Here is a 222,668-nt window from a genome sequence, read left to right as displayed (position 1 = left end):
GAGTGCGCCCGCGATACGGCGGCAGATCCCTCGCCGGGCGCCGCTATCCTGGCCGTACGCGAAGGGCGGATCAGGGAGAACAGTGACTACATCGTCTAGACCGGCTCGCCGGTCGCCCGTACGGTTGCTCACCCGCGAACAGGTCATCGCGGGCGCGGTGCGGTGCATCGACCGCGACGGACCCCACCTGAGCATGGAGGCGCTCGCCCGCGAGATGGGCGTCGCCAAACCGCGTCTGTACCGCATGTTCGCCGACAAATCCGAGCTCGACGGCGCGGTCTCGGACTGGCTGGTCGCGCAGATCTACGCGGCCGTCGCGCCGGATCTCTCGCTCATCATGCAGCCGCCCCGGGTCACGATCCATCGGTTCCTCACCGCCTACGCCGGGGTCATCGCCGAACATCCCGATGTGTTCCGGTTCCTCGTGCTCACCCAGAGCGTCTCGGGCGCCGACCCGGCCGCTCGGCCGCTGGACATCGGTCGGCGCCTCTCGCACGATCTGGCCGAGCGCAGCCGCAGTGTGCTGTCCTCGGTCGCACTCGATACCGACGGTATCGATCATCTGCTGCGCGGCATCGTCGGTTTCGTCATGGCCGTCACCGACCTGTGGCTCGACACCGATCCCGTCCCGCTGCCGGAACCGACGGCACTGTTCGTCGACCGGACGACCAATGCCGTCGTGCAGTTGTTCGACGGCTTTCTCCGCGAGAAGGGCGTCGTCATCAAGCCCGACATGTCGGTGGCGGCGACCTTGGCCACCATCACCGAGAACACGCCCCCGCTCGACTGACCCCGGTTGCCTCCGGGAGAGGCGCGGAGGCAACCGTCGATGCTGAGTCAGGCTTTCATCTCGTAGGTCCCGGCCAGCGCGCGCGCCTTACCGAGAACCCGCTCGAAACGGGATTCGTCGAAGACCGGCCGGCGAACCAGGTCGAGAGCCCGGCGTTGCTGGGTGGGGGTGGCGGTCGGCTTGTTGTGCAGGTTGAGCGCGTTCGCGGAGAAGGTGCGCACGAACCCGTCGAAGATCTGGTCGAGCACCGCCGGGTCGGTGCCGTCGATGCGCGCCTGCTCCAGCACCAGCTGGGCGTAGGGCACCGCCGTGAACAGCTCGCCGAACGCGAACAGGAAGTCCACGTCCTTCTGCTGTGACGAGGTCGGTGCGGCGACCGCGAGCAGGGCCTGCAGCGCTAGTACCTGCTCGAGGAACACCGACACATTCGCAACGTCGCGGAAGCTCTCGAACACCGGGCGCCAGTCCGCGAAGCGAATGCGGCCGAGGCCACTGCTCGGGCCCTGCCGGAACAGGAACTCGTCGTCGGCGGTGTCGTGGCGCGATGGCACCGGAGCATAAGCGGCGCTGGCGAATTCGGCCCGCAACGGCTTCACGACTGCGCCGAGACGAGGGGTGATCTTGCGACTGGACCACGTCAGGGCGCCGGCGACCGCACGGGTGGCTCCCTTGGGCGCCACCGAGGCGCCCGGCAGTGACTGCATCGCGGCCAGTCCGGCATCGGCGGGGTGGAACATGTAGTTGGCCATGAACTTCAGCGACAACGCCATGTTCACGTGGACGGTGCCCTCCAGTCGCGGCAGGCCGAACATGGCCGTCATCGCGACCGGGAAGTACATGTCGTTCTCGAACCCACGCGCGGCGATCACGTCGGCGAGGTCCTCGATCACGCGCTGGCCCTGGCGGGTCACCGACATCTTCTCGATGGCGTTGAACAGCAGGTAGCGACGGTCATCCGGCGAGGCCGAACGCATGTAGTCCACCGCGCGTGCGCTGTAGAGCTTCATCGCGGCGATGCGCGCGTAGGAATCGGTGATCAGCGCCCGTACCTGAGGGAATTCGGTCACCCTGTGCCCGAACAGAATCCGGTTCTCGGCGTGGTTGATCGCCTCGTAGAAGGAGTGCTCACAGGCGCCGACCGCGCCGAAGCCCAGGTTGAACTTGCCCACGTTGACCGTGTTCATCGCCGCGTGGAACGCGTCCTCGCCGCGGTGCAGGATGTCCTCCTCGGCGACGGGGTAGTTCTCGAGATCGAAAGCCGCGACATAGATCTGGCTGTTGACGACATTCTTCTTCAGCTTGTACGCGTCGTGCTGGGAGTCGGCGACGAAGAAGAGATACCCCTCGTAATCCTCCTGCGTCGGCTTGCCCCGCAGTGCCGCGGCGCTGTCGATGATCGGCTTGTCCGAACGGCGCCCGAAGACCGAGACCATCGAGGCCAGGTTGCCGTTGCCGATGTAGTGCTTGCCGCCGGTCGCGGTGTAACCACCGTCGGGCTGCGGGTCGACGATCATGTCGGTGGAGTACACGTCGGCGCCGTGTTCCTTCTCCGACAGGCCGAACGCGAAGATCTCCCCGGAGTCGAGCTGGGCAGCGGCCTTCTTCTTGGCCACGGCGTTGTCGCTCTGCCAGATCGGGCCGAGGCCGAGGATGGTGACCTGCCAGACATACCAGTAAGTCATGCCGTAGAAGCCGAAGATCTGGCTCAGCATGGCGTTGCGCGAGGTGTCCCAGCGCTTGTTCGGGTCATCGCCCGCCTCGGCCGCCGGGGTGAGGAAGGTGGCGAACAGCCGCTCCTTCTTGGCGAAGTCGAGGAAGTCCGACGGCCAGACGCGGGACCGATCGTCGTCGAGCAGCTGGGTCTTGCCGCGGGTCTCGAACCAGTCGACCGTCGCGCGCAACAGCCTGCGCGTCTCCGGATCGAACTGCGCGAAGTCGGCGGTGTTCGGGTTGAAGAAATCCTGGGGCATCGTCGCTCCTCTTGCGGGCGTCCAGCACAGTCGGACGGTTCATTCGTCACTGTAGCATTTTCGTACATATGTGTAGGAATGCCGAGGTGGTTGCTATGGTGGGCGCATGGGTAGCGAGACGGCAGTGCAGCGGCGAGGGCGGGCCGCGCACCTCGGCCCCGAGCGGCGCAGGCCCCAGGTGCTCGACGCGGCGCTGGCCATCGCCGCCGACGACGGCATCGCCGCGGTCACGATGGGCGCGGTCGCCGACTACATGAAGGTCACCCGCCCGGTGATCTACGCCTGCTTCCCCGACCGGGTCGAGTTGATCGACGCGCTGATCCAGCGCGAGGAGAGTTTTCTGATCTCCGGTGTGCTCGACGTGCTGCCGCCGCGCGCGACCAACGCCGACGAGACGGTGTTCGTCGAGGGTTTCCGCACCCTGCTCAACAAGGCGGCCGAGCGCCCCGATGCCTGGCGGCTGATCTACGGCAACCCCGATCCCGCGGTCGCCGGTTCCTTCGGGCGTGGTCGTCAGCTGGCCGTCGAGCGCTGCACGGCGTTGCTCCGTCCCACCCTGCTGGCCTGGGGAGTCGACGACGCCGAACGCAAACTGCCCGCGCTGGTGGAGTTATGGGTCTCGGCCGCCGAAAGTGCGGTCCGCACCCTGTTCGCCCACCGCGACGAGTGGAATCCCGATGACCTCGGCGCCTTCGTCGGCTCGGCCGTCTACCGCGCCATGCGCAGCGCGTGATGCCCGCGGCATAAGGGGTGCGACTGTTCGGCCCCGCGCCGTCGGTCGTTCGGTCAGTGCGTGGGCGACGGCGTCCGGGTGGACAACCGCACGCTGTCGAGGAAGTCCGCGATGGTCGCCCAGGTGGTGTCGCGGGCGGTCGGGCCCGCGATGATGCCGAGATGGCTTCCCGGGACCTCGGTGAAGCGAACATCCACCGCGCCGGTGAGGACCCCGATGCCTGCCGCGACCGACGCCGACGAGGCCAGCGCGTCCTTGGTGCCGCCGATCAGCTGCGTCGGCGCGGTGAGTTCGGTCAGATCGATCGCGCGATGGGGACCCAGATGCACTGTGCCCTTGAACATTTCGTTGCGGATGATCAATTGCCGGTAGGCCTGACGGTAGAACCGGCCCGGGTAGCCCGGCATGGTGTCCATGAACCGATCCACCGATTGCATGCGGGCCAGTGCTTCGGTGTCGGCGATATTGCGGGCGATGTACCAGGGCTTGGTGAGTTCACGGTCGATCGACTGGATGCGGAAACCGGCCCGCACCCCGTACTTCGGCACGCCGCCGGCCATGCGCACCGGCACGGTGACCTCGCGGCCGCCGGTGAGCTGTCCGAGCTTGCGGGCCAACGAGATCTGCCCGTTGCGGCGCTGATCGAACGGGGTTCCCACCGCGGTGACCGACCCGATCGGCAGGTCGGCGTGCCCGGCGGCGGTGAGCACGCTGATGGTGCCACCGAAGGACCAGCCGATCAGGTCGACGGGGGAGTGTCCGTTGTCCGCGCCGACCGCCTCGATCGCGGTGGGCACGATGTCGTCGACCCATTCCTCGAAGCCGAGATCGCGGTCCGCGTAGGTGATCTCGCCGTAGTCGAGCACATAGACCTCGCGCCCCAGCTCGAGCAGGAATCGCACCAGGCTCTGGCTGGGCCGCATGTCGTAGCACGAGATCGTCACCGCCAACGGCGGTATGAGCAGCACGGGATCGCCCGTGGCGGGGGTGGAGCGCCGGTAGCGCAGCAGCCTGCGGTGCGGTTGGTCGTAGACGACGTCCGACGGCGTCGGCGCGTACGGCTCGACGCCGTCACTGAAGAGCGCGACCACGTTGCGCAGTGCAACCGACAGGGGGCCCATGTAATTCTCCGGAACGTCGAGACGGCGGGAGAAAATTAACTGTAACTCCCTGTATCACCATATCTTGTCCGCGAGGGTTCCTCCGAATCCGCAGGTGACCGAGCTCGGTCGTGGCTACGCACGGCCGCGCCCCATCCGAGTAGGGCTCGGATGGGGCGTGTCGCGGATCGTGAAAGGCAGTGCGGGTCAGGGTTTGCGGGCGACCGCGCCGTACGCCGAGATCGGGAGGACCTGACCCACCTCGGCGGTCTCCGGACGCCACTGGGTGATCGAGACGACGCCCGGTTCGGCTACTTCCAGACCGTCGAAGACGCCGCGGATCTGCGCCTGCGGGCGCGGGACGTACGGTGTGCCGCCGGTGCCGGTGTAGTTCTCGCACAGGGTGACGTAGGCCTGGCTGTCGTCGGTGCCGTCCCAGTAGATCAGGTGGCTGCCCGAGGGCACCGCGTCGATGACGGTGCGCACGATGCGCAGCAGGTCGTCGTAGGTTTTGGCGTGTCCGAGAACACCCATGAACATCACCGCGATCGGCTCGTTGAAGTTCAGCACGTTGCGCGCGTCGGCGACGATCTGCTCGGGGTCGTGGAAGTCGGCGTCGATGTAGGTGGTGACGCCTTCGTCGGTGGTGCTGGTGAGCAGGGCGCGTGCGTGGGTGAGCACCAGTGGGTCGTTGTCCACGTAGACCACCTTGGCCTCCGGGGTGACGCCCTGGGCGACCTCGTGGGTGTTCTGCATCGTGGGCAGGCCGGTGCCGATGTCGAGGAACTGCTTGATGCCGCGTTCCTTCGCCAGAAAGCGGACGGCCCTGATCAGGAACTGCCGCGACTGCACGGCCATGGTCGAGATGTCCGGGTCGACCGCCAGCCCCGCGTCGCCGGCGATCTTGTCGATCTCGTAGTGGTCCTTACCGCCCATCCAGTAGTTCCAGATCCGTGCGGAATGGGGGATATCGGTCCTGATCACGGGGGTCTGCACGTCGGCCATGAGCCTTGCTCCTCTGCAACTTTGACAGTGGCGCGCCCACCCAGGGGAGAACCACCAGCGACATAGCATCTGATCTGGCTGCGACAGTACAAGATTCACACTGAAACGGTCAGGTCAATCCGTGAACGTTCACCGCTGCGTGCAACCGCCGCAATCGGGTAAAGCCGCTACATGACGACACTGCGCACGAATGCTGTAGCCACCGCGCTCGCCGCGGCCGCGATCGCGCTGCTCGGGACGGGCTGTGACCAGGTGGAGAAGGCGGTCAACAAGGGGGGCGACACGCCATGCAGCGAATACACCGCCCAGACCCCGGAGGACCGGCGGACCACGGTGGTCAAGTTCCTCGAACAGGAGCGCGGCGACAACGCGACGTCGGACCCGAATACCATCGACCTGTCCGTCGCCGCCATCGATCTGATGTGTGGCGCGCAGGCCAATCCGGACACTCCCATCCGGGAAGCCGATCTGACGGGTGTTCTCGTGCCCAAGTGACACCGAAAGCCCGGTCCGTGGGTATCCGTTCCGGCAGCACCGATAGTTCGATCTCACTGTGTGATCCCCATTCCAAGTGTTCACTGCGACAGAGACGTTCGGCCGGTAGCATCGCTAACGGCCCGTAAGGGCTAGTCCAGCAAGATGTTTCGCTGCGACCTCGGAAGGCCGGGGCCTGCGAGGCGCCGGGTGATCGAGAGGTTTCACAATGGAAACGGTGACGAATCGGGTCGTAATGGACCCGACTGGGCAAGACATTCAGGGTGAGAACCTCGAGATCAGGTCGCATGGTCCCGCCACCAGGGTCGAGCTGCCGGGCGGGGTGCAGGCATGGTCGATCACCGACGCCGCGCTGCTGGAGAAACTGCTCGTCGATCCCCGGGTATCCAAGGACGCCAGCCAGCACTGGCCCGCCTTCGTCGCCGGTGAGATTCCCCCGGATTGGCCGCTGTACCTGTGGGTTTCGGCGCCGAACATGTTCACCGCCTACGGCAGCGATCACCGCAGGCTGCGCAAGCTGGTGGCCCCGGCCTTCACCGCGCGGCGCACCGAGGCCATGCGCGCACAGGTCGAGCGCATCACCACCGATCTGCTCGACGAGCTGGCCGCCACCCCGGTCGGTCAGACCGTGGACCTGCGCGAGCAGTTCGCCTACCCGCTGCCGATCCAGGTGATCTCGGAGCTGATGGGCGTGCCGGAATCGCTGAACCCCGGCCTGCGTACCTGCATCGACGGCATCTTCGATACCTCGCTCACCCCGGAGCAGTCGCAGGCCAACTACATGGAGATGTACCGGATCCTCGGTGAACTGGTGGCGCTGCGGCGCGAACAGCCCGGTGACGACATCACCAGCCTGCTGATCGTCCAGCGCGACGAGGACGAGGGCCAGCTCACCGAGGAAGAGCTGGTCGGCACGCTGCTGCTGGTGATCTCGGCGGGTCACGAGACCACCGTGAATCTGCTCGATCAGGCCATCACCGCTCTGCTCACCCGGCCCGATGTGCTCACGGGCCTGCGCGAGGGCACGATCACCTGGCCCGATCTGGTCGAGGAGACGCTGCGATTCGAATCGCCGGTCGCGCATCTGCCGTTGCGTTTCGCGGTGGAGGACATCGACATCGACGGTGTCCGGTTCGCCAAGGGCGACCCGATTCTGGCGAGCTACGCCGCGGCCGCCCGTGATCCGAAGCTGCACGGCGACACCGCGGGCGAGTTCGATCCCACGCGAGAGAAGCAGTCGCACATGGCATTCGGCTACGGTGCGCATCACTGCCTCGGTGCGCCGCTGGCCCGCCTCGAGGCACTGGTGTCGCTGCCCGCGCTGTTCGAGCGGTTCACCGACCTGAAGCTGGCCGCTTCCGTGGCCGAACTCGGCACCGTGCCCAGCTTCATCTCCAACGGCCACCGCCACCTGCCGGCCTACATCCACGGCGCATAGCGCCGAACGTGCTCGGCCGACCCGTGCGGTCGGCCGAGCACGGGAATCAGTTGCCGGGCACCACCAGCGGTGCGGTGCTCGGGAACACCACCGGCAGGCCCGCCAGCGCCCGGTGGAACGGCCCCGGCCGCCAGACCAATTCGTCGGCCGGGACCGCGAGCTCGAGTTCCGGCAGCGCGTCGAGGAGCTGGTCGATGGCCTCCTGGGCGATCAGGTAGGCGGGAGACTTCGCCGGGCAGCCGTGCGGGCCGGTGCTCCACGCCAGGTGCGCGCGGTTGTCGAGGAAATCGCCGGTCCCGATCGCGGGATCGTTGTTGCACGCGGCCATGCTGATGACGACCGGCTGATGCGCGGGCAGCCACACATCGTCGACCAGGATCGGCTGCCGCGGATACGTGGTGCAGAAGTTGGCCATCGGCGGGTCGGTGTAGAGCACCTCGTCGAGTGCGTCGCGGGTGGACAGGCTGCCGCCGAGCAAGCTGCCCGCGAATCGCTGATCGGTGAGCATCAGCCGCACCGTGTTGAGAATCAGGTTGAGCATCGGCTCGATCCCCGCGCCGTACATCGTGAGTACCTGGTTCATCAACTCCTCGTCGGTGAGCCGCTGCGGATGCTGCACCAACCGGGTCGTCACGTCGTCGCCGGGTTCGCTCTGCTTGAGCCGCACCAGATCGTAGAGCGCGTCCTCCATCATCTGCGTACCGGTGGCCGCGGTGTCGCCGCCCTCGAACATCTGCGCCATCCCGGTCGCCACCCGCCCGCCGATATCGGCGGGGACACCGAGCATCGCGTTGATGGTGGCGAAGATGACGGGAAAGGCGTACTGGCTCAACAGATCCGCGCTGCCGTCCGCGCAGAAGGAGTTGATCACCGGCATCGCGATCTGCTCGACAGTGCGATGCAGCTGGTACAGGTCGACGCCCGCCAGACCCGCTACGGTGACCTGGCGGTGGCGGGTGTGCTCGGCCCCGGCGGTGCGAATCGCGTTGGGGCGGTAGCGCATCATCGGAAGGATCGGGCAGTCGGCGGGAATGTCGCGCTGCCACATCTTCGGGTCGGCGGGAAAATGGTCGGGATCGTTGAGAATCTGTACCGCGGTGCGGTAGCCGATCACGAGGGTGGCGGGGACCCCGGGCACCAGATCGACCGGTACCAGCGAACCGAAGCGGTGGCGCATCTCGCGGTAGGTGCTCTGCGGGTCGGCGGCGAATTCCGCTGAGTACAGCGGCACCCGATCCTGGCCACTGCGCGAGTCCGGCGAAACATCCAGTGTCACAGCGAGTACTCCTGAGTCGAGGATCGGTGCCTCGGCGACGCACCGAGTTCGTGGCCGACCCTGGCGGCCAGCTCGTTCATGCGATGGGCGATGAGCGCGAGGTCCACATCGCCGGTGGTGGCGACGCCGAGCAGGGTGCCCGCGCCCGCTGCGGTGATCAGGACCATGCCCTCGTCGTATTCGGTCATGTTCTGGCGCACGGTGTTCGCCAGTCCGCCGCAGAACTCGCCGAGCACCTTGCCCAGCGAGCGCAGCCCGCACGCGGCGGCGGCGAAACGCTCCGCGTCGTCGGTGGAGATGGCGCCCGAGTGCGCCACGCGTAGGCCGTCCTCGGATAACAACACCGCGAACCGGACGCCATCGAGAGCCAGGTCGTCCAGCAGCCACGCGAGGCGGTTGGTGCTGTTGGAGATCGGAGTACTCATCAGCTGTCGTGCCCTTTCGTCGAGCGTGCGGCCGCGGCGCGGCCGTGTCTGGAGCCGCTGTGCCAGGCCGCAGCGAGTTCGGGGCGCGCGAGCACCTCGCCGGTGTCGGCGCGCTCGTCGGCCGGAGCCACGGTGCGGCGCGTGCGTTTGGGCAGCCCGCCGGTGGTGCGGTCGAGCTCGGCCATGTCCAGCTCGGGCGCCGACGCGCTGATCTCGGAAACGGGTTGTGGTGGCGCTACCGGTTCCGGTGCCTCGGCATGCTTGGGCCGGTGCACCTCGGCGGCCGTGACGAGCAGTGCCGCGGGAACGAACACCATCGCCCTGGTGCCGCCGTAGATATTGGGTCCGTCGACATAGGCGGCGAAGCCGTAGCGGCGCGCCAGCGCGGCGACACCGGGGAACCCGACCCGCGGTGACGGGCCGAGGGCGTTGATGTCGACGACGCGTTCGCCCGAGAGCACCTGGCGCGCCTCCTCCATCTGCTCGTGGCTCATCCGCACGCCCGCGTCATCGATGATCACGGTGACGCCGTGATGGCCCTGCTGGTAGGAGATGTCGACGAACGACGACGGCGGCGAGTAGCGCAGCGCGTTGTCGAGCAGGGTCGCGACCGTGTGTACCAGCGGCTCGACCGCCCGGCTCATGACCACCAGTTCACAGTGGCCCGTGCGCACGCGCAGATAGTCGCGCACCCGGCCGGTGGCGCCGCCCACGACGTCGCCGACGGTCTGCTGCGGCCAGCGCCTGCCCGGCAGCCCGCCCGAGACGATGACGTAGGCCTGGGCCTGGCGGATCATCTGCTGGACCGTGTGGTCGATCCTGGTGAGCGTCGCGTAGACCTCGTCGTTGCGGTTCTCCCGCAGCGCGTTGCTCACGACCTGGCCCACGTCGGCGCCGAGACTGACCACCGTGGTGCCGAACGCGCGCACGGCGTTGCTGGTGGCGGCGCGGGCGTCGGCGGCGACCTGGGCGCGTGTCGCCTCCTGCGCCGCCTCGATCTGTGCCGAGACGCGCTCCTCGGCGGCCAGGTCGGCGCGTGCCGCCTCGTGCTCTCGCACCCGCAGCTCCTCGGCGTGGGCGAGCGACATCTGCTCCATGGCTGTGTTCTTGGCGTGTAGGTCGCGCTCGGCCGCCGCCAGGCGGGCGCGGATCTGACGTTCGTTGCGCAGGGCCTGCAGCGCGACAGCGACCGCGCCGAGCAGGACCAGTGTTGCGATGGAGAACAAGAAGACCGCGAGCGTCGGAGTCATCGGTTCCTTTGTCGTCTGTACCGACCGAAGAGCCGTGGTGGCCGGGTCCTCGCCGGTCTCTCCGACGAGACTTCTCGCCGCGGCCTGCCCTCACACCGTGTGCGCCGCACCACAATTGGGCACCGCGCGCGTGAGTTCGGTCGAAACCGGACTCGCTGCCCGGCGTTTCGGCGATGCCGGACACGTTAGCAGTGCGAATCGCCGAGTGCACCAAACGGGTTGCTGCAGAACGTGACTCGCATTGTGGTGGAGAGCCGGTGAATTGATACCGGCGGTTTATCCTCGCCGTGTACGGTTGAACAGATACAGGTCAGCCGTGGACCAGCGGCGACCAACGCGTCGTCGCCGCACTCGGCCTCGGGTTCCGGCTCATTCCTTCTCTCGTCTCCCCGCTGCGGCGCCGTCGTTCGATTCGAGGAAGAACCTGCATGACCAGCGATCTCGACGACGACCCGTCCGACGTGCCATCCGCCGACCCCGAGGAAGAAGACCCGACCGTTCATTGGCCCGAACCGAGCCCGCTGCAATCGTGGTGGACCGACATCATGGGCGCGAAGAAACCACGCCGGTTCGGTCAACAGACCTGACCTCGGCAGCATGACCCACCAGGGCCGCACCGTTCTCGGTGCGGCCCTGGTCGTGTTCGGGCTGTATTCGCCGGGGTATTGACCTGGACGCTGTGTCCAACCTAAATTACATGGACACCGTGTCTCAGGTATTCGGGACACACGGCACACGGGAGTGCGTTCATGACACAAAAGGTGTTCGTCGTCGGCGTCGGCATGACGAAGTTCGAGAAGCCCGGGTCGCGGGAGTGGGACTACCCGGACATGGCCCGTGAGGCCGGGACCAAGGCGCTCGCCGATGCCGGAATCGACTACGACCGGGTCCAGCAGGCCTATGTCGGCTATGTGTACGGCGAGTCCACCTCCGGTCAGCGCGCGGTCTACGAGCTGGGGCTGACCGGTATTCCGGTGGTCAACGTGAACAACAACTGTTCGACCGGTTCGACCGCGCTCTACCTGGCGGCGCAAGCGGTGCGCGGTGGGCTCGCCGAGTGCACCCTCGCCTTGGGTTTCGAGAAGATGCAGCCCGGCTCGCTCGGTTCGACCTACGACGACCGCGAGCAGCCGATGATGAAGCACCTGCTGGCGCTGGCCGAGTTGCAGGAGTTCGCGATGCCGCCCGCGCCGTACATGTTCGGCGCCGCGGGCAAGGAGCACATGGAGCTCTACGGCACCACGGCCGAGCAGTTCGCCAAGATCGGCGTGAAGAACCACAAGCACTCGGTGAACAATCCGTACGCGCAGTTCCAGAAGGAATACAGCCTCGAGGAGGTCCTCGAGGCCAAGCAGATCTACGGCCCGCTGACCAAGCTGCAGTGCTCGCCGACCTCGGACGGTTCCGGCGCGGTGATCCTGGCGAGCGAGGACTTCGTCGACCGGCACAACCTGGCCGACCGCGCGGTCGAGATCGTCGGGCAGTCGATGGTCACCGACCTCGCCTCGACCTTCACCAGCCCGACCGCGATCGATCTGGTCGGTTCCTCGATGTCGCGTACTGCCGCCGAAGCCGTGTACGCCGAGGCCGGTTTCGGGCCCGAGGATGTCGACGTCATCGAGCTGCACGACTGCTTCTCCACCAACGAACTGCTGACCTATGAGGCGCTGGGCCTGTGCGCGCCGGGGGAGGGCGGTCGACTCGTCGACGACAACGCCACCACCTACGGCGGCCAGTGGGTCGTCAACCCGTCGGGCGGTCTGATCTCCAAGGGTCACCCCCTCGGCGCGACCGGTCTGGCCCAGTGCAGCGAACTCACCTGGCAGCTGCGGGGCACCGCGGACGCCCGTCAGGTCGCCGACGCGCGAATCGCTCTGCAACACAACATCGGCCTCGGTGGCGCGGTCGTGGTGACCGCCTACCGCCCCGCCAACCGCTGACCTTTTCCCCACCGAATCACACCAGGAGTAACCCCATGGCATCTGTGTCCGTTTCCACCGCACTTCCCGTCGCGCCCGAGCTGGCCTGGGCCCGGCTGAGCGATCTCGCCAACTGGGAGGAATGGCTGACCATTCACCAGGGCTGGCGCGGCGATCTGCCCGCCGAACTCGCCGCGGGCTCGCGCTTCACCGAGGTCGTGTCGGTGATGAACATGGCCAACAAGATCGAGTGGACCGTCGCCGAGGTCGTGCCGAACTCGTTCCTGCGCATCACCGGCGCCGGTATGGCCGGTGTCACCATCGAATTCGCGCTCAAGGTAGACGCCACCGACACCGGCTCCTCGGCGGCGTTCGACGCGAGCTTCAAGGGCGCGATGATCGTCGGCCCGATCGGCAAGGCCGTCGCCAAGCACGCCGAAGCCGACCTGAAGGAGTCGATGGCCAAGTTCACCGAGCTCGTCGGTTCGGCCGCATGACCACCTCGGAATCGGCCGGAGTCGTCTTCGACGGCTCCGCCCTGGGGGAGTGGACCGACGAAGAACGGTTCTCGGTCACCGCCGAACGAATCGCGGAATACGCCGCGGCGACCAACGATCCGGTCCCCGCGCACCTGTCGGGCGAGATCGCGCCGCCGGTGTTCGCGGTGGTGCCGGTGTTCACCTCGATGGCGCCCGCCGCGCTGTCGGTCGCGCCGGTGGAGCTGTTGATGAAGCTGGTCCACGGTGAGCAGGACTTCCTGTTCCATCGGCCGATCCGGGCCGGTGACGAACTGGTGGTGCGGGCCAAGCCGATCGGCTACGTGGGTCGCCCGAACGGCTCCACGGTCGTCATCTACGCCGAAACCCGCGACGCGGCGGGTGAACTCGTCAACGAACAGTGGATGACCGCGTTCTTCCGCAAGGTCGACGCCGGTCCCGGCGAAGGGGACCTCGCGCCCACCCACCGGATCACCGACGACGATCGCGCAGGCGACCCGGCCGCGTCGGTCACCGCCCACATCGACGACGACCAGACCTTCCGCTACTCACCGGCCTCGGGCGACCCGATGCCGATCCACCTCGACGACGAGATCGCCCGCATGGCCGGGCTTCCCGGCATCATCAACCACGGTCTGTGCACCATGGCGTTCACCTCGTGGGCCGCGCTGACCGAACTCGCCGGCGGCGACACCGCGCGCCTGCGCAGGCTGGCCGTGCGTTTCGCCAAGCCCGTGCTGCCCGGCCAGGACATCACCACCACCTTCTGGCCCACCGAATCCGCCGATCCCGATGTGCGGGCCTACGCCTTCGAAACCGAAGCCGCGGGCCAGATCGCCATCACCGACGGTCGCGTCGAAATCAACTAGGAGACAAGACTCATGGGAAAACTCGACGGTCGTGTCGCGGTCATCACCGGCGCCGGTCGTGGCATCGGCCGCGAACACGCGCTGCTGTTCGCCCGCGAAGGCGCCAAGGTCGTGGTCAATGACCTCGGCGGCGCCAACGACGGCACCGGCACCGACGCAGGCCCGGCCCAGCAGGTGGTCGACGAGATCGTCGCCGCCGGCGGTGCCGCGGTCGCCAACACCGACAACATCGCCACCTGGGACGGCGCGAAAGCGCTGGTCGACCAGGCGGTCAGCGAATACGGCACCTTGGACATCGTGGTGAACAACGCGGGCATCCTGCGCGACGCGTTCATCGCGGGCATGGACGAGTCGCAGTGGGATTCGGTCATCGCGGTGCACCTCAAGGGCCACGCCGCCACCCTGCACCACGCCGCCGCGTACTGGAAGGCGCAGTCCAAGGCCGGTACCCCGGTGTCGGCCTCGGTGATCAACACCGCCTCGGCCTCGGGCACGTTCATGCCCAACGCCGGTCAGGGCAACTACGGTGCGGCCAAGGCCGGCATCGCCGCGCTCACGCTGGTCGCCGCCGACGAACTCGAACGCTACGGCGTGCGCGTGAACGCGATCGCCCCGATCGCGCGCACCCGGCTGACCCTGGCCACCCCCGGCATGGGCGCGCTGTTCGCAGCCGAGGTGCCCGAGGGCGAGTTCGACGCGTTCTCCCCGGCCAACATCTCCCCGCTGGTCGCCCACCTCGCCGAGGCCGACTGCGCGATCACCGGCAAGGTGTTCGCCGTGCAGGGCGGGGCGATCGTCGAGCTGGCCGGCTGGCACGACGTGCGCACCGTCGAGACCGACGGACCGTGGACCATCGACGAGGTGGCCGCCCAGCTGAAAGAGACCAACTAGCCATGGCGCGCAACAGTTATGAGCTCGGCGTCGGCGTGAGCGAGGACCACCTGGCCCTCGCCGACGCGGTCGCCGGTTTCGTCGAGCGGACCATTACCGCCGATGTCGTCCGGGCCGCGGTCGAGTCCACCGACGCGGGCAAGGTCCTGCCGTTCTGGGATGCCCTCGTCGCCCAGGATCTGCTCAGCCTGCACATCGCCGAGGATCTCGGTGGTCAGGGCGCCGGGCTGCTGACGCTGGCCGTTGCGCTCGAACCGCTCGGGCGTGGTCTGCACACCGGCCCGTTCGTGCCGACCGTGCTCGCCGCCGCGGTGCTGGCCGCCGCGGAGGGCACACGCGCCGAGGACAATCCGGGCCTGGCTCGGCTCGCCGGGCTGGCCGACGGGTCGCGCACCGGTGCGGTGGCCCTGACCTCGAACCTGACCGGCACGCTCACCGACGGCACGTTGACCGTCAGCGGTACGGCCGACGGTGTGCTGGGGGCAGTGTCGGCCGATGTCGTCATCGCGCCCGTCGCGGTGGCGGGGCAGCAGCGGTGGGTCGTCTTCGAGAACATCGAACTGACGATCAACGCGCAGGACAGCATCGATGTGCTGCGCGGTTCGGCACGGCTGCAGGCGGATTCGGTCGAGGTCGCCTTCGACCGGGTACTCGAGGTGAGTTCGGCGCGCGTGCGCTCGGTGGCCGCGGTGGTGCTCGGCGCCGAAGCGGTCGGCGTGATGTCGTGGTGTGTGTCGACCGCGTCGGAATACGCCAAGACCCGGGTGCAGTTCGGTCGGCCGATCGGTCAGTTCCAGGGCGTCAAGCACAAGTGTGCCCAGATGGGCATCGCGCTGGAGAAGGCGCGTGCCGTGCTGTGGGACGCCGCCTATGCCCTCGATCGTGACGACGGCACCGCCGAGTACGCCGCGGCTGTCGCGGCGCTGATCATCCCCGACGCCGCCGTGCAGGTCGCCCAGGAGTGCATCCAGGTGCACGGCGGTATCGGCTTCACCTGGGAGCACGACGCGCACCTGTACTACCGGCGGGCTCTCGCGCTGCGCGGGCAGCTCGGCGCGCGTGACGAACGAGCCGACGCGGTGGCCGGTTACGCGCTGTCGGGGCTGACCCTGTCGAGCGAGCTGGAACTGCCCGCCGAAGCCGAACAGATCCGGGCGGCGGTCCGGGCCGAGCTGGCCGAGATCGCGGCGATCGACGACGAGGACGACCAGCTCGTCGCGCTCGGCGACGGTGGCTGGAACCTGCCACACCTGCCCCGCCCCTACGGCCGCTCGGCCTCGCCGCTCGAACAGGTGGTGATCGCGCAGGAGATCAAGACCTCCGGTATCCAGATGCCGCAGTTGCTGATGGGCACCTGGGCGGTCGGCGCGCTCGTTCCGCACGGTGACGAACGCCAGAAGCAGGAACTGGTGGTGCCGACACTGCGCGGCGAACTGGTGTGGTGTCAGCTGTTCAGCGAGCCGGGCGCGGGATCGGATCTGGCGAGCCTGACCACCAAGGCCACCAAGGTCGACGGTGGCTGGCGGGTGAGCGGACAGAAGATCTGGACCACGGTCGCGCAGTTCTCGGACTGGGCGATGCTGATCGCGCGCACCAGCCCCGACAAGCCCAAGCACGAGGGCATCACCTACTTCGTGCTCGATATGTCGAGCCCCGGGATCACGGTGCGCCCGCTGCGGGAGATGACCGGATCGGCGCTGTTCAACGAGGTGTTCCTCGATGACGTGTTCGTTCCCGACGAGAACGTGGTCGGCGGGGTCGACGACGGCTGGCACGTGGCCCGTACGACACTGGCCGGTGAGCGGGTGGCGCTGAGCCAGAAGATGGAGGCCTACGCCACCGACACCGACCTGCTGCGCTTCGCGATCGGCCGCGATCTCTCGCCGGTGGCGCGCTACCGGCTCGGCGAACTCATGGCCGAGAGCCGGGCGGTGGACGTGATCAGTTCACGGGTGGTGCTCAAGCAGCTGTCCGGCATCGACGTATCCACCACGTCCAGTGTCGGAAAACTGTTGGGAATGGCGCTGGGACAGGCGATTTCGGAGTACGTCGTCGCCGAACTCGGTGTCGCCGGTGTGGTGTCGGTGCCCGGTGAGCGCAGCGACCACGCGATGGAACAGCTGATCGCGGGTCGTGCCACCACCATCTACGGTGGCACCACCGAGGTCCAGCTCAATGTCATCGGTGAACGGATGCTCGGCCTGCCACGCGACGCCGCGGCACAGGGGTGAGCGCTCCGGGCGTCGGGCCGGTGCCCGACGCCCGGGCGATCGCCGGTGTCCGTGCGCGGCCGGATCGGTGGAATCGCTGGACTACAGTTCGTCGTTGTATTCCGTACAGCGTGGTATTCAGCAGAGCGCCGATCCGGTATCTGCACCGCACGGGCCCGGTGAAGGAGATGATGTGACCGCACAACGCACCGACGGCAGAGCCAGCCGCTGGGACCGCCACCGCGCCGACCGGCGCGAACTCATCCTCGCCGCCGCCCTCGCGGCCGTGCAGTCCCAAGGCGCCTCGGTCGGCGTCCAGGAGATCGCCGATCTCGCCGGCGTCCCACGCTCGGTGCTGTACCGCCTGTTCAAAGACCGCCAAGACCTCGATGAACAACTGCGTACCCGCATCATCGACGACCTGATGGCAGTACTCGCCCCCACCCTCAACCCCGAGGGCACCGTCACCGAGGCGATCGGGCGTTCCGTCGACGCCTACGTGGGCTGGATCGCGACCAACCCGCGTCTGCACTATTTCCTCGGCGCCGGGTCCGGTGCCAGCAAGGATCACAACTCGCCGATCGTGTCCGGGACCAAGATCGCCATCGCGGGTACGGTGCGCGAGGTGTTCGAGAGCGCGCTGCGGGCACAGTCGGCGCCGGTGGCGGTCGCCGAACCGATGTCCTTCGGCCTGGTGAGCTTCGTCGACGGCAGTGTGAACCGGTGGCTGAGCCGGTCGATGCAGCCGATGGACGCCGCGGAACTGTCGTCCTACCTGCAGATCGCCATCTGGGCGATCATCGACGCCAGTCTGCGCGAGGTCGGCGTCACGCTCGATCCGCGTACGTCGATCGCCGAACTGACGGCGCAAAATTAGATGTAACACGCAGTAGCGTCAACCCTTGTGTGGTACCGCTGGTACCACTAAACTGGGGAGTGGAACCGCACCGAGGAGACACCGATGACGCTGTCCAGCTACCACGAGGTCCTGCAGAGCCTGTCCGAAGGCTCGGTGACCAAACACTTCGATCCCTATGTCGACATCGACTGGGACTCGCCCGAGTTCGCCGTGCACTCCGACGACCCGCGCTGGATCCTGCCCGACGTGGACCCGCTCGGCCGTCACCCCTGGTACAAAGCGCAGCCTGTCGAGAAGCAGATCGCGATGGGATTGTGGCGCCAAGCCTGCATCGCGAAGGTCGGCATCGACTTCGAACAGCTGCTCATCCGTGGACTCATGCAGTATCTGCCGTCGGTACCCAACGGTGATCCGGAATTCCGCTACATCACGCACGAGGCTGCCGAAGAGTGCAACCACACGATGATGTTCCAGGAGATGATCAATCGGATCGGCTATCGCGATGTGATCGGCATGGGCTCGGTCGATCGCAAGCTCACGGTGATCATCTGGCCCGCGGTGAAGTTCTTCCCCGGATTCTTCTTCGCCCTGGTGCTCGGTGGCGAGGAACCGATCGATCACCTGCAGAAGGCGTTGCTGCGCAGCGGTACCGATCCACATCCGATGGTGCACCGGGTGATGGAGATCCATGTGGCCGAGGAGGCCCGGCACATCTCGTTCGCGCACGAATATCTTCGGATCAACGTGCCCACGATGAACTTCGTGTCGAAAACCGTCCTGTCCGTGGCCTTCCCGATCATCATGCGGGTGATGCTGGCGATGATCGCGACACCGCCGAAGGAGTTCGCCGAGAAGTTCGCGATTCCGGGCGAGGTGATGCGAGACGCGTACTGGCGCAACGCCCACTCGCGCCACATCAAGCGGGATGTGTTCACCGATGTCCGCGCGCTCGCGACCGATATCGGCCTGATGAATCCTGTCGCCAAGCGCGTGTGGCAGCTGCTCGGCATCGACGGACCGGTCTCGCGCTACCGCAGCGAGCCCGCGCGCAGGACCGCATGAGGACCGAGAGCTGGTCCGCGCCCACGACAGCCGTGCTCCCGGACAAGGATCCGTTCTTCGTGCCGAGGCCCGGGTTCGAGACCCTTGCCGAGGGCACGATCCTGCGTTCGAGGCCGGTCGAGCTCGCCGCGTTCGGTGTGATCGGCATGAAGGTGCGGGCCTGGCAGCTGCTGTATCGCACGACCGATCTCAACGGCTTGCCCGAGGCGTCGGTCACCACGGTGGTGACGCCGATGGGCGGTGTCGCGCCCGGCGCGCCGCTGCTGTCGTTCCAGTGCGCGATCGACGCCATCTCGCCGCGGTCTTTTCCGTCCTACGTGTTGCGGCGCGGCTCGCGCGCCGTCGGCACCTTCGTGCACGTCGAACTGCTGTGCTTCGCCGATGCGCTGGCCAGGGGCTGGGCGATCTCGATTCCGGATCACGAAGGCATGCTCGGCGCGTGGGGAGCGCCGCGTGAACCGGGCTACCGCGCACTCGACGGCATCCGCGCGGCACTGGCCTTCGAGCCCGGCGGGCTCGACCCGTCGGCGCAGGTCGGGCTGTGGGGGTACTCGGGCGGCGGGCTGGCCACGGCATGGGCCGCGGAGATGGCGCCGACCTACGCGCCGGAGCTCGACATCGCCGGTGCCGTGCTCGGCTCCCCGGTAGGCGACCTGGTCTCGACCTTCCATCGACTCAACGGCGGCCTGCACGCGGGCCTGCCGACCCTTGTCGTCGCCGCGCTGCGCCGGGTGTATCCGGCGTTCGAAGAACTCGTCGCCACCCATTTCAGCGACGAGGGTCGCGCGGTGCTCGACAAGGCCGCCCAGTCGACGACCGCCGCCGCGGTGCTGCGGTTGGCCCGCTACAACGTCGACCGGCACAGCGGCACCCCGATCGCCGAGCTGCTCGCCATGGAGGCGATGCTGGCCGTCTTCGCCGATCTCACGCTGGGGGACCGGGCGCCCGCGGTGCCGCTGCTGGTGGTGCAAGCCGTGCACGACCAGATCATCGCGGTGGCCGATATCGACGCGCTGGTGCGGCGCTACCGCGAGCAGGGCGCGCACGTGACCTATCTGCGCGATCGGGCGAGCGAGCACCTCTCGCTGCTGCCGCTGTCGACACCGCTGAGCCTGAACTGGCTCGACGACCGATTCGCGGGTGTGGCGGAGACGCCGTCGCAGACCCGGACGGTGCGCAGCGTGCTCGCGCTCCCCGCGGGCCGTCGGGGGTTCGGCGCCCTGGTGCGGGTCGTGCTGCGGGTCCTCTTCGGGCGACCCATCACGGCCTCGACGGCCGGTCACGGCGGGCCACGCACGGCGAGCAAGGCTCGTCGCGCAGCCTGAAGCAACAACTTACTCGCTGGTAAGATATCGAAATGTGGGTCTGCCGGTAGGCAGTGACTGGTGAGGTAAGGGGTTTACCGATGGGGATCGTTGCCGATCTGCCGCGCGCGGTGCGCAATGTGTGGTCGGTGTCGCTCGGCGGTGGACTCGAGTCCTACCGCCCCGCACCGTCGACGACGGTGTACGACGGCGCACACCGGCACCTGAAGCGCTACGACCGCACCACGCGGGCGACGGGCAATCCGGTGCTGCTGGTGCCGCCGCTCGCGGTGACCACCGCCTGCTTCGACCTGCGGCCGGGTCAGAGTCTGGTGCGCTTTCTGCTCGACCAGGGCAGACAGCCCTACGTCATCGACTACGGCGAATTCGGTTATGCCGACCGAGATCTCGGCCTCGAGGACTGGACCGACGACATCCTGCCCGAGGCGATCGCGCGGGTCAGCGAGGAACACGACGGCCGTGGCGTCGACATCATCGGCTGGTCGCTGGGCGGCGTGCTCGCGCTGCTCACCGCGGCTTCGCACGCCGACCTGCCGATCGCCTCCATCACCTGCCTGGCCGCACCGATCGACCAGGCCCGTACCGCGTTCCTGATCCCGCTACGCCTGGTCGCCAAGGTCACCGGTGGTCGCGAGATGGCGGTGGCGACCAAAGTGATGGGCGGCATCCCCCAGGAATTCGTGCGGTTGGGTTTCCGGATCCAGGCTTTCGACCGCGAGCTGGCCAAGCCGATGTTCCTGGCCCGCAACGCCTTCGACACCGAAGCGCTGGCCAGGATGGAGGCCACCGACCGGTTCATGGCCACCATGCCCGGCTACCCGGGCCGCTCGTACTGGCAGATCTACCGCAGCCTGGTGCTGCGCAACGAACTCGCCGGCGGGTCGATCCGACTGCGGTCGGATCTGGTGATCGAACTGTCGAAGGTCACCTGCCGGGTGTTGCTGGCGGGCAGCCCCAGCGATGTGGTGGTGCCCGCCGCCTCGGTGCGCCGCGGCCTCGATGTCCTGCCCAACGCCGCCGAGGTGGAGTTCGTGGAGGTCAGCGGCGGACACCTCGGACTGGTTTCCGCCGCCGACACCACCTGGCCCGCGATCGAGGAGTTCCTCAGCCGCTGACCACGGCCCCCGCCGTCCCGTGCGCGGCGCGCAACTCGTGCTTGATCACCTTGCCGCCCGCGTTGCGCGGCAGGGCTTCGACGACGACGAGCGCCTTGGGGTGCTTGTAGCGGGCCAGGTGCGCGTCCAGATGCGCGGCGAGATCGGCCAGGCTGATCTCGTCACCGTCCTCGACGGCGACGACCGCGACGGGCACCTCACCCCAGCGGTCGTCGGCCCGGCCGATCACCGCCGCTTCGCGGATCCGGGGATGGGCGAACAGCACGTTCTCGACCTCGGCGCAGTAGATGTTCTCGCCGCCGGAGATGATCATGTCCTTCTTGCGGTCCACCACATAGACGAAGCCCTCCTCGTCGCGGCGCACCAGATCACCGGAGTGGAACCAGCCGCCCGCGAAGGCGTCGGCGGTCGCGCGCGGATTGTTCCAGTACTCGCGCATCAGAGTCGGTCCGCGATAGACGATTTCGCCGATCTCACCCGGAGCGACGTCGTTCATCTCGTCGTCGACGATGCGGGTGGCGATGGTGGGGATCGGCTTGCCGACGGAGCCGAGCTTGCGGATCGCGTCCTCGCCGTCGAGCACACAGGTGATCGGCGACATCTCCGTCTGGCCGAACACGGCCACATTGAGCGCGTTCGGGAAGGTCTCGGCCATCGCGTGCAGCACCGTATCCGAGGCGGGCGCGGCGCCCCAGCTGATCACCCGCAACCGCAGATCACGCTGTGCCACGGTGGGATCGGCGCAGACGAGCTGCCACTGGGCGGGCACGAGGAACACCGAGGTGGCGCGTTCGCGTTCCCAGGCGTCGAGTACCTCGGTGACGTCGAAAGCCTTGAGCGGGTGGATCACCGTCAGCGCGCCGAGCACGAAACAGGAGGCGACACTGCCCAATCCGGCGATATGGAACAGCGGCGACGCACAGAAGGCGATGTCGTCGGGACCGTAGTGCATGGCCCGGATACAGGTGAGGGCCTGGGAGTTCATATTGAGGTGGGTGAGCACCGCGCCCTTGGGGTTTCCGGTCGTGCCGGAGGTGTACATGATCAGGGCGGCGCTGTCCTCGGGGATATCGCGAGGCTCGTGCGGGGTGCCTTCCTCGGCGACCAGATCCTCGTAACCGAGCACGCCGTCGCCGGTCGGGAGGCCGACCACGATGCGGGTGGTCAAGGCGTCGGTCAGCGACGACACGGCACCGACCAGCGGTGCGAGCACGACATCGGTGATGATCACCGTCGCACCGCTGTCGCCGACCTGGTACGCGATCTCGGGTGGGGTCAACCGGAAGTTGACCGGGACAGCGATCGCGCCGAGCGTGTTGATCGCGAAGACCGACTCGATGTACTCGGTGTTGTTGAGCATCAAGATCATCACGCGGTCGCCGTCGCCGACGCCACGCCGGGCGAGCGCGTCGGCGAGGCGAGTGACTCGCCAGTGCAGCTCGCCCCAGCTGGTGGTCTTGCCGAGATAGCGAAGGGCGGGCCCGTCGGGGCTGGTGGTGGCGTGGATCGCGATCTGGTTCATCCAGTGATTGCGACGCGAGCGCAGGGGTTCTGTGGTCATTTCGGCTCCTGGGAGAGGGCTAGGCCGGGTTGGCGATCGGATGGACGGCGCCGTCGAAGTTCGGTGCGCGGCGGGTCAGCATCGCGGTCATTCCTTCGAGGAAATCGGCGGAGGTGAGCAGTTCGACCTGACCGGTCTTCTCCCTGGCCAGCGCGTCGTCGAGGAGGGTGAGGGTCGCGGCGTTGACGGCCGCCTTGGTCAGTTGCAGCGCACGCCGTGGGCCTGCCGCGAGCTGGGCGGCCACGGCGTCGACCTGGGCGGCGAGTTCGTCGGCGGGCAGACTGCGGGTGATCAGGCCGGCCGCCGCGGCCTCGGCGGCGGGCAGGCGCGCGCCGAGCAGTGCCAGTTCGGCGGCCCGCGCCCGGCCCATGGCGGCGGCGACGACCGCGGTCGCGCCGCCGTCGGGCATGAGGCCGATGGAGGTGAACGGCAGCAGCAGATACGCGGAGTCGGCGGCGTAGATGAGGTCGGCGGCCAGTGCGAACGAGGCGCCGACGCCGGCGGCCGGGCCGTTGACCTGCGCGATCACCGGCAGGGCGGAGTCGACGATGGCGCGCACCACGGTGTTGGCGCGATCCATCACCACCTCCGGTGACGCCTCGTTGCCGCCCGCCGCGGCCGCGGCGGCCAGGTCGGCGCCGGTACAGAACGCCTTGCCCGCGCCGGTCAGCACGATCACCCGGACTTCCGGCCGAGTCTCGGCCGCGATGATGGTCTCGCCCAGTTCGCTCATCGTCTCGAGGTCGATCGCGTTCATCCGCGCTTGACGATCGATGGTGATCCGCAGGATTCCGTGTTCTTCGTGGATCAGCAGGCTCTCGCTCATCGGGCCACCGCCTCGACGATCGAGCCGGCCAGCCGATTCGCGATCAATGCCTCGGCTTCGCGCACCATCGTCTCGATCAACTGCGCGCAGGTGGGGATGTCGTGGATCAGGCCCTGGCACTGACCGACGCTCCAGATGCCGGCGTCCAGATCGCCCTCCTCGTAGACTTTGCGGCCACGAGCGCCCGCCACGAGTTCGCGCACATCCTCGAAGCTGCCGCCGCCACGCTCGATCTCGACCACTTGCCGGCTGACGGCATTGTCGGCGACGCGGGCCGTATTGTTCAGCGTCCGGAAGATCAGCTTGGTGTCGAGCTCGGTATTGGCGACGATCTGTTCCTTCACGGCGTGCGCGATCGGGGACTCGGCCGTACACAGGAACCGGGTGCCCATGTTCACCCCGTCGGCGCCCAGTGCCATCGCCGCGACCAAGCCGCGCGCGTCCGCGATGCCACCGGAGGCGAGCATCGGGATCTCGAGCTCGCGGGCCGCGGCGGGAATGAGTACCAACCCGGGTGTGTCGTTCTCCCCGGGGTGGCCGGCGCATTCGAATCCATCGATGCTCACCGCGTCGACGCCGACCTGCTGGGCCTTGAGCGCGTGTTTGACGCTGGTGCACTTGTGCAGCACCTTGATGCCGGCGTCCTTGAGGAAGGGCAGGTGGGTGGCCGGATTACCGCCCGCGATCTCCACGATCGGCACGCCGCTGTCGATGATCGCTTGGCGGTACTCCGCGTACGGCGGCGGGGTGATCGACGGCAGGATCGTCAGGTTCACGCCGAACGGCTTGTCGGTGAGGTCCCTGGTGCGCGCGATCTCCTCCCGCAAGGCCTGCGGGGTGGGCTGGGTGAGACCGGTGATGATGCCGAGGCCGCCCGCCTCCGAGACCGCGGCGGCGAGCTCGGCCCTGCCTACCCACATCATTCCACCCTGCACGATCGGGTGTTCGACACCGAAGGCCTCGGTGAATCGGGTGCGCAACATCGCGCCCTCCGTCCGGTTTCGACGTTCTCACCCGCTGGCGTGGAACCCAGTGGCTCTTTGCAACCGGAGAGAATCGTGATTAACTTAGCGAGAATTGGGATTAACTTAACGGCCGCTGAGGTGGACTGTCAACAGTGTGCGCAAGTCCGCGTCGTGCTACTCGAAGGATGGTCGAAGATGACCGAAACGCCCACTACCGCACCTGTTTCTGCGACAATGCTGACCACTGTCGACGCCGTGTCCGGCGAACCGGTCGGCAGCTGGCCGATCGACGATGCCGCCGCAGTCGCCACTGCCGTCGAGCGGGCCCGCTCGGCCGGTCTGCTCTGGCGTGAACTCGGATTCACCGAGCGGAAACGGGCATTACGGCGGTGGGCCGCGCAGATCATCAACAATGTCGACGAGTTCTGCGCGCTGATCAGTACCGAGAACGGCAAGCCCGCCGACGATGCCTATCTCGAGGTCGTCACCGCCGTCGAACACTTGAACTGGGCGGCCGAGAACGCGCAGAAGGTCTTGAAGCCGAAGACCGTGTGGCCGGGGCTGATGATGGCCAATGTCGAGGCGGTGATCGAACAGCGCCCGCACGGGGTGGTCGGGGTGATCGGCCCGTGGAACTACCCGGTCTACACGCCCAACGGGTCCATCGCCTACGCGCTGGCCGCGGGCAACACCGTGGTGTTCAAGCCGAGCGAGCTCACCACCGGGATCGGGCACTGGTTCGTCGACGCGTTCGCGAAGGCCAATCCCGCGCTACCCCTCGGCATTCTGAGTGTCGTCACCGGTCCCGGCGAGACCGGCCGCGCGCTGGTGGAGTCCGGTGTCGACATGATCGCGTTCACCGGCTCGACCGCCACCGGCAAACGGATCATGGCGGCCGCGGCGCAACGGCTCACCCCCGTGGTGCTGGAATGCGGCGGCAAGGACGCGGCGATCGTGGCCGAGGACGCCGATCTCGCGGCGGCCGCCGACGCGATCGTGTGGTCGGCGATGGCCAATTCCGGCCAGACCTGTGTCGGCACGGAACGCTGCTATGTGGTCGACTCCGTGCTCGACGATTTCTTGGCCGAGGTCACCGCGCGGGTTCGTGAACTCACGCCGGGGCGCTCCTACGGTCCGATGACACTGCCCAGCCAGATCGATGTGGTCGCCGAGCATGTCGACGACGCGCTCGCGCAGGGCGCGACCGCCGTCTTCGGCGGGGCCGACTCGATCAGGGCGCCGTTCGTGAGCCCGATCGTGCTGCTCGACGTCCCCGAGGATTCGACCGCGGTGCGGGAGGAGACCTTCGGGCCGACGCTGACCGTGCGCGGAGTCCGCGATGTCGAGGAGGCGATCCGGTTGTCCAACGCCTCGCGCTACGGACTGGCCTCGTCGGTGTTCTCCCGCAAGCGCGGCATGGAAATCGCTCGCGCGCTGCGGGCAGGCGCCACGTCGGTGAACAGCCCGGCCTCCTACGCGGCCATTCCCGCGCTGCCGTTCGGCGGAGTGGGGGAGTCCGGCGTCGGCCGGATCCACGGCGCCGCGGGACTGCTCGGGTTCACCCGCCCGCATTCGATCGCACGCCAGCGCTTCGCGATTCCCGGCATGGCGCTGCAGTCGTTCGCCCGCACGCAATCGACCATGTCGATGGTTCGCAAGATCACCGCCCGCCGTTTCGGGCGCGCCAAGTAATCATCCATCACTACGAAAGACGAGGAACACAAGAGCATGGGCGTTGAATTCAGCTCCGAACACAAGGATTTCGCGGCGGCTGTCGCCGCGTTCGCCAAGCGTGAAGCGGGCACCCGCGAACAGCGTGACGCGCTCACCGCCAACGACACCGAACAGCACAATCCGGGTGTCTACGCGAAAATGGCCGAGCTCGGCTGGCTCGGGCTGACGGTGCCGGAGGAATACGGCGGGTCCGCGGCCACGATGGTCGACATGTGCATCCTGCTGGAGGAATCACTGCGCGGCATGCTGCCGATCGGGGCGATCGGGCCGACCTTGATCACCGGTGGGGCCTACGCCAAATTCGGTACCGAAGAACAGAAGGACACCGTGCTGCGCGGCATCGTTCGCGGTGCGTCCCAATCGATTTCGATGTCGGAGCCCGAGGCGGGCTCGGATGTGGGCAACCTGTCGACCAAGGCGGTCAAGACCGCCGACGGCTGGCTGATCAACGGCCAGAAGACGTGGTGTTCCAACGCCCACATCTCCGAGAACATCCTGCTCGTTGCCCGCACCTCGAAAGACGGCGGAAAACACGAGGGGCTCACCATGTTCCACGTCCCCGCGGGCACCCCAGGGCTCCAGATCACCCCGATCGAGCTGATGGGCAACCAGCGCGAAACCAACGATCTCTACTTCACCGATTGCGTGCTCCCCGAGGACGCGGTGGTCGGTGAGGAAGGCAACGGCTGGCGCCAGCTGATGACCGGCCTGAATTTCGAACGCCTCATCCTTGCCGCGATGAGTCTGGGCGCCGCCGAACGCGCCTTCGACGACACCATCCAATTCGTCACTCAGCGCAAGCAATTCGGCCGCCCGGTCGGCACCTTCCAGTCCTTGCGTCACCGCCTGGCCGACCTCGCCACCGAGATCGAATGCACGAAACTGCTGGTGTACAGCGTGGCGCGCGAGGCCGATGCCAATCCGAACAAGATCCTGGCCAGGGAAGCGTCGATGGCCAAGCTCAAGGCCACCGAGGTCAGCAAGCGGGTGGCGCTGGAGGGCATGCAGATGATGGGCGGCTACGGCTACGCCCGCGAATTCGACATGGAAAAGCACGTTCGAGGCGCCCTGGTCTCCACCATCTTCGGCGGCACCAGCGAGATCCAGCGCGACATCATCGGTCGAACCCTGGGCCTCTGACGGCCGCGGGCACGGGCGGTCGCTCGGTGTGCGAGTTTCCACACCGAGCGGCCGCGGGAGCCGTCCGTGCCCGTAGTTTTTCCGCCGGTTGACCAAACCGCGGGCACGAGCAGTCCGAACCTCTCTTCATGCCTCACGTCCGTCGTGGGGTGACCCGCACTGTCTCGATCAGTGCATCCGGTAGACGAGAGGTTCCCGCTGGTGAGAAGAACACCCCGATCGATCCGAACGGCCGCGGTAGGCGCCGCGCTGGTGAGCGCGTTGGCCTCGGCCGCGCTGGCGCTGCCCGCGAGCGTCGCTGTCGCCCAACGCGAGACGGCCGGGATCGTCTCGACAGTCGATATCGACAGCAGACGCCAGCTGGTGACCGTCTTCTCGCCCGCGATGGACAAGCAGATCCCGGTGCAGGTGATCCGGGCCGCCGATACCGAGAACCCGCGGCCGACGATGTATCTGCTCAACGGTTCCCAAGGCGGCCCGAATCAGAGCGGCTGGGACGCGCAGACCGACGCCGTGAGTTTCCTGCGTGACAAGGACGTCAACGTCGTGACCCCGGTCGGCGGCGCCAGCTCCTACTACACCGACTGGGTGCGCGACGACGCGGTGCTCGGCCGCAACAAATGGCAGACGTTCCTCAACGAGGAGTTGCCGTCGGTGATCGAGGGATTCCTCCGGGCCGATGGCAACCGCACCATGGTCGGTGTGTCGATGAGCGGCACCTCGGTGCTGAACCTGGCCATCGCCAAGCCCGGCTTCTGGAACAGCGTGGCGTCCTACAGCGGTTGCGCGCAGACCTCGGACCCCATCGGCCAGGAATTCGTCCGGATCACGGTCGAGAACTGGGGTGGCGGGCAGAGCATCGAGAACATGTGGGGCCCACGCAACGGCCCCCTGTGGCGAGCCAACGATCCACTCGTCAACGCCGAAGGGCTGCGCGGCACCGAGGTCTATCTGAGCACCGGCACCGGAATCCCCGGCGCACCCCACGACAGCCCGGCTGACGCGCGTGTCCAGGACGGCAGGATCCCGCTCCCGGTCCAGATCGCCTTCGGCGGCCCCATCGAGGCGGCAGTGCACTTCTGCACCGTCAACCTCGCGAACCGGCTGCGCGAGTTGAACATTCCGGTCACGCTGGACGAACGTCCAGTCGGCACACACTCCTGGGGCTACTGGGAAGACGACCTCCGTTCGTCGTGGCCTTTCCTGGCGCGGTCGGTCGGCAGCCGGACGAACTGAAGCGCGTCGGGATCGGCTGTTCGAGCCCCGAGAGGATGTCCTCCCCGGCCGCGATGCCGCGGCCGAGGAGGACGGCTCCGACGGGGCTCAGGACTTGGTGGCGACGACGAGAACGTTCTTGCCGAAGAGCTTGCCGGTGACGACCTGGAGAAGCTTGCTGAGGGGGAACACCGCTCGGTCGTAGAGCTTGAGCGCGCGTGTGTTGATCGTGCCGTCGTCGCTGCCGGCGAATTTGTAGGCCAGGGTGGCGAAGAAGCCGATCGGATCGCAGTAGCGCGACTCGACGATCTCGAGACCCGCGTTGCGCAGGATGCGGTCGAGCTGGGTCCGTCGGTAGCGCCGGTAGTGCCCGACCTTCGTGTCCATCGAGGTGAACAGCACCTCGAGGGCGGGCACATAGATCACCAGGGTTCCGCCCGGCCGCAGCAGCGAGGTGAGGTGTTCGGCGGCTTCCTGGTCGTTTTTGATGTGCTCGAAAACGTTGAAAGAATAGATGAGACCGTACATTTCGGAGTCGGACGGCTCGGCCTCGCAATCGACGACCTTGTAGCCCTTCGACAGCAGCAATTTCTGCAACTCGGCGTCGGGTTCGAGACAATCCGGGATGATCTTCCGCTCGGCCAGCATATCGGCGTAGGTACCACGACCGGCACCGAAGTCGAGTATGCGCAGGTCCGGCGACGTGACATGTTTATCCACGCAGTCGATCAGAAATTTGTTGTAGTTGACCGCTTCGGTCATCGCCTCCAGGTTGTCGCACCCGGTGTACGCGAATTCGCTGCTGGTCACGCTTGATCCCCTCAATTCTTCGATGGGCGGCAATGGCGGCCAGCGTAGTCCGGTTACATTGCGGTGCCACGACATCGGGGAACAAACGTGAATTCAGCGGGCGAGCGGCCTGCCGAGGAGGATGGTCTGGAGCAGACGGATCACCGTCTCCTGCGGACAGATTCCGTCGTCACCGAAGGTGCGGCCCAGGTCGACCACCAGGCTGAACGCCGCGTGCACGAGGATTCTGGCCTCGCCGATCGAGAGCTCCGGTCGGGCCTGCGCCACGAGTTTGGCCCACTCGGTGATGATCAATTGCTGCAGGTGGCGCAGAGTCACCTGATCGGCCTGGTCCACGTGGGTGAACTCGGCGTAGTAGACGAAGGTCAGCGCCCGTTCCTCGAAGGACCCGGACACGTAGAGGTCGATCAGTGTCCCCAGCGCCTCGGCGGGGGTATCGGCGGCGGTCACGGCGGGGGTGATCGCCCCGGACACCCGGTCGGCCGCGCGCCGGAACGCCGCGACCAGCAGGTCGCTCTTGCTGCGGTAATAGCGATACACCGCCGAAGCCGCCGACAGATCCGCCGCGACCGCGATGTCTTCCATACTGACGTTCGGATAGCCGCGCTCGTGGAACAGCTCCACCGCCTTGCGCAGCAACAGCTCGTGTTTGAAAGGCTGCGCGCGTTCACCGGCTCGACGGACCAGCGCGGCACTGCGCTCGCCCGACATGTCGGCGTCGACCAACGCCCAACCGGTCGATTTCAGCAGCGGGGCAAGCGTTTTGACCGAGACGGTGGCGTGGTGGTCGCCGATGCTGCTGATCACTGCGAACAGCGAGACGGCGCGGATCACCCGGTCGTAACCGTCGAGTTCGGGACGCAACTCATGGATGAGCCGGCGCACCGCGGCGATCGCGGTGGTGAACTGGCCGGTGAACTCGGCGAAGTCGGCAGGCTCGAGGTAGCGGCGCTCCCACCGGGCCAGTGCGACGGTCGGGCGGTTGGTGATGGTCAGCACGGTGATCGCGTCCAGAACGTGATCCAGACGCTCGCGCGGCGACCACTCGGCGGCTTCGTCGGGGAGTTCGACCGCCTGCAGCGCCAAACCGGACAACCGCAGCAATTCCTCCCGGAACAGCGCGTATTTGCTCGGAAAATGGCGGTAGAGGGCGGTGGAGCTGATCTCGAGCCTGCGGGCGATGTCGTCCATGCTCACGCCGTGGTAGCCGTGCGCGCCGAACGCCGCCGCCGATTCCGCCGCGATCTGCGCACGCCGGTTCTTCGGCCTGCGCTTGACCACCCGGGGTTGCGCGTCCGCTGTCGATTGTGCCGCGTGCTCGTTCGTCGTCCTGCCCATCTCGTCTGTCATGTTATCGCCCGATTGCCGCGGGCTAGCTCACCGGATTCGCTCACTGCGCCTGCACGGGTGGCGTCGGGGAGTTCACCTTCTCGACCAACCAGCGGCCGTCGTCGTTGCGCAGGCTCAGCACCATCGACAGCTGGCCGGGTTTGGGCTTGTGCTGGGTTCCCAGGCTGGTGATGGTCTGGCGGATCACCACGATCGCCTCGGCCGCGTCCTCGTCGGCGGTGCGGATCGCGCATTGGGTGTCGGTGACCTCCGAGGTGACCTCGCCCTGGGTGAGGACCTCGCGCAGTTCGGCGCTGGTCGATTCGAACTGCTTCTTCCAGTCGCCGGTCGAGCCGTCGAGCACCCCCTTGAAGTAGGTGTCGAGGTTCTTGCTGTCGTAGTCCGCCAGCACGGGTCCGTACTGACAGGCGGCCGCGCGAGCCTGTTCCTGGGCTCGCAACAGGTCCTTGCTGTCCTGGTTCTGCACGTAGAACACGACCGAGGTGGCCAGCGAGGCGCACAGGACCGCCGCCACGCCGACGCGCGCGGCGAGAGAGCCTGTCCGTCCGCGCCACCACGACTTCTCGCGATCGGCGGTCGGCGTCGTGTCGGCGGCCGGGGCCGCGACGGGCGCGCTGGAATCGGTGATCGGGTCCTTCTCGTCGCTGCTCATGATGGAACTCCTCAACGTGGTGCGGGGACGGCGGGCTGGGACAGTTCGTTGCCGGTGACGCCGGGCGGTGGCCCCGCGCCGTTGTCAGGACCGGGCGGCCTCGGCGCATTGGCCGAACCACGCACCTGCAGAGCCGGGTTGGAGGTGACGCAGTAGTTGTAGAGGCGCACCCGGGTGTCGGTGGTCTCGGTGGTCGGCACCACGGGGACGGTGTCGTATTCACACGACGGTCGTGGCCACGGGTCGATGAGGGTGAAGAAGCCGCCGTCGTGTGCCGGGACGCCGATCGCGTCGGCGAAGCGGCTCAGCGACGGGAACAGCGCCTCGAGCGCCGGCTGCCGGAGTTTGGCGGCCTTGGTGATGGCGACGAAGTTCGTCACCAGATCGGTGATCGGGTCGTGGGTGCGCGAGACGAACCCGCCCAGCGTCGCCAGCTGCCCGGGCCCCTGTTCCAGCAGGTGCCGCACCTCGATGTCGGCGGCGGTGAACTGCCGGAACAGGGCGGTGCCCGAGGCGGTGAGCGTGCTGAGGTCCGGTTGCGCGTGCGAGGTGGTCTCGGCGATGACCTCGAGATTGCGGAGCAACTGCTGGGTCTGCGGCAGCAGTTCGGTGAGCCCGGCCATCGCCCTGCTGATCCCGGAGATCATGTTGCGCAACCCATCCGGGCCCCCGGCGAGGGCTTTGTCGAGTTCGTCGACGATCACCGTGAGCCGTTCGGGATTCATGCCGCCGACCAGGCCGCTCATGTTCGCGAGCACCGATTGCATCGGCACCGGCACCGAGGTCTGCGCCCGCTCGATCACCGAGCCGTCGCGCAGATAGGGCCCACTCTCGGAGACGGGACGAAAGTCCAGGTACTGCTCGCCCGCCGCGGACAACCGGTTGACAGCGACGGTGCCGCCGACGGGAATCTGTGTGCCCCCATCGATCTCGGCCACCGCCGCGATGCCGTCACCCGACACGCCTACCGAACTCACCCGGCCGACCCGCCAGCCGCGGAAGGTGACATCGCTACCGACCGACAACCCGCCGGAGGTCGCCAACTTCACCGTCACCACATACTGCGAGCGGCTCGGATCTATCCGCAGCACCGCACCGCCCAGATAGAGGCAGCCGAGCACGAGCACGACCACGAGTCCGGCGTTGGCGACCGCGACCCGTCTGCGCACCAGCCATTGCCACAGCGGTGAATTCATCGCGGACCCTCCTGCGGTGCGGGTTGCGGGATGCTGGTCACGCGACCGAACACCTTCGCGAGAACCTCGGCCAGACTGCCGATGAACGCGGGCACATCGCCCCCTTCGGGCCAGCGGCTGCCCGACGGGTCGGTGAGTGCGCCGATGTCGAGATAGGACACCGTCGCCGCCACCGCCAAGGTCGGGCCCTGCAGGCTGGCCATCAGCGACGGGTACAGGGTGTGCAGTCCCTCGAGGGTGCCGGTGAGGTCGTCGCCCATCCGGGTGAACCCCGACATCAGGTTCTGCACGCTCTGGAACAGGCTCACGAACTGCGGCCCGTTGCTCGTGCTGAAGTCGCCGAGTGCGTCCATGGTGACCGCCACTTTGCCGATCAGGTCGACGATCGACTGATTGTTCTCCGCCACCAGGCCGATCAGCTGCGGGAAGCTGTCGGCCACGGCGCCGAGTTCGGCCTTGCGGCCGGCGAGCTCGGAGGTGAGTACCCGCAAGCCGTGCAGGGTGGCGTCGAGGTCGCCGGTGCGCTGGTTGAGCGCGCCGATGACGTCGGTCATCTCGGTGACCAGGTGGCGCAGTTGCGGCGCGTGCCCGGCGAAGATCGAATCGAGTTCGGAGGTGATCCGCGCGGCCTGGTTGATGCCGCCACCGTTGATCAGCATCGAGATCGACATCATCAGCTGCTCCACCGAGGCGGCGGAGCCGGTGTGCTCGATGCCGATCGTCTCGCCCGCACGCAGCGGGGCCCCCGCCTCGGCGTCGGTCGGCAGCGTCATCGCGACGAAGATGTCGCCGAGCGGTGTCGCCTGACGCAGCTCGGCGGTGGTCCCGCGCGGCAGCTGGATGTCCTCACGGATCAGCATTTCGATGTCGGCGAGGAACGAGGTGGTCGAAATGTCGGTCACCACACCGATATCGGTGCCGCCGATCTTCACCTGGGCCCGGTCGGGCAGGTTGAGCGCGTCGCGGAAGGTGGCGTGCAGGGTATAGCCGGGGCCGCCGATGCCGGGTTCGGGCATGGGCAGTTCCCGCACCGTAAGTGAGCAGGCGGTACTCGCCGACACGACGACCACGGCGCAGGCAGCGGCAGCGGTCGATCGTGAAACGGCTGTGCGCAGGTTCATTCGGTGATTCCCAACAGTGCGGCGGTGAGCCCGAAGTCGGGCCCGAAGTCGGCGATCTTGCCGGTGCGGCAGCCGTCGTGGCGCAGTTGGACGCGTTCGCAGAACAGCGACAGCGCCTCTCCGTCGAGCACGGCCTTGTCGAGCAGTCCGTGCAGGCGCAGCGCTTGGCGCTCCCGGCTCATCGCGTTGTCGATGTTGTCGAAGAACAGCGGTCCGACATCGATGATCTCGGTGAGCCCGCGGGCGTTGGCCCGCATCTGGGCCGCGATGGCGACGAACTTGGTGAGCGCGCCGGCCAGCTGATCCTGGTTCTGCCCGACCACCGAGGAGGTGTTGGTGACGAAGTCGTCGAGCTGGGTCAGCACGGCTTGCAATCCGGGTGCCTGCGCGCCGAGCAGGGCCACCAGCTCGGTGATCCGGCCGCTGAAATCGCGCACGGTCTGGTCGTTCTCGGCGATGATCTGGGTGATCTCGTTGAGCCGGATGACCGTGTTCGCGATCTGATCCTTGTTGGCGAAGGTCACCTCGAAGGCCGCCGACAGCGAGTCGAGGGTTTCGCGAAGTCGATCGCCGTTGCCCTCGAGCAGCGGGAACAGCACCCGGCTGGCCATCGGGCCCGTCTCGCTGTCGCCTTTCAACGCGGCGCCGAGTTGGTCGAAGTTCTCCAGGATGCGGTCGAGCTCGACCGGAGTTCTGGTGCGTGCCAGGGGAAGATGTGCGCCGTCGGCGAGTTCGGGACCGGATCCGGTGTAGGCGGGCGCCAGTTCGACGTGGCGGTTGGTGATCAGCTGCGGCGAGATCAGCGCGGCCATCGCATCGGCCGGGATCCGTACGTCGGCCTCGACCGACATCACCACCTCGACATAGCTGCCGCGTGGCGTCACCGATTCGACAACCCCGACCGGAACGCCGAGTACCGAGACCTCGTTGCCCACGTAGAGCCCGGCCACGCTCTCGAAATCCGCGCTGATGCGTTTGTTCTCGCCGAAATACCGGTCGCCGAGACTCGATACGCTGCCGGGAAGCAGCGAACAGCCCGACGCCACTGCGGCGGCCAGGCACATCGCCGCCAGTTTCGCTCTGCGTCTCATCAGTTGCACCCCTGTACGGCCTGCGCGAAGCACAGCCAGTTGTCCGGAAAGACCCACGGAGCCCAGACGTCGCCGTAGGGTCCGTTGCCGACCACGTTGTTGAACTGGCGCAGCGTGACCGGGGCGATCTCGTAGATCCGGTCCAGGTTCTCTTTGTTCTCGGTCAGCCCGTCGGCCATGGTGTCGAGGTTGGCGATCAGCGGTCCGAGTTCGCCGTTGTTCTCGATGCCCATGTCCTGCAACAGTTTCGAGAGCGCGGCGACATTGTCGAGCAGCTGGGTGAGCAGCGTCTGCCTGGTCTGCACCGCGGCGCCGATCGCCTCACCACGGGTGAGCAACACGAGCACGCTGTTGCGGTTGTCCGACACCAGCTGCGAGACCTGGTCCATGCTCTTCAGGAGCAGGTCGACTTCGTCGCGGCGGGCATTGATCACCTGGGCGAGCGCGCCGATGCTGTCCAGCGCCTGCACGGCCATCGCGGGGGAGTCGCCCATCTGTTTGTCGAGCAGGTCGAGCGCGGTCCGCAGTTTGCTCGGGTCGAGGCGCTCGATCCGTTCGAACGAGGACGTGTACTTCGGGTCCTGGATCACCTTGCTCAGGTTGTAGGGGACCGAGGTGTTCTCGACCGTGATCCGATTGCCGGCGAGCGGGGCGCCTTTGCCCGGCTGCAGGTCGATGTGGAGCCTGCCGAGGATGGTCGACATCTTGATCGACGCCTTGGCATCGGCGCCCAGGCGCAGGTCGCGGCGCACGGCCAAGGTCACGTCGACCCGATCGTTCACGAGGTCGACCGCGCGCACCGCGCCGACCTCGATGCCGGAGATATCGACGGTCGCCCCCGGCCGCAACCCGGCGGCCTGGGCGAATTCGGCGTGAATCGTCTTGTCGCCCAGGCGTAGCTGCGCGAGCAGGCTGGACCCGCCGAGCAGCACTGCCACGGCGAGCACCGCGACCAGACCGAGGCGCAGGTTGCGGTTGTCACGCAGGAACGCGAACGTGCCCATCATCGGCACACCCCCGACTGCGATTCGCCGCCCACCTGGGAGAACAACCCCGGCGGCAACACCACGTTCCACAGCGAGACATCGAGTCGGCAGATGTAGGCGTTGCCGTAGGCGCCGTAGCTGGTGAACCGGGCCACGCCATTGAGGAAGTCGGGGAATTCCACGGCGGCGCGGTCGAGCGCGGCGCCGTTGTAGAGCAGCATCATCACGCCCTCGGTGGCGGTGCGCTGTGCCTCGGCCATGCCCGGTTTCACCTGGCCGATGAGCGTCACCAGGGAGTCGGTGGCGCCCGCCACCCGGTCGACGGAGCTCTTCAACGTCTGTCCTTCCGCGTAGAGCCCGTCCATCAGGCTGCGGGTCTGGGTGATCAGGGTTTCCAGTTCGCCGCTGCGATTGGCCAGCCCCGACATCACGGCGCTGAGGTTGCCCAGCACATCGCCGAGGATCTCGTCGCGCTGGCCGAAGGTGTTCGCCAGCTCGGCCGCCTGGGTGATCAGCGCGGACAGCGAGATCTCGTTGCCCTGCAGGGCCTGGATGAGCGTTTCCGACAGCGAATTGATCTGGTCGGGTTGCAGCACGCTGAACAGCGGTTCGAAGCCCGACAGCAGCGAGGACACGTCGAACGACGGCTCGGTACGGGTGAGCGGGATCTGCGAACCCGGCGCCACGGTGACCCCGGCGTCCTTGCCCGCGGCCAGGGCGATATAGCGCTGACCGATCAGATTCTGGTAGCGGACCAGCGCTTTCGTCGTATCGGTGAGGTGCTGGCGTGCCTCGATCCGGAAGGTGACGCGGGCGGTGTAGTCGTCGGTGAAATCAATCTTGTCGATGCGGCCGACGCGGACACCGGCCATCCGGACGTCATCGCCCACGCGGAGCCCGAGCACATCGGTGAACAGCGCCGAGTAGCTGTGGGTGCTGCCCGGCACACTGCGCTGCAGTGTCGACCAGACGGTGTAGGTGAGCGTGACGGTGAGGGCGACGAACAAGCTGAACCCGATGAGTGCTTTCGTCGATTTCATGGCGCCGCACTTTCGGTGTCGGGGACGACGGGAACATTGCCCAGGATCGAGCCGAGCAACAGCAGCTGGGTCACCGTGGGGCGCCCGCCGACGATGGCCGCCACTGCCGCGGGCCCCCGCAGCGAGATCGGCTGCACCGCAACGGAATCGGGCAGCGGCGCGGCGGCCGGTGCGGTGATTCCGGGGATGGCGGGCAGACCGGGAATCGACGGCAGCCCCGGAATCGCGGGTAGGCCAGGGATCGTGGGTACACCGGGGACGATCCCGGGCACTTGCACCGTCGGAGCCGGACCGGCCGCATCGACGCGTCGCGGGAGCTGCTGGGCCGGATACTCCTGTGGCGGTGCGACGTCCGGCACCGTCGGTCCGCCGCAGCGCGGCCCCGACATGGCACCATAGCGCGGACAATCGGCCGCGGTGTACTGCTGGAACGGGGTGAACGACACATCCATCTTCCACACCATCTGTTTGCGCGGCCCGAAGTGGAACACCTGCTGGAGCTTGCTCAGCGAGGCGTTGAGGTTGGCCGCGGCGGATTGGAGCGCGCCGGGATCCTTGGCCAGCGCTCCGAATACCGTGTCGAGGCCCGCCACGAGCTCCTTGCCCGAATTCGGGTTGGCGGCGAACAGGCTGTTCACCGCTTCGACGGTGGAGTTGCCCTCGGCGAGCAGCGCGACCAGTTGGGTGCGGTGCTCGTTGAGGGTGTTCGCCGCGGTCACCGAATCGCCGAGCATGCCGACCAGCTCGGGTGCGGACTGGCTCAACGCCATCGACGCACGGCCGAGATTGCCGAGCAGGCCGCCGATCTCGGGAATCCGGTGCACCTCGGTGAGCCAGGTATCGAGGCGCTCGATGGTGGAGCCGGGCACGCGCGCGCCGCCGTCGAGCGCGGCGGCCAGGGTCGCCAGCACCCGGCCGAGTTTCTCCGGCTGAATGGTGGTGAGCACGTCGCGCAGGGTGTTCAGCGTGGTCTGCAATTGAACGGTCGCGGAGCTGGTGTCCTCGCGGATGATGGCGCCTGCTCGCAGCGTGGTGGCGGCCGCGCCGTTGTCGACCAGCTGGATCGAGGTGACGCCGAAGATATTGTCCGGGATCACCCGCGCGGTGACGGTGTCCGGAATGGTCTCGGCGATACCGGGTTTCAGCTCCAGGGTGGCGTGCTGGAGCTTGCCCTTGGCGACCATGTCGACGGCCGAGACCGCCCCCACGATCATCCCGCGGTACTTGACGTCGGCGCGCTGGGGTAGACCGTCGCCGGTGCTGGTCAGCTCGGCGCCGACCACCACGGTGTCTTCGAACTCGCCGTTGTAGCGCATACCGAGCAGATACAGCGCCAGTGCGAATGTGAGGGCCACCGCCAGACCCGCGAGGGTGAGCTGGAGCGGTTTGGGGCCGCGACCACTGGGATCGAGAATCATCGACCGACCTATCCCGAGATCCGGAATCCGGGGTCGATGCCCCAGATAGCAAGGGTGAGAAAGAGATTGGTGAAAACCATCACGACGATGACCATCTTGATGGCGCGTCCCGCCGCCACGCCGACGCCTTCGGGACCGCCGGTGGCGGTGTAGCCGTAATAGCACTGGATGAACGTGGCGATCAGCACGAAGATCACGACCTTGAGCACCGAGAAGAACACGTCGCCGCCCAGCAGGAACTGGAAGAAGTAGTGGTCGTAGGTGCCCGCGGTGGTCCCGCCGAGGAACAGCACCGACAGCTTGGTCGCCACATAGGCGACCGCGAGGCCGAGCGTGTAGAGGGGCACGATCGTCAGCGTGGCCGCGATCATCCGGGTGGTGACCAGGTAGGGCAGCGGGCGGATCGCGATGGATTCGAGCGCGTCGATCTCCTCCGAGATCCGCATCGAGCCGAGCTGCGCGGTGAACCGGCAGCCGGACTGGATGGCGAAGGCGAGTGTGCCCAGGATCGGCGCGATCTCGCGCGTGGTGGCGAAACCGGAGATGGCTCCGGTGAGCGGGCCCATGGTCAGCAGGTTGAGCGCGGTGTAGGACTCCACGCCGACGGTGATGCCGCCGAACGCGCACAGCACCACGACCACACCCACGGTGCCGCCGCCCACGATCAGCGAGCCGTTGCCCCACCCGACATCGGCGACCAGGCGCGCGACTTCCTTGCGGTAGTGCCGCAGCGCGAACGGAATCGCGAACAGGGCCTGGAAGAACACGATGGCCTGATGTCCTACGCGCTGGTTGGCCCGCACGGGCACTTTCGCGGCGTTGCCGACCACGCGTACCGGCCGCATGACGGGCGGAATGTATTCGGCTGCCATCTCAGACCACCTTCGACGGGAAGAAGGTGTTGTAGAGCTGGGTGACGATGATGTTGGTGGCGAACAGCATCAGCGCCGAGGACACCACCGCCGAGTTCACCGAGTTCGCGACCCCACCCGGCCCGCCTTTGGTGTGTAGGCCGACGTCGCAGGCGATGATCGCGGTGAGCACACCGAAGATCGCGGCCTTGACCAGCGCGACGATCAGATCGTTGGCCACCGCGAACGAGGCGAACGAGCCGATGAACGACCCCGGTGTGCCGTGCTGAGCGTAGACATTGAACAGGTACGCGGTCGCGAAGCCGACGAACACGATGAACCCACACAGCAGCATGCTGACCAGCACGGCCGCGGCCAGTCGCGGTGCGACGAGCCTGCGCACCGGATCCACGCCCATCACCCGCATCGCGTCGATCTCCTCACGGATGGTGCGCGAACCGAGGTCGGCGCAGATGGCCGATCCCACCGCGCCCGCGATCATCAGCGAGGTCACCAGCGGCGCACCCTGACGGATGATGCCGAGCCCGGCCACCGCGCCGATGAACGTGGTCGCACCGACCTGATTCACGAGGGCGCCGACCTGGATCGAGACCACCACCGCGACCGGGATCGCGACGAAGACGGTCGGCAGCGCGGAGACGTTCGCCATGAAGGCGCACTGCTTGATGAACTCCTGGAACGGGAATCGCCGCTGCACGAGGGACAGGAACAGCTGCGCGAACGTGGCCCTGGCGAGCAGAACCTGCCTGCCCAGTGTCTCGATCGACTGCTGTGGGTGTCGTCGCCACAGCCCCGTGACGCTGTCGACGATCTTGTCGAGCTCGGAGGGCTCGGTCGCGGGGCGTGTCATGCGCTCAGCCCGTGCTCGAGCAGGACCAGGAGTGCGCCGACCGCGGCCACGCCGAGAGCGAGAACGCAGAGCACAGCGATCCACATGCCCACGCGGAGCACGGGATTGACCTGCGTGCGCCCGCCCAGGACCTTGACGACGATCACCACGATGTCGATGAACCAGACCACCGCCATCATCAGGTCATCGTCACATTCGCGAAGGTGAGCACCGGCCAGCACACGATGGATCCGAGGAAGGAGATGACCAGGTCGACACCGTGTAGATCGCGGAGGTGGCCCGTATGGGTGAGCGTCCAGATGACCCCGACGAGGCTGTAGGGGATGCCGATGATGATGAATGTGCCGAGGAATTCCGACACCTTCATCTCGTAACTGAGAAATCTGTCCAGCCGTCGCAACATGGCGATACCGCTGTTCCTTCCTTCATGAACCAGTCGGTGACGCGAGCTGGTAGCCGATGTCGTTGACCGTCCAGCGATGTTGCCGACAATTCTTCTTTGAACTGATGATGTTGCCGTTTATTCTGCGTAGATACCCGATGGGGCCGTCGCGATCGATGCTCCGACGGCTCGCATGCCAGTGATAAGTTACTAGCAATTCTCGCCGATGTAGCGAGAATGGTGATTAACTTAGTGTCGGGAGGTCGCCGACCGTCGGCGACTGTTCAGGAGGTTCGTGATGTCCGCGGTCATCGTTGATGTGGTTCGTACGCCGTCGGGCCGGGGCAAGCCCGGCGGCGGGCTGTCGGCCGTGCACCCGGCCACGCTGCTGGCGGGCGTGCTGGCGGAGCTGGTCGAGCGCACCGGCATCGATCCCGCCCTCGTCGACGATGTGATCGGCGGATGCGTCACCCAGAGCGGGGAGCAGGCCAACAACATCAGCCGGACCGCCGTGCTGGCGGCCGGATTCCCCGAGTCGGTCCCGGCCACCACGGTCGACCGGCAGTGTGGATCGAGCCAGCAGGCCGTGCATTTCGCCGCTCAGGGCGTGCTCGCCGGTGCGTACGACGTGGCGATCGCGTGCGGCGTCGAGTCGATGAGCCGCGCGCCGATGTTCTCCAACACCCAGGGCAAGGACTCGCTGCGCGGTCCACTCGCCGCCCGCTACCCGGCCGGGCTGATCGGTCAGGGGATCGCGGCGGAAATCCTCGCCGCCCGATGGAAACTGGACCGTGCGACGCTGGACGAATTCGCAGCGCGCTCGCACCGGCTCGCGGCGGCCACCGCGGCGGCGGGCGGATTCGACGCCGAATTGATCGCGGCCGGTGACCTCACCGCCGACGAGACCATTCGCGCCACGACCACGGTCGACGGTTTGGCGGGCCTGCGCCCCGCCTTCACCGATCCCACTGTCCTGGAACGGTTTCCGGAGATCGACTGGTCGGTCACGCCGGGCAATTCCTCACCGCTCACCGACGGCGCGTCGGCGGCGCTGATCATGAGCGAGAAGATGGCGGCCAAGCTGGGCCTCACCCCGCGCGCCCGCTTCCACTCCTTCGCCGTTGTCGGCGACGATCCCACCCTCATGCTCACCGCAGTCGTCCCGGCGACCCGCAAGGCGCTCGAGCGCGTCTCGCTCACGGTCGACGACATCGACACCTTCGAGGTGAACGAAGCGTTCGCCCCGGTCCCGCTCGTCTGGCAACACGAACTCCACGCCGACCCGGCCAGGGTCAATCCGCGTGGTGGCGCGATCGCCCTCGGTCACCCGCTCGGTGCGTCCGGCACCCGACTGCTCGCCACGATGGTCAACCACCTCGAACAGACCGGTGGCCGCTACGGGCTGCAAACGATGTGTGAGGCAGGCGGATTGGCCAACGCCACCATCATCGAACGGATGTGAGCACGATGACCACGAACACCCTGACCCTCGACCGGGTTCGCCTCCACATTCCCGACACCTACCGCTCCCCGCGCAAACGTCCCGCCCAGCTCGCCGACGCCCTGGACTTCTGGATGTTCGCCGGCGCCGCCGCGAACGTCGCCATGCAGTTCGCGCACCAGGGTGTCGCGGCCGGTGTGATGGAAAGTCAGGTGGAATCCGGTGCGCTGATGGTGCACCCGTGGAAACGCCTGCGCACGACCTCCGCCTACCTCGCTGTCGCGGTGCTCGGCACCGACGAGGACAAGAAGGCGATGCGTGCGGCGGTCGACGTCGCGCACCGCCAAGTCCGGTCGCGACCGGAATCGAAGGTGAAATACAACGCCTTCGACCGGAACCTCCAGATGTATGTGGCGGCGGCCATCTACATCGGTTTCGAGGACACACACCAGCTGCTGCACGGCAAGATGACCGCCGACGAGCTCGAAGTGTTCTTCCAAGGCGCGGACACCTTCGGCACCACGCTGCAGGTCCACCCCGACATGTGGCCGAAGACGCGCGCGGAGTTCGACGAGTACTGGCTTCGGGCCTGCGAACAGGTCGTGTGCGACGACGAATTCCGTGCCTACATCGACGATCTGCTCCACCTTCGGATGATCGCCTGGCCCCTGCGTCTCACGTTGGGTGGGCTCCTGCAGTTCTTGACCGCGGGCTTCCTGCCACCGCATTTCCGCGATCAGATGGCCATCGAATGGACCGATTCGGACCAGCGCCGCTTCGAGCATCTGTTCCTGTTCGTCGGCTTCGTCAACCGTTTCATCCCGAGGTTCATCAGATTCGCGGGCACCCACGCGATGATCCGCGACGTGCGTCGCCGAATCCGTAAACAGAAGGCGCTCATCTGATTCGAGCGCCGGTGGTGCCGAGGGCGGCGGCGGTGAGGCAGGCGAGGGCCGCGGTGATCCAGAGGGGAGTGTAGGAGCCGTTGAGGTCGCGGATCAGGCCGCCCGTGAGGGCCATCGCGCCCGCGCCGAGTTGGTGGAAGACGCTGATCCAGCCGAACGTGAGGGCGCTGTCGGCGCCGAAGTAGTGCCGGCACAGGGTCAGTGTCGGCGGCACTGTCGCGACGTCGAGGATGCCGAACACCACGGCGAAGACGACGAGGTCGGGGGACCACACGCTGGTGAACAGGATCGGGAGGAGGGCGAGGGATACACCGCGGCCGAGGAAGAACACCCCGAGGAGCAGTCGCGGTTCGATCCGGTCGGTGAGCCAGCCCGCGGAGACGGTGCCGAGGATGTTGGCGACGCCGATGATCGCCAGCAGGCCCGACGCGGCGGTGGCGGCCATGCCGTGATCGTGCGCGGCGGGGGTGAAGTGACTCCACATCAGGCCGTTCGTGGTCGCCCCGCACAGTGCGAACATCGAGGCCAGTACCCAGAATCGGGTGTCGCGCACGGCGCGGAGCAGGGCGGTGATGGTGCGGGCGAACGGGTTCACCCGGCGATCGGTGTCGGCTGGTTCGGTATCGGGATTCGCGCCGTAGCGAACGGCGCCGATCGCGGCGGGGCTCTCGCGCAAGAAGAGCAGCACGCCGAGCAATGCCGCCGTCGCGAGCGCTCCGCAGGCGAGAACCGGCGCGCGCCAGTCGGCTCGCGCGAGCAGCACCGACAGCAGGGGCAGCATCGCGAACTGTCCGAATACGCTTGCTGCGGTGAGCAATCCGGTGGCCAGACCGATCTTGCGGTAGAACCATCGGTTCGCCACAGTCGCGGCGAACACCGTGGTGATCGACCCGGTCCCGACCCCGATGGCGAAGCCGAACCACAGCACGAACCAGAAGACCGACGGGGTCCAGATCGCGGTGAGGACCGAACTCGCGATCAGCGCGAGCAGTGCGGACGACGTCACCCGGCGGATGCCGTAGCGGTCCATCATGGCCGCGGCGAACGGCCCGACCACCCCGTAGAGCACCATGTTCACCGCCACCGCGGCGCCGATTCCGGTGCGACTCCACCCCTTCGTCTCGACCAGCGGTTCGGTGATCAACCCCGCGATCGTGGCGAAACTCCCCGCCGCGACGAGCGCGAGGGCCGCTACGGCCACGATCGTCCACGCGGGATGAAAACGGGGCCCCCGTCGGATCGCGCGCTGCTCGAGATCGACTGCGGAATTGCTCACCGGAATCCTTCGCGTTGCTCGACGTCCTTACCCTCGTTTCTATCAACCAACGATCAGGATCGGCAGTATGCACAATCTTGTCCATATGGACGAAATGGATACCATCGAGCGTATGGCAACCACGGAGGAAGTCCGGGCGCCGATCGTACGAGCGATGCGGAGCTGCCCCGTCGAAGTGAGCATCGCCGTGCTCGGCGGCGCCTGGAAGATGACCATCGTCAAATACCTCCTCGACGAGCCCTTGCGCTACGGCGAACTACGCCGCAAGGTCGGCGAGGTAACCCCCCGCGTCCTCACCCGTCAACTCCGCGAACTGGAACAAGACGGCATCGTCAACAGACACTCCTTCGCCGAAGTCCCACCACGGGTGGAGTATTCGCTCACCCCCACCGGGCGGGCACTGCGCGGTTTCGTGTCCGAGCTGAACCGCTGGGGTGCGGAATACGTCGAGAGTATTGCCCGTCCCGACCGGTGAGCACTGACAGGATGGCGCCTGTGAAGAGGCTCCGACCCTGTAGTCCATACCCCGTGTCCGAGTAGGTTGCAGACAAGGGCAGCGGTGGAGGTCTCTGCTGAGATCGTAAGCAACGCTGTACAACTGGTGTGCGACCGCACTGTCGGTGCTGAACTGGAAGGAGGACGGATGAGCCTTTCCTGGAAGGACGTCCAGGCGTTCCGTGGTCGAGGTGAAGTCGCGGACGCGCTCGCCAGTCGTGCGCATGACGTCGATCGCTGGGCAGAATCCGAAGGCTACGAGGTGCGCGATGATGGCTCCATCCGTGACGTGTGGCGCGCGACCGGCCGGGACATCGAGCTGACCGGAGCGGAGTCGGTTCGCCGATACAAGGTGGTGTTCGACCTGCGATCCGCCATCGATGCGGTCCTCTCGGATGCGCAGCCTCACGAGTAGCGGCGTCAGTACAGGCGAGGTCATGCAGATTTTCGGCGGCCGCGGCGTCGCCTGCTTCGATGTGTGCGTGTGTCCGAGTACGGAGATCTTTCGTGCGGCGGCTGGCACACGGGCTGGTCGCCACAGGTGGTGGGCGCAGCGGGCTGCTGACTGATAGCGGGTCGTGAGGCAGAATGTGGACGTGAGCGTTATGAGTAGGACGAAGTTCGGGGCGGGTGTCGCGGCGCCTGTCTGCGGTTAGTTCGATGTCGGACCAGGAAACAGGGCCAGGGTTCGCGCGCGGACCCGGCAACAGTCGATTCGATGCGGTGGAGCGGCTGCGTCAGAAGTTGGCAGAGACGAGGGCTGCCGAGACACGTCCGCGCAAGGGTGAAGACTCGCCGTCGAACGTCGTGCGCCTGCCAAAGCCGCCGCGGCGACGTCAAGAAGATATCGGTGCAGCTCCGCGCTGGTCTCCCGTTCCCGATGGCGCCTACGATCCGGCGGCCACCCGCCCGGTGACCCGAGCGGAATTGCAGCGGGAATCAGGATCGCTGCCGGTCGACGAGGTCGGGGCCGAGTCTGCCGGGAGCACCGAGCACGATGCGAATCTCATCGACTTCGACGCGTCGCGCCGTAAACGTGTCGGCGGAGAAAACCGCCCCGGCGGCGCCCGGCGGATGGTGAGGCCGCGCAGGATCGGCCCTACCCGGGGCGATGGCGGTGACGCCGGTTCGTCGCGTCCGGACGAACCCGGCCGCTGAGTCGTTTCGGCACGACCTGCTTCACTCGTCATCGCGCCCCGGCATCATGGTGTGATGCGAATCAGCGTCACCGGGCACTTGAACATCTCTGTCGAGACGATCCCGCTCGTTCGTGAGGCCATCGCCGATCTGATCGCCGACACGCCGCCGGGTCTGGTCGGTATTTCGTGCATTGCCCGCGGTGCGGACACCGTGTTCGCGGAAGTGGTCCTCGACGCGGGCGGGCAGCTCGAGGTGGTGGTGCCGTCGCGCGACTACCGGGAGTCGAAAGTGGATCCGGACCACCTGGTGCAGTTCGACTCGCTCATCGAGCGGGCCACGACAGTTCGAGTTATGGACTTCGACAGTGCAGGCCGCGAAGCCTATGAGGCTGCTAACGAGGTCCTGGTAGGCGAGGCCGACCGGTTGATCGCGGTGTGGGACGGGAAGGTCGGCGAGCGTGCCGGTACCGCGACCGTGGTCGCACTGGCGCGTGAGCGGGGTATTCCCGTCGACGTGGTGTGGCCGAACGGTGCTGTACGGGGTTAGTCCGGCCTGACGCAGCAGATGGCCCCACTGTCGTGGACGGTGCGGACGTCATCGAGGTGCATGTGTGGGCTTGCCGAACCAGTGGGAGAGGTGGGTGTTCAGGTCTTGCTGGTGCTCGCCGAGCCAGGCGACGTGGCCGTCGGGGCGCAGCAGGAGCGCTGGAGCATCCAGCGCCACAGTGGGATCGGTGATGAGGTCGACCCGGTCGGACCAGCCGTCGACGCTCAGGCCTTCGGTGCGGTCCAAGACCAGACCTCGGCCCTGACGCAGCCGGTCGTAGAGGTGCCCTTGTTTCAGGTCGAGGTCGGGCAGGCGGCGGCCGAGTAGGTCGGGGCCTGGGCCGAAGTCGTAGCGGATGGCGGTCGCGGTGATCTTCTCGATCAGGTAGCGGTTCACCTCGTCGAAGTCCATCAATTCGGTGAGCAGCCTGCGGACGGCCTGCGGACCCGGTTCGGTGGATGCCAGTTCGACCTGGGCGCGGGTGTTGTCCAGCACGTCCGCGGCGACCGGATGACGTTCGGTCTGATAGGTGTCCAGCAGTGTCTCCGGCGCCCAGCCGTGGATCTGCCCGGCCAATTTCCAGCCGAGGTTGACGGCGTCTTGAACACCCAGATTCAGCCCCTGACCACCGGCGGGCGGGTGGATGTGCGCGGCATCGCCTGCCAACAGCACCCGGCCGATCCGATAGCGCTCGACCAACCGGGTGGCATCGCCGAAGCGAGACAGCCAGCGCGGGGAATGCACGCCGAAATCGGTTCCGGCGATCGCGCGCAACTGCTGTTGGAAGTCGCCCAGCGTGGGCGGTTCGGTGCGGTCCTCGCGGACACCCGCAGCGGGAACAACGACGCTGTAGACGCCCTCTCCGAAGGGCCTGAGACCGAACACCGCATTGGTCGCACGGATTTCGGTCACCTTGGCGACGATCTCTTCCTGCGACACACCCACTTCCATCTCGCCCATCAATGTCTCGGTCCGCGCGGGCTCACCGGGGAAACCGACACCGAGCAGTGTGCGCACCGTACTGCGCGCGCCGTCACAGCCGACGAGATACCGCGACCGCACCCGCTCACCGCCGGCCAGTTCGACGGTCACCCCCTCGTCGTCCTGCTCGAAACCGACCACCGCGCAACCACTCCGGACCTGCGCACCCAGCTCGGTGGCATGCTCTTCGAGCAGATGATCGATGATCGGCTGCGGGATGCCCAGCTGATACGCGTACTCGGAATCCAGCCCTTCGGGCGTAGGTTTGGCGATGGCGGCGAACACCCCGCCGACCGGACGCTGCCGTCCGCGTTCGAGCAGGCGATCCAGCAGCCCACGCATCGCCATCAGCTCGAGACTGCGCACATGCAGACTGACCACCCGGACGAACGACGACACGGACTCGGGTTCCTTCTCCAGCACGAGAACCCGCACATCATGCAACCGCAGCTCGGCGGCCAGCATCGCACCGGTCGGCCCACAGCCCGCAATGATCACATCGAACATGAACCACCCATTCGCCCGAATTCTCACCTACCCAGTCACCACACATCTCCGGCCACCGCGCATGCGACACATCGCGCTGATCCCGGATTTCCGCAGGTCCTGGCCTCGGCCGCCAATTGTGCGGTACCCCCAGCGCTTGCCGCAAGCGATATTTGCCGAGAACGAGGTGTGCTACTTGTACCAGTCGTCGCCTTCAGCGACGGCCCGCCGCTGCACGTAGTCGGTCAACGAACCGGCAACCCACTTGCGGTCATCGGTCTCGTGATCCCACATATACACCCCGGTGTTCTGTCCCGATGGCAACCGGACGTAGGCGAACTGGTCACCACCGCCGTTGTCACCGAAGAACATCAGCTGGTCGAACGACATATACAGTTCCGCGAATTCGGGATCGTGACGAAACCGGATGTTCTGATCAACGATCTCCTCGACCGACCACACCAGCCCGGACCCCCACTCCGCAAGCACACCATCGGTGTGCCGCAACAGATCTCGCAACTCATCCGGCACGGCCTGACCCAACCGCCCCTCGATCCGGTCCACCGCCATGTCAGAAGCCGCGGACGCGAACTCCGCATCCTCATAGAGTCCTCGGATCAGGTCCTTCCACATTCGCCGATCCTGCCATGCGGTGAACACCGTTGAGCCCATAGCTCTTACCGTGAAATCGTGCCTTCCGCTCATCGGCGTAGGCGGACGTTCGCGAACACGAGTGCGTGTGTGGCGGCAAATTGTCGTGTCGTCGGCTGGGCTGGGTCGCCGGTCCGATGATCGGCTCATCCGCAATGCACTTGATCTTGGCGTGGAGTCTGATCTAGTGTCCCCCTCGCGTTGATCGCGCACTCCGAGGTGTTGCGCGCGCTCGCCGCTGACGGAGGTTGTTATGCACAAGCTGATGGTCCTGTATCCCGAGCCCGCCGATCCCGACCACTTCCGCGACTACTACGTGAACAACCACCTCCCGCTGGTCAGGCGCATGCCCGGCCTGCTCGCGTTCCGCTACAGCTTCGAGGTGGCAGCGACGCAGGGACAAACGCCGTACTTCGCGGTCTTCGAGGCCGAGTTCGCTGACGCTGCGGCAATGACCGCATCGAGGGCGTCTCCGCAGGGCCTGCAGGCGGCTGCCGATGTCGCCAACTACGCCACCGGTGGCGCGGTCGTCATCCACTTCCCGGTACAGAACGGCACCAGCTGAGCCTGACCCCGAGGCACCGCCGCATCCTCGGTGAGCCATGTTCTGCGAGGGTCCCCACCCGCCCGCCCGACACCAGATCCCCGGTCGCGACCCTCGGGGATCGCGCTGGTCGCGGCAGAAGCGGATGTTCGTTGTCGGGGACACACCGAGCGGTGGTTTTCCGACGACTGTTGATGCGTTGTGTCCAACCGGTTTCAGCTCGAGGGATCCCGCGGAGCGCTAACTTCATCGCCAAAGTTCGCTGCGTTGGCTACCTTCGGCTGCATGATCTATCCAGGTGGGGATTCGGCGTCGCGAGTGGCGCAGTTGGCGAACATCCCGCACGAAGACTGGATGCAGGACTGGCCTATCGAGGCTTCCGATCCGGCACGGCTCGATGAATTCGTTCGCCTGCTGCTCGCGCACAAGGCCGACTGGGAGTTGAGTTTCTGGTTGCTGGATCTGGTCCTCGAGTCGGCCGAGAACGATCTGGCCATCACGTCGACGCAGGACGATCTGCCACCACGAACCGAGCCGTTGGTTGACGCTCTGGTTGCGGTTTGGGAAGCCACGCAGGCACCGGGAATCGCGCAGGGGCTCGAGTACTGGGCGTGTCTGGAGGCATCCGCTCCCGATGAGATGTTCTTGGTGAGCCCGCTGGTACGGGAAGCGCGTCGCCGGATCGGCCATAGCGCTAGATGAGACGGCGACGCCCTTCTTAAACGCCACACTCCGCGCGGTATACGGCATTACCGGATGTGCGACATGGCGGCGCCTGCGTAAGGTGCTGGGTTGTTCCAGCATCGACAACGTACAGGTCCCCGATGTCGGTCGGGTGATGGGAAGGGCACGATGAATTCGCAGACAGATACCGCTGGACGCACCTATGTAGTCACCGGTTCGGCATCCGGAATCGGCGCTGCGACTGTCGCATTGCTCCGTGAACGCGGCGCCAGGGTCATCGGATGCGATCTCGACAACGCTGAGGTTCGAGCCGATATATCTACACCTCGGGGACGTCGTTCGCTGGTAGACCAGATCAATGAGCTGGGGTCGATCGATGCGGTGCTGGCGATCGCGGGTGGCGGTAGGACCGGCATGCTGGAGACGAACTATTTCGGCACTGTCGCGACTTTGGAGGGCCTTCGGCCGCTGCTGGTACGAAGTGCCGCACCACGAGCGGTGGTTGTGTCGTCGACATCATCGCTGGCACCTGCGGACGAGCGCATCATGCAGGCATGCCTCGCCGGAGATGAGGCCGCCGCCGTCGCGTATCTGGCGAACGATCCGGCTGCCGGTGGCGCGACCGCTGGTTACGGGATTGCCAAGCGCGCCTTGAACCGCTGGGTGCGCAATGTCGCTCCGACCGAGAAATGGGCTGGAGCTGGCATAGCGCTCAATGCCGTCGCCTCCGGAGTTGTCGATACTCCGGCTGCAGCATGGATCTTCGCGGACGACAATGTGCGCAAGGCGGTCGAAACCGCTGCGCCACAGCCTTTCGGCGGGTTTCCGGGCCGTCCGGAATGGGTTGCCGAACTAGTCTGCTGGCTCGCCGGTGCGGCCAACCGTTTCGTCACTGGTCAGGTCGTCTTCGCCGACGGCGGTGCGGAAGCAACGCTGCTCGGCGACCATCATTGGCGGTAGCCGAGACTCACCGATTGGTCCGTCTGGCAATAGCTCGACATACTCAATTCGGCAGTTGAGTGCGTTGGTCGGCTGGTGCCGCGGCACTCAGGATCGCGCGGGTCGCGGCTGTAGCTGACGTCCGAGTCCGGCAGACCGTGCGGCGATCTGGGATCTGCAGGGCCCAGTTATTGTCACCAGCGGCTTCAGATTGAACAGCCCACGAGTTGCTCAGTGACAGGCAGGCGGTCGGATGAATGTCTTGGGCTGCTCTGGTCGGCCGTGAAACGGGTGGGATGCACGACGTGCACGCGCGCAGCCGCGGAGAAGATTCTCTCCAGGCTTTTCTCAGGTGGACTTGCCGCGACGGCCAAGGTCCGCCGTCGCCACGCTTTCTCCGCTGCGGCGAGCCTATTGGGGGCGAACCCGAAAACACCTAGTCATCGTTCAACCGGACGTTGGTCCTCGCGCGAGCACCGACGCGGCGACAGCGACGAAGATGTAGGTGCTTCGATCCGTATACGGTCACGAACGGGGGCTTGCCTTCTTGAACAGCTCGTAGATGGCGAAGTAGTTCTGGCTGCCATGCCCCTCGGCGACGGCGCGTTCGGCGAGCTCCTTCATCAGCCGCGGATGGTCGGAGTGGACGCCCTGTTCTTCGCTGGCGCGGGTGATGTGTTCCAGCGCATTCAGATTCATTGCCAGCGTGCCCAGGTCACCTGGATAGTCGGCGGCGTCCAGATCGGGCGCCTGCTCGGCCAGGGACGCGTAATCGACCACGGTCGGCATGAACCAGCCGAGGGCAAGCTCGGCGAACTTCTGCGCCGAGACGTTCGCGGAATCGAGTAGGGCGCTGGCATGGAGCCAGCCGTTGATGGTCGCGTACATCATCTCGAGCAGGGCGGTGTTGTAGAGCACCGCCAGCCCGATATCGGCACCGAGATACCGCGGGTCGCCCAAGCCTGCCAAGGTCGTTCGGTGCCGATCGAAGACGCCCTGGTCGCCGCTGTACAGAATCACCGCGCCGGGTTCGCCCACCAGCGGTGGCGGGACCATGATGGCGCCCTCGAGATAGTCGATGCCGCGCTCGGCCGACCAGGCGAGGGCCGCACGCGCTTCGGATGGCGCGCCGGAGCTGAGGTTGACCAAGACCTTGCCTTCGAGCTCCGCGGCAGCGCGGTCCAGGACCCGATATATGGTCGTGTAGTCGTTGAGGCACACGATGGTGATCGTGCTCGCGGTCGCCGCCTCGGCCACGGTTCGCGCCCGCTGCGCGCCCTGCACGACCAGTTCGTCGGCCCTGTCGGGTGTGCGGTTCCAGACGGTGAGGCAATGCCCCTGCTTCAACAATGCTCCGCCCAGCGCCAGGCCCATGGGCCCGAGCCCGAGGAGGCTGATGCGGTTGTCCTGCACTGTGTTCGAGGAATGTGTCATGTCGGGTACGTTAAAGTCTCACATCAATGTGAGAGTCAACTCGGAACTGGGTGGTGATCCGCAGATGCGCATCGGAGCGCTTTCGCGCCGGACCGGCGTCAGCATTCGCCTGTTGCGCTATTACGAGGAGCAAGGCCTGTTACAGCCCGCGCGGGAGCCCAGCGGGTATCGCGAGTACCGCGAAGACGACGTCGGTACGGTACGCAATATCCGCACGATGCTGGCCGCCGGCCTCAGCACCCACACGATCGCCGAGATGCTGCCCTGCATGGTCGACGACGAACGAGGCCTGGCGCCCGGGTGCCAGGAAATGCTTCCCGACCTTCATCGTCAGCAGAAACGGATCGCCGAGGCGGTAGCCGATCTGCTGGCCGCACGCTCTGTCCTGGACAGCATCGTGGCAGCGGCGCTACCGCCTGAGTCCGCCGAGACTGACGCCTGCCGCGCAGTCGAGAACACCGCACTGTGAACATCGCCTCGACCGCTGCTATGAATGCACTGAAATCGACAGAAGAGTGCGTTTCGCGGCTCGTGCCGCGGCCCTCGGGATCGCCCGGGTCGCGGCATTTCAGTGCGTTCGACCTGGATCGACCTCGGACCCGTCTGACAGGAATTTCAAGACCAAGCCGCGCAGCTCTGAAACTTGCGCGCCGTCCATCTCGGCGATCATCACATCCGCTCGCTGGGCAATGCCTCGCACTTTAGCCAAGACCTCGGCCGAGTCTGACCATCGCTCCTCAGGAAGCCGGAGCACCGCCGCCAACAGGGCACCCGGATAAAAGTGACCGGCGGCAAGCGGATTCGCCTCCAGCTGATCAAGCGCTCGAGGCAGTATTGCCGTCGTTCCAACATCCTGCGACAACATGATTCGCAGGCCCTCGATATCCAGTTCTCCGATCGGAACCTGCCGCATCCGGTGGACTGTCCGAACCAGATAGGTGTCCTCCGGGGCGGCTGCCGGCCAAACGTCACCCTCGATGTCCTGCACCGATTGTGAGAACTCCTCGCTGTCGGCCACGCTTTTCACCGCTCTCATCTCAATGGCACTGCTCGTTCACGTGAAGCATCGGCGCTGTCGGGACCTGCCCCACAGTAATGGTCACCGGTCTGGTCCGACGCCGTCGTTGACACGCACATCGGTATGAGCGGATGTTCAGTCAACACGCCTTCTCTGAACTACTGAGCAAGCAGAGCCGTTTCGAACCGCGCACTATGCGGCATGTGCGGATATTCAGGCGATGTTTTCACGTTCCGCAAGGAATCGATCGAGCAGGTCGAACAACACCTCGAGGATGCGGACTTCCTGCTCGGGAGTGAGATCTGTGTCAGCGTCCCGCTCTGACAGTGCAATCTGCGTGATCACACTCGACCAGGAGAGGCTGCTCTCGCGACGAAGGTGGTTGGTGAGAAGCCACTCGCGAAAGCCATCCAGCCCTCGACCTCCAGACCGGCGTGCGGCGTAGTCGTAACCGTCCAGGAAGCACGTCACACCACGCACGGTAGTGAAACCGATGTACATGCCTGGGCGCGCTGCAAACTGCCGTAGGTACTCGCGTTCGGTCGGATTGTTCGGGTCCACCGGCTTCCACACTTTGGTGCGCCCCCACCCGGCGAAGTGTGCATCGAGGTTCGCGGGCTTCTCCATCTCGCTACTTCACCATGTCGACGGCGACTGTGCGTAGACGAGCTCACCTGTGCCAGTCCCGCTTTAGCACAGCACACCGAACTCGGCAGTTCAGCGCGTTCGGCGGGGCGAGATGGGCACGCCTCGTCGATCTTTCACGCCCGTCGTCGCGTCATTCTCCAGAGTGAGATCGTGTGAGTCCCGTTCCGACCCGGTTCAGCATCTGGCCGAGCAAGTGGAGAGTTCGGGCTGATGCCGGTGCTCCGCGAGAGGTGCCCTCCCAGGCGGCGGTGGTGAGTGATTCGACGGTCGTGAGGGTGTGGGCGTCGTTCCCGGCGGCCAGTACCAGAATGAAACGCACATAGTCGCCGATGTCGGTGCCCCGTGGGTGCTGCTCGACAAAACCCTCGAGCCGAGGAGTCAAGGCGGGCAGCGTGCGGGCGGTGGGGAACACCACGGCGAGGCCCGCGAGTGCCAACCGGACTGCCGGGCATTCAGGCGCCCATCGGGCGAGCAGGACCGGTGTGCAGGACCGGACCGCTTCGCGGGCTCGGTTCTCGTTCCCAGGATCCGCGTACGGTGGTGTGTCGGGCCAGTATTCAGCCAGGTGGCGGTCCGCGACGGTGGCGATGCTGAACAGCAGACTGATCACCTGGAAACGATCCTGTGGTGGCACGCGGTTGTCGATGGCCAAGGCCGCCAGCAGAGGGACGCCGTCGGCGGTATGGGGCAAGCAGGTGTCCTGATGGAGGATCTCGCTGTAGAAGTCTGCGAGGAAGAACCTGTCGACCGTCCAGAACGGGTCGACCGAGGACTGGAACAACATCGCGGCCTGCGGTGGCCGCGGGTCTGTCAGACGATCGGTGATGACGTCCCGGAAGACCCGCCGGATAGGCGGCTCGTCCGGCAGGTCGTTCCGGTCGGAGGTACGCATACTCATGGCCGTCGCAGCCTACTGCCGTGTCCATCAGCTAGTCCTGGATGCCTCGACACCGCACAGGAATCGTGGCTTGATCGATTGTTCTGACGGCCGGTGCTCTTGGATTGCGGCGAAGAGAATGAGCGGAGGGTCCGTGCACATGGATCTTCACGTTCGGAGACATTCTCCAGATCTCCTGCGCCGCTACCCCCTGCGCGAGTTATCGAGAAGTCATCGACCTACTCGTAGTCGAGTGGCCATGGTGGACCGTCGATCCCTTGGCTAGCTCTACGAGCTGGAACGCGTCATTCGGTCGGCTCACGAGCATCCGCCTGCCTACCTCAGTGACGAGCTGGGTACCCGGCTCCTTAGGGCTGGCCTGCCCGGATCTCTTCGGTTGCCGCACGGAAGGCGGGCGCGGCATGGGCGAAGTAGTCGAAGAGCACCGCGCGCTGTTCCGGTGTGTAGCGGTCGAGGACCTGGGCGATCCTGCGGCGGGCCGGTGCCACCAACTCCCCGATTCCCGCGAGGGCCTCGGTCACCGGTTCAACGACTACCTTGCGACGGTCGGACGGGTCGCCTGTACGGCGGACGTATCCGGCCCGTTCCAGCCGGTCGATGAGGCGGGTGGTCGCGCCGGTCGTCAGGCCGGTTCGCTCTGACAACTGTCCCGAGGTCAGTGTGCCGGCCAAGGCGAGCTGGCTGAGTGCGTACCACTCCGAGGCTTGCAGTCCTGCCGCCGCGGCGCCGGCCATGCCGTGCAACCCGACGGCATCGAGGTAGGCGCGGAAGACCTCCTCTTCGGAATTCTGCTGCGCGGTAGTTGCCATGGTGCTCGAAGTCTCCTACTCTGATAGTTGCACGCATACAGATAGTGACTGCATGCAGATAAATTACAGTCTACCCACACGGGAGGAAATCGTGGCTTCCAACACCCAGGACGATCAGCAGGCGGTTACCGAGGTGATCGCCGGACTCGTCGATGCCTGGCGTCGTCACGATGCCGATGCCTACGGGGCGGCATTCACCGAGGACGCCACATACATCACCTTTGTCGGCACCTACTACCGCGGGCGAGGCGACATCATCGAAAGCCACCGCACGCTGTTCGCCAAGTACCTCAAGGGCACCCGATTGGCCGACGAAATCCTCGACGTCCGATTCCTCGGGCCCGACACGGCCGTGGTCACCGGGCGCGGCGAATCCTACAAAGGCGACCGCCCCAAGAAGCTGACCAAGGTGCAGACCTACACGCTGGTCCGCGAGCAATCCGGGCAGTGGCGCGTCGCGGCGTTTCAGAACACGAAACGCAAGCCGATCATGGAGGCGATCTCGTTCAAAACCGCTCCCAGCCTGATTCCGGCAGCACAGCGGTAGTGTCATGCAGCTGGAGCCCGATGAGCCATAGTGACGCACGAAGTCGGAACGTGCAGAAGTCTCGAGCCGTAGTGAATCTCAACCGCGCCGGAACACGTGCATCGCGAAGCTTTCGAAGCTTCAGTAGCACGCTATTCGCCAGATGCGGACATTGTGTGCCGCAACAGCTCTGGTCCGCCAGCCGCCTTGGATGGCCGCTTCGCTCAGCGCTCACTTGGCAGTCTGGTGAATCATTTCCCTGAAGAATCATTGTTCGAAGCGTCACGATCCGTCTGGCACGCACGCTGCAGACCGCACTGACATCGGCAATTGCGGACGTTCCGCCGATACAGGCCTTCGAGATCACATCGCGCCGTTGATCTTTCGTCACGACCTCAGGCCGCGCGGGTCGAGGCATCAGAAGGCATGCGGTCGCGGGTCGATCGCGGCACACCAATCGCTTGACCGGGCCGCTGGTTCAGTCGAGTGTTACCAGTACGCATTCGCCCAGGTCGGCGGCAAGTCGATACAACTCGGCATACTGGGCCAGCCGATCGAGAAGGTAGTCGCGATCCCACGGTCCCTTATAAACACCGGACGCTTCCATCGCTTCAGCGTCGAACACATGTGAAGCAGCCTCCAGACTGTCCTCCACATAGTCGGCTATGGTCCGCGCAGTAGTCGGGCGAACAAACCGAAGCGGACTCCCTTGCCCCGCAGTCGCACCCGAAGCGAGGGACTCCGCCCCGAACACTGCGATCTCGGCTAACCCGGCTGGATTACGTTCTTCCTGCTTCCGGCGGTTGGGCGCGAGCAACCAGTACACCGCGTCCCACGCCCGCGTGGAGAAAGTCCGGTCGAGAATGCCGGGCCGCTGCCTCGCGATCTGACGAGCGACCGGGGCCAGTTCCACCCAGATCGGGATATCCCAGTACTGCGAATCGGCGCCATCGCTGGTAGCCAAGCTGCTGAAAAACTGGATGGCGTTCTCGGCGGCCTCGCGATCGCGCATCGCGCGTTCGAGCAGGGGTTCGTAAGGAACTGCCTGGTATCGAGCATCGAGGGCCATCCCCAGACCATAATCGGCGTTCAGCGCGCTCTCGGACAGGCGGCGTGGTCGCGGTCGCCCATTCAGGTAGCGGCTCGCAGCGCGCGAGCCAGTTGGGCGGTACGACGTCGATGCCGGGGCCGGCACCAGTAATCCCGCCATATCGGCGGTCCACAACCACGGCCCGGACAGCAGGGTATCTGATCGGCTCCGAGTTGCTCGCCGTCTCCGGCCGCTAGATCACTGGTTGGGGTGTCAGGTCCCATCGAAAGTACTACGCTCGCGGGACACAAACTAGAACAGGTTCTCGGGGCGGGGTGTTCGATGCGGGCGGTGCAGATCGCGACATGGCGGGCGACGGTTGTCGGTGCGGTTTTCGCGCTGGTAGCGGCATGCGCGGGTTGGGCTACGGCAGTGCCGTTGCCGGAACAGGATTCGTTCTATGCCGAGCCCGAGAATCTCGCCGACCTGGCCAATGGGACAGTGCTCGCGTCGCGGGTGGTCGAAACGGAGTCGTTCTGGCAGCCTCTGTCGGCGGCTGCGTGGCAGGTCAAATACAAGACGATCGACAATCACGGGGCACCCCGGGCCTACATCGCGACAGTCCTTGTACCGCATCAAGAATGGACTGGCGACGGCCCGCGCCCGCTGCTGTCGTACCAGGTCGCCGAAGACGGCGTCGGCTCGAAATGCGCACCTTCGTATGCGCTGCGTGGCGGGATCGACGGCGCCCCCAGCGGCGCGTACGCCGAGACCGGCATGATCGGTTATGCACTGCAACAAGGTTGGGCTGTGGTTGTACCGGACTACCAGGGGCCTGACTCCGATTTGTTCGGTGCCGACGGGTATGTGCACGGCGTGCTGGACGGAATTCGCGCGGCCAGAGCGTTCGCGCCCGCGGCTGTCGACCCCGCGGCGCCGATCGGCATGTGGGGATACTCCGGCGGTGCGCAGGCCACCGCTATTGCCGCGCAAGCGCAGACCACTTACGCCCCGGAACTGCGTTTGTCCGGTGTGGTGCTGGGCGGGGTCGTCGCGGACCTGGAAGCCACGATGTCCGGATTCAGCGGTGGAATCGTCGGTGGGGCGGTTGTCGTCGGCCTGGTGGGGCTCGACCGGTCCTATCCGGAAGCCGATGTGGCCCAGTACGTCAACGAATCCGGGCGCGGGATGTTGGCCGCGAGCCGGGCCGATTGCGTACCCGACGCCGCCCTGGCGTATCCGTTTCTCGATGCGGCGGCGCTGGAAGCCTGGCCTGGGTCGATCACGAACAACCCTGAATTGAGCAACGTGGTGCGGAAAGCCAGCCCCCTGTTCCGCCCGGGCGTACCTGCCGTGCCCGTGCTGCTCCATCACGCTGTCGCTGACGAGTTCGCGCCGATCGGTGCGGCACGGGCGCTGGCCGGAAAATACTGCGCCGCTGGCATTCCGGTGCAGCTGGTGGAGAATCCCGTCGGCGAGCACGGTACCGAAGCCATGCTGGGAATGCCGGCGGCCCTGACCTATCTGGCCGACCGATTCGCCGCGAAGCCGGCGGCAAGCACCTGCTGAGCGGCATCGGTACTCGACAGCCCAGGGGAGTAGCGAACAGAGCCAGATCCGGTATCCACGGTGCGGACTGTGCCGGAAATAGTGCCCGGCCTCCGACCTGTTGACCCTCGCAACGCGTAGTCTCACCCTCGTGCCGACTGGCGGTAGCAAACAGGTTCGCGCCGCACGTAAGCGCAAAAAGCGGATGGCGGCCGTCGCTCACGACCTCACCGACGCGCAGTGGGACGCTCTCAAGACGTCCTGGGGCGGATGCGCCTACTGCCGATCGCCCGTCACCTCACTACAGAAGGACTGCGTGCAGGCCATCTCGCGCGGCGGCCGCTACACGCTCGGCAACGTCGTGCCCGCGTGCGGGTCGTGCAACGCCAGTAAGTGCAACGCCGAGGTGACCAGCTGGCTGCGCCGCAAGAAGCTCGACGAACGCTCGTTCCTCGTGCGCCACTACGAGATCGCGACCGAGCTCACTACGAGGTTCGCCTAGTAGCGTGAATCGGGAGTGGGAATTCTTCGGCAGTCTCGGGGGATACACGCTGTTCGGCTGCAACAGCTACGTTTCCGATTTGGGGTGGCCAACCAAATCACAAGCACCACTGGCTATTTCAGGATATCCGGAGCGGCATACGATCTCACCGGCCCTTGCCGGCCGATGGGATGAGCACGATTCTGCCGAACACCTCGCCGGCCTCCATTTTCTGGTGTGCCAGCACAGCTTGCTCCAGGGAAAGTATCTCGTGCACAACTGCTTTCAGCTCGCCGCGCACCGCGGCCGCGAATAGTTCGGCGGTTGCAGCTCGTCGGTCGGATGTGGGCACGGTGTCGGCACTGAAAGTCGCGAACGATGTCGATTTGCGGAACGCCTTGATCATCTCCACGCCGAAGTCCGCCGGTGGCATGCCTGCCATAACACCGACGACCACCATGCGACCGTTGGGCTCGAGCTGGGTGAGGAACGACGGTAGATCCGCACCTGCGACGATATCGATGATGACGTCGTACCCCGCAGGAGCGTTCTCCGCACCCCTGCCGGCGCGGTCCAGCACGTGTGTCGCGCCGAGACCGCGCAGGCGATCGCCGCGCTCAGGCGAGGAGGTCGTGACCGCGACCGCACCGGCACCGCCACGAGCCGCGAGCTGGACCGCCATCACGCCGATTCCGCCCGCCGCGCCACGCACCAGCACCGACTCGCCGCGCGTGAAATGCGCATGGCGCAAAGCGAAGTGGGCCACCATGGCCGAGCTACCGAGTGTCACCGCGTCGACAGCCGAGAGGGCCGCCGGGACGGGGACGAGCGTCTCGGCCGAGGCGACGGCGTGCTCGGTGTAGCCGCCGCCCTCACCGGTGAACGCCCACACGCGCTGACCGATCCACTCTGTGCCGACTCCCTCGCCGACCGCGGTCACAGTGCCTACGACCTCTTGGCCCAGGATGTGACCTGGCGTGATCCCGAAGGCGGCCAGCGCGCCACTTCGGACAAGGGCGTCGACACCGCCGACGCCGATCGCCTCGGTCGTGATCAACGCCTGTCCTACGGCCGGATTCGGGTGGGGGAGTTCGACCACCGCGAGTACCTCTGGACCTCCGAATGCCTGGACCACTACTGCCTTCATCGGTGTCTCCGTGTTCTGTTCGAGGGGACTGATCAGTGGGACCGTAACGGACACCCCCGTCCGTTTAGCTAAAGTGAGAGCGGTGACCACTCGTTTGCCTCACACCTTGCGTTCGGATGCCAGGTACAACCGCGAACGCATCCTCGATGCGGCCCGCGCGGTGTTCGTCATCGACGGCCTGGACGTGCCGATGCGGGAGATCGCCCGGCGCGCCCAGGTCGGCCCCGCCACCCTCTATCGCCATTTCCCGACCAAGGAGATGCTGGTCGCCGAGGCGTTCACCGATCAGATGCTCGCCTGCCGGACTCTCGTGGACGAAGGGCTCGCCGACCCTGATCCCTGGCACGGCTTCTGCCGCACCGTCGAGAAGCTCTGCGAGCTGCAAGCCCGCGACCATGGATTCGCCGCAGCCTTCATGTCCGCCTACCCGCACGCCCTGGACTTCGCCGCGATCCGCAACTCCTCGCTCACCGGCGCCGCCGAACTGATCCGCCGCGCCAAGAACACCGGCCACCTGCGCCCCGACATCGTGGCGGACGACCTCATCCTCATGATCATGGCCAACAACGGCATCCATGCCGGCACATCGGCAGCACGAATCGCGGCCTCCCGCCGCTTCGCCGCCCTCATGATCGAGGCGTTCCGGGCCTCTCCGGGGTCTGTACCGCTACCGCCGGTGCCACGATTGATGCCCCCGATGCCCCGACGCAAGCCCGGCAGCAGAAACGCAGGATGACCGGAGGCAACGCCGTGTCGAGCGACGCGAACCCGGGCACCGCGCAGCCGGGTCGCTTCGTGCGGTGAGCAAGCGCCGTTCCACGAACTGTGCCGCTCAGGTTCGGGTGAGGGGTTCGGCGGTGGTGGTCAGTAGTTGAAGTCGGGTGCGTCGATGGGAATGACTGGGGGCCAAGGGTTGTGGTGTAGGTCGCGCTCGTGGATGCGGACGCCGTGGAACCAACCGTGGGTGGGGTCAATGGCGGAGGTTTCGCCGGCGTCGATGTAATCCAAATGCAGCCAGGACCATTGTTCGTGAGCGGGGCAGGGGCCGGTTCGCGCGCCGGGATCGCTGACAACGTCGGATTGGACCAGAACGTCGAGGTGGTAGGCGGCGGAGAACCAGCGTGCGGAGTCGCGTGCGGAAGGGTCGGGGTCGCGGTGCCAGGTGGTGCTCAGCGCGCGCTCGTCTCCGAGACCGCCCGCGCCTATCGAGCGTGCGGCCAAGCGTCGGACCATGGGCGCAGATTCGGTCAGATCCGCGCACATACCCTGAGTGACAAGGGAATTGGCGTAGTGGCCGGGTCCGTTGACCGAGATCATCACCCCGCCGGGGATCCGGCGGTCGTGATGGCGGCGCAGATGCGCGCCGGTATGAAACAGCTGCACACTGCCTTTGAACAGGCGCAGCACCCCGTCACTGCCGCGCAGCGGGATGGCCTCGGTGTAGATCACGTCGGGCCGGACGGGTGCCAGTTCGGTGAGGTACAGCGACGCCAGTTCTGTGCACAGACGGGCGAATTCGGGGCCTGGCCGGGCGTGCGCGAGACACCGGCTGTTGAAGATCACGAGAAATGCGCTGCTCTTTCCACGCGCGGCCTGCTCCTTCCAGATGCGGCGGTCTGCGGCGATCCGCGCTGAGACCGCGTGCGGCCCGGCCGCGAGCGTCTGTTCGTCGATCCAGCACAGATCCATCGCCAATCCTCGCGCCGGCGTGCCGGACTTGGTGGCCATCCGTCCGAAAACACACGGCTGGTGCCGGGCCGCCCAGTCCAGAAACGCCGCGCGTTTGGTCTGCTCATCGGCGGCGGACAGCAGAATCGCGTTGGCGGCGTCGATGTCGGGGCCGAACGATGTCCCTGCCGGATATTGGGGAAGTTCGGAGAGTGCGTCGAGCGAGATACCAGCCGGAATCGGTGTCATCGTTGCCTCGGTGTCGGGGGCGATGAAGCTCTGGACCGGCCAAGTCTGCCCTGTGGTCATCCCGATCGCATGCCGCCACTCCGTGTGGCCGATTTCGGTGTCGAACCACTGCGAGTCATTGTCGGATCGGTGCGCAAGGACGCATGAATGGATCGACGTCAGCAAGTGCCGCACTGGCGGCCCACAATTCGGCGGCAGTGTCGTGGCCGTTCATATGCGCGGTGTCTCACGATGCGGCTGCCTCGAAGACCGAAAACCCGTGGCCCCCCAGAGTTGCCCGCCGTCTATCTCGCTGTCCAGAACGGCTCGGACAGCGGTGGCCGCTGCGTGTTTACCGTGTAGCGCAACACCCGCGGGTAGTCCGCGCAGCCGCTGGGCGGTGGTGCGAGCGAGGGCCAGTGCGAAATGCCCGAGATGGTTTGTCGCGAAAATCAATTCGTGTCCATGAGCGCTGATACCGGACAGCAGGATTCTCGCATTGAGCACGACCGCGTCCAGACTGTCGGCATCGAGGGCGTCCACTGCCACGGGCAGTGAGGGTAGATCCGAGAGATCCAGACGCACGCACCGCAGTCGAGCATCGGGAACCTGTGCCCGGATCCCGCGTATCGCGAGGTCGCCCTTGGTGGTGTCGCGGCAGCCCAGCACCACGGTGGCACCGTTGGCCGCGAGCTGTTCGGCGGTGAAGTATCCGATGCCCGCGTTCGCGCCGGTACCAGAAGGTTCTTTCCCTCGGCCCGCCGGCCGCTCTGCCACGTCATGTCATCGACTCTGACAGCGCGCCCTTGCACCGCCGTTACACCCGCTGGCGTGCTGTGCGGAGGTACGGCCTGGTTGTTCCCCGTCGACAAGGTCATCGCTATCGTGAACGACAAGGTCACCGTTCAGTCGTACCTGGGCCGGCCCGGCCAAGGCGACTGTTCGATCGGAGAGAGCGGCGTCGGATCATGGCAGAGGACCTGACCGTGACTCGGGGGCTGGTGATACCCGCGTCCGAGTTGCGCGAGCGGTTCTCACGGTCGTCCGGCCCGGGAGGGCAACACGTCAACACCACAGACAGCCGGGTAGAGCTGTCGTTCGACCTCGCCAACTCACCCTCGGTGCCGGAGTGGCTGCGCGCCCGGATGCTCGACCGCCTGGCGACCCGCCTGGTCAACGGTGTGCTCACGATCGCCGCATCGGAACAACGCGCGCAACTGCAGAACCGCGCGGCCGCCCGCGAACGGCTGGCCTCGCTACTGCGCGACGCCGCTGCCGCCCCACCACCCGTTCGCCGCGCCACCAAGCCCTCGCGTGGAGCGAAGGAACGCCGCATCTCCGCGAAGAAGCGGCGCGGTGTCACCAAGCGCAACCGCCGCGCGTCCCCGGACGACTAGTCGACGGCGACCCGCAGGTCGGGGTATCGGCGGCACAACGGACGAAATATTCGGCAAGGTCAGGTCCAGAACAGTGCAGTATGCGGCACGAGCGGATGCGTCCCGCGGTTGATCAGGGCTGCGTGCGAAAGCCCCGGGGCGTACGATCACAATGATCATGGTTTTCATTCTTGCCTGCTGTGTTGAGTGCGTGACTTCACTCCCATGACCTGGACAGGAAGGCCAATGATGACCGTTTCAGCGAGCACCCAGGACCGAGCGAATCTCTTCGATGAACTCGATGACGCGATCCGCGAAATCACCGTCGGCCGGCCAGTGATCGTGGTCGACGACGAGCACCGCGAGAACGAGGGCGACTTGATCATGGCCGCCGAACTGGCCACGCCCGAAACGCTCGGGTTCTTCATTCGCTACACCGGAGGAGTGGTGTGCGCGCCGATGTCGGTCGAGCGGGCCGAGCTACTCGGGTTGCCGCTGATGACCGCAGTGAACCAGGACTGCAAGCAGACCGCGTTCACCGTGACCGTTGATGCGGTAGCGGGCGTGGTGTCCGGCATCTGCGCGGCCGACCGAGCCGCTACCTTGCGCGCACTGGCGGACCCTGCTACCCGGGCAGAAGACCTTCAACGGCCGGGCCACGTATTCCCGTTGCGAGCGCACCCCGACGGGCTCGCGGCGCGTCAAGGCCACACCGAAGCAGGAGTGGAGCTGATGCGGCTGGCCGGCTTGTCGCCGGTGGCGGCGATCAGCGAGGTCTGTCACGACGACGGGACGGTGATGCGGTTGCCCGCACTGCGTGCCTTCGCCGATTCCCATGAGCTGAAGCTGATTTCGATCGATCAGCTCATCGCCGCCACCGGAACCACGGCGCCCGTTCCCTCATGAGCGAGTACGTCGAGGCCGTCCTGTTCGATCTGGACGGTACTCTCGCCGCGACCATGGAGCCCTGGGACCGCTGCTGGGCGGAATACGCTGCCGGTCACGGCCATATCTGGACCGATGTCGACCGGCACAGTACCCACGGCCACGGTGACTGGGCCCAGTACCTGGCCCGGGTGTGCGGTATCGATGCCGTCGATCAGGTCATCGCCGAGTGTGTGGAGGCGATGATCGACCAGGTCGAAGCAGGCCACATCGAGTTGCTCCCGGGGGTGGACGCGCTGTTGGCGGCGGTCACGAGCCGGGCAGCTACCGGTGTGGTGTCGGCTTCTCCGCGCCGGTTCGTCGCAGCCACCCTCGATCATTTCGGGCTGCGCCGATCTCTGCAGGTCGTGGTCGCTCGTGAGGACCAGGCGCAAACCAAGCCCCACCCACAGCCCTGGTTGCATGCCGCCGCCCTGCTGGCAGTCGACCCGAATGCGTGTGTGGCAGTCGAGGACTCGGTGGCGGGGATTCGGTCAGCGCATGCGGCGGGGATGCGGGTGCTGGCGATCCCGAGCTGGGCGCCCGCTCTGTCTCCGAGCGAAGCGAATTTGGCCGAGTATCTTGCCCCTGACCACCGCCACGCTCAGCGGTGGCTGAGCGGCATCCTCACCGAACCGCCCCGCACGATCACCCGCTGACACGAATCAGGTCGCTATCAGCCCGAACTCGGCTCCAACGGCCCGAGATGGTCTCAGGCCGCCCCCTCGAGAGTGAGCGCCGCGTCGGCTTCGAACGACGTGCCGCGCGGCCTCACCGATGATTTCCCTGCTCCTGCTCCTGCTCCTGCTCCTGCTCCTGCTCCTGCTACTGGTGCACGGTGTCGAGAATGTGTTTGGTCAGTACGGGGCGCACGGCTACCTGAACCGACGGGAGCCGGCTGATGGTATCCGGGTTCGAGCGGTCGATCGCACAGATAACCGTGTCGACGATCCCCCCGCGATCGCAACTGCTCGGTCGCGGCGACGACCGCACCACCGGTAGTGATGACGTCCTCGATCAGCACGATGCGCCGGTCTCGCACCTCGCAGCCTTCGGCAAGTGTTGTGTGCCCGCCCATCTGTAGGCGCAACGCGCGCCGTGGAGTACTTTGCCGCACAGTCTCAGGGGCGCGCTGGACTCCTCGATGCCGGGGTCGCTGTGCACATGTCCAGTCTGCTCGAGGCTCGGACGCCAGCAACTCGGCAGATGCTGACGTTCGTGACCGCGCGGTATGCGGTATTGCGGGTGTTGTCGGCTAGAGGCATATCGCGGTGCGGACGAGATCGGCGATGGCCTTTGATCTGCTGTGTGGTGGCCACGCGATGACGGTTGTGACGGCCGGTGCGTCGGGCACCGGCACGATGGTGTGCTCGTGGCGCAATTGCGCTCGGAGTGACTCGGGCATGACCGCGCAGGCCCGACCGAGCGCGATCAGCTGGGTCAACTGGGTATGGTCACGAACCTGCGGGCCGGGGCCGTCCGGATAGCTTCCATCGCGTCGAGGCCATCGCGGCAAGGGTAGGTCCGTGAGGGCGTTGACCTCGGCCATCGACATGTGAGGTCGGTCGGCGAGGGGGTGCCCCGCGGGCAGGACCACGATCTGTTGTTCGGTGTGCAGGTCCTCGGTATCGAATCCGGCCGTCGTGTCGTAGGGCCGGTGGAGCAGTGCGACGTCGGCACTCCCGTTGCGTAGCAGGCTTTCCGGTTCGCCGGGCCCGCACAGCACCACCTCGACTGCGACAGCGCAGGGGTCGGCGGCGTAGGCGTCCAGCAGCTTCGACAACAGTTGGCTGGACGCTCCTGCCTTGGTCGCCAGCACCACACCGGGCCGGTCGGCAGCGGCGCGGCGGGTGCGGCGCTCGGCGGCTTCGACCGCTTCGATGGCGAGCCGCGCCTCCCGCAGCAGTACCGACCCGGCCGTGGTCAACGTGATGGCGCGAGTAGTGCGGTGCAGCAGAACGACTCCCAGCCGCCGTTCCAGCTGCTGGATCGCCCGCGACAGCGGTGGTTGTGCCATCGCGAGCCGTTGTGCCGCCCGCCCGAAGTGCAACTCCTCGGCGACGGCGACGAAGTACCGCAACTCCCGCGTCTCCACGGGGTCATCGTATCCGGCGCTCACCACGACCAATACCCGCACGGTATTGCCGCGCACCCGATCGGTCTTGGACGCCCCACCCTGGTACCCAGCATTGTCAACGGCATGAGCGAACGGACGATCGCGCTGGTGACCGGCGCGAACAAGGGAATCGGATTCGAGATCGCGGCGAGCCTGGGCGCCCTCGACTGGCGAATCGGTGTGGGCGCGAGAGATCAACACCGCCGCGACACCGCGGTGGAGAAGCTGCGCGCGGCCGGAATCGATGCGTTCGGCGTGCCGCTCGATGTGGACGACGACGCGAGTGTCGCCGCCGCGGCCGAGCTGATCGCCGACCATGTCGGAGGGCTCGACGTCCTGGTCAACAACGCCGCGATCACCGGCGGCGCGCCACAGACACCCACCACGGTCGATCCCGCGACCGTACGAGCCGTCGTGGAAACCAACGTGATCGGCGTCATCCGGGTCACCAACGCGATGCTGCCCATGCTTCGCCGCTCGGCATCACCGCGAATCGTCAACATGTCCAGCAGCGTGGGCTCGCTCGCCCTACAGACCACACCCGGCATCGACATGGGCCCGGTTCCCACTGCCTACTTGGCGTCGAAGACCTTCCTCAACGCCGTCACCATCCAATACGTCAAGGCACTGAGCGACACCAACATCCTGATCAACTCCGGCTGCCCAGGTTTCACCGCCACCGACCTCAACGGTTTGCGAGGCGTCCGCACACCACAACAGGGGGCGGCGATCGCGATTCACCTCGCGACCCTGCCCGACGACGGACCGACCGGCGGATTCTTCGACGATGCCGGAACAGTGCCCTGGTGACAGGCGCTCGGTGCGAATCGTTCCCGTTCTCTGGGCGTGTCATTCGTGGGCGGCGATTGCGGCGTCGAGGCCCTGGACAGCTTTGTCGTACTGATCGCGGTCGAACAGGAATGGGCCGAACGCGGTGTAGTCGCGAGTGGTGCGGTAGGGCTGTTCGAAGCAGTCCCACACGACAAGGCCGCCGGTCAGGCTTATGCGCGTCAGCAGCGGCCAGCAGCCCAATTCCCCGCAACTGCAAGCAAGTACAGGAGTCTTCTGTCTCATGAGGGAAGAGGACCCGTGGAAATGGTCCATCGCCGACTCGAACCGGAAGAACAGCGGAACGAGGCCGCCGTACGCGTCACCCGCAGGTTCCATGCGGGCGCAGATTTCGACGGTGTCGATGAGATCAGTCAGGGGGATGGTATCGATGCGGGGCATGATCCTGTGGACGTCGGTACGTCCGGGCGGTCCTGGCCGAAAGTCGAACCCGATCTCGCTGATGGCTGTCAAACGCTTGCGCTGCGAGCGCTTGCGATCTCGGGTGGTCGACCCAACACCCGTGCGACGGCGTGCGTCGGGGGTCTGGGCCCTGCGGGGGATCACCGCCTCAGGCGCACGACGCCCTTCCCAGTTGAAAGAATCACGGTGGCAACGTATCCAGCGCTCGCCCATCCCGCAAGGTGGACGCGCTCCGCATGCGACTCCGAGTAGGGGTCGGGATCATCCGGTGTGGGGACCGGATCGAGCGGTCACGCGGTCGCGCAGCAGCGGCACGCCGGGTCCGGCGAGGTCATCGCAGTACGTAGATCTGCCGGCCATCGCCATAGTCAACGCGATCGTGGTTCCGCTGACCACGGGGCCGTCCCCGGCGGCAAACGATCCGTCGGTCGCCTCCAATCGCAGGCCCTCGGCATTGCTGCGACCGGCAACGGTGAAGTCACGTCCGGCGTAGAACCGCGCGACTTCGGTAGCGGCTTCCGTCGACGGCGTGCGTGGTAGTCCGAGGGGACGCCGGATGTCTTGTGCGTGGACAACGACTTCACCGAGCCAGGCTGCCGTGGGTCCGGGAGCCGCAGTGGTGCTGGTGACGACTGCCCGGAACCGTTCGAGGGTTTCGGCAGGAGTTTTCCCGCGATGCTCGGCGAGGCGCCGGTTGTTGTGCTTGTCGAAGTCGAAGCGGGCACCCAGGACGCTGGACAGCCAGCGCAGCCGTCCGATGCTCGCCGCTGCGGTGAGGTGCGCAACGACCTCCTCGATCACCCAGTCCCCGCACAGCGATGGCCGTCCCCACTGTTGGTCGTCCAAGCCGGCGAGATCGTCGGCCAGGGCGGCGCGTTCGGTGTGGGCCATCGCCCAGAGGGCATCACGGGCTTGGGCATCCGACACGAGGTACCTCCGAACTCAGTCGTCTATCGGACCGATGCGATGCGCTCGCACCTCACGGTGTGCGGCGAAACGACCGTGCGGAGTCGTTTCGTCGTTCTGTAGTGCAGACGCCGGCACCTGCACAGACTCATCGGTGCTTGCGCTGGAATGTCGAAAACCGGGAGCGCCGATGGCAGCGTGCTGCCCGGTGCGGAAGTCGAACTCCTAGCCGGTCTCGTCCAGGAACGGACCGATCGGAGCCCTCGGCGCCTCAGGCCTGACCGTCCGGCGCGACGCCGCCGGCTGGTAAGAACTGCGCGATATGCGGCATGTGCGGACGTCGACGCGCCTGGTTCAGATGATCGGCGGTAGGCGGTCGGCGGGAACGAGGATGTTCAGATACACATCGAAGACGAACGGTATGTCGTCGGGGCCGCCCGTCAACCAGTCGGCAGTCTTGACCGTGGCCAGGTCGTCGTCGATGTCCTCGACTAGGCACTGAATGCTGGTCGGGCATGGATAGGGCGATGTTGGAAGTAGTTCACCCACACCGAAGTAGGCACTCTTGCCGACCAACTGATGAGGGCGATTATGTGCGTCTACCAATTCGACCAAAACGATTCCTGGTTGCGGATCGTCGGCAAGCCAACAGACGGCGATGGCGGGCAATACGCAACCATCGCCCTTGCTCAACATCGATACCACCGCAACACCTTATCTGCCACACAGTCTGGCTGGTCGCCCCGTAACGCGCACGCTCTTCGGCACTGTCGGATGTTCTGAGCCGCGACGGCTCGGCCCGGCGACACCACAGCGTTGGCCGCTTCGCTCAGCGCGCACAGCAGCATCAGAGGGACGTTGCCGCCAACTCCTGCCTGGTCAATTCACCAGGGCAGTACGCAGCTGCCGGGCCAACGCGCTAGCCTGCCTCGGCGTCCAAGGCAGCACCCCATTCTCCGCCATCAGCGCATGGAACTGCTGCTCGTGATACGGGATCCCTGGCGGCAGCGGGGAGATATGCCAATGCACATGGGAATTGCCTTGCTGGCTGCCCAGACTCAGCAGATATGTGCGTTCGACCTCGACCGTCGCTTCCACTGCCCTCGCCACCCGGTACACCAGAGCCATCAACTGGAGGTAAGCGTCCTCGGCGAGATCCCCCACCACGTGCTCATGATGGATCTTCGGAGCCACGAGCACGTGTCCCAGCAAGGTCGGATATTTGCACAAGAACGCGATGTCGTTCTCAGTCTCAGCGATCACCTCATGCCATCCGTCACTGCCCGGGCTGGCGGCCACCTCACAGATAAAGCAGGAGCTCGACCGAACTCGCTGCGCATAGGCTTCCACGTCGAACGGAATACGTTGCATACCAAACGATTCTGCCGACCCAGCTGGGGTGTGGCCACTCATTACAGCGCGCCGCTTGCTGTCCGGCCGAGGTGCAGACAGCGCCAACTAGATCGTCAGGAGCAGTTGCGGATTTGGCCGTGTGCGAACAGGCGGTGAGTCAGCCCATGTGGGCGCAACCCAACCCAGAACAGGGCCAATGGTGGGCACCCAGGACCCTCGATGACCACTTCTTCAACGCCTTGTACAAAGTGCCATGACCCACGCGAGGATTTGGCCGCCGATGCCTGCCGCCCACCGCCGGACTGCCATTCGGTGTACATACCCGGCGCAGTCAGCGTCGTCGGCCCACAGTGGATCAGACCAGTCAAGAGTCACGGTCGCTGCTGGTTTCTCCTCGACCGTGACCAGCCACGTCTCGCCGCGAGAGACCGCGGGCTCGACCCAGGCCGGATCGAAATGCGTCGGCCACTGTCGCACACCACGCGATGTCAGCCACTGTGCCGCCTCGTCCAGCACTTCGAGCACATCACCGATCTGACCGGCCTCCGCCCGCCAGAATTTCACCAGGCCGCACTCCTGACGTTTCGTCACCCGCCAATACTCTCTACCGGCTCGATCGCGTGCACGGGTGAAACCGAAGAGGCGACAGCCCATCGCTGCGGCTTGAACGCCGTAGGGTCTGTTTCGATGACGGCATCGACACACGCTCATTGCTTCCACGCTGGTACTGACGGCAGATCACCGCTCGTTCTGCTCCATGGCTCACACGGCAGCGAATCCGACCTCATTCCTGTAGCCGATGAAATTGCCCCGGAGGCCTCAAGACTGAGTATCCGTGGCACAGTCAGCATGGATGAGGGCTATGCCTTCTTCCATCGCTTGCCGGACCGTCGCGTGGACCCGGGCGACATCATCGCCAGGATGCCGCCGCTGGCAGGTTTCATCGGAACCGCCTGCGCCGACTACAACCTCACCGGACGCCCCGTCGCAATCGGTTTCTCCAACGGCGCCATCATGGGTGCAGCTCTACTCATGACCTATCCGGGATTGCTGGCGGGAGCGATCCTCTTCCGTCCCCTGGCCCCGTTCACCCACGATCTAGCCGACCGCCTCGACGACACTCCAGTTCTGATAGTCGACGGCGCTCACGACAACCGCCGGTCACCCGGGGACGGCCTTCAGCTGGCTGAACAGCTGCATCGTGCGGGAGCCCGGGTTACCCGCCAGGTGCTATCGGTTGGCCATGCGATCGCCGCCGAGGACAAAATAGTCGCGCGCGAATGGCTTCTGGCGCAGAAGTACTGAGCGATGGTGCCCACCCGAGGTGCGATGCATCAGCCACACAGTCATTGGCACTACCGTGCGATCCAAGGGCTCGAGACAAGTCGAGCCGTCGATCTTCAGCTGGCCGGATAATCGGTTCGAACCGGAAGCGATTCAGTGCTGGATCAGACCGCTGACCGGTGTGGACGTGACGTGACCGGATGCCGGGAGGGTCTGTGCCAGAGCCAGGCCGGTATCGACAAGCGAGGATCGGCGGAGGTAGGCCACTTCGGAGGTCGGAGTCCAGGTCGGCTCGACAGTCGCCCCGTTCGGTTCGGCTCTGAGACGGCCGCCGATGACGCGGACGCGGTAGAAGATTCCGATGTTCTGGTGCTCCACGCCCGCATGGGCGACAACTGCCGGGATCACCCTTGAATCCACTCCGAGCAGTCGTTCGACGACGCCTTCATATCCGGTCTCCTCCGAAAGCTCGCGGGTTACCGCATCGAAGGGATCCTCTCCGTGCTCGACCCCGCCACCTGGAAGTGTCCAGATGGTTTCGCCGCTTTCGGCTACATGGCGAGCAAGCAACACTCGATCCTGTTCGAGGCAGACGCCGTATGCCGCGATTCTGAAAGTCACCCGCTGAACTCTATCTCCGACACTCGGATCGCTGGACGTGGCAGATTTCCGAAGCGATCGCCCTCATCGGCATTTCAGCTCGTCCGGTCGTCGCTAGGCGGACTCATCAGGCCGAGCTTGCTCACAAAGCGCAGTAGCGCTGCTTGGGGAAGTCGGCATCGTCGGCAGCACCCAACAGAAGCGTCGGTCTGCCCCGGGTCCCATGGCTCGGGCGGTTCCGAATTCGTGTGCTCGTTGTGGGCCCTCAGCCCCGAAACGCTGCAGTCAGCTCGATGCACAGTGCATCGAGGGCAGCTGCGGGGATTTGAGGCGCGTCGGGAGAATCGGCGCTGTACCAGGGTACATCTCGTGCGGTACCAGCAGGCCGGGTGAAGATGTGCTGGTGAAGGTGGATACCAGCAGCGCTCAGGCCAGCCACGAAGGTGAAGACGTGGGCGGGTTCGAGTGCCTGGCGCAGCGCCCCGATCGACGAGCGGACAGCGCGAGCGAACGCGAGGGTTTCGGCGTCGTCGAGCAGATCGAGAGTCGCTACGTGACGTCGAGGCTCGACGAACAGATACCCCGGCCGGACCCATTCTCCTTGGGAGGGGCGGTGTGTCACCACCACGAGGTCATCGACATAGATCACCGGGCTCACCAGTGGTCCGGTCCCGTTGTGCTTGTCACAGATCATGCACCCCCACATACGGGTAACGATACTGTCGCTCCTGCACCGAGTGCTCGGACGCACGAAGAAACTTTCACCTTGAACACTTTGCAATCGGCAGAAGCACGTATGCGTTTGGATACGCGCTTTCGGCACGAGCGCGTCCTTTGAACGGTCCACAATGGAGCCACGTGCTGTTGCCCCCGAGAGCGCGCCGCGACCGCTCGAACAGCACTACTCGCGGCAGAACAGGTGCGTTCTGTGTGCGGGACCGGCTGCCGACAAACGTTCGATCGTCGACGCGGTGGCAGAATAGTGCGATGACGGCTGCCAGAACTGCCCGCCACCAAAGACTTTCGGACTTCTTGGCGTCGTGCAACGATTTCGAGCTCGCTGATCTGGTTGGCGCCGGTCGAGTCATCAACGTGGGTGTGGGTGGTGGCTCGGGAGTCCTCGCCGTCGACGGCGTTCCGGTGTTCACCAAGCGGATCCCACTGACAGACCTGGAGGTCGCCAACCGAGGTTCCACCGCGAACCTGTTCGACCTGCCGGTGTTCTGTCAATACGGTATCGGCGGCCCAGGTTTCAACGCATGGCGTGAGTTGGCAGCGAACATCATCGTCACCGAAGCCGTTCTGGGCGGCGAGACACAGGCGTTTCCGATTCTTTACCACTGGCGGGTCCTGCCTGGCCGGTCGCCGATCGCAGCCGAACACGCCGACATCGACACCGTCGTCACTGCCCATGGCGGCTACCCGGCCGTGCGGACCCGTCTCGAAGCGCTGGCCGGCGCATCGAGCAGCCTTGTGCTGTTCTGCGAGTACATCCCGCACTCGATGGCGGACTTGCTGCGCGAGAACCCGGCGGGCAAGGCATCCGCAGTCGAGCGGCAGTTCTCGGAAATCGGGACCTTTCTGCGGGATCGGGAGTTGCTGCACATGGACGGGCACTTCGACAACATGCGCACCGACGGGTCCAGGATCTATCTCACCGACTTCGGGCTGGCCACGTCGCCGCGATTCGACCTCGCAGCCGCTGAGCGCGACTTCACCGAACGACACATCACGCATGACGCCGACTACGCCGCCATGCGTCTGGTCAACTGGCTGGTGACCGATGTCTGCGGGGTACCCCCACCGTTGAGCGGCGGTCCGGTAGCCCGCAACGAGTACGTACTCCAGTGCGCCGCTGGGCACATCCCGGATGACGTGCCACCGACGGTCGCCGCGATATTGACCCGGCACGCACCCGCCGCTGCGAAGATGAACGCCTTCTACTGGAAACTCTTCGGCGGCGATATCCACGCGGAGTACCCAGCCGGGTAATCGTGCACTGGGGACCGGCTGAGATCAGAGGCAACGCCGTCAAGGACCTCGCCGTGTTGAACAAGGTCGAAATGCTGCCCTGGGACGAGCGGGGCCGCATGACTGCGTCATACAACGGCGGACCGGTCCTGAATACGACGATCTGCCACAGGCGGGCAGGGCAACCGCTGGTGCTGAATTATGTCGTGAGCGGAGTGAATGATCTCATCGGTACGCTCGTGGGTATGGGGGGCTTGTTACTGCTGATCGCCACCATCGGCCCGTTGGCACTGTTGGGGTGGGCGGCTGTTCGCGCCAAGCACCGCGGCCTCGGAGGGTCGTTCGTCGGGCCATTTCAGGAGATGTTCGATCCCGGTGCGGCGCGAGCACAGATCGTCATCGAGCAGATCGCGGAACTGCCGGATCCTGCGGACTCCGGCGACCCGGACAATGACGACGATTCACCGAACACTGTGGTGTATAAGGGCGTTCGGCTCTACATCAACCCTGACAGGCCTCGGCGGCAAGGAGGTGGCGAGACCTCCAGGCAAGCTGGGTGATCACCCGTCTGGCTGACGCCGTCCCTGACACGGTCGCATCCTCTGGACTCATCGGCAGAAGCGGACGTTCGTGACCGCGTGACAGGCGGCATGAGCGTTCGTTGCTTCCGGCGGTCAGCTGGTTGGCGCGAAGCGGTAAACACGTGATTCACGCGGCTGGAATCCGAGCCGCTCATACAACCTGGTGGCCGCCGACCTCGACGCTCGCGAAGTCAGATCCAAAGTTCTGGCACCGGCGGCAGCGGATCGGGACTTGGCCTCCTCGATCAAGGCCGCACCGATACCCTGCCCGCGCGCCGAGTCGTCGACCACCACGTCCTCGACCCGCGCTCGAAGACCTGAGGGAATCGGGAACATCACCAAGCTCAGCATCCCGACGATCCGATCGTTGCTGCGCGCGAACAACACCGTGGTGGACTCCGCAGACATCAACCGCGCCAGCGCGTCCCGGTCCAACCTCTTCGCTGTGCGCGACAGCTGTGAGAGCAATCGGTCGACTGCGTCGATCACCTCGTCGAAACCACGTGTGCGTCGCCTGCGTGGGTCCACGCTCAGCTAGCTGTATCAACAACGTATCTCGTTGTTCGACGAACCATGCGCGCTGACCGAGTGCGATCAGTATCGGAAGCGGGCTTTGCTCCCGTTTATGCGTACGAGAATTTCCGTCAACGGACCGCCGCCGATCGGTACGAGGCCAAGCCCGAGTGCCTCTATCGCCGCATCCGCTTCGGCGGCCGCCACAGAGTCGCCGCGTCGCCAAGCGTCGCCAGAAGCAACGAACAACGGCTGGAGGTTTGCCCATCCAGGTCCAGGCTCGAATACGCAGTCTGTCCAGAACATGTCGACGGAGTCCTGGGTCAAGACTCCGATGACTTCATCTGCCCGCACAAGCTGCCAACTCGGGTTCGTCATCACTCTTCTCTTCGCATACTCAACTCGGCAGAAACGCGCGTCGGGCCGAGTAGCAGTATGGCCGGCGCGCTCCGCGGCATGAGCGTACGTTCCGCAGTGTCGTTGGACGAGCTGAGCGCGTCATGAAAGGCTGGACAGATGGACTGGCGGGCCGAGAGCCCCGAACTCTGGGCGTTCCTGGGATCATTGCGGTGCGGCGAGGTTCTTTCCGGTACCGTCACAGCGATTGAATCGTTCGGCGTGTTCGTGGCGTTCGACGATGGCCCCCCGCATCCGCTCTACCCGGGCGTCGGATTCATCACGATCCCAGAATTGTCCTGGAGGCGTTTCGAAGTGGCTTCCGACGTTGTTCAGGTCGGGCAGCGCGTTTCGGGTGAATTCCTGCAGTTCGATACCTGGAATGCCGAGGCCAGGCTGTCTCTGCGAGCGATGCAGCCCGACCCTTTCCATGCCTTTGCCGAGTGCACCACCGTCGGCACAGAACTACACGGGCACGTCACCCAGCTGGTGCCCTTCGGTGTCTTTGTCCAAGTGGCGGATGGGATCGAGGGGCTGATTCATCGCCGAGACCTCATGTCGCCGACGGACGAATTCGTCCAGATCGGGGACGACGCCGCGGTCGTTGTCACCGGTGTCGACCGAGAAAGACGTCAGCTGTTCCTCTCCCGACAGACCACCGGCCAGCTCTGACCTTCGAGCACCCTGGACCAGGAAGGGTACCGTCGATCTTCGGCAGTTCAGCCGCGGTCGCCAGTTGTGCACTCAGCTCGGAACTACCGGGCGGTGGGATTCCGGCCGGATGTCGTTGCCGCGGTGAGGCGCTGGCCCAGGGCGCGCACGGCGTCATTGAGGGCATCGGGGTGCTCGATGACGAAGGGGCGGTTCAGTGCGGCGAGGACGGGGGGAATCCAGTCGAGGTGTTCGGCGCGGATGAGGACTCGGACCCATGGAATGGGATCGGTGGGTGGGGGGTCGATTTCGTGCAGCGTTGCGATGGTCGCGGGGAGTAGTGGGCGGATTTGGGTGGGGGTGCCCTGGACGCGGATCGATACCTCGTGTCGGTAGGGGGCAGTCGCGAGGGCGGACATGAGGTGGGTGGGCGGGTCGAATTCGGTAGGTGGAGTGAAGGTTTCGGGGAGGGTGGTTGTCTCGGTGATGCGGTCCAGTCGGAACTGGCGTAGGTCGTCGCTGTTGTTGTCCATCGCCGTCAGGTACCAGCGGCCGGAATGGGCGACGAGCCCGTAGGGATGCACGGTTCGCTGAGAGCGTTGTCCGTTCCGGTCGGTGTAACCGAGGGTGACCGGTCGGTGTTCGCGGGTGGCCTCGGCGATGTCGAGGAGGACAGCGGTGTCGACCGAGACTTGGGGGCCGGCGTCGGCGGTGAATTCGGCGGTGTTCATCAGTGCATCGAGGCGGGCGCCCAGGCGTGCGGGCAGGACGCGGCGGAGTTTGGCCGTCGCGCTGTCGGCGGCGTGGACTGATGTCGTCGAATGGCTGGTGAGGAGTCCGAGCAACACTGCCACCGCCTCGTCGTCGGTCAACATCAGCGGAGGCATCCGGTAGCCGGGAGCGAGTCGGTACCCGCCATAGCGGCCGCGGACCGAGCGGACCGGGATGTCCAGGTCGGTGAGATGGGTGACGTATCGCCTGGCGGTGCGTTCATCCACGCCCAGCCGACCGGCGAGTTCGCCGACGGTACGGGTGCCGCCCGCCTGCAACAGCTCGAGCAGGGCCAGTACTCGGGCGGTGGGGCGCGTCATCCGGCAATTCTCGCATCGATACCGGGCGGAAACTGTCCGGTATTGCCCCTACCGTGGGATTCGGCGGTGAACGTCCGCCCGACCCCGATGGCAGGAGTACGCAATGAACCTCGTCTCGATCCGCCTGATCACCGACGACATCGAACAGCTGGCCGGCTTCTATCAGCGGGTGACCGGTGTCGAAGCCCGTTGGGCTACACCGGATTTCGCCGAGATAGTCACGCCGGCCGGCACACTCGCGATCGGAAGCGTGCGTACGGTGGCGTTGTTCGGGGCGGGCAGCGCGCGCCCGGCCGACAATCACACCGCGATCATCGAGTTCATGGTCCCCGACGTCGACGCCGACTACCGCAGGCTGCGGGACTTCGTCGAGGACTTCGTCAACGAACCGACGACGATGCCGTGGGGCAACCGGTCACTACTGCTCCGAGACCCCGACGGCAACCTGATCAATCTGTTCACCCCGGCCACCGCGCAGGCTGTCGGGTAGGCCCGGCGGGAATCCGCGGGGCAGATCCCGCCCAGGCTGATGCGCCCACCGTTGACCCTTTGCCTAACGGCGTTCATAATAACTAACTATGGACGCTATGCCGAGGCGTGATCGGAAAGCGGAACGGCGTGAGGCGACGCGGCAGGAAATTGTCGACGCCGCGTGGGAGATCGCGCATGAGCGGGGACTGGCGCAGCTGACACTGCGCGAGGTCGGTGAGCGGATCGGAATGCGGGCGCCGTCGCTGTACTCGCACTACGGATCCAAGAACGCGATCTACGATGCGATGTTCGAGCAGGCTTGGAGTGAGTGCGAGCGCGTCTCGATCGCCGCGCTGCGCTCGGCCCCCGCGGACCCTCGCGGCCTCGTGCGCGTCATGGCACTGGCGTACTTCGATTTCGCGGTTGCCGATCTCGCCCGCTATCAGCTGATGAACCAGCGCACGATCCCGGGATTCGAACCCTCACCCGGTGCGTACGCGTCGGCGGTTCGCGCGCTCGACGAGGTCATCGCGGTGTTCGCCACGATCGGCGTGACCGACCGCGATGACGTGGAGATCTGGATCGCGGTCCTGTCCGGCCTGGTCGATCAGCAGCTCGCCAACGATCCGGGCGGGCACAGTCGGCGCAAGCTGTTGGACCGCGCTGTGGACATGTGGGCTGACAGTGTCGGCCTTCCGCCGAGCAAGGAGCCGCAGAAATGACGGCTGTCGAGCAGCCGGCGGTGGCTTCGCGGCGAGCGACGCTCACCCATCCCGACGCGATGCGGCTCGCCCGCGACGAGTATTTGCGCTTCGCCGACGCGGTCGCCGCGCTCGACGGTGATGACTGGACCACACCGACCGAGTGCACCGGGTGGACTGTGCACGACCTCGTCGCCCACGTGGTCGGTATGTCCACGATGGCATCCTCCCCGCTGGAGAATGTCCGCCAGACCCGGGCTGCCCGCAAGCGGTTGCGGCCCGGCCAGCAGCTCGTCGACGCCGTGACCGCGTATCAGGTCGAACGATTCGGACAGCAGACGACGGATCAGCTGGTCCGGTCGATGGCAGCCATCGCGCCCAAGGCCGCGGCAGCGCGCAGCCGTATCCCGGCGTTGCTGCGCAATCGAACGATCCCCGAGCGGCAGCTGGTCAACGGCGCCGCCGAACGGTGGACCATCGGGTACGCCATCGACACGATCCTCACCCGTGACCCGTGGATGCATCGGATCGACTTGGCCCGGGCCACCGGGCACGTTCTCGTGCTGACCGAGGAGCACGACGGGGCGATCGTGGCCGATGTGGTCCAGGAATGGGCCGCCCGTCACGGCATGCCCTACAACCTGCGCCTGACAGGCGCGGCCGGAGGTCAATGGCATTGCGGCACAACGGATGAACGCCTAGACCTCGACGCAGTCGAATTCTGCCGCATCGTCGCCGGCCGCGCCGAAGGCGCGGGACTACTGACCATCCAAGTGCCGTTCTGACACTGCACCGAATCGAGCCGACCATGACCACCACCATCGATGAGATCGCCCCCGACATCTACCGCATCTCGACGTTCGTGCCCGACATCGGCGAACAGGGGCTGACGTTCAACCAGTTCCTGCTCGCCGATGATCAGCCGCTGCTGTTCCACACCGGGCATCGCGCGATGTTCGCCGACGTCGCGGCGGCGATAGCACGGGTCACACCGGTGAACCGGCTGCGGTGGATCACCTTCGGGCACGTCGAATCCGACGAATGCGGGTCGATGAACCAGTTTCTCGCCGCGGCCCCCGAAGCGCAGGTCGCCCACGGTGCCGTCGGCTGCATGGTGTCGCTGGACCACATGGCCGACCGGCCACCGAGACCGCTTGCCGACGGCGAAACCATCGAACTCGGCCGGATGCGGGTGCGCCACATCGACACCCCACACACCCCGCACGGCTGGGAAGCGCGTGTGTTGTTCGAGGAAACCACGCAGACTCTGCTGTGCGGGGATCTGTTCACCCACCTCGGTGCGGGCGCGGCCCTCACTACAGACGACATCGTCGGCCCCGCCGTTCACACCGAAGACCTGTTCGCTTACTCGTCGCTGGCGCCGGCGACCCCGATGATCGTCGACCGGCTCGCCGGGCTCGCACCGAAAACGCTGGCACTGATGCATGGTTCGTCGTTCACCGGCGACGGCGGCGCCGCGCTGCGCGCATTGGCAGACAGCTACCGCCACCGCATCGGCGACGCTACGGCGTGATGTCTTGGCGCAGGCGATACGCCGAACGGAAGCAGACGTTCTGCTGACCGTTCCGAGCGCGGCTGATGGTGGATCAGCCGGGCGCTTGTGATGCTGCCGCCACGGGTGCGTCCGGGGTGGGTCGTGCGCGCGGCACGGTGAAGGTCGCCACGACCGAGGCGATCGCGACGGCGAAGCAGGCTGCGGTGTACCAGAGGTTGCCGATGGGGTCGCCGTTGGTTGTTTCGCCGTTGACGGCGGCGAAGAAATCGGGGAGGGAGGCGATCCAGAGGGCGGCGAAGACGATCAGGTAGAGAGTGGCGAATCGTTGGACGAAGGGGTCTTCGTACTGCGGGGGTGTGGCGGTTCCTCGGCGTAGTTCGGACCACTGGCGGACCATCACGATGCCGGCGACCACGGCGAGGACAGCCAGTTCCAATGCGTAGACGATGCCGCGCACGGTGGTGCTGCTCATGCCGATGACAGTGGCGGGCAGGGGGAGCAGGAACGTACCGACCGAGGCCAGCAGGCCGATGACGATGGTGCGCCAGGTCAATGCGACGCCGGAGAAGTGTCGGCCGTCGTCGACGTGGCGGCCGACGAAATACTGCACGCAGAAGGCCAGCGACATCGGCCACAGGGCGGCGAAGACGACGACGCTGCCCATCGGAACCGAATCGAACATCGGCTGGTTGAGCGGGTTGTCGATCGACCATTCCCACCAGCGCAATTGGGGCCCGAGGTGGTCGAAGATCTCGTAGAAGGCGTGGTGGACGAAGCCGACGCAGGTGGCGCCGATCAGGGTGCCGTAGCGGCGGAAGATGCCGAGCATCCGGACGATGCCGAACGCCATCGTCGCCATCAGCGGGTAGATCGCGATGATGTAGATGGGTAGCCGGCCCCAGAGGAAGTCCACGGTGAAGACGTTGTGCGCGAACATCGTGTCGACGTGTTCTTCGATGCCGAACGCCGCCGGGAAGTACAGCGGGGGTTCGATGACGAACAGATAGGCGGTGGCGCCGAACCACAGCACGAGATTGGTCGGGTCACCGTGGCGGCGCAGGCGCATGATCGCGTACCAGAGCGCGAGAATCGCGCCGACGACGATGGTGAGTTCGAGGACCGGCAGGGTCCAGTTCTCGAGGGCGAACGGGTTGCGGAACTCGACGAGTCCGCCCGCCTCCTCGCAGGAGAAGCCGAGTTCGTGTGCGAGCTCGGCGAAGGTGGGGGAGCAGTGTTCGGCCATCGGGGTACCTTCTACGAGCTGGCGGAATCGGCGGTGTACCAACGGGTTACGTCGTAACCTTCGTCGTAGCGGCGGAACCATTCGTCGGCGAGCGCGGGCAGCTTCTCGTGCGCCGGATTGTGTCCGGGCGTTTGACTGCGGATGATGCCGCCCAGTGCGACGAGCTGTTCGCGCAGACCGAGATCGTCGAACGCGCGGGGCATCGTGCCGTTGTCGGCAGGCTGGAGGAACGGCAGCCACCGGCGCAGGGTCTGCCCGCGGCGGTAGTTGGCGAACATCGACAGTGCGTCGACCTGCCGATCTTCCAGCGGCACATGCTCGTTGAAGCCTTCGCATGCCACCCGGATCACCTGCAGCACGTGCCGGAAGATCGAGGCCGCCACCCGCATCCGGTACAGCTCGCTGTCGACCACCGAATTGAAGATGATCAGCGCCGAACTGCGATGCTCGACTTCCTCGACGAAATGCCAGATGAACAGCGAGGCGACGCGGTCGTCGCCGGGGGCGAACAGATTCTTGTCGTTGTCGAGCATCAGCTTGAACACCGGCGTGAACGTCGCCTCGAGGTCGGCGGTGTAGGCGAGGCGGTACTTCACCGAGGTCTCGGCGGTGAGCTTGTCGAACTCCCCGATCACCGCGTCGAGGGTCTGCTGCAAGCCGGGATAGCGGCGGATCAGCGCCTTGACGTGCTGGCGGTGTGCCGTCGAATGCTGCCCCTCCTGACGCATGAAGGCGTCGGCCTCCGCGGCCACTTCCGGGTCGGTGATCTGCGGTTTCGCCTGCGTGATCAGCTGCACGATCATCTTCTCGAAGCCGATCGCCAGGAACGAAACGGCATTGGCCATCGACGAGAACGCCGGGTTCTGTGGATTCCACAGAAACGGCACGTCGTAGTCGGAGAACGCGAAATCCATTTTGCGGACGTGAAGGTCGGTCACGGTGAGATACCTCGTTGTTCGGCCACGGTTGATAAAGCAATCATACGAGCGAGCCGTCTTGTGTATGATAACTTTCGAGGAATTCGCCCTGACCTGCGGTTGTGCTAGCGTCCACCTGGTGGCGCGTAGACGTGGGTGGGGCGGCAGTCCGCCGGGTGACGACGCGGAGGCGACGCGCCGGATCATCGCCGCCGCAGTCGAACTCATCGGCCGGACCGGTGCGGAGATCAGCATCGCCGACGTGGCGGAGTCGCTGGGCGTCATCCGTCAGACGGTCTACCGGTACTTCCCCAGCGCCGACGCGCTCATGACCGCCTCGGCCATCGCCTCGGTCGACGATTTCCTCGATCGACTCACCCGCCAGGTCAGCGGTCTCGGCGACCCCGTCGAAGCGATGACAGAGGCTGTCGTCTTCACCCTCACCGATGTTCGCCGCACCCCCCACCTGGGAATTCTGCTGTCGAGCTCGTACTCCAACGCGCACCCGGAAGACATGACCTCCGACGAGGCCCAAGCCTTCGGCATGACCATGATCCGCCGCTTCGATGTCGACTGGACCGCCCACGGCTACGACGAGCCCGCACTGCGCGAACTCGTCGAATACGTTCTGCGCACCATGCAGTCGTTCTTCTTGTCACCGGGCAACCCGGCACGCTCCGACGACGAACTGCGCCGATACCTGCGGCGATGGATGGGGTCGGCGATCGGCGCGCAGCCGAAGGGCTGAACGCCGACCGTGCCCGCCCGGAATTCCGGACGGGCACGTGGCCGATGCTCAGCGCGCGGCGGCGATCCTGCGCGGCTCGAGCGCGGCGGCGAGCAGATAGCTGCCGCCGCCGGCCAGTGCCAGCGCCCAGTACAGGTACGCGCCATCGAGAAACAGTGCGGCCGTAGAGCTCACGGCCAGCCAGGCGCCGAGCGTGTACTGCAGGACGTCGCGGTAGGCGACACCGCCCGCCAGGTAGAGCAGTCCGACGATCAGCCCGGACCCGGTCGGCCAGAGAGTCGCTGCGGTGTCGGGGCTCAGCGTCGAACCGAGCGCCGTGATCAGGAAGAACAGCGCGGCGAACCCGATCAGCCACGATGCGCCGAGCAGATTGCCCACGACCGCTTCCTGTCCGGTCGCGCCGCGTTGGGCTCGCAGGGAGACGACGGTGGTCACGATCATGGCCGCCAGCAGGCCGACGCCCAGCAGTGCGGTCGGCACGAATCCGGGGAGGTCGAGCAGCGGGTTCGGGCCATGGCTGAGGGCGAAGGTGCCGTGGCCGACCAGCCAGGCGAGGCCGAAGCTCAGGTAGATGGGGCGATTGTCGAGGACGGTGCGGACGGGCTGGGACACGTACATGATCGATCTCCAGTGTGTGAGCGGGTCAGGCGCTGACGAGGACGACTTTGCCGGTGACGGTGCCGGATTCGGCGAGCTCGAGTGCTCGGGCGGCATCGGTGAGAGTGATACGGGCCGCGACCTGGGCGGTGACGGTGCCCGCGGCGGCGAGTGAGAAGACCTGGGCGAGATCTTCGGCGATCCGAGCACGGAAGCGGGTGATGTTGCGCTTGCCTGCCCACAGGTTGTAGAAGTGCGCACTTCGCTTGTTGGGCAACATGTTCCACCACAGCAGGCGGGCGAACAGTTTCAGTACGGGCAACCGGGAGTCGCCCTCGTCGTTCTTGGTGGCCGCCGTTCCATAGGAAACGAGGGTGCCGCCGTCGGCGAGCAGGTCGAACGAATCGCTGATGCCGGGCCCGCCGACGTGATCGAACACCGCGTCGACACCGTGCGGTGCGATGGCCCGAACCTGGTGTGGCACATCGGCGCGGTAGTCGATCCAGGTGGCGCCCAGTGCGGTGACCGCGTCGGCATGGCGAGCGGACGCGGTGCCGATCACGTGAATGCCCGCGGCACGGGCCAATTGGACCAGCGTCGAGCCGACGCCGCCGTTGGCGCCGTGGACGAGGATCGTCGCGCCCGGCTGAACATCGGCTACGCGGTGCAGCATCTGCCAGGCGGTAATGCCGTTCACGACAAAGGTTTCCGCATCGGCGGCGTCCAGGGTATCGGGGACGGGGATCAGATCGGCGGCGTCGAGGTCGACGTGGCTGCTCCAGCCGCCGGTCTTGGTCAGCGCGGCCACCCGCGTGCCGACCAGCGTCGTGTCGTCGGCCTCGATCACCGTGCCGACCAGGTCGTAGCCGGGCACGAAAGGGAACGGGGGCTGGTCGTAGTACTTGCCGCGGCGCATCTGCTGCTCGGCGAAGGACACCCCGGAGGCATCGACTCGAACCAGTGCGCGACCCGGTGCGGGTGCGGGGAGTTCGCGTCGGGTGACGAGCAGGCCGCTGGGGTCGACGCGACCGGGCAGGACGATTTCGGTGGCGGTGGTGGTGTTCATCAGGAGCTACCTTCCATGGTGTGTGACTGGTCAATCACTCTTGCTGCAAAAGAAAGCTCCACCCTGAAAAGGCTGGAGCGGAGGGGTCAGTGGGCTTTCGGGTGGCGCATTCCGGTGGTGAGAGCGGTGGCCCACGCGCTGTCGTTGCCGTCGAGGCCGAGCGTGGTCACGAGGTGGCAGAGCTGGCCGTAGGCGATGAAGTACTGGATCTGCTCGGGTGTGCCGCCGGAGCGGCGCTGCACGAACGTGGTCACTTTGGCCAGGCCCCGTCGCAACGCGTCGGCGATTTCGGGGATGTCGGTGGCGGACTGGGCGTGTACCTGCAACATGAGCAGACTCTTGTCGGCGATGAGTTCGGCGTAGGCGCCGCCCATGTCGTGCAGGATGGCGGCCGGGTCCGTCGCGGTGGAATTGGCCGCGCCCGTGGACATCGCGCGTTCGACGAGGTCGAAGCAGTGATCGAGGGCGGCGACGAACAGGGCGACTTTGCCGGGGAAGAGTTTGAAGACGTAGGCGGGGGAGATGTCGGCGCGCGCGGCGACGGTGTTGATCGGGGTGCCGTGGTAGCCGGTCTTGGCGAACTCGATGATCGCCGCGTCCACGACCGCGTCACGCCGGACGTCCGAGGTGGAGAGGGTGGCACCGCGCTTGGTCATGTGAGTGACTGTACACTCACTCTTTCGTGAGCGTCAACAGGTGACCCGAGATCAGCGCAGATCGGCGAGCGCGGTGTCCACGTCCGGGCCGGTCAGGCTGTGCCGATTACTGCGCATGACCAGCCGCAATGGTCGCGGGCAGTCCTGGACGGCGGAGAATTGATCGGTGGCCACGATGCGCGCCGGTGCGGCGAGGTGGTCGCGGACCCGGGTCATGAGCTCGTAGCGGCTCAGAGTTTCCGCGCCCGCGATGTGCACGACGCCCGCCTCGTCGGCGAGCTGCTCGAGCGCGGGCGCCAAGCTGGGTAGGTACAGCGGATTGCAGACGATATCGGTGCGCGCGTGGATCTCGGGTGCGGCGAAGCGGGCCAGGAACTTGTTCGACCGTGGGCTGCGCCCGTAGACGAGGGGCAGGCGCACGACCAGATGCCGGTCGCGTTCGAGAACCAGATCCTCGGCGGCCACCTTGGTCTCGCCGTAGACGTTGATCGGTGTGCGCGTTGCGCTTTCGTCGTAGTGGTCGGCCGTGCCGTCGAAGACATTGTCGGTCGAGAGGTAGACGAGCTTCGCGCCCGTGTCGCCGATGGCGTCGAGCAGCGGCACCATCGGCGCCACGTTCGCCGCATAGGCCGCGGCGCGATCACGCTGCGCGGCACCGAGGTCCACGACACCGGCGGTGTGGACCACGACGTCGAAACCCTGTCCGACGAGTGCGCGCACGGCATCGGTGTCGGCGAGATCCACCGGGGCGAGCCCGTGCCCGCCCCGGCTGGTCCCGACGACCTCGTGGTTCGCGGCGAACTGCGCGTGCAGCGCGCTGCCGACGAAGCCGGAGGCGCCGAGGATCAGGATCCGCACTGTGTCAGCGCGCCTGCCAGTTCGGCTTGCGCTTCTGCGCGAAGGCCATGGCGCCTTCGCGCATGTCCTCGGTCTGGGCGACCGTCACGATCTCGCGGTTGGTCTGGTCCCAGGCGGCATCGTCGGCGAGCTTGCCGTCGATCATGCCCAGCGCCACCCGCTTGCTCGCCTGCACGGCCAGCGGCGCGTTCTCGGCGATCCGACCGGCCAGCGCGAGCGCGGCGTCGAGGACCTCGCCTGCGGGCACGACACGGTTGATCAGGCCCAGCTCCAGCGCGCGGGCCGCGGTGATCGGCTCGCCGGTGAGGATCATCTCCATCGCGACCTTGCGGGGGAGTTGCTCGGGCAGGCGGAACGCGCCGCCTGCCGCGGCGAACAGGCCGCGGGCGACCTCGGGGAGGCCGAAGGTGGCGGTCTCGGCGGCGACCGCGAGATCGCTGGCCAGGACGAGTTCGGTGCCGCCACCGAGGGCGAAACCGTTCACCGCGGCGATGGTCGGCTTGCTGATCGGGTGTCGGACGTACCCGGCCAGGTTCCAATCCTCATGTCCCGGGGCGAGAATCGACTCACCGCGACTCAGCGCCTTGAGGTCCGCGCCCGCACAGAACGCCCGCTCGCCCGCGCCGGTGAGGACCACCGCGCGAATCTGCGGGTCGGCCTCGGCTCGCTCGAGCGCCTCGCCTACCCCCGTGCTCACTTCGGCGTTGACCGAGTTCATGGCCTCGGGCCGATTCAGCACGATGACGAGCACATGCTCGCGTTGCTCGACGAGAACTGCGCTCACGAGTGACTCCTTCGCTAGGTGGCTGTCAGCATGACAAACCTCTTCGATCTGTATCACGCCGGACGATCTTGAATACCCGAATCGGGGATTCGTGTCCGTCGTCGTCGCGCGCACCCGGCACTCGTCGTAGGCTGCCGAACACTCGCGAAAAGAATTTCCGGCCGGGTGTCGATCCGCAGCGGTGCCCGTTCGACCTAGGGATGAACGCAGGGCCCGGCAAGCGGGCCCACACCGATCCGAGGAGACGAAACCATGAAGTTCATGCTGATCATGCGCGCCACCGACGAAGCCTGGGCCGCGGCGGCCGATATCGACTTCAACGAGATGCTCGAGACCATGGGCAAGTTCAACGACGAGTTGATCAGCGCCGGGGTGCTGGTCGCCGCCGAGGGGCTCGACGACGCGGCCCAGGGCGTCGTCGTCGACTACTCGTCGGAGACCCCGGTCGTCACCGACGGACCCTACGGGGAGACCAAGGAACTGTTCGGCGGGTTCTACATTCTCAACGTGGCCTCCAAGGAGGAGGCGATCGAGTGGGCCAAGCGCATGCCGGTCGTCGTGCCGGGCACCAAAACCGAGATCCGACGGGTCCCGAGCATCGATGAATTCCCGCAGGACAATGTCTGGGTCGTGAGGGAGCGCGCGTGGCGTGAGGCCAGCGGCCAGCTCTGAATCACGATGAGCGACCACACCGGCCGCGAGGCGGTCGCCGCCGTCTGGCGGATCGAATCGGCCCGGATCGTCGGCGCGCTCGCGCGCTACACCCGCGATTTCGCGATGGCCGAGGATCTCGCCCAGGAGGCCTTCGCCGAGGCACTGGTGACGTGGTCGCGCGAAGGCGTGCCACGCCAGCCGGCCGGGTGGTTGCTCACCGTCGGCAGACGCCGGGCCATCGACGCGTTCCGGCGTCGCGCCGCCCTCGATGACCGCTACGCCGCCCTCGCCGCCGACCTCGGCGAGGGCGATGCGCTCACCGGCGGTGACCCCGTGCGTGCTGGGCAGGACGTGCTGTGGGATCCCGATCAGATCGACGACGACGTGCTCGCGCTGATGTTCATCTCGTGTCACCCGGTGCTCTCGCGGGAGGCACGGTTGGCCCTCACGCTGCGCGTCGTCGGCGGTCTGACCAGCGACGAGATCGCCAAGGCATGCCTGGTCCCGACCGCGACCGTGCAGGCCAGGATCACCAGGGCGAAGAAGACCCTCGGCGCCGCCGAAGTCCGCTTCGAGGTGCCGCCCGCCGCTGAGCGCCGCGCTCGGCTGGGTTCGGTGCTCGGCGTCATCTACCTGATCTTCACCGAGGGATCGTCGGCCAGTACCGGCGACGACCTCATCCGCTTCGATCTCGCGGGGGAAGCGCAGCGGCTGGCCCGCGTGCTGTCGCGGCTGATGCCCGACGAACCCGAGGTCTACGGACTGCTCGCGCTGCTCGAACTGACCGCGGCGCGGTTCCCCGCCCGCACCGGTCCCGACGGTGAGCCGGTCCTGCTCGAACAGCAGGATCGCCGCCGCTGGGACCGCTCGGCGATCCGGCGCGGTCGTGCGGCGCTGATGCGAGCCGGTGCGGTGGGGCGTGGACTGGGCGCCTACGGACTTCAGGCCGCGATCGCCGAATGTCACGCTGTCGCACCGTCGGTCGAGCGGACCGACTGGGAACGGGTGGTCGTGCTGTACGAGGCACTGGGCAGACTCGCGCCGTCACCGGTGGTGGACCTCAACCGGGCGGTCGCGGTGTCGATGGCCGACGGGCCCGCGGCGGCCCTGCCGATCGTCGACGAGATCAGCGCCTCCGGCGCCCTGTCCACCTCGCACCTGCTGCCCAGCGTGCGCGGTGAACTACTCACCCGACTCGGCCGCACCATCGAAGCGCGTGCGGAGCTCACCGAAGCCATCCGCCGGTGCGGCAACGAACGCGAGAAGACCGTCCTCGCGAACAAACTCGCCGCCCTCACCTGATCGTCGAGCACTGCCGATCCGGTCGGTGTGCTGAACCGCTCGACCCAGCTCAGCCGGGGCCTCGGCGAACGCGGGTGATCGCCTCGGCCTTCGTGCACAGCATCGGCAGTTCGGCCAACCACCAAGTCGCGCCTGCCGTTTCGTAGGCGTCGCGCTCGCGGTCGGTGGGTGCGGCCACCGCGACCGCGAAACCGTTCAGATCGCCGCGGTGTTCGGCGATGATCGCCAGCATGTCGACGAGTTCGTCCGGACTCGCCTCGGGGCAGAGCCCGTCATAGCGCGCCGCCCGCCGCTGCGGGGCCTGGTGGACGGATTGGGCGGCGACCCAGATCGGAATGCGTGGCCGCTGGACCGGGCGTGGCAGGAATTGCAGCCCGTCCACCCGATAGGCGGGACCGTCGTGGTGGACGACCTCGCCCGACCACAGGTCTGTGATCACCGTCACGTGCCACGTGGTCCCAGACGAAGACGCCGTCGAAGCCCGCGGTCTCGGCTTCGACCGCGATCTCGGCCAGCACTCGCGGGTCGGCCAGTTCGCCGAACGGCGGCAGGTATACCCCGTGTCGCAGGACCATATTCGCAGTATAGAGGCCATAAAGGGCGGCCTTCGCGCGCTCGTAACGTTTGCTCGCAAAGAGGTCGGGTATTCGTGAAAGGCGACGACGAGAGGGTGTTGTGGATGTCGAAGGAATCGAAATCGGTGCTGCACCGGGCAATAGGTGCGTCGGCGATCGGTAATGCGGTCGAATGGTTCGACTATGGTGTCTACGCCTATCTGGCGACGTATATCGCGAGGTCGTTGTTCCCCGGTGACGGTGAGTCCGGGATGGTCTACACGCTGCTCGGTTTCGCCGTATCGTTCCTGATCCGGCCGGTAGGCGGCATGATCTGGGGTCCGCTCGGCGACCGCATCGGGCGCAAGCGCGTGCTCGCCACCACGATTATTCTGATGGCCGGATCGACTCTCGCCGTCGGCCTCATCCCGAGCTTCGACATGATCGGCATCGGCGCTCCGATTCTGCTGTACGCGCTGCGTATGATCCAGGGACTTTCCGCCGGTGGTGAATACGGTGGCGCCGCGACATTCATGGCCGAATACGCACCCGATCGCAAGCGCGGATTCTATGGCAGTTTCCTCGAGGTCGGCACGCTCGCCGGCTTCACGCTCGGCAACCTGGTCGCCCTGCTGCTGGTGAATGTCCTCGACGACGCGTCGATGAATTCGTGGGGTTGGCGCATCCCGTTCATGATCGCCGGACCGCTCGGCCTGATCGGCATGTACCTGCGCAGCCGGGTGGAGGACACCCCGGTGTTCCGCGAGGTCGACAGCAAGGACGAGACCGAGGAAGTCTCCGGCGTCTACCGCGATCTGGTGACGAAGTACCTGCGCCCGGTGCTGACCCTGTTCGGCCTGGTGATCGCGCTGAACGTCGTCAACTACTCGTTGCTCAGCTACACCCCGACCTACCTCGGTTCCACGATCGGCATGGAGGAATCGGATGCGTTGCTCGTGCCGCTGATCGGCCAGGTCGCGATGCTGTGCACCTTGCCGTTCCTCGGTGCTCTCTCCGACCGGATCGGGCGCAAACCCATGTGGATGTTCTCGTGCGCGGCGATGATGATCGCGGTGATCCCGGTGTACCACCTGATCGGTTCCTCGCTCACCGGTGCGATCGTCGGCTTCGCGATCCTGGGCCTGCTCTACGCTCCCCAGCTGGCGACCATCTCGGCCACATTCCCCGCGATGTTCCCCACGATCGTGCGTTTCGCCGGCGTGGCGATCGGCTACAACGTCGCCACCTCGATGTTCGGCGGCACCGCCCCGGTGATCAACGAGGCGATCATCAGCGCGACCGGCAACAACATGGTGCCGGCGTACTACATGTTCGGTGCGTGCGCGGTCGGCCTGGTCGCGTCGTTCTTCCTCATCGAGACCAAGGGTGTCTCGCTGCGCGGCACTCAGGTGCCGGGCACGCCCGAGGCGATCGAGGAACAGCGCGAACTGGGCGAGCCCGCCGAGGTCGTCGCGGTGAAGTGAACCGTGCACCGAGGGCGCGGCGTCGATACGGCGTCGCGCCCTCGGTGTCTTCGGGCTAGTTCTGCGCGGCCGCGCGGAACACGGCGAGAGCTTCCTCGCCCAGGTGTGGTCCGCTGACCTCGATCGGCACGTTCGAGCTCGCGACGACCTCGGCGCAGGTGAGACCGAAGCTGGTGCCCGCGGGCATGATCGGCCCGAATTCGGCTGCGGCCGCGGCGAAGACGATGCGGCCGACCCCGGCCCACACCATCGCGGCGGCACACATCGGGCACGGTTCGCCGCTGGCGTAGACGGTGGCGCCACCCAGTTTCGCCGCGTGGCCCGCGGCTGTCGCGAGGGTGATCGCGACCAGTTCGGCGTGGGTGGTGACATCGCCGGTGGTGTTCACCGCGTTCACGCCCTCGGCCAGCACCGCACCGTCGTGGCCGACAGCGATCGCGCCGAAGGGACGATCGCCGAGCGCGGCGGCGTGCCCGGCGAGGTCGATGGCACGGCGCAGATGGGTGATGTCGATATCGGTCAGTTCGCTCATGAGGTGAGATCCACTTCCGTTCCGATGCCGTTGGCGCGGGCCTTGTCGATGAGCAGGCGGGCCGCGGCCAGATCCTGTAGGCCGATGCCCACCGAATTGAACAGGGTGATGTCGCGGTCGCCGCGACGGCCCGCTGCCCGGCCCGTGATCACCTCGCCCAGCTCGGTGCCCACCGCGTCCTGGGTGATCGCGCCTTCGGCGATGGCCATCAGGGTGTCGCCGGACTTGGTGAGCGTGGTGCCGATCGAGTCTACGACTACCCTGGACCGGCGCATGGCCTCGCCGTCCACCTCGCGGTGATCCGCCCTCGGCGGTGCGCCGACGGCGTTCACGTGCAGACCGTCACCGAACCAGGCACCGTGGACGATCGGCTCGCGGGAGGGCGTGAGGGTGCACAGGATGTCGGCGGCGCGGGTAACCGACTCCGGGCTGTCGAGGGCGCGCACCTCGAGTCCGAGATCGGCTATCGCACTGCGGAATCGGTCGACCGTGGCCGCGGTGCGCGACCACACCAGCACGGTCTCGAGCTCGCGCACGGTCGCTATCGCGCGCGTGTGCTCCACGGCCAGATTGCCCGCGCCGATCACGCCGAGTGCCGAACTCGATTGTCGGGACAGGTATTTCGTCGCCACCGCGCTGGCGGCGGCGGTACGGACGGCGGTGACGAGGCGTCCGTCGATCAGTGCCTCGCACGAACCGTCGGCCGCCGAGGTCACCACGATCACCGACCGCTGCACCGGCAGACCGCGCTCGCGATTGGCGGGCAGGTCGGCGAGCAGCTTGACGGCGGCGGCACCGGCGGATTCGGCGGCGGCGACCATGGGCACGAAGGCCGCGCCGCCCAGTGCCATCGCCGGTGGGGCGGGGACGAACGCGGTGCCCAGTGCCAGATCGGCGTGCGCGCGCTCGACCGCGGCGAGCACCTCGCCGCGGTCGAGAACGGCGGTCACATCGGAGTGCGACAGGATCAGAGTCAACGGTGGCTCCTACGAAGTAGTGGCGGGTCAGGAAGTTCGGGCGAAGGCGACGGTGAGGTCGCGCGGCGAGCGGCTGTTGCCGACCAAGCCGCTGACGGCGACGATCGCGATCAGATAGGGCAGCATCACCAGCAACGCGAACGGCACATCGACACCGAGGGCGGGCAGTGCGAACTGCAGGGCCTGGGCGAGACCGAAGAACACCGATGCCCAGATCACCCCGAGCGCACGCCACCGGCCCGCGATCACCGCGACCACGGCGAGATAGCCGATGCCGCCGGTCATGTTGTCGCTGAACGAATGCACCTCCGACAGCGCCAATTGCGCGCCGCCGAGGCCCGCGGCGAACGCGGCGAGCAGCACACAGCCGTAGCGGACGGCCTTCACGGGCAGACCGGTGCGGTCGGCCGCGACGGCGTCCTCGCCGATCGCGTCGATCACCAGACCCAGCTTGGTGCGGCGGGAGAACACGAACGCCAGGACGGCGACGACCGCGATGCACAGATAGCCGAGGGCGGTCTGCCCGAACAGGGCGGGACCCAGCACCGGGATATGGTGCAGCACCGGTATCGGCAGCGCGTCGAAGCCGGGAACACTGTGGCCCTTGCCGTCGTCGAGCAGCAGACGCGCACCGTAGGTGGTGGCACCGAGCGCCAGGGCGTTGCTCGCGATGCCGACGACGATCTGGTCGGCGCGCAAGCCGATACTCCAGATCGCCTGCAGCGCACCGAAGATCAGGGCAGCGAGCACCGCGGTGGCCGCGCCGAGCACCGGCGAACCGGTGGTGACGGCGCCGAGTACACCGGCGAACGCCCCGGTCAGCATCATCGTCTCGAGGCTCAGGTTGAGCACACCCGCGCGCTCGCTGACCAGCTCACCGCTCGCGGCGACGAGGATGGGCAGGGTGAAACCGATGCCGCTGGTGGCGATATCGGTGACGGTGTCGAGGCTCATCGCGGCGCTCCTGCCAGATCGGCGGTGTCCACCGAGGAAACCGGTTGTGGTGCGGTGGGTTCGGTCTTGCGTCGGCGATAGGTCCAGATGGCGGCGCCCGCGATGAACACGATCATCAGCGACTCCACGACCGAGATGGTCGACGCGGGCACATTCGCGGCCAGCTGCAGATTGATCCCGCCGGAGACGAGGAACCCGAGCAGCAGCGACACCGCGACCACAGCGGCCAGTGAGCCACGTGCCAGCAGGCCGACGACCAGGCCGGAGAATCCGTATCCGGAGGAGAACCCTTCGGCGAGGACGAACGGCGCCGTCGCCACCAGCAGCCCGCCCGCGACGCCGGAGAACGCGCCCGCCGCCGAAAGGCTCAGGAAACGCAGCCGCTGCACCGGCAGCCCGAGCCGCGCCGCCGCGTCGGGATTGAGCCCGACCGCCCGCAATCGGGTACCGAGTGCGGTGCGGCGCACCAGGATCGCGGTGCCGAACGCGGCCACCACGGCGATCCACAGGGCAATGGTCGCGGGGGAGCGTTCGATGCCGAGCAGCGGCAGATGCGCGGCCGCGGTGAGCTGTTCGGATTGCGGCAGGGTCTCCGAGGAGGTCACCGGCTGGCGCAGCAGCGCGGGCTCGTGCACGACGAGCAGCACCAGCGCCAAGCCGACGAAGTTGAGCAGCAGCGTGGTGATGATCTCGCTGGTGCCGCGCGCGACCCGCAGATACGCCGCGATGGCGGCCCACAGCCAGCCCGCGGCGCCCGCCCCGATCAGCACCGCGGGCAGGGTGATCGCGGCCGGTGCGCCGGTGAGCGTGGTGCCGATCGCGGTGGCGGCGATGCCACCGGCGCAGATCTGGCCTTCGCCACCGACATTGACCAGCCCCGCGCGGTGGGCGATGGTGAACCCGACGGCCACCAGCATCAACGTGGCCGCGACATTGAGCGAGGCGCCGATCGCGTAGTCGCTACCGAACATGCCCTCCCACAGTGCTGTCATCGTGGCGCCGGGGGCGGCGCCGGCGACCGCGGCCAGGATCAGCCCGATCACCCCCGCCGCGAGCATCGCCGCGATGGCGACGACGATCGGGTGGTGTGCCCATTGCCGCGGGTCCGTCGAATTCGGCCCCGGGGAGAACTTGCCCATCACGCCGCGACTCCCATCATCAATTCGCTGATCTGTTGTGCCGCTGTGGGATCGGATGTCTCCACCGGTCCGGCGAGGGCGCCGCGATAGGCGACGAACACCCGGTCGCACAGCGCCAGCAATTCGGGTACTTCGCTCGACACCACCAGTACCCCGCAGCCGTCAGCGGCCGCGCGACGCAGCTGGGTGAGCACGAAATCGACTGCGCCGATGTCCAATCCGCGCGTCGGCTGGGCGGCGACGAGGCAGCGCAGGTTCGCGGCCGACAGTTCGCGGGCCAGCACCACCTTCTGCTGGTTGCCACCCGAGAGCGAGCCCATCGGCACCCATGGTCCGGCCGCGCGCACATCGAAGCGGTCGAGTTCGGTCTGGGCGGCGCGGCCCATCGCCTGCTTGTCGAGTAGGCCGAAGCGCCGGAAGCGCCCCAGCCGGCCCAGGAAGAGGTTCTCCGCCAAGGTCATCTCGGCGACCATCGCGTCGCGGTGGCGGTCCTCGGGCACGATGCCCAGGCCGAGCCCGGTTCGGGTCGCGGGACTCGCGGTGGTGATGTCGGTGCCTGCCAGCGTGACGCTGCCTCCGCTCACCGGGGTGCCGCCGGCGAGGACCGCGACGAGCTCGCTCTGCCCGTTGCCTTCGACGCCGGCGATTCCGACGATCTCGCCGGGTCGCACGACCAGACGTGCGTCGTCGAGCGCGGCGCTGCCGTCGGCGCGGTGCACGGTCACCCGATCGACGGTGAGAACCGGCGCGGGGGAACCGGAGTCGGCTGATCCGAGGCGGACGTTCGACGAGGACGACTCGGCTTCTTCGGTGAGAGCCGTTGCGGGTGAGCCTGATCCGGCGTTCGTGACAGGCACGTCGACGGACCGCGCCGCGTCGGCGGAATCCAGGCCGATGGTCGCGGCGACGCTCGGATCGAGGTCGGCGGCGGTGCGCCCCACCATCGCGGTGAGCAACTGGGCGATGGTGGTGTTCGACATCCGCCCGCCACCGGCGACCGTGCCGCGGCGCAGCACGGTCGCGGCATCGGCGACCCTGGCCACCTCGCCGAGTTTGTGCGTCACCAGGACTACCGCTTTGCCGTCGGCGGCGATGGCGCGGCAGGTGTCGATCAACGCGTCGATCTCGGCCGGATCGAGCACTCCCGTCGGTTCGTCGAGCAGGATCAGCGCCGGATCGCGCAGCAATGCCTTGACGATCTCGACTTTCTGCCTGGCGCCGACCGGCATGGTCGCGACCTGCTGGTCGAGGTCGACGCGCAGGCGGTAGCGCTGGGCGATCTCGTCGAGCCGGTCGGTCAGCTCCTTGCGGCGCGACCGGAGTCCGTGCTGGGTGAGCAGCAGATTCTCCGCGACGGTCATGGTGGTGACCAGACTGAAGTGCTGGTGCACCATGGCCACGCCGGAGGCCATCGCGGCGGCGGGGGAGTCGGGCCGGAAGTCCGTGCCGCCCAGCTGTATACGTCCGGTGTCGGGTTGGTAGCCGCCGAAGACGAGATTGCACAGCGTGGACTTGCCCGCGCCGTTCTCGCCGAGAACGCAATGGACAGTGCCGGACTCGACGGTGACGTCCACATCGTGCAGCGCCTGCACGTCACCGAAGCGCTTACCGACCCCGTGCAGGGTCAATGCGGGAGTGCTCATCGTGGATCAGTACGGCTTGACCGCGCCGGTGGACAGGGCCGTTTTCGCCTTCGCGAGTGCGTCGGCGACCCCGGAGTCCTTGCTGCACAACACGAAATCGGTGCCGTCGTTGGGCGAGGTCAGCCCGAAGCGCACGTTCTCGGCCTTCCACGAGTTGTCCAGCACGGCCTTCACCGCGAATTCGACTTCGGCGCCGATATCGGTGTGCACGTAGCCCAGGTACGCGGGATTGGTGCAGTCACCGGGGATCGGACCGCCGACCATCGTGGCGTTGGACTGGGTCGCGGCCTGCTCCATACCCGCCTTGCCCAGGTTCACGATCTGCCCGAGCGTGCCCGCACCGGCGCCGTAGTCGGCCAGTGCGGCCTGCTTGGCCTTGGCGGGGTCGTTGAAGTCGCCCACGTACTGCGGGGTGAGCACCTTGGCGTCCGGCTTGGCGAACCGTGCGCCGTTGCCGAAGGCGTTGGCGGCGTTGACGATCGCGGGCAGTTCGACGCCGCCGACGAAGGCCACCGTGCCCGACTTCGACCCCGCCGCCGACACCGCGCCGCTGAGGAATTCGGCCTCGGCCTGCTGCGGGTCGTAGTAGGCGAGGTTGGCCAGGGGCTTGGCGTCGGCCGGTCCGCCGATCTCGACGAACTTCACGTTCGGGAACTGCGGCGCCACCTTGCGCACGTCGGCGTCGGTCTGGCCGCCGAGGGAGATCACCAGGTCGTTGGTCGAGGCGAACCGGACCAGGGCCTGCTGATAGTCGCTCGCGGCGACCTGTTCGACCTTGCTGAGTTCCACCTTGTCACCCAGTGCGTCGGCGATGCGCTGGTAGCCGAGATAGCCCGACTGCATGAAGCCGGTGTCCGACAGCGAGCCGGGGAAGAACACGCCGACCTTCAGCTTGCCGCCCGACGCGGTGGTGTCGGCGGAACCGCAGGCCGACAGGAGGGCAGCGGCGGCGAGGGCGGCCGAGCCGAAGGCGATCGCGCGCCGAGTGGACTTGTGCACGGGGTACTCCTTGATCGAACGAACCGCTCACTTAGCGGTATACCGTTAAGTGTCAGCCTGGTGCTCGTAGATGACGGGCGGATTACCGAAAAGTAAGAAACGGTCGCACGCCGCGAGCGGACTACCGTGGTGGCGTGCAGGAGCAGAAGGATGGTGCGGTGGCAGACGAACCGGCGAAGAAGTCGCTGCGGGATCAGGCCTACGAGGAATTGCGTGACCGGATCATCGATCTGCGCTTGAGCCCTGGTCAGCGGCTCGTGGAACGCGACCTCGCCACCGAGCTGGCCATCTCGCGGATCCCGCTGCGCGAGGCGCTGCAGATGCTCGAACGCGAGGGTCTGGTCGTGATCGTGCCGAGGCAGGGCGCGATCGTCGCTCCGTTCACGGTGACCGACGTGCGTGACCTCTTCGACGTTCGCGAAAGCCTCGAAGTCCTCGCGGCGCGCCTGGCCGCCGAACGCGCCGAGCCGGCCGACCTCACCGCCCTGCGCGCGCAGCTCACCGCGGCCCGCCAGGCCACCGCCCGTGGCGACCAAGCCGCGATCGCCGCCGCGAACGCGGGCTTTCACGCCGTCATCGTCGAAGTGTCCGGCAACCCGCTGCTGCAGTCGTTGTTGCGCCCCTTGGAATCCCGAGTCCGCTGGCTGTTCCACCTGACCAAGGAACGCGATCCCGGCACCCAGTGCGACGAACACGAAGCCCTCTACGCCGCCATCGCCGCGCACGACTCCGACGCGGCCGCTGAAATCGCCTACCGCCACGTAGCTTCCGGCCGCGAGCCCAGCCTGGCCCTGTCCGCCCAGTGGTCCATGCCCGACATCGACCCCGTCTCGGCCACCCGCACCCGCCAACGCGGTTCCCACCGCGAGAAGACCGCGTGAATCGCTAGGTCATGTCTCCCAATAGCTTCAGCCATTCGACCGTGAGGGCCATGACGATCCCTGCCCGGTAAGTGCAGGCCAGCTTGTCGTAACGAGTCGCGACACCACGCCGATGCTTCGCCTTGTTGAACGCCCGCTCGACCACATTGCGACCCTTGTAAGCATCGGAGTCGAACCCGGGCGGGCGTCCACCGGCACGACCCTAGCGTTTCCGATTGGCAACCTGATCAGACCGTTGCGGAATCACCGCCGTGATCCGCTTGCCTCGCAACAACTCTCGAGTCGCTGCCGAGGAATGCGCCTTATCAGCGAGCACCCGATCGGGGTTGCGTCGCGGAGGGCCACCGACCAGCCTCGGGACCGCGATCGCGTTGAGCACCGCCGGCATCATCGGCGAGTCACCGGCCTGACCCGCGGTGATCAATACGGCCAACCCGAGTCCGTTGCCGTCGGTGGCGAGATGGGCTTTGGTAGTCAACCCGCCCCGAGACCGGCCGATCCCGTGATCAGCCGGCTCATAACTCGCCATCCGGGCCGGCAACCGCGCCACCACCGCGACGGGTGTTGGCGCCGTGTTGATGCACCCGCACGATCGTCGAATCGACCGAAACCACCCAATCGAGGTTGCCGGTCGCGTCCGCCAACGCGGTCAACGCGACCAGCACCCGATCCCAGGTTCCGTCGGCGGCATAACGGCGGTCACGTTTCCATACCGTCTGCCACGGACCGAACACCTCGGGCAGGTCCCGCCAGGGCATCCCGGTTCGCAACCGGAACAACATTCCCTCCACGACCTGGCGGTTGTTGGAGAAGTTACGGCCCACGCGGCCATCGGATTTCGGTAACAGCAGCTCGAGCAGTTCCCACTGGTTGTCCGTCAGAACCTGATGCCGATCACCGGCAGTCTTGCCACGGCGAACATGATGCCCGACCCGACGGACTACCGGCGGCGAACCGAAGACCCGATTGGGAGACATGAGCTAGCCGCAATTCGTGAGGCCGAGGCGCTGAGCGTGATCGGCGATCGTTCAGCGATGGTAGGCGCGGTCAATCGGGCGCACCGGCCGTACGGAATCGACCAGAGGTCATGATCCGGCCTACCTTGCCCATCTGCCGGAAGCGCAGCTCAGCGAATTGACCGGCTTGGCGTTCATGCGGCTGGGCGACCACGCCGACCTGTCCTGCTGAGCCGCGTCATCGTGTCGCCGGTTCCGATGCCGGACATGGTTGATAGTGCTGCATGAGTCGCACGATTGACTCCGCGCGGCAGGGGAGCCCGTTCGGCCCGGCTGCCGCATTGTTGTCGACGTTGACAGCACCCCTGGGGCGGCAGGTAGCCTCCACTCCGGCGGCCGGGCTGCGACAATCGCCGTCCGGTATCTTGCGCACGGGGAGGGCGGCCAGATGATGATCATGCACCGCGAAGAGCTCGGCGAGCTACTGGACCGGATTCACAACCAACTCAACGCGTTTCAGGCCCGAGCTTCGAGCGCGATATCGACCGCCTCACGCGACTCTTTCACCGGGTACTCGAACGACCGGCGTGTGATGGCAGTGGTGAGCGGCGATGGGCGAACGGTTCTCGACATTCGGATGAAGCAGGGATTCGGCGACCTGAATCGACCGGCCTGGCTGCTCGCCGATGACATTGACCTAGCCTGCCGAGGGATTGTCGAGGCGATCAATTCTGCACGGAGAGAAGCGGTTGATCAGTCGGTCGAGGCTCTGACGAAGGAATTCCCTGAAGCATTCGAACTTCTGAAGGATCTCAAAGAGTGACCGATTTCGATGAGCTATATACGCTGACGCAAGAGCTGAACAAGAACTACGACCGTGCGGTCGGCAGAGTCAAGCGGGGCGAGTCGCTGCCGCAGCGACAACGTTCCATCGTTCCGATCGTTGATTCTTACGATGACGGACAGTACGGCTCACTCACGATTGACGGCGCAGGCCAGCTTTTCGACATCAACCTCGATGCCTATGAAGTGTCGCAGTCGAACCAAGATCAGATCATCGCGTTGATTTTGCAGACCGTGAACAATGCGCTCAGTACCAGGACAGGGGAGATTCGGTGACCGATCTGAGTGTTTGCCCGGAGGCTTTGCGGATCCAAGCCGTCGAGATCGAAGATTGCGCGGTTCATTACACCACATCAGCTGCCCGTGTTGGCGAGCACCGACTTTCGCCACTGGCACTGGGTGCGCTTGGCCGAGATATCGTCCAACACTTCAATGATATGAGCCTGAATGTCAGCAACAAACTGAAGGACAGCGCCGCGACGATTGATTCCGCCGCAGACGGAATCCGTGCGTGCGCAACACACTTTCAGAGCGTGGATGATGACTACTATCGAAAATTTGGCTACATCGACGAGGCACTGGGGTACTGAGCGCGATGGGAAGTAGGACAACAAAAGGGTATCCAGTCCCAGCTGATCACAACCCTGACAAGCTGCCCGAGGAGTTGGTCTTTCCATGGGGGGCGGCGGGCACCCTCGTCACAACTGCCGAGCGCATCGGGGTGCCGGGAGTAAGTGAACTGATCGACAGCATTCAGGCGATGTTGGGCAATCCGAATGAAGCAGCCGAAACTACGGCCGCATGGCAAAGTGCGGTACAGGAGCTGACATCGGCCGTGGACGGCAGCGGTACCAACAATATCGGGCTCTTGACGGCCAAGGATGAGCTGGGTGCACGGTGGAACGGGGCGGCACGAGAGGCCGCGGTCGCCTATGTCGACCGCGTGGTCACCACGACGAATTCGATCCGCGATTCTATTAAGAACATGGCAACGAAGGTCGACGAACTCCGTTCTGTCATTATGACGAATTACAAGGAGGCTATTGCGCTCATCAGCGACTATGCCCAGCTTGTTGTCGAGACGACTGGAGGCCTTGTGACATATGCTGACGACCTCCTCAAGTTCGATCCTTCCGGTGTTGTTGCCACGGTGACAAAGACGATTTCGAAATTTGTCGAACTGGCCAGCGCAAAGGTGCAGGTGGTCATCGATTTTCGGGATCAGGTCGTCACGGTTATCAATGGTATTAAGAATGAGGCCGCTGCCATCCCCGTGCAGTCCGTTATAGCCCCAGCTGCACTCGATACTGGAGCATGGCAGCCTCGAAAGCCCACTGGAAAGGCCTTCGGTGATTAGAAATTCGATTCGGCTGCAGCTGGTGGTGGCATGCGGGGTTGCTCTTGCTGCGTGTGGCCCCACCGGCTCATCGGAAGTCGCCCGGTTCGATCGAACCCCGAGTTCCTGTGCTGCACTAACAAAGTCCATCGCCTCGGCGATCTCGGACTTCGCTGGCTCGATATATACAAATGTTGGGCTATCCGAACAGAATCTTGACGAGCTTCCGCCCACTCCTGGCACCCGTGATTACGGATGCCAGGGCCAGTTCCTCGCTGCCAACATTTCACACGGACCGACCGGAACACCCGCCACGCGGTCAGTCAATTTGTCCTTTAAGCTGCATGACTCGGGAGTATCAGAGGCGAAGAACAGCTTCCAGATCTCACGCGATGCTGCCACGGGCAAGCCCAAAGTGTCAGCAGCCAAGCCGGTCGCCGGAGTTGGCGACGAGGGATACGCGGTCGATGACGCCAGCACGAGTTACGCCCGGACGACGGTCACCTTCCGCTCAAGCAACTTGGTGGTCAGAGTCGGTGCCAGCGGCACGGATTTCGTTGACGGCCGAATGGCCGATGGACCCCCCTCGCCCGAACTAGTGGCGGGCGTCCACAGTGCGGCCGAGGCAATTGCCCGCGCTGTTACACCGAACCTGGAGTCGATCGTCAACGACAACTAGCAAGATCGGTACCGCGACTGTTTGGTAGGTTCGGCTTCGATTCGGCATAAGGTTCTGACGGACAATCAGTGGGAACTGCTCGAGCTGTTGTTACCGAAATCCGATGGCCGCGTGGGTCGTATTCCTCAGCGGCGACTCGAGAGTTGTTGCGAGGCAAGCGGATCACGGCGGTGATTCCGCAACGGTCTGATCAGGTGGTCAATCGGAAACGCTAGGGTCGTGCCGGTGGACGCCCGCCCGGGTTCGACTCCGATGCTTACAAGGGTCGCAATGTGGTCGAGCGGGCGTTCAACAAGGCGAAGCATCGGCGTGGTGTCGCGACTCGTTACGACAAGCTGGCCTGCACTTACCGGGCAGGGATCGTCATGGCCCTCATGGTCGAATGGCTGAAGCTATTGGGAGGCATGACCTAGTCGGCCAGTAGCTTGAGGACGAGTGGGCGGGACATGGTGCCGGTGACTCGGCGGGCGAGCTGATTGGCTCCGGCCCCCGCGGCGTGGGCGGTGCGCAGGGCGGTGGTGAGTTCCTCGCGGGCGGCATCGGCAGCGGCCTGGGCTTCGCGAAGCCGGCGGGCGGCGTCGTCCACCGGAGTGGTCAATGCATTGACCGGTTCGGGGAGGGTGGGATCAGGGGTGGCGTCGGGCTGTGGCGCGACGGGTCGGGGTGTGGTCGCGAGGTTTCGCAGTGCGGCCCGGGCGAATTCCTTCACGAACTCGCGGGTAGTGTCGGTGTCGGAGGCGGCGTCGCCGAGTAACAGGCGGGTGGTCTGGGGGACGGCGTGGGTCCAGTTGGCGAGACCGCACAGGGCGAGCAGGAGGCGGCCCGCCTGCTTCTCGTCGACACCGAATTGCTCTTGGGCGCGGTCGAATTTCTGTCCGTAGTGGTCAGCGCGCCAACCGTCGACATCGTGCGCGTCGGCGCCGCGGTGCAAACCCTCCCAGAGCAGCAGGCGCAGCAGTTGCGGATTGTCGCGGTGGTAGTCGAAGAGCTTGCCGACGTAGTCGCCGGGCTCGGTCTCGGCGAGTGGCTGGACGACCTCCATGAATTCGCGCATGGTGTCGACGATGATGACGTCGAACAGCCTGTCCTTGCTGCCGAACAGGCCGTAGATGCGTTCCTTGTTGACGCCGGCGGCCTCGGCGATGCGATCGACCCGGGCGCCGGCCAGACCGTGCTGCGCGAATTCGGCTCGCGCAGCACGCAGTAGGGCCTGCCTGGTCGCGTCGCTGCGTTTGATGGTGCTCGCCGTCATGGGGCCGACTTTACCAGGTCTTAAACCAACTATTTGGTTGACGCTGTCTCTGTGCGAGCCTAGTGTCGTCGACATGGCATCACCGACAGTCCAGCTTCCGGCCGACAGTCCGGCCCCTGCCCGCGTTCGCGATACATCGCCCCGTACGCACACCGGGCGCACCCTCCCCGTCTTCGTGCTGTCCGCCCTGTTGGCCACCGGTCAGATGTACACACCGATTCCCCTGTTCGAAGCCATGAAAACAGAGTGGAGTGTGGGTTCGGGGGCGATGACCTGGGTCATCAGCGCCTTCGCTTTCGGCTACGCGGGCGGCTTCGTGCTGTTCGGCCCGCTGTCGGATCGATACGGCCATCGCCGGGTCCTGGTCACCGGCATGCTCGTGGCTGCGGTGGTCACCCTGTTGACCGGTCTGGCGTTCAGTGCCCCCGTGGCCGTCGCGCTCCGGATCGTGCAGGGCCTCGTCGTCGGCTCGATTCCGCCCGCGATCATGGCCTACGTCGGCACGCGCATCGCGCCGGGGCACCGGGCCGTGGTCACCATGTCGGTGGCCACCTCCTTCCTGGCCGCCACCGTCATCGCCCAGATCGTCTCGCAGGCCGTGGTCGCATCGTTTCCGTGGCGCGCCGTATTCCTCGGCTCCGCAGTCGTTTTCGCGGCCTTGGCCTTCGCGCTGCGGGCAGTCATGCTCGATGACGCCCCCACCGGCCGTGACTTCCCGCTGCGCCACAGCTACGCCGCCATTCCCGCGGTGCTGCGCATCAAGCCGCTGCTCCCGATGCTCGTGGCGGGTGCCTTGAGCATGGCCGTCATGGTCGGCATCTACACCGGGATCGAGCTCACCGGTCTGGTCACCGGTTCCGGCGAACTGCTGACCCTACGGGCGGGCGCCCTGCCGGTGATGATGGCGCTGCCGCTGCTCGCCATCCCACTGGCGCGTCTGTCGAAGCCCACCCAGATGGTGCTCGGCGTACTGATCGCGGCCACCGCGATGGTCGCCGCGACCTTCGAAGGCTCGCACCTCGCGGTCCTCACCGTGCTGCTGGCGGTCCTGGTCGGTGGCCTCGGCGTCATCGCGCCCGCGGTCTTGCAGAGCGCGGGTGAACTCGGCGGCGATGCCCGCGCGGCAGCCTCCTCGGTCGCCATGTTCAGCTTCTACGTCGGCGCGACCCTCGGTCCGATCGTCGCGGCAGCGACTGCGCCACACGGCTTTTCGGCCCTGGCGTGGACCCTGGCGCTGCTCCTGGTCATTGCCCTGTGCCTGACTCTGCTCGGCGCTCGCCTACAGCGTTCCGCGCGTCCGGCGGCCGCGACCGATTGAACGTCGCATAGATCAGGCACAAGTTCCCATCGGTGTCACAGTCGGCGGATTCCGCGTGCGACCTCGGCGAACGATGACCCGGTTCGCAGTCCTGTTCGCAGTTTCGGGTGACACGCGCCGAGGTCGACCATCACGGCGTAGGTCAACCCGTGGTCGCGTCGTTCGGCGATCTGGTCGAGCACCTGCGCCGGTGTGCCGACCTGGAAGACCTCTCTGATCAACGACAGGGGTGCGCGCCGACCGTATTCCAGCGCGGTGGCTTCGTCGATGGTCTGCGGGAGGATGTCCTGCGCGCCGGAGAACGTGGGGCCCAACGGATGCTCGACACCATGGCGCGCCCAGGCCTGCGCGGACGCGGCGAGCATATAGGCGCGGATCACCGCCGAGTCGAGGATCTCGTCGACAATCGTCTGCGACTTCGCGGTGATGATCCATTGCCACCCGGCCGCTTGGACCGCAGACGGGTCGCGCCCCGCATTCGAGGCCGCGGTCCTGATCGTGTCGAGCTTGTCGCGGTATTCGGCCGGGCTGCTCGGAAAGGCGGGCAGCCACGCGTCGGCGAATCGACCGGCCAGCTCGAGCATGCGCGGTCCGTGCGCTCCCATCCAGAGCTCCGGTCGGGTACCGCGGTGCGGCGGCAGCGCGAAGACCGCGTCGCGCAAGGGGAAGAATTCGGAATCCCGGGAGATCGGCTCACCGTGGGACTCCCACAATGCCCGAATCGTCGCGACAGCCTCCTCGAAGCGCGCGACCGGGCGTTGCCAATCGACACCGTAGGGCTCGTTGTTCTCGCGTTCTCCTGGACCGATCCCGAGAATCGCTCGCCCGCCACTGAGCAGATGCAAGGTCGCGGCGGCCTGTGCGGTCACCGCCGGATGCCTGCGACCGGCATCGGTGACGCCCACCCCGAGCCGAAGCCGACTCCACCGATTCCGCGCCGCCGCGCGCCCGAGCAGGGTCCACGGTTCGTAATACGCGTCCGCGGCGGGAACGACTCGCGCGCCGCCCGCATGGCTCGGCTTCCACACTGACGAGGGAAACAACCCGATCAAATGGTCGACGACCCACAGGGAGTCGGCACCGGTCGTCGCGGCGACGAACTTCGCCGTGCGCTGGGTGAAATCCGGCGCCCAGCGGGAATGAAGACCCGGATCGACAATTCCGGTCCTGACTCGTGCCATGGGCTGCTCCCACTACTCGATGTCACTACTGCGATCTCCACGTCGACCGCCTCGATTGTCCCACTGATCAGCGTCAGCCGGATGTTTCTAGCCCGCGGCGTGCAGGGCGAGCCGAGCGGCGTGGATCGCGGGATGCAGGCCGGTGCCGTTGCGGTATACGAGCTGGGTGTGGCGGCGGATGGGCAGGGGAGTGAGGGTGATTTGTTCGGGGGGCGCGTAGAGGGCGAGGGCGGGAACTATGGCGGTGCCCGCGCCTGCGGCGACGAGGGTCAGGACGGTGTCGAAGTCGTCGGCGTGGTGACGGATATGGGGAGTGAATCCTGTTGCCTGGCAAGCTCGGATCGTCAGGGTATGGCACAGGGTGCCGGGGGTACCCGCGATCCAGGGGGATCGACGGTGAGCTGCCAGCGAGTCCTCGGTGGGTACGGGGGCCCGCGTGGCCAGGTAGACGGTTTCGGTGTGGAGGGGTTCGCTTTGCAAAGAGGGGTCCGCGTCGGCGGGGACCAGGTCGTAGTCGTGGGTGAGCGCGATATCCAGGGTGCCCGCCCGCAGGGCGTTCGGGATGTCGGCGGGGTCGATTTCGGTGACGGTGAGTTCCAGGCGAGGGTGATCGGTGCTCAGGGTGACGAGGGCGGGGGACAGCAGGGTGCGCGCCGCGGTCGGGAAGGTACCGATGCGGAGGATTCCCGCCAGTTCGTCCCTGGTAGAGGACAATTCGGACTCGGCGTGCTCGAGGGCGGCCAGGATCGTCTCGGTGTGACCGACGAGGAGCTGGGCGGCGGGAGTGAGGGCGACGCGGCGGCCCGAGCGTTCGAGCAGCGCGACGCCCGCTTCGCGTTCGAGGGCGGTGAGCTGTTGGGAGACCGCCGAGGGCGTATAGCTGAGCGCTTCGGCGACCGCGGCGATGGTGCCGCGATGGGCGAGTTCGCGGAGCAGGCGAAGTTTGCGGACATCGAGCATCAGTTCAGCTTACGGTCGCCATCATGAATGTGAACTGGACCTGATGGTGGATCCGGCTCGACGATAGAGGCATGACATCGCTACACGGCCTCTTCGTCCCCCTGATCACGCCGTTCACCGCCGACGGGGCCGTCGAGCCCGCGGCACTGGAACGACACGCGCACGCTGTCCTCGACGCGGGTGCGACCGGACTCGTCGCGCTCGGCACCACCGCGGAGCCGTCCGCGCTCACCGCCGCCGAGCGCGCGCGAGTCCTCGATATCTGCGCGGGCGTCTGCGCCGACCGCGGCGCACCGCTGATCGCCTGCGCGGGAGGCAACGCCACCGCGGAATCGGTGCGAGCGATCGCCGAACTCGCGCGACCGGTCGCGGCCGTGCTGGCGGTGGTGCCGTACTACGTGAGACCGAGCGAAGAAGGGGTGATCGCGCACTTCACGCAGTTGGCGGCGATCAGTCCGGCTCCACTGCTCGTCTATGACGTGCCGCACCGCACGGGCCGCCCATTGAGCGGCAGCACGCTGATTCGTCTCGCGAACACGCCGAACATCGCCGGCTTCAAGCACGCCGTGGGCGGAATCGACGCGGCCAGTGTCGAATTGATGGCCGCGCACACCCCGGCGACCGTGCTCAGCGGCGACGACCGATTCGCCTCCGCGCTGCTGGCCCTCGGAGCGCACGGTGCGATCCTGGCCGCGGCCAATATCGCGCCCCGCGAATACGCCGATCTCATCGAGGCGTGGCACGCCGGCGACGTCATCAGGGCCCGCGCCATCGGCGACAGTCTCGACGCGCTCGGTGCGGCCCTGTTCGCCGAGCCCAACCCGACGGTCATCAAGGCGGTACTCGCCGAGCGTGGTCAGATCTCCAGTGCGGCCGTTCGACTGCCGATGCTGCCCGCGTCGAGCGGCGCGACGAGCGCGGCGCTCCTGGCGAGCGAGGCGGCGACGATCACGCGAGTGTGACATCGACCAGATCACGAACAAAAGATTTCACTGGTCATCGGGAGCGAAAGGTGCTTGGGTTAACCGGTGACGAAACCTCCGGATATCGGTGCCGCCGCGCCCGATCGCACTCCTGACAAGCTGGATGCCGCCGTACTGAAGGTGGCGGGCGTCGTCGTCCTCGGCGCGGTGATGTCGATTCTCGACATCACCGTGGTCACCGTGGCGATCCCGACCTTCATGCAGGACTTCAACGCCTCCGTCGAGGTCGTCGCCTGGACCATGACCGGTTACACCCTGGCGCTGGCCTCGGTCATCCCGATGACCGGCTGGGCCGCCGACCGCTTCGGCACCAAACGCCTCTATATGGCGGCGCTGACCTTCTTCATCATCGGGTCGGTGCTGTGTTCGATGGCGTGGAGTATCGAGTCGCTGGTGGCGTTCCGCGTCGTCCAGGGCATCGGCGGCGGCATGCTCATGCCGCTGGGCATGACGATCATGACCCACGCCGCGGGCCCGCAGCGGATCGGGCGCGTGATGGCGGTACTCGGCGTGCCCATGCTGCTCGGCCCGATCTGTGGCCCCATTCTCGGTGGCTGGCTCATCGACTCCTTCAGCTGGCACTGGATCTTCCTGATCAACCTGCCGCTGGGCATCGTCGCGCTGATCCTGGCCTGGGTCGTGTTCGCGCCCGACAAGCCGAAGCCCTCGGAATCGTTCGACTTCCTCGGCATGCTGCTGGCCTCGCCGGGCTTGGCGCTGTTCCTCTTCGGTGTCTCCTCCATTCCGGAGAAGGGCACCGTGATGGCCGCGCGCGTGCTGATTCCGGCGATCATCGGCGCGGCGCTGCTGGTGGCGTTCGTGTTCCACGCGCTGCGCACCGAGCACCCGCTGATCGACCTGCGGCTGTTCTCCAACCCGTCGCTGCGCTACTCCGTGCTCACCATGTCGCTGTTCGCGACGGCGTTCTTCGGTGCCGGCTTCCTGCTGCCGAACTACCTGCAGCAGGTGCGCGGTGAGACGGCGTTCGACTCCGGTCTGCTCATGGCGCCGCAGGGTATCGGCGCCATGTTGACGATGCCGATCGCGGGATTCCTGGTCGACAAGATCGGTCCCGGCAAGATCGTCATGTTCGGCATCACCTTCATCACCCTCGGCCTGGCCGGGTTCACCCAGCTGGGCGCCGACACCTCGTACCTGCTGATCGGTGGCGCGCTGTTCGTGATGGGTCTGGGCATGGGCTGCACCATGATGCCGGTGATGACCGCCGCGATCCAGACGCTCTCGCACGCACAGGTCGCGCGCGGTTCGACATTGATGAACATCATCAACCAGACCGCGGCGTCGATCGGCACGGCGACGATGTCGGTCGTGCTGGCCGCCCAGCTCAACGATCACCCGGAGGCGAAGGTCGCGATCGGGGCCACCGCCAGGCCCGACCTCGCTGCGCAGGTTCCCCCGTCGGTCATCGAGCAGGGGCTGGACCTGGCGGCGACAGCGTTCAGCAACACCTACTGGGTCACCGTGATACTCGCGCTGTTGACCTTGATCCCGGCGTTCTTCCTGCCGCGGACCAAGCCGAAGGCGCCGATCGACGCCGAAGCCGTGGCGCTGGCCTGATCGGTCGTAGACAGAAAGCCCGGACGGAACTCTCTGTTCCGTCCGGGCTTTCGCGTCGAGGGGGTCAGCCGTAGAGCTTGACGAACATCTCCAGGGAGCGCTCGATATCGCCGCGCAGGGCCTTCGCGACGGCGGACCCGATCGGGCCGAACAGCGGCGCGCCGCCCAGGTCGATGTCGACACTCACTTTCGAACCGCTGCCGTTCGGCTCGACGAGCAGACCGAGGCCGAACTTGGTGCCGCCGATGCCGGTGCCGGTGAGGGCGAGCTTGCGCGGCGGTTCGGCGGTGTGCACGGTCCAGGTGACCTTGTTACGGAAGCCCTTCACGCGGGCGATGCCGACGAGAACGGTGCCCGGCGTGAGTTCCTCGGGCAGCGTTCCGCGCCACGCCTCGTGAATGGTCAGCCAATCGCCGAGGTGCGGAAGGTCGGACGCGTGCGCCCAGGCCTGGTCCGGCGGGACGGGGACATCGACGGAAAGCTTCAGTTTCGCCACGCCCGCGATATTATCCGGTACCCGGGGTTCCGCGAGCATCGGCTCGAGGCATAGCGAACCAGAATAGATCAACTGTCCAGTAGCGTGTCGTGTTTCGAGCGGGAAACATGATGTCGGACAGCAAGATCCGTGTCGCGATTGTTACGTGTGCTGCTAGTGTGTGCGGGTCGCTGGAATCGGGGCGTGTGAATCGGGTATCCGAAATCACCCCGCGGTGGACAGCGAATGCCTCGGCGGGCCGGCCGGCGAGGGCCACCGGCAACAGCGCCGTGTGGTCGAGGACGACGAAAGATCTGATGAACTCAGGAATCGCGGTGCTGTTGCTCGTCATCGGTGCGCCGCTGTTACTGCTCGCGATCGCGGTCAGTGTCATGGCCATGCGGAACGAGCGCCGACAGCGGCAGCGGGCCGACGCCGCCATCCGGGAACGTCTCGCCTGCGAGAACGCCTTGGTGCAGCTGGCGCAGAACACCCTGCCCGCGATCACCGCCGCCGTACGCCGCCACGAGATCCCCTCGGTCGCGGTGGATCTGCCGGTGGAACTGGGTGATTCGCAGTTCGGCCAGGCGCTGCAGTGGATTGCCACGGGCCATGCCGAGGATTTGCGCGTGGTCGCCGAGGAAACCAGGACGATGGTCGAACGCTATGTCGAGCAGCGTCGCCTCGGTGAGATACAGGCCGCCCAGGAACAGACCCGCGGTGAGCTCTCTGCATCCTCGCGGGCGGCCACGAGCGCCGCGGTGCGCTCCTTCGGCACCTCGGTGGTGAGCCTGGGCACCGACCTCGGACAGGTCGTCAGTGCCGCACTGCGCGAGCATCGCGACGACGCGATCTACGAGACACTCACCCGGATCGACCACACCGTGCAGCAGATGATCCGGCAGGCGCAGTCCTACGTGATCGTCTCCGGCGGTCTGCCCGGTCGCCGGTGGCCACAGCAGTCGCTCACCGATGTGGCGGGCGGTGCCACCGGGCGGGTCAGGGAATTCCTGCGCGTGCGGGCGGCGCAGTCGGACCGGGTCGTGATCAGCCGCGCGGTCGAACCGCTCGTGCACACCATGGCGACCCTGCTCGACAACGCGCTGCGCTACTCGCCGCCCTCGTCGTTCGTCGAGATCGGTTTCCAGGAGGGTCATCACGGCGTCACCGTGATCATCGACGACGCGGGCATGCGGATGAGCCCCGAGCAGCTCGAGGACGCGCGCCTGGTGCTCAGCGGCGAACGTCCGGTCGACATTCACGATCTCGGCCCCGCGCCGAAGGTCGGCTTCCCCGGCATCGCGGCGCTGGCCCGGCGCTACGGATTCTCCGTGCACGTCGACGGGCCCAACATCTTCGGTGGCATGCGGGCCATGGTGTATGTACCGTCGGCGCTGCTGGTGAGTGGGGATGCACCGCGGCTGCCCGAGCCCGAACTCGCCGCGCCCGCCCACATTCCCGTGCCGGTCGCCGAGATCGAGTCGCCCGGCGCCGACGTCCACGAGATCACCAGCGGCGGGCTGCCCAAACGCCGCCGCAGACCGGTTGCCCCGGATTCGGCGGGGGTAACTACCGAGTCGGGGCACGCGCGCCCCGACCTCGCCGCTGCCTGGCGCAGCGGATCCCGCAGCGGTCGTGCCGCTGCGGCCGAGCGAACCACGGAAGGAACAGCCGATGAGCACACCGGTAGCCGATAGCACCAACCGATTGGCGTGGCTGCTCGAGGATCTCGAGATCCCCGGCGTCCGCTTCGCGGTCCTGCTGTCCGAGGACGGACTGCGCATCGCCCACTCCCGTGGCGTGATCAAAGACGACGCCGAGCGGTTCGCCGCGGCCGCCTCCGGCCTGCGCTCGCTCGGCAAGGCGCTCGGTGAGTTCTGCGGCGGCCCGTCGAACGCGGTGCGCCAGAACATGACCGAGTACGACGAGGGCATGATCATGATCACCGCCGCCGGCGCGGGCGCGCTGCTCGGCGTCGCCACCACCCCCGACGTCGACGTCGCGCTGGTGGCGCATCGGATGAACGAGCTCGCCTCGCGCGTCGGCCACGAGATCGGCAGCGCGCCCCGTCTAGGCGGGAGGAATTGAGCCGCGGCAGGCGCGATCCCGATCTGGTGCGGTCCTATGTACGCACCGGCGGGCGGGTGCGTGCCGCCCATGATCTGGACCTGGTGACCCTGGTCCGTGCCGTCGACGACGCACGTCCCGATCACCGCCCCGACGAACGTCGCCTGCTGGCCCTCACCAGCCGCCGCGGCGCCCTGTCGATCGCCGAGCTGTCGGCCTATCTCGACCTGCCCGCCTCCGTCGTGAAGATCATCGTCTCCGATCTGCTCGACAGCGGTCACCTGCACTGCCCCACCCCGGCACAGGTCAAGCCGGAACTCGCATTGATCAAGGAGGTGCTGCATGGCCTCCGCGCCATCGCGGGATGAGGTCGACTACGTCGCGGAAACCGTGACACGGTCGGTGAAGATCCTGGTCGCAGGCAATTTCGGTGTCGGCAAAACCACCTTCGTGTGCGGGGTGTCCGAGATCAGGCCACTGCGCACGGAAGAGACGATCACCGAGGCCAGTATCGGTGTCGACGACATGGCGGGCCTCGGTAGCAAAGTGTCGACCACGGTCGCACTGGATTTCGGCCGCATCACCCTGAATCCCCAACTGGCGCTGTACCTGTTCGGTACGCCGGGCCAGGAACGGTTCGCCCCGCTGTGGGAGGAACTGGCTCGTGGCGCCCTCGGCGCGCTGGTGCTCGTCGATACCCGGCGCATCGAGAAGGCCGACGACGTGCTCTCGGCGCTGGAACAGCGTGGCGTGCCGTACGCGGTGGCGGTGAACGAATTCGAAGGATTCCGCCGCTATCCCCTCGAAGAAGTGCGTGAGGCACTCGACCTCGCACCGGATACTCCGGTGATCGCACTCGACGCACGGCGCCGTGATCAGGGGCTGCGCGCACTGATCACCTTGGCGGAATATCTCTTTCGCAGACAGGAAGCAACAGCGTCATGACGGTCGATATCGCCGCCGGCGAGCGGGTGGCGATGTGGGCACCCGAGTTCGCGGCGGATCCGCAGGCGGCCTACCAGCAGATGCGGAGCCGATTCGGCTCGGTGGTGCCGGTGGAGCTGTCGCCGGGTATTCGGGCCACGCTGGTGGTCGGCTACCACACCGCCGTGCGCATCCTCAACGATCCGGAGCACTTTCCGGCCGACCCACGGATGTGGGAACGTGATATCCCGCTGGACTGCCCGGTACTGCCGATGCTGCAATTCCGTCCGGCCGCGTTGCGCACCACCGGCGCCGAGCACACCCGGTATCGGCAGGCCAATGTCGCCGGGCTCGCCGGGGTGGATCTGTACGCGATGCACAGCACTGTCGAACAGTTCGCCATCCCGCTGATCAACAGCTTCTGTGCGACCGGGTCGGCGGACTTGTTGAGCCAGTACGCGTTTCCGCTGGTGTTCCAGGCGCTGAACTCGATGCTCGGGTGCACGCCCGAGATCGGGCAGCAGGTCGCCACCGGGATGGCGCAGATCTTCGAAGGTGACGACGCCGAGGCGGGCAACAACCTGCTCGCCTCCGCGCTGGCCGATCTGGTGGGGTTGCGCCAGCGCGAACCCGGTGACGATGTCGCCACCCGTCTGCTGCAGCACCCGGCGACGCTGACCGATGAGGAAATGGTGCACCAGCTGCTGGTGCTCTACGGCGCGGGCATCGAGCCGATGCTGAACCTCGTGGTCAACACCTTGCGGCTGATGCTCACCGACGACCGGTTCGCCGGAAATGTGCTCGGCGGCAGCCTGTCCACGCGCGACGCGCTCGACGAAGTGCTGTTCACCGACCCGCCGCTGGCCAACTTCTGCATGACCTACCCGCGTCAGCCGATCCTGGTCGAGGACACCTGGCTGCCCGCGCACGAACCGGTCGTCATCAGCATGTCGGCGTGCAACAACGACCCGGCCATCGCCGGGCGCGATGTCGTCGACAACCGGGCGCACCTGGCGTGGAGCGCGGGTCCGCACGGCTGTCCGGCCAAGCCGGTGGCGTACCTGATCGTGCAGGACGCGATCGACCAATTGCTCGACGCGCTCCCGGAATTGACCCTGGCGGTGCCTGTCGAGGACCTGGTGTGGCGGCCCGGCCCGTTCCATCGGTCGCTCGCGGCGTTGCCCGTGAGTTTCCCGAAGACACCGCCACTGCCGATGCCCTGAGATCAGACCGCACGCAGCGCTGGTCCGCCACACCACTCCACGAGATTCAGGCGGGCGCGGTGAGTGCGGCCTGCATGGCCACACCGTCGACGTAGGTGTGCTTCGCCTTGACCGCGCCGTCCTCGACGGTCACCATGTCCGCGATGTCCACATCGACGGCGCCGCCGGTGACCGAGGTGCCGGACAGCGTCCATCGCACCACCCAGAAGTCGTCGCCGACGCGCAGGTCGACCTGGGTGAAGGTCAGATCGGGGACGAGGGCGAAGGTTTCCGCCGCAGCGGTGCGGATCTCGGCCCGCCCGTGCGCGGGTGCGCCCCCGGAGTGTAGGTGGAAGACCGAATCGGGCGTGTGTAGCGCGGCGATCCGGTCGGGGTCGCGTTCGGCCCAGCAGGCGTGATAGCGCTCGAACAGATCCTTGGTGGCATCGGACATGGTCCCCAAGCCCTTCCAATATACAAACAGGATGACTGTATGTTCCCGAATTCGGTGTGGCCGGTCAAGGGGCGAAGGGCCTCGGATCTGCCGCGACCGCCGTCCTGCCCTAGACTTCGACGTCGCCATGAATCCTGATCGCCGGACCCAAGCCGAACGCTCGGCCTCGACACGTGCCGCGGTGATCCGTGCCGGGCGAGAGCTGTTCGGGCAGTTCGGGTATGGCGCGGTGAGTACGATCGCGGTGGCCGAGGCCGCCGGGGTCAGTCGCGGCGCGCTCTATCACCAGTTCGGTGAGAAGCGGGATCTGTTCGAGGCGGTGTTCGAGGATCTCGAGCGCAGCCTGGTCGAGGTGATCGCCACCGCCGTGGCCGAGGCGCGTGCCGCGGATCCGATCGCGAGCCTGATCGTGGGCTGCCTGGCGTGGTTGCAGGCCTCGACCGCGACCGAGGTGCGCCGGATCGCGCTGCTCGACGCGCCCGCGGTGCTCGGGTGGGCCCGGTGGCGCGAGATCGAGCTGCGCCACACCATCGGCCTGGTGGAGAACGCGATGGCCGGTGCCATGGCCGCCGGCCGGATCAGGAAGCAGCCGGTGCGCCCGCTGGCGCTGGTGGTGGTCGGTGCGCTGGACGAGGCGGCGCAATACCTGGCGCATTCGGCGGACGCGGGGGATATCGTCGCTGTCCGCGCAGTGATCGAGCAGATCGTTTCCGGCCTGGCCGTCGACCGGGACAGCTAGTACCGCCGCCGCAGTAGGTTAGGCTTGCCTAATGACGACTGGGACTGTGAATCGACCGGCCATGGTCTACGCGCCGCTGACGGTTCGTCGCGCGGTACGGCTGACGCCGCGCATGGTGCGGGTAACCCTCGGCTGTCAGGATCCGGCCGCCCTCGTCGACGCCGGGCCCGACCAGTACACGAAGCTCTTCTTCCCGCTCCCGGGCAGGCCGCGTCCCGTCGTGCCGCCGCCCCTGGAAGACTCGGGCAGCGTAATGAGCTGGTACCAGCGCTATCTCGCGATGCCCGACGAGATCCGCCCGCCGATGCGGACCTACACCGTCCGCGCGCAACGGCCCGAACTCGGCGAACTCGATATCGACTTCGCGCTGCACGCCGAGCACGCGGGCCCCGCGTCGGATTGGGCGTCGACCGCGGCGCCGGGCGACGAGATCGGCCTGCTCTGCCCGCCGCACGCGCTCTACACCCCGCCGGCCGATCCCGAGTGGCAGCTGCTCGTCGGTGACGAGACCGCCGTTCCGGCGATCGGCGCGATCATCGAACGCCTCGACGTGGGTGCGCCGGTGCGGGCGTTCATCGAGGTCGACGGCCCGGTTGACGAGCAGGGCTTCGAGACCCGCGGCGACGTGCGGATCGAGTGGGTGCATCGCGGCGATCGCCCGCACGGGGATGCGGTGGTCGACGCGGTCCGCGCCGCCGAGCTCCCCGCGGGCGCGCCCTACGCGTGGATCTCGGGTGAGGCCGAGTTGGTGAAACTCACCCGGCGCAATCTGGTCCGTGACCGTGGTGTCGACAAGCGCGCGATCACCTTCACCGGCTACTGGCGTCAGGGCCGTACCGAGGAGGACAACGGCCGCGAGAAGGTGCGCCGCGCCGCCGCCGGTGAGCCGCCGGTCGTCGACGAGGACTGACGTAGGTCGTCCACCATCTGTCTGTGACGCCACTAATAGTTATTGCACTAACTATTAGTGGCGTAATAGTGTGTGGGCTAAGAAAGGTGGTGGACGATGCAGGAGCTCGACGACCCGTTGCGGCTCGACCGGCAGGTGTGCTTCGCCCTGGCGGTGGCCAATCGATCGGTGCTGGCGGTCTACCGGCCGCTGCTGGAACCGCTCGGCCTGACACATCCGCAGTATCTGGTGATGCTCGCGCTCTGGGGTGAGGCGCCGATGTCGGTGAAGGCCGTCGCCGAGGCGATCCAGCTCGACTCCGCGACGTTGTCACCGTTGCTCAAGCGGCTCGAATCCGCCGGTCTCATCACCCGCCGCCGCGATCCGCACGACGAGCGCACGCTGCACATCGACCTCACCGAGGCGGGCCGTGACCTGCGTGAACAGGCCGAGCAGATTCCGCCCGCCGTCGTGGCACGGCTCGGCGTGAGCCTGGCGGACCTGGAAGAATTGCGCGATGTCCTCGGCCGGGTGAACGCGGCCGCGCGACGCGCATCCGATGTGAGGGAGCAGCAATGAGCAACTCGACCCCGAATCTCTGGCAGCGCGTTCGCTACATCACCGGCGGCACCCTGCCGCCCTCGATGTCGGACTGGGTGCTGGCCGACCTCACCGGCCCCGGCGCGACCCGCCGATACCTGATGCGCTTCCTGCTGCCGGTGCTCCCGGTGCTGTGTCTGTTCTTGCTGGTGCCGGGCCCGCTGTGGATAGGGCTGTCGATGACGGCGCTGCTGTACCTGCCGCTGGTCTACTTCACCGTGGCGTTGGTCTACGTGTACCGGCGGCACCGCCTGGTCAGCCATGGCTTCGATCCCGAGTTGGCGAACGAGGCCGAACGCCGTCGTACCGAAGCCGAGCGCGTTGCCTACGAGAGTCGCCACCACCGCGGTTGAGCCGCAACGGATCGCGGACGCGTAGACCGAACGGGGACTCAGCCCGCATGCAGAGTGGGCCCGACGAATCGTTCGACCAGGTGACGTTCCGCCGTGGCATCGGGCAGCGGCCAGGTGAGCAGCGACAACACGACGCGCACCACCCAGCCCGCGGCCTCGTCGTCGGGGGTGATCCGGGTCAACGCGGTCGCGATGTGACCGAGTTCCGGTGCGCCGGCGAGGAATTCGTCGGTGTCGGGGGAGCGGTGCCGGATCAGCCACTGGCGCAGCACCGGGTCGGCGCGGATCGCGGCGACGGCGGCCAGGATCGCTTCGACGGGTCGTCGGCCGGGCGGGACCGAGTCGACGACCCCCTCCACGCGCGCGACGACGGAGGCCGCGGCCCTGACCATCACGGCGCGCACCAGTCGTGGTTTGCCGCCGACATAGCGATACAGCGTCGCGCGCGAGCAGCCCGCGGCCGCGGCGATGTCGTCGGCGGTGACGTTGTCTATGCCGCGTTCGAGGAACAGCGCGAGTGCGGCGCGTTCGATGCGGTCGGTCGCGATGGTGCGTCGGTCACCGCCGGCCAGCCAGTCCACTTGGTCGGTCACCGGGGAGCCTCCATCCTTGTCCATCTCAGCATGAGACGTTCGATAGAATCTGTCTAGCCGAATCTAGCCAGGTTGAGGGTATTTTTCGACGAAGTGCGCGGCGGGTTGCCCGGCGATGCAGCTGCTCATTTGTCTCACTCCGAGACGGCCGTTGACCGCATGCCTCGCCGCGATACACGGTGAGCGCCGACAGCCCGACCAGGAAAGGCGGCGGCCATGACCACGGACCTCGAAGCGATCGACCTGTTCGACGCGGCGGTGCTCGACGACCCCTATCGGATGTATCGCGCCCTGCGCGAACAAGCGCCCGTCTACCGGGTACCCGGCACCGACTTCTTCCTCGTCGCCTCGTGGGCCGCGGTCGCCGAGGCGACCCGGCGCCCAGCGGAGTTCTCCTCGCATCTGACCGGCGTGCTCGTCGCCCAACCGGGGGCGGCGCCGATGACCTTCGACCTCGACGCGACCGGGCAAGCGGTCCACGTGCTCGCCACGGCCGACGGTGACGTCCATGCCGCCCACCGCGGCATCGTCGGACCGGCTCTGGCCAAACGGGTTCGCACGCTCGGCCCGTTCGTCACCGCACTGACCGAACGGTTGTGGGCGGCAGAACTCGACGGCGATCGGATCGACTGGGCCACCGGGGTCGCCGATCGCTTGCCGCTGGCGCTGATCGCCGAACTCGTCGGTCTGCCCGAAGCCGATGTGCCGAAACTGCTCTCGCTGGCCTACGACTCCACCGAGATGCTGGGCGGTATCGTCGCCGAGGGCCGGATGACCGAGCTGATCACCTCCGCGGCCGAGCTCGCCCACTACGCGTACCTCGCGATCAATGAGGCGAAAGGCCGAGTGGACGAACGAGATTCGCCGCGAACGCTGCTCGAGGTACTCGTCGCGGCGATGGCGGCGGGCACGATCGACGAGCAGCAGGCGGTACTGATCGTGGTGCAGCTGATCGGTGCGGGTGGGGAGTCGACCGCGGGTCTGATCGCCTCGGCGGCGCGACTGCTCGCCACCGACCTGGCCTTGCAGGCCCGTCTACGCGAACGACCCGAGCTCGTCCCCGCCTTCCTCGACGAGGCGCTGCGCCTGGAGTCGCCCTTTCGTGGCCACCACCGCCACGTCGTGGCCGACACTCGGCTCGGCGGCGTCGACCTGCCCGCGGGCAGCCACCTGCTGTTGCTGTGGGGCGCCGCCAATCGCGATCCCGCCGTCTACCCGGATCCGGATGTCATCGATCTGGACCGGCGGCGTGGACGTGCCAACGCGGCATTCGGTGCGGGCGCCCACTTCTGCATCGGGTCGGCGTTGGCCCGGCTGGAAGCGACCGCCGCGATCACCCTGCTGCTCGAGCGCACCGAGCGGTTCGAGCTGATCGAGGAGGAGCCGCCACGCTGGGTGCCCAGCCTGTTCGCCCGTCGTCACGCGACTCTTCCGCTGCGCATCACCCACCGCTGAACACGGTTCGGCGCAGACGAGGCCGGGTCCTCGGCACGGTGTGGCACGGTGGCGGGGTGCGTTCCCGTCTGTTCCTGCCCGCCTGCCTGCTCGCGGCCACAGCGCTGTTCGCCGGCTGCGCGTCCACCACCACGGATGCGAACCCGACGACGCCGACCGCGACGGCCGTTTCCTCGGAGAGTGCCGTGCCGCCCACTTCGCCCGCCGTGCACCACACTGTTGTCCTCGATCCCGGTCACAACGGTGGCAATGCCACCCATCTCGCGCAGATCAACGCACCGGTGCCCGACGGGCGCGGCGGAACGAAAGCCTGCAACACCACGGGGACCTCGGCCGCGAGTGGCTACACCGAGCACGAGTTCACGTGGGACGTCACCCTGCGAGTGCGCGACCTGCTCGCCGCACGCGGGGTTCGGGTGATCCTCACGCGCGCCGACGACACCGGCGTCGGACCGTGTGTCGATGAGCGCGCCTCGATCGCGAATCAGTCGGGCGCCGACGCGGTGGTCTCGATCCACGCCGACGGCAATACCGGCGCGGACGCGCACGGATTCCACATCGCCTACGCCGAACCTCCGCTGAACCCGGTGCAGGCCGAGGCGGGGCCGCGACTGGCGAGAGCGTTGCGTGATGCGATGGTCGCCGGTGGCGCGGTGCCCTCGACCTATGTGGGGTCGGCGGGACTGGATCCGCGGGCGGATCTGGCCGGGCTCAACCTGGCCGAGCGGCCGAGCGCGCTGGTCGAATGCGGGAACATGCGCTCGGCAACCGACGCCGCGCTCATCGAGACCCCGCAGGGCCGGGCCCGCTACGCCGAACTCGTCACCGCCGGAATTCTCGCGTTCCTCGGCTGATTCGGGCGCGCGCCCGCCTCTTTTGGAGGAGTCGCGCAAAGTTCGCCAGGCCCCTGCTGTGGGTGCCCACCCTCGAACAGTAAGACAGCTTGTTGCCGACATGGCTACCTATCGACAACCGCTGGCAAATCTGTACACCCCGCACAGCTGCGATATTAACCGGCCGTTTGCCTCGGGTGGATACCGGTTGGTTCCAAACGCGGCTGTTCGCTGTATTCGCACTGCTGCGAAACGATCCGCGAATACCGGCCGGTAGCAGTATTTTTCGCTACCGGGGCGGTTGACGGATGATCTTCGTCACCCTAATCTTCGGAATCACAGTTCGATATCGAGGTGTTCAGTGTCATCGCTCGAAATGTTTCCCGGATGGCAAGCCGGCCCCTGTCGTCCTCCGCGTGCGTTTCCAAGGAGTATTGATAGTGAGAAGTCGAATCCTGTTCTTCGCCGGAGCAATGGCATTGGCGCCCATCGTCACCGCGGTGGTGCCCGCCGGGAGTGCCACCGCGCACGGTTGGATCACCGGTCCCGCGAGTAGGCAGGAACAATGCGCCCGTGGCCTCGTGCCCTGCGGTGCGGTGAAATACGAACCGCAGAGTGTGGAGGGACCGAAGGGTCTCACCACTTGTAGTGCGAACAAATACCCTGAACTCGATGACGACAGCCTCGGCTGGGTGCCGCAGAAAGTCTCCGGCAGTGCGAGATTCACGTGGAAGAACACCGCGAACCATCGCACGCTGAATTGGGAATACTTCATCGGCAATACCAGAATCGCCGTGTTCGACGGCCGGAACGAACAGCCGGCCATGGAGGTGACCCATACCGTTGATTTGTCGAATTATTCCGGCCGTCAGAAATTGCGCGCGGTCTGGAATATCGGTGATACCGCAGCGGCCTTCTACAGTTGCGTCGATCTCGAGGTGGGCGGCGGAGGCGGCACACCGCCCACAACCACGAAACCCACCACCCAGCCGACCACCAGCACCCCGGCCCCGACCACCGCGCCGCCCGCGATGACCACGAAACCCCCGGCCCCGACCACGAAACCGCCGGCGACGACCACCCCCGGGCACGAGCATCCGACAACCACGGCCGCCCCCGGCGGATCGCCCTGGAGTCAGGGCGCCACCTATGCCATCGGTGACAAGGTCACCTACCGGGGCGTCACCTATAGCTGCAGGCAGGCGCACACCGTGCACGACCCGAATTGGACGCCGCCGAACACTCCCGCACTCTGGTCGCGGCTGTAGTCGGCGCGACGAGGTCGGCGAAACGGTTCGTGTGTTCTCCCACCATCGGTCCCGCGATGGGGTGAGGATGGGGACCGACTCGCCGGCCTCGCGTTCGGTCGGCCCCGCAGCACAAGGACGTGAGAAATATGAGTGACAGGAAATTCGCCATCACCGTTGCTGCCCTCGGGACGGCGATGCTGGCCGCGACCCTCGGGGCGCCCACTGCCTCGGCCGGTGTTTCGCAATTGACGGTGAAACCCAACCTCAGCGTCGGCTCGGCAACCAACTATGGCACCGGATGCACCCATCAATTGCTGGCCAGGCTCAGTGTCGGCATCATTCCTGTCGCGTTCTACGACAACGGCGAGCTGCTGGCCGTGGTCGCTCCGACCGACGGCGTCGCCATGTTCAATTGGGTGCCGTCCTACACCGGCGCCCACACGATGACCGCCGTCCAGGACGGCATCGCCAGCGGCGCGAATGTGACGGTCGGCCGGGGCTTCCGCTTCGGGGAATCCTGCGTGGTCACCGGCGGCTGACCTCACGACAACACTGTGGCCCGGTTCGTACGAACCGGGCCACAGTCGTCGTTGCGCTACTTCGACGCGAGCTTCTTGTCGTCACCCTTCTTGCTCGCGGCCTTCTTGGCGGGTTTCTTCGCCGATTTCGTCGTCGCGGGCGCGGGCGCCGAACCATTGGTGTCGGGCGAACCTGCCGGGTTCACCGCGGTGACGACCAGGTCGTCGTCGGCGGTGTCGACCTTCACCGTGCCGCCGGGGTCGAGTCCGCCGTCGAGGAGCAGTCGCGAGACCCGGTTGTCGAGCTCCTTCTGCACGGTGCGACGCAACGGCCGCGCCCCGAATTCGGGCTGGAAACCGCGCTCGCTCAACCAGTCCACCGCGGACTGACTGATCTCGAGTTCGATGTCCTGGGCGGCGAGCATGCGCCGGGTGCGATCCAGGATCAGTTCGACGATCTGTTCCAGCTGCTCCTTGTCCAGGCGGTGGAACACGATCTGCTCGTCGATCCGGTTGAGGAACTCGGGCCGGAAGTGCTGGCGCAGTAGCTCTTCGAGCTGCGGCACGATCGAGTCGAGGTCGCCGGGTGGTGCCTCGAGGATCACGTGCGACCCGATATTGGACGTCATGATCACGATCGTGTTCTTGAAATCGACTGTGCGGCCCTTGGAATCGGTGACGCGCCCGTCATCGAGCAGTTGCAGCAGCACATTGAACACATCGGGGTGCGCCTTCTCGACCTCGTCGAACAGGATCACCGAGTACGGCTGACGCCGCACCTTGTCGGTGAGCTGCGCGGCATCGTCGTAGCCGACGTATCCGGGCGGGGCGCCGACCAGGCGCGAGACCGTGTGCTTCTCCTGGAACTCGCTCATGTCGAATCGGATCAGCCGATCCTCGTCGCCGAAGACCGCTTCCGCGAGGGCCTTGGCGAGCTCGGTCTTGCCGACACCGGTGGGGCCGAGGAACAGGAACGACCCGATCGGCCGGTTCGGATCCTTGAGCCCGGCCCTTGCCCTGCGCACGGCCTCGGCGATCGCCACGATCGCCTCGTTCTGCCCGATCACCCGCTTGTGCAGGACGTCTTCGAGCTGGAGCAGGCGCTGCTTCTCCTCGGCGGTCAGATCGGCCACCGGAATGCCGGTGCGCTTGGAGATCACCTCGGCGATGTCGACGACATCGACGATCGGCTCCGAGGGCGTGGCACCGGACTCCTCGAGCTCGTCCTCGGCGGCGGCGATGTCGGCCTTGAGCGCCGTGGCCTTCTCGTAGTCCTCGTTGTCGACCGCGGCGTCCTTTTCCCGGTACAGCCGCGCGATCGCCTCGTCCCTGGCCTTCACCGCCGGGTCGGGGGTGCCCGAACGGAGCCGGACCCGGGCGCCCGCCTGGTCGATCAGGTCGATCGCCTTGTCGGGCATGAACCGGTCGGTGATGTAGCGATCCGACAGCTGCGCGGCCGCGACCAGCGACTCGTCGGAGTAACGCACCTGATGGTGCTCCTCGTACACATCGGCCAGCCCGCGCAGGATCTCGATGGTGTCCTCCACCGAGGGCTCCGAGACCATCACCGGCTGGAACCGGCGTTCCAGCGCGGCGTCCTTCTCGATGTATTTGCGGTATTCGTCGATGGTGGTCGCGCCGACGACGTGCAGATCACCACGGGCCAGCGCGGGCTTGAGCAGGTTGCCCGCGTCCATCGAACCCTCGCCGCCGCCACCGGCGCCGACGATGGTGTGCAGCTCGTCGATGAAGATGATCAGCTCGTCCTTGTGCGCGCGGACCTCGTCGAGGATCTTGGTCAGGCGCTCCTCGAATTCGCCGCGATACTTGCTCCCGGCCACGAGCGAGCCGACATCGAGCGCGATGACGCGGCGGTCGGCGAGGGTGACCGGCACGTCTCCGTTGACGATGCGCTGGGCCAGACCCTCCACGATCGCGGTCTTACCGACACCGGGATCACCGATCAGCACCGGGTTGTTCTTGCGCCGCCGCGACAGGATCTCGATGGTCTGCTCGATCTCCTCCGCGCGGCCGACAACCGGGTCGATCAGGCCCTCGCGGGCCTCGGCGGTGAGATCGCGGCCGTACTCGTCCAGAGTGGGCGTGTCCGATTCCGGCTGTTGCCGCTTCGACGGCGCGGTCGCCATCGGGGTTCCCGGCGCGGGCACGCCGCCGCTCTGGGTGGCCGCGATCCCGGCGACCAGCGCCTGCGCGGCGACGCTGTCGGGCAGTGAGGCGATGCCGAGCAGGATGTGCTCCGGGCCGATGTAGCTGCTGCCTGCCTGGGCTGCCTGGCGCTGGGCGGCGCGCAGCGCGACCTTGGTGGCGGGGCTGAGCGTGATGTCGGCGAGGTCGTCCTCGCTGGGCCTGCCGGTGTCGAGGTAGTCCTCCATCTGCTCGGCGACCTGGTCGGGATCCAGGCTGAGCTCGGCGACGATGCTGCGCCCGGGTTCTGCTTCGGTGGCCGCGTACAGCAGGTGTTCGGGAGTGATTTCGGGGTTGCCCCATTCCTGCGCCGCCTCGCGCGCGGTACCGACCAGCAACTTCGCGTTGTCGGTCATCAGCTTGCCCAGATCGATGCGTTGTACAGGTGGCTTCGAGGACATTCCGGAACCGAAGAACCGCTGGAAGATGTCGTCGAAGGGATCCCGGGAACTCGGCCAGCTCGCTGTCATGTCCACACCTCTTCGCTCGTCGCGCCGTGTGTCACGGCGACTCATGCAGATCGGGTCGGTACTGCCAGCAATACTTCGGCATCCTCGAAGGGTGTGCAAGGGATTGGACAGTTTCACATCGGCGATGTCGGCAGGTGTGGCGCACAAACCAAAATCCGGCCGAAACGCTCCCGAGCCACCGGTTTTGTCTGATTCTTGATGACGGGGCGCCGCAGCCGGGTAGCGTGGCGACCCGCGAGGTGGTATCGGCCGCAGCGCCCATTTTTGCCCGCCGACCAGCTGGGTCGAACAGGCCGACGGGAAGTAGAGCACGGAGTTTGGTCACCGACGTCATCGATGTCAGCGCGGATTTCACGATCGCGCGTCAAGCGTTGTGGGATGTACTGCTCGATCCCCAGAGCTACCCACGCATGTTTACCGGGATCGGCAGTTGCGAACCGGTGGAACGCCCCGACGGCGCGGTCCACTGGCAGGTGCGGGTCGGATCGGCGAGCGGCGGTATCCGCACGCACGAGTTCATCCTCGTCATCGGCCGCTGGTACGAGAGTTTCGAACTGCGCAGCCCGGTCCTCGGCAGTTTCGCCGCGATCCGCTTGCGCGGCGACCAGCAGCGCACGCGCCTGGATATCACCCTGTTCGCGACCGCGCGGATCCATCCCCTGGTCGAGCAGGGCGGCAACTCGCTGGTCACCGACTGGGTGAAGGCGGGACTACGCCGTACCGCGGACTCGATCGCGGGCACCCGTTCCTCGGTGGTGGTCAACGCCGAACGCTCGATGGTGCGCCGCAATGCCGGAGTGGCGCGCAGCATCGCGGCCACCGGGCTGATGCGGCCCGAGCCGGTGTCGATCGTGAGACAGCTTCGCTCCCTGTCGAAGTGGGGCTTCAACCTGGCAGGCGGCTATGCGGCGGGCGCGGCCTACGAACCCGATCGGCTCGCGCTGATCGATGCGGGCGGGCACCGCACCTTCGCCGAGGTCGACGCCAGATCCACCGCGCTGGCCGCGGCGATGCACTCGATCGGTCTGCGCAAGGGCGACGCCATCGGCCTGCTGGCGCGCAATCACGCGGGCATGGTCGAAACCATGGTCGCCGCAGGCAAACTCGGCGTCGACGTGGCGCTGCTCAACGCGGGGTTGTCGGGGCGACGGATCGAGGAGATCGTGCAGCGGCACCGGCTGAGCGCGGTCTTCGTCGACGGTGCGCTGGAAACGCTGATCCGCTACCTGCACAGCGAGGTACCGCGCTATACCACCGACAACTGTCCGCCCGACCCGGACCGCACCACGATCGACGACCTGATCACCCAGGCGCACACCGACTTCCCGATCCCGGCCCATCCCGGCAGACTGATCGTGCTCACCTCCGGCACCAGCGGTTCGCCGAAGGGCGCGCGCCGCCCGCACGCCAAGGGGTTCGGCACCATCGCCGCGCTGCTCTCGCGGATCCCGCTGCGGGTGGAGGAGGTCATGCTCATTCCCGCGCCGCTGTTCCACACCTGGGGTCTGGCCGGGCTGCAGCTGAGCACCGCGCTGCGCGCCACCGTGGTGTTGTCGGACGGCTTCGACGCGATGGACTGCCTGCGCGCGGTCGCCGAACACCGGATCACCACCTTGATCGTGGTTCCGACGATGGTGGAACGTCTGCTCGAGGTATCCGACGAGGTCCGTGCGGGCTTGGATCTGTCGAGCCTGCGGTTCGTGGTCAGCTGTGGCGCGCCGCTGGCCGGGGCCACCGTGCTGCGATTCCTGGACAGCTACGGCGACGTGCTCTACAACGTGTACGGCTCGACCGAGGTCTCGTGGGCCAGCGTCGCCACCCCCGACGACCTGCGGGTGTCGCCGACGACCGCGGGTCGCCCGCCGCTGGGGACCCGGGTCGCGGTGCTCGGTCCCGACCTGCGGCCGGTGCCGGTCGGCTCCACCGGACACATCTTCGTCGCCAATCACATGCTCTTCGACGGCTATGTGAACTCCGCGCCGCCGGAGGAGGCCGACGGCATGCTCGACACCGGCGACCTCGGATACCTCGACGCCGCGGGACGGCTGTTCGTGGCGGGCCGCGACGACGAGATGATCATCTCCGGTGGGGAGAACGTCTTCCCGCGACCGGTCGAGGAGGCGCTCGCCCACCTGCCGCAGATCAGTGAAGTCGCGGTCGTCGGCGTCCCCGACCGGGAGTTCGGTCAGCGGCTGGCCGCGTTCGTGGTGAAACGCGAAGGGGCGGGACTGGATTCGGACATGGTGCGGACCTACATCCGCAACCGGCTGAGTCGATTCTCGGTCCCGCGTGACGTCACGTTCCTGAGCGCGCTGCCACGCGGGGAGACCGGCAAGATCCTCAAGCGGGTGCTCGTGCCGGGGTCAGCGCTGAGCGAGTAGCAACCGCACCGCGCGCTCGATGGTCGCCGACGCCTGTTCGCTCGACAGCCCGCGCCGGTCCTGCAGATGGTGCCGCGTCGGCCAGGCCAGGGCGCCGTCGACCAGATCGAGCAGCCCGTCGTCGAACTCACCGTCGGGCCGGGACAGTTCGGGCGCGAACAGCGCGGCCAGCACGGCACGGATGCGTTCGTCGGTGCGCCGCATCCGTTCGTCGATCGCGTCGATCGATCGCGATTCCTGCAGGCCGGGCAGCCGGGGCACACGCTGCAGGTCGAAGATCGCGGCGCTCTGCGCCACCGCGACCGTGATCCGCTCGGCCAGGGCAGGCGAGGGGTCCGGGACGACCAGGCACGCCTCGACCATCTCGGACTGGCGCTCCGTCGCGGCCACGAGCAATGCTTCCCGATCGGGAAAGTGCACGAAGACACTGCGTTCGGAGGTGCCCGCTCTGGCGGCGATCTCGCGCGCGGTCGGTGCGAAATCGCCCGCGGTCACCGCGGCGAGCAGTCCGTCGATGATCGCTTCGCGCGTTTTCGCGGGATCGCGCCGCCGCGGCGCGCGCGCCTGCCTCGCGCCCGCCGCGGCGTCCTGCTCCGATCTCATCGACCCATCACAGCACAGTCCGCCGCCGTCCTACTTGCTCGGCTCCGGCGCGGTCCGGTTCATCACCGAGTGCTTGCGCGAATACGCGAAGTACACGATCAGGCCGACGACCAGCCAGCCGAGGAAGCGCACCCAGGTCTCCCACGGCAGCGACCAGATCAGGTAGGCCGAGAAGCCGATCCCGACCAGCGGGATCACCGGCATCAGCGGCAGCCGGAACGAACGCGGGGCGTCGGGCCTGGTGCGCCGCAACACGATCACCGAGATGCACACCACGATGAAGGCCATCAGGATGCCGATATTGGTGAGTTCGGCGACGGTGTTGATCGGCAGCACGCCGGCCAGGATCGCGGCGCCGAAGCCGACGATCCAGGTGACCCTGGTCGGCACCTTGCGGGTGGGGTGGGTCTTGGCGAACCAAATGGGCAGCAGCCCGTCGCGGCTCATCGCGAACCACACCCGGGTGACGCCGAGCATGAAGGTGAGCACGACGGTGACGATGCCCACGATCGCGCCGACCGCGATGATATTGGCGACGCCCGGCATCCCGACCGATTCGAACGCGGTGGAGAAACCACTGGTCGGGCTGATCTCGGTGTACTTCTGCATACCGGTGAGCACGAGTGTGGCCAGCACGTAGAGCACCATTGCGATCGCCAGGGAGTAGATGATCGCCTTGGGCAGATGCTTGCGCCCGTCGATGGATTCCTCGGCCGCGGTGCTCATGGCGTCATAACCGAACACGGCGAAGAACACCGTGGCCGCACCCGTCCACACCGCGCCGGTGCCGAACGGGAAGTACGGGTCGTAGTTGGCGCTGTCGATATGGAACACCCCGAGCACCACGATAAGCACGACCAGAGCGACCTTGATGCCGACCGCGACCGTCTCGAACCGGCCGACACTGCCGATGCCGCGCGAGAGCACCCACGCGGTGCCGAGACAGAACAGCACCGCGAACAGGTCGACCACCCGGCCGTCGCCGGTATCGGGCGCGCCGAGCATCCACTCCGGCAGGGTGAGCCCGATCTGATCGAGCAGGAACCCGAAGTACCCCGATACGCCGATCGCGACCACCGCCGCCACCGCGATGTACTCGAGCAGCAGATCCCAGCCGATGAACCAGCCCGCGAGCTCACCGAGCGAGACGTAGCCGTAGGTGTAGGCCGAGCCCGCTTTCGGGACCATGCCCGCGAATTCGGCGTAGCACAGCGCCGCCGCCGCACTGGCGACACCGGCGATCAGGAACGAGATCAGCACCGCCGGACCGGTGACCGAGTGCGCGACCGAGCCCGCCAGCGTGAAGATGCCCGCGCCGATGATGCCGCCGACGCCGATCGCGGTGAGCTGCCAGAGCCCGAGTGATTTGGCGAGGCGCTCATCGCTGGGGATCTCGTCGTCGACCTCTATCAGGGGTTTGCGGCGCAACATCTGGGTGCGCAGCTCTGCGAAAGACATTCGCGTTTCCTTCCATCGGCGCACACCGCCGCGTCACGGTGGGCTCCTCCGAGTACACCGCCACGCGCAACCGCGGGCGTCGAGAGTGAATAATGTTCAGCGGCGATGATCGTTCGACAAAGCCGGTCATCTTCCGCGCGCGCCGACCAGTGCGCGCAGGAAGAACCCGAGGTTGGCGGGCCTTTCGGCAAGCCTGCGCATGAAGTACCCGTACCACTGGTCACCGTAGGGGACGTACACGCGAACATGGTTGCCCGCGGCGGCGAGTCGCTGCTGTTCCTCGGCGCGAATGCCGTACAGCATCTGGTACTCGTACTCCTCGGTCTTGCGCTGTGCCGACTGCACGCCCACCCCGGCCGCGGTGATCACCGCCGGGTCGTGCGAGGCGATCATCGGATAGCCCGCGCCCGCGGTGAGGATGCCGAGGCACCGCATGTAGGACGCGTCGACCTCGGCCTTGTCGCGGAAGGCGACCGACTCGGGTTCGTCATAGGCGCCCTTGCACAGCCGGATTCGCGAACCCGGTCCCGCCATCGCCCGGCAGTCGTCCTCGGTGCGGCGCAGATACGCCTGCAACACCGTGCCCAGCCACGGGTAGTCCGCGCGGAGTTCACGCACGATCGACAGCGTCGAATCGGTGCTGGTGTGGTCTTCGGCGTCGACGGTGACCCAGATCCCGGCGGCTTCGGCGGCGGCACAGATCTGGCGGGCGTGCTCGCGGGCGATGGCGTGCCCGTCGATGGGCAGGGCCTGGCCGAGCGCGGACAGTTTCACCGAAACCTCCAGTGGCCGAACAGCTCCCGTTGCCACCTCGGACTGGGGGAGGGCGCCGAGCGCGGCGATCAAGGTGAGGTACTGCACGACGGTCGCCTCGGCGCCTGCCGGATCGGTGGTGTCCTCACCCAGGTAGTCGATGCTGACGAAACGTCCTGAGCGCAACAGTGATTCGGCGGCCCGCACCGCCTGCTCGGTGCTGGCGCCCGCGACGAAGCGGGCCACCACCGCCCGGCTGACCGGCAGTCGGGTGATGGTGCGCTCGAGTCGGGGTGAACGCGCGGCGGCGAGCATGGTCGAACGCAGCAGAACAGACATCAGTCGACCTCCGGTGCCTGGTGGGGGTAGCGATGTTCGGTGGGCGGAACGAAGGTTTCCTTGATCGTGCGCGCGGAGGTCCAGCGCAGCAGATTCTGCTGGGAACCGGCCTTGTCGTTGGTGCCGGACGCGCGTCCACCGCCGAAGGGCTGCTGGCCCACGATCGCGCCGGACGGTTTGTCGTTGATGTAGAAGTTGCCCGCGGCGAAGGTGAGCCGGTCGGTCGCCTCGGTGATCGCGGTGCGGTCCTGTGCGATGACCGAGCCGGTGAGCCCGTACAGGCTGCCGCTGTCGACGAGGTCCATCGCGTCGGCGAAGGCGGTCGGGGTGCTGTCGTCGTAGACGTGCACCGCCAGGATCGGGCCGAAGTACTCGGTGCCGAAGACCTCGTCGGTCGGATCGTCACCGACCACGATGGTCGGGTCGATGAACCAGCCGACACTGTCATCGCTGTGTCCGCCCGCCACCACGGTCAGGCCCGGTGTGGCCTTGGCGCGCTCGAGCGCGGCGGTGTTGCGGTCGAAGGCGCGTCTATCGATCAGCGCCCCGCCGAAATTGCTGAAATCGGTGACGTCGCCATAGCGCAGGTTCGATGTCCGTTCGATCAGGTCCTCCGACATCGTCGCCCACACCGAACGCGGGATGAACGCTCGCGAGGCGGCCGAACACTTCTGGCCCTGATAGTCGAACGCGCCGCGCACCAGCGCGGTGGTGAGCACCGCCGGATCGGCCGACGGGTGCGCGAGCACGAAGTCCTTGCCGCCGGTCTCGCCGACCAGTCGTGGATAGGTGCGGTAGCCGTCCAAACGCTGCGCGACCTCGCGCCACAGGTGCTGGAAGGTGGCCGTCGACCCGGTGAAGTGCACGCCGGCCAGGCGGGGGTCGGCCAGCACGACATCGGAGATCACCGGACCCGGCCCGTTGACCAGGTTGATCACCCCGGGCGGCAGCCCGGCCGCCTCGAGCAGTCGCATCGTCAGATAGGCCGCCACGGACTGGCTCCTGGCCGGCTTCCACACCACGGTGTTACCCATCAGCGCGGGCGCGGTGGGGAGATTGCCCGCGATCGCGCTGAAGTTGAACGGTGTCACCGCGTAGACGAACCCCTCGAGCGAGCGGTACTGCATCCGATTCCACACCCCCGGCGAGGAGATCGGCTGCCCGGCGAGGATCTCGCGGGCGAAGGAGACATTGAATCGCCAGAAGTCGATCAGCTCGCACGGCGCGTCGATCTCGGCCTGATAGGCGGACTTGGACTGCCCGAGCATCGTCGCGGCCGCGATCTTCTCCCGCCACGGCCCGGAGAGCAGGTCGGCGGCACGCAGGAAGATCGCGGCTCGGTCGTCGAACGGCATCGCCTGCCAGGCGGGCGCCGCGGCACAGGCGGCCTCGACCGCGGCGGCGGTTTCGGCGGTGCTCGCGTCGCGCAGGGTGCCGAGGACAGCGGCGTGACGATGCGGTTGGACCACGTCGAAGGAAGGACCGTCGCCGGGCAGATGGCGACCGCCGATCACGTGGCTGATCTCGGTGGGGGAGGCGGACAACTCGGCGAGCGCGGTCTGGAGGCGGCTGCGTTCCGGGCTGCCCGGAGCGAAGGTGCCGACAGGTTCGTTGACCGGCGGCGGGGTGGTCGCGATGGCGTCCATGAGTGCGGCTCCTGCGTCGTGAGGGATAGCGGGATGTGACGTAGTCAACACCGATCGGCAGCGGTCATAATCATCTGATCGGATGAATATCCGAGACAGTCTTTGTCCGATCGACCAAACCGGAGGGTGCCCGATGTCCGACGGGTCCACCACGCTGCGCGAGCTGCTCGCCGCGCTCGACCGCACCGTCGCGACGCTCGTCGACGCGCCCGCGGGCGAGGACATCGCGGTGCGAACGGTCGCGTTGGCCGAGCCTGCTGACCTGCCCGAACACCTCGATGCCGAGGGCGCGCTGCCCGAGTCGTACTTGCTGGTCGGCGTCGACGCCGACGCGACCGAGCGCTGGTTGCGCGACGTCGGCGACCGCGACCCCGCGCAGCGCCCGCGCGTGCTCATGACCAAGAGCGCCAACGACTCACCCGGGGTACGCGCCGCCGCCCACACCGCGGGCGTCGCGCTGGTGCACGTGCACCGGCAGGCGCGTTGGGACCAGGTGTTCTCCCTGATCCGGCGGATGCTGGCCCGTTCACCCGGTCAGCGCGCCGCATCCGACGAGCACGACCTGCTCGCCCCCGACACCGACCTGTTCGGGCTGGCCCAGGTGCTGGCCAGAGAGACCGGCGGCATGGTCTCGATCGAGGACCCTCAATCGCACGTCCTGGCCTACTCGGCCTCGGACGCCTCGGCCGACCGGCTGCGTATCCAGTCCATCCTCGGCAGGGAAGGTCCGAGCGACTACCTGCGGATCCTGCGGGAATGGGGCGTGTTCGACCGGGTGCGCCGCGGTGACGAGGTCGTCGACGTGCCCGAACATCCCGAGCTCGATATCCGCCGCAGACTCGTCGTCGGCATCCGGCGTGGCGCCGGCGGGGCACAGTCCAGAATGCTCGGGACCATCTGGTTGCAGCAGGGTGCGGGGCCGCTGCGACCCGACGCGGCGCAGGTGTTGCGCGGCGCGTCGGCGGTGGCGGCCAGGATCATCGCGCGGCGGCTGGACGCACCGTCGACCGAGGCATTGCTCGTCCGCCGGCTGTTCGGCGCGCACGGCGACGGCGTCGACGTGCCCTCGGTAGCCGCCGCGCTGAACCTGCCGACGACCGGTCCCGCCGCGGTGATCGGCTTCGCGCCGATCGGCCCCGCCGCGGGACTGGCCGCGTCGAGTGGCTTGATCCGGTTGCACGCCAGCGCTTTCCGCGACGATTCGGTGACCGAGTCGATCGGCGAGCGGGTCTATGTCCTGTTGCCCGCCTACCATTCCGAGCGCAGCGTCGGCTCGTGGGTGCGCAAGCTGGTGACCCAGCTCGAGCAGACGCGCGAACTGGTGGTGCGGGCCGCGATCGCCGCACCGGTCGCGGGGCTCACCGCGGTCGCGGGTGCGCGCGCCGAGGTCGACCGGGTGCTGGACAGCCCGGTCGCCGACCCCACGGGCAGCCGGGTCGCCACGCTGGCCGATGCCAGGACCGCGGTGCTGCTGGCCGAGATCATGGAGCTGATCCGCGAGCGCCCGCGCCTGCACGATCCGCGCCTGGCCGACCTCGACGCCTACGACCGAACCCACGCCGCTGACCTGCGTGTATCGGCTCTGGCCTATCTGCGCGCGCACGGTGAGGTGCGCGCCGCCGCGGCCGCGCTGCGCGTGCATCCGAACACGCTGCGCTACCGGCTGCGGCGGGTGGAGGCCGTCCTCGGCATCGACCTGACCGACCCCGAGGACCGGTTGCTGCTCGACATTCAGCTGGCCGCGCTGCCCGGAACGGCGATTGCTCAGAAGTAACACAGATATTGCAGTTAGTCTGCAATAGTCATCCGGGTCGGACGGTCGTGGAACGAAGGAGTAACGGTGAGCAGTGCACACACGGGTCGGGGCGAGCTGTCACGGCGCGGAATGCTGGGTGTCGGAGTCGGCGCTGCCGCGGCGGTGGCGGTCGGCGCGACCGTCACCGGATGTGGTGACCGACCGGCCGGAGTCACCCCGTCGAGCACCCAGACCGAGCCGACCGAGGCCATCCTGGATGCCAACCGCGCGCTGGGCGACACCTTGCCCTTCGGCGATACCGCCGACTTCGCCGACGCCGATCGCGGCTGGATCGCCTCCCTCGAACCGGGCCGGGTGACCGATCCGTCGGGGAAAGTGGTGTGGGACACCGACTCCTACGACTTCCTCGCCGGGTCCTGCCCGCAATCGGTGAACCCGAGCCTGTGGCGGCAGTCCCAGCTCACCGTCAAGCAGGGCCTCTACGAGATCGCGCCGGGTTTCTACCAGATCCGTGGCCTCGACCTGTCGAACATGACGTTGATCGAAGGCGATACCGGCGTGGTCGTCATCGATCCGCTGGTCTCGGCGGAGACCGCGGCGGCCGGGCTCGCGCTCTATCGCAAGCATCGCGGTGACCGGCCGGTCACCGGCCTGATCTACTCCCACTCCCATGTCGACCACTTCGGCGGCAGCTACGGCGTCATCACCCCGCAGGACGTCGCCGCCGGTCGCTGCCCGGTGATCGCGCCGTCGGGTTTCGTGGAGCACGCCGTCGCCGAGAACATCTACACGGGTACGGCGATGGCCCGCCGCGCCGCCTACATGTACGGCGCCGCCCTGCCTCGCGGCCCGAAAGGGCAGGTGGGAGCCGGTCTCGGACAGACCAATTCGGTGGGCACGATCAGCCTGATCCCGCCCACCGTGCATGTCACCCGCACCGACCAGGAAGAGACGGTCGACGGCGTGCGGATGGTCTTCCAGCTGACGCCGGGCACCGAGGCGCCGTCGGAGATGAACTTCTACTTCCCCGATCGCCGCATCCTGTGCATGGCCGAGAACGCCACCCACACCATGCACAACATCGTCACCCTGCGCGGCGCGCTGGTGCGCGACCCGCATGTCTGGTCGAAATACCTCACCGATTCGATCAACCGCTACGGTCGCCGGTCGGATCTGGTGTTCTCCTCGCACCACTGGCCCATCTGGGGTACCGATCGGATCGTGGAGTTCCTGTCGCTGCAGCGCGACATGTACGGCTACCTCAACGATCAGACGCTGCGACTGCTGAACCAGGGCTATGTCGGCGCCGAGATCGCCGAAATGCTGCGGATGCCGCCTGCGCTGACCACGTCGTGGTCCACCCACGGCTACTACGGCTCGGTGAGCCACAACGTCAAGGCCGTGTATCAGCGGTACATGGGCTGGTTCGACGGCAACCCGGCCCACCTGTGGGAACACCCGCCGGTGGAGAACGCGCGCCGCCACGTCGACGCGATGGGCGGCGCCGACGCGGCCCTGCGCACGGCGCAGAAGGCCTACGACGCCGCCGACTACCGCTGGGTCGTCCAAGTGGTGAACTACGTGATCTTCGCCGACCCCACCAACAAGACGGCAAAAGACTTGCAGGCCAGTGCCTTCGAACAACTCGCCTATGGCGCGGAGAACGCCACCTGGCGCAACTTCTATCTCAGTGGCGCCCACGAACTGCGCAACGGTTCCTTCGGTACGCCGACCACGGCCAACTCCGCGGCGATGGCCGCCGCGCTGAGCGTGGAGCAGGTGTTCGACGCGGTGTCGCTGCGGATCGACGGTCCGAAAGCCTGGGATGTCCGGATGAGCACCGACTGGCGGATCAGCAACGAGGACAACCGCGTCCACCGCGTCGAACTGCGCAACGGCGTGCTCGTGCACTACGACCGATTCCCCGGTGACGCGCTGCCCGCGCCCGACGCGACGATCACCCTCACCCGTCAGACCCTGATCGCCACCCTGGTCGGTGGCGCCGACCTGCGTAAGGGCGTCGCCGGCGGTGACATCGCCGTCGACGGCGATGTCACCGCACTGGCGAAGCTGCCCGGCCTGATCGACAAGCCGGACCCGAACTTCGCCATCGTCACCCCGTGACGCCCTCAGGAACCGGTGGGCACCTCGCCGACCGCCTTGGCCGGATCGATCACGCCGAACACCTCGCCCTGGGGCGCCTGCAGAATGCCCATCCGGCCGAACGGGCTGTCGTCGGGGCCCATGATCACCGAAGCTCCCAATTCGGTGGCCTTGGCCAGCGAGCCGTCGGCGTCGTCGACCTGGATCCAGGTGAGCCAGTAGGGCGGGGTGCTCAGCGCTGAGGCGTCCATCATGCCGCCGATCTCGTGGCTGTCACCGGGCAGCGCGAAGGTGGAGTAGGTGAAGGAATCGCCGTCACCGATTTCGTTGTACTGCCAGCCGAATACCGTGTTGTAGAACTCGTGTGCCTGGTCGTAGGCGGGGGTGTGCAGTTCGTTCCAGCAGTAGGCGCCGTGCTGGTTGAACACGCCGGCACCGTGGTGGGCCTTGGCTTCCCATACGCCGAAGACCCCGCCTGCCGGGTCGGCGGCGATGAACATCCGCCCCACGTCGAGAACATCGAACGGCGGCATGAACACCTGTCCGCCCGATTTGCTCACCCGTTCGGCGATCTCGTCGGCGCGTTCGGCCGCGAAGTAGGTGGTCCATACGGACGGCATCTCGCCCATGCCCTCGGGTTTCGGGCCGATGCCCGCCGCCGGTCGGCCTTCGAGTGTGGCCATGAGATAGCCGCCGGCTTCGGCGGGACCGTCCTGGACCTCCCAGCCGAACAGTGTGCGGTAGAAGTCGCGGGCGGCGGTGGTGTCGTCCACCTGACAGTCGATCCAGCAGGGAGTTCCCTGCGGCCAAGCGTGGTCGCGTGTCGGCATTGTCGAACGTCCTCCTCGACGATGGATGAAGGCCGGTCCCAACCGCACCGGCATGGGCCAGTCAACCACCAGCCACCGACAAGAACGCGGAGCCCGAAACCGCGCTGAACTGGAACAACGTGTGTTCACAGCGACAGTCCGAGCGGGCCGACGCTCACCCGGCAAACTCGTTACCCCTGTTACAGTTTCCGCGCCGATCGTGCGGTGGCTTGGTCAACGTCGGAAACGAACCGGTCGGGAGCGATTCATGGTGGGTAGAGGTTCGGAACGCGGGTTCGTCCGGATTCTGGTGACGATCCTCGCGGTGGTCGTCGTGCTCGGCTGCGGCGGTGGTCCCGCCGGTGGACAGCCGCCGGACGTGCCGACCGCGCGGTGGACCGCCGAGCACGACGGCCCGGGCGCCTACCCCGAGGTGCGGGTGGAGCGCGGCGTCCAGATCGCGATGAGCGACGGCGTGGTGCTCAAAGCCGACGTCTACCGCCCGGCCGACGCCGCGGGCGTGATCGAGCAGAAGCCGCTTCCGGTGATCGTCAGCCTGACCCCGTATTCCAAACTCATGACGGGGCTGATCGAATCGGCCGCCGCGATCCCGGGCCTGCAGTCCACCGCCGTCGACATCGTGCGCAGGCTGAACCTGTCCACCACCCCGATCAGCGGTTTCGGCGACCTCATGCAGGCACTGGACGGCGGCATGATCCAGACCATGCTCGGCGTCGACCGCAAACTCGTCCGCGCCGGCTATACCGTCGTCGTGGCCGATGTGCGCGGAACCGGTCTGTCGCAGGGCAAATGGGACACCCTCGGTGTGCGCGAACAGCTCGACACCCGCGAGGTGATCGACTGGGCGGCCACGCAGCCGTGGTCGAACGGGCGCATCGGGATGAGCGGCGGCTCCTACTCCGGGATCAACCAGCTGCGGGCCGCCGAGAACGCCCCGCCCGCGTTGCAGGCGATCTTCCCGGTCGAGCCCGGCAGCGACCTCATGCGGGACGTGGTCGCCCCCGGTGGCGGCGTCGGCACCACCTTCCTGCCGCTGTGGCTGAACTCGGTCAACCAGCTCAAACTCGTCCCCGACGTGGCCTCGATGGTCGACGGCAGTTTCGACTGGACCTGGTTCAACGATCGCCTCGCCGACCCGACCACCAACTTCGACCTGCTCGCCCAGTCGCTGCTCACCCCGTCGTTGTCGAATATGCCGCCCGCGCTCGACGGCGCGCTCGATGACACCTCGGCGTTCCGCGAGGCGATCATGGGCCACCCGGAGAACGTCACGGTGCCCACCTTCGTCTACGGCGGCTGGCACGACATCTTCGCCAACAGCGCGACCAAGCTCTACGAACAGATCCCGCTGCCCGCCGGGCGCAAGCAACTCGTCGTCGGCGACACCTATCACGCCAATCCCGGTGCGGGTACCGGTGTTCCCGGCGCGCCCCCGCGCCTGGACGTTCTGCAACGGGCCTGGTTCGACAAATGGCTCAAGGACATCGACAGCGGTGTCGAGGGATTCGGGCCGGTCACGGTGAAACAGCAAGGTGGCAGCTGGGTGACGCTGCGAGAGTTCCCGCAGCCCGGTGTCACGCATCGCCGCGTCTACCTCTCCGCCGCGCCCAGCGGCAGTACCGAGGACAGTCTGCACGACGGGTCGCTCAGCGCCACGGGACCGTCGGCAACCGAAACACTGACCGTCGCACCGGGTTTGAATCAGGTCTGCTCGCGCGACGCGGCGCAGGGCTCGGCGGGCATGACGGCCGCGTTCGACACCTGCGCGAAGGACTCCCGCATCGCCGAACGCAACGGACTCACCTTCACCAGCGCCCCGCTGACCGAACAGACGGTGATCTCGGGCCCGATCAATGTGCGGCTCAACACGATCCACGATGCCACCGACGGATTCTGGAACGTCACCGTCAACGACGTGGCACCCGACGGGACCTCGACGGTGCTGACCACCGGCCAGCTCACCTCGTCGATGCGGGCCGTCGACGAACGTCGCAGCGCGCGCTCGATCAACGGCGACTTCACCGCGCCGTTCAACCCACTCACCGTCGACCGGCTGCTTCCGGTGGTTCCCGGCGCACCCACCGATATCGATGTGGCCGTCATCCCGACTCAGGCGGTGCTGGCGGCGGGGCATCGGCTGCGCATCGACGTCTTCGCGGGCAACGCGCCCAAGGCATTGCCGTTCCGGCCGATGCTGAACGCCAGCGGTCTCGAGCCCCAGCACGTTCGTCTCGACCCCGCGGCGCCGAGCTTCGTCAACCTGCCCACCGACCGGCCGATTCCCTGATCGACGCTGGGGGAGTCCTCGCCCCACTACCCTCGGTCGGGCAGGATGCGTGGGCGTGCTGTGGAGACGAGGAGGTCGCTGTGGTCGAACCTGTCATCGTGGTGATGGGGGTGTCGGGGTGCGGGAAGACGACCGTCGGCGCGCTGACCGCCGACCGGCTCGAAGTCCCGTACGCCGAAGGTGACGACTTCCATCCGGCGGCCAACATCGAGAAGATGGCCTCGGGTATCCCGCTCACCGACGCCGACCGGCTGCCCTGGCTCGACACTGTCGCGGACTGGCTCGCCGAGCACCAGGCGACCGGCGGGGTCGCGACCTGCTCGGCGTTGCGGCGGGCCTATCGCGACCGCCTGCGCGAGAAGGCGCCGCAGACCTACTTCGTCCATCTGGCCGCCACCCGCGAGGAACTGCTACGCCGGATGACCGGCCGACTCGGTCACTTCATGCCGACGATCCTGCTGGACTCCCAGCTCGACACCCTCGAACCGCTGCAACCCGACGAAGCGGGGATCACCCTCAACGCGCTGCAGCCGCCGAGTGCGCTCGTCACCGAGGCCGTCGACTACTGGATCGCCGATCACCGCTGAAGCAGCGGATGCAGCTCTTCGACCGGGGCCAGCATCAGCATCGCGCCCACGACCAGTGCCGCCAGGCAGACAGCGCTGAAGAACAACACCCACAGCACCGCGGGCAGATGTGTCAACCGGGCCAACTGGTCCGCATCGGAGTCCGTACGCCCGGGTTGCCTGCGTCGGCTGCGCTGCAGTTCGAAGACGGGCCGCACCCCGGCGGCCAGCAGGAACCACGCCGCGAGATACGCGAACGCGGCCTGCAGCAGATCGCTGCCGAACCACGACACCCCGAACACCAGCGCACCGAGCACGAACACGGTGAGCAGCCCGTACACATTGCGGATCTTGATCAGCACCGCCGCCAGCATCACCAGCGTCGCCCACAGCATCACCGTGACCCGGCCCGTCCCGAGCAGCGCCGCGTAGCCGAGCCCGAGCAGCGCCGGCGCCGGATATCCGGCGGCCGCGGTGAGAATCATGCCGGGACCACTCGGTTTGCCGCTCGACACGGTCAGCCCCGACGTGTCGGTGTGCAGCGTGATCGCGTGCAGCCTGCGCCCGGTGAGCAGCGCGACCACCGCGTGCCCGCCCTCGTGCGCCACGGTCACCGCGGCGCGGGTCAGCCGCCACAGCGGTCGGTAGCCGACCAGAATCAACGCCACCGCGGCGGTGGCGAGCACCAACCACCAGGCGGGCGCGGGCTGAGGGGCGAGGAGACGATCGAGCAGCGAGCTGGCAGATCCGGTGTTCACCGCCGCACTTTAACCGTCCGCGGGCTCGTGCGCCGCCGACCGTGGAACCGGACTGCCACAGAACTGCCTGCGGTGCCGTCCATTCCGCCACCGAGCCCGTGGCGACGCGCATCGTGGTAGCAATGGGCATGCCGATGCTCCCTCACCGCTGGACTCCGCCACGCCCCACCGCTCGTGCGCGGCAGACCCGCAGCGATCCGCCGATGCCGCCGACCCGTCTGTTGCCGCTGCCGGGCAACGGCCCGGAGGATGTCGTGGTGCTGCCCGACGGCCGGATCGTCACCGGGACCGACGACGGCGCGATCTGGCGCGTCGATCCGGCGAGCGGTGAGGTCGAGCGGATCGCCGACGCCGGTGGCAGGCCACTGGGCATGCACGTCGAGGCCGACGGCGCGCTGCTGATCTGTGTCGCGGGTCGAGGCGTCCTCCGGCTGGCCGAAGCGGGCGCGGAACTGGAGGTGGTCGTCGGGGAACTCGACGGTGCCCCGATCGCGTTTCCCAGCAACGTGATTCGCGACGACGACGGCACGATCTACTTCTCGATCTCGTCGCGGCGGTGGCCGTTCGAGCAGTGGATGACCGACATTCTGGAACATTCCGGCAGCGGACAGCTGGTCCGCCGCGATCCGGACGGACACCTGGAAGTGCTCGTCGACGGTCTCCAGTTCGCCAACGGCGTGGTACTGGCGCCCGACCGATCCTTTCTGCTGGTTGCCGAGACCGGCGCCTACCGGATCACGCGCTACTGGCTGACCGGTCCGCGCGCGGGCACCACCGACTACGTCGCCGAGAACCTGCCCGGTTCACCCGACAACATGCTGGTCGGCAGCGACGGGCTGGTCTGGGTCGGTATCGTCTCCCCGCGTAACCCATTGCTGGACAGGCTCTTCCCGCTCCCTGGGATCCTGCGACGACTGGTCGACGCGCTACCGGATCGCCTGACGCCCGCGCCCGTCCGTTCGGTCTGGGTGCTCGCGTTCGATTTCGACGGCACCCTCGTGCACGACCTGCAACGCGACGGCGCCGACTACGCGCTGGTCACCGCCGTGGCCGAACACAACGGCACCCTCTACCTCGGCAGCCTGTCCGAGCCGGCGATCGCGGTCACCTCGGTACCGGCGAGCTGACCTCAGCGCCGCACGGTGGACGGCACCGGATGGTCCGGTTCCAGCGCGGGCAGCCCGTCGATGCTGGTGGAGTTGTCTCCGGCGATACGGCGGGCGAAGTCGGCGTCGGTGCGGCGGGTATGGGCCTCGTCGAGGATCGAGCGTTCCTCGACGAGCTCGAGTTTCGGCACCGACCAGCCGCACGAGTCGGCGATCCGGTCGACCGCGATCACCACCACCGAACGGATGCCGGTGTGACCGGTGCCGAAATGTTCACGCAGCCTGTCGAATTCGTCGGAGTCGGGGCGAACCACCCGGCCTGCGCCGAAGAGTCGCAGGATGCGGGTGGTGCGGGTGAACGAGCAGAACATCACGGTGATCCGGCCGTTGTCGCGCAGATGGGCGATCGTTTCCGAGCCGCTGCCGAACAGATCGAGATAGGCGACAGTGTGGTCGTCGAGCACGGCGAAGGTGTCGCGGTAGCCCTTGGGGGAGACATTCACGTGGCCGCCGACGGACGGCGCGGTGCCGATGAAGAACATCGGCTGTTCGGTGATGAATGCCCGCAACTTGTCGTCGATCCGATCGAACACCTTGCCCATGACGCACTCTCTTCGTCCCACCAGTCGGTGGGCTCCCCGCGTCCACTGTATCGACCGGCCGGGCCGGGGCCGCCGTTCGGTTCACGGTGAGGGTTACCGCAGACGGCCGCGCCGCGTTGGCCGACGATATCCCTATGACGCAGACCGCCCCGAGCCCCGCCCACCCCGTACAGCAGCGTTACGCGGACCCGGCCACCGAGATTCCGGCCCAGTGGAATCCGGTGCTCGAGGTGCTGCACGCGCACAAGTCGGTGCGCCGCTATCTCCCGGATCCCGTATCGCCGGACACGATTCGGCTGCTGGTGTCGGCCGCGCAGTCGGCGGCGACCTCGTCGAACCTGCAGGTGTGGAGCGTCATCGAGGTCCGTGATCCGGCGCGCCGGGCCAGGTTGGCCGCGATCGCGGGCGGTCAGGCGCATATCGAGCAGGCGCCGGTGCTGCTGGTCTGGACGGCCGACTTCGCCCGGTTGCGTCAGCTCGCCGACGATCACGGCGCACCGCTGGAGGGCGCCGACTATCTCGAATCCAGCTATGTCGGCTTCGTCGACGCCGCGCTCGCGGCACAGAACGCGGTGGTAGCGGCCGAATCCCTCGGCTTGGGCACCGTCTACATCGGCGCGCTGCGCAACGACCCGGAAGCGGTTGCGGCCGAGCTGAATCTGCCCGATCACGTCTTCGCGGTCTTCGGTCTGGTCGTCGGCCACCCGGACCCGGCCGAGGGCACCAGGGTCAAGCCGCGGCTACCGCAGGCGGCGGTGCTGCATCACGAGACCTACGACCTGCCCGTCCAGCGCGAGCCGGTCGCCGAGTACGAACAGCGGATCGGCGAGATCTACACCGATCAGGGCCTGCCGTTCTCGTGGACCGAGCGCACCCTGGCCCGGCTGGCATCGGCGGCCTCCCTGAACGGCCGCCACCGGTTGCGGGAGTCCCTGGCTGCCAGGGGATTCCGACTGCACTGAGCGAGCGGGCCGCTCAGCCGTCGATCGCCTTCTTGGTCAGGTCGAGCGAGCGGATGCGGGCGTCGAGGTCGTAGACGAGGGTGTTGAGCATGAGCTCGTCGGGGGAGGTGGCGTCGAGCAGTTGCGCGGCTTGGGCCCGGACCGTCTCCGGCGAGCCCTGCAACTGCGCGGCCCGGCGCTGCGCGGCGAAGTGGCGTTCGGCGTCGGTGCCGGGGAAGCCCGCGGCCTGCTCCGGGGTGGCCAGTGCCTGCGGGCGACCCGAGCGCAGGTTGGCGAAGGCGAGATCGCGGGGTGCGGCGAGGCGGTCGGCCTCGGCGTCGGTGTCGGCGCAGATCGCGGAGGCGGCCACGATCGTGTACGGCTCGCTCAGGGTCTGTGACGGCCGGAAGTTGTCGCGGTAGAGCGTCAGGGCGGCGACGGTGTTGTCGGGGGCGATGTGATGGGCGAACGCGAACGGCAGACCCAGCACCGCGGCGACCTGCGCGCTGTACCCGCTCGAGCCGAGCAGCCACACCTGCGGTTCCGCGCCGAGGCCGGGGCTTGCCACGATCCCGTGCGGATCGGCGCCACGGAAGAAGCCGATCAGCGCGGTGAGTTCCTGCGGGAACGCGTCACCACCGAGGCCTTCGGCACTGCGGCGCAGTGCGCGCGCGGTGACCGGATCGGTACCGGGTGCGCGGCCGATCCCGAGATCGATCCGTCCGGGATGCAGCGACTCGAGTGTGCCGAACTGTTCGGCGACCACCAGCGGCGGATGATTCGGCAACATCACCCCGCCCGAACCGACCCTGATCCGCGAGGTGGACGCGGCCAGATGCGCCAGCACCACCGCCGGCGCCGCGCTCGCGATGCCGGGCATGTTGTGGTGCTCGGCCACCCAGAATCGGCGAAAGCCCTGCTCCTCGGCGTGCTGTGCGAAGCGAGTCGTCGCGTGCAACGCATCACCGGCCGTCGCATCGGATTGCACCGGTGCCAGATCCAGAACCGACAGCGTGACGGCGCTCATTAGCCTCCTCGAGTTGTGTATTACCCCTATGGAGGCCAACCCGCGCCGGGCTGCCGGTATTTCCGCGCACCGGTGGTGGTGACACCGGCCACGGTTGCGGGGCGGTAGCGTGCACGACTGATCGACGCGACGGAAGGACTGCTCCATGTCAGCCGATGGCTCCGGCCTATCCACCGATGCCCCCGTGGCGTCCGCCCCTACGGCCGAATCGGAGGGATACGAACGCGGCCTGAACCCGCGCACCATCCAGATGATCGCCATCGGCGGTGCGATCGGCACCGGCCTGTTCTACGGGTCCGGTGCGGCGATCGAGCAGGCGGGTCCGTCGCTGATCCTGGCCTATCTCGCCGCCGGGCTGGCGATCTTCGTCATCATGCGCGCGCTCGGTGAGCTGCTGACCTACCGTCCGGTCTCGGGCAGTTTCGCCGAATACGCGCACGAGTTCCTCGGCCGGTTCGCCGGGTTCGCGACCGGCTGGTCGTACTGGGCGGTGTGGGTGTCGACCTGCATGGCCGAGATCACCGTGGCCGGCCACTACGTCCAATACTGGTTCGATATCCCGCAGTGGGTGACTGCACTGGTCGTCCTCGCGGTGCTGTTCACCGCGAACCTGATCTCGGTGCGGTTCTTCGGCGAGGGCGAGTTCTGGTTCTCGGCCATCAAGGTGACCGCGATCCTGGCGATGATCTTGATCGGCATCGGCGTGCTGGTGTTCGGCTTCGGCCACGCCGCCGATCCCACGGTGACCAACCTGTGGGCCGACGGAGGCATGTTCCCGCACGGTTTCGGTCAGACGCTGCTCGTGCTGCAGATCGTGGTGTTCGCCTACGTCGGTGTCGAACTGGTCGGCGTGACAGCGGGCGAAGCCCGCGACCCCAAGACCACGCTGCGCAAGGCGATCAACACCCTGCCGTTCCGGATCGGTCTGTTCTACGTCGGTGCGCTCGTGGTGATCATGTCGGTGGCGAGCTGGCGCAGTTTCCACGCCGGGCGCAGCCCGTTCGTCGAGGTCTTCGAACAGATCGGCATCCCCGCCGCGGCGGGGATCATCAACTTCGTGCTGCTCACCGCAGCACTCTCGTCGTGCAATTCGGGCATCTACTCCACCGGCCGGATGCTGCGCAGTCTGGCGTTGCGTGACGAAGCGCCTACCAAGTTCGCGACCCTGAGCAAGCAGTCGGTGCCGTTCACCGGCATCTGCGCCTCGGCGGGCGCGATGGTCATCGGGGTGGTCGTCAACGCCATCTCACCGGACAAGGCCTTCGCCTACATCACCTCGGTGAGTACCGTCGGGATCATCGTCGTGTGGAGCGTGATCCTGGTGTGCCACATCAAGTATCGCGCCAAGGTGCGGGCGGGCGAGCTGCCCGGCAGCGACTACCGGCTGCCCGGCGCTCCCGTCACCACATGGGCCGCACTGGGTTTCCTCGGGTTGGTCGTGGTGCTGTTGCTGTGGACCGATGGTGGGCGCACCGCGCTGGTCGTCGGTGCGGTCTGGGCGGCACTGGTCTGCGCGGGCTACTACGCCTTCGGCCGCCGCGACGCGGTGCACACCGGATAGCTCCGTTTGCTGGAAAGCCGCTGGCAGAGAGACGTTTTCTGTCATACCCCCTCGGTATCGTCGAAGTGTCACACAACCAGCCCGGACGCGAGTGTGACCGGGCGGTGCGAGAACGGGGGCACACGAGATGAGTGACGAGAACCGCGGCGATCTGCGGCCGCCACGCCAGCACGGAACCACCTGGCGGGAATCGGAATACCGGATACTGGCCGACGATCTGCGCGCGGGCGCCGATCTGGCCCGCACGGCGATCACGGTCGGGCGCACCGAATCGGCGGTGCGCACCGCGCTGCGCAACTTCGTGCCGCCGGAGGAACGGGTACCGACCGCCGAACGGGAACGCTGGATCCGCACACGCCTTGTCGCCGAACCGGAATGGGACTGGTGGGCGGTGGTGATCGACCATCACCGCCGCTCCCGCAGCGGCCTGTGGTTCACCCGCCACGAGCACTGCGCCCGCATCGGCTGGCGCCGACGCACCCCCATGCCCGCACTCGCCCAGGAGCTGGCCACCTCGGAGCTGTCGGTCGCCGAGCTGCTGCGTGCGCTGGGGTTGGTCGAGAGCATCGAGGAAGCCGCCGACCGACTCGGCGCCACCCCGGGCCTGGCCCTGGCCAAACGGGTCACCGCCCGCCGTGACGAAGCCGTCGGCGCCCGCTGGATCCTGGTCGTCGACGGCGCCGCGGGTACCACCCGGCCCCGCAACGCCCCGGTCCGGCGCCAGCTGTCCCTGCACGAGACCCGCGCCGACGCCGAGGCCGAACGCGACCGAATCCTGTCCTGGCACACCCGAATCGGCCCGGAAGATCCCGGCTCACCCGTCTGGTGGACCATCGCCGAACGCGGTCTCGGCGCAACGGTCGGCCACACCCGTTGCGGCACACACGATCCCACCGCCACCGGTGGCCGAATCCGCGCCGAAGCCCTCACGGTCGGCGACATCATCCGCGTCCCGGTCCCCGACGGCGGCTTCCTGCAGGACCGCATCACCGCGATCACCCAACCGGCCGCGGGCGCACCGATCGTCGTGGACTTGGCGCCGGTCGCCAACTCGCGCGTCCGTCGAGTCGTCGAATTCGCCGCCGACGAGGTCGTCGAGGTGGTGCGCAGATCGGAGGAACGCTCGGCATAGCGGGTGCGGCCGCCGATCCGAACTCAGCGGCGGTGAACGTCGGCCCGGTGCAGCCCGCGGTCCGGGGCGGGGCTCATTGGTGTCGGTGATCGGCGCTCACCGGGGTGTATTCGCGCGCCGGACCGTGCGGATCACCTCGGTGCGCAGGGGAAAATCGAACTCGCCCTCGGCGGTCTCCGGCCTCGCACGCAGGTAGTCGAGGATCCGGCCGAGCACTTCGGCTCGTTCTTGCGCGGAGATGATCACGGTGTGTGAATTGGTGCCGATGGACGCGGTCAGCGATTCGGCGTTCCGCCGCTGGCTGTGTGCGAACTCGGTGTACTCGAACGGGGCGAACAGCGGATGCGCGGGCAGCGCGTCATCGGACGACGACGGCGGAAACGAGGCCGACGAGCGAGAGACATCCCGCAGCCCTGCAACCCAGTCGACCTTGTTGTCGTCGTTGTTCCAGAGCGCGGCGAACACCCCCTCCGTACGCAGCACCCGCGCGATTTCGGGAAAGGCCCGCGCTTGATCGAACCAGTGGAACGCCTGCCCGGCGAGCACCGCGTCCACCGACCCGTCGGCTAGCGGAATCGCCTCTGCCGCACCGGAAAGCGCCGTCACCCCGGGATAGAGCCGAACGAGTTCAGCCCTCATCCCCGGATCGGGTTCCACCGCGATCACCTCGGCCCCCGCGGCGAGCAAACCGCCGGTGAGCTTGCCCGTGCCCGCCCCCAAATCCAGCACAACAACCCCCGCCCTTTCCGCGACCGCCTCCAGCGCCCACCGAATCCCCGCCTCCGGATAGTCCGGCCGATGCTCGGCGTAGACGGCTGCCTGCGCGCCGAACGAGCCCGCTCGTCGCTTCCGGCGCTGGACTTCGTCCGCGGTCCTGTCCTCGGAATTGCCGATTCCCACCATGGTTAGGAAGCTACCTACCGCCGTGGCGCTGCGGAATGGTCGCGCGGGTGGTGAATTTTATTGGGGTGCAGAGAGAATGGCCACCATGGATTGGACCAATGTGGCGGTTGCCTCGATCACGGTTGTCGGCACGCTCGGGGGCGGCATCGTGACCCAGGCTTTCGCGATTCGGAGCAAGCGAATCGATGCGAAGGTGCAGCGCGACAATCGGGCGGAGGAACTGCGGGAACTCACCCGAAAAGAGGCCACCGACGAGAAGCGGACGGTCTACGCGGGCCTCAACACCACGGCGCATTCCTGCCGAGCGGCCATCCGGCACTATCTCGACGAGAAGTGCGGCGGGCGCACTCCTGATCTCGCCAAGTTCGAGGCAGCGCGGGAGGCGCTGCGCGACAGCTATTCCCGTGCGCAGATGGTGGTGTCGGACCGAGCGCTCGATTTCGCGTCCGAGGTGAATCGGTGCCTCGACGTCGGCCATCGCGCATCGCTCGAGCTCGACGAGAACGACGCCGTGGCAGTGGCGGCTCTCTATCACTTCGTGGACGACTCGCTGGGCTTCGGTGTTCGCCTGCTGCGTCGAGCGATCCGGGAGGATCTCGGGATCGAACCCGGCGTCGATGCCGATCTCGACGGCCACCTCGTCACGCTCAGGAGCAGGCGCCACGAGTTCGTCAGGAGGGACGCCTCCGACGTGACCGCCCAACAGCTCGACCTCCTCGGTTGAGGTGGGTGGCTTCGAATGTCCGTTGCGTTCAGCGCGCGCGTGTCACTCCGTGGCATCGCCTCGACGGTCGAGCGGAAACAGGATCGGGCTGAGTAGGTATTCCGTACGATCCGGTGTGGCCGGGTTGGCGAGGTGGGGGGTGATCGCGGCGCGCATGCCGGTGATCAGTCGGTCGAGTTCGTCGGGGTCGAGCCACAGCGAGTGCTGGCGGTAGCCGACGAGATCGTCCACCGGGTCAGCGCGCTCGTCGGTGATGTAGGCGTCGAATTCGGCGAGCAGGGTGGACATCGCGGCGACGAAGATCCGGCGATGGTCCGCCGGTGTCACGGTGGCGCCGTCGATGCTCGCGCGCTCGCGGCGTAGTCGGTAGCGCCGTTCGACCGCCCCGCGGACGCGTCGCTCTTCGACGACTTCGAGCACGCCACCGGACGCCAGCAGATCGACGTGGCGGTACACCGTCGCCTTCGAGGACTCGGGCACCAGAGCGCACAGCTGCGCGGTCGTGTGCGTCCGACCGCCCGACATCGCGTGCACGATGCGCAAGCGCACCGGGTGTGTCAGTAGCTCCAACGAGTCCATGCGTCGATGTTCTCATATGTGCTACCTTTCGCAAAGATGAGAACGATGAAAGGGAGGGCACCCATGGGTGGCAACGAAACGGCGCAAGCGGGTATCGAGTCGTGGCAGATCCCGGACTATGTGAATCCGGCGGCCTTCGCTGATCGAGAGGTCACCGTCGGCGCCGATGAGCTCGCCGTCGCGGGTGTCCTGAGCGTGCCGCCGGCCCCTGGACCGCACCCGGCGGTTGTCATCCTGGCCGGTGGCGGCGCGTTCGACCGGGACGGAACCGTCGGCCCGAACCGGATCTACCGAGATATCGCGTGGGGACTGGCTTCTCGTGGTATCGCGGTCCTGCGCTTCGACAAGGTCACCCTCACCCACGCCGGCGCGGTCGCTGCCACCTCGGGGTTCACCGTCCGCGACGAGTACCTGCCCCATGCCCTCGCGGCCATCGAAATCCTCAGGGCGACAGAGGGTGTCGACGCGAGGCGAATCCATGTGGTCGGCCACAGCATGGGCGGGAGGATGGCTCCGCGCGTGGCCGATGCCGCCCCCGAGGTCGCCGGGATCATCACCTTGGCGGGTGACACTTCGCCGATGTGGTGGGCTGTGGTGCGCGTTCTGCGCCACCTCGCCGAGGTGGATCCGCTCGCGATCACCGCACTGCCACCTCTCGAGACGGTGATCGAGCAGGCGAAACGGGTGGACAGTCCCGAGCTGTCACTCGAGACGCCGGCCGAGGATCTCCCGTTCGGCCAGTCCGCCGCCTATTGGCTGGACCTGCGCGCGTACGACCCGGTCGCGGTCGCGGCCACCCTCGACATCCCGATGCTGATCCTGCAGGGCGAGCGCGACTATCAGGTCACCGTCGAGGACGATCTCGCGCAGTGGCGAGCGGGCCTCGCCGGCCGAGCCGATGTCGACATTCGCACCTACCCCGCCGACGACCACCTGTTCTTTCCCGGCGACTCACCCTCGATGCCCGCGGATTACGCGCGGGCGCAGCACGTCGACGGTGCGGTCGTGGCCGACATCGCGCAGTGGATCACGGCACGCTGACCGCCACTGCGCCGTGGCCGCGGCCCGGCATGGTCGCGGCGGCGACCAGCATGACGACAGCCATGGCGAGCATCGCGAGGAAGACCAGGTGGATGCCGTGGGCGAGTTCGCCGGGTGCGGGGCGGTCGGGGTTGTGGATGCCGGCGTTGACGATGGCGCCGAACACCGCGACGCCCAGTGCGCTGCCGAGGGAGCGGGCGAACATGTTGGCGGAGGTGACCACACCGCGTTCGTGCCATTCGGCGCTGGCCTGGGCGGCGATGAGGGTGGGGGAGGCGACCAGACCCATACCGCAGCCGATCAGGAAGCAGGAGGCCGCGATCTGCCAGGGGCTCGACTGCGGGCCGACGAGCAGCGTGGTCGCGCAGCCGAGCGCGGCGATCGTGCTGCCCACGACGCCGCTGATGCGGAATCCCCAGCGCAGGTACAGCCTTCCGGACAGGGTCGCGGCCAGCGGCCAGCCGAGCGTGAGCCCACCCACGGTGAGCCCGGCCACCAGGGCTGTGGTCCCGAGCACGCCCTGGGCGAAAGTCGGCACGTAGGAGGTCAATCCGAGGATGACGGCGCCGACCAGCAGGGACACCGTGCTGCTCGCGATCACCACGCGCCGGGTGAATATCCACAGCGGCAGAATCGGATTCGCCGTCCGCAACTCGACGACCACGAACAGCGCCAGCACCGCCATGCTCCCCACGAACAGGGTGAGCGAGACCGGCGAGGTCCACTCCCAGGCCTGACCACCCTCGAGCAGGGCCAGGATCAAGGCGCCCGCACCGACGGTGAGCAGGATCGCGCCGAGATAGTCGATGCGCTGGGAGTGGCGCACCGCCGATTCGGTGAAGTGGCGCACCAACATCCAGGCCGCGACCGCGCACAGCGGAAGGTTGATCAGGAAGATCCACCGCCAGCTCAGATGGTCGGCGAACAAACCGCCCAGCAGCGGGCCGAGCACGGCCGAACTCGCCCACACCCCGGCCAGATACCCCTGGACCTTGGCCCGTTCGGCCAGGGTGTACAGATCACCGGCGATCACCATCGTCATCGGCTGGATCGCGCCCGCGCCGATGCCCTGGATCGCCCGGAAGGCGATGAGCGCCACCATGCTCGTGGCCAGCCCGCACAGCAGTGACCCCACCGCGAACGCCGCGATCCCGAACAGGATCACCGGCTTGCGCCCGACCGTGTCGGCGAGCTTGCCGTAGATCGGCACCGTGACAGCCTGGGCGAGAAGGTAGATGGAGAACAACCACGGGAACATCGCGAACCCGCCGAGAGTGTCGGTGATGGTCAGGACCGCGGTCGCGATGATGGTCGAGTCGAGCGCCACCAGCCCGGTGGAGAGCATGAGCGAGGCGAGGATCGGACCTCGTTCGGAACGCAGACCGACAGCCGGGCTCGCGGTATCGGTAGCCACCGAGGTCCTTTCGTTGCATCGACTAACCACTCGGGTTCACGCTAGCGGGGGCGCGACCGTTTCCGCGCGGCATTTTCCGAGGGTGTGACGCGATCGGTGCCGGTCGAAGTCTTCAGTCGGCGGCGAATCGCGCGGCGATATCGGCCGCGGTGACCTTGGCCAGTTCGACGAAGAACGGCACCCTCTCGTCGATCATCAGCGTCGCGGGTCCGCGCATGCCGAGGGCGAAGCGGCAGCGACCCTGCGGATCGAGGATCGGCAGGCCGATGGTCCGGAATCCTGGGTCGAGTTCGCGATCGTTGAACGCATAGCCGCGCTCGCGCGTGGTGATCAGTTCCGCGCGCAGTTCCTCCGGGCTCGACACCGAACGCTCGGTGCCCTCTTCGTAAGGCAGCGAACGCAATTCGTCGTCGTCGGCCTCCGACCAGGCCAGCAGTGCTTTGCCGAGTGCGCTGGCGTGCAACGGAAGTCGCACACCCTGGAGCTTGTGCCCGTCGCTCTCGCGCCACCGGCTCGTCCCGAGCAGCACAGCGTGGATGCCGTGGCGGGTGGCGACCGAACCGGTCGCTCCGGTGGTGGCGGCCAGTTGTTCGAGGTAGGGCTCGGCGAGGTAGATCCGGTGTTGGCGATAGGCGATCTGACCGTATTCGGCCAGCGCCCCGCCCATCCGGTAGCGACTGGACTCGGCGTCCTTCTCCAGGAACCCGGCCTGCACGAGCGCGCCGAGCAGACGATGGGTGGTGCTGACCGCCAGGCCCTGGGCGCGGGCGACTTCCGAGACCCCACGCTCCTCGCCACCACGGAAGCAGTCGAGTACCGAGAGGGCCCTGGTCACGGTCTGCACGCTGGAGGTCTCCACAGAGCCGACGGTAACACAGGTGTTCGAGCCCATGACCTCCCGATTTTCCGTTATGTGGAAAATTCATGCCCGCGAAACCGCGTCGTGTGCCATAGAACGACAAGTCCGCCGCTGTCAAGCTTTCCGATCCGTGGAAAGGCATACCTCGTTCGGGACCCCACCCGCTCCTACGCTGCGAAGGCATCAACCCCCAGCCCCGAACAGGAGCCCCGATGTCCCGCAGGCTGCCGGCCTTCTCGCGGATCGCCCTCGCGATCGTCCCCGTCGTAGCCCTCGTCGCGGCGTGTGGCTCCGACTCCACGCCGGAACAGGGGGCGCAGGCCTCGTTCGTTCTCAAGGTCACCGACCCGGGCAACAGCGGCCCGCTCGCGGTCGGCAAGCGCGACGGCACCTTCGACGCCGCACTCGCCCCGCTGGGCGCCAAGATCGAATGGGTCAGCACCACACCGGGTTTCAGCTCCATGCTGAAGCTGTTCAACACGAGCGAACTCGATGTCTCCGGCGCCGCGTTCAGCCCCGTCGTCGGCGCGCTGTCCAAGGACGTCGGCGTGAAGATCGTCGCCGTGGCCGACCCGGCGGGTCAGGATCAGAGCGGCATCGTGGTGACCCCGGAGTCGGGCGTGACCACCGTGGCAGGCCTGGTCGGCAAGCGGATCGCGGTGAATCCCGCGGGCAAGGGCGAGTACATCACGCTCAAAGCGCTGGCCCAGGCAGGCATTCCGGCCGACAAGGTGACCCGGGTGCCCCTGCAGCAGAAGGACGCCGCGTCGGCCTTCGCGACCGGCAAGGTCGACGCCTGGGCGTCATTCCTGGTGCCCTATCAGGAGGCCAAGGCCGCCGGCGCCAAGGAGATCGCCACCGAGAAGTCCGTCGGCTCCAAGGACAACACCGTGGTGGTGTTCCGCACCGAGGTCCTCGACAAGCGCCCCGATATCGCCGCGAAGTACCTGGAAGTACTGCAGGGACTCACCGCGAAGCAGAAGGCCGCGCCCGCCGACTTCGAGAACGTCTTCGAGAAGACCGGCCCGCGTGCGCTCACCGGTGACCGGCTCGCCGACGCCGTCCGGGTCGGCGGCGAGGTCACCGTGCCCCGCCTGCCCGCCGAATCCGATGCCACCGACCTGGCCGATGTGGTGAACACCTTCGCCGACAACGGCGTCATCTCCCGCCGGATCACCGCCGGCGACATCTTCTACGACCTGAAATCCAAGCTCACCCCGGACCAGCTCGCCGCACTGAAGGGCAAGTGAGGTGAGCACCCTCGCCTTGGCCCCGCCTCGGGCACGCGTCGCCCGGCAGCGGCCGCGATGGTTGTCACTCGGTCTGCGCGCCGTCCTGCCCGCCGCGATCGTGCTGGTCTGGTGGGTCGGGTCGGCGAGCGGCGCGATCTCGCCGCGGGTGATCGCCGGCCCCGGCGCGGTCTGGTCGGCGTTCGTCGAACTGTTCGACAGTGGCCAGCTGGTGGAGTTCGCGCTCGCCTCGTTCGGGCGCGCGGCCGCCGGGGTGGCGATCGGCGTCGGGGTCGGGCTGGTGCTGGGCCTGCTGTCGGGCCTGTCCAGCCTCGGAGAGGAACTGGTCGATTCGACCATGCAGATCGTGCGGGCGGTGCCGTTCCTGGCGCTGGTTCCGCTGTTCATCGCCTGGTTCGGCATCGACGAGCTGTACAAGATCCTGCTCATCGCGGTGGCGACGACCGCACCGATGTACGCCTACACCTATCTCGGCGTACGCAATGTCGACCGCAAGATGGTCGAGGCGGCACGCAGTTTCGGGCTCACCGGCACCCGGCTGGTGGCCGAGGTGATCGTGCCCGCCGCGCTGCCCGGGATTCTGATGGCGCTGCGAGTGTGCCTGTCGATCAGCATCACCGCGCTCATCGCCGCCGAGCAGGTCGGCACCCAGCAGGGCGTGGGCTACCTGGTGACTCTCGCTCAGGAATACAACCGCACCGACTACATGGTGCTGTGCGTCGTGCTCTACGCGCTGCTCGGTCTGGTGTTCGACGCACTCGTGCGGCTCGCGGAACGCTACGCGATGCCTTGGCGGAAGCAGGTGGCGATTCGATGACGACGACAACAGCCGCGCCGGTCCAGGTCGAGTCCGAAGCACCGGCCCCGGTCGCGGTATCGATCACCGGTCTGCGTAAGGCGTTCGGCGAGAAGACAGTTCTCGACGGAGTCGACCTGACCATCCGCCGCGGCGAGTTCGTGGTGCTGCTCGGCCCGAGCGGCACCGGCAAGACCACCCTGTTGCGACTGCTCACCGGGCTCGAAACCCCCGATGCCGGTGAGGTTTTGGTGCCTTCCCGACGCACGACGGTCTATCAGGAGCCCCGGCTGATCCCGTCGAAGCGGGTGCTGGCCAACGTCATCGTCGGCCTGCGGCGCGGCAAGGCGCAACGCGAAGCCGGTCTGCGCGCACTGAACGAAGTCCACCTCGACGGCAAAGCGGGCCAGTGGCCTGCCACGCTGTCCGGTGGCGAAGCCCAGCGCGCCGCACTGGCCAGGGCGCTGGTGCGCGAACCGGAACTGCTGCTGCTCGACGAACCGTTCGCGGCACTGGACGCCCTCACCCGGCTCCAGATGCAGGACCTGGTCGGCGATCTCGTCGCCCGCCACCGGCCCGCCGTGCTCATGGTCACCCACGACGTCGACGAGGCGATCCGCCTCGCTGATCGGGTGATCATCCTCGACCACGGCCGTTTCGCCGTCGACGAGGTCATCGACCTACCCCACCCGCGTGATCACGCGGCACCCGAAACTCTCGGTTACCGCACGCAATTCCTCGCCCAGCTCGGCGTCGGACCACACACCAGGAGCCTGTCATGACCGAAACCCTGTGGTACACCCGCTGCCCCGTGCCGACCGCGAGCGGTCTCGCGCACAGCCTCGGCTGGCTCGGCGAGACCGCCGCGAGCGCGGGCCTCGAGTTCGGCGTTCTCCAGGACGCGGGCCCCGAGCTCGCCGGCCACCACTTCTCTCACGACCTGTCCGGCCTGATCCGGGAGGGCGGCAATGTACCCGCCCTGGCCGCTCGCGCGCAGGGTTCGCCCACCCGCCTGATCGGGCTCACCTGGATCGACGAGTCCCAGGCGATCCTGGTCGGCCCCGATTCGCCGGTCACCGACGCGGCGGGCCTGGCCGGTCTGCGCGTCGGGGTCCCCGCGTGGGCCCAGGACCAGGCACGCAGCTTCCCGCGCGCGATGGCCCTGCACGGCTTCGCCAACGCGTTGCGCCCCGCCGGGCTGACCCTGGCCGATGTCCGGGTCGTCGAACTCGATGTCGAGCGGGATCCGCAGGTCCGCACAGCGATCCAGAGCGCACGGCGCTCGACGACGTGGGGTGTGGAGGAGCTCCTCGACGGCAAGGTCGACGCCATCTACGTCAAGGGCGCCCGCGCCCAGGAAGTGGCGAAGGAGAACGGGCTGCGCGTCGCGGTCGACCTCGACGCCTCGGCCACCAAGCACCTGCGGGTCAACAACGGAACACCGCGTCCGATCACCGTGCACGCCGACCTGCTCGAGTCCCGGCCCGAGGTCGTCGTCGGCTTCCTCGCGCAGAGCCTGCGCGCCGCCGACTGGGCCGCCGGCGATCTCGACGGCGTCCGCGCGGTGCTGCAGCGCGAAACACTGTCCGGCCCAGAGGGAGTCGCCGCTGCCTACGGCGACGAATTCCATCGCGGACTGCATCCCTCGCTCACCGCCGAACGCGTCGAGTTGCTCGGTGTGCAGAAGCAGTTCCTCTACACCCACGGTTTCCTGGCCGCGGACTTCGATCTCGAATCCTGGGTCGCTGCTGAGCCGTTGGCTCGCGCACAGGAGCTCGTCGCCGCCGAGCGGGTGCCCGCATGACCGAGTTCTTCTGGCGGCTGCCCAGCCGCGGCGACGGCCGCCGTGCGAATCCCGAACTGCGTGGTCGCGGTGGCTTCGGCCCGCCGACGGCACCTACCGAGGCCACCGATGTCCGGCCCGGCCGGTTCGGTCCGTTCGACGATCTCGCCCAGATCGTCGATGCCACCGAGCTGAACGGCTTCGACGGCGTACTCGCGCCCTACGACCCGCTCGGCGAAGAATCCTGGATCGTGGCGGCCGCGGCCTTGCGCGCCACCCGCTACACCCAGGTCACCGTCGAATTCCAGCCCGCCTTCGGCACCCCGGTGTACGCGGCCAAGGTGTCGGCGACCCTGCAGCGGCACTCGGCAGGCCGACTGAACTGGCGGCTGGCCGTCGACACCGACGACGCCGAGGCCCGCTCGCGCGGCGACCGCGTCACCGGCGACGAGCGCTACGACCGCGCCGCGGAATTCCTCACCGTCGCGCGCGGGGTCTGGAACGAGAACGAGATCGGCGCAGCGGGATTCGCGGGCACCGGGTTCGACTACGCGGGCCGGTACTACGACGTCATCGACGGGGGATTCCGCGGCATCCTGTCCGGTCTGCCGTTCCCGACCGTCCACCTGAGCGGCACGTCACCCGCCGCGCTGGCCTTGTCGGCCGCGCACGGCGACGTCCACCTGTTCGTCGAGCAGACCGACGGAATCGCCTCCACCGTCACCGAACTGGGGGAGCGGGCCGCTGCGGAAGAGCGCCGGGTACGGGTCGGTCTCGAGCTGCCGATCATCGCCAGGGAGACCGAGGACGAAGCCTGGGCCAGGGTTCACCGCCAGTGGGCCGAGCTCGACCGCCCCGATACTGCCGCCGAACACGTGCTGGGTGATGGACGCTGGGCGGGCTTCGACGCATTCGGCTACAACCAGCGGATCGGCTTGGTCGGCAGTTACGAGCAAGTGGCACAACAACTCGCGGCCTACGAGGCAGCCGGCGTGCAGACCTTCGTGCTGTCGGGCCACCCCAACATCGAGGAAATCCACCGCGCGGGCGAACACCTGCTGTTCCTCGCCGACCCGGCAGGCCGCACCCTCCCCACCGCGCAGGAGCTCACCGCATGACCATCGACGTCTACTGGCGCATCGGCATGGAAGGCGACCACGCCTCCCTGCGCACCCCGCGCCGCTACAACCGGGGCAACGCGGGCGGCTACGGGCCCGGAAATATCGCACCGGCCATCCGCGACGGGGCACTCGATCAGTACAGCTATCTCGACCATGTCGCCGCGGTCGCCAAGGCTTCGGAATCGGCGGGCTTCCTCGGCGGGCTGCTGCCCTCGTTCCCGGTGACCGACGACCCGTGGGCCGTGGCCGCCGCGCTCGCCGCCGAGACCACCACCTACCGCTTCATGGTGGCCTTCCAGCCCGGCTTCCTCCATCCTGTGCAGGCGGCCAGGATGTCGGCGAGTCTGCAGCGCGCCACCGGCGGGCGACTGGTCTACAACATCATCAGCGGTGGCGGCGGACCGGCCCAATTATGGTGGGGCGACAAGGTTTCCCATGACGACCGCTACGCGCGAACGAGCGAATTCCTCGACGTGCTGCGCGGGGTATGGGACGGCGAACCGTTCGACCACGACGGCCGCTTCTTCGGCACCGAGGGCGCCGCCCTACCGCCGGGTCTGGCCGGACAGCCCTTCCCCGAGGTGTACTTTTCCGGCTCCTCGGGTGCCGCCGTCGCCGCGGCGGGCCGCCACGCCGACTACTACCTGTCCTGGCTCGAGCCCTACGCCGACCTGCGCGCCAAGTTCGACGGTGTGCGCCGCAACGCCGAAACCACCGGCCGCACACCCAAGTTCGCGGTCCGCATCGACATCGTCGCCCGCCACACCGAGGAAGCGGCCTGGGCCGAGATCGAGAAGGGCTGGGCCTTCGTCGACCGCGACGCCGCCAACCGTGCCGCCCAGGGCGACTCCGTCGGGGCGGCTCGGATCAAGGGCTGGGTGCCCGAAACCATCACCGGCTACCGCGATCTGGAAGTCCAGCCCAATGTCTGGTGCGGATTCAGCCTGATCCGCGGCGGCCCGGCGTTCGGGCTGGTCGGCAGCTACGAGCAGGTGGCCCATCGGCTCGACGAACTGATCGACCTCGGCGTCGACGCCTTCATCCTCGCGGGCAATCCGCACCTGGAAGAGGCCTACCGGGTCGGCGAGGAAGTACTGCCACTGCTGGGCCGTTCCCGGCTCACCACCCCGTCCACCGACACCGTCCTCGCGACGGCCCGATAACGCAGGAGCCACATTGACCACCACCGAAACCCGTCTGCCGGAGGCCGTCACCGCCTTCGTCGATGCGGTCACCCGCGACGCGGACACCGCGTTCCGGGTGTTCCGGGAGACCGGAACCGTCACCGGCAACGGCACCGTCAACTTCGTCGAGCGGGTGCCGGGCGAGGAGATCGCCGTCGCTCTCAACGCGCCGGGCCCGTGGGCCGAAGACCGGACCGTCGAGCCCGTCGTCGCCACCTTCGACGGAGAAGTGCTGTCCGGCAAGGGATCCGCCGGATTCGTCACCGGTTACGCCAAGGTGTTCCGCGCGCACCCCGAGATCACCTCCGTCGTCCACATCCACACCCCGTGGCTCGGCGGCTGGGCTCAGACCCACCGCACGCTGCCGATCCGCTACGCCGCCTCGCAGCGACTCACCCTCTCGCGCGAGATCCCGCCACACATCGACCGCACGATCGGCGCGGGCGAGTTCATCCTCGGCCGCCTGGAGGTCGACCCGCACCTGGTCGCGATCTTCGAGGCCAACGGTGGCGCCAATGTGATCGGTCGCGCCGGTCTGCTGGAGCTGGCGAAGTTCGTCGTACTGCTCGAGGAGGGCGCGCAGTATCAGGCAATCGCCGAAACCCTGGGCGGCTCCGTCGAATTCGATCCGTCGAATCTTGCCGTGCAATGGCAACGCAGCGGTCTGGCCGACGAGGCCCGTCGTCTCGGCCTGATCGGAGACGCGCGATGAGCATCCGGGTCGGCTACTTCCCGCACAACAATTCGCTGTTCGTCCTGCGCCACCGCGGGATCCTGGAACGGTCGCTGCCCGAGGTCGAATGGGTCGACCTGCGCGCTCTGCCGCAGCCCGCGCGCGTCGATCCCGCAACCGCGCTGCCGAGCGAACATTCGGACTGGTTGTTCACCGAGGGCGGCTACGACATCATCGGCACCGGGTTCACCCCGCCGATCACCGCGCTCGCCAACCAGCGCGACATCGTCTATCTCGGCATCTCGGGCCCGCGCGTGGAGAACGGCAGGCTGGTCGCGACCGCGGCGAGCGGCATCACCTCCGCCGCGGATCTGAAGGGCAAGCGGGTCGGCATCGCGCACGGCTCATGGCAGACCACCCTGTTGCTGTTCGCCCTCGACCAGGCCGGTCTCACCTGGGCCGACGTCGAACCGGTCGACGTCGACGTGCGCGGCGGCGGCGCCGCGCTGCTGGCCGGTGAACTCGACGCCTGGGTCGGCACCTACCCCGGTCTTCAGGACGTGGAGGCGGCCACCGAGCTCACCACGCTGGTCGACACCGCCTCGGTGTTCAGCCACCCGTCGCTGTGGTTCACCCGTCGCGACCTGGCCGAAGGCAACCGCGCCGCGGTGGAAGCGGTGCTGGCCGCGCTGCAGGAGTCCGACGCCTGGATCGCCGCGAACCCCCGCGAGGCGGCCCAGTACTTCGTCGACGACGCACAGGCACGCGGCATCCCCGCCGACCTGGATGCCTGGGAAGCGGCACTGCGGGGCCGTCCGTTCGGCGTGCACCCGGTGAGCGAGGACTTCCTCGACGAACAGCAACGCGCCGCCGACCTCCTCGCGGCCAACGGGCTGCTCCCGCGCACGATCGACGTGCGGTCCGCCGTGCTGCCGTGGATCGGTGCGGTGATCAGCGAACAGTCCGCTGCCACCGTCTGAGCCCGGAATGCTCGGGGGTGATCGAACCGATCACCCCGAGCATCGAGTTCAGTCGCGCCGCGACCCCGTGACCCATACCGGCCCGGTGAGCAGCCAGATCACGGTGATCACACCGAGGCTGCCGAACACCCCCATCAACTGCTCGCGTTGGGCGGTATCGGCGACGGTGTAGCTCAACGCGAGGGTGAGAGCGCCGGCGATGGCCGCGGCGCCGAGCCAGCGGGAGAAATCGGCCCATTCCTTGCGGGTGCGTTCCGGCCCGTACTTCGGGACCTTCACCGGGACCGGCCCACCGGCGAAGCGGTGGGCGAATCGCTCGTCGGCCCATCGGATCATCCGGCCACCGAACATCACCGTGCAGCCGAGATAGATCCCGGCGACACGATGGGCGAAGGTCACCTCGCCACCACGGTGGAGGTCGATCGCCACCGCGACCACCAGCACCACATCCAGCACCGGCACCAGAGCCAGCGTCACGGTGCTCGCACGCGGCACACGGATCACGTAGCGCAACAGCAATCCGCCGACCACCAGCACCCAGAAACCGACCTCGCACGCGGCGATCGTCAGCAGTACAGGGTTGCTCAGTTCGTTCATTCCCCCACTGTGCCGGGCACCTCGGTCCATCGTCGTCCCGCTTGTGGGCCGTCGCCGGTCCGTCTTTCGGGGGACCCGGCCCGCGCCGGCGATGTGCTGAAATGGGGCATGCCCACGTCCCGCACGCTCCTGAGCCGGCTCGCGGACGTGTTCGACAGCTCGACCGCGGCCGCCGTCGGGGTGTTCCTGGTGGGCTTGCTGTTGTGGGCGGCGGGTGGCTGGGCGGTCGTGGTCGACCACGACCTGTATCCACCACCGGCGAAATTGGCGCTGCTGTGCGCGGCGTTCGCGATCCAGCTCACCGCGCAGCGCAGGCCCGCGCTCGCCTTCGGCCTGATGGTCGCGCTGCTGGCCGGTGACTTCGTGTTGGGTCCGTCGCTGCCGCTGTGGATCGCGCTGACCGACGTGATCTTCCTGGCCGTCAGCACCGGATCGGACCGGCTGGGCGCGGTGGTCGGCTGGTTCTCGCTGACGGTGACCGTGGGCGGGTCGCTGCTGGCGCTGACCGTGTTCGGCGTCAGGGCGGCCTTCTACACCGGTTTGATCGGCGTCGCGCTCACGTGGTCGCCGCTCGGTTACGCCCGCGCGGTGCGGGCCTCGCGCCGCACGGTCGAGGCCGAACGGGCCGCGGCCCGCGCCGAACTCGCCGCCCGCGACGCCGAACGGTCCGCGGCGATCGGCGAGGAGCGCCGGCGATTGGCCCGTGACCTGCACGACGCGGTGGCGGGCCACGTCTCCGCCGTCGCGATCCTCGCCGAAGTCGCCCTCAAGGACCCCGACAACACCGCGGTGCTGTCGACGATCCGCTCCAGCAGTCTGGCCGCCGTCGAGGAGATGCGCACGACCATCGAACTGCTCACCGCGCCCGACGACACCGCGGTGACCACGCGACTGGCCTCCCTCGACGGCCTGATCGACGCGGCCGAGGCGGCGGGCGGCTCGGTGACGTTACGCCGACCCGCCGACCTCGAACTACCTACCGCGGTCGAGGCCGTCCTCACCCGGATACTGAGCGAGACCCTCGCCAACGCGACCAAACACGCCCCCGGCGCGCCCCTCGATATCGAATTGCGCCGCGATGCGCGACGATTGGTGGTGACCGCGATGAATCCGATCCCACCCGGCACCCCGGAAGGACAGGGAAACGGATTGCGCAACATGATGTTTCGCGCGGAATCAGTCGAGGGCACCATCACCGCAGGCGCGCAGGACGGCACCTGGCGGGTGTGCGCGCGAATTCCCCTGGGAGACAAGTGACAGTCACAGTGCTGGTGGCCGACGACCACGCCACCATCCGCGCGGGTCTGCGGATGCTGCTGGAAGTGTCCGGTGAGGTGCGGGTGATCGGTGAAGCGGCCGACGGCGCCGCCGCGGTCCGCCAAGCCAGGGCTCTGAGCCCCGATGTGGTGCTGATGGACGTGCGGATGCCGCGCGTCGACGGGCTGGAGGCGACCGCCGCCGTCGTCGCGCAGACCAGCGCGAAAGTGCTGGTACTCACCACCTTCGCCATCGATGAATACGTCCTCGGCGCGCTCTCGGCCGGTGCGAGCGGGTTCCTGCTCAAGTCCGTCGGCGGCGACGACCTGGTCAGCGCCGTGCTGGCGGTGGCCGAAGGAGACGCGGTCCTCGACCCGAAGGTGACGCGCGCGGTGATCGCCGCGCTGCCCCGCGTGGCGGACGCCCCGCCTCCGGCCGACCTGTCCGCGCTCACCGACCGCGAACGGCAGGTGCTCGCCGGTCTCGGCGCCGGTCTGTCCAATATCCAGATCGGTACACGCCTGCGCATCGGCGAGGCCACGGTGAAAACGCACGTCTCCCGGGTACTGAGCAAGCTCGGAGTGCAGTCGCGCGTGCAGGCGGCCGTGATCGCGTCGCAGTCCGGTCTCGATCTGCCCTGATCGCGATCGGGAGCGAAACCGACGATGTCCCGGTACCGCGTCGGATACCGGGACATCGGGTCGGGACAGGGCTCAGCGTGCAGGTTGCGGGTCGGACTGTTCCGGACGGATCCGGCGTGATTCAAACCAATAGGTCAGGGAAACGGTGGCGTAAGAAGCCACTACCACTGCTGCGGTCACCAGAAGAAACGCGACGAACAAGGGAATCAGGAAAGCCATGGTGCCCTCCTCGCGGTACGGTAGTCGTGCGATGAAGGTGGTGGTCAGCGCCTCGTCGCGCCGAATCTGAACGAGCCCCGCACGTTCGATACTAGGGGCACGGCGCGACGCGGGCACGGATCCGCGGCTGTGACTGCGGTCATGGTTTACGCGGAGTGTCGCCCACGTCACCGAACCGCCCATGAGGTTGAATGTTCAACATATCTGGGTTCTACCGCGTCACGAGTTCTCGACATCGGCTTCACCACGAACAACCGACGAAGGAGCACCGATCGTGAGCATGATCCTGGCCGCAGTGCATGACACCTATAACGTCGTTGTCGCCCAGGTGGGCAATCCCACGCCGGAAGCGCCGCCGATGGCCGACAAGGTGATGCAGCTGGGCCGGTATTTCACCTGGATGATCCTGTTGTCCGGCGTCACCGCCATCACCTACGGTGGCGGCCGTTTCGCCTGGGAGAAGTGGAACGGCGGCGGCCTGCAATCACCGAAGATGATCGCCAGCGCCATGGCGGGCGGCGCGGTCGCCACCAGCGCCGGCACGATCATGAACGCGGTCATCGGGGCCTGATCGACGGCCCCGCTACTGTCGGGGTTGTGCGTATCTTTCTCGCGGGCGCCACGGGCGTCATCGGATCACGGTTGCTGCCACTGCTGGTCGGCGCCGGTCACGAAGTGGCCGGCCTGACCCGTTCCCCGAGTAAAGCGGCGGCGGTCCGTGCGAGCGGAGCCACCGCGGTGGTCCACGACGTCTACGACGCCGACGGCCTCACCACCACGGTGCTCGACTTCGCCCCTGACCTGGTCATGCATCAGCTCACCGACCTCCCCGACGAGCCGGCGCGACTGGCAGGCTCCGGCGAGGCGAACTCACGTATCCGCACCGAGGGCACCGCCAATCTGCTCGCGGCCGCAGAGACCGCCGGGGCGAAACGCTTTCTCGCCCAGAGCATCGCCTGGACGCCACCGGCGGGCTGTGGTGACGCGATCGCGACCCACGAATCCGCCGTCCTCGCCGCGGGTGGCGTCGTCCTGCGTTACGGCCAGTTCTACGGTCCCGGAACGTACTACGAGTCCACCCCGCCTGCGCACCCGCGCATCCATGTCGACACCGCCGCCGCGCGCACGCTCGAGCTGCTCGAAGCGCCGACCGGCATCGTGGTCGTGGTCGATCCGGAGTAGAGGCCCCGCGCCGGATAGGGAACAGTGAGGGGATGGCTGTTGACGTAGACACCCTGCACGGCGATGACGACCTGCACGCCGCGGGCGCGCTGTTCCGGGCGGCGATGGTGGGATTGCCGCCGCTGCCGCCGCATCGCGATCACCTGTCCGAACCGGGCCGCACGCTCGGCGCTCGCATCGATGGTCGGCTGGTGGGCACCGCGGAGTCCTACACCAGCTGGCTGGTCGTGCCCGGTGGCGCGCGCGTCTCCCACGCCGCGGTCACCCATGTCGGCGTGTTGCCCACCCATACCCGGCGCGGAGTGCTCACCGCCCTGCTGCGCCGACAGCTCGACGACATCACCGAGCGGGGCGAAGTGGTGGCGACCCTGCGCGCGTCCGAGGGCTCGATCTACGAGCGTTTCGGGTACGGCGTGGCGAGTTCGTTCGCACGCCTGGAGCTGCACCGTGGTCGAGCCCGCCTGCGTGACACGGTGCCGCCGTCCGGTCCGGTGCGGTTCGTCGAACCGGCCGACGCGTGGAAGCTGTTCCCGCAGATCTACGCGACCGCCGCGATCTGCTGGACCGGCGCGATCGATCGGCCCGACTACTGGTGGAAGCTGAAGGAACGCACCGCGGCCGAACCGGTGTACACCGTGACGCACGGCGAGGTCGGCGCCGAGGACGGGTTCGCGCGCTACCACCCGGTCGACACCGCGAACTGGTTCACCAGCCGCGAACGCACGATCGTCGTCGACGATCTCGTCGCGACCACCCCGCAGGCCTACCTCGGCCTGGTCCGGCACCTGCTCTCGGTCGATCTCGTCGACAAGGTGACCTTCGCGTTCGCGCCGGTGGACGCGCCGCTGCGGCATCTGTTCACCGACGAACGCGCGGTCGGCGTCGCGGGGGTGCACGACGAAACCTGGCTGCGCCTGGTCGATGTCCCCACCGCGCTGGCCCGCCGGACCTATCGCGACGCGTCGCCGGTGATCGTCGAGGTCGAGGACGCGATCCGCACCGCCAACACCGGCCGGTACCGGATCTCCGCCGAGCAGGTGGTCAGGGTCGACGAGCCCGCCGATGTCACCGTCGACGTCGCCACCCTCGGCGCGATCTACCTCGGCGGTTCGACGTGGCGCCAGCTCGCCCTCGCCGGTCGTGTCGTCGAGCACCGCGCGGGTGCCGTCGCCGCCGCCGACAGCCTTTTCGCCACGCCCGCACTGCCTTTCAGTGGAACCTTCTTCTGATCGACGGCGCTCGTCCGGTCAGGGTCGGAAGAGCCGACCGGCGGGCGACAGCGGGCGCAGAGTGTCGGAGATCTGGGCGACCAGCTGCCACGGACGATCGAGGTCGGTGCTCGCTTTGCCGTTGGTCAGAACGGCGCCCGACAGGCCACGATCGGGGTCGGCCCAGCCGTACTGGGTGGTGAGACCGCTGCGGCCGAAGTGCGACCCGGTGTCGCGGCCGAACTTGGACCGGCGGGCGCCGAGTTCGAATCCGGCGCGGCTGACGCGACCGGCCAGCCCGAGCATGCGATCGGCGGGGGCGATCGCATCGCGCAGGGTGCCGGTCCCGATGATCCTCGTTCCGTCCAATTCGCCACCGCGCGCGAGGATTTCGTAGAAGCGGGAGAGTTCGTAGGCGGTGGTGACCAGGTTGCCGGAAGGGAGCTCGGCGGCCAGGAAAGCGTCGTTGGTCGCCTTCGACGCCTTGTCCAGATGCCCGCCCAGGGCCTTGTTCGCCAGGAACCGGGCCAGGCGCGGCTGTGGTGGGCCGGTCTTGACGCTCGGCACGACCTTGTCGACATCGGCGGGATCGACGCCGAAGTTGTTCCAGCGGAAGCCGAGTGGGGTCAGCACCTGCTCGGCGAGGTGCTCGCGCATCCGCTTGCCGGTGGCGCGCTGGACGAGCAGGCGCTGGATCAACCCGCTGGTCAGCGCGTGATAGACGCGAAAACGGCCGGGTGCCCAGCTCGGCACCAGGTCGGTGAGGGCGGCGACGGCCAGTTCCTCGTCGAGGACCGCCGCGGTTCCGCTGTGTGGTGCGGTGATGAACGGAATGCCCGCCGAATGCGACAGCACATCGCCGACGGTGATCACGCCTTTGCGGTGGGCCGCGAACTCGGGAACATAGTCGGCCACCCGGTCTTCCAGCGCGAAGGCGCCCTGTTCGATGAGCATGAACATCAGCGTGGCGGCGACACCCTTCGCGGTGGAGAATCCGCAGAACAGGGTCTCCGGCGTCGCCAGGATCTTCTCGGCATCCGGTCCGTCGCTGGGTGCGTTGCCCCAACCGTGACCGATCGTCCGGTTCAGCACGATCCCGCCGTTGCGGCGCAGACACACCTGGATGGCGGGCGTGGTGCCCATCGCGTACCACGTGCGCACCGACGCCCAGATGGCCTCGACGTCGGTCCGCGAGGACCCGATGTCGGCCGGATCGTCCTCGTGGCCGATCGTCGTCACCGTGTCCAGGTCGTCGGTGACCGTCACCAGCGTGGCAGGAAGTGCGCTCATCGGGCCAGCCTACCGACGGCGAGCTGTGATAATCCTGAGCGCGCTTCCCGGTGAACGGTGACACAGCGACGTCGCCGGGTCGGCGAAACCCAGGGCGCGACGACCGGGATCATCGGTCCCGGGCGCCCGGTCACCGCGGTTCTCGTCGGCGTTCGACCGCGGAGGGCCGGACCCGGCGCCGCCCGCCCGTAGCGGCGACGACCGCGCCGCATCCGCGCTGTGGCAACGGCCCGACGAGTTGCTGATCACGCCCTGGCCTCGGTCAGGTCCGCGTCGGCGCGAACAGCGTCAACCGGGGTGCGGCCCGCGGCGGTCACCGCGCGGCGGGCGTAGGCGCGGACGTCGGCGTCGGGGTCGGTGATCGCCGACTCCAGCGCGTCGAGGGCGGTGGCGCTACTCGGCCAGGTGGACAGGGCCAGTACCGCCGCCTTGCGCACGTCGAGGTGACGGTCGGTGAGCGCCTCGCTCAACGGCGCCACGCCCGCCTCCGGGGTCGAACCCGCCAGCCCACGCGCGGCACCGACACGCACCTGCCAGGCCGAATGGCGCAGTGCCGCACCGAGGTCGGCGACGTCCTGCTCCGCGGTACCCAGCGCGGCGTAGGCGGTGAGGGCGGCGGCGCGGACCAGTGGATCGGGATCGCCTGCCAGCACCCGGATCACCTCCACACCGCCGCCACCGATCGAGGCGAGCCCGTGCGCGACCGCGATGCGTACCTCACGGTTGACATCGCCCGCGATCGAGGACACCGCGTCGGCGTCGTCGAGTGAGACCAGTGCGCGCACCGCCTCGATCCTGACCCGATGATCGGTATCACCCAGTGCCGCACGGTAATCCGGGGCAGACCCGGCCCGCAGAGCCCGCAGCAGGTCGACGACGGTCGCGCGGACGAGGGGATCGGGGGAGTCGAGATGTTCGCTCAGCGCACCGGCCCCCGCGAGTACCTCCACCAGTTCCCGCAGGCTCTCGGTGGCCGCGCGGCGTACCGAGGCGGCCTCGTCGCCCAGCGCTCGGATCAGCTCATCGGCGAATCCGTCCGGGGTGTTCTCGGTGAGCACCGACAGCGCGGCCACCCGCACCACCGGGTCGGGGTCGGTGAGATAGCTCGAAACATCCTCGACCGCAGGGGAATCCAGCGCGAGCAGGGTGACCAGCCGAGGCGAGGACGGCGACACCGGCGCCGCCTCGCTCCGTACGGGGGCTTCGCGTTGCGGCGCTCGCGTTCCCACCAGTTCGGGCTGGGCGATCACCTCGACGATCGGCTCGGCCGATGGCACATCATCGAGACCGGGCACCGGCACCAGATACGGCGCCACCGACCGCTTGACGAATTCCATCTCGCCGTCGACGGTCTTGCGAAGGTTCAAATGGAAGTTCCACGACTCGTCGTCGCGATCGGGCAGATCCGCGCGGTCGTGATAGAGGCCCCAGCGGGACTCGGTTCGCGTCAGCGAACTGCGCGACGCCATCTCGGCGCAATCGCGAATGAACTGCACTTCCACGGCACGCATGAGTTCGTGGGGTGTCTGCGCGCCGATCCCGTCGACTTCGGCGCGCATCCGCTCGAAGGTCTCGACGGCGATCGACAGCTTGGCAGCCGTTTTCGGCGGCGCCACATAGTCGTTCACGAACCGGCGCAACTTGTACTCGACCTGCGGCTGCGGCGGGCCTTCGGGCTGACGCAACGGCCGGTAGATCAGTTCGTGTGCTTCGGCGAGCTGATCCTCGGGCAGTTCGGCAGGCGTATCGAGCTCGGCCAGGGTCGAGGCCGCGTGCGCGCCGGCCAGATCGCCGTAGACGAACGCCCCGATCATGTAGTTGTGGGGCACGCACGCCAGATCGCCCGCCGCGTACAGGCCCGGCACGGTGGTTCGCGCGTTCTCGTCCACCCATACACCCGAGGCGGAATGTCCACCGCACAAACCGATCTCGGAGATGTGCATCTCGATATCGTGGGTGCGGTAGTCGTGGCCCCGGTTGGCGTGGAACGTCCCGCGAGTCGGCCGCTCGGTGGTGTGCAGAATCGATTCGAGCGTCGACAGCGTCTCATCGGGCAGATGCGAGACCTTCAGATAGATGGGCCCGCGCGCGGATTCGATCTCCTGTTTCACTTCGGCCATCATCTGCCCCGACCAGTAGTCGGAGTCGACGAAACGCTCACCCTCGGCGTTGACCTGATAGCCGCCGAACGGGTTGGCCACATACGCGCAGGCAGGACCGTTGTAGTCCTTGATCAACGGGTTGATCTGGAAGCACTCGATGCCGGAGAGTTCGGCGCCGGCGTGGTAGGCCATCGAATAGCCGTCACCGGCGTTGGTGGGGTTCTCGTAGGTGCCGTACAGATAGCCCGACGCGGGCAGGCCGAGCCGACCGCACGGGCCCGTCGCCAGAATCACCGCTTTCGCGGCCACCTCGACGAATTCGCCGGTGCGCGTGTTCAACGCGGCCGCACCCACCGCACGTCCGCCGGCGGTGAGCACCCGCACCGGCATCAGCCGGTTCTCGATGCGGATCTTCTCCCGCATCTTCCGTTGGCGCAGTACGCGATAGAGCGCCTTCTTCACGTCCTTGCCCTCGGGCATCGGCAGCACATACGACCCCGACCGATGCACCCGGCGCACCGCGTACTCGCCGTACTCGTCCTTCTCGAACTTCACCCCGTACCGCTCGAGGCGCTGCACCATCGCGAAACCCCGTGTCGCCGTTTGATACACGGTGCGCTGGTCGACGATGCCGTCGTTGGCGCGGGTGATCTCGGCGACGTAGTCCTCCGGCTCGGCCTTACCCGGGATGACGGCGTTGTTCACACCGTCCATGCCCATGGCCAGCGCCCCGGAATGCCGCACATGTGCCTTCTCGAGCAGCAGCACGTTCGCGCCGGACTCGGCGGCGGTGAGCGCGGCCATGGTGCCCGCGGTGCCGCCGCCGATGACGAGCACATCGCAGTCGAGGCGAACGCGGTCGGACAGTTCGGGAATGTTCACAGAGTCTCCAGGATTCGGGCCCGTAGGGCGCTCCGGTCCACCGGTTCGCGCGGGTCGGGTACCTCGACGACCGCGCGCAGCGAACCCGCGCCGAGCACGGCGATCCGGTCGCCGAGCAGCAGGGCTTCGTCGAGGTCGTGGGTGACGAAAACGATCGTGGTCGGGTGTGCGCGCCAGGTTTCGACCAGCAGGCGCTGCATCTCCGCACGGGTCTGGCTGTCGAGAGCGCCGAACGGCTCGTCCATGAGTACCGCGCGCGGCGCGCCCGCCAGGCTGCGGGCGAGCTGAACTCGTTGGCGCATCCCGCCGGACAGATCGCGCGGCAGATAGTCGGCGTAGCCGCTGAGCCCGACCTCGTCGAGCCAGCGTTGCGACCGTGCCGCGCGGTCGCTGCGCGAGACGCCCCGAAGACGCAGCGCCAGATCGATATTGGCGCGCGCGGTGCGCCACGGCAGCAGTGCGTCGTCCTGGAACACCAGCGCCCGATCGGCCGACGGACCGGTGACGGCGTCTTCATCGGCGCGGATGACCCCGGCGGCGGGCTTGCGCAGCCCGGCGATCGCGCGCAACAGGGTCGACTTGCCGCAGCCGGATTTGCCGACCAGGACCAGGATCTCCCCGGCCGCGACCGTCAGATCGAGGTCGTGCACCACGGTTTTGCGGCCGTAGCTGATCCGCACGGACTCGAGGTCCAATCGCATGCCGACCGAGACGGCGGGCGCGGCGGTGGTCGTGGTCATGAGGCAACCTCTCGCGGCAGCCAGCGGGTCACCCGACGGCCTGCCAGTTCGACGATTCCGGAGGTGAGGAAACCGAGCACACCGATGGTGATCATCCCGACGAATACGGCCGGGTAGTCGACGATGGTGTAGGACTGCCAGGTGCGGTAGCCGATGCCGAGTCGCCCGGAGATCATCTCCGCCGAGATCAGGCAGATCCAGGCCACGCCCATGCCCACCGACAACCCGCTGAACACCCCGGGCAAGATGCCGGGCACGACGACCCTGGTCAGCACCTCCCGCCGCGACGCGCCCAGCGTGCGGATCGCGTCCTCCCAGATGGTCGGCAGCGCCCGCGTCGCATGCCGGGTGCTCACCAGCACCGGGAACAGCGACGCGGTGAACGTGATGAACACGATGCCGGACTCGTCGCTGGGGAACAGCAGGATCGCCACCGGCACCAGCGCGATCGCCGGAATCGGCCGGATCAGCTCGGCCAGCGACCCGAACACATCGGCGAGCAGCCGCGATCGACCCAGCCCGATGCCCGCCAGCACTCCGACGACCGCGGCCAGCCCGAATCCGGTGACGATCCGGATCAGCGACTGCGCCACATCGAGGTAGTACTGGCCGGTTCCGAGATGCTCGCCGAACTCGGCGACGATCTCGGTCACCGTCGGCAGGGTGTCGAACCGCAGCCCCGCACGCACATTGCCCACGGTGAGCAGTTGCCACAGGCCGATGGCGGCGGCCACCGAGGCGACCCGGATCGCCCGCGACACCCACACCGATCTGGCGGGTGCGCTCTCGGCATCGAGCGCCGTGGGATCTGCGCTGTCGGGTTCGGTCCCGATCGGGGTGGACAGCCCGGAAACCGTGCTCATCCGCGGACTTCCGTCACGGCCTGCTCATAGGAGACCGGCGCGGCGGCGGGGTGGGTGCCGCGGTAGCGGTCGGCCGCTGCCTGCGTGGTGAACGGCAGGTACCGCGCGCCCTCGCGCAGCCAGATGGCCTTGTCGGCGAACCAGCGAGTCCCCAGCTCGGCATCGGGGACATACACCGCGCGAATCGTCTTGCCCTGCGCCTTCGCTGCCTGCACCGCCCGCAGCAAGCAGCCGGGGTTCGCGGCGGGTTGGGGCTTGTCGGCGCCGTCGACCCAGACCTCACCGGCCAGCGCCGGATCACTCACCGCCACCGCGCAGATCGGATCGGTACCGGTCACCTTGCTCGGGTTCACCCCCGACGCCAGCTCCGCGTCGTAGTTCCCACGGCCGGTCTCGGCGAAGGCTTGCCGCAGTGGGCCGTCCTCGACGAAGGCGTCGATGTCGAGCTCGGCGAAATCGCCGATCGACTTCAGATAGTTCACGTCGTCCTTGAACGCCGCGATCAGGTTCGCCTTGAGCGTGGTGTCGAAACTGGTGCCGCCGGGACCGTTGTAGAGATACACGACCTCCTGCGGCAGGCCGGAGCCCTTGGCGACGAGATCGGCTGCCTCGAAAGGCTTCTCGTTGAGGAACGCGGTCGCGTCCAGCTGCGCCGCGAGGAACGCCTGCAACACCTCCGGATGATCGGCCGCGTAGGTCCGGCGCGCCACCACGCCGTGGAAGGTCGGCACATTCAGCTCGGCGCCGTCGTAGAGCAGTTTCGCCTTGTTCTGCTGCACCAGTAGACCCGGCCACGCCACGAACTGCGACAGGGCGCTCACCTGGTGCGATTCCAGCGCGGTCGCCCCGACCTGCGGCTGCTGGTTGAGCACTTCCACACCCTTGGCCGGGTCGATCCCGGCCCGGCTCAGCGCCTGCACCAAGGTGCCGTGGCCCGCCGAACCCACACTGGCCGAGATCTTCTGCCCGGCCAGATCGGTCAGTGACCGAGCGGGTGAGTCGTTGGGCACCACCACCATGTTCAGCGCGCCCTTGGGGTTGTAGCCGGTGATCGACACCAGCTCGGTCCGTGCGCGTTCATTGGCCTGGGTGCGAGATCCGTTGATCAGCAACGGGTAGTCGCCCATCGAGCCGATATCGATCTTCTCGGCCACCATCTGGGCGGTGATCGGCGCGCCGGTGTCGTAGTCCTGCCACTCCACCTGGTACTCGGCGCCGCCACCGTCGGTGATCTTCTGTAGCCGCTGTTCCAGGTACCCCTGCGCCTTCAGCAGCGTGCCCGCGGTGACGGTGTTGATGGTCTTGGACTGGTAGCCGATGACGACCTTGACAGTGCCCGCCGGTGCGGCGTCGGAACTTTCGAGCGAGCAGCCCGCCGCGGTGAGCGCGAGAGCCAAAGCGACAGGAGCGAATCGAGTGATCTTCATGCGTGGGAATCCCGGTTTCAGCGGAGCAGATAGGGCATGTTGACGGTGACGGCGCCGGTGGGGCAGCGGGCCGCGCACGGCCCGCAGTACCAGCACTCGTCGACGTGCATGTAGGCCTTGCCCGAATCATCGTGGATGGCAAGGGAATCGAGTGGACACATGTCCACGCAGAGGGTGCAGCCGGTGATGCACAGTGATTCGTCGATCGTCACCGGGACGTCGGCGCGCTGGGGGACCAGTGCCATTACAGGACCTTCCATTCGGGGGTGCTGCGGGTGAGGCTGCCGCGCATCGTGATGCGGTCACCGCGCATGCGGATGTATTCGAGGTCGACGGGGCGGCCGTCGTCGAGGTGGGTGAGGCGTTCGAGCATCAGTAGCGGCGCACCGGCCGGGGTGTCCAGGGTGGTCGCGGTGTGCGGGTCGGCCGCGACGGCTTCCAAGGCGAGGTCGGCGGCGCCCAGCGACCGGCCGGTGACCTGTTCGAGGAGTACGAACACGTCGGTGGTCTCGAGATCGTGGGCGAGCACTTCGGCGCCCACATCGGGCGCGAGATAGGTGAGGTCGAGGCTCAGCGGCAGATCGGCGAGAAACCGCAGGCGTTCGATGTAGACGACTTTGTCGCCCGGCGCCAGCTCGAGCCGGCGCGCGACGGCGGGGGGAGCGGTGATGGTGGTGGCGGCGCGGACCTCGTTGTGGACGGTGCCGTGCCCTTTGAGTGTCTCCTGCAGGCCGAGCAGGGCATCGAGGCCGTGGTCGAACTTGCGGGCGGCGACCCGGGTGCCGAGTTTCGGGGCGCGATCGATGAGTCCCTCGTCGCGCAGCAGCGCCAGCGCTTCGCGGACGGTATTGCGGGAGGTGCCGTGCTCGGCGGCGAGCTCCTGCTCGCCGGGCACCGTGCCCGCCACCGCGCCCGCCAGGATCTGGTGGCGCAGGATATCGGCGACCCGGCGCGCCCGATCGGCGCGCTGACCGCGGATCGGGGTGGGCTCCGTAGCCCCTGTTTTCTCGCTGACCTGCATGAACAGCGACGATAGCGGCGATTACGCGGCACTCCCCGCGCCGCGATTCCGGGGTGAATTCAGCGGATGTTTCTACGCCGGGTGGCGGTTCACGCGACCTGCGGGTATCCGCGGGGAAACCGCTATTGCGCCACCTCGGACCGTAGCGCCGACATTGCGATCACGTCGATCGCAATGTCGGCGCGCAGTCACGGCTGGCCGGGATTGAGCACGATGAACAGACCCTTCGCCTCGGCGCACAACCGTTCGCCGTCGTGCAGGGTCGCTCGCAGGTACACCTTGCGGCCCTCGATACGTTCGGTCCACGCGCGCACCGTCAGCTCGCGATTGAGGGGCGTGATCGAGCGGTAGTCCAGGGTGAGCGAGGCCGTGCGGGTCACCGACCTGGTGGACAGCGCCGCGGTCATGCCGATGATGTCGTCGAAGGCGAGCGCGATGTGCCCGCCGTGGGCGGCGTTGTTGCCGCCCAGGTGGAAGGTGCGGAAGGTGACCTTCGCGGTGACGCCGTCACGGTCACCGCTGACCACCGTGTACGGCGGCAGCGTGATGTTGCCGCGCGCGGGCAGGTCGGTGCGGGTCCAGCTGGGGGAGGACCACTCGTCCACCACGGCCTCGTCGAGGCGGGCGTTGAGCTGTTCGAGGGTGGCGATGGCCTCTTTGGCGAGCTCGTCGGAGGGGTTGACCAGCCGCGCCCGGTCCATCAGCGCGCGGACCTGATCGATCAGCTCGCCGTAGTGCGGTCCGCCCACCGTGCTGCCGGTGCCGCCGTCCTTGCGTGCCTGGATCAGCTCGGCAACCGGCCGGAATCCGCCTTCGTGATGCTTCTCGTCCGGGAGCGAGTTGCCGACCTGTGTATCGTCCATATGCAACACGTTATCGCTGCCGAGCTGGATGTTCGCGTCGGGGATCGGTGTCAGGTCAACTAGGCTGGGTCCCGATCACCGAGTAGGTCCTACATACCGGAGCGTCGGCGCACCACTGGTGGTGCCCCTCCGGGTGAGCGGCGAAAGGCTGAACGCATGGGTATCGCGGCGGTTGTGTTCGATATGGACGGCGTGCTGATCGATTCCGAGCCGATCTGGGAACAGGTCAGGCACGAGTACGTGGTCCTCAAAGGTGGCCGGTGGCAACCGGATTCGCAGAAGAAGATGATGGGGATGAACACCGTCGAGTGGTCGTCGTACCTGGCCGACGAGCTGGGGGTGGCCGAACCGGCCGACGAGGTGGCTGCCGCTGTCATCGATCTGATGGCCGACAAATACGCGCACCACGTCCCGCTGCTGCCCGGCGCGGTCGACGCGGTGCGGCGGTGCGCGGGTTCCTGGAAACTGGGCCTGGCCAGCTCGTCACCGGCCACCTTGATCGATCTGGTGCTCGCGAAGTCCGGATTGCTCGACTACTTCACGGTGGTGTTGTCCACCGAGGAGGTCGGACGTGGCAAGCCCGCACCCGACGTCTACCTGACCGTCGCGCAGCGACTCGGCGTAGAGGCGAGCGACTGTACGGCCGTGGAGGATTCGACCAATGGGCTGCGCTCCGCCCACAACGCCGGGATGCGGCTGATCGCGGCGCCGCGCCCGGAGTTCCCGCCACTGCCCGACGCGCTCGCCCTGGCCGACGCCGTCATCGACGATCTCGACCAGCTCACCCCCGGCGTCGTGACCGGCGCCGCCTGACTCAGAAGCTGCCGGTGACGCCGTCGATCCGCTCGCGCAGCAGGTCGGCGTGGCCGTTGTGGCGGGCGTATTCCTCGATCATGTGCAGGTACACCCAGCGCAGCGTGTACTCGTCGCTGCGCCACGGCACGTGGAACACGTGGTCGAGGGAGAGTTCGGCGACGGCGGCGTCACAGGCGGCGACCTCGGCGTGAAAGGCCGCGAACGCCGCTTCGGCGGGTAGCGAGGCGAGGTCGTCGAAATCGGCGTCGGGCTCGGCCTCGGAGCTGTAGACCGGGTCGACCTCCTCGCCCGCGGCGGAGGTCCGGAACCAGCCTCGCTCCACCTCGGTGAGATGCCGGACGAGGCCGAGCAGCGACAGCGAGGACGGCTCCACCGAGCGCGCGGCGAGCTGTTCGCCGTCGAGTCCACCACATTTGCCGAGCAGGGTCTGGCGATGAAAGTCCAACCAGGACTGCAACATCGGCCGCTCGTCCGCGCCGACCAGAGTCCTGGTCGGCTGGAGTTCGGGAGCTGTCCACGTCATCGGTGCGAGGCTACCCGCCGTCGTGGTGTGACGCAGCTCGATTCTCAGTGGCTGGTGAACCGCGCCGCCGACTCGCCATCGAGACGGCCCGGGGGAAGTTTTCGCCCGCACAGCACGAGCAGCAGGTCCTGCGCACGTCCGGACAACACTTCGCCTTCGCCGTAGCTGAAGTCGAGATCGTCTGCGCGCAAGGCGATTCCCTCGAGGTCGACGCCGAAATACTTGGCCGAGCGTGGGTTCAGCGCCTCCAGCACCATGCGCATCCGGTCGAGGGGAACCGGATCGGCATGGCCGAGCGCGACGGTGATGTCGAGGCCGTGGATCACATCGTGGCTCAACGCGCCCGCGAATCCGCCGCCCGGTGGCTTCCACGGGTGCCCGGTGTTGTCGCCGATGGCGGCGACCAACTCGGCGGTGCTCAACCGTGCGGCGTCGTCGCGGGCCGCGCGGTCGGCCAGGCGATCGAAGTTGCCGCGCGCGGTGATCATGCCGATGAGGAACCGCGGTAGCGAGGTCCGGTACGGCATGCTCAGGTGCGCGGCGACCTCGCGCACCCGCCAGCCTGCGCACAGTGTCGGCGCGTCCCAGGCGGCCTCGTCCAACCCCGCCAAGAACTCCGCCGTCTCGGCGCGCTGCCGTGCGGTCTCGGCCCTGACTTCGTTCTCGCGCACTGTGGAGCCTCTCTGTCGACAGAAAACCTGCTGTCGATGTAGACGCTGTACGCGTCACCGATTCATCGGTCCGGCTGTTGGGGGTGTTCGCCGATCCGGCACACTGGCCCGATGGGTGCCCAGCGCGACGACCAGCCCGAAGTCGTAGTCCACGTCGGTGACGGCTCGGCGCAGCCACACCCCGTCGACCCGGCCCGGCCCGGCGCCTCCGCCACCGATCCGGCCCCCGAGCACCCCTTCCTGCTCCTCACGCGCACCCCGACCGACTGCATTCAGGCGCGCTACCTCGACGACGGCACCTACGAACTCGAGCACACCACCGGCGCCGAGCATCGCCAGCTGTTCACCACCGACGCTCTGCTGGTCCGCGACATCGTCTGGTCCTGGATCCAACGCGACACCTGGTGGTCCGACACCGTCGCCTGGACCACTGTCGACCCCGCCATCGCCGAACTGCACGCTCTGCACACCGAACTGTCCGGGATGCTCGACGGTATGTCCCTGATGGACACCGTCACCGACGAACTGGACCAGGCGCTTTCCCGAGCCGACGAACTCCTCGACAACTTCGACTCCGACTTCGACTTCGGATGACGCACCCTGACATCCTCGCGGCCCGAAACCTCATCGCCCTGCTGGGACTGAACATTTCGGCCACGGTTCCCGAGACGCAGAACGCGGAATACGGAGCATCCGTGGCCGAGGTCGGCCGCGGCTCGGTGAGATTCCGGGTGGGCAAGCGGACGCCGACCAAGCCGGGTCTGTTCGTCTCCGTGTGGCAGCGCGCCGGGGACGGCTCGACCGAGCCGTTCGCCGCGGAGGACGGTATCGATCTGTGGGTGATCACCGTCCGCGAGGAAACGCGTGTCGGACAGTTCGTCTTCCCGCGAAACGCCCTCGTCGAACACGGAATCGTTTCCGTAGCCGGTCGTGGCGGTAAGCGCGGGTTCCGCCTGTACCCGCCATGGTCCGCGACCCGGAACAAGCAAGCGCAGAAGTCGCAGCAGTGGCAGTCCGCTTACTTTCTCGACCTCGAAAACGTCGACCGGCAGCTCGCACGCACCCGGTACGAACCGATCCTTGCCCCCTTTGTCGCATCGCACAACGGCGATGCGCGCTGACGTGGATTACAGTGGCGCCGTGGGGTTTACCGACTACGGGCCGGGCGATGTCGTCTATTTTGCGGCGGGTCCGTTCAGCGGAATCTGTGGGGTTGTCCGGGAGGTCGACGCGCGGCGTGCGGAGCTGAGGATCGAGTTCGGGGAGGGAACCGTCCATCGTGAGGGGAATGTCCTGCGCGAGCGCCGACACAAGCTGACCGTCGGATTCGACGAGGTCGAGCTGGTCTAACCGATCGGAGATCGTGTTGCGTCGTTTGCCCAGGGTGGGCAATGATTGCGCCCAACATGCTGAATTCCGATCCCGCTTTCGACAGTCTTCAAGGCTTATCTGTTGGTGATGCGCTGGGTGCGCAGTTCTTCGTTCCCGGTCGTTCCGTTCCTGATCTTCTCGCGGGTCGACCGCCGTCGGCGCCATGGCCATGGACCGACGACACCGAAATGGCGTGTTCGGTGTATGCGGAAATCCGTGCGCGTGGCAGCGTGGATCGTGATGCTCTCGCGGGCGCGTTCGCGCAGCGGTGCGAACCGTATCGTGGCTACGGCCCCGGCACTGTCGTTGTGCTGCACGAGATTCGAGACGGGCGTCCGTGGAGCGAGGCGGCCGGTGCTGTCTTCGGTGGGAGTGGATCGTGGGGAAACGGGGCCGCGATGCGAGTCGCGCCGCTCGGCGCGCATTTCGCCGGAGATCCGGATCTGGCCGCGGCGCAGGCGGCGCTGTCCGCCGAGATCACCCATCGGCACCCGGAAGCGATCGTGGGAGCGATGGCAGTGGCGGTTGCCGCCGCGCACGCCGCGCGAACACGGGGAACGGGCTGCGCGCCAGATGAATTGCTGGGGGCGGTCGAACCGTATCTGGTCGACGGGCGCACCGCGCACGGAATCCGTCGAGCTCGAGAGCTGCTCGGCCGAACCGTAGCCGAGGCGGCCTACGAACTCGGCGACGGCGCCCGGGTCAGCGCTCAGGACACGGTGCCCTTCACCTTGTGGGCCGCCGCCACCTTCCTCGACGACTATCCGCGTGCCGTCACCGCCTGTGTGGAAGCCGGTGGCGACGTCGACACCACCGCCGCGATCGTCGGCGGGATCGTGGCCGCCCACACCGGTGTCGGAGACGGCGGCGCGGCCCGCGGAATTCCGGAGGAGTGGCTCGCAGCGCGCGAAGCGTTGCCCGGGTGGGTATCCGGTGTTCAGCGGGCGCGGGCGCTCCAGCGGCCGTCGTAGCGGACTTCGATCGGGTGGGCGAAGGCGGTGGAGACGTGCTCGGTGGTGATGACGTCGGTGGCGGTGCCGGCGGCGACGGTGTGCCCGTTCGCGATGAGTAGGGCGTGGGTGGTGGTGCTCGGCAGTTCCTCGAGATGATGGGTGACCAGGATCGAGGCGACCTCGGGGTGGGTGCGATCGAGGGTGTCGATGGTGGTGAGAAGTTGCTCGCGGGCGGCCAGGTCGAGGCCGGTGGACGGCTCGTCCAGGAGTAGGACGTCGGGGTCGCTGATCAGAGCGCGGGCGATGAGGGTGCGGCCGCGTTCGCCCTGGGACAGGGTGGGCCAGATGTCGTCGGCCTTGCCGGACAGGCCGAGGGTGTCGATGATCGCGTCGGCACGGGCGAGGTCGTCGGAGGTCGGCGACCAGCGCATCGGGGTATCGATCGTGCCCGTGACACCGGTGAGGACGACCTCGCGCACGGTGAGGGCATAGCGCAGCGGATGGCGCGGGTTGACGTGGCCGATCGAGCGCCGCAGCCGGGCCAGCTCCACCCGGCCGAACTGTTCGCCGAGCACCCGCACGGCGCCGGTGGTGGGGAAGGTGACCGCGCCGCAGAAGCCGAGCAGCGTGCTCTTGCCCGCACCGTTGGGGCCCAGCAGAGCCCAGTGCTCACCGGCCCGGACGGTCAGTGAGATGCCGTTGATGATCTTCTTGCCGTCGCGCCGGAAGGTCACGTCGTCGAGTTCGATCACGGGGGCGCCGGTCATGTGAAGGCCTCCTTCAGGGCGGACAGGTGGGTGCGGCTGAATTCCGCAGCGGCAGTAGGGGTTCGGTCGGCGATCGCCTGGGCCAGCTGCTCGTGCGCGCGGTGGTCGGCCTCCTCGGAGCGGACCGGGCGCAATTCGAGCATGTCGATCATGGCCAGGCGCAGGCGCGGCAGGAAGCTGTCGAACAGCTGGGTGAGCACGTCGTTGTGCGCGGCCACGATGACCGCGCGATGGAAGGCCATATCGGCGTCGACGTGCGCGGCGACGGTCTGGCCCTCGACGCGACGACCGGCCAGCGCGCGCCGGATGGCCCGCAGATCGGCGGGCGTGCGCCGTTGTGCCGCGAGGGCGGCGGCCTCGGCCTCGATCGCGATGCGCGCCTCGATCACTGCGGCGATGGTGGCGCCACGCAGCACGACATCCCAGTCCTCGGACACGTCGAGCGCGGTGACGAACACCCCGGAGCCCTGCCTGCTGTCTAGCACGCCTTTGCCCGCGAGCTCCCGGATCGCCTCGCGCAGCGTCGATCGGCCGACACCCAGCTGGGCGGCGAGCAGCGTCTCACCCGGTAATCGATGACCCAGCGGCCACTCGCCCGCACGGACCCGCGCGAGTAGTAGTTCAGCCGCTTGTGCGGCCAGCGGCTGACGTCGTACCTGCGATACCACCGGCAAACCTCTCTACTTGTCTGAGGAGTTGTGGTAGAAGTGTACCCATCATGACCTACACCGCGCTTCTTCTCGGCCGCCACGGCGGGGCCTGACCGACCGGCCGCCCCGCCGTGGGGCTCCGTCATGGCCGGTCGCCGTCGTCTCGTGGCCCGAAGTGGGCCGGGAAGCAGAGCAAGTCATGACCGAATTCCCCACCCTGACCACCCCCTCGGGCGCTGTCGCCGACGGCGCGCCCGCGTGGAATCGGCAGCGTCACTCGGCAATGCCCTCGTCTCGATACCGCGATGTCCATCGACGCGTGGATGTTCCTGTCGGACACCGCGACTGGCCGAACGCACGGCTGACCACCGCGCCCCTGTGGGTCCCCGTCGACCTGCGTGACGGCAACCAGGCGCTGGCCGAACCGATGGACCCGGCGCGCAAACGCCGGTTCTTCGAACTCCTGATCGCCATGGGCTACAAGGAGATCGAGGTCGGCTACCCGTCCGCCTCGCAGACCGACTTCGATTTCGTGCGCCTGCTGGCCGACACCCCGATCGCCCCGCCGGACGTGGCCATCGTGGTGTTCACCCCGGCCCGTCGCGACCTGATCGAACGGACCGTCGAGTCGGTGCGCGGCATCACCAACGAGGTGGTGATCCACCTGTACACGGCCACCGCGCCGGTCTGGCGTGACGTGGTCCTCGGCAAGGATCGTGCGCAACTGCGCGAGTTGATCGTCGCGGGCGCTCGCGACGTCCTGGAACTGGCGGGTGACCTGCCGAACGCGCGCTTCCAGTTCTCGCCGGAGGTGTTCAACCTGACCGAACCGGATTTCGCCCTCGAGATCTGCGATGCAGTCACCGAGTTGTGGCAAGCGAGCGCGCAGCGTCCGGTGACGCTGAATCTGCCTGCGACAGTGGAGGTCGCGACCCCGAACATCTACGCCGACCAGATCGAATACATGCACCGCAACCTGGCTCGCCGCGACGGCGTGATCCTGTCGGTGCACCCGCACAACGACCGGGGGACCGGTATCGCCTGCGCCGAACTGGCCGTCCTGGCGGGCGCCCAACGCGTGGAAGGCTGTGTCTTCGGCAACGGCGAACGCACCGGCAACGTCGACATCGCCACGCTGGCCCTGAATCTGCACGCCCAGGGTGTCGACCCGATGATCGACTTCTCCGACATCGACGAGATCCGGCGCACCGTCGAACACTGCACCCGCCTGCCCGTGCACGAGAGACATCCGTACGTGGGCGATCTCGTCCATACCGCCTTCTCCGGCACCCATCAGGACGCGATCCGTAAGGGCATGGCCGAACATCGCGAGCGGGCGGCGGCCCAGGGCATCGCCGAGCGCGAATCACAGTGGCGGGTACCGTATCTGCCCATCGACCCCGCCGACCTCGGCCGCTCCTACGACGCCGTGATCCGGGTCAACTCCCAGTCGGGCAAGGGCGGTATCGCCTACCTGCTGCACACCGAATACGGTTTGGACCTGCCACGTCGGCTGCAGATCGACCTCGCGAAGCGGGTGCAGGAACACGCCGATGACACCGGCGCGGAGATCACCGCCAAGGATCTGTTCACGCTGTTCGAGCAGGCCTACACCGTCTCCGATCAGCGAATCACGCTGGTGGGGTGGCAGATCGCCGACGGCGCCACCGGAATCGTCCTCGACGCACACGGCAGTGAACGGCATTCGGTGCACCGCGAGGTGGGTCCGGTCGAGGCGCTGACCGCCGCACTCGACGAGGCGGGCTGTCCCATCGAGATCCTCGGCCTGACCCAGCATTCGGTGGACGAGGGCGCCGCGGGCACCGCTGTGAGCTACGTCGAGTACCGAGCGGCAGACCGCACCGGATGGGCCTTCGGTCGCGACACCTCGGTCGTCGCGGCCTCGCTGGAAGCGGTGATGAACGCCGTCAACGCGGCGGGATAGGTCGATCGGGGCGGTCGCCATGTCGGCCGCCCCGCGGCACCGGGCGAGTCAGTCCGCGTCGCCCTCGCACCAGTCGTCGAACGCGTCGAACTCCGGCTCGTACTGGGGTGGGATCGAATCCTCGATGGCATTCTCGATCGGGTCCCACCTCGCGTTGCACCATTCGGGGGCGGGTGGCCACGACTCGATGTACCCGACCAACGGCGACGAGGGCGGCTCGGCGTCCTCGGCCGCCGCGACACCTGCGGTGACCAGGGTCAATACCGCGGCGGCACCCGCGGTGGCGATGATCCGGCAAACACTGTTCACGACATCCTCCTGTCCGCGCCGACATGCGATGTCCAGCAATCCTAGCTTCGCGACGCGGGCCCGATCAGGCTCCGCGCACACCTCGGTGGGGCCGCCGCTGTCAGCACCAGCCGGTCACGTACATCAGGCCGAGGCTGGTGGTGCCGAGGATCAGGCCCAGGGTGCCACCGAGGATCAGGGGGCGGATGCCCGCGGTGCGCAGGCGGGCGATGCTCAGTGAGGTGCCGATGGCGGCGAGGACGGCGGCGATCAGCCAGCCGCTGAGAGTGGCGAGCGGTGCGGTCAGCTCGGCGGGGACGATGCCCAGGCCCGCGATGACGGAGGCGGCCAGAAACAGGATCACGAAGAGGGGAACGGCCTGGCGCAGGGAGGCCTGGGGGAGATCGGTGTCCTCGGCGATGTGGCCGCGGCCGACGTGCAGGCCGACACAGAGCGGGATGATGGCGAGGCTGCGCACCATTTTCACGATCACCGCGAACTGTGCCGCGCCGGCGCCGAAGATGACGCCTGCGGCCAAGACGGACGAGGTGTCGTTGATCGCGGTGCCCGCCCAGAGCCCGAACGCCTCCTGCGACAGGCCGAGCGCGCGGCCGAGCGGGGGATACACCAGCACGGCTGTGACATTGAAGACGAAGATGGTGCACAGGGCGTAGGCGACCCGTTGCTTGTCGGGTCGAAGGACCGCGGTGGCGGCGGCGATCGCGGACGCGCCGCAGATCGTGGTGCCCACGGCGATGAGGGTCGCCGACTCCTTGTCCACCGCGAGCATCCGTCCCACGAAGAACGCCGCCACACCGCCGACGAGCAGCGTCCCGACCAGTACCACCGCCGTCTCGCGTCCCACGCTCATCACCGACCCGAGCGGCAGGCCCAGCCCCAGCAGGACGATCGCCAGCCCGAGCAAGCGCTGCCGGGCGATGTCGAGCCCCGGGCCGAACATCTCGCCCGTCACATCCTTGCGTCGCAGCACCATCCCGGCGACAGCGCCCGCACCGAGCGCGAGCACCGGCGTGCCGATCATCGGCAGCGCCTTGCCGAACGGCGTGGCTACGGTGGCCAGGAGCGCGGCGAGGATCAGTCCGGGAGCGAGAGCGGGTACGCGGTTCACTCCTTCACCCTCGCGGCACGGAGGATCCCGAGGTAGAGGCCGAATTCGCAGGTGGTCATAATTCTGGCTTATGGCCCTGGTCGCGGAGTGTGTGGTTTGCTGGAGACCGTGCGGAAACGAACCCGGCTGACGATCGCCACCGGTGTCGGATTGATGCTGTGGGGCGAATGGGCGAATCGACGGGCCTCCCGTCGGGGCGTCGGAGCCCCACGCTCAGGGTCGGAGGCCGTCGTGGTCCTCGGGTATCGCAATACCGGTTCGCGCGCCAACAGCATGAACCGCTGGCGAGTGCGCGCCGGTCTACGATCCATCGACCCGCACGCGTCCGAGACTCGCCTCGTGCTGTGTGGAGGCGCCTGCGCGGGACCGGAGACCGAGGCGGCGCTGATGGGCCGCTACGCCGTGGAAACCTGTGGCTACGGGGGCGAACTCGTCCTCGAGGAGTCGAGCCGATCCACCTGGGAGAACATCGCCTTCGCGATTCCGTATCTGAAGGACGTCGACCGGATCAAGATCGTCTCGCTGCCGACGCACGCCGAGACCGCGCGCGCCTACCTCGCCGAACAGAGCCCGGAACTGGCCATTCGTCTGGTCCCTGGTCGGGAGTACCGGTTCGGCGAATGGCTGCCACTGAAACCGGTGTTCGCCCTCTACGGCGTGGCGAAGAACCTGCGCGGCCGATTCGGGCCCGATCACGGCGGCTACGGTGCCTGATGTGGTGTCGCGCCGCCCGTCACCCATAATCGGGCCATGACCCTGCCACCCGGAACCCCCGACCTGGAGGTCCTCGATCTCCTCGTGTCGGTGGCCGAGCTGGGCAGTCTGGGCGCCGCTGCCCGCCGACACGGCGTCAGCCAGCCGGCCGCGAGCATGCGGATCAGCGCACTGGAACGCCGCCTGCACGTGAAGCTGCTCGACCGCGCGCCGACCGGCTCCGAACTCACCGACGCGGGTCGTGCCGTCGTCGCCCACGCGCGCACCGTCCTGGCCGCCGTCACAGACCTCGTGGACGACGTTGCCCGACTGCGGGCCGCGCAAGCTCCGCGCCTGCGCATAGCCGCCTCCAAAACCATTGCCGACCACCGCATTCCGCATTGGCTGGCCGCGCTGCGCGCCGATCACCCCGAGGTCGTGATCTCCCTCGAAGTCGAGAACTCGACCCAGGTCGCGGGCCTCGTGCGGGACGGCACCGCCGATCTGGGCTTCGTGGAAGGCCCGCATCCACCGGCCGGACTGGGCAGCCGCGTGCTGGGCGCCGACGACCTCGTCGTCGTCGTGGCGCCGAATCATCCATGGGCGCAACGGAAGACCCCGGTCACGCTGACCGAGCTGGCAGGCACCGCCCTGCTGTGGCGCGAACCGGGTTCGGGCACCCGCGACACCGTGTGGGACCTGCTCGCCACCGCGGCATCACCCGCGGGCCCGGCCGCGGAACTCGGGTCGACCGCCGCGATCGTGGCCGCCGCCCGAACCGGCATGGCACCCGCGGTCCTGAGTCGATTGATCGCCGCACCCGACCTCGTCACCGGCACCCTGGTGGAAGTCCCCTCGGCCGATGCCGCCCGGCTGACCCGCAAATTCCGGGCCATCTGGCGCCGCAACACCCCGCCGACCGGGCCGGGTGAACTGCTCGTGGAGCGGGCCGCGCTGCTCGAGCACGCGCGCGGTTGAGCGTCGCCGGTCCTATCCGAGCGCCTCGAGCACGGCAACGGCCTTCGCCGCGCCGCCATAGCCGCTGATGCTGACGGCCAGCTGATCGGCGGCCGCGGCGAAGCTGCTGTCGTCGAGGATCTGTGCGGCGGTCCGTGCGATCACCTCGCTGCTCGCGTCGGGCATCAGCATCAGGCCGGCGCCGAGGGTTCGGACCTGCTCCGCGTTGAAGAACTGATCGCGGCCCATCGGGGTGCACAGCAGTGGCACGCCACGACCGAGCGCGGCCATGGTCGTTCCGAGCCCCGCGTGGGTGATCACCAGTGACGCCGAGGGAAGGATTTCGGCGTGCGGCGCGTACCGCACAACCTGGGTATTCACCCCCGCACGCACTGTCGCCGGGTCGATCGCCGCTCCGGTCGTGACAATCGCGCGCACCGGCATCTGCGCGACCGCGTCGACACAGCGCTGCAACAGATCGGCCTGACCTTGCTCGCTCGTGCTCAGCGCGACCAGAACCAGTGGCATCGCACCGTCACCGACATCGACCTCGTCGATCTCGCGCGACAACGCGGGTGCGTCGAGCACCGGCCCGATGCGTACCACATTGGCTGCGTCCGCGACGTCGGGCTCGAACTCCGTGGGCACCGCGACGAGCGCCTGCGCGCACGCGTCGTGGATCTCGGCGAGGCTCTCGATTGCGGGCAGGTCGAGCTGCGCGCGTGCCGCGTTCGCGAGCGCGATACCCGGCGTGAACATCTCGACCAGGGGCCCGCCCCGAAAGATGGTGTAGGGCGTATGGAACAACGTCGCGGTCGCAGTGCCCGATGCCAGCGCGACGTCGATAGCCGTGAAGAGCAGGCAATCGACGATCACCACATCGGCGGGCTCGCGGTCCAGTTCCTGTGCCAGGTCGCGCGCGATGGCAGAACTGAAGCACAGCTCCTCGATCATGAGCTTCACTTCGGCTTCGAAGTCGTCCGGGGTGTCCATCGCGTCCCAGCCCTCGCTCTGAGTCAAGGTGACGAAGCGGACGCCGACATCGGCGCATCGTTGAGCGATCGTCTCGTGGCCGAGCATTCGGACGTCGTGGCCGCGATCGACCAGGGCGCGGGCGATGCCGAGAGTCGGGACGAGGTTTCCGGCACCGTCCCAGGTGGTGATCAGATAGCGAGCCATGACGTTCCTCCTCGAGGATTGCTTGACAGCTTGTAAAGTACGGTAAGCTTGACAGCGTGTCAAGTGGCGGACGTCCCCAAACCCGGACCCAGATCCTCGAGTCGGCACGCGCGATGTTCGAGGAACACGGCTATCACGGCGCCGGCCTCGGAGCAGTCGCGAAGGAGGCCGGGGTCTCGCGCCAGGCGATCTACCTCCATTTCCCGTCGAAGGTCGAGCTGTTGACGGCCCTGCATCTGCACATCTACGCCACCGATGTCGTTCCGGTTCTCGAACGGCATCCGGTCACGGACGCGATGACCGTGTGGGAGGCGCTCGACGCGACAATCGCCGCCGATGTCGAGGTCGCGTCCAGGGTGTGGCGGATTCACGAGGCGCTGGTGGTGGCTCGGCGCCAGCATCCCGAAGTCGAGGAGACATTGCGGGTACGCGAGGCGGATCGCTACGGCGAGCTGCTCGAACTCGGGCGCCGACTCGAGCGAGAGGGCGCACTGCCGCCGAAGATCGACGTCGAATCGGTGGCCGACATGCTGTGGGGCCTCGTCAACACCGGAACCTACGGCAATCTCGTCAACGAACGAGGTTGGTCGCTCGACCGGTACAGGTGCTGGGTACGCGACACGATCCGCCTCCATCTCGGTGCGCAGTGATCGCACAGGAGGCTGTCGGGCATTGAGTTCACCGCTGCGGTAGTGGTGGGATTCGTCGCGGTGTCGGAATCGTCGCAGGTCACGGTCCTCGCCGACGGCCAGGAACTGGCGTAACCACCCGGTAATTGCCCGAAACGTCCGCCGTAACGCGGCGTTCGCAGCATTTGCCGCATGACAGCCACTCCAGCCTCCTCGGCCAGGCCTCGGCCTCCCGATCCGGGTTCGGGCAGACGCAGCGCACCGGCCCGGCGCATCCGCGACATCCTGCGCGCTCGTATCCGCAGCGGCGTCTACGGCACCCGCGCACTGCCCGCCGAAGCCCAGCTCGCCGCCGACTTCGCCACCAGCCGCAATATCGTGCGCGACGCGCTCACCCTGCTCCGCGACGAAGGCCTGATCGACCGCGTTCCCGGTGCGGGCACCTTCGTCGTCGCCGACAAGGCGGTACAGGGCCTCGACCGCCTGCGCGGCCTCGCCGAAACCTTCGAGACCAGCAGCGACCGGGTGGTGAACCAGGTCCTGCTCGCCGAGGTCGTGCCCGCCACGCCCCTGGTCGCCGAACGGCTCGAGCTCCAGCCCGGCGACCCGGTCGTCGCCCTGGAACGGGTGCGCTACCTCGACGGCACCCCACTCTCGCTCGACGCCAGCTATCTCACCGCCGATGTCGGCATCCCGCTCCTGGACAAAGACCTCACCGGCTGCGACGTGTTCGGCCTGCTGGAAGCCGAACTCGGCCTGCCACTGGGCTCGGCCGCGGTCGCGATCGAGGCGGTCGCCGCCGATCCCACCGTCGCCGGCCTGTTACAGGTGCGTGCGGGATCTCCGCTGCTGTTCCTGGAACGGCTCACCTACACCGACTCCGGTCGACCCGTCGATCTCGAATACATCCGCTATCGCGGCGACCGGTTCTCCCTGTCCGGGCGGCTCGACCGCGTCCCGGTGACCCCGCGGCGCACCCGCGACAACCACGAAAGAGGTTGATTCCCATGCAGATTCCACCGCTGACCGACCGGCGAGAACTGGTCTGCGACGTCCTGATCGTCGGTGGCGGCACCGCGGGCACCATGGCCGCGCTCACCGCCGCCCGCCACGGCGCCAGCGTGCTGCTGCTCGAGAAGGCCCACGTCCGGCACTCCGGCGCACTCGCCATGGGCATGGACGGCGTCAACAACGCCGTGGTCCCCGGCAAGGCCAGCCCGGAGGACTACGTCGCCGACATCACCGTCGCCAACGACGGCATCGTCAACCAGCGCACCGTCTACGAAACCGCCACCCGCGGTTTCGAGATGGTCCAGCGCCTCGAGGGCTACGGCGTCAAATTCGAGAAGGACGAGCACGGCGAATACGCGGTCCGCAAGGTGCACCGCTCCGGCTCCTACGTCCTGCCGATGCCCGAGGGCCGCGATGTGAAGAAGGTGCTCTACCGCACGCTGCGCGCCCGCGACGTCCGATCCAAGGTGACCATCAGCAACCGGGTGATGCCGGTGCGGGTGCTCACCGTCGACGGACGCGCGGTCGGCGCGGTCGGATTCGACACCCGCACCGGCGAATTCGTCACCATCTCGGCAGGTGCGGTGATCCTGGCAGCGGGGGCGTGTGGTCGGCTCGGTCTGCCCGCCTCGGGCTACCTCTACGGCACCTACGAGAACCCGACCAATGCCGGCGACGGCTACGCCATGGCCTACCACGCCGGCGCCGAACTCTCCGGCATCGAGTGTTTCCAGATCAACCCGCTCATCAAGGACTACAACGGCCCCGCCTGCGCGTACGTGGCGAATCCGTTCGGCGGCTATCAGGTCAACTCCGAAGGCAATCGCTTCGTCGACTGCGACTACTGGTCCGGTCAGATGATGGCCGAGGTCAAACGCGAACTCGACAGTGCCCGCGGCCCGATCTACCTGAAACTGAGCCACCTGCCCGATGCCACGATCCGCGAGATCGAAGGCATCCTGCACACCACCGAACGCCCCACCCGCGGCACCTTCCACGAAGGCCGCGGCACCGACTACCGCACCAGCGACATCGAGATGCACATCTCCGAGATCGGTTTGTGCAGTGGGCATTCCGCGTCGGGAGTCTGGGTCGACGAACGCGCCGCCACCACCGTGCCCGGCCTCTACGCGGCGGGCGATATGGCGCTGGTACCGCACAACTACATGATCGGCGCCTTCGTCTACGGCGACATCGCCGGTGAGCACGCCAGCGAATTCGCGCGCGGCGCAGCACATCCGGACCTGCCCGCCGACCAGATCGAGGCCGCCCACGAGCTGATCTATCGCCCGCTGCGCAACCCCGACGGCCCACCCCAGCCCCAGGTCGAATACAAATTGCGCCGCTTCGTCAACGACTATCTCCAGCCGCCCAAGGCGCAGTCGTATCTGACGCTCGGCGTCGAGGCCTTCGAACGGATGAACACCGACATCGCCGCGATGGGCGGCCAGACGCCGCACGAACTGATGCGCTGCGCCGAGGTGACCTTCATTCGCGACTGCGCCGAAATGGCGGCCAGGGCTTCGCTGCGCCGGACCGAAAGCCGGTGGGGGCTCTACCATCAGCGCGCCGACTGGCCCGGCCGCAACGATGCCGAATGGTTCTGCCACCTGAACCTGTATCGCGGTGCCACCGGGGCGATGGAGTTCCGCACCAGACCGGTCGCCCCCTATATCGTGCCGGTGCCGGGTTTCGTCCGTCCTGACGGCGTCGCCGATGTCTCCGCACCCGAACTCGTCGGCGCGTGGGGTGCGCGATGAGCGCCCGCCTGCTTGCCCTGCTCGAGCTGGCCGACGAGTGCCCCGAGCTCGACGAGCTCACCCCGTTCATCATCGACCCCGACCCGGAAGTGCGCCGCACGGCACTGTCGGTGCTCAGCGAGACCACCGACGCCTGGGCCGAGGCCGCTCCGATTTTCGCCGCCGCACTCGCCGATGCCGATGTCGACGTGCGGCACGCTGCCATCGGCTTGCTCACCGAACTCCTCGAAGTCCTCGTGCCCGGTCCGGAATTCGATGCGGCGCTGCGCAATAGCGCCACCGCGCCGGAGCCGGCGGTGCGCTCGGCCGCGATCGAGGCGCTGTGGCGGCACCGCAGGACCGGTGCGGCGGAGCTGGCGGGGTGGCTCGCCGATCCGAACGCGGCGGTTCGACGCACCGTCGTGGGCGGGCTCACCTCCGTCGACGCTCTCGACGAACTGAGCCTGGGCGCCGCTGACGAAGACGAGGACGTGCGCATCGGAGTGGCGAAAGGGGTTGCGGCGATCGGTGATCCACGCGGTGCGGTGACCCTGCTCGTCCTCGCTGCCGACCCCCGGCCGCTTGTCCGCGCCGCCGCGCTGTCGAGTCTGGCCGGGACCGGCTGTGACGAACAAGCTGCCGCAACGGCCGCCGCGTCGATGACCGACCCGGCCTGGCAGGTCCGGCAGGCGGCGGCTATCGCCCTCGCCGCCGCCGACCCCGAACTCGCCGCGGCACCGCTGCTGTCGGCGGTCTCCGATCCCAACCTCGACGTCCGCAAGGCGGCGGTGCGCGCACTGGCCGAACGGATCGCCGAACGACGCGACATCACCACGGCGCTGCACGCCGCGCTCGACGACCCGGACGCCGACGTCCGCGCCTTCGCCCGCATCGGCATCGCCAACTCTGGAAAGGAACTCTGATGGCCCAGGTCAATGCCCGCCTCGACGTCCCCGTCTCGGTCGACGAAGCCACATGTATCGACGGCTGCACCCTCTGCGTGGACATGTGCCCACTCGATTCCCTTGCCATCCACCCGGATTCGGGCAAGGCCTACATGCACGTCGACGAATGCTGGTACTGCGGGCCGTGTGCCGCGCGGTGCCCGGTCGGCGCCGTCACCGTGAACATCCCGTTCCTGTTGCGTTGAGAGAGCCGACCATGAGCACCCGAATTCCCGCGCTGCTGCTCGGCATCGCCGCGGTGGCCGCCCTGGCCACCGGCTGCGGGAGCGCCGACGACGGCAAGACCGTCACCGTGAACATCGGCTACCAGTCCAAGACGATCAACACCGTCACCGCGGGCACGCTGCTGCGTGATCGCGGCACCTTCGAGACCGAACTCGCCGAACTCGGCAAGACGAAAGGGCTCACCTACAAGGTGGAGTGGAAGGACTTCGCCGCGGGCCCACCGCTGACCGCGCAGATGTTGGCGGGCCAGGTCGACATCGGATCGATGGGAGACGCGCCGATCCTGGTCAACGGCTCCAAGACTCGCGACCACGCCGACGTGAAGTCCCAACTGATCGCCGTCACCGGCTACAACCTGCGCGGTTCGCTGAATCAGATCGTGGTGCCGACGGATTCGACGGCGGCCACGATCACCGACCTGCGTGGTGAGATCGTGTCGACCAGCGTGGGGTCGGCCGCGCACGGCATGCTCGCCACCGGGCTCTCGGCCGCCGGGATGACTCTCGACGATGTGAAGCTGCTCGGTCAGGATCCGGCCGTCGGCGCCTCGGCGCTGCAGGGGGATCAGGTGGCCGCGCTGGCCCAATTCGTGCCGTGGCCACAGAAACTCGTCTACGACGGCAAGGCCAAGTTGCTCTATGACGGTGGCAGCGCCGCCATCCCGACCTTCCACGCCGTGGTCGCGAGCGAGCGCTTCGGCACCGACAACCCCGATATCGTCACCGCGTTCCTCACCTCGGTGCGCAAGACCACCGACTATCTCAACCAGAACCCGTTGGCGGCCGCGCAGCGTGTCGCCGAGATCACCGGGCTGCCCGCCGAGGTCGTGTACCTCTACAACGGCCCGAACGGACTCGTCAGCTTCGATCCGACGATCAAACCCCAACAGGTGGACGCCCTCGGCACACTGTTGCCGTTCCTGAAAAGCCTCGGCGCGCTGTCGGATCTGGACCTCGGCGAATTCGTCGACGACCGCTACCTGCGCACCGTCTACGGGCCCGACTACGACACCGCCCGCGCGTCGGTGGCGGCTCTCGCACCACTGACCGGCACCGATGCCGCGTGTGGGGGAGCGGTGGACGGCCTTCCGACCGCCTCGGAGGTGTGGTTCGCCGACGCCACGGCCACCGCTGTCGCCAAGACCCCGACCTGTCTGCTGCGACAGATCGCGGCCACCGGCAGCACCGTCCGCGCCGCCTACGTCCCCGACCACAGCACCGGCACCCGGCTCTTCGCCGCGACCGCGACCTGGGTCAGCGAACCCGCGGCGGGCCCCGACGATCGGCTGCTTCCCTTCGCGACCGCTGCCGCCGCACAGCAGTACGCCGCCGCCCATCCGGGCGTCACGGTGATCGACTACCAGGCAGCACTGAAGGCCCGCTAGATCCGTCACGTGAGACCAGGAGGCTCACCATGACCGTTTCCGCCGAACCCCGCACCGCGCCCGTCGCGAAGCCCGACATCGCTACCGCACCACCGAGTTCACCCACCCGATTCATCGTTCCCAGCAAAGCACGCAAGGCCGTACTGACCGCCGTGCCACTGGCCGCATTGCTGCTGGCCTGGTACCTGCTCACCACCAATCAGGTCGTGTTCTGGCTGCGTTTCGACAAGATCCCCACGCCCGCACAAGTATTCGACTCCTTTCGTACGCAGCTCGGTGCGGCGACCTACTACCGCGACATCGTCTCCAGCACCCGCCGCATCCTGATCGGCTTCGGCCTCGCCACGGTGTCGGGCGTGCTGATCGGCATGGCGGTCGGTCGCTCGGCCGTGGTCAGCGCACTCGTGCGGCCGGTACTCGAGGTGTTCCGGCCGATCCCCGCGATCGCACTGGTGCCCCTGGCCATCCTGCTGTTCCCGACCGGGGAACAGGGCATCGTGTTCATCACCTTCTTCGCCGCGTTCTTCCCGGTCGCGGTGAGCACCATCCACGCCATGCACGCGCTGCCGAAAGTCTGGGAGGAAGCGGCGCACACCCTCGGCGCGCGTCGACGCGACATCCTGTTCCAGATCGCGCTACCCGGTGCGCTGCCTGGCATCTTCTCGGGACTGTCGGTGGCAATGGGCGTGGCCTGGATCTGTGTGATCAGTGCGGAGATGATCTCGGGTCAGTTCGGCATCGGGTACTTCACCTGGCAGTCCTACGGGCTCCTGGACTATCCGGGGGTGATCGTCGGGATGCTCACCATCGGGCTGCTCGGCTGGTTCACCGCCTGGCTGGTCGAACTGGCGGGGCGCCGGGTGAACCGGTGGCTGCCCAGGGCGCAGCGATGAGCGCCGGCGCCGCGGTGCGGCTGCACGGATTGCGCATCGCCTATGGTGAAAGTCTCGCCGCCGAAGTAGATCTCGACGTCGACGCCGGCCAGATCGTGGTGCTGCTCGGCCCATCGGGTTGCGGCAAATCCACGGTGCTGCGGGCGATGGCCGGGTTGCTGCCGCCGATCGGCGGCACGGTCACCGTCGACGGTGGGCCCAGCGCCCAGCACTGTTCGATGGTGTTCCAGGAGGACGCGCTGCTGCCGTGGCGCACCGCCCGGCGCAATGTCGAGTTCGCGTTGAAACTGCGCGGGGTGTCACGGCGCAACCGGCGCGTCGAAGCCCAGGAACTGCTGAACCTGGTGGGGCTCACCGACTTCGGTGACCATCTGCCCGGTGCGCTGTCGGGCGGTATGCGTCAGCGTGTGCAGTTGGCGCGGACCTTGGCCGCGCAACCACGCGTGCTGCTGATGGACGAACCGTTCGGCGCCCTCGACGCCCAGACCCGCGCCGATATGCAGCGCCTGCTCATCTCGGTGTGGCAGCAACGCCGGACCACGGTGCTGTTCGTGACCCACGACGTCGACGAGGCGTTGTTGCTGGCCGACCGGATCGTCCTGCTCACCCCGCGCCCCGCGCGCATCCAGCGCGTCATCGAGATCGGCTCGCCGCGCGCACCCGGCGCCCGTTTCGAACCCGAATTCGCGCGTCTGCGTTACGAAATCCTCGCCGCCCTCGGCGAGCCCAACGAGAAGGAACTACAGCCATGACCTTCGTCATCGGAGCCGCCTGCGTGGACGTCATGGATCGCGCCTGCGTGGAGGAATGCCCCGTCGACTGCATCTACACCGGCGACCGGATGGCCTACATCCACCCGACCGAGTGCGTGGATTGCGGTGCGTGCGAACCGGTGTGCCCCGTCGAGGCGATCTACCTCGACGATGACATTCCGGCCGGCCAGGTTGGTTTCGTCGCCACCAATGCGGCCTTCTTCGACACGGCGCTGCCCGGCCGTGACACCGCGCTCGGCTCGCCGGGCGGCGCGGGCGCGGTGGGTGACCTCGGTGTGGACACGCCGTTCGTCGCGGGGTACGAGAAGTGAGAACTCCACTGCGGGTCGCGATCATCGGCGCCGGGCCCGCCGGTATCTACGCCGCCGACGCGTTGATGAAGTCCGATGCCGACGTGAGCATCGACCTCTACGAGCGCATGCCCGCGCCCTTCGGCCTCATCCGCTACGGCGTGGCCCCCGACCACCCCCGCATCAAGGGCATCATCACCGCCCTGCACAAGGTCCTCGACAAAGACCAGGTCCGCCTGCTCGGCAACATCGACTACGGCACCGACATCACCCTCGACGACCTGCGCCAGTTCTACGACGCGGTCATCTTCTCCACCGGCGCCAACGCCGACCGCGCCCTGGCCATCCCCGGCATCGACCTCGACGGCTCCTACGGCGCCGCCGACTTCGTCTCCTGGTACGACGGCCACCCCGACGTCCCCCGCTCCTGGCCCCTCGACGCCGAGAAGGTCGCCGTCCTCGGCGTCGGCAACGTCGCCCTCGACGTCGCCCGCGTGCTCGCCAAGACCGGCGACGAACTCCTGCCGACGGAGATCCCGCCGAACGTCTACGAAGGCCTCAAGACCAACAAGGCACTCGAGGTCCACGTCTTCGGACGCCGCGGCCCCGCCCAGGCCAAGTTCACCCCCCTCGAACTGCGCGAACTCGATCACTCGCCGACCATCGAGGTCATCGTCAACCCCGAAGACATCGACTACGACGAAGGCTCCGAAGCCGCGCGCCGCAACTCCAAGCAGGTCGACATGGTCGCCAACACCTTGGAGCAGTGGGCCATCCGCGACCACGGCGACCGCCCGCACAAGCTGTTCCTGCACTTCTTCGAGTCGCCCTCGGAGGTCCTCGGCGCCGACGGCAAGGTCGTGGGCCTCGAGACCGAACGCACCCAGCTCGACGGCACGGGAAATGTGAAGGGCACCGGCGAATTTCGGGTGTGGGAGGTGCAGGCGGTCTATCGGGCGGTCGGCTATCGCTCCGAAGATGTCGCCGATATCCCGTTCGACGACCGCACCGGCACCGTCCCCAACGAAGCGGGGCGGGTACTGATCGACCCACACGCGCGCGAGGGAGCGCGATACCTCGACGGGGTGTATGTCACCGGCTGGATCAAACGTGGCCCCGTCGGCCTGATCGGCCACACCAAAGGCGACGCCGCCGAAACCGTTGCCTGCCTGCTGGCCGATCAGGCCCGGCTGACACCGGCGCCGCGACCACACCCCGATGCGGTGACCGAACATCTCACCGCCGCGGGCATCGCCTTCACCACGTGGGAGGGCTGGTACCGACTGGACGCCCACGAACGCACGCTGGGCGAAGCCGAGGGACGCGAGCGGATCAAGGTCGTCGAACGCGCGGACATGCTGCACGCCAGCCTGGTCCAGTGAGGAAGAGCTCATGACATCACCGACCGAACCACAGATCAGGACCGCGCTCGCCGGAGTCGACGATCCCGAGATCGGCCGTCCCATCACCGAATTGAACATGGTCGAGACCATCGACATCGACGCGGAGGGTCGGGTGGCGGTACGCATCCTGCTCACGGTCGCGGGCTGCCCCCTTCGGACGAAGATCAGTGACGACATCCGCGCCGCCGTCACCGCGGTCGCTGGCGTTGCCGGAGTCGAGATCGACTTCGGGGTGATGACCGAGCAGCAGCGCCGTGACCTGAGAATCCAGCTCCGTGGACCCGAATCCGAGAGCATCTCCGCTCTCGCGCGACCGGATTCACCGACCCGCGTGTACTGCGTGGTCTCGGGCAAAGGCGGCGTCGGAAAGTCGAGTGTCACCGTCAATCTTGCGGTCGCGCTGGCTCGACGTGGATTGCTCGTCGGTCTCATGGACGCCGATGTTCACGGCCACTCGGTGCCCGCGATGCTCGGCATCACCACCGCGCCCACTCTGGTCGAGTCGATGATGATGCCGCCCACCGCGTTCGGCGTGCGTGTCGTGTCGATCGGCATGTTCGTCGACGACAACGCCCCCGTCGTCTGGCGCGGGCCGATGCTGCACCGCGCGTTGCAGCAGTTCGTCAACGACGTGTACTGGGGTGAGCTGGATATTCTGCTGATCGACATGCCACCGGGCACCGGCGACGTCGCCATCTCCCTGGCCCAGTTGCTGCCCGCCGCGCAGCTGCTGGTCGTCACCACCCCGCAACGCACCGCGGCGCGCATCGCCGAACGCGCGGGCGCCGTGGCCGCGCAGACCGGTCAGCGGGTGGCGGGCATCATCGAGAACATGTCCTGGTACGACAGTCCCGACGGCACCCGGCAGACCCTGTTCGGCGCCGGCGGCGCTACCGCGGTGAGCCGTGCGCTGAGCGGCCTGCTCGACACCTATTGCCCGGTCATCGGCCGGATCCCGTTCGACCCGGTGGTCTGCGCGGCGGGCGATCAGGGCGCTCCGTTCGTCGACACCGACCCCCACTGCGCGCCCGCCAGAGCGATCGGCGAGATCGCGGCGACCATCGCGCCGATCGTGCGCCGCCCGCTGTCTGTGACGCCGGTCAGCCCGGTGTCTGCCTGAGATCGAGGCGAAATAGTGCGTGAGCGGAGCTGACGGCTCTAGTCTGTTAGCGCTACGCACTGTGGAGGTTGGATCACATGACGGTCGAGATCGTGACCGAACCGGCGCCCGAGAACCTGTGGACCGGATCGGGCCGGGCGACCGGGACACCGCCGACGTCGATGATCGAGCGGATGACGCTCATCCTGGACGCGTTCGACGCCGCCACACCCACGTTGACGCTGCTCGGGCTCGCCGAACGCACCGGGCTGCCGCGCTCGACCGTGCATCGCATCCTCGACCAGATGATCCGGCTGCGCTGGCTCGCGCACGCCCCCGGCGGCTACCGGCTGGGGCTGCGGGTCCTCGAACTCGGCGGGCTCGCGGCCGAGCAGAACGAACTGCGCGAGGTGGTGGGGCCGCTGCTCTACGAACTCAGTCAGCGCACGGGACTGGTGGGGCACCTCGCGGTGCTGGACGGGCGCGAGGTGTTGTTCCTTGACCGTTCGGGGGGCCGCGGACGGGTGGTCATCCCGACCCGCGTCGGCGGCAGGCTGCCCGCGCACTCCACGGCGGTGGGCAAGGCACTACTGGCCACCCTGGAGCCTGGCATCGCCGAGGCCGCGCTGCGGGGCAATGCCGTGGCACGCACCGCGCGCACGATCGTCGACCGGGCCGAACTGCACCGCGAACTCGCCCGCATCCGTAACCGTCAGGGCGTGGCCGTGGACACCGAGGAGTCGCTGCCGGGCGTGGGTTGTGTGGCGGTGCCGATCCGTGGCCGCGGTGTCGCGGTGGCCGCGATCTCGCTGTCGGGCACGGTCAAGGGTGAGCGCACCGCGCTGGACACCGCGCGGCTGGCCCGGGCGCTCGCCGAGGTGGCCAAGGAAGCGTCGCGCACCCTGGCCCCCCGGCACCCGCACTAGGCCTTGCGCCGCGCGATCGCCCGACCGGCCGCCCGACCCGAGAAGATGCACCCGCCCAGGAACGTGCCCTCCAGCGCGTTGTAACCGTGCACGCCGCCACCGCCGAACCCGGCGACCTCACCGGCCGCGTACAGCCCGGGGAACACCGAGCCGTCCGGGCGCAGCACCTGCGAATCGAGGTCGGTCTGCAGCCCGCCGAGGGTCTTGCGGGTCAGCACATTGAGGCGCACCGCGATGAGCGGGCCGTGGGCCGGATCGAGGATGCGGTGCGGCTTGGCGACGCGGAGCTTGTCGCCGAGGAACTTGCGGGCGCTGTTGGTCGCGGTCACCTGCGCGTCTTTGGAGAAGGAGTTGGCGACCTCGCGGTCGCGGCCCACGATCTGGTGTTCGAGGGCGGCCACGTCCAGCTTCGGTCCCCGGGCGATGTCGTTCATGCCGTCGACGAGTTCGGTCAGGGAGTTGGCGACCACGAAGTCCACGCCGTGCTGCTTGAACGCCTCCACCGGGCCCGGCGCGCCCTTGGCGAGCCTGCTGCGCACCGTGAACTTCAAGTCCTTGCCGGTGATGTCGGGGTTCTGTTCCGAACCCGACAGCGCGAACTCCTTCTCGATGATCGACTGGTTCAAGACGAACCACGAGTAGTCGTAGCCCGTCGACAGGATCTGGCGCATGGTCTCGTTGGTGTCGAAACCGGGGAAACACGGTGCGGGCATGCGGTTTCCGTTCGCGTCGAACCACAGCGACGACGGTCCGGGGATGATGCGGATGGCGTGATCGGGCCAGATCGGATCCCAGTTGTGGATGCCCTCGGTGTAGTGCCACATCCGATCGCGGTTGACCAGCGCCGCCCCGGCCTCCTCGGAGATCCCGAGCATCCGGCCGTCGACATAGGCGGGGACACCGGAGATCATGTGCTCCGGGCACGGGCCGAGCCGTTCGGTGGGCCAGTTGCGGCGGATGAGGTCGTGGGCGTGCCCGATGCCACCCGAACTCACGAGCACCGCAGGGGATTGGAAGGTGAACTCGCCCACCACATCCCGGTTCGAGGCCTGACCGCGGTCGGTGTCGGAGGGTGCGAGCACGCTGCCGCGCACGCCGGTCACGGCGCCGTCCTCGACGATCAGCTCGTCGACGCGGTGCCGGAAGGCGAAGCGGACCAACCCTTTCGCCTCACCGGCCAGCACCGGCTCGCGGAACACCCGCAGTACCTCGGGCCCGGTGCCCCAGGTGAGGTGGAATCGCGGCACCGAGTTGCCGTGCCCGCCCGCCAGGCCACCGCCCCGCTCGGCCCAGCCGACCAGCGGGGTGAAGCGCAAACCCAAGGCGTGCAGGTAGTCCCGCTTCTCGTCGGTGGCGAACCGCACGTAGGCCTTCGCCCACTCGCGGCCCATCCGGTCCTCGTCCTCGCGGTCGAAACCGGCCGAGCCGAACCAATCCTGCAGTGCCAGTTCGTAGGAGTCTTTGATGCCCATCCTGCGCTGCTCCGGGCTGTCGACGACGAACAGCCCACCCAGCGACCAGAACGCCTGCCCACCGAGGTTGGCGCGATTCTCCTGATCGAGCACCAGTACCGTGCGTCCGGCGAGCACCAACTCGTGCGCGGCCACCAGGCCCGCCAGTCCGGCGCCGACGACAATCGCGTCGGGGGTGAAATCTTCGGTGGGCTCAGGCGCTGTGCTCGGCATGCCTGGAACGTAGCATTGGTTCGTCGGCAGGCGGGGGCAAGTCCTGTAAAACACCCTGACCTGCGACATTTCATTCGATGAAAGGCTCGACACGCTCATGAACGTCCGAACCCGTACCGGCGCCGCCGTCCTCACACTCGCCGTCGTGGCCGGCCTCGGCGCCACATCGTGCTCGAAGTCGCGCTGGTGTGAACGCGATCAGGGCGACGTTCTCGTCGCGGACTCCTACTGCGAGCGCGGTGTCGCGGGCTACGAGTGGGAGCCCGATCACGACAAGCCGAAGTACAAGAAGAAGCCGAAGAAGCACTGAGGTAGCGCAGCGGCGTTGTGCCGCAGGCGATCCGAGATGTAACCGTGGCGCAGCCGATGCCGAGTTCGCGCCGTGAAGATGCAGGTCAGCGGGTATTCCACCACTGAGCACACCGAATGCTGTTGGGCAGGAGGTGAATCGCTCTTCTCTATTTCTCACAACGGCGTGAGTGGGTGGGCACGATGACCTATCGGAAGGCAATTCGTATCGTCGCAAGGCAAACAGCGCGAGCGCTGTCGGTGTTGCTACTGGCCGCGGGAATCGGGACAGCGATGTCCCCTGGACTGACAGCGTGGGCGCAGAATTGCGCCACGCTCGACGTCGTGATCGCCCGCGGCACAGCAGAACCCGGCTATCTGGGAGCCGCGATCGGCGACCCGCTCTACGCGGTACTGAGCGCGCAACTACCGGTGGACACCACCGCCCATCGCGTGGAGTACCCAGCCGACCTGCTGGTGCCGACGTCGATGATCGACGGCACCCGGGCCATGACCGGCCACCTGATCGACCAGGCCGCCGCCTGCCCGGACCAGCGTTTCGTTCTCGTCGGCTACTCCCAGGGCGCGGTGGTCACCCACGGTGTCCTCGGCTCCGCCCCGCTGCCCGGCGCGTGGGTACTGCCCCCTGAGCTGTCTTCGCGCGTCGTCGCGGTGCTGCTGTTCGGTGACCCGCTGCGATTGATCGGCGGCACGGTGCCGCCGATGTATGCCGATCGCACCGCGAACTATTGCGCCGCAGGCGATCCGGTGTGTGCGGGCGGGGTGTTCCCGGCCGCGCACGGCAGCTACGGATGGGCGTTCGCGGCCGCGGCCGGACAGGTGGGCGCCCGGTTGTGACCCTCGCTCAGCGGGCGGGCATGACCCCCGACAGGACAGCGCCGACCTGCGCCACCGCGCGGTCGACGCTGCCCGTCGGCTGGAACAGATGACTCAGCGTCAGCCGGACCATGATCTCGACGACCGAGGTCAGCTCGTCATCGGTGAGGGACGCGAATTCGTACTGCTCGCGGACGGTGGCGGTGAGGGCGGCGACGGCCCGTCCGAGCACCGGCTCCGGGTCGCTCACCAGGGCAGGCAGCAAGGCGGTGTCGCCGTCCTGGCGAGCTGAGAGCACCGCCTTGATCAGGGTGTTGTCGCCCGCGGTGCGCAGCGTGTACTCGGCGGCGGCGGTCATACCGGCGAGCGGGTCGGCCGGATGTCGGGCCAGCGTCTCGGCGACGCCGGTCAGGTAGATGCCGGTCTCACGCTCGATCAGGGCATCCGCGAGCGCCTGCTTGGTGCCGATCTCCTTGTAGAGGACCGGCCTGCTGATACCGACCTCCTTGGCCACCCGCGACATGTTGACCGCGCCCCAGCCCTCGCTGACGACCATCGTGCGCGCGGCGTCGATCATCCGGTCGCGCAGCAGTTGGCGCATCTCTGCCTGAAAGTTCGGTGGTTCGGCCACGCGATCATCCTACATGTGCCCGTCTATGTGCTCGTTCGTTGACAATAGTAGAGAATGTGTATCCAATAGGAACAATCCACGCTAATGTGTAAACGAAGGCGACTTCGAGCGAGTAGATGTCCGAAGTCTCGGTGATGAGGAGAATGGCAATGACGACATCTCGAATCGGTGACCACGCGGGATCGGCGGCACCGCCGCAGTGGCGAGATCCCAAGCGATACCTGTGGCTGTTCGGCCTCGTAGCCCCCAGTGCGACGCTGCTGGCGAGCGGGTTCGTGTGGGCCTTCAACCAATTCGGCTGGCAGACCGTCGCACCCGTGTGGTGGTGGCTCGGGCCGATCCTGCTGTACGTGCTGCTGCCGACCCTCGACCGGTTCTTCGGGCCCGACGGCAAGAACCCGCCCGAAGAGGTGATGGCGCAGCTGGAGAACGACAAGTACTACCGCTACTGCACCTACGCCTACATTCCGTTGCAGCTGTTCAGCCTGGTGCTCGCCTGCTACCTGTGGACCGCGGACAATCTGTCCTGGCTCGGCATCGACGGCGGTCTCGGCGTGATCTCCAAGATCGGCCTGGCCTTCACGATCGGCACGGTGGGCGGTGTCGGCATCAACACCGCGCACGAACTCGGCCACAAGAAGGACGAACTCGAACGCTGGCTGTCGAAGATCACGCTGGCCCAGACCTTTTACGGCCACTTCTACATCGAGCACAACCGTGGTCACCACGTGCGCGTCGCGACGCCGGAGGATCCGGCCAGTGCGCGCTTCGCCGAATCGTTCTGGACCTTCCTGCCGCGCAGCGTGTGGGGCAGCTTGACGTCGTCGTGGGAGCTGGAGCGCACCCGTATGCAGCGGCTGGGCAAGAGCACGTTCTCGCTGCACAACGACGTGCTCAATGCCTGGCTCATGTCGGTCGTGCTGTGGGTGGGGCTGGTCGCGGTATTCGGTCCGTCGATTCTGCCGTTCCTGGTGATCCAGGCGATCTACGGTTTCTCGCTGCTGGAGACGGTGAACTACCTCGAGCACTACGGTCTGCTCCGGCAGAAGACCGCCTCGGGTCGCTACGAGCGCTGCACCCCCGAGCACAGTTGGAACTCCGACCACATCGTCACCAACATCTTCCTCTACCACCTGCAACGGCACAGCGACCATCACGCCAACCCCACCCGCCGCTACCAGATCCTGCGGCACATGGACGGCGCGCCCGAGCTGCCCAGCGGCTACGCGAGCCTGATCGGCCTGGCCTACCTGACACCGCTGTGGCGCAAGGTGATGGACCATCGCGTCCTCGCGCACTACGACGGCGATATCACCCGGGTGAACATCCAGCCGAGCAAGCGGGCGAAGGTCCTGGCGAAGTACGGAGTGAACTGATGGCGTACCTCTGCCCGATCTGCGACTACGTCTACGACGAGCGATTCGGCGCTCCCCGTGAGGGTTTCGCGCCCGGCACGGCCTGGGCGCAGATTCCCGACGACTGGTGCTGTCCCGACTGCGGTGTGCGCGAGAAGGTCGACTTCGAACCGAAGGAAGGCGCGTCCCGATGAGCGACTACAAACTGTTCCAGTGCGTCCAGTGCGGTTTCGAGTACGACGAAGCGCTCGGCTGGCCCGAGGACGGCATCGAACCGGGCACCCGCTGGGATGACATCCCCGACGACTGGTCCTGTCCCGACTGTGGTGCGGCCAAGGCCGATTTCGATATGCGGGAGGTGAGCCGCGGATGAGTGGGCGGATTGTCATCGTCGGCACCGGTGTCGCCGGCGCCACCGCCGCCCAGACCCTGCGACGGGAGGGCTACGCCGGCGAGATCGTGCTCGTCGGGGCCGAGCCCGACCTGCCGTACCGTCGACCGGCGGTCTCCAAAGAGCTACTCGCGGGCACTGCACCGTTCCAGCGGGTGGTGCTGAAGCCGGTGAAGTTCTGGGCAGACAACGCGGTCGATCTGCGTCCGGCCACGCCGGTGCGCGCGATCGACATCGACAGCGCGACAGTGCGATTGAGTACCGGCGAAGTGCTCGATTACGACAGCCTGTTGCTGGCCACCGGGGCGCGGGCACGCACCATCGACACCGCGTCCACCCGCGTGCACACGCTGCGCAGGCAGTCCGATGTCCTCGCGCTGCAAGCCGCGATCGACGCCGGCGGCTCGCTGCTCATCATCGGCGGCGGACTGATCGGCTGCGAAGTCGCCGCCACCGCCCGCGGTCTCGGGGCCGAGGTGACGCTGTTGAACGCGGGACCGGCACTGCTCGATCGGATCGTGCCGCAGACCGTGTCGGACCTGGTGCGCGATATCCACATCGAGCACGGCGTCGTCGTCGAGAACAGTATCACCACAACACAACTCGCCGACACCGCCGCAGGCGTCACCGCCACCACCACCGACGGCCGCACGTTCACCGCGGCGGCCGCCCTGGTCGCCATCGGCTCGATCCCCGACACCACCCTGGCCGAATCCGCGGGTATCGCGGTGAACGACGGCATCATCATCGACCAGCACTACCGCACCTCGGCCCCGGCCGTTTTCGCCGCGGGAGACGCCACCACCGCATTCAACCCCCGCCGTGGCGAATACGAACGCGGCCAACACTGGAACGCGGCGATGTCGGACGGCGCCGCGGCCGCCAAAGCCATCCTCGGCCACCCCGCCGCCCCCGCCGAAGTCCCCTGGGGCTGGACCGACCAACACGGCCTGTCGATGCAATTCGCAGGCTGGCTCCACCCCCACGACGACCTGGTCATCGACGGCGACCTCGACTCCCGAGACTTCCTCGCGATCGCCCTCCACAACGGCCGCCCCGTCGGCGCCGTAGCCATGGCAAGACCGAGAGAACTCCGAGCCATCCGCACCCTCATCGCCACAGGGGAGCCGTGGTCACCCCACGCTTCCCTCGACCTGGTTCGCTCACGCTGAATCGAGAGCCGGCGAATTCAGCGAAATTCGTCGGCTGTTGCGGTCAGGAACTGGCCGCGATGGGTTTTAGCGTGGGGCTATGGAACCGAGAGAGGACGCGAAGAAGATTGTTGTCACTACGCCGGTCGGGCATGTGGGGGCTCGGGTTGTGCAGTTGTTGGTGCAGGCGGGGGTTCGGCCGACTGTACTGATGCGCGATCCGGGGCGGCTCGATGGCGCGATGCGGGAATTCGTCGATGTTGTGCGGGTCGATCAGGGGGATTCGGAGGCGGTGGTGCGGGCTACCGTGGGGGCGGATCGGTTGTTCTGGGTGGATCCGCCTGCCTTGGTCGAGGGTGATCCGGTGGCGGGGTATGCGCGGATGGGGGCGTCGGCGGCGCGTGCTGTTGTCGAGAACGGGATCGAGGCGACGGTGTTTCTCAGCAGTGGAGGCGCCGAGAAGCGGGGTGGGGCCGGGGAGATCGACGGGCTGGCGCGGACCGAGGAGTTGCTCGACGAGACCGGGGCGAATGTGGTGCACCTGCGGTGCGGCTACTTCTTCACCAATCTGCTGACCCAGCTCGACGAGATCCGGGCGGGCACCCTGTCCACGCCGTGGCCGCTGGACCATGCGATGGCCTGGGTGGATCCGCGCGATATCGGCGAGGTGGCGGCGGCCCGACTGCTGTCGGACGCGTGGTCGGGGCGCGTCGTGCAGGCCGTGCACGGTCCGCGGGATCTGACATTCACCGAGGTCGCCGAGATCCTCGGTCGGCAGTTGGGCCATGAGGTCACCCCGATCCAGCTCGCCGACGACGAGTTCCGGGACATGCTGCGCTCAGCGGGCCTTGGGCAGGGCCAGATCGACGGAATCGCCGGTATGTCAGCGGGATTGAGTTCCGGATTCGTCGCGGAGAACCCGCGAACGGTGCTCACCACGACGCCGTCGACCCTCGCCGCCTGGGCGAGCACCTTCCTGCGGTGAACAGAACCGGCCGGTCACGACAACGAACATCGTGACCGGCCGGGTGTTCAGGGTGATGTCACCAGTGCACGCCGGGCAGCACCCGGCTCATGCGAGCCGCCGAGTTCGGCATCACCATCAGCGGCGCGAAGACCGGGCCGAGGACGGTGAGGGCGTTGCGTGTCGGTTCGGCGGGCTCGGTGACCGCGGCGGCGGGACGGGACTTGCCCTGTGCCGCAGTGGATTCGCCGAAGAACCGGAACCCGGTGTGCATGATCGTGCGCTTGAGCGAGGGCAGGAACATCTCGACCGCCTGGGCGAAAGTGCCCGCGGGGGTGTCGATGCGGTCGGGGCGTTCCAGCAGAGCGCGGACCACGATGTCGGCTGCCCGGTCCGGGTCGGGCAGGGGCAGCGAACGGTAGAGGTCGGTGGGCGCGATCATCGGGGTGCGCACGAGTGGCATCCGGATAGAGGTGAAAGAGACACCGTCGCCACGGTTTTCGACGGCGGCGATATCGCTGAAGTTGTCCAGGGCCGACTTGCTCGCGGCATAGGCGGCGAAGCGAGGTGCCTTGGTCTGCACGGCGATGGAGGAGATGTTGACGATGTGGCCGAAGTGACGTTCACGCATCGAGGGGAGCAGACCCAGGATGAGGCGGACGGCACCGAAGTAGTTGACCGCCATGGTGCGTTCGAAGTCGTGCATCCGGTCCACCGAGTTGGCCACCGAACGACGGATGGAGCGGCCCGCGTTGTTGATCAGGTAGTCGACATGGTGGTGCTCGGTCAGCACGGTCTTGACGAGGAGATCGACCGCCTCCGCGTCGGTGATGTCGCAGGGGTAGGCGAACGCGGCGCCGCCCTCGGCGCGCACGGATTCCGCTGCGGCCGTGAGATCTTCGATGCCACGGGCGATCATCAACACGATCGCGCCACGGCGGGCGACGGCATGGGCCGTTGCCAGACCGATACCCGAGGACGCACCGGTGATCAGCACCGTGCGACCCGAGAGCGGGTGCGCGTCGGCGGCGGGACGACCGCGGTGCGGATCCAGGTTGACGCGCCAGAAATCCCAGAGACGGTCGGCGTAGGTGTCGAACGCGGGCACGGTGAGTCCGGGCAGCACCGCCTGGGTCGAGTCGGAGACGAAGTCGGCGGTGAACCCGACGTGCGGTGCGACCTCGGCGGGAATGCCCGCCTGTTCGAACAGGAAGTCGCGCACCGTGTTCGCGCCGGGAACATGACCGAGCCCGCTCAACGCGCGTGCGCTGCCGGGCACAGTGCCGATGCCGACCGGACCACCCGCGGCGGTCGCCAGTGCGCGGTAGATCTCCCCGAACGGCTGCGGCCGCGGGTTGACCAGATGGAACGTGCGCCCGTCCAGACCATCGCGGCGCACCAGTCGCACCATCGCCTCGGCGACGTAGTCGACCGGCACCACATTGGTCGCACCCAGATCGGGCAGCGGCAAGGGCAGTTCGGACGGCAGGCCGGCCAGCGTCGAAATGGCCGAGAAGAAGTAGTACGGGCCGTCGATCTTGTCCATCTCGCCGGTCCGCGAATCACCGACCACGATCGCCGGGCGGTACACCCGCCAGCGCACGTCGATGGCCTCGCGAACAAGCTTCTCCGCGGCGAACTTGGTGCGGTGATACGGCGAGGTCAGGTTCTGGCCGAGGTCGAAATCCTCCTCGAAGAACTTGCCGCGGTGGTCGCCCGCCACCGCCACCGACGACACGTGGTGCAGGGTGGCATCGAGGCTGCGGGCCAGCTCGATCACCGAGCGAGTGCCCGCGACGTTGGCCGCGTGGGCGGTCTCCTCGTCGGCGGTCATGTCGTAGACCGCGCCGAGATGCAGCACGTGATCGGCACGTGGTGCGCCGTCACCGAGACCGAGCCCGTCGGCGGTCAGGTCCCCGACCAGCGCGAACACGCGGTCACTGTCGGGATGTTGCGCATTGTGCGCGGTGAACTTGGGCAGCGACTCGGCGCGCACCAGCACGTGCACGATCGCGGTGGGGTCGGCTGCGAGCAGCCCCCGCACTACGCGTCGACCCAGAAATCCGGTACCGCCTGTCACGATGTAGGAAACCATCGCTCCTCCTGAAAATCTCGAAACACGGTGTCGCGCAACAGTGATCGGCATGCGGCGGTGAATGCGAAATCAACGGTTGAGGTCCAGCAGCAAAGTGGCTGGAGAGAAACCGGGCACATCGTCGTCCCGGCTACGCTTACCGTACTCGCCAGTAACCTAGCCGGGCAAGCTGATGGCGTGGTATCACCGTGTGGGAATTGTCACCCATCGCCGCAGGTCAAAGGGTATGTGTGACAGATACTTTCAGTAACCGAGAGTTTCAGACAACATGCCGCTACCGATCCGCCAGGACGTCGGCCACAGTGCTCGCGATCCTGGTGCGGAACACCTCGGGGGCGAAGGTGTTGGCGTGCTCGCGGATCTTCGCGGGATCGTAGGACGCCGAGCGGAATTCGCGCATCATGTCGGCCAGCGCCGCGACGACGTCCTCATCGGATCCGGCCGGTACGTATTCGCCGGTGACGCCGGGGCGCACCGTATCGAGGGCGCCACCGGCGCCGACCGCGAGCACCGGCGTGCCGCAGGCCATCGCCTCCACCGGGACGATGCCGAAGTCTTCGATGCCGGGCATGAGCAGGGCTTGGCAGCGCCGGTACATGTCCTGCAGCAGCTCGCCGGAGGTGGCGCCGAGGAAGGTCGTCTCCGAGCCCGCGATCTCGTCGAGCTGGGTGCGGAACCGGCCTTCGCCGAGGACCACCAGGCGAACCCCGGCCCGCTGCGCGGCGCGAATGGCGAGGTCGGCGCGCTTGTAGGGCACGAGCCTGCCCGCGCACAGGAAGAAGTCCTCGCGCTCTACCGACGGATCAGGGGTGAAGCGGCTGACCTGCACAGGCGGGTTGACGACCGAGGCGGGCAGACCCCACCACTCGGTGACCCGCTCGGCGACCGCGTGCGAGTTGGCGATGACGTGCGTCAGCCGCGGCGCGGCGCGCAGTTCGCCACGTCGAGCCAGCGTGCCCAGCGCGCCCAGGGCCAGCTGGCCGACACGACCGCCCGCCTCCTGCGCGCGGAACTCGCGATCCCAGGCCCAGCGGGCAGGGGAGTGCACGTAGGCGACCACCGGCGCGTCGGTGGCCAAGGCGGCCTGGGTGGCGAACGCGTGATGGCTGATCACGACGACATCGAAGTCGCGCAACGGCATTCGGCGCAGTGCGCGAGGGACCAGCGGGAGCAGGGGAGCGTGCCTGCCGCCGGTGTAGGTGTGCGCCGTGCTGAGCCAGGTGTCGTGCACGGTGCGCACGGGTTCGCGCAGGCCGCCCGGCGCGACGATCGGTGCGAAAACCTCGGCGTCGGGCCAGGTTTCGACGAATTCGCCGACGACGGCCTCGGAGCCGCCGAACTCGGTGAAACGCTCGTGGACGATGGCGACACGGGTCATCGCAGGGTGCTCGCTTCGATCTGTCGGGGCGCGGCGGTGCGACGCAGCGCGGGGGCGACCGGACGACCGGTCAGCAGACCGTCGACGGTGCCGCGGGCAAGGGCGGTGCGGTACACCTGGGCGGCCTCGGCGAACGCGGCGATGGTGTCGTCGACGGCGGTGTCGTCGTGGGCGGCCGAGGTGACGAACGACTGACCGAGGACGCCGTGGGTCAACATCTCCTGAATGAACAGGGTTCGAAATGCTTGGGACGCAACACCATTGGCGTCGTGCGTGCGGAATATGGCACAGGACGGGCGCCCCGTCACCGACAGGTACTCGGCAATGCCGAGCTCGGCGGCGATCGCGTTCGCCCCCGCGGCCAACCGGATACCGGCCGCTTCCATCCGGGCGATCGGGTCCTCGGTCCGGTAGGCGTGCACCACCGCGCGAAACGCCGCCAGCGAGGCGGTCTCCGGGCCGTGCGTGGTCGACAGCAGGAACACGCGGTCGTGGTCGGTCCGGAGTCCGCCGCGCTCCATGAACTCGCGTTTGCCCGCCAGCGCCGCGATGGGGAAACCGTTGCCCATCGCCTTTCCCCAGCACGACAGGTCGGGGGCGACGCCGTAGACGGCCTGCGCACCACCCGCCGACCAGCGGAAACCAGTGATCATCTCGTCGAAGACCAACAGAGCGCCGTATTGGTCGCACAGGTCGCGGACCGCGGACAGATAGCCGGGTTCGGGTTCGCCGGTGGCGGTCGCGGGTTCCATGACCACGGCGGCGATCGGCGCCGAGGCCAGGACGCGACGCAGCGCCGAGAGGTCGTTATAGGGGAAGGTCACGGTGTCGACCGTGGGGATACCGGCCGACATCGCAGTGGTGCCGATGAACCAGTCGTCGACGGAGAAGAAGGGCTGCTGACAGACCGCGACGCGTTCGCGTCCGGTCACCGCGCGAGCCAGGCGCACCGCGGCGGTGGTCGCGTCGGAACCGTTCTTGGTGAACTTCACCATGTCGGCGCCGGGGACCAGATCCAGGAAGTCCTGGGCGGCCAGCAGTTCCAGCTCGGTGGGGCGGGTGAAGCTGACTCCGTCGGCGATGGTCGACGACACCGCGTCCAGCACCGGTCGGTACGCGTGGCCGAGGGTCACCGACCGCAACCCCATCCCGTATTCGACATAGCGATTGCCGTCGGCGTCCCACACGTGAGCGCCCTTGCCGCGCACCAGGATCGGCGCCATGTTTTCCGGATACTGATCGGCGCCACGGGCGTAGGTGTGCGCACCGCCCGGCACCAGTTCGTGCAGGCGGGCCTGGATCTCATTGCTGCGCTGGAACTCTCGCATCAGTGGCGACCTCCATGACTCGGTGGTGTGGTCAGGGCCCACAGACGATGGTCGGTGCGGACGCCGGTGGGGCCGCAATGGTCGTGCAGCACACCTTCTTCGGTGAAATCGGCGGCGGTCAAAGCGGTGTTCGACGCGGAGTCGGCGCTGGGGACCTCGGCGGCGATCCGCCGAAGCCCGAGTTCGTCGAACCCGTGTTCGGCGACCGCTCGCAGCGCAGCCCCCAGTTGCGCGGCCTCGACGAGTTCGGGATCCGCCCAGGCCGACAGCCGGGCCACACGCCCGGTCATCGTCGGTTCGAACAGTCGGATCTCCCCGGCGTACCGGCCCTCGGCGAGGAGTACGAGGACCAGCCCGGTGGGTGAGCGCAACCCGTGACGGGCATCGCGCAGGGCACGATGCCACTCGCGTCGATGTCGGCGCCGGTCGGTCGGTGCGAGCCGGGCACGGTGTGCGGCCGCCTGCCAGTCGACCCGGTCCGCGCGGGACAGGCTGCGCACCGAGATATTCGGTGCGTCGGTGACGGTGATCCGCACAGCGCGGGCGAGCGTGTATCGACGCAGACGGCGAACGGCCATCCACAGCAACAGCCGGAGCGCGGCGATCGCGATGATCGCCGGTGCGGGCGAACCGGCGCGCGAGGGCCGATCGGCTGTCGGCGCGTCGATCTGTGGCGCGATCGCGAGAGTCTGGGGCATCGAGCTGTCACGCGCGGTCCACGCCCACAACGCGTGGTCACGCAACGACCCACCCGCGTCGAAAGCCAGGGCCATGGTGGCTTCCTTGCGGAAGCCGAGGGCGCGCACCGATCCGGCAGCGGGAAGATTCGCGGGGGAGATCGGTGCGACAACGCGTACCAGACTGAGCGCGGTGACCCCGTAGTCCAGCAGCATCGCGCCCGCCACGGTGATCACCCCGTGGCCGGCCCAGCGTGCGTCGATCCAGCCGCTGGACTCGGCGGTCCCCGTCGCGGTGTCGATGACGCAGTACTCCAACTGTCCGACGAACTGTCCGTCGACCTCGATCGCGCCGGCGTAGCGGCGCCCGGCGCGCATGTCGGCACGGGCGAGCAGGCATTCACGCGCCCAATGTCGTGCGGTGTGCCGTCGCTCCCATGGCAGCGGGGAGGTGCTCCAATACGGCTCGATATGGGCGCGATCACGCAGTCGGATCTCGCGCCACGCGGCGAAATCCGACATCCGGGGTGGACGTAACCGGATCGCGTGGCCGTTGTGCCGCACCGGGCCGAGGGTCAGCCGCGACAATTCGGGGTCGCCCGATTGTTGTTCGCTTCGGTAGGAAGTGGTCACGCCGCCGAGCTAGCTGTCGCGTGGTTCGGTGGGAGTCGCGCGCGGACTGCTCGGCGTGTACCCGACCCGTGGGAGCGCCATCGTCTCGGGGTCGTGCGAGATCGTGGCCGAGCGCGGGGTAACCGGGGCAGCGCGGCGTGGTGGCGTGTCGAACGACGCCGGGGGAGTCGGCGCGGCGCGCATCCGGGAATCGGCCGCGGGTGCCCGGGTTTCCGCTGCGGGAGTACGGTTTTCGGGTGCGGATGCGGGTGCGGGTGCGGGTGCTCGCGTCTCCGCCGTAGGCGGGACCTTGTCGGTATCGACACCCGTTGCCGCGGCAGACTTCTTGCCGCCACGTCGACGGCCACGAGCCACCCCGGCCAGCACAAGACCTTCGGCGACCACGATCAACGTGGCCAGCGCGGCGAACAGCCCTTCCTGCACCGGGTGCGGGGCGACCAGTTCCCAGGACGGTGCGGTGAGCACTGTCAGGCGCGCCGGGCCGAGTACCTGACGGAACTCGGTCTCGCGCGCGACATCACGGGCGTCGAAACTCAACTCCGGGCGCAGCGGATCCTCGGACAGGCGCTTGGAGAAGGTGTCCTCGACCGCGCGCCGGTGTGCCTCCAGGTCGGCTGCGGACCGCGCGATCGCCTCGGTCCGCATCTGGGAACCGACGCTGTCGAGCGACTGTTCGACCGCCACAACCAATTTCGAGGCCTGCTCGGGCGAACCGGCCTCGGCCGTGATGATCAGCAACGACGGCGCCGGACCGGTCATCGCCGACACCCGGGGCCGCAGATCCGCTTCCGAGGGCGCCAGCCCGTTCTTCACCACATCCGAGAGCACGCGGGTATCGGAGACCATCACGATGTAGGGCTGGGTCAGCTCGTTGAACACGGCGCCGATCGACGGCTGCGAGATCTGGACGGTGATGCTCGCCTGATAGGTCCGCTCGCTCCCGTCACGAACCAACCACACCGCGCCGCCGACGATGATCGCGGCGACCAGAGCGAACGGCAGGACCCGGATCAGTTGACGAAGATGGCCCGCGATGTTCACCGCAGGCATCGACCGCCCGCCGGAGTCGAGGTCGGCGGTCGACGGCGACTCGGTACTGCTCACACTGCCCCCACATCTCACGCATCAACACTTCTCGATCACCGGCCCCCGAAGCCGGTATGCCGTCACTTCGGCACGACCGAGTTGCGATGACGATACCCCAGGTCTGCCGGACGGTCGCGTCGGCGAACGCGGTCGAACCCCGCCGAACCTGCACTGTTCACACGTCGGTAAGTCGCTGGGAATTCCACGGCGAACATCCGCGACGCCCTCCAGGTAGTCTGATCTACGTTCGCCCTTGATGGGTGCGGGACGGCCGAGCCGTCGGCAAATGGATGTCATTGAGGGGTAACGGCTGTGGGGGTTCGAGTGTCGGTATGTGTACCGGCCTTCAACGCGGCGCGCACGATAGTCGAGACGCTGGAGTCGATCAGCGCGCAGGATTTCGACGACTTCGAGATCGTGGTCGTCGACAACGCGAGCACCGACGGGACGGGCGATCTCGTGCGCGCGTTCGACGACGCGCGCATTCGGTTGTACACCAACGACACCACGCTGCCGATCGCGCAGAACTGGAATCGGGCGATCGAACTGGCCGATGGCGAGCTGGTCAAGCTGGTCTGCGCCGACGACATGATCGCCCCGGGCTGTCTGTCGGCGCAGGTCGAGTCGATGGCCGACAGCGAGATCGCGGTCGTCGGCGCCAAGTTCGACGTCGTCGACGACGACGGTGTGGTGCTCGCGCAAGGGCGCGGACTGCCGGGACTGGTGGGTCGATGCTCGTCTCGGACCGTGCTGCGCACGCTCGTACGCAAACTTCCCGATGACGTGTGCCCCACCGCGGCGTTCCTGTTCCGTCGCGCTGATTTCGCCGGTACCACCGGTTTTCGCGCGGACTTCCTGTACGCGATGGATGTCGACCTGGTCGCGCGGCTGTGCGGACGCGGTGAGTTCTTCGGCCACGATCAGGTGCTCGCGATCAACCGTGCGTCGGTGTTCAACTACTCGAGCACGACATCGTCGGCGAGCAAATTCGCCGACGTGCTGCGGTTCAACCACCATCACCGTCGGCAGTTCGGTGACCGCGTCGGTGTGATCGATGTCCTGATCGGCGACGGTCGCGTGCTGCGGCAGGCGCTGGTCCGGGTGGCGGCGCGGGCCGCGCGGTTGTTCGGGCGAGGCACAGAGCAGTGAACTCCCTGTTGTACGTGGCGGCCCTGCCGGTGGCATGGGTGTTCCTGCGCTGGATCTGGCACCGGCCCCAACGCGGGTTGTTGCTGGTAGCGGCGTTGGTGCCGTTCAACGGGTTGCTGCTGATCGCGCCCGAGTGGATGCGGGTCGACGGCTGGAAAGAAGCGATGCTGCTGCTCACCCTCGCGGTGGCGGCGTTCGTCCCCCACGGGCGAGTCGACCCCCGTCCGGCGTTGCCGTGGTGGTCGATCGGCGTGGTGCTGTGCGTGTTCGGGGTCGGGTCGGCGTTCCTGACGGCGGGAATTCTGGGCATTTTCGCGATCAAGATCACGTTCTTCTACTTCATCGTGGTGCCGTTGATCCTGTATCTGCGGCCGTTCACCGCACTCGATCGCGATCTGCTCATCACGATCATGATGGTCGAGTCGGTCGGAATCGCGATCTTCGGCTTGGCGCAGCAGGCGATCGGGCCCGCCGGGCTCGCCGAGATGGGTTACAAATTCAACGAGACCATCCGGTTCTCCGGTGGTTTGATGCGCTCGTTCGGATCGTTCAACCAACCGTTCCCGTTCGCGTTCTATCTGGTCACCGTCCTGTTGGTGGGTGGATCGGTCGCGCTGGCCGCGCCGAGGCGGCTACGCAATCGCTTGTTCCTGCTGACGACTCCGGTGCTGGTGGCCGGTGTCGCGGCCAGCGTCGTGCGCGCCGCGCTGCTCGGGTTGCTGATCGGCGTGCTGGTGCTCGCGATCGTCCGCTATCGGCGACAGCTCAAAGCGGTGATCATCGGCGGGGTCGCGTTGATCATGGTGGTCGGCGTCGGGGCCTCGTCGCAGGCGCGCAGTTCGCTGTTGTCCTCCGACAGCCTGGCCGCGCGCGAGACCGGATGGAAGGTCGTGACCAGGACGGTTCCGAGCCATCCGTTCGGTGACGGCCTCGGCTCGACCGGGGCGGCGAAGGCGGCCCAACTCGTGGCCGAGCTCGGCCCGGCCGCCGAGAAATTGCCCTATGCCACCGGCGAAGTCCAGATTTACGGGCGCCCGTACCAACCCGACAACTACTACGTGAAGTTGCTCATCGAACTCGGGCCGATCGGGGTCTGGTTGTTCTGCGCGATCCTGGTGGTGATCTATCTGCTCGCGCTGCGTTCGGCCCGCACGATGACCGGCAACGATGCCGCGCTGGCGCTCGGGGTCGCGGCGGCGGTGCTGTCGAGCGCGGTCGCGGCGGTCGCGTCGAGCTACTTCGAGATCTTTCCCAGCGATTTCTACTTCTGGCTGCTCGCCGCGGTTGTCGGCTGCGCGGTCTCCCAGCAGTCCCCAGTCCAGGCCGTCGAGCGCAGCCCCGTCCCCGAACAGGTGTCATGAATTCTGCTGCGAACAGGCGACCCACTGTGTGTTTCGGGGCATTGGCCTACCGGCCCGACGGCGCCGGAGTGTCGACGTATCAGCGGCAACTGCTGGCGCAGTTGCCCGCGCTGTTGCCGGGCGCCGAGCTGTCGGCGCTGGTCCAAGCCGACGCGGCGAGTTCGCTGCCGTCCACCGTCGCCGCAGTGTCGCGGCCGGTCGCGGCGGGTGCTCGCCGCGCGTGGCACGGCGTCGCGCCGCTGCGCGGATTCGACGTGTTCCACGGCCTCGATGTCGATCTTCCGCTGATCGGCCCGCGCGCCACGGTCGCCACGGTGCACGACCTGTCGGTCTTCGATGTGCCGTGGGCGTTCAGCCGGTACCGGGCGCGCGGGGAACAGCTGCTGGTCCGAACGTCGTTGATGCGTGCCGATCTGCTGATCGCGGTGTCGGAATTCACCGCCGAACGGATCGCGGACAAGTTCGGCCGCGCGGCGGTCGTCGTGCCGCTCGCTCCCGCCGACTGGGCACGCGTCCCCGAGCCCTCCGCGGTGGAACGGGTGCGTGCCGACTACGACCTGCCGCCTCGATTCATCCTGCAGGTGGGGACCGTCGAGCCGCGCAAGCAGGTCGCGATGCTCGCGGAAGTGGCGCGCGCCCTCGACATTCCGCTCGTGTTGGCCGGGGCCGGATCCACCGGTCCGCAGGCCCCGGCCACGGCGATCGGTCTCGGCTACGTCGACACCGCCGATCTGCCCGCGCTGTACGCCGCCGCGACCGTGGTGGCCTACTGCTCGGAGTACGAAGGATTCGGGCTGCCGCCGGTGGAGGCCATGGCGTGCGGTGGCGCGGTGGTGGCCAGCGCGGTCGGCGCGCTGCCGCAGGTCTGTGTCGACGGTGCCGTCCTGGTCGCGCGCGCGAATGTCGAGTCGTGGACGGCGGCCGTGCGCCCGCTGCTGCACGACAGCGCCGACAACACCGCACTGCGCGAGCGTGGTCTGGCCGCGGCGTCGAAGCTGAGCTGGCGGGCCACCGCCGAGGCGACGGTCGGCGCCTATCGCGGCGCCGGGTTGATCCCGTGACGACCGAGGCGAAACCGTCGATCCCCGATCCGCCGATCGAGGTCCGCGCCTCGATCTCGGGCCGGGCCGCCGCCAGCAACACCGCCGCGATGCTGGCCAGCCGGATCTTCGCCGCGGTGCTCGGTCTGCTCGGGACCATGCTCACCGCCCGCATGCTGCCCGCGGTCGAATGGGGCTACTTCTCCTTCGTGTTCGGTCTGCTCGGCATGCTCGCGATCGTCACCGATCTGGGCGTCGGGCGTGCGGTCATCGGCAAACTCGTGCACGGCGAGCCCGCCGAGGTCGCCGAGATCGCGAGCTCGTTCATCGCGCTGCGGACCGTTCTCGGGCTGCTGGGTTACGGGGTGGCCCTGGGCTATGTGGTGCTGCTCGGTTGTCCACCGCAGGTCATCGCGGCGACAGCCATCGCGGGGCTGGTCGTGGTGGTCGCGACGCCGAGCAACGCACTCACCGTGCTGTTCCAATCGACGATGCGCCTGACCTTGGTCGCCGCGGCGGAGTCGATCGCCCGCCTTGTCCAGGTGGCGCTGACCGTCGTCGCGGTGCTGTGGGCACCGACCTTGCTGGTCGTGGTGATCCCCGCCGTGGTGTACGAACTGATCGCCATCGCGATCAAGATCGTCGGCGTCGGCCGCGGGCTCGGCGGGCCGATCCCCGCGCGCCGCGTCGAACTGCGCTGGTGGGGCGGCATGCTGCGCGAGGCGCTGCCGCTGAGCATCGGCCTGGCCCTGATCATCATGCTGCAGAAGGTCGGTCTGCTGCTGCTGGGTCACTTCGACACCTTCGAATCCGTCGGGATGTTCGCGGTCGGCATGAAATTCGCCGACCTCGTCGACACCGCGGCGATCGCGGTCGTCGCCCCGTTGACCACTCTGCTGATCGCGGTGTGGCCTGCCGACCCCACCCGGTTCCGGCGCTACTTCCGCCAGGCGGGTGCCGCGCTGACGGCCCTCGGCCTTGCCGCGCTTGTCGCCTTCTGGCCGGTCGCGACCCAGGTGATCGACCTGCTCTTCGGTGCGAAGTTCGTGTCCGCCGTCGACGCGAGTCGCTACCAGATCATCGCCGGACTGCTCGGCGCGCTGGCCCATCTGGGCTTGGTCGCGCTGATGGCGGCCGGGCGCAACTACCTGATTCCCTGGCTCGCGCTGCTCGCGTTGGCCGTCGACCTGGCGTTGTCGTGGCCGCTCATCGCGCGGCTGTCGTTCGAAGGCGCGGCCATCGCCGGTCTGGTGGCCAATGTCGTTCTGCTGATCGGGGTGTGGCTCGCGCTTGTCGCCACGGTGCGGATCGGGCGGTTGATCCCGGTCACCTCGGTGGTGTCGGTCAGCGCCGTCGCCGCCGCGGTGATCGTCCCCGCGACGATGATTCAGCAGCGGTGGGAGCCGCCATGGATTGTCACCGCCACGGTGGCCGGGGTGTTGTACCTTTTCCTCGCCGGCTGCGTTGTGCGCTGGACCGACGGATTGACGATACGAAGCGTGCGAGGGCCGAAAACTGATGACACTGTGGCGATTCGCTCGGATGATCACCACCGTGGCCCTCACGCTCACCCTGCTCGGATGCGGGACACCGACGACGTCGACCGTGCTCGATGAGCGCGTGAACGAGACCGGACTCGGGATCGCGGGCGGGCATTCTTGGCTCAAACTGAGCACCGGCGAATTGGACCGCCAGATGTCGGGTGTCGTCGACGCGGGCGCCACCTGGATCAGAATGGATCTGGACTGGTCGCTCATCGAACACGATCGTGGCCGCAAGGACTGGTCGATGACCGATCGGGTGGTTCGGTCCGCGCGCGCCCATGGGCTGCACGTGCTGGCCATCCTCACCTACTCACCACCGTGGGCACGCCAGGACCCGGGGCCGGGCGGAAACAAGGTCGCCCCGTATCCGGCGCTGTTCGGCCAGTTCGTCGCCGACGCGGTCGAGCGCTACCGCGATCAGATCAAGCACTGGGAGGTCTGGAACGAGCCCAACGTCACCAGCTTCTTCGCGCCGCTGCCCCACGTGGGTCTGTACGCACAGCTGCTCCACCAGGCGGCGACGGCCGTGCGCACCCGCCAGCCCGGTGGCCAGGTGTTGGTCGGCGGCTTGGCGCCCGCCGCTGACAACGGCCGCGACATCGCGCCGTCGACCTTCATCGAGCGCCTCTACGACCTGGGCTCGGCTCTCGACTTCGACGCCGTCGCGGTGCACCCCTACTCCTATCCGGAGCTGCCCTCGTCACCGAGCCGCGACAACGCCTTCCAGAACCTGACTCGACTACGCGCGATCATGGACGCTCGCGGCGACACGTCGAAGCGTTTGTGGCCCACCGAATTCGGTGCGCCGACCGGTACCGGGGCGCGCGCGGTCGACGAGCAGACCCAGGCCGAGATACTCGGCGGCGGACTGGACCTGATGGCGGCGATGCCCAATATCGGCCCTGTTTTCGTCTACTCCCTGATCGACGCGGGCGACGACCGCCAGAACCTCGAGGACAACTTCGGCATGCTCCGTCGTGACTATTCGGCGAAACCGGCACTGGCGCAGGTCCGCGCCCGCGCGGAGGTGCTCCGTGCGGGGCAGTGACGACGTGCGCGAGCTGGTGTTCGTCGCGCACACCGGACAGGCGTCGGGCGCGGAGAACGTCATGCTCGCCCTCGTGGACATGGCGCTCGAACGTGGCTACCGGGTGCGGGTCGCCTGCCCGGACGGTCCACTGCGGGAACGGCTGCCCGCCGGAGTCGAGCACATCGGCATCGCCCCGCTGGGGTTGGCGGGTGAACGGGGCCTGCGCCGGTTGACCGCCGCGCTGGTCATGCTCAGGAACTGGATCGGTGCGGCGTGGCGGCTACGTAAGCCGTTGCAGGACAGTCGAATCCGCATCATCGTCAATTCGACCATGGCGTTGCCCGCGATGGCGCTGGCCCGTCCGCATCGGCGCTCGGCGGCCTGGTTGGTCCACGACATCCTCGCCAGCCGACGGCAATACGGCGCCGCGTGGGCCGGGCGCGCGGCGGTAGGCCACGCCATCGCGGTCTCCGAGACCGCCGCCGCGCCGCTGCGCCGGCGCGGCTTCGATGTCGATGTCGCGTTCAACGGCGTGACCTGGCCGGTCGAACCCGCGCCCGTGGTCGAGCGCACGCCGCCGGTGGTCGGGATCCTGGGCGTGGTGACCTCGTGGAAGGGCCACCACGTTCTGCTGGAGGCCGTCGCGGGGTTGCCCGAGGTCCGACTCGAGATCGCCGGTCGGGCATTGCCCGGCGACGCCGCGTATCTGGCCGAGCTCCGCGAGCGCGCCGAGCGGCCCGACCTCGCCGGTCGGGTCGTGTTCCTCGGTCAGGTCGACGCCATGACCACCATGCGGGGCTGGGACGCGGTGATCTCGGCGAGCGTGCTGCCCGAGGCCGGTCAGCTCGTCGTCCTCGAGGCGATGAGTTTGGGTGTCCCGGTGATCGCCACCGATCACGGCGGTTACGCCGATGACCGCGTGATGGTGTGCGTGCCCCCCGACGATTCGGCCGCGCTGCGGGCGGCGATCGAGCGGGTCACCGGTGATCCGCGGTTGCGGTCGCGCTTGCACGAGGACGGTCGGGCTCGCGTCGCGGCGGCACACGATCGATCCCGCACGCTGCCGCGGATGCTCGACGCCCTGCTCGGCACAACGCCATGACAGCGACGGACCCGGCGAGCGAGTTCGCTCGCCGGGTCCGTCGGGTCGCGATCAGATCGAGAAGGTCTTGCCGTAGGTGACGACGGTGTCGCCGGACGAGCCGACGATCCGCACGAACGGGCGGACGTTGGTCTGGCCGAGCACCCCGGTGACAGTGCCGTGGAAACCCGAAAGGCGCAGTACACCGTCGGTTCCGGCGATCTCACCACCGGCGACCTCGACCTCCTGGATACCGGGGCCGAAGCCGGCGGCGAGTTCGATGCCCGCGCGCGGGATGAGGCCGTCGAGCTTGACGGTGGGGCCGTCGGCGCCGACCTCGAGGCCGAGGCTCGGGGTCGACCACTCGAACTTGATCCTGCCGTCGAGCGTGGCGGGGTAGCCGACCTGATAGCCGAGCGTGATGCGGCCGGACCAGGCCTCTGCTTCGGGACCGGTGACCAGGTAGGAGGCCGCGCCGCTGTGGAACCATTCGCGGGTGAGCGGATTGCCGTCCAGTGGTGCGACGAAGTCGATCCGGGTGTCGGACTGGATCGCCTCGACGGTGCGGTTCTTGCCGTCGAGAACGGTGCTGCTGCTGTCGATTCCGGCAGCGGCGGCGCCTGCTCCCATGGCGAGACCGACAGCGATGGCCGATGCCATCGCCGCGATCCGGAGCGCGCGTGGTGCGAGCACGGTGGTTCCCCTCATCAGAATTCTTCCCCTGGATACTCGCCCGTCGAACGCTGCGTTCGGCGCCGCATTTCCCCTGCGATCCGGGTACCGGCCACCGCGACACTGCGGCGGTCCAGCGGTGACCTGAACTCGATCATGGTGCGGCGCTGGGCATTCCGAGTATCCCACGACCTCCGGTCATGTGCCGATCGACATATGGTCGGCTATCCCACAGTCTTCGCATGTCTCTATCGGTTGCGTGGGCCCGCCGGATCGTCGATCATCCACCGCCCGTCGAGCTCGGGCAGTGCGGCGCTCACCTCGGCGAGCAGGTCCGGCAGCGTCAGCAGCACGACGTCGGGCTCGGCGGCGACCAGTTCGGCGGGGGAGATGATGGGCACATCGGTGCCGGGCATCCGGCAGCCCTGCTTTCCCGGAGAGGCGTCGGCGACACCGGCGAGCAGGCCGCGGTGCGCGCCGGCCATGCTCAGCAGGGCAACCGCGCGGGACGCGGCACCGTAGGCATAGACCCGAAGCCCCTGCGCGGCGCCGGCGTCCAGCCAACCACGCAGGGCGCGGACGTGACGGTCGACCGTCTGCTGCAACTCCGCGGCCGAGCTCAGGGCATCGGCTTCGGCGACGAGAAGGCTGTCGATGGTGGCGTCGGGGGTGTGATCGCCGTGGCGAACGGCCAGGAGCACCGTGCCGCCGTAGAGGTCGAACTCCCACGCGGTGACCGCGCTCATCCCCACCTCCCGCAACAGGGTGCGCAGAGCGGACAGCGAGTAGTACGCGAAGTGCCCGTGCCGCAGCGCGTTCCACTGTCCCTGCGCGACGATGGTGGCCAGTGAGTGGTACTGCACAAGCAGCACTCCGTCGGACGCCGTCGCCGCGGCCCGCGCCGCGAAGGCCGCTCGCTGATCGGGTTCGTGCATGATCCCGAAGCAGTCGAGCACCACATCGGCCGGTTCACCGGCGTTCTCGGTGAAGCCGTGCTCGGCGAGCAGGGGCAGCCAGGTGCCGCCGTGCGGGCTACCGAATTCGGTGACCGTCGATCCGCGCAGGAGCCCGGCGGCGTGCACCAGACGCACGGCCTCGGCGGCCTGGTCGCGCAAGGCCAGCGGCTCGACACCGCGGGGCTCCGCGGTGACGGTGTCGTCGTCGGCCAGCTGGGCCAGCCCGCATACCGAGCACCGGTCCATTCGCAAGGGGTGGCCGGATTCGGTGGCGGTGACCGGAGCGTCACGTGGCGGAAAGTGATCCGCCGCCGGGACCGACCCCAGATCGAGGACGGGAGTGAGCGCGGTCTTCGCGCAGCCGCGGCATCGGCGGGTCATGACAGGATGTCCTCGTGCGTATCGAGCGGACCGAACTGGCCGATGTAGTGGTCCTCGTACCCGAACCGTTCCGGGACGAGCGGGGGTTGTTCACCCGCACCTTCGACGCCGGTGAGTTCGACGCCCACCTCGGGGTACCGGGCGCGGCGGCGGCCTTCGTGCAGGATTCGCAGTCGCGGTCGGTGCGCGGAGTGATCCGTGGCATGCACGGCCGCGGCGGGCGCGGTGAAGCCAAGCTCGTGCGTTGCGCGCACGGCGCGGTACACGACGTCCTCGTCGACATTCGTCCCGGTTCGCCGACTTTCGGTGCGCGCCAGGCTTTTCGACTCGACGACGAACAGTTCCACCACCTCTATGTGCCGCCGGGCTTCCTGCACGGATTCCAGGCGCTCACCGAGATCGCCGACGTCTGCTACCGCATCGACCGTCCGCACGATCCCGCCGAAGACCTGGGGGTCGCCTATGACGACCCCGAACTGGCCATCGAGTGGCCGCTGCCCGTCGGCCCGGTCTCCCCGCGTGACGCGCGGGCCGGGAGCTGGGCCGCGCTGCTGGCTACGCTGACGCCGACGCACTGATCCGGCGCAGCTGTGCGTCGAGCACCCCGGAGTCGCACAGGCCCTGCAGGTGCGGCAGCCGGGTGAACCGGCGGAAGAACGCGTCGGAGGTGAGCCCACGCGCGGTGTACTCGGTGAACAGCTCGGCCGCGCCCGCGGGCACCGTCCACTGCGCCTCGAAGCCGAGAACCTCACGCGCGTAAGAGAAGTCGACCCGATAGGACCGTGGGTCGGCGCCGTTCTCGCCGGTGATCAGCAGCCGGGATCCGGGCACCGCGTCGACCACCGAGGCGGCGATCTCGGCGACGGTGAGGTTGTTGACCTCGGTGCCGATGTTGAACGCCCGGCACGAGATGTCGGCGGCGGGCGCGGTGAGGCAGGTGGCGAACGCGGCGGCGATGTCGGCGGCGTGCACCAGGGGGCGCCACGGGGTGCCGTCGGAGAGCACCTTCACCTCGCCGGTGAGCACCGCGTAGCCGACCAGATTGTTGAGCACGATATCGGCCCGCAACCGCGGCGAGAAGCCGAAAGCTGTCGCGTTGCGCAGGAATACCGGGACGAAGTTGTCGTCGGCCAGGGCGGCCACATCGTCTTCGACGCGGACCTTGCTCTCGGCGTAGGGGGTGATCGGGCGCAGCGGGGCGTCCTCGGTGACGAGGTCGGCACCGGCGGCACCGTACACCGAGCAGGTGGACGCGTAGAGGAACCGGGACACCCCGGCCTCCTTGGCGAGGCGGGCCAGTCGCACCGACGCGTGATGGTTGATGTCGTAGGTGATCTCCGGTGCCAGAGCGCCGAGGGGGTCGTTAGACAACGCCGCGAGGTGGATCACCGCGTCGAAACCGCGCAACTGCTCGACGGTCACCACGCGCAGGTCCACCGCCAAACCGTCGGGGTCACCGGCGAATTCGCCGAGCAGGCAGTCGGCGAAGTAGCCGATGTCCAGGCCGGTGACCTGGTGGCCCGCCGCCCGCAGCACCGGCACCATCACGGTGCCGAGATAGCCCTGGTGCCCGGTGACCAGTACCCGCATGTTCACGTCTGTTCCCATCTGATGATCGCTTTGTCGAGCACGAACGCCTCGGCATACGGTGCGTGGCATTGCACGCCACGCATCCGGGCCAGCCCGAGGAAGGCCTGTTCGTCGAACCAGTCGCGGCCCGTCTGCGACGGATAGTGTTCGTGCAGCAGACGCGACTTCTGCTGCACGAGTGCATGACTGAGCGGGTGGTAGAGGGTGGGAGCCGGAGTGTCGGTCTCCCATTTGAGGATTTCGTAACCCAGGGTCAGGTGGTCACGGAACTCGGTGGGCACCAGTTCGGCGAGCAGGCGGTGGTCCTGGTGGGCGTCGCCACGATGCGGCGCGAACACCACCTCGGGTTCACCGCCACGACGAAACTCCGCCAGCGCGTCCTTGATCCGATCCCAGTGCGCGGGCGCGCGGCCGTCGGGCACATCGAGGACGTGCAATTCCGGCTTGTTGCCCGAGCAGAACGCGGTGAGCGCCGCCCGCTCCTCGTCCTCGCGTGCGGTGCCGCCACCGGAGAGGACAAGGGCCCGCACCTCGACCTCGGGATCGGCGCCGGTGAGCGCGAGAAGCGTTGCCCCCATCCCGATCGCGATGTCGTCGCAGTGTGCGCCGAGCACCGCGATCCGGCGCGGCGGGGTGGTGAACAACCCGATCACGGTCGGTCCCACACCATCCACGGCCGGGTGCCGTTGCGGTAGGCGTCGTCGAGTTCGGCGCGTTCCTTGAAGGTGTCGGCCGGCTTCCAGAAGCCCATGTGCTGATATCCGAAGAGCCTGCCCTGCCCGGCGAGCGCGCCGCACGCGTCGGCCACCAGATCGCCGCCAGGGGGCAGCAGATCGAAGATCTCCTGGCTGAGCACGAAGTATCCGCCGTTCTCC

At 67.5% G+C, this 222,668-nt stretch carries 230 protein-coding genes and 3 pseudogenes (1 of these 233 cut by a window edge); 126 read left to right on the top strand and 107 right to left on the bottom strand.

Annotation, left to right across the window (positions count from 1 at the left end):
* Positions 1-82 precede the first annotated feature (82 nt).
* Positions 83-790 carry a TetR/AcrR family transcriptional regulator gene (locus ACFVJ5_RS10510; protein WP_379219683.1) on the top strand — a complete coding sequence of 236 codons (708 nt, stop codon included), beginning with the start codon at positions 83-85 and terminating at the stop codon, positions 788-790.
* Positions 791-837: 47 nt separating this feature from the next.
* On the opposite strand, the gene ACFVJ5_RS10505 is transcribed toward ACFVJ5_RS10510, so the two are convergent.
* The gene (locus ACFVJ5_RS10505; protein WP_379219682.1) at positions 838-2,760 is read right to left on the bottom strand and encodes an acyl-CoA dehydrogenase family protein; all 1,923 of its coding nucleotides are present in this window, start codon (positions 2,758-2,760) and stop codon (positions 838-840) included.
* 106 nt (positions 2,761-2,866) lie between these two features.
* On the opposite strand from ACFVJ5_RS10505, the gene ACFVJ5_RS10500 reads away from it, so the two are divergent.
* Positions 2,867-3,493, top strand: a complete 627-nt coding sequence (locus ACFVJ5_RS10500) for a TetR family transcriptional regulator (RefSeq protein ID WP_379219681.1) — start codon at positions 2,867-2,869, stop codon at positions 3,491-3,493.
* A gap of 53 nt (positions 3,494-3,546) precedes the next feature.
* Here the strand turns inward: ACFVJ5_RS10500 and ACFVJ5_RS10495 are convergent, their stop codons facing one another.
* Entirely contained in the window at positions 3,547-4,614 is a 1,068-nt protein-coding gene (locus ACFVJ5_RS10495) for an alpha/beta fold hydrolase (RefSeq protein ID WP_379219680.1), read from the bottom strand.
* A 186-nt stretch (positions 4,615-4,800) separates the two neighbouring features.
* Positions 4,801-5,598: an SAM-dependent methyltransferase gene (locus tag ACFVJ5_RS10490; protein ID WP_379219679.1), complete on the bottom strand. Its 798-nt coding sequence runs from the start codon at positions 5,596-5,598 to the stop codon at positions 4,801-4,803.
* A gap of 171 nt (positions 5,599-5,769) precedes the next feature.
* On the opposite strand from ACFVJ5_RS10490, the gene ACFVJ5_RS10485 reads away from it, so the two are divergent.
* Entirely contained in the window at positions 5,770-6,093 is a 324-nt protein-coding gene (locus ACFVJ5_RS10485; RefSeq protein ID WP_379219678.1) for a hypothetical protein, read from the top strand.
* Between the two features lie 208 nt (positions 6,094-6,301).
* Positions 6,302-7,531, top strand: coding sequence for a cytochrome P450 (locus ACFVJ5_RS10480; RefSeq protein WP_379219677.1), 1,230 nt, complete (start codon positions 6,302-6,304; stop codon positions 7,529-7,531).
* 46 nt (positions 7,532-7,577) lie between these two features.
* Here the strand turns inward: ACFVJ5_RS10480 and ACFVJ5_RS10475 are convergent, their stop codons facing one another.
* From ACFVJ5_RS10475 to ACFVJ5_RS10465, 3 genes are read right to left on the bottom strand one after another with little or no spacing between them, the layout of a single operon-like run.
* Complete coding sequence (locus ACFVJ5_RS10475) at positions 7,578-8,807, bottom strand: cytochrome P450 (protein ID WP_379219676.1); 1,230 nt, start codon at positions 8,805-8,807, stop codon at positions 7,578-7,580.
* Positions 8,804-9,232, bottom strand: a complete 429-nt coding sequence (locus ACFVJ5_RS10470; RefSeq protein WP_378630871.1) for a roadblock/LC7 domain-containing protein — start codon at positions 9,230-9,232, stop codon at positions 8,804-8,806. Before ACFVJ5_RS10470 ends, ACFVJ5_RS10475 begins: the two co-directional genes overlap by 4 nt.
* Positions 9,232-10,482 (bottom strand): sensor histidine kinase, encoded by a 1,251-nt coding sequence (locus ACFVJ5_RS10465; RefSeq protein ID WP_379219675.1) that lies wholly within the window; start codon positions 10,480-10,482, stop codon positions 9,232-9,234. The genes ACFVJ5_RS10470 and ACFVJ5_RS10465 overlap by 1 nt, the downstream gene beginning before the upstream one ends.
* Before the next feature lie 428 nt (positions 10,483-10,910).
* Here ACFVJ5_RS10465 and ACFVJ5_RS10460 point away from each other — a divergent pair, with 428 nt between their 5' ends.
* From ACFVJ5_RS10460 to ACFVJ5_RS10415, 10 genes are all read left to right on the top strand, one after another.
* Positions 10,911-11,069 carry a hypothetical protein gene (locus tag ACFVJ5_RS10460; RefSeq protein WP_378630874.1) on the top strand — a complete coding sequence of 53 codons (159 nt, stop codon included), beginning with the start codon at positions 10,911-10,913 and terminating at the stop codon, positions 11,067-11,069.
* Between the two features lie 162 nt (positions 11,070-11,231).
* On the top strand, positions 11,232-12,422 hold the full coding sequence (locus ACFVJ5_RS10455; RefSeq protein ID WP_379219674.1) for a lipid-transfer protein: 1,191 nt from the start codon (positions 11,232-11,234) through the stop codon (positions 12,420-12,422).
* Positions 12,423-12,457: 35 nt separating this feature from the next.
* Positions 12,458-12,898, top strand: a complete 441-nt coding sequence (locus ACFVJ5_RS10450; RefSeq protein ID WP_379219673.1) for an SRPBCC family protein — start codon at positions 12,458-12,460, stop codon at positions 12,896-12,898.
* Positions 12,895-13,767, top strand: coding sequence for a MaoC/PaaZ C-terminal domain-containing protein (locus ACFVJ5_RS10445; protein WP_379219672.1), 873 nt, complete (start codon positions 12,895-12,897; stop codon positions 13,765-13,767). The genes ACFVJ5_RS10450 and ACFVJ5_RS10445 overlap by 4 nt, the downstream gene beginning before the upstream one ends.
* Positions 13,768-13,779: 12 nt before the next feature.
* Positions 13,780-14,658, top strand: coding sequence for an SDR family oxidoreductase (locus ACFVJ5_RS10440; protein ID WP_378630878.1), 879 nt, complete (start codon positions 13,780-13,782; stop codon positions 14,656-14,658).
* A gap of 2 nt (positions 14,659-14,660) precedes the next feature.
* Positions 14,661-16,889 carry an acyl-CoA dehydrogenase gene (locus ACFVJ5_RS10435; RefSeq protein ID WP_379219671.1) on the top strand — a complete coding sequence of 743 codons (2,229 nt, stop codon included), beginning with the start codon at positions 14,661-14,663 and terminating at the stop codon, positions 16,887-16,889.
* 172 nt (positions 16,890-17,061) lie between these two features.
* Entirely contained in the window at positions 17,062-17,745 is a 684-nt protein-coding gene (locus ACFVJ5_RS10430; protein WP_379219670.1) for a TetR/AcrR family transcriptional regulator, read from the top strand.
* Between the two features lie 84 nt (positions 17,746-17,829).
* The gene (locus ACFVJ5_RS10425) at positions 17,830-18,789 is read left to right on the top strand and encodes a diiron oxygenase (RefSeq protein WP_379219669.1); all 960 of its coding nucleotides are present in this window, start codon (positions 17,830-17,832) and stop codon (positions 18,787-18,789) included.
* Entirely contained in the window at positions 18,786-20,114 is a 1,329-nt protein-coding gene (locus tag ACFVJ5_RS10420; RefSeq protein ID WP_379219668.1) for a lipase family protein, read from the top strand. The genes ACFVJ5_RS10425 and ACFVJ5_RS10420 overlap by 4 nt, the downstream gene beginning before the upstream one ends.
* A gap of 80 nt (positions 20,115-20,194) precedes the next feature.
* Positions 20,195-21,229 (top strand): alpha/beta fold hydrolase, encoded by a 1,035-nt coding sequence (locus ACFVJ5_RS10415; RefSeq protein ID WP_379219667.1) that lies wholly within the window; start codon positions 20,195-20,197, stop codon positions 21,227-21,229.
* Here the strand turns inward: ACFVJ5_RS10415 and fadD5 are convergent.
* Genes fadD5 through ACFVJ5_RS10400 form a run of 3 tightly spaced genes read right to left on the bottom strand, consistent with a single transcriptional unit; the run spans position 21,219 to position 24,599 of the window.
* Positions 21,219-22,790, bottom strand: a complete 1,572-nt coding sequence (fadD5, locus tag ACFVJ5_RS10410) for a fatty-acid--CoA ligase FadD5 (RefSeq protein ID WP_379219666.1) — start codon at positions 22,788-22,790, stop codon at positions 21,219-21,221. The two genes, ACFVJ5_RS10415 and fadD5, sit on opposite strands and share 11 nt — an antisense overlap.
* 19 nt (positions 22,791-22,809) lie before the next feature.
* On the bottom strand, positions 22,810-23,616 hold the full coding sequence (locus tag ACFVJ5_RS10405) for an enoyl-CoA hydratase-related protein (RefSeq protein WP_379219665.1): 807 nt from the start codon (positions 23,614-23,616) through the stop codon (positions 22,810-22,812).
* Positions 23,613-24,599, bottom strand: a complete 987-nt coding sequence (locus tag ACFVJ5_RS10400) for an NAD(P)H-dependent flavin oxidoreductase (RefSeq protein ID WP_379219664.1) — start codon at positions 24,597-24,599, stop codon at positions 23,613-23,615. Before ACFVJ5_RS10400 ends, ACFVJ5_RS10405 begins: the two co-directional genes overlap by 4 nt.
* 177 nt (positions 24,600-24,776) lie before the next feature.
* Here ACFVJ5_RS10400 and ACFVJ5_RS10395 point away from each other — a divergent pair, with 177 nt between their 5' ends.
* The 3 genes from ACFVJ5_RS10395 to ACFVJ5_RS10385 all read left to right on the top strand — a co-directional run bounded on the left by ACFVJ5_RS10395 (position 24,777) and on the right by ACFVJ5_RS10385 (position 28,691).
* Positions 24,777-26,273 (top strand): aldehyde dehydrogenase family protein, encoded by a 1,497-nt coding sequence (locus ACFVJ5_RS10395; protein ID WP_379219663.1) that lies wholly within the window; start codon positions 24,777-24,779, stop codon positions 26,271-26,273.
* 36 nt (positions 26,274-26,309) lie between these two features.
* Complete coding sequence (locus ACFVJ5_RS10390; protein WP_379219662.1) at positions 26,310-27,455, top strand: acyl-CoA dehydrogenase family protein; 1,146 nt, start codon at positions 26,310-26,312, stop codon at positions 27,453-27,455.
* A gap of 201 nt (positions 27,456-27,656) precedes the next feature.
* On the top strand, positions 27,657-28,691 hold the full coding sequence (locus ACFVJ5_RS10385) for an alpha/beta hydrolase (protein ID WP_379219661.1): 1,035 nt from the start codon (positions 27,657-27,659) through the stop codon (positions 28,689-28,691).
* Between the two features lie 87 nt (positions 28,692-28,778).
* On the opposite strand, the gene ACFVJ5_RS10380 is transcribed toward ACFVJ5_RS10385, so the two are convergent.
* The 13 genes from ACFVJ5_RS10380 to ACFVJ5_RS10320 form a co-directional block, all read right to left on the bottom strand.
* Entirely contained in the window at positions 28,779-29,480 is a 702-nt protein-coding gene (locus ACFVJ5_RS10380) for a methyltransferase domain-containing protein (protein WP_379219660.1), read from the bottom strand.
* 93 nt (positions 29,481-29,573) lie between these two features.
* Complete coding sequence (locus tag ACFVJ5_RS10375) at positions 29,574-30,818, bottom strand: TetR/AcrR family transcriptional regulator (RefSeq protein ID WP_379219659.1); 1,245 nt, start codon at positions 30,816-30,818, stop codon at positions 29,574-29,576.
* A 52-nt stretch (positions 30,819-30,870) separates the two neighbouring features.
* The gene (locus ACFVJ5_RS10370; RefSeq protein ID WP_379219658.1) at positions 30,871-31,482 is read right to left on the bottom strand and encodes a hypothetical protein; all 612 of its coding nucleotides are present in this window, start codon (positions 31,480-31,482) and stop codon (positions 30,871-30,873) included.
* 11 nt (positions 31,483-31,493) lie between these two features.
* The gene (locus ACFVJ5_RS10365; RefSeq protein ID WP_379219657.1) at positions 31,494-32,678 is read right to left on the bottom strand and encodes an MCE family protein; all 1,185 of its coding nucleotides are present in this window, start codon (positions 32,676-32,678) and stop codon (positions 31,494-31,496) included.
* On the bottom strand, positions 32,675-33,799 hold the full coding sequence (locus tag ACFVJ5_RS10360) for an MCE family protein (protein WP_379219656.1): 1,125 nt from the start codon (positions 33,797-33,799) through the stop codon (positions 32,675-32,677). Before ACFVJ5_RS10360 ends, ACFVJ5_RS10365 begins: the two co-directional genes overlap by 4 nt.
* On the bottom strand, positions 33,796-34,890 hold the full coding sequence (locus tag ACFVJ5_RS10355) for an MCE family protein (RefSeq protein WP_379219655.1): 1,095 nt from the start codon (positions 34,888-34,890) through the stop codon (positions 33,796-33,798). The genes ACFVJ5_RS10360 and ACFVJ5_RS10355 overlap by 4 nt, the downstream gene beginning before the upstream one ends.
* Positions 34,890-35,897, bottom strand: a complete 1,008-nt coding sequence (locus tag ACFVJ5_RS10350) for an MCE family protein (protein WP_379219654.1) — start codon at positions 35,895-35,897, stop codon at positions 34,890-34,892. Before ACFVJ5_RS10350 ends, ACFVJ5_RS10355 begins: the two co-directional genes overlap by 1 nt.
* The gene (locus ACFVJ5_RS10345) at positions 35,894-36,916 is read right to left on the bottom strand and encodes an MlaD family protein (RefSeq protein ID WP_379219652.1); all 1,023 of its coding nucleotides are present in this window, start codon (positions 36,914-36,916) and stop codon (positions 35,894-35,896) included. Before ACFVJ5_RS10345 ends, ACFVJ5_RS10350 begins: the two co-directional genes overlap by 4 nt.
* Positions 36,913-38,334, bottom strand: a complete 1,422-nt coding sequence (locus tag ACFVJ5_RS10340) for an MCE family protein (protein ID WP_379219650.1) — start codon at positions 38,332-38,334, stop codon at positions 36,913-36,915. The genes ACFVJ5_RS10345 and ACFVJ5_RS10340 overlap by 4 nt, the downstream gene beginning before the upstream one ends.
* Before the next feature lie 8 nt (positions 38,335-38,342).
* A complete protein-coding gene (locus ACFVJ5_RS10335) occupies positions 38,343-39,206 on the bottom strand; it encodes an ABC transporter permease (RefSeq protein ID WP_379219649.1) in 864 nt (287 codons plus the stop codon).
* A 1-nt stretch (position 39,207) separates the two neighbouring features.
* The gene (locus ACFVJ5_RS10330; RefSeq protein WP_379219648.1) at positions 39,208-40,056 is read right to left on the bottom strand and encodes an MlaE family ABC transporter permease; all 849 of its coding nucleotides are present in this window, start codon (positions 40,054-40,056) and stop codon (positions 39,208-39,210) included.
* Positions 40,053-40,235 carry a hypothetical protein gene (locus ACFVJ5_RS10325; RefSeq protein ID WP_379219646.1) on the bottom strand — a complete coding sequence of 61 codons (183 nt, stop codon included), beginning with the start codon at positions 40,233-40,235 and terminating at the stop codon, positions 40,053-40,055. The genes ACFVJ5_RS10330 and ACFVJ5_RS10325 overlap by 4 nt, the downstream gene beginning before the upstream one ends.
* Positions 40,235-40,459, bottom strand: a complete 225-nt coding sequence (locus ACFVJ5_RS10320; RefSeq protein ID WP_379219645.1) for a hypothetical protein — start codon at positions 40,457-40,459, stop codon at positions 40,235-40,237. The genes ACFVJ5_RS10325 and ACFVJ5_RS10320 overlap by 1 nt, the downstream gene beginning before the upstream one ends.
* 274 nt (positions 40,460-40,733) lie before the next feature.
* Here ACFVJ5_RS10320 and ACFVJ5_RS10315 point away from each other — a divergent pair, with 274 nt between their 5' ends.
* Both ACFVJ5_RS10315 and ACFVJ5_RS10310 read left to right on the top strand, forming a co-directional pair.
* Positions 40,734-41,900 carry a thiolase family protein gene (locus tag ACFVJ5_RS10315; protein ID WP_379219643.1) on the top strand — a complete coding sequence of 389 codons (1,167 nt, stop codon included), beginning with the start codon at positions 40,734-40,736 and terminating at the stop codon, positions 41,898-41,900.
* Between the two features lie 5 nt (positions 41,901-41,905).
* Positions 41,906-42,784: an oxygenase MpaB family protein gene (locus tag ACFVJ5_RS10310; RefSeq protein ID WP_379219641.1), complete on the top strand. Its 879-nt coding sequence runs from the start codon at positions 41,906-41,908 to the stop codon at positions 42,782-42,784.
* On the opposite strand, the gene ACFVJ5_RS10305 is transcribed toward ACFVJ5_RS10310, so the two are convergent.
* Entirely contained in the window at positions 42,777-44,060 is a 1,284-nt protein-coding gene (locus tag ACFVJ5_RS10305; RefSeq protein ID WP_379219639.1) for an MFS transporter, read from the bottom strand. The genes ACFVJ5_RS10310 and ACFVJ5_RS10305 overlap by 8 nt on opposite strands.
* Positions 44,061-44,172: 112 nt before the next feature.
* On the opposite strand from ACFVJ5_RS10305, the gene ACFVJ5_RS10300 reads away from it, so the two are divergent.
* The 4 genes from ACFVJ5_RS10300 to ACFVJ5_RS10285 all read left to right on the top strand — a co-directional run bounded on the left by ACFVJ5_RS10300 (position 44,173) and on the right by ACFVJ5_RS10285 (position 46,241).
* Positions 44,173-44,535: a winged helix-turn-helix transcriptional regulator gene (locus tag ACFVJ5_RS10300; protein ID WP_379219637.1), complete on the top strand. Its 363-nt coding sequence runs from the start codon at positions 44,173-44,175 to the stop codon at positions 44,533-44,535.
* 168 nt (positions 44,536-44,703) lie between these two features.
* Complete coding sequence (locus ACFVJ5_RS10295; RefSeq protein WP_379219635.1) at positions 44,704-44,970, top strand: hypothetical protein; 267 nt, start codon at positions 44,704-44,706, stop codon at positions 44,968-44,970.
* A gap of 245 nt (positions 44,971-45,215) precedes the next feature.
* Complete coding sequence (locus tag ACFVJ5_RS10290; protein WP_379219633.1) at positions 45,216-45,713, top strand: hypothetical protein; 498 nt, start codon at positions 45,216-45,218, stop codon at positions 45,711-45,713.
* A 54-nt stretch (positions 45,714-45,767) separates the two neighbouring features.
* A complete protein-coding gene (locus tag ACFVJ5_RS10285; protein ID WP_379219631.1) occupies positions 45,768-46,241 on the top strand; it encodes a hypothetical protein in 474 nt (157 codons plus the stop codon).
* A 48-nt stretch (positions 46,242-46,289) separates the two neighbouring features.
* Here ACFVJ5_RS10285 and rox read toward each other — a convergent pair whose 3' ends face one another.
* Both rox and ACFVJ5_RS10275 read right to left on the bottom strand, forming a co-directional pair.
* A complete protein-coding gene (rox, locus tag ACFVJ5_RS10280; RefSeq protein ID WP_379219630.1) occupies positions 46,290-47,729 on the bottom strand; it encodes a rifampin monooxygenase in 1,440 nt (479 codons plus the stop codon).
* A gap of 171 nt (positions 47,730-47,900) precedes the next feature.
* Positions 47,901-48,380, bottom strand: coding sequence for an SMI1/KNR4 family protein (locus ACFVJ5_RS10275; protein ID WP_379219628.1), 480 nt, complete (start codon positions 48,378-48,380; stop codon positions 47,901-47,903).
* Positions 48,381-48,612: 232 nt separating this feature from the next.
* Here ACFVJ5_RS10275 and ACFVJ5_RS10270 point away from each other — a divergent pair, with 232 nt between their 5' ends.
* The 3 genes from ACFVJ5_RS10270 (at position 48,613) to ACFVJ5_RS10260 (ending at position 50,547) form a co-directional block, all read left to right on the top strand.
* Positions 48,613-48,924 carry an EthD family reductase gene (locus tag ACFVJ5_RS10270; RefSeq protein WP_379219627.1) on the top strand — a complete coding sequence of 104 codons (312 nt, stop codon included), beginning with the start codon at positions 48,613-48,615 and terminating at the stop codon, positions 48,922-48,924.
* A gap of 246 nt (positions 48,925-49,170) precedes the next feature.
* Complete coding sequence (locus ACFVJ5_RS10265) at positions 49,171-49,605, top strand: hypothetical protein (RefSeq protein WP_379219625.1); 435 nt, start codon at positions 49,171-49,173, stop codon at positions 49,603-49,605.
* Between the two features lie 150 nt (positions 49,606-49,755).
* Positions 49,756-50,547, top strand: a complete 792-nt coding sequence (locus ACFVJ5_RS10260) for an SDR family oxidoreductase (protein WP_379219812.1) — start codon at positions 49,756-49,758, stop codon at positions 50,545-50,547.
* Positions 50,548-51,051: 504 nt separating this feature from the next.
* Here the strand turns inward: ACFVJ5_RS10260 and ACFVJ5_RS10255 are convergent.
* Positions 51,052-51,960, bottom strand: coding sequence for an NAD(P)-dependent oxidoreductase (locus tag ACFVJ5_RS10255; RefSeq protein ID WP_379219623.1), 909 nt, complete (start codon positions 51,958-51,960; stop codon positions 51,052-51,054).
* A gap of 64 nt (positions 51,961-52,024) precedes the next feature.
* Here ACFVJ5_RS10255 and ACFVJ5_RS10250 point away from each other — a divergent pair, with 64 nt between their 5' ends.
* Positions 52,025-52,429 (top strand): MerR family transcriptional regulator, encoded by a 405-nt coding sequence (locus ACFVJ5_RS10250; RefSeq protein ID WP_379219621.1) that lies wholly within the window; start codon positions 52,025-52,027, stop codon positions 52,427-52,429.
* A 99-nt stretch (positions 52,430-52,528) separates the two neighbouring features.
* Here the strand turns inward: ACFVJ5_RS10250 and ACFVJ5_RS10245 are convergent, their stop codons facing one another.
* The 4 genes from ACFVJ5_RS10245 to ACFVJ5_RS10230 form a co-directional block, all read right to left on the bottom strand.
* Positions 52,529-52,978, bottom strand: coding sequence for a contact-dependent growth inhibition system immunity protein (locus ACFVJ5_RS10245; protein ID WP_379219619.1), 450 nt, complete (start codon positions 52,976-52,978; stop codon positions 52,529-52,531).
* A 213-nt stretch (positions 52,979-53,191) separates the two neighbouring features.
* On the bottom strand, positions 53,192-53,605 hold the full coding sequence (locus ACFVJ5_RS10240; RefSeq protein ID WP_379219617.1) for a hypothetical protein: 414 nt from the start codon (positions 53,603-53,605) through the stop codon (positions 53,192-53,194).
* 151 nt (positions 53,606-53,756) lie between these two features.
* The gene (locus ACFVJ5_RS10235; RefSeq protein ID WP_379219616.1) at positions 53,757-54,524 is read right to left on the bottom strand and encodes a hypothetical protein; all 768 of its coding nucleotides are present in this window, start codon (positions 54,522-54,524) and stop codon (positions 53,757-53,759) included.
* Positions 54,525-54,871: 347 nt separating this feature from the next.
* Positions 54,872-55,333, bottom strand: a complete 462-nt coding sequence (locus ACFVJ5_RS10230) for a MarR family winged helix-turn-helix transcriptional regulator (RefSeq protein ID WP_379219614.1) — start codon at positions 55,331-55,333, stop codon at positions 54,872-54,874.
* A 91-nt stretch (positions 55,334-55,424) separates the two neighbouring features.
* On the opposite strand from ACFVJ5_RS10230, the gene ACFVJ5_RS10225 reads away from it, so the two are divergent.
* Complete coding sequence (locus tag ACFVJ5_RS10225; RefSeq protein WP_379219613.1) at positions 55,425-55,880, top strand: SgcJ/EcaC family oxidoreductase; 456 nt, start codon at positions 55,425-55,427, stop codon at positions 55,878-55,880.
* Between the two features lie 457 nt (positions 55,881-56,337).
* Here the strand turns inward: ACFVJ5_RS10225 and ACFVJ5_RS10220 are convergent, their stop codons facing one another.
* Positions 56,338-56,928, bottom strand: coding sequence for a DUF1877 family protein (locus ACFVJ5_RS10220; protein WP_379219611.1), 591 nt, complete (start codon positions 56,926-56,928; stop codon positions 56,338-56,340).
* A gap of 312 nt (positions 56,929-57,240) precedes the next feature.
* Between ACFVJ5_RS10220 and ACFVJ5_RS10215 the strand changes: the two genes are divergently transcribed.
* Entirely contained in the window at positions 57,241-58,458 is a 1,218-nt protein-coding gene (locus tag ACFVJ5_RS10215) for a lipase family protein (RefSeq protein WP_379219609.1), read from the top strand.
* Between the two features lie 130 nt (positions 58,459-58,588).
* A complete protein-coding gene (locus tag ACFVJ5_RS10210) occupies positions 58,589-58,939 on the top strand; it encodes an HNH endonuclease (protein WP_379219608.1) in 351 nt (116 codons plus the stop codon).
* A gap of 145 nt (positions 58,940-59,084) precedes the next feature.
* On the opposite strand, the gene ACFVJ5_RS10205 is transcribed toward ACFVJ5_RS10210, so the two are convergent.
* Positions 59,085-60,065, bottom strand: a complete 981-nt coding sequence (locus ACFVJ5_RS10205) for a zinc-binding dehydrogenase (protein ID WP_379219606.1) — start codon at positions 60,063-60,065, stop codon at positions 59,085-59,087.
* An 82-nt stretch (positions 60,066-60,147) separates the two neighbouring features.
* On the opposite strand from ACFVJ5_RS10205, the gene ACFVJ5_RS10200 reads away from it, so the two are divergent.
* Entirely contained in the window at positions 60,148-60,801 is a 654-nt protein-coding gene (locus ACFVJ5_RS10200; protein ID WP_379219604.1) for a TetR/AcrR family transcriptional regulator, read from the top strand.
* Between the two features lie 128 nt (positions 60,802-60,929).
* Here the strand turns inward: ACFVJ5_RS10200 and ACFVJ5_RS10195 are convergent, their stop codons facing one another.
* Entirely contained in the window at positions 60,930-62,042 is a 1,113-nt protein-coding gene (locus ACFVJ5_RS10195) for a hypothetical protein (RefSeq protein WP_379219602.1), read from the bottom strand.
* 150 nt (positions 62,043-62,192) lie between these two features.
* Positions 62,193-62,738 carry an SDR family NAD(P)-dependent oxidoreductase gene (locus tag ACFVJ5_RS10190; RefSeq protein ID WP_379219601.1) on the bottom strand — a complete coding sequence of 182 codons (546 nt, stop codon included), beginning with the start codon at positions 62,736-62,738 and terminating at the stop codon, positions 62,193-62,195.
* Between the two features lie 191 nt (positions 62,739-62,929).
* Here ACFVJ5_RS10190 and arfB point away from each other — a divergent pair, with 191 nt between their 5' ends.
* The 3 genes from arfB (at position 62,930) to ACFVJ5_RS10175 (ending at position 64,920) form a co-directional block, all read left to right on the top strand.
* The gene (arfB, locus tag ACFVJ5_RS10185; RefSeq protein WP_379219599.1) at positions 62,930-63,358 is read left to right on the top strand and encodes an alternative ribosome rescue aminoacyl-tRNA hydrolase ArfB; all 429 of its coding nucleotides are present in this window, start codon (positions 62,930-62,932) and stop codon (positions 63,356-63,358) included.
* A 228-nt stretch (positions 63,359-63,586) separates the two neighbouring features.
* Complete coding sequence (gene ribB, locus ACFVJ5_RS10180) at positions 63,587-64,243, top strand: 3,4-dihydroxy-2-butanone-4-phosphate synthase (RefSeq protein WP_379219597.1); 657 nt, start codon at positions 63,587-63,589, stop codon at positions 64,241-64,243.
* Entirely contained in the window at positions 64,240-64,920 is a 681-nt protein-coding gene (locus ACFVJ5_RS10175; RefSeq protein ID WP_379219596.1) for an HAD family hydrolase, read from the top strand. Before ribB ends, ACFVJ5_RS10175 begins: the two co-directional genes overlap by 4 nt.
* 596 nt (positions 64,921-65,516) lie before the next feature.
* Here ACFVJ5_RS10175 and ACFVJ5_RS10170 read toward each other — a convergent pair.
* Positions 65,517-66,356 (bottom strand): LysR family transcriptional regulator, encoded by an 840-nt coding sequence (locus tag ACFVJ5_RS10170; RefSeq protein WP_379219595.1) that lies wholly within the window; start codon positions 66,354-66,356, stop codon positions 65,517-65,519.
* Between the two features lie 105 nt (positions 66,357-66,461).
* On the opposite strand from ACFVJ5_RS10170, the gene ACFVJ5_RS10165 reads away from it, so the two are divergent.
* Entirely contained in the window at positions 66,462-67,187 is a 726-nt protein-coding gene (locus tag ACFVJ5_RS10165) for an SDR family NAD(P)-dependent oxidoreductase (protein ID WP_379219593.1), read from the top strand.
* Positions 67,188-67,226: 39 nt separating this feature from the next.
* Here the strand turns inward: ACFVJ5_RS10165 and ACFVJ5_RS10160 are convergent, their stop codons facing one another.
* From ACFVJ5_RS10160 to ACFVJ5_RS10140, 5 genes are all read right to left on the bottom strand, one after another.
* A complete protein-coding gene (locus ACFVJ5_RS10160) occupies positions 67,227-67,607 on the bottom strand; it encodes a hypothetical protein (protein WP_379219591.1) in 381 nt (126 codons plus the stop codon).
* Positions 67,608-67,889: 282 nt separating this feature from the next.
* Positions 67,890-68,519, bottom strand: coding sequence for a maleylpyruvate isomerase family mycothiol-dependent enzyme (locus ACFVJ5_RS10155; protein ID WP_379219811.1), 630 nt, complete (start codon positions 68,517-68,519; stop codon positions 67,890-67,892).
* A gap of 369 nt (positions 68,520-68,888) precedes the next feature.
* A complete protein-coding gene (locus ACFVJ5_RS10150) occupies positions 68,889-69,230 on the bottom strand; it encodes a hypothetical protein (RefSeq protein ID WP_379219590.1) in 342 nt (113 codons plus the stop codon).
* Positions 69,231-69,413: 183 nt separating this feature from the next.
* Positions 69,414-69,905, bottom strand: coding sequence for an HIT family protein (locus ACFVJ5_RS10145; RefSeq protein WP_379219589.1), 492 nt, complete (start codon positions 69,903-69,905; stop codon positions 69,414-69,416).
* Positions 69,906-70,118: 213 nt separating this feature from the next.
* Positions 70,119-70,478 carry a hypothetical protein gene (locus ACFVJ5_RS10140; RefSeq protein ID WP_379219588.1) on the bottom strand — a complete coding sequence of 120 codons (360 nt, stop codon included), beginning with the start codon at positions 70,476-70,478 and terminating at the stop codon, positions 70,119-70,121.
* 258 nt (positions 70,479-70,736) lie between these two features.
* On the opposite strand from ACFVJ5_RS10140, the gene ACFVJ5_RS10135 reads away from it, so the two are divergent.
* Positions 70,737-71,192, top strand: coding sequence for an alpha/beta hydrolase (locus tag ACFVJ5_RS10135; protein ID WP_379219587.1), 456 nt, complete (start codon positions 70,737-70,739; stop codon positions 71,190-71,192).
* A gap of 132 nt (positions 71,193-71,324) precedes the next feature.
* Here the strand turns inward: ACFVJ5_RS10135 and ACFVJ5_RS10130 are convergent, their stop codons facing one another.
* Together ACFVJ5_RS10130 and ACFVJ5_RS10125 are read right to left on the bottom strand one after the other, a co-directional pair.
* Positions 71,325-71,792 (bottom strand): NUDIX hydrolase, encoded by a 468-nt coding sequence (locus tag ACFVJ5_RS10130; protein WP_379219586.1) that lies wholly within the window; start codon positions 71,790-71,792, stop codon positions 71,325-71,327.
* Positions 71,793-72,036: 244 nt separating this feature from the next.
* On the bottom strand, positions 72,037-72,465 hold the full coding sequence (locus tag ACFVJ5_RS10125; protein ID WP_379219585.1) for an HIT family protein: 429 nt from the start codon (positions 72,463-72,465) through the stop codon (positions 72,037-72,039).
* 293 nt (positions 72,466-72,758) lie between these two features.
* Here ACFVJ5_RS10125 and ACFVJ5_RS10120 point away from each other — a divergent pair, with 293 nt between their 5' ends.
* The gene (locus tag ACFVJ5_RS10120) at positions 72,759-73,763 is read left to right on the top strand and encodes a serine/threonine protein phosphatase (protein WP_379219584.1); all 1,005 of its coding nucleotides are present in this window, start codon (positions 72,759-72,761) and stop codon (positions 73,761-73,763) included.
* 53 nt (positions 73,764-73,816) lie between these two features.
* Positions 73,817-74,302, top strand: a complete 486-nt coding sequence (locus ACFVJ5_RS10115) for a hypothetical protein (RefSeq protein WP_379219582.1) — start codon at positions 73,817-73,819, stop codon at positions 74,300-74,302.
* Between the two features lie 114 nt (positions 74,303-74,416).
* Here ACFVJ5_RS10115 and ACFVJ5_RS10110 read toward each other — a convergent pair whose 3' ends face one another.
* A complete protein-coding gene (locus ACFVJ5_RS10110; RefSeq protein WP_379219580.1) occupies positions 74,417-74,812 on the bottom strand; it encodes a GNAT family N-acetyltransferase in 396 nt (131 codons plus the stop codon).
* A gap of 540 nt (positions 74,813-75,352) precedes the next feature.
* On the opposite strand from ACFVJ5_RS10110, the gene ACFVJ5_RS10105 reads away from it, so the two are divergent.
* Positions 75,353-75,904, top strand: a complete 552-nt coding sequence (locus tag ACFVJ5_RS10105; protein ID WP_379219579.1) for a S1 RNA-binding domain-containing protein — start codon at positions 75,353-75,355, stop codon at positions 75,902-75,904.
* 83 nt (positions 75,905-75,987) lie between these two features.
* Here ACFVJ5_RS10105 and ACFVJ5_RS10100 read toward each other — a convergent pair whose 3' ends face one another.
* The gene (locus tag ACFVJ5_RS10100; protein WP_379219577.1) at positions 75,988-76,974 is read right to left on the bottom strand and encodes a helix-turn-helix transcriptional regulator; all 987 of its coding nucleotides are present in this window, start codon (positions 76,972-76,974) and stop codon (positions 75,988-75,990) included.
* A gap of 103 nt (positions 76,975-77,077) precedes the next feature.
* On the opposite strand from ACFVJ5_RS10100, the gene ACFVJ5_RS10095 reads away from it, so the two are divergent.
* From ACFVJ5_RS10095 to ACFVJ5_RS10080, 4 genes are all read left to right on the top strand, one after another.
* Positions 77,078-77,464, top strand: a complete 387-nt coding sequence (locus ACFVJ5_RS10095) for a VOC family protein (protein WP_379219576.1) — start codon at positions 77,078-77,080, stop codon at positions 77,462-77,464.
* A gap of 97 nt (positions 77,465-77,561) precedes the next feature.
* Positions 77,562-78,167: a TetR/AcrR family transcriptional regulator gene (locus tag ACFVJ5_RS10090; protein ID WP_379219575.1), complete on the top strand. Its 606-nt coding sequence runs from the start codon at positions 77,562-77,564 to the stop codon at positions 78,165-78,167.
* Entirely contained in the window at positions 78,164-78,931 is a 768-nt protein-coding gene (locus ACFVJ5_RS10085) for a maleylpyruvate isomerase family mycothiol-dependent enzyme (RefSeq protein ID WP_379219573.1), read from the top strand. Before ACFVJ5_RS10090 ends, ACFVJ5_RS10085 begins: the two co-directional genes overlap by 4 nt.
* A gap of 23 nt (positions 78,932-78,954) precedes the next feature.
* Positions 78,955-79,680 carry an MBL fold metallo-hydrolase gene (locus tag ACFVJ5_RS10080; protein WP_379219572.1) on the top strand — a complete coding sequence of 242 codons (726 nt, stop codon included), beginning with the start codon at positions 78,955-78,957 and terminating at the stop codon, positions 79,678-79,680.
* A gap of 73 nt (positions 79,681-79,753) precedes the next feature.
* Here ACFVJ5_RS10080 and ACFVJ5_RS10075 read toward each other — a convergent pair whose 3' ends face one another.
* Positions 79,754-80,905: a hypothetical protein gene (locus ACFVJ5_RS10075; RefSeq protein WP_379219570.1), complete on the bottom strand. Its 1,152-nt coding sequence runs from the start codon at positions 80,903-80,905 to the stop codon at positions 79,754-79,756.
* A gap of 11 nt (positions 80,906-80,916) precedes the next feature.
* Positions 80,917-81,843, bottom strand: coding sequence for a metal-dependent hydrolase (locus tag ACFVJ5_RS10070; RefSeq protein ID WP_379219569.1), 927 nt, complete (start codon positions 81,841-81,843; stop codon positions 80,917-80,919).
* Positions 81,844-81,961: 118 nt separating this feature from the next.
* Here ACFVJ5_RS10070 and ACFVJ5_RS10065 point away from each other — a divergent pair, with 118 nt between their 5' ends.
* A complete protein-coding gene (locus tag ACFVJ5_RS10065; protein ID WP_379219567.1) occupies positions 81,962-82,570 on the top strand; it encodes a TetR/AcrR family transcriptional regulator in 609 nt (202 codons plus the stop codon).
* A gap of 48 nt (positions 82,571-82,618) precedes the next feature.
* On the opposite strand, the gene ACFVJ5_RS10060 is transcribed toward ACFVJ5_RS10065, so the two are convergent.
* The 5 genes from ACFVJ5_RS10060 to ACFVJ5_RS10040 all read right to left on the bottom strand — a co-directional run bounded on the left by ACFVJ5_RS10060 (position 82,619) and on the right by ACFVJ5_RS10040 (position 86,531).
* The gene (locus ACFVJ5_RS10060; protein ID WP_379219565.1) at positions 82,619-83,188 is read right to left on the bottom strand and encodes an ABC transporter permease; all 570 of its coding nucleotides are present in this window, start codon (positions 83,186-83,188) and stop codon (positions 82,619-82,621) included.
* 25 nt (positions 83,189-83,213) lie between these two features.
* Entirely contained in the window at positions 83,214-84,233 is a 1,020-nt protein-coding gene (locus ACFVJ5_RS10055; protein WP_379219564.1) for a medium chain dehydrogenase/reductase family protein, read from the bottom strand.
* Between the two features lie 86 nt (positions 84,234-84,319).
* Positions 84,320-84,889 carry a TetR/AcrR family transcriptional regulator gene (locus ACFVJ5_RS10050; RefSeq protein ID WP_378989894.1) on the bottom strand — a complete coding sequence of 190 codons (570 nt, stop codon included), beginning with the start codon at positions 84,887-84,889 and terminating at the stop codon, positions 84,320-84,322.
* Positions 84,890-84,940: 51 nt separating this feature from the next.
* A complete protein-coding gene (locus tag ACFVJ5_RS10045; RefSeq protein ID WP_379219563.1) occupies positions 84,941-85,747 on the bottom strand; it encodes an SDR family oxidoreductase in 807 nt (268 codons plus the stop codon).
* Positions 85,748-85,751: 4 nt separating this feature from the next.
* Positions 85,752-86,531: a crotonase/enoyl-CoA hydratase family protein gene (locus ACFVJ5_RS10040; RefSeq protein ID WP_379219562.1), complete on the bottom strand. Its 780-nt coding sequence runs from the start codon at positions 86,529-86,531 to the stop codon at positions 85,752-85,754.
* A gap of 252 nt (positions 86,532-86,783) precedes the next feature.
* On the opposite strand from ACFVJ5_RS10040, the gene ACFVJ5_RS10035 reads away from it, so the two are divergent.
* Both ACFVJ5_RS10035 and ACFVJ5_RS10030 read left to right on the top strand, forming a co-directional pair.
* Positions 86,784-87,203 carry a YciI family protein gene (locus ACFVJ5_RS10035; RefSeq protein WP_379219561.1) on the top strand — a complete coding sequence of 140 codons (420 nt, stop codon included), beginning with the start codon at positions 86,784-86,786 and terminating at the stop codon, positions 87,201-87,203.
* Between the two features lie 6 nt (positions 87,204-87,209).
* Positions 87,210-88,487, top strand: a complete 1,278-nt coding sequence (locus tag ACFVJ5_RS10030) for an RNA polymerase sigma factor (protein WP_379219560.1) — start codon at positions 87,210-87,212, stop codon at positions 88,485-88,487.
* Positions 88,488-88,536: 49 nt separating this feature from the next.
* On the opposite strand, the gene ACFVJ5_RS10025 is transcribed toward ACFVJ5_RS10030, so the two are convergent.
* Positions 88,537-88,932 (bottom strand): LLM class flavin-dependent oxidoreductase, encoded by a 396-nt coding sequence (locus tag ACFVJ5_RS10025; RefSeq protein ID WP_379219559.1) that lies wholly within the window; start codon positions 88,930-88,932, stop codon positions 88,537-88,539.
* A gap of 234 nt (positions 88,933-89,166) precedes the next feature.
* Here ACFVJ5_RS10025 and ACFVJ5_RS10020 point away from each other — a divergent pair, with 234 nt between their 5' ends.
* Positions 89,167-90,525 carry an MFS transporter gene (locus ACFVJ5_RS10020; protein WP_379219557.1) on the top strand — a complete coding sequence of 453 codons (1,359 nt, stop codon included), beginning with the start codon at positions 89,167-89,169 and terminating at the stop codon, positions 90,523-90,525.
* Between the two features lie 55 nt (positions 90,526-90,580).
* Here ACFVJ5_RS10020 and ACFVJ5_RS10015 read toward each other — a convergent pair whose 3' ends face one another.
* Genes ACFVJ5_RS10015 through ACFVJ5_RS09990 form a run of 6 tightly spaced genes read right to left on the bottom strand, consistent with a single transcriptional unit; the run spans position 90,581 to position 96,769 of the window.
* Positions 90,581-91,057 (bottom strand): nucleoside deaminase, encoded by a 477-nt coding sequence (locus tag ACFVJ5_RS10015; protein ID WP_379219556.1) that lies wholly within the window; start codon positions 91,055-91,057, stop codon positions 90,581-90,583.
* Positions 91,054-92,034 (bottom strand): ornithine cyclodeaminase family protein, encoded by a 981-nt coding sequence (locus ACFVJ5_RS10010; protein ID WP_379219555.1) that lies wholly within the window; start codon positions 92,032-92,034, stop codon positions 91,054-91,056. The genes ACFVJ5_RS10015 and ACFVJ5_RS10010 overlap by 4 nt, the downstream gene beginning before the upstream one ends.
* Before the next feature lie 27 nt (positions 92,035-92,061).
* Entirely contained in the window at positions 92,062-92,988 is a 927-nt protein-coding gene (locus ACFVJ5_RS10005) for an ABC transporter permease (protein ID WP_379219554.1), read from the bottom strand.
* Positions 92,985-94,127 carry an ABC transporter permease gene (locus tag ACFVJ5_RS10000; protein WP_379219810.1) on the bottom strand — a complete coding sequence of 381 codons (1,143 nt, stop codon included), beginning with the start codon at positions 94,125-94,127 and terminating at the stop codon, positions 92,985-92,987. The genes ACFVJ5_RS10005 and ACFVJ5_RS10000 overlap by 4 nt, the downstream gene beginning before the upstream one ends.
* Positions 94,127-95,770 carry an ABC transporter ATP-binding protein gene (locus tag ACFVJ5_RS09995; RefSeq protein ID WP_379219552.1) on the bottom strand — a complete coding sequence of 548 codons (1,644 nt, stop codon included), beginning with the start codon at positions 95,768-95,770 and terminating at the stop codon, positions 94,127-94,129. Before ACFVJ5_RS09995 ends, ACFVJ5_RS10000 begins: the two co-directional genes overlap by 1 nt.
* Positions 95,771-95,776: 6 nt before the next feature.
* Positions 95,777-96,769, bottom strand: coding sequence for a BMP family protein (locus ACFVJ5_RS09990; protein ID WP_379219550.1), 993 nt, complete (start codon positions 96,767-96,769; stop codon positions 95,777-95,779).
* A 134-nt stretch (positions 96,770-96,903) separates the two neighbouring features.
* On the opposite strand from ACFVJ5_RS09990, the gene ACFVJ5_RS09985 reads away from it, so the two are divergent.
* A complete protein-coding gene (locus ACFVJ5_RS09985) occupies positions 96,904-97,650 on the top strand; it encodes a GntR family transcriptional regulator (RefSeq protein ID WP_379219549.1) in 747 nt (248 codons plus the stop codon).
* 4 nt (positions 97,651-97,654) lie between these two features.
* On the opposite strand, the pseudogene ACFVJ5_RS09980 reads toward ACFVJ5_RS09985, so the two are convergent.
* Positions 97,655-98,531, bottom strand: a pseudogene (locus ACFVJ5_RS09980) (IS5 family transposase).
* 523 nt (positions 98,532-99,054) lie between these two features.
* Here ACFVJ5_RS09980 and ACFVJ5_RS09975 point away from each other — a divergent pair.
* From ACFVJ5_RS09975 to ACFVJ5_RS09955, 5 genes and pseudogenes are all read left to right on the top strand, one after another.
* Positions 99,055-99,429: a hypothetical protein gene (locus ACFVJ5_RS09975; protein ID WP_379219547.1), complete on the top strand. Its 375-nt coding sequence runs from the start codon at positions 99,055-99,057 to the stop codon at positions 99,427-99,429.
* Entirely contained in the window at positions 99,426-99,725 is a 300-nt protein-coding gene (locus ACFVJ5_RS09970) for a hypothetical protein (protein ID WP_379219546.1), read from the top strand. Before ACFVJ5_RS09975 ends, ACFVJ5_RS09970 begins: the two co-directional genes overlap by 4 nt.
* A complete protein-coding gene (locus ACFVJ5_RS09965; RefSeq protein ID WP_379219545.1) occupies positions 99,722-100,039 on the top strand; it encodes a hypothetical protein in 318 nt (105 codons plus the stop codon). Before ACFVJ5_RS09970 ends, ACFVJ5_RS09965 begins: the two co-directional genes overlap by 4 nt.
* Before the next feature lie 5 nt (positions 100,040-100,044).
* Complete coding sequence (locus ACFVJ5_RS09960) at positions 100,045-100,806, top strand: hypothetical protein (protein WP_379219543.1); 762 nt, start codon at positions 100,045-100,047, stop codon at positions 100,804-100,806.
* Positions 100,807-101,730: 924 nt separating this feature from the next.
* A pseudogene (locus ACFVJ5_RS09955) lies at positions 101,731-101,877 on the top strand (transposase); the annotation flags it as partial.
* Here ACFVJ5_RS09955 and ACFVJ5_RS09950 read toward each other — a convergent pair.
* Positions 101,874-102,716 carry a TetR/AcrR family transcriptional regulator gene (locus ACFVJ5_RS09950; protein ID WP_379219542.1) on the bottom strand — a complete coding sequence of 281 codons (843 nt, stop codon included), beginning with the start codon at positions 102,714-102,716 and terminating at the stop codon, positions 101,874-101,876. The pseudogene ACFVJ5_RS09955 and the gene ACFVJ5_RS09950 sit on opposite strands and share 4 nt — an antisense overlap.
* Before the next feature lie 73 nt (positions 102,717-102,789).
* Here ACFVJ5_RS09950 and ACFVJ5_RS09945 point away from each other — a divergent pair, with 73 nt between their 5' ends.
* Positions 102,790-104,034, top strand: a complete 1,245-nt coding sequence (locus tag ACFVJ5_RS09945) for an MFS transporter (RefSeq protein ID WP_379219540.1) — start codon at positions 102,790-102,792, stop codon at positions 104,032-104,034.
* 35 nt (positions 104,035-104,069) lie between these two features.
* Here the strand turns inward: ACFVJ5_RS09945 and ACFVJ5_RS09940 are convergent, their stop codons facing one another.
* Entirely contained in the window at positions 104,070-105,215 is a 1,146-nt protein-coding gene (locus ACFVJ5_RS09940) for an LLM class flavin-dependent oxidoreductase (RefSeq protein ID WP_379219539.1), read from the bottom strand.
* Between the two features lie 87 nt (positions 105,216-105,302).
* Complete coding sequence (locus tag ACFVJ5_RS09935) at positions 105,303-106,175, bottom strand: LysR family transcriptional regulator (RefSeq protein WP_379219537.1); 873 nt, start codon at positions 106,173-106,175, stop codon at positions 105,303-105,305.
* Between the two features lie 71 nt (positions 106,176-106,246).
* Here ACFVJ5_RS09935 and dapA point away from each other — a divergent pair, with 71 nt between their 5' ends.
* Entirely contained in the window at positions 106,247-107,137 is an 891-nt protein-coding gene (gene dapA, locus ACFVJ5_RS09930; RefSeq protein ID WP_379219535.1) for a 4-hydroxy-tetrahydrodipicolinate synthase, read from the top strand.
* A gap of 66 nt (positions 107,138-107,203) precedes the next feature.
* A complete protein-coding gene (locus tag ACFVJ5_RS09925) occupies positions 107,204-108,736 on the top strand; it encodes a DHA2 family efflux MFS transporter permease subunit (RefSeq protein WP_379219534.1) in 1,533 nt (510 codons plus the stop codon).
* Between the two features lie 64 nt (positions 108,737-108,800).
* On the opposite strand, the gene ACFVJ5_RS09920 is transcribed toward ACFVJ5_RS09925, so the two are convergent.
* Positions 108,801-109,232 (bottom strand): SRPBCC family protein, encoded by a 432-nt coding sequence (locus ACFVJ5_RS09920; protein WP_379219532.1) that lies wholly within the window; start codon positions 109,230-109,232, stop codon positions 108,801-108,803.
* A 296-nt stretch (positions 109,233-109,528) separates the two neighbouring features.
* On the opposite strand from ACFVJ5_RS09920, the gene ACFVJ5_RS09915 reads away from it, so the two are divergent.
* From ACFVJ5_RS09915 to ACFVJ5_RS09895, 5 genes are read left to right on the top strand one after another with little or no spacing between them, the layout of a single operon-like run.
* Entirely contained in the window at positions 109,529-110,908 is a 1,380-nt protein-coding gene (locus ACFVJ5_RS09915) for a sensor histidine kinase (RefSeq protein ID WP_379219530.1), read from the top strand.
* Complete coding sequence (locus ACFVJ5_RS09910; protein WP_379219528.1) at positions 110,886-111,299, top strand: roadblock/LC7 domain-containing protein; 414 nt, start codon at positions 110,886-110,888, stop codon at positions 111,297-111,299. The genes ACFVJ5_RS09915 and ACFVJ5_RS09910 overlap by 23 nt, the downstream gene beginning before the upstream one ends.
* Entirely contained in the window at positions 111,296-111,646 is a 351-nt protein-coding gene (locus ACFVJ5_RS09905) for a DUF742 domain-containing protein (protein ID WP_194827562.1), read from the top strand. The genes ACFVJ5_RS09910 and ACFVJ5_RS09905 overlap by 4 nt, the downstream gene beginning before the upstream one ends.
* Positions 111,621-112,223 (top strand): ATP/GTP-binding protein, encoded by a 603-nt coding sequence (locus ACFVJ5_RS09900; RefSeq protein WP_358059650.1) that lies wholly within the window; start codon positions 111,621-111,623, stop codon positions 112,221-112,223. The genes ACFVJ5_RS09905 and ACFVJ5_RS09900 overlap by 26 nt, the downstream gene beginning before the upstream one ends.
* A complete protein-coding gene (locus ACFVJ5_RS09895) occupies positions 112,220-113,425 on the top strand; it encodes a cytochrome P450 (protein WP_379219527.1) in 1,206 nt (401 codons plus the stop codon). Before ACFVJ5_RS09900 ends, ACFVJ5_RS09895 begins: the two co-directional genes overlap by 4 nt.
* A 46-nt stretch (positions 113,426-113,471) precedes the next feature.
* On the opposite strand, the gene ACFVJ5_RS09890 is transcribed toward ACFVJ5_RS09895, so the two are convergent.
* Positions 113,472-113,858, bottom strand: a complete 387-nt coding sequence (locus tag ACFVJ5_RS09890) for a nuclear transport factor 2 family protein (protein ID WP_379219809.1) — start codon at positions 113,856-113,858, stop codon at positions 113,472-113,474.
* 127 nt (positions 113,859-113,985) lie between these two features.
* On the opposite strand from ACFVJ5_RS09890, the gene ACFVJ5_RS09885 reads away from it, so the two are divergent.
* The 4 genes from ACFVJ5_RS09885 to ACFVJ5_RS09870 all read left to right on the top strand — a co-directional run bounded on the left by ACFVJ5_RS09885 (position 113,986) and on the right by ACFVJ5_RS09870 (position 116,439).
* Positions 113,986-114,597 carry a TetR/AcrR family transcriptional regulator gene (locus tag ACFVJ5_RS09885; RefSeq protein ID WP_379219525.1) on the top strand — a complete coding sequence of 204 codons (612 nt, stop codon included), beginning with the start codon at positions 113,986-113,988 and terminating at the stop codon, positions 114,595-114,597.
* Between the two features lie 31 nt (positions 114,598-114,628).
* A complete protein-coding gene (locus ACFVJ5_RS09880; RefSeq protein ID WP_379219524.1) occupies positions 114,629-115,507 on the top strand; it encodes a siderophore-interacting protein in 879 nt (292 codons plus the stop codon).
* 96 nt (positions 115,508-115,603) lie between these two features.
* Entirely contained in the window at positions 115,604-116,065 is a 462-nt protein-coding gene (locus tag ACFVJ5_RS09875) for a MarR family winged helix-turn-helix transcriptional regulator (RefSeq protein WP_379219523.1), read from the top strand.
* On the top strand, positions 116,062-116,439 hold the full coding sequence (locus ACFVJ5_RS09870; protein ID WP_379219521.1) for a DUF5313 family protein: 378 nt from the start codon (positions 116,062-116,064) through the stop codon (positions 116,437-116,439). The genes ACFVJ5_RS09875 and ACFVJ5_RS09870 overlap by 4 nt, the downstream gene beginning before the upstream one ends.
* 38 nt (positions 116,440-116,477) lie before the next feature.
* Here ACFVJ5_RS09870 and ACFVJ5_RS09865 read toward each other — a convergent pair whose 3' ends face one another.
* Positions 116,478-117,032 carry a TetR/AcrR family transcriptional regulator gene (locus ACFVJ5_RS09865; RefSeq protein ID WP_379219520.1) on the bottom strand — a complete coding sequence of 185 codons (555 nt, stop codon included), beginning with the start codon at positions 117,030-117,032 and terminating at the stop codon, positions 116,478-116,480.
* A 216-nt stretch (positions 117,033-117,248) separates the two neighbouring features.
* Here ACFVJ5_RS09865 and ACFVJ5_RS09860 point away from each other — a divergent pair, with 216 nt between their 5' ends.
* From ACFVJ5_RS09860 to ACFVJ5_RS09845, 4 genes are all read left to right on the top strand, one after another.
* Positions 117,249-118,487, top strand: coding sequence for a cytochrome P450 (locus tag ACFVJ5_RS09860; protein WP_379219519.1), 1,239 nt, complete (start codon positions 117,249-117,251; stop codon positions 118,485-118,487).
* A gap of 56 nt (positions 118,488-118,543) precedes the next feature.
* On the top strand, positions 118,544-119,341 hold the full coding sequence (locus ACFVJ5_RS09855; protein ID WP_379219517.1) for an N-acetylmuramoyl-L-alanine amidase: 798 nt from the start codon (positions 118,544-118,546) through the stop codon (positions 119,339-119,341).
* 419 nt (positions 119,342-119,760) lie between these two features.
* On the top strand, positions 119,761-120,588 hold the full coding sequence (locus ACFVJ5_RS09850; RefSeq protein ID WP_379219515.1) for a lytic polysaccharide monooxygenase: 828 nt from the start codon (positions 119,761-119,763) through the stop codon (positions 120,586-120,588).
* Positions 120,589-120,716: 128 nt separating this feature from the next.
* A complete protein-coding gene (locus ACFVJ5_RS09845; protein WP_379219513.1) occupies positions 120,717-121,109 on the top strand; it encodes a hypothetical protein in 393 nt (130 codons plus the stop codon).
* Positions 121,110-121,165: 56 nt separating this feature from the next.
* Here the strand turns inward: ACFVJ5_RS09845 and ACFVJ5_RS09840 are convergent, their stop codons facing one another.
* On the bottom strand, positions 121,166-123,763 hold the full coding sequence (locus ACFVJ5_RS09840) for an ATP-dependent Clp protease ATP-binding subunit (RefSeq protein WP_379219512.1): 2,598 nt from the start codon (positions 123,761-123,763) through the stop codon (positions 121,166-121,168).
* Between the two features lie 317 nt (positions 123,764-124,080).
* Here ACFVJ5_RS09840 and ACFVJ5_RS09835 point away from each other — a divergent pair, with 317 nt between their 5' ends.
* Positions 124,081-126,144 carry an AMP-binding protein gene (locus ACFVJ5_RS09835; protein WP_379219511.1) on the top strand — a complete coding sequence of 688 codons (2,064 nt, stop codon included), beginning with the start codon at positions 124,081-124,083 and terminating at the stop codon, positions 126,142-126,144.
* Here the strand turns inward: ACFVJ5_RS09835 and ACFVJ5_RS09830 are convergent.
* The 4 genes from ACFVJ5_RS09830 to pruA all read right to left on the bottom strand — a co-directional run bounded on the left by ACFVJ5_RS09830 (position 126,127) and on the right by pruA (position 130,943).
* Positions 126,127-126,747, bottom strand: coding sequence for a TetR/AcrR family transcriptional regulator (locus ACFVJ5_RS09830; protein WP_379219509.1), 621 nt, complete (start codon positions 126,745-126,747; stop codon positions 126,127-126,129). The two genes, ACFVJ5_RS09835 and ACFVJ5_RS09830, sit on opposite strands and share 18 nt — an antisense overlap.
* 30 nt (positions 126,748-126,777) lie before the next feature.
* Positions 126,778-128,205, bottom strand: a complete 1,428-nt coding sequence (locus ACFVJ5_RS09825; RefSeq protein WP_379219507.1) for an amino acid permease — start codon at positions 128,203-128,205, stop codon at positions 126,778-126,780.
* Between the two features lie 126 nt (positions 128,206-128,331).
* A complete protein-coding gene (locus ACFVJ5_RS09820) occupies positions 128,332-129,297 on the bottom strand; it encodes a proline dehydrogenase family protein (RefSeq protein WP_379219506.1) in 966 nt (321 codons plus the stop codon).
* Positions 129,297-130,943, bottom strand: a complete 1,647-nt coding sequence (pruA, locus tag ACFVJ5_RS09815; RefSeq protein ID WP_379219504.1) for an L-glutamate gamma-semialdehyde dehydrogenase — start codon at positions 130,941-130,943, stop codon at positions 129,297-129,299. The genes ACFVJ5_RS09820 and pruA overlap by 1 nt, the downstream gene beginning before the upstream one ends.
* Positions 130,944-131,076: 133 nt before the next feature.
* Here pruA and ACFVJ5_RS09810 point away from each other — a divergent pair, with 133 nt between their 5' ends.
* Positions 131,077-132,717, top strand: a complete 1,641-nt coding sequence (locus ACFVJ5_RS09810; protein ID WP_379219502.1) for a PucR family transcriptional regulator — start codon at positions 131,077-131,079, stop codon at positions 132,715-132,717.
* 111 nt (positions 132,718-132,828) lie between these two features.
* Positions 132,829-134,823, top strand: coding sequence for an alkyl/aryl-sulfatase (locus ACFVJ5_RS09805; protein WP_379219808.1), 1,995 nt, complete (start codon positions 132,829-132,831; stop codon positions 134,821-134,823).
* Positions 134,824-134,828: 5 nt separating this feature from the next.
* On the opposite strand, the gene ACFVJ5_RS09800 is transcribed toward ACFVJ5_RS09805, so the two are convergent.
* Positions 134,829-135,632, bottom strand: a complete 804-nt coding sequence (locus ACFVJ5_RS09800; RefSeq protein ID WP_379219500.1) for a VOC family protein — start codon at positions 135,630-135,632, stop codon at positions 134,829-134,831.
* A 247-nt stretch (positions 135,633-135,879) separates the two neighbouring features.
* On the opposite strand from ACFVJ5_RS09800, the gene ACFVJ5_RS09795 reads away from it, so the two are divergent.
* Both ACFVJ5_RS09795 and ACFVJ5_RS09790 read left to right on the top strand, forming a co-directional pair.
* Positions 135,880-137,919 carry a CocE/NonD family hydrolase gene (locus ACFVJ5_RS09795; RefSeq protein WP_379219499.1) on the top strand — a complete coding sequence of 680 codons (2,040 nt, stop codon included), beginning with the start codon at positions 135,880-135,882 and terminating at the stop codon, positions 137,917-137,919.
* 104 nt (positions 137,920-138,023) lie between these two features.
* Positions 138,024-138,506, top strand: a complete 483-nt coding sequence (locus ACFVJ5_RS09790; RefSeq protein WP_379219807.1) for a gluconokinase — start codon at positions 138,024-138,026, stop codon at positions 138,504-138,506.
* Here the strand turns inward: ACFVJ5_RS09790 and ACFVJ5_RS09785 are convergent.
* Positions 138,497-139,243, bottom strand: coding sequence for a M50 family metallopeptidase (locus tag ACFVJ5_RS09785; RefSeq protein ID WP_379219497.1), 747 nt, complete (start codon positions 139,241-139,243; stop codon positions 138,497-138,499). The genes ACFVJ5_RS09790 and ACFVJ5_RS09785 overlap by 10 nt on opposite strands.
* Positions 139,244-139,371: 128 nt before the next feature.
* Between ACFVJ5_RS09785 and ACFVJ5_RS09780 the strand changes: the two genes are divergently transcribed.
* The gene (locus ACFVJ5_RS09780) at positions 139,372-140,370 is read left to right on the top strand and encodes an SMP-30/gluconolactonase/LRE family protein (RefSeq protein WP_379219495.1); all 999 of its coding nucleotides are present in this window, start codon (positions 139,372-139,374) and stop codon (positions 140,368-140,370) included.
* 2 nt (positions 140,371-140,372) lie between these two features.
* On the opposite strand, the gene ACFVJ5_RS09775 is transcribed toward ACFVJ5_RS09780, so the two are convergent.
* The gene (locus ACFVJ5_RS09775) at positions 140,373-140,951 is read right to left on the bottom strand and encodes a pyridoxamine 5'-phosphate oxidase family protein (RefSeq protein ID WP_379219493.1); all 579 of its coding nucleotides are present in this window, start codon (positions 140,949-140,951) and stop codon (positions 140,373-140,375) included.
* A 134-nt stretch (positions 140,952-141,085) separates the two neighbouring features.
* Between ACFVJ5_RS09775 and ACFVJ5_RS09770 the strand changes: the two genes are divergently transcribed.
* On the top strand, positions 141,086-141,913 hold the full coding sequence (locus ACFVJ5_RS09770) for an NADPH-dependent oxidoreductase (protein ID WP_379219492.1): 828 nt from the start codon (positions 141,086-141,088) through the stop codon (positions 141,911-141,913).
* A 13-nt stretch (positions 141,914-141,926) separates the two neighbouring features.
* Here ACFVJ5_RS09770 and ACFVJ5_RS09765 read toward each other — a convergent pair whose 3' ends face one another.
* On the bottom strand, positions 141,927-142,919 hold the full coding sequence (locus tag ACFVJ5_RS09765) for an LLM class flavin-dependent oxidoreductase (RefSeq protein WP_379219490.1): 993 nt from the start codon (positions 142,917-142,919) through the stop codon (positions 141,927-141,929).
* A gap of 145 nt (positions 142,920-143,064) precedes the next feature.
* On the opposite strand from ACFVJ5_RS09765, the gene ACFVJ5_RS09760 reads away from it, so the two are divergent.
* Together ACFVJ5_RS09760 and ACFVJ5_RS09755 are read left to right on the top strand one after the other, a co-directional pair.
* On the top strand, positions 143,065-144,480 hold the full coding sequence (locus ACFVJ5_RS09760; RefSeq protein ID WP_379219488.1) for an amino acid permease: 1,416 nt from the start codon (positions 143,065-143,067) through the stop codon (positions 144,478-144,480).
* 127 nt (positions 144,481-144,607) lie between these two features.
* A complete protein-coding gene (locus ACFVJ5_RS09755) occupies positions 144,608-145,612 on the top strand; it encodes a hypothetical protein (RefSeq protein ID WP_379219486.1) in 1,005 nt (334 codons plus the stop codon).
* A 96-nt stretch (positions 145,613-145,708) separates the two neighbouring features.
* On the opposite strand, the gene ACFVJ5_RS09750 is transcribed toward ACFVJ5_RS09755, so the two are convergent.
* Positions 145,709-146,515 carry a class I SAM-dependent methyltransferase gene (locus ACFVJ5_RS09750; RefSeq protein WP_379219485.1) on the bottom strand — a complete coding sequence of 269 codons (807 nt, stop codon included), beginning with the start codon at positions 146,513-146,515 and terminating at the stop codon, positions 145,709-145,711.
* Between ACFVJ5_RS09750 and ACFVJ5_RS09745 the strand changes: the two genes are divergently transcribed.
* Positions 146,499-147,239, top strand: coding sequence for a hypothetical protein (locus tag ACFVJ5_RS09745; RefSeq protein WP_379219483.1), 741 nt, complete (start codon positions 146,499-146,501; stop codon positions 147,237-147,239). The two genes, ACFVJ5_RS09750 and ACFVJ5_RS09745, sit on opposite strands and share 17 nt — an antisense overlap.
* A 42-nt stretch (positions 147,240-147,281) precedes the next feature.
* On the opposite strand, the gene ACFVJ5_RS09740 is transcribed toward ACFVJ5_RS09745, so the two are convergent.
* Entirely contained in the window at positions 147,282-147,818 is a 537-nt protein-coding gene (locus ACFVJ5_RS09740; protein WP_379219482.1) for a helix-turn-helix domain-containing protein, read from the bottom strand.
* 63 nt (positions 147,819-147,881) lie between these two features.
* Between ACFVJ5_RS09740 and ACFVJ5_RS09735 the strand changes: the two genes are divergently transcribed.
* Positions 147,882-148,859 (top strand): alpha/beta hydrolase family protein, encoded by a 978-nt coding sequence (locus tag ACFVJ5_RS09735; RefSeq protein ID WP_379219481.1) that lies wholly within the window; start codon positions 147,882-147,884, stop codon positions 148,857-148,859.
* Here ACFVJ5_RS09735 and ACFVJ5_RS09730 read toward each other — a convergent pair.
* Together ACFVJ5_RS09730 and ACFVJ5_RS09725 are read right to left on the bottom strand one after the other, a co-directional pair.
* Positions 148,846-150,273, bottom strand: coding sequence for an MDR family MFS transporter (locus ACFVJ5_RS09730; protein ID WP_379219480.1), 1,428 nt, complete (start codon positions 150,271-150,273; stop codon positions 148,846-148,848). The two genes, ACFVJ5_RS09735 and ACFVJ5_RS09730, sit on opposite strands and share 14 nt — an antisense overlap.
* A 112-nt stretch (positions 150,274-150,385) precedes the next feature.
* Complete coding sequence (locus ACFVJ5_RS09725; RefSeq protein ID WP_379219479.1) at positions 150,386-151,165, bottom strand: IclR family transcriptional regulator; 780 nt, start codon at positions 151,163-151,165, stop codon at positions 150,386-150,388.
* A 179-nt stretch (positions 151,166-151,344) separates the two neighbouring features.
* Between ACFVJ5_RS09725 and ACFVJ5_RS09720 the strand changes: the two genes are divergently transcribed.
* The 8 genes from ACFVJ5_RS09720 to ACFVJ5_RS09685 are packed head-to-tail and all read left to right on the top strand — an operon-like array spanning position 151,345 to position 158,919.
* Positions 151,345-152,382, top strand: coding sequence for an NrtA/SsuA/CpmA family ABC transporter substrate-binding protein (locus tag ACFVJ5_RS09720; RefSeq protein WP_379219478.1), 1,038 nt, complete (start codon positions 151,345-151,347; stop codon positions 152,380-152,382).
* Position 152,383: 1 nt separating this feature from the next.
* Positions 152,384-153,199 (top strand): ABC transporter permease, encoded by an 816-nt coding sequence (locus ACFVJ5_RS09715; RefSeq protein WP_379219477.1) that lies wholly within the window; start codon positions 152,384-152,386, stop codon positions 153,197-153,199.
* Entirely contained in the window at positions 153,196-153,960 is a 765-nt protein-coding gene (locus ACFVJ5_RS09710) for an ABC transporter ATP-binding protein (RefSeq protein WP_379219476.1), read from the top strand. Before ACFVJ5_RS09715 ends, ACFVJ5_RS09710 begins: the two co-directional genes overlap by 4 nt.
* A complete protein-coding gene (locus tag ACFVJ5_RS09705) occupies positions 153,957-154,982 on the top strand; it encodes an ABC transporter substrate-binding protein (protein ID WP_379219475.1) in 1,026 nt (341 codons plus the stop codon). The genes ACFVJ5_RS09710 and ACFVJ5_RS09705 overlap by 4 nt, the downstream gene beginning before the upstream one ends.
* Positions 154,979-156,079, top strand: a complete 1,101-nt coding sequence (locus tag ACFVJ5_RS09700) for an LLM class flavin-dependent oxidoreductase (protein WP_379219473.1) — start codon at positions 154,979-154,981, stop codon at positions 156,077-156,079. Before ACFVJ5_RS09705 ends, ACFVJ5_RS09700 begins: the two co-directional genes overlap by 4 nt.
* Positions 156,076-157,245 (top strand): LLM class flavin-dependent oxidoreductase, encoded by a 1,170-nt coding sequence (locus ACFVJ5_RS09695; RefSeq protein WP_379219472.1) that lies wholly within the window; start codon positions 156,076-156,078, stop codon positions 157,243-157,245. The genes ACFVJ5_RS09700 and ACFVJ5_RS09695 overlap by 4 nt, the downstream gene beginning before the upstream one ends.
* Positions 157,246-157,258: 13 nt before the next feature.
* Complete coding sequence (locus tag ACFVJ5_RS09690; RefSeq protein ID WP_379219471.1) at positions 157,259-157,978, top strand: class II aldolase/adducin family protein; 720 nt, start codon at positions 157,259-157,261, stop codon at positions 157,976-157,978.
* Positions 157,975-158,919 carry an ABC transporter substrate-binding protein gene (locus ACFVJ5_RS09685; RefSeq protein WP_379219470.1) on the top strand — a complete coding sequence of 315 codons (945 nt, stop codon included), beginning with the start codon at positions 157,975-157,977 and terminating at the stop codon, positions 158,917-158,919. The genes ACFVJ5_RS09690 and ACFVJ5_RS09685 overlap by 4 nt, the downstream gene beginning before the upstream one ends.
* Before the next feature lie 48 nt (positions 158,920-158,967).
* Here ACFVJ5_RS09685 and ACFVJ5_RS09680 read toward each other — a convergent pair whose 3' ends face one another.
* A complete protein-coding gene (locus ACFVJ5_RS09680) occupies positions 158,968-159,516 on the bottom strand; it encodes a hypothetical protein (RefSeq protein WP_379219469.1) in 549 nt (182 codons plus the stop codon).
* A gap of 108 nt (positions 159,517-159,624) precedes the next feature.
* On the opposite strand from ACFVJ5_RS09680, the gene ACFVJ5_RS09675 reads away from it, so the two are divergent.
* The gene (locus tag ACFVJ5_RS09675; RefSeq protein ID WP_379219467.1) at positions 159,625-160,773 is read left to right on the top strand and encodes a sensor histidine kinase; all 1,149 of its coding nucleotides are present in this window, start codon (positions 159,625-159,627) and stop codon (positions 160,771-160,773) included.
* On the top strand, positions 160,770-161,414 hold the full coding sequence (locus ACFVJ5_RS09670; protein ID WP_379219466.1) for a response regulator: 645 nt from the start codon (positions 160,770-160,772) through the stop codon (positions 161,412-161,414). The genes ACFVJ5_RS09675 and ACFVJ5_RS09670 overlap by 4 nt, the downstream gene beginning before the upstream one ends.
* A 72-nt stretch (positions 161,415-161,486) precedes the next feature.
* On the opposite strand, the gene ACFVJ5_RS09665 is transcribed toward ACFVJ5_RS09670, so the two are convergent.
* Complete coding sequence (locus ACFVJ5_RS09665; RefSeq protein WP_379219465.1) at positions 161,487-161,633, bottom strand: hypothetical protein; 147 nt, start codon at positions 161,631-161,633, stop codon at positions 161,487-161,489.
* 280 nt (positions 161,634-161,913) lie between these two features.
* Between ACFVJ5_RS09665 and ACFVJ5_RS09660 the strand changes: the two genes are divergently transcribed.
* From ACFVJ5_RS09660 to ACFVJ5_RS09650, 3 genes are read left to right on the top strand one after another with little or no spacing between them, the layout of a single operon-like run.
* Positions 161,914-162,204, top strand: coding sequence for a hypothetical protein (locus ACFVJ5_RS09660; protein ID WP_211300305.1), 291 nt, complete (start codon positions 161,914-161,916; stop codon positions 162,202-162,204).
* 26 nt (positions 162,205-162,230) lie between these two features.
* Entirely contained in the window at positions 162,231-162,815 is a 585-nt protein-coding gene (locus ACFVJ5_RS09655) for an NAD-dependent epimerase/dehydratase family protein (protein ID WP_379219463.1), read from the top strand.
* A 32-nt stretch (positions 162,816-162,847) separates the two neighbouring features.
* Entirely contained in the window at positions 162,848-164,044 is a 1,197-nt protein-coding gene (locus tag ACFVJ5_RS09650) for a GNAT family N-acetyltransferase (RefSeq protein WP_379219462.1), read from the top strand.
* Positions 164,045-164,062: 18 nt separating this feature from the next.
* On the opposite strand, the gene ACFVJ5_RS09645 is transcribed toward ACFVJ5_RS09650, so the two are convergent.
* From ACFVJ5_RS09645 to ACFVJ5_RS09610, 8 genes are all read right to left on the bottom strand, one after another.
* Positions 164,063-165,313 (bottom strand): serine hydrolase domain-containing protein, encoded by a 1,251-nt coding sequence (locus tag ACFVJ5_RS09645; RefSeq protein WP_379219460.1) that lies wholly within the window; start codon positions 165,311-165,313, stop codon positions 164,063-164,065.
* A gap of 245 nt (positions 165,314-165,558) precedes the next feature.
* Positions 165,559-168,297 (bottom strand): fumarate reductase/succinate dehydrogenase flavoprotein subunit, encoded by a 2,739-nt coding sequence (locus ACFVJ5_RS09640; RefSeq protein ID WP_379219459.1) that lies wholly within the window; start codon positions 168,295-168,297, stop codon positions 165,559-165,561.
* Positions 168,294-169,037 (bottom strand): ABC transporter ATP-binding protein, encoded by a 744-nt coding sequence (locus ACFVJ5_RS09635; RefSeq protein WP_379219458.1) that lies wholly within the window; start codon positions 169,035-169,037, stop codon positions 168,294-168,296. The genes ACFVJ5_RS09640 and ACFVJ5_RS09635 overlap by 4 nt, the downstream gene beginning before the upstream one ends.
* Positions 169,034-169,900, bottom strand: coding sequence for an ABC transporter permease (locus ACFVJ5_RS09630; protein ID WP_379219456.1), 867 nt, complete (start codon positions 169,898-169,900; stop codon positions 169,034-169,036). The genes ACFVJ5_RS09635 and ACFVJ5_RS09630 overlap by 4 nt, the downstream gene beginning before the upstream one ends.
* Positions 169,897-171,327: an ABC transporter substrate-binding protein gene (locus ACFVJ5_RS09625; RefSeq protein ID WP_379219455.1), complete on the bottom strand. Its 1,431-nt coding sequence runs from the start codon at positions 171,325-171,327 to the stop codon at positions 169,897-169,899. Before ACFVJ5_RS09625 ends, ACFVJ5_RS09630 begins: the two co-directional genes overlap by 4 nt.
* A gap of 17 nt (positions 171,328-171,344) precedes the next feature.
* Entirely contained in the window at positions 171,345-171,572 is a 228-nt protein-coding gene (locus ACFVJ5_RS09620; protein WP_056816936.1) for a ferredoxin family protein, read from the bottom strand.
* On the bottom strand, positions 171,572-172,348 hold the full coding sequence (locus tag ACFVJ5_RS09615; RefSeq protein WP_379219454.1) for a GntR family transcriptional regulator: 777 nt from the start codon (positions 172,346-172,348) through the stop codon (positions 171,572-171,574). Before ACFVJ5_RS09615 ends, ACFVJ5_RS09620 begins: the two co-directional genes overlap by 1 nt.
* A gap of 188 nt (positions 172,349-172,536) precedes the next feature.
* The gene (locus tag ACFVJ5_RS09610) at positions 172,537-173,211 is read right to left on the bottom strand and encodes a PaaI family thioesterase (protein ID WP_379219452.1); all 675 of its coding nucleotides are present in this window, start codon (positions 173,209-173,211) and stop codon (positions 172,537-172,539) included.
* Between the two features lie 156 nt (positions 173,212-173,367).
* Here ACFVJ5_RS09610 and ACFVJ5_RS09605 point away from each other — a divergent pair, with 156 nt between their 5' ends.
* Complete coding sequence (locus ACFVJ5_RS09605; RefSeq protein WP_379219450.1) at positions 173,368-174,024, top strand: HAD family hydrolase; 657 nt, start codon at positions 173,368-173,370, stop codon at positions 174,022-174,024.
* A 1-nt stretch (position 174,025) separates the two neighbouring features.
* Here the strand turns inward: ACFVJ5_RS09605 and ACFVJ5_RS09600 are convergent, their stop codons facing one another.
* Both ACFVJ5_RS09600 and ACFVJ5_RS09595 read right to left on the bottom strand, forming a co-directional pair.
* Positions 174,026-174,550, bottom strand: a complete 525-nt coding sequence (locus tag ACFVJ5_RS09600; protein WP_379219448.1) for a DinB family protein — start codon at positions 174,548-174,550, stop codon at positions 174,026-174,028.
* A gap of 44 nt (positions 174,551-174,594) precedes the next feature.
* Positions 174,595-175,221, bottom strand: a complete 627-nt coding sequence (locus tag ACFVJ5_RS09595) for a maleylpyruvate isomerase family mycothiol-dependent enzyme (protein ID WP_379219446.1) — start codon at positions 175,219-175,221, stop codon at positions 174,595-174,597.
* Between the two features lie 111 nt (positions 175,222-175,332).
* On the opposite strand from ACFVJ5_RS09595, the gene ACFVJ5_RS09590 reads away from it, so the two are divergent.
* From ACFVJ5_RS09590 to ACFVJ5_RS09575, 4 genes are read left to right on the top strand one after another with little or no spacing between them, the layout of a single operon-like run.
* Complete coding sequence (locus tag ACFVJ5_RS09590) at positions 175,333-175,815, top strand: hypothetical protein (protein WP_379219445.1); 483 nt, start codon at positions 175,333-175,335, stop codon at positions 175,813-175,815.
* Positions 175,812-176,342 carry a MepB family protein gene (locus ACFVJ5_RS09585; RefSeq protein WP_379219443.1) on the top strand — a complete coding sequence of 177 codons (531 nt, stop codon included), beginning with the start codon at positions 175,812-175,814 and terminating at the stop codon, positions 176,340-176,342. The genes ACFVJ5_RS09590 and ACFVJ5_RS09585 overlap by 4 nt, the downstream gene beginning before the upstream one ends.
* A 19-nt stretch (positions 176,343-176,361) precedes the next feature.
* Positions 176,362-176,571 (top strand): hypothetical protein, encoded by a 210-nt coding sequence (locus ACFVJ5_RS09580; RefSeq protein WP_379219442.1) that lies wholly within the window; start codon positions 176,362-176,364, stop codon positions 176,569-176,571.
* Between the two features lie 41 nt (positions 176,572-176,612).
* Positions 176,613-177,563 (top strand): ADP-ribosylglycohydrolase family protein, encoded by a 951-nt coding sequence (locus ACFVJ5_RS09575; protein WP_379219441.1) that lies wholly within the window; start codon positions 176,613-176,615, stop codon positions 177,561-177,563.
* On the opposite strand, the gene ACFVJ5_RS09570 is transcribed toward ACFVJ5_RS09575, so the two are convergent.
* Together ACFVJ5_RS09570 and ACFVJ5_RS09565 are read right to left on the bottom strand one after the other, a co-directional pair.
* Positions 177,530-178,312 (bottom strand): ABC transporter ATP-binding protein, encoded by a 783-nt coding sequence (locus tag ACFVJ5_RS09570; RefSeq protein WP_379219440.1) that lies wholly within the window; start codon positions 178,310-178,312, stop codon positions 177,530-177,532. The genes ACFVJ5_RS09575 and ACFVJ5_RS09570 overlap by 34 nt on opposite strands.
* Positions 178,309-178,980 carry a FadR/GntR family transcriptional regulator gene (locus ACFVJ5_RS09565; protein ID WP_379219438.1) on the bottom strand — a complete coding sequence of 224 codons (672 nt, stop codon included), beginning with the start codon at positions 178,978-178,980 and terminating at the stop codon, positions 178,309-178,311. Before ACFVJ5_RS09565 ends, ACFVJ5_RS09570 begins: the two co-directional genes overlap by 4 nt.
* 181 nt (positions 178,981-179,161) lie before the next feature.
* Here ACFVJ5_RS09565 and ACFVJ5_RS09560 point away from each other — a divergent pair, with 181 nt between their 5' ends.
* Positions 179,162-180,907, top strand: a complete 1,746-nt coding sequence (locus ACFVJ5_RS09560) for a 2-isopropylmalate synthase (RefSeq protein ID WP_379219437.1) — start codon at positions 179,162-179,164, stop codon at positions 180,905-180,907.
* Positions 180,908-180,955: 48 nt separating this feature from the next.
* Here ACFVJ5_RS09560 and ACFVJ5_RS09555 read toward each other — a convergent pair whose 3' ends face one another.
* A complete protein-coding gene (locus ACFVJ5_RS09555; protein WP_379219435.1) occupies positions 180,956-181,216 on the bottom strand; it encodes a hypothetical protein in 261 nt (86 codons plus the stop codon).
* Positions 181,217-181,316: 100 nt separating this feature from the next.
* Complete coding sequence (locus ACFVJ5_RS09550; protein WP_379219433.1) at positions 181,317-182,324, bottom strand: YeiH family protein; 1,008 nt, start codon at positions 182,322-182,324, stop codon at positions 181,317-181,319.
* A gap of 108 nt (positions 182,325-182,432) precedes the next feature.
* Between ACFVJ5_RS09550 and ACFVJ5_RS09545 the strand changes: the two genes are divergently transcribed.
* Both ACFVJ5_RS09545 and ACFVJ5_RS09540 read left to right on the top strand, forming a co-directional pair.
* The gene (locus ACFVJ5_RS09545) at positions 182,433-183,038 is read left to right on the top strand and encodes a YdcF family protein (protein WP_379219432.1); all 606 of its coding nucleotides are present in this window, start codon (positions 182,433-182,435) and stop codon (positions 183,036-183,038) included.
* Between the two features lie 36 nt (positions 183,039-183,074).
* A complete protein-coding gene (locus ACFVJ5_RS09540; protein WP_379219430.1) occupies positions 183,075-183,995 on the top strand; it encodes a LysR substrate-binding domain-containing protein in 921 nt (306 codons plus the stop codon).
* A gap of 12 nt (positions 183,996-184,007) precedes the next feature.
* Here ACFVJ5_RS09540 and ACFVJ5_RS09535 read toward each other — a convergent pair whose 3' ends face one another.
* Entirely contained in the window at positions 184,008-185,153 is a 1,146-nt protein-coding gene (locus tag ACFVJ5_RS09535) for a glycosyltransferase (protein ID WP_379219429.1), read from the bottom strand.
* A 56-nt stretch (positions 185,154-185,209) separates the two neighbouring features.
* Here ACFVJ5_RS09535 and ACFVJ5_RS09530 point away from each other — a divergent pair, with 56 nt between their 5' ends.
* From ACFVJ5_RS09530 to ACFVJ5_RS09480, 11 genes and pseudogenes are all read left to right on the top strand, one after another.
* On the top strand, positions 185,210-185,803 hold the full coding sequence (locus tag ACFVJ5_RS09530; protein WP_379219427.1) for a TetR/AcrR family transcriptional regulator: 594 nt from the start codon (positions 185,210-185,212) through the stop codon (positions 185,801-185,803).
* Positions 185,804-185,974: 171 nt separating this feature from the next.
* Positions 185,975-186,784, top strand: coding sequence for a GntR family transcriptional regulator (locus tag ACFVJ5_RS09525; RefSeq protein WP_379219425.1), 810 nt, complete (start codon positions 185,975-185,977; stop codon positions 186,782-186,784).
* A 5-nt stretch (positions 186,785-186,789) separates the two neighbouring features.
* Positions 186,790-189,455: pseudogene (locus ACFVJ5_RS09520) on the top strand (fumarate reductase/succinate dehydrogenase flavoprotein subunit).
* On the top strand, positions 189,455-189,682 hold the full coding sequence (locus ACFVJ5_RS09515) for a ferredoxin family protein (RefSeq protein ID WP_110038620.1): 228 nt from the start codon (positions 189,455-189,457) through the stop codon (positions 189,680-189,682). Before ACFVJ5_RS09520 ends, ACFVJ5_RS09515 begins: the two are co-directional and overlap by 1 nt.
* Before the next feature lie 11 nt (positions 189,683-189,693).
* Positions 189,694-191,106, top strand: coding sequence for an ABC transporter substrate-binding protein (locus tag ACFVJ5_RS09510; RefSeq protein WP_379219423.1), 1,413 nt, complete (start codon positions 189,694-189,696; stop codon positions 191,104-191,106).
* 29 nt (positions 191,107-191,135) lie between these two features.
* On the top strand, positions 191,136-191,999 hold the full coding sequence (locus ACFVJ5_RS09505; RefSeq protein WP_379219422.1) for an ABC transporter permease: 864 nt from the start codon (positions 191,136-191,138) through the stop codon (positions 191,997-191,999).
* Complete coding sequence (locus ACFVJ5_RS09500; protein WP_379219420.1) at positions 191,996-192,751, top strand: ABC transporter ATP-binding protein; 756 nt, start codon at positions 191,996-191,998, stop codon at positions 192,749-192,751. Before ACFVJ5_RS09505 ends, ACFVJ5_RS09500 begins: the two co-directional genes overlap by 4 nt.
* Positions 192,748-193,083, top strand: coding sequence for a ferredoxin (gene fdxA / locus ACFVJ5_RS09495; RefSeq protein ID WP_379219419.1), 336 nt, complete (start codon positions 192,748-192,750; stop codon positions 193,081-193,083). The genes ACFVJ5_RS09500 and fdxA overlap by 4 nt, the downstream gene beginning before the upstream one ends.
* A 65-nt stretch (positions 193,084-193,148) precedes the next feature.
* Positions 193,149-194,444, top strand: coding sequence for a pyridine nucleotide-disulfide oxidoreductase (locus ACFVJ5_RS09490; RefSeq protein WP_379219806.1), 1,296 nt, complete (start codon positions 193,149-193,151; stop codon positions 194,442-194,444).
* Positions 194,445-194,454: 10 nt separating this feature from the next.
* Positions 194,455-195,585, top strand: a complete 1,131-nt coding sequence (locus ACFVJ5_RS09485) for an Mrp/NBP35 family ATP-binding protein (RefSeq protein ID WP_379219417.1) — start codon at positions 194,455-194,457, stop codon at positions 195,583-195,585.
* 77 nt (positions 195,586-195,662) lie between these two features.
* Positions 195,663-196,490, top strand: coding sequence for an IclR family transcriptional regulator (locus ACFVJ5_RS09480; RefSeq protein WP_379219415.1), 828 nt, complete (start codon positions 195,663-195,665; stop codon positions 196,488-196,490).
* Here the strand turns inward: ACFVJ5_RS09480 and ACFVJ5_RS09475 are convergent.
* Complete coding sequence (locus ACFVJ5_RS09475) at positions 196,487-198,175, bottom strand: FAD-binding dehydrogenase (RefSeq protein ID WP_379219414.1); 1,689 nt, start codon at positions 198,173-198,175, stop codon at positions 196,487-196,489. The two genes, ACFVJ5_RS09480 and ACFVJ5_RS09475, sit on opposite strands and share 4 nt — an antisense overlap.
* Before the next feature lie 97 nt (positions 198,176-198,272).
* Between ACFVJ5_RS09475 and ACFVJ5_RS09470 the strand changes: the two genes are divergently transcribed.
* Both ACFVJ5_RS09470 and ACFVJ5_RS09465 read left to right on the top strand, forming a co-directional pair.
* Entirely contained in the window at positions 198,273-198,485 is a 213-nt protein-coding gene (locus ACFVJ5_RS09470; protein ID WP_067446366.1) for a hypothetical protein, read from the top strand.
* A gap of 182 nt (positions 198,486-198,667) precedes the next feature.
* Entirely contained in the window at positions 198,668-199,321 is a 654-nt protein-coding gene (locus ACFVJ5_RS09465) for a cutinase family protein (RefSeq protein WP_379219412.1), read from the top strand.
* A 7-nt stretch (positions 199,322-199,328) separates the two neighbouring features.
* Here the strand turns inward: ACFVJ5_RS09465 and ACFVJ5_RS09460 are convergent, their stop codons facing one another.
* Positions 199,329-199,931, bottom strand: coding sequence for a TetR family transcriptional regulator (locus tag ACFVJ5_RS09460; protein WP_379219410.1), 603 nt, complete (start codon positions 199,929-199,931; stop codon positions 199,329-199,331).
* 149 nt (positions 199,932-200,080) lie between these two features.
* Here ACFVJ5_RS09460 and ACFVJ5_RS09455 point away from each other — a divergent pair, with 149 nt between their 5' ends.
* The 5 genes from ACFVJ5_RS09455 to ACFVJ5_RS09435 all read left to right on the top strand — a co-directional run bounded on the left by ACFVJ5_RS09455 (position 200,081) and on the right by ACFVJ5_RS09435 (position 203,813).
* Complete coding sequence (locus ACFVJ5_RS09455) at positions 200,081-201,307, top strand: alkane 1-monooxygenase (RefSeq protein WP_379219409.1); 1,227 nt, start codon at positions 200,081-200,083, stop codon at positions 201,305-201,307.
* Complete coding sequence (locus tag ACFVJ5_RS09450) at positions 201,307-201,480, top strand: rubredoxin (RefSeq protein ID WP_379219408.1); 174 nt, start codon at positions 201,307-201,309, stop codon at positions 201,478-201,480. The genes ACFVJ5_RS09455 and ACFVJ5_RS09450 overlap by 1 nt, the downstream gene beginning before the upstream one ends.
* Complete coding sequence (locus ACFVJ5_RS09445; RefSeq protein ID WP_379219407.1) at positions 201,477-201,659, top strand: rubredoxin; 183 nt, start codon at positions 201,477-201,479, stop codon at positions 201,657-201,659. Before ACFVJ5_RS09450 ends, ACFVJ5_RS09445 begins: the two co-directional genes overlap by 4 nt.
* Positions 201,656-202,849 carry an NAD(P)/FAD-dependent oxidoreductase gene (locus ACFVJ5_RS09440; RefSeq protein ID WP_379219405.1) on the top strand — a complete coding sequence of 398 codons (1,194 nt, stop codon included), beginning with the start codon at positions 201,656-201,658 and terminating at the stop codon, positions 202,847-202,849. Before ACFVJ5_RS09445 ends, ACFVJ5_RS09440 begins: the two co-directional genes overlap by 4 nt.
* Positions 202,850-202,928: 79 nt before the next feature.
* On the top strand, positions 202,929-203,813 hold the full coding sequence (locus ACFVJ5_RS09435) for an NmrA family NAD(P)-binding protein (protein WP_379219403.1): 885 nt from the start codon (positions 202,929-202,931) through the stop codon (positions 203,811-203,813).
* A gap of 58 nt (positions 203,814-203,871) precedes the next feature.
* Here the strand turns inward: ACFVJ5_RS09435 and ACFVJ5_RS09430 are convergent, their stop codons facing one another.
* From ACFVJ5_RS09430 to ACFVJ5_RS09410, 5 genes are all read right to left on the bottom strand, one after another.
* Positions 203,872-205,887 (bottom strand): SDR family oxidoreductase, encoded by a 2,016-nt coding sequence (locus ACFVJ5_RS09430; protein WP_379219402.1) that lies wholly within the window; start codon positions 205,885-205,887, stop codon positions 203,872-203,874.
* 274 nt (positions 205,888-206,161) lie between these two features.
* Positions 206,162-207,265: a glycosyltransferase gene (locus ACFVJ5_RS09425; protein WP_379219400.1), complete on the bottom strand. Its 1,104-nt coding sequence runs from the start codon at positions 207,263-207,265 to the stop codon at positions 206,162-206,164.
* Positions 207,262-208,593, bottom strand: a complete 1,332-nt coding sequence (locus ACFVJ5_RS09420; protein WP_379219398.1) for a glutamate-1-semialdehyde 2,1-aminomutase — start codon at positions 208,591-208,593, stop codon at positions 207,262-207,264. The genes ACFVJ5_RS09425 and ACFVJ5_RS09420 overlap by 4 nt, the downstream gene beginning before the upstream one ends.
* A complete protein-coding gene (locus ACFVJ5_RS09415; RefSeq protein ID WP_379219397.1) occupies positions 208,593-209,903 on the bottom strand; it encodes a GNAT family N-acetyltransferase in 1,311 nt (436 codons plus the stop codon). Before ACFVJ5_RS09415 ends, ACFVJ5_RS09420 begins: the two co-directional genes overlap by 1 nt.
* 9 nt (positions 209,904-209,912) lie before the next feature.
* A complete protein-coding gene (locus ACFVJ5_RS09410; protein WP_379219396.1) occupies positions 209,913-211,007 on the bottom strand; it encodes a hypothetical protein in 1,095 nt (364 codons plus the stop codon).
* A gap of 294 nt (positions 211,008-211,301) precedes the next feature.
* Here ACFVJ5_RS09410 and ACFVJ5_RS09405 point away from each other — a divergent pair, with 294 nt between their 5' ends.
* From ACFVJ5_RS09405 to ACFVJ5_RS09380, 6 genes are read left to right on the top strand one after another with little or no spacing between them, the layout of a single operon-like run.
* On the top strand, positions 211,302-212,138 hold the full coding sequence (locus ACFVJ5_RS09405; RefSeq protein WP_379219395.1) for a glycosyltransferase family 2 protein: 837 nt from the start codon (positions 211,302-211,304) through the stop codon (positions 212,136-212,138).
* Positions 212,135-213,499, top strand: a complete 1,365-nt coding sequence (locus tag ACFVJ5_RS09400) for an O-antigen ligase family protein (protein ID WP_379219393.1) — start codon at positions 212,135-212,137, stop codon at positions 213,497-213,499. The genes ACFVJ5_RS09405 and ACFVJ5_RS09400 overlap by 4 nt, the downstream gene beginning before the upstream one ends.
* Positions 213,496-214,560: a glycosyltransferase family 4 protein gene (locus tag ACFVJ5_RS09395; RefSeq protein ID WP_379219392.1), complete on the top strand. Its 1,065-nt coding sequence runs from the start codon at positions 213,496-213,498 to the stop codon at positions 214,558-214,560. The genes ACFVJ5_RS09400 and ACFVJ5_RS09395 overlap by 4 nt, the downstream gene beginning before the upstream one ends.
* Positions 214,557-216,155, top strand: coding sequence for an oligosaccharide flippase family protein (locus ACFVJ5_RS09390; protein ID WP_379219390.1), 1,599 nt, complete (start codon positions 214,557-214,559; stop codon positions 216,153-216,155). The genes ACFVJ5_RS09395 and ACFVJ5_RS09390 overlap by 4 nt, the downstream gene beginning before the upstream one ends.
* Positions 216,082-217,131, top strand: coding sequence for a beta-xylosidase (locus ACFVJ5_RS09385; protein WP_379219389.1), 1,050 nt, complete (start codon positions 216,082-216,084; stop codon positions 217,129-217,131). The genes ACFVJ5_RS09390 and ACFVJ5_RS09385 overlap by 74 nt, the downstream gene beginning before the upstream one ends.
* Entirely contained in the window at positions 217,118-218,215 is a 1,098-nt protein-coding gene (locus ACFVJ5_RS09380; RefSeq protein ID WP_379219388.1) for a glycosyltransferase family 4 protein, read from the top strand. The genes ACFVJ5_RS09385 and ACFVJ5_RS09380 overlap by 14 nt, the downstream gene beginning before the upstream one ends.
* 51 nt (positions 218,216-218,266) lie before the next feature.
* On the opposite strand, the gene ACFVJ5_RS09375 is transcribed toward ACFVJ5_RS09380, so the two are convergent.
* Both ACFVJ5_RS09375 and ACFVJ5_RS09370 read right to left on the bottom strand, forming a co-directional pair.
* A complete protein-coding gene (locus ACFVJ5_RS09375) occupies positions 218,267-218,902 on the bottom strand; it encodes an MspA family porin (protein WP_379219386.1) in 636 nt (211 codons plus the stop codon).
* A 212-nt stretch (positions 218,903-219,114) separates the two neighbouring features.
* Complete coding sequence (locus ACFVJ5_RS09370; protein WP_379219384.1) at positions 219,115-220,203, bottom strand: class I SAM-dependent methyltransferase; 1,089 nt, start codon at positions 220,201-220,203, stop codon at positions 219,115-219,117.
* Positions 220,204-220,217: 14 nt separating this feature from the next.
* On the opposite strand from ACFVJ5_RS09370, the gene ACFVJ5_RS09365 reads away from it, so the two are divergent.
* The gene (locus ACFVJ5_RS09365; RefSeq protein WP_379219383.1) at positions 220,218-220,781 is read left to right on the top strand and encodes a dTDP-4-dehydrorhamnose 3,5-epimerase family protein; all 564 of its coding nucleotides are present in this window, start codon (positions 220,218-220,220) and stop codon (positions 220,779-220,781) included.
* On the opposite strand, the gene ACFVJ5_RS09360 is transcribed toward ACFVJ5_RS09365, so the two are convergent.
* The 3 genes in view from ACFVJ5_RS09360 to ACFVJ5_RS09350 are tightly spaced (at most 2 nt apart) and all read right to left on the bottom strand, a layout consistent with a single transcriptional unit that may run on beyond the window.
* Positions 220,759-221,793: an NAD-dependent epimerase/dehydratase family protein gene (locus ACFVJ5_RS09360; protein WP_379219805.1), complete on the bottom strand. Its 1,035-nt coding sequence runs from the start codon at positions 221,791-221,793 to the stop codon at positions 220,759-220,761. The genes ACFVJ5_RS09365 and ACFVJ5_RS09360 overlap by 23 nt on opposite strands.
* Before the next feature lie 2 nt (positions 221,794-221,795).
* The gene (locus ACFVJ5_RS09355) at positions 221,796-222,458 is read right to left on the bottom strand and encodes a PIG-L deacetylase family protein (protein ID WP_379219381.1); all 663 of its coding nucleotides are present in this window, start codon (positions 222,456-222,458) and stop codon (positions 221,796-221,798) included.
* A protein-coding gene (locus ACFVJ5_RS09350) for a hypothetical protein (protein ID WP_056817729.1) crosses the window boundary here: on the bottom strand, positions 222,443-222,668 show its 3' portion. It continues 551 nt past the right edge of the window; 226 of the gene's 777 nt are visible here — the last part of the coding sequence; its start codon lies beyond the right edge, outside the window; its stop codon occupies positions 222,443-222,445. The genes ACFVJ5_RS09355 and ACFVJ5_RS09350 overlap by 16 nt, the downstream gene beginning before the upstream one ends.

It is taken from the genome of Nocardia sp. NPDC127606, assembly GCF_042671725.1.
Lineage (GTDB): Bacteria > Actinomycetota > Actinomycetes > Mycobacteriales > Mycobacteriaceae > Nocardia.
Note: the sequence above shows the minus strand (reverse complement) of the source record. Positions and strands in the feature narration are given on the sequence as shown.

Coding starts and splice junctions, on each gene's coding strand:
- ACFVJ5_RS10505 (WP_379219682.1), bottom strand. CDS start 2,760: ATGCCCCAGGATTTCTTCAACCCGAACACCGCCGACTTCGCGCAGTTC.
- ACFVJ5_RS10500 (WP_379219681.1), top strand. CDS start 2,867: ATGGGTAGCGAGACGGCAGTGCAGCGGCGAGGGCGGGCCGCGCACCTC.
- ACFVJ5_RS10495 (WP_379219680.1), bottom strand. CDS start 4,614: ATGGGCCCCCTGTCGGTTGCACTGCGCAACGTGGTCGCGCTCTTCAGT.
- ACFVJ5_RS10490 (WP_379219679.1), bottom strand. CDS start 5,598: ATGGCCGACGTGCAGACCCCCGTGATCAGGACCGATATCCCCCATTCC.
- ACFVJ5_RS10485 (WP_379219678.1), top strand. CDS start 5,770: ATGACGACACTGCGCACGAATGCTGTAGCCACCGCGCTCGCCGCGGCC.
- ACFVJ5_RS10480 (WP_379219677.1), top strand. CDS start 6,302: ATGGAAACGGTGACGAATCGGGTCGTAATGGACCCGACTGGGCAAGAC.
- ACFVJ5_RS10470 (WP_378630871.1), bottom strand. CDS start 9,232: ATGAGTACTCCGATCTCCAACAGCACCAACCGCCTCGCGTGGCTGCTG.
- ACFVJ5_RS10465 (WP_379219675.1), bottom strand. CDS start 10,482: ATGACTCCGACGCTCGCGGTCTTCTTGTTCTCCATCGCAACACTGGTC.
- ACFVJ5_RS10460 (WP_378630874.1), top strand. CDS start 10,911: ATGACCAGCGATCTCGACGACGACCCGTCCGACGTGCCATCCGCCGAC.
- ACFVJ5_RS10455 (WP_379219674.1), top strand. CDS start 11,232: ATGACACAAAAGGTGTTCGTCGTCGGCGTCGGCATGACGAAGTTCGAG.
- ACFVJ5_RS10450 (WP_379219673.1), top strand. CDS start 12,458: ATGGCATCTGTGTCCGTTTCCACCGCACTTCCCGTCGCGCCCGAGCTG.
- ACFVJ5_RS10445 (WP_379219672.1), top strand. CDS start 12,895: ATGACCACCTCGGAATCGGCCGGAGTCGTCTTCGACGGCTCCGCCCTG.
- ACFVJ5_RS10440 (WP_378630878.1), top strand. CDS start 13,780: ATGGGAAAACTCGACGGTCGTGTCGCGGTCATCACCGGCGCCGGTCGT.
- ACFVJ5_RS10435 (WP_379219671.1), top strand. CDS start 14,661: ATGGCGCGCAACAGTTATGAGCTCGGCGTCGGCGTGAGCGAGGACCAC.
- ACFVJ5_RS10425 (WP_379219669.1), top strand. CDS start 17,830: ATGACGCTGTCCAGCTACCACGAGGTCCTGCAGAGCCTGTCCGAAGGC.
- ACFVJ5_RS10420 (WP_379219668.1), top strand. CDS start 18,786: ATGAGGACCGAGAGCTGGTCCGCGCCCACGACAGCCGTGCTCCCGGAC.
- ACFVJ5_RS10415 (WP_379219667.1), top strand. CDS start 20,195: ATGGGGATCGTTGCCGATCTGCCGCGCGCGGTGCGCAATGTGTGGTCG.
- fadD5 (WP_379219666.1), bottom strand. CDS start 22,790: ATGACCACAGAACCCCTGCGCTCGCGTCGCAATCACTGGATGAACCAG.
- ACFVJ5_RS10405 (WP_379219665.1), bottom strand. CDS start 23,616: ATGAGCGAGAGCCTGCTGATCCACGAAGAACACGGAATCCTGCGGATC.
- ACFVJ5_RS10400 (WP_379219664.1), bottom strand. CDS start 24,599: ATGTTGCGCACCCGATTCACCGAGGCCTTCGGTGTCGAACACCCGATC.
- ACFVJ5_RS10395 (WP_379219663.1), top strand. CDS start 24,777: ATGACCGAAACGCCCACTACCGCACCTGTTTCTGCGACAATGCTGACC.
- ACFVJ5_RS10390 (WP_379219662.1), top strand. CDS start 26,310: ATGGGCGTTGAATTCAGCTCCGAACACAAGGATTTCGCGGCGGCTGTC.
- ACFVJ5_RS10375 (WP_379219659.1), bottom strand. CDS start 30,818: ATGGGCAGGACGACGAACGAGCACGCGGCACAATCGACAGCGGACGCG.
- ACFVJ5_RS10370 (WP_379219658.1), bottom strand. CDS start 31,482: ATGAGCAGCGACGAGAAGGACCCGATCACCGATTCCAGCGCGCCCGTC.
- ACFVJ5_RS10365 (WP_379219657.1), bottom strand. CDS start 32,678: ATGAATTCACCGCTGTGGCAATGGCTGGTGCGCAGACGGGTCGCGGTC.
- ACFVJ5_RS10360 (WP_379219656.1), bottom strand. CDS start 33,799: ATGAACCTGCGCACAGCCGTTTCACGATCGACCGCTGCCGCTGCCTGC.
- ACFVJ5_RS10355 (WP_379219655.1), bottom strand. CDS start 34,890: ATGAGACGCAGAGCGAAACTGGCGGCGATGTGCCTGGCCGCCGCAGTG.
- ACFVJ5_RS10350 (WP_379219654.1), bottom strand. CDS start 35,897: ATGATGGGCACGTTCGCGTTCCTGCGTGACAACCGCAACCTGCGCCTC.
- ACFVJ5_RS10345 (WP_379219652.1), bottom strand. CDS start 36,916: ATGAAATCGACGAAAGCACTCATCGGGTTCAGCTTGTTCGTCGCCCTC.
- ACFVJ5_RS10340 (WP_379219650.1), bottom strand. CDS start 38,334: ATGATTCTCGATCCCAGTGGTCGCGGCCCCAAACCGCTCCAGCTCACC.
- ACFVJ5_RS10335 (WP_379219649.1), bottom strand. CDS start 39,206: ATGGCAGCCGAATACATTCCGCCCGTCATGCGGCCGGTACGCGTGGTC.
- ACFVJ5_RS10330 (WP_379219648.1), bottom strand. CDS start 40,056: ATGACACGCCCCGCGACCGAGCCCTCCGAGCTCGACAAGATCGTCGAC.
- ACFVJ5_RS10325 (WP_379219646.1), bottom strand. CDS start 40,235: ATGATGGCGGTGGTCTGGTTCATCGACATCGTGGTGATCGTCGTCAAG.
- ACFVJ5_RS10320 (WP_379219645.1), bottom strand. CDS start 40,459: ATGTTGCGACGGCTGGACAGATTTCTCAGTTACGAGATGAAGGTGTCG.
- ACFVJ5_RS10310 (WP_379219641.1), top strand. CDS start 41,906: ATGACCACGAACACCCTGACCCTCGACCGGGTTCGCCTCCACATTCCC.
- ACFVJ5_RS10300 (WP_379219637.1), top strand. CDS start 44,173: ATGGCAACCACGGAGGAAGTCCGGGCGCCGATCGTACGAGCGATGCGG.
- ACFVJ5_RS10295 (WP_379219635.1), top strand. CDS start 44,704: ATGAGCCTTTCCTGGAAGGACGTCCAGGCGTTCCGTGGTCGAGGTGAA.
- ACFVJ5_RS10290 (WP_379219633.1), top strand. CDS start 45,216: ATGTCGGACCAGGAAACAGGGCCAGGGTTCGCGCGCGGACCCGGCAAC.
- ACFVJ5_RS10285 (WP_379219631.1), top strand. CDS start 45,768: ATGCGAATCAGCGTCACCGGGCACTTGAACATCTCTGTCGAGACGATC.
- rox (WP_379219630.1), bottom strand. CDS start 47,729: ATGTTCGATGTGATCATTGCGGGCTGTGGGCCGACCGGTGCGATGCTG.
- ACFVJ5_RS10275 (WP_379219628.1), bottom strand. CDS start 48,380: ATGGGCTCAACGGTGTTCACCGCATGGCAGGATCGGCGAATGTGGAAG.
- ACFVJ5_RS10270 (WP_379219627.1), top strand. CDS start 48,613: ATGCACAAGCTGATGGTCCTGTATCCCGAGCCCGCCGATCCCGACCAC.
- ACFVJ5_RS10260 (WP_379219812.1), top strand. CDS start 49,756: ATGAATTCGCAGACAGATACCGCTGGACGCACCTATGTAGTCACCGGT.
- ACFVJ5_RS10255 (WP_379219623.1), bottom strand. CDS start 51,960: ATGACACATTCCTCGAACACAGTGCAGGACAACCGCATCAGCCTCCTC.
- ACFVJ5_RS10250 (WP_379219621.1), top strand. CDS start 52,025: ATGCGCATCGGAGCGCTTTCGCGCCGGACCGGCGTCAGCATTCGCCTG.
- ACFVJ5_RS10240 (WP_379219617.1), bottom strand. CDS start 53,605: ATGGAGAAGCCCGCGAACCTCGATGCACACTTCGCCGGGTGGGGGCGC.
- ACFVJ5_RS10235 (WP_379219616.1), bottom strand. CDS start 54,524: ATGAGTATGCGTACCTCCGACCGGAACGACCTGCCGGACGAGCCGCCT.
- ACFVJ5_RS10230 (WP_379219614.1), bottom strand. CDS start 55,333: ATGGCAACTACCGCGCAGCAGAATTCCGAAGAGGAGGTCTTCCGCGCC.
- ACFVJ5_RS10220 (WP_379219611.1), bottom strand. CDS start 56,928: ATGGCCCTCGATGCTCGATACCAGGCAGTTCCTTACGAACCCCTGCTC.
- ACFVJ5_RS10205 (WP_379219606.1), bottom strand. CDS start 60,065: ATGAAGGCAGTAGTGGTCCAGGCATTCGGAGGTCCAGAGGTACTCGCG.
- ACFVJ5_RS10195 (WP_379219602.1), bottom strand. CDS start 62,042: ATGACCACAGGGCAGACTTGGCCGGTCCAGAGCTTCATCGCCCCCGAC.
- arfB (WP_379219599.1), top strand. CDS start 62,930: ATGGCAGAGGACCTGACCGTGACTCGGGGGCTGGTGATACCCGCGTCC.
- ribB (WP_379219597.1), top strand. CDS start 63,587: ATGACCGTTTCAGCGAGCACCCAGGACCGAGCGAATCTCTTCGATGAA.
- ACFVJ5_RS10175 (WP_379219596.1), top strand. CDS start 64,240: ATGAGCGAGTACGTCGAGGCCGTCCTGTTCGATCTGGACGGTACTCTC.
- ACFVJ5_RS10165 (WP_379219593.1), top strand. CDS start 66,462: ATGAGCGAACGGACGATCGCGCTGGTGACCGGCGCGAACAAGGGAATC.
- ACFVJ5_RS10160 (WP_379219591.1), bottom strand. CDS start 67,607: ATGCCCCGCATCGATACCATCCCCCTGACTGATCTCATCGACACCGTC.
- ACFVJ5_RS10155 (WP_379219811.1), bottom strand. CDS start 68,519: ATGGCCCACACCGAACGCGCCGCCCTGGCCGACGATCTCGCCGGCTTG.
- ACFVJ5_RS10150 (WP_379219590.1), bottom strand. CDS start 69,230: ATGTTGAGCAAGGGCGATGGTTGCGTATTGCCCGCCATCGCCGTCTGT.
- ACFVJ5_RS10145 (WP_379219589.1), bottom strand. CDS start 69,905: ATGCAACGTATTCCGTTCGACGTGGAAGCCTATGCGCAGCGAGTTCGG.
- ACFVJ5_RS10135 (WP_379219587.1), top strand. CDS start 70,737: ATGGATGAGGGCTATGCCTTCTTCCATCGCTTGCCGGACCGTCGCGTG.
- ACFVJ5_RS10125 (WP_379219585.1), bottom strand. CDS start 72,465: ATGATCTGTGACAAGCACAACGGGACCGGACCACTGGTGAGCCCGGTG.
- ACFVJ5_RS10120 (WP_379219584.1), top strand. CDS start 72,759: ATGACGGCTGCCAGAACTGCCCGCCACCAAAGACTTTCGGACTTCTTG.
- ACFVJ5_RS10105 (WP_379219579.1), top strand. CDS start 75,353: ATGGACTGGCGGGCCGAGAGCCCCGAACTCTGGGCGTTCCTGGGATCA.
- ACFVJ5_RS10100 (WP_379219577.1), bottom strand. CDS start 76,974: ATGACGCGCCCCACCGCCCGAGTACTGGCCCTGCTCGAGCTGTTGCAG.
- ACFVJ5_RS10095 (WP_379219576.1), top strand. CDS start 77,078: ATGAACCTCGTCTCGATCCGCCTGATCACCGACGACATCGAACAGCTG.
- ACFVJ5_RS10090 (WP_379219575.1), top strand. CDS start 77,562: ATGCCGAGGCGTGATCGGAAAGCGGAACGGCGTGAGGCGACGCGGCAG.
- ACFVJ5_RS10085 (WP_379219573.1), top strand. CDS start 78,164: ATGACGGCTGTCGAGCAGCCGGCGGTGGCTTCGCGGCGAGCGACGCTC.
- ACFVJ5_RS10080 (WP_379219572.1), top strand. CDS start 78,955: ATGACCACCACCATCGATGAGATCGCCCCCGACATCTACCGCATCTCG.
- ACFVJ5_RS10075 (WP_379219570.1), bottom strand. CDS start 80,905: ATGGCCGAACACTGCTCCCCCACCTTCGCCGAGCTCGCACACGAACTC.
- ACFVJ5_RS10060 (WP_379219565.1), bottom strand. CDS start 83,188: ATGTACGTGTCCCAGCCCGTCCGCACCGTCCTCGACAATCGCCCCATC.
- ACFVJ5_RS10055 (WP_379219564.1), bottom strand. CDS start 84,233: ATGAACACCACCACCGCCACCGAAATCGTCCTGCCCGGTCGCGTCGAC.
- ACFVJ5_RS10050 (WP_378989894.1), bottom strand. CDS start 84,889: ATGACCAAGCGCGGTGCCACCCTCTCCACCTCGGACGTCCGGCGTGAC.
- ACFVJ5_RS10035 (WP_379219561.1), top strand. CDS start 86,784: ATGAAGTTCATGCTGATCATGCGCGCCACCGACGAAGCCTGGGCCGCG.
- ACFVJ5_RS10030 (WP_379219560.1), top strand. CDS start 87,210: ATGAGCGACCACACCGGCCGCGAGGCGGTCGCCGCCGTCTGGCGGATC.
- ACFVJ5_RS10020 (WP_379219557.1), top strand. CDS start 89,167: ATGTCGAAGGAATCGAAATCGGTGCTGCACCGGGCAATAGGTGCGTCG.
- ACFVJ5_RS10015 (WP_379219556.1), bottom strand. CDS start 91,057: ATGAGCGAACTGACCGATATCGACATCACCCATCTGCGCCGTGCCATC.
- ACFVJ5_RS10005 (WP_379219554.1), bottom strand. CDS start 92,988: ATGAGCCTCGACACCGTCACCGATATCGCCACCAGCGGCATCGGTTTC.
- ACFVJ5_RS10000 (WP_379219810.1), bottom strand. CDS start 94,127: ATGGGCAAGTTCTCCCCGGGGCCGAATTCGACGGACCCGCGGCAATGG.
- ACFVJ5_RS09995 (WP_379219552.1), bottom strand. CDS start 95,770: ATGAGCACTCCCGCATTGACCCTGCACGGGGTCGGTAAGCGCTTCGGT.
- ACFVJ5_RS09975 (WP_379219547.1), top strand. CDS start 99,055: ATGATGATCATGCACCGCGAAGAGCTCGGCGAGCTACTGGACCGGATT.
- ACFVJ5_RS09960 (WP_379219543.1), top strand. CDS start 100,045: ATGGGAAGTAGGACAACAAAAGGGTATCCAGTCCCAGCTGATCACAAC.
- ACFVJ5_RS09950 (WP_379219542.1), bottom strand. CDS start 102,716: ATGACGGCGAGCACCATCAAACGCAGCGACGCGACCAGGCAGGCCCTA.
- ACFVJ5_RS09945 (WP_379219540.1), top strand. CDS start 102,790: ATGGCATCACCGACAGTCCAGCTTCCGGCCGACAGTCCGGCCCCTGCC.
- ACFVJ5_RS09940 (WP_379219539.1), bottom strand. CDS start 105,215: ATGGCACGAGTCAGGACCGGAATTGTCGATCCGGGTCTTCATTCCCGC.
- ACFVJ5_RS09935 (WP_379219537.1), bottom strand. CDS start 106,175: ATGCTCGATGTCCGCAAACTTCGCCTGCTCCGCGAACTCGCCCATCGC.
- dapA (WP_379219535.1), top strand. CDS start 106,247: ATGACATCGCTACACGGCCTCTTCGTCCCCCTGATCACGCCGTTCACC.
- ACFVJ5_RS09915 (WP_379219530.1), top strand. CDS start 109,529: ATGAACTCAGGAATCGCGGTGCTGTTGCTCGTCATCGGTGCGCCGCTG.
- ACFVJ5_RS09910 (WP_379219528.1), top strand. CDS start 110,886: ATGAGCACACCGGTAGCCGATAGCACCAACCGATTGGCGTGGCTGCTC.
- ACFVJ5_RS09900 (WP_358059650.1), top strand. CDS start 111,621: ATGGCCTCCGCGCCATCGCGGGATGAGGTCGACTACGTCGCGGAAACC.
- ACFVJ5_RS09895 (WP_379219527.1), top strand. CDS start 112,220: ATGACGGTCGATATCGCCGCCGGCGAGCGGGTGGCGATGTGGGCACCC.
- ACFVJ5_RS09890 (WP_379219809.1), bottom strand. CDS start 113,858: ATGTCCGATGCCACCAAGGATCTGTTCGAGCGCTATCACGCCTGCTGG.
- ACFVJ5_RS09885 (WP_379219525.1), top strand. CDS start 113,986: ATGAATCCTGATCGCCGGACCCAAGCCGAACGCTCGGCCTCGACACGT.
- ACFVJ5_RS09880 (WP_379219524.1), top strand. CDS start 114,629: ATGACGACTGGGACTGTGAATCGACCGGCCATGGTCTACGCGCCGCTG.
- ACFVJ5_RS09875 (WP_379219523.1), top strand. CDS start 115,604: ATGCAGGAGCTCGACGACCCGTTGCGGCTCGACCGGCAGGTGTGCTTC.
- ACFVJ5_RS09870 (WP_379219521.1), top strand. CDS start 116,062: ATGAGCAACTCGACCCCGAATCTCTGGCAGCGCGTTCGCTACATCACC.
- ACFVJ5_RS09860 (WP_379219519.1), top strand. CDS start 117,249: ATGACCACGGACCTCGAAGCGATCGACCTGTTCGACGCGGCGGTGCTC.
- ACFVJ5_RS09845 (WP_379219513.1), top strand. CDS start 120,717: ATGAGTGACAGGAAATTCGCCATCACCGTTGCTGCCCTCGGGACGGCG.
- ACFVJ5_RS09840 (WP_379219512.1), bottom strand. CDS start 123,763: ATGACAGCGAGCTGGCCGAGTTCCCGGGATCCCTTCGACGACATCTTC.
- ACFVJ5_RS09830 (WP_379219509.1), bottom strand. CDS start 126,747: ATGAGATCGGAGCAGGACGCCGCGGCGGGCGCGAGGCAGGCGCGCGCG.
- ACFVJ5_RS09825 (WP_379219507.1), bottom strand. CDS start 128,205: ATGTCTTTCGCAGAGCTGCGCACCCAGATGTTGCGCCGCAAACCCCTG.
- ACFVJ5_RS09820 (WP_379219506.1), bottom strand. CDS start 129,297: ATGTCTGTTCTGCTGCGTTCGACCATGCTCGCCGCCGCGCGTTCACCC.
- pruA (WP_379219504.1), bottom strand. CDS start 130,943: ATGGACGCCATCGCGACCACCCCGCCGCCGGTCAACGAACCTGTCGGC.
- ACFVJ5_RS09810 (WP_379219502.1), top strand. CDS start 131,077: ATGTCCGACGGGTCCACCACGCTGCGCGAGCTGCTCGCCGCGCTCGAC.
- ACFVJ5_RS09805 (WP_379219808.1), top strand. CDS start 132,829: ATGCTGGGTGTCGGAGTCGGCGCTGCCGCGGCGGTGGCGGTCGGCGCG.
- ACFVJ5_RS09800 (WP_379219500.1), bottom strand. CDS start 135,632: ATGCCGACACGCGACCACGCTTGGCCGCAGGGAACTCCCTGCTGGATC.
- ACFVJ5_RS09795 (WP_379219499.1), top strand. CDS start 135,880: ATGGTGGGTAGAGGTTCGGAACGCGGGTTCGTCCGGATTCTGGTGACG.
- ACFVJ5_RS09790 (WP_379219807.1), top strand. CDS start 138,024: ATGGGGGTGTCGGGGTGCGGGAAGACGACCGTCGGCGCGCTGACCGCC.
- ACFVJ5_RS09780 (WP_379219495.1), top strand. CDS start 139,372: ATGCCGATGCTCCCTCACCGCTGGACTCCGCCACGCCCCACCGCTCGT.
- ACFVJ5_RS09775 (WP_379219493.1), bottom strand. CDS start 140,951: ATGGGCAAGGTGTTCGATCGGATCGACGACAAGTTGCGGGCATTCATC.
- ACFVJ5_RS09770 (WP_379219492.1), top strand. CDS start 141,086: ATGACGCAGACCGCCCCGAGCCCCGCCCACCCCGTACAGCAGCGTTAC.
- ACFVJ5_RS09765 (WP_379219490.1), bottom strand. CDS start 142,919: ATGAGCGCCGTCACGCTGTCGGTTCTGGATCTGGCACCGGTGCAATCC.
- ACFVJ5_RS09760 (WP_379219488.1), top strand. CDS start 143,065: ATGTCAGCCGATGGCTCCGGCCTATCCACCGATGCCCCCGTGGCGTCC.
- ACFVJ5_RS09755 (WP_379219486.1), top strand. CDS start 144,608: ATGAGTGACGAGAACCGCGGCGATCTGCGGCCGCCACGCCAGCACGGA.
- ACFVJ5_RS09750 (WP_379219485.1), bottom strand. CDS start 146,515: ATGGTGGGAATCGGCAATTCCGAGGACAGGACCGCGGACGAAGTCCAG.
- ACFVJ5_RS09740 (WP_379219482.1), bottom strand. CDS start 147,818: ATGGACTCGTTGGAGCTACTGACACACCCGGTGCGCTTGCGCATCGTG.
- ACFVJ5_RS09735 (WP_379219481.1), top strand. CDS start 147,882: ATGGGTGGCAACGAAACGGCGCAAGCGGGTATCGAGTCGTGGCAGATC.
- ACFVJ5_RS09725 (WP_379219479.1), bottom strand. CDS start 151,165: ATGGGCTCGAACACCTGTGTTACCGTCGGCTCTGTGGAGACCTCCAGC.
- ACFVJ5_RS09720 (WP_379219478.1), top strand. CDS start 151,345: ATGTCCCGCAGGCTGCCGGCCTTCTCGCGGATCGCCCTCGCGATCGTC.
- ACFVJ5_RS09710 (WP_379219476.1), top strand. CDS start 153,196: ATGACGACGACAACAGCCGCGCCGGTCCAGGTCGAGTCCGAAGCACCG.
- ACFVJ5_RS09705 (WP_379219475.1), top strand. CDS start 153,957: ATGACCGAAACCCTGTGGTACACCCGCTGCCCCGTGCCGACCGCGAGC.
- ACFVJ5_RS09700 (WP_379219473.1), top strand. CDS start 154,979: ATGACCGAGTTCTTCTGGCGGCTGCCCAGCCGCGGCGACGGCCGCCGT.
- ACFVJ5_RS09695 (WP_379219472.1), top strand. CDS start 156,076: ATGACCATCGACGTCTACTGGCGCATCGGCATGGAAGGCGACCACGCC.
- ACFVJ5_RS09685 (WP_379219470.1), top strand. CDS start 157,975: ATGAGCATCCGGGTCGGCTACTTCCCGCACAACAATTCGCTGTTCGTC.
- ACFVJ5_RS09680 (WP_379219469.1), bottom strand. CDS start 159,516: ATGAACGAACTGAGCAACCCTGTACTGCTGACGATCGCCGCGTGCGAG.
- ACFVJ5_RS09675 (WP_379219467.1), top strand. CDS start 159,625: ATGCCCACGTCCCGCACGCTCCTGAGCCGGCTCGCGGACGTGTTCGAC.
- ACFVJ5_RS09665 (WP_379219465.1), bottom strand. CDS start 161,633: ATGGCTTTCCTGATTCCCTTGTTCGTCGCGTTTCTTCTGGTGACCGCA.
- ACFVJ5_RS09660 (WP_211300305.1), top strand. CDS start 161,914: ATGATCCTGGCCGCAGTGCATGACACCTATAACGTCGTTGTCGCCCAG.
- ACFVJ5_RS09650 (WP_379219462.1), top strand. CDS start 162,848: ATGGCTGTTGACGTAGACACCCTGCACGGCGATGACGACCTGCACGCC.
- ACFVJ5_RS09645 (WP_379219460.1), bottom strand. CDS start 165,313: ATGAGCGCACTTCCTGCCACGCTGGTGACGGTCACCGACGACCTGGAC.
- ACFVJ5_RS09635 (WP_379219458.1), bottom strand. CDS start 169,037: ATGACCACGACCACCGCCGCGCCCGCCGTCTCGGTCGGCATGCGATTG.
- ACFVJ5_RS09630 (WP_379219456.1), bottom strand. CDS start 169,900: ATGAGCACGGTTTCCGGGCTGTCCACCCCGATCGGGACCGAACCCGAC.
- ACFVJ5_RS09625 (WP_379219455.1), bottom strand. CDS start 171,327: ATGAAGATCACTCGATTCGCTCCTGTCGCTTTGGCTCTCGCGCTCACC.
- ACFVJ5_RS09620 (WP_056816936.1), bottom strand. CDS start 171,572: ATGGCACTGGTCCCCCAGCGCGCCGACGTCCCGGTGACGATCGACGAA.
- ACFVJ5_RS09615 (WP_379219454.1), bottom strand. CDS start 172,348: ATGCAGGTCAGCGAGAAAACAGGGGCTACGGAGCCCACCCCGATCCGC.
- ACFVJ5_RS09610 (WP_379219452.1), bottom strand. CDS start 173,211: ATGGACGATACACAGGTCGGCAACTCGCTCCCGGACGAGAAGCATCAC.
- ACFVJ5_RS09605 (WP_379219450.1), top strand. CDS start 173,368: ATGGGTATCGCGGCGGTTGTGTTCGATATGGACGGCGTGCTGATCGAT.
- ACFVJ5_RS09600 (WP_379219448.1), bottom strand. CDS start 174,550: ATGACGTGGACAGCTCCCGAACTCCAGCCGACCAGGACTCTGGTCGGC.
- ACFVJ5_RS09590 (WP_379219445.1), top strand. CDS start 175,333: ATGGGTGCCCAGCGCGACGACCAGCCCGAAGTCGTAGTCCACGTCGGT.
- ACFVJ5_RS09585 (WP_379219443.1), top strand. CDS start 175,812: ATGACGCACCCTGACATCCTCGCGGCCCGAAACCTCATCGCCCTGCTG.
- ACFVJ5_RS09575 (WP_379219441.1), top strand. CDS start 176,613: ATGATTGCGCCCAACATGCTGAATTCCGATCCCGCTTTCGACAGTCTT.
- ACFVJ5_RS09570 (WP_379219440.1), bottom strand. CDS start 178,312: ATGACCGGCGCCCCCGTGATCGAACTCGACGACGTGACCTTCCGGCGC.
- ACFVJ5_RS09560 (WP_379219437.1), top strand. CDS start 179,162: ATGACCGAATTCCCCACCCTGACCACCCCCTCGGGCGCTGTCGCCGAC.
- ACFVJ5_RS09540 (WP_379219430.1), top strand. CDS start 183,075: ATGACCCTGCCACCCGGAACCCCCGACCTGGAGGTCCTCGATCTCCTC.
- ACFVJ5_RS09535 (WP_379219429.1), bottom strand. CDS start 185,153: ATGGCTCGCTATCTGATCACCACCTGGGACGGTGCCGGAAACCTCGTC.
- ACFVJ5_RS09525 (WP_379219425.1), top strand. CDS start 185,975: ATGACAGCCACTCCAGCCTCCTCGGCCAGGCCTCGGCCTCCCGATCCG.
- ACFVJ5_RS09515 (WP_110038620.1), top strand. CDS start 189,455: ATGGCCCAGGTCAATGCCCGCCTCGACGTCCCCGTCTCGGTCGACGAA.
- ACFVJ5_RS09510 (WP_379219423.1), top strand. CDS start 189,694: ATGAGCACCCGAATTCCCGCGCTGCTGCTCGGCATCGCCGCGGTGGCC.
- ACFVJ5_RS09505 (WP_379219422.1), top strand. CDS start 191,136: ATGACCGTTTCCGCCGAACCCCGCACCGCGCCCGTCGCGAAGCCCGAC.
- ACFVJ5_RS09500 (WP_379219420.1), top strand. CDS start 191,996: ATGAGCGCCGGCGCCGCGGTGCGGCTGCACGGATTGCGCATCGCCTAT.
- fdxA (WP_379219419.1), top strand. CDS start 192,748: ATGACCTTCGTCATCGGAGCCGCCTGCGTGGACGTCATGGATCGCGCC.
- ACFVJ5_RS09490 (WP_379219806.1), top strand. CDS start 193,149: ATGAAGTCCGATGCCGACGTGAGCATCGACCTCTACGAGCGCATGCCC.
- ACFVJ5_RS09485 (WP_379219417.1), top strand. CDS start 194,455: ATGACATCACCGACCGAACCACAGATCAGGACCGCGCTCGCCGGAGTC.
- ACFVJ5_RS09480 (WP_379219415.1), top strand. CDS start 195,663: ATGACGGTCGAGATCGTGACCGAACCGGCGCCCGAGAACCTGTGGACC.
- ACFVJ5_RS09475 (WP_379219414.1), bottom strand. CDS start 198,175: ATGCCGAGCACAGCGCCTGAGCCCACCGAAGATTTCACCCCCGACGCG.
- ACFVJ5_RS09470 (WP_067446366.1), top strand. CDS start 198,273: ATGAACGTCCGAACCCGTACCGGCGCCGCCGTCCTCACACTCGCCGTC.
- ACFVJ5_RS09465 (WP_379219412.1), top strand. CDS start 198,668: ATGACCTATCGGAAGGCAATTCGTATCGTCGCAAGGCAAACAGCGCGA.
- ACFVJ5_RS09455 (WP_379219409.1), top strand. CDS start 200,081: ATGACGACATCTCGAATCGGTGACCACGCGGGATCGGCGGCACCGCCG.
- ACFVJ5_RS09450 (WP_379219408.1), top strand. CDS start 201,307: ATGGCGTACCTCTGCCCGATCTGCGACTACGTCTACGACGAGCGATTC.
- ACFVJ5_RS09445 (WP_379219407.1), top strand. CDS start 201,477: ATGAGCGACTACAAACTGTTCCAGTGCGTCCAGTGCGGTTTCGAGTAC.
- ACFVJ5_RS09440 (WP_379219405.1), top strand. CDS start 201,656: ATGAGTGGGCGGATTGTCATCGTCGGCACCGGTGTCGCCGGCGCCACC.
- ACFVJ5_RS09435 (WP_379219403.1), top strand. CDS start 202,929: ATGGAACCGAGAGAGGACGCGAAGAAGATTGTTGTCACTACGCCGGTC.
- ACFVJ5_RS09430 (WP_379219402.1), bottom strand. CDS start 205,887: ATGGTTTCCTACATCGTGACAGGCGGTACCGGATTTCTGGGTCGACGC.
- ACFVJ5_RS09425 (WP_379219400.1), bottom strand. CDS start 207,265: ATGACCCGTGTCGCCATCGTCCACGAGCGTTTCACCGAGTTCGGCGGC.
- ACFVJ5_RS09420 (WP_379219398.1), bottom strand. CDS start 208,593: ATGCGAGAGTTCCAGCGCAGCAATGAGATCCAGGCCCGCCTGCACGAA.
- ACFVJ5_RS09395 (WP_379219392.1), top strand. CDS start 213,496: ATGAATTCTGCTGCGAACAGGCGACCCACTGTGTGTTTCGGGGCATTG.
- ACFVJ5_RS09385 (WP_379219389.1), top strand. CDS start 216,082: ATGATCACCACCGTGGCCCTCACGCTCACCCTGCTCGGATGCGGGACA.
- ACFVJ5_RS09375 (WP_379219386.1), bottom strand. CDS start 218,902: ATGAGGGGAACCACCGTGCTCGCACCACGCGCGCTCCGGATCGCGGCG.
- ACFVJ5_RS09370 (WP_379219384.1), bottom strand. CDS start 220,203: ATGACCCGCCGATGCCGCGGCTGCGCGAAGACCGCGCTCACTCCCGTC.
- ACFVJ5_RS09360 (WP_379219805.1), bottom strand. CDS start 221,793: ATGCGGGTACTGGTCACCGGGCACCAGGGCTATCTCGGCACCGTGATG.